Source organism: Chryseobacterium sp. NRRL B-14798, assembly GCF_050470705.1.
Lineage (GTDB): Bacteria > Bacteroidota > Bacteroidia > Flavobacteriales > Weeksellaceae > Chryseobacterium > Chryseobacterium cupriresistens.
The window spans coordinates 4,605,001-4,835,686 of the sequence record NZ_JBFLUL010000005.1; the positions used below are offsets into that span (position 1 = coordinate 4,605,001).

213 protein-coding genes, 8 tRNA genes, 5 rRNA genes, 1 pseudogene and 3 riboswitches (2 of these 230 running past the window's edge) are annotated in these 230,686 nt (G+C 37.0%); of the genes and pseudogenes, 79 read left to right on the forward strand and 148 right to left on the reverse strand.

The features are described from left to right. The 12 genes from AB1278_RS21095 to folE form a co-directional block, all read right to left on the reverse strand. Positions 1–368 (reverse strand): 23S ribosomal RNA (locus AB1278_RS21095) (it extends 2,385 nt beyond the left edge of the window). A gap of 149 nt (positions 369–517) precedes the next feature. Continuing rightward, a tRNA-Ala gene (locus tag AB1278_RS21100) sits at positions 518–594 on the reverse strand. 82 nt (positions 595–676) lie between these two features. Next, positions 677–750 (reverse strand) — tRNA-Ile (locus AB1278_RS21105). Positions 751–974: 224 nt separating this feature from the next. Then, positions 975–2,491 (reverse strand): 16S ribosomal RNA (locus AB1278_RS21110). 1,327 nt (positions 2,492–3,818) lie between these two features. Further along, positions 3,819–3,926, reverse strand: a 5S ribosomal RNA gene (gene rrf / locus AB1278_RS21115). Between the two features lie 144 nt (positions 3,927–4,070). Beyond that, positions 4,071–6,825, reverse strand: a 23S ribosomal RNA gene (locus AB1278_RS21120). A 149-nt stretch (positions 6,826–6,974) separates the two neighbouring features. After that, positions 6,975–7,051, reverse strand: a tRNA-Ala gene (locus AB1278_RS21125). Between the two features lie 82 nt (positions 7,052–7,133). Continuing rightward, positions 7,134–7,207 (reverse strand) — tRNA-Ile (locus AB1278_RS21130). A gap of 223 nt (positions 7,208–7,430) precedes the next feature. Next, positions 7,431–8,947 (reverse strand): 16S ribosomal RNA (locus tag AB1278_RS21135). The 16S, 23S and 5S rRNA genes sit together here with 4 tRNA genes alongside, the layout of an rRNA operon. 1,124 nt (positions 8,948–10,071) lie before the next feature. Then, the gene (gene cysS / locus AB1278_RS21140) at positions 10,072–11,538 is read right to left on the reverse strand and encodes a cysteine--tRNA ligase (protein WP_429816827.1); all 1,467 of its coding nucleotides are present in this window, start codon (positions 11,536–11,538) and stop codon (positions 10,072–10,074) included. A 124-nt stretch (positions 11,539–11,662) separates the two neighbouring features. After that, entirely contained in the window at positions 11,663–12,094 is a 432-nt protein-coding gene (locus AB1278_RS21145; protein ID WP_411414625.1) for a DinB family protein, read from the reverse strand. A 6-nt stretch (positions 12,095–12,100) separates the two neighbouring features. Continuing rightward, positions 12,101–12,766: a GTP cyclohydrolase I FolE gene (gene folE, locus AB1278_RS21150; RefSeq protein ID WP_002983392.1), complete on the reverse strand. Its 666-nt coding sequence runs from the start codon at positions 12,764–12,766 to the stop codon at positions 12,101–12,103. A 102-nt stretch (positions 12,767–12,868) separates the two neighbouring features. On the opposite strand from folE, the gene AB1278_RS21155 reads away from it, so the two are divergent. Both AB1278_RS21155 and AB1278_RS21160 read left to right on the forward strand, forming a co-directional pair. Beyond that, complete coding sequence (locus AB1278_RS21155) at positions 12,869–14,020, forward strand: hypothetical protein (protein ID WP_429816831.1); 1,152 nt, start codon at positions 12,869–12,871, stop codon at positions 14,018–14,020. Positions 14,021–14,108: 88 nt separating this feature from the next. After that, entirely contained in the window at positions 14,109–14,816 is a 708-nt protein-coding gene (locus tag AB1278_RS21160) for a hypothetical protein (protein ID WP_429816834.1), read from the forward strand. A gap of 52 nt (positions 14,817–14,868) precedes the next feature. Here the strand turns inward: AB1278_RS21160 and metF are convergent, their stop codons facing one another. The 7 genes from metF to AB1278_RS21195 all read right to left on the reverse strand — a co-directional run bounded on the left by metF (position 14,869) and on the right by AB1278_RS21195 (position 24,487). Next, positions 14,869–15,828, reverse strand: a complete 960-nt coding sequence (metF, locus tag AB1278_RS21165; RefSeq protein ID WP_120232631.1) for a methylenetetrahydrofolate reductase [NAD(P)H] — start codon at positions 15,826–15,828, stop codon at positions 14,869–14,871. 7 nt (positions 15,829–15,835) lie between these two features. After that, positions 15,836–18,496, reverse strand: coding sequence for a methionine synthase (gene metH / locus AB1278_RS21170; protein WP_429816836.1), 2,661 nt, complete (start codon positions 18,494–18,496; stop codon positions 15,836–15,838). A gap of 1 nt (position 18,497) precedes the next feature. After that, positions 18,498–19,589, reverse strand: a complete 1,092-nt coding sequence (locus tag AB1278_RS21175) for a fatty acid desaturase family protein (protein WP_202840780.1) — start codon at positions 19,587–19,589, stop codon at positions 18,498–18,500. Between the two features lie 83 nt (positions 19,590–19,672). Further along, positions 19,673–20,683: a homocysteine S-methyltransferase family protein gene (locus AB1278_RS21180; protein WP_411414621.1), complete on the reverse strand. Its 1,011-nt coding sequence runs from the start codon at positions 20,681–20,683 to the stop codon at positions 19,673–19,675. A 36-nt stretch (positions 20,684–20,719) separates the two neighbouring features. Beyond that, positions 20,720–21,880, reverse strand: a complete 1,161-nt coding sequence (locus tag AB1278_RS21185) for an O-succinylhomoserine sulfhydrylase (RefSeq protein ID WP_411414620.1) — start codon at positions 21,878–21,880, stop codon at positions 20,720–20,722. Between the two features lie 124 nt (positions 21,881–22,004). Further along, positions 22,005–23,543: an ACT domain-containing protein gene (locus AB1278_RS21190; protein ID WP_411414619.1), complete on the reverse strand. Its 1,539-nt coding sequence runs from the start codon at positions 23,541–23,543 to the stop codon at positions 22,005–22,007. A 5-nt stretch (positions 23,544–23,548) separates the two neighbouring features. Next, a complete protein-coding gene (locus AB1278_RS21195) occupies positions 23,549–24,487 on the reverse strand; it encodes an alpha/beta fold hydrolase (protein WP_202840786.1) in 939 nt (312 codons plus the stop codon). A 60-nt stretch (positions 24,488–24,547) separates the two neighbouring features. Further along, positions 24,548–24,655, reverse strand: a riboswitch (SAM riboswitch). A gap of 188 nt (positions 24,656–24,843) precedes the next feature. On the opposite strand from AB1278_RS21195, the gene AB1278_RS21200 reads away from it, so the two are divergent. Continuing rightward, complete coding sequence (locus AB1278_RS21200) at positions 24,844–27,459, forward strand: MGH1-like glycoside hydrolase domain-containing protein (RefSeq protein WP_429816841.1); 2,616 nt, start codon at positions 24,844–24,846, stop codon at positions 27,457–27,459. A gap of 77 nt (positions 27,460–27,536) precedes the next feature. Here AB1278_RS21200 and AB1278_RS21205 read toward each other — a convergent pair whose 3' ends face one another. The 8 genes from AB1278_RS21205 to AB1278_RS21240 all read right to left on the reverse strand — a co-directional run bounded on the left by AB1278_RS21205 (position 27,537) and on the right by AB1278_RS21240 (position 34,851). After that, positions 27,537–27,956, reverse strand: a complete 420-nt coding sequence (locus AB1278_RS21205; protein ID WP_202840790.1) for an OsmC family protein — start codon at positions 27,954–27,956, stop codon at positions 27,537–27,539. Between the two features lie 48 nt (positions 27,957–28,004). After that, positions 28,005–29,327, reverse strand: coding sequence for a DUF58 domain-containing protein (locus tag AB1278_RS21210; RefSeq protein WP_202840792.1), 1,323 nt, complete (start codon positions 29,325–29,327; stop codon positions 28,005–28,007). A gap of 85 nt (positions 29,328–29,412) precedes the next feature. Beyond that, positions 29,413–29,763 carry a four helix bundle protein gene (locus tag AB1278_RS21215; RefSeq protein ID WP_202840793.1) on the reverse strand — a complete coding sequence of 117 codons (351 nt, stop codon included), beginning with the start codon at positions 29,761–29,763 and terminating at the stop codon, positions 29,413–29,415. 79 nt (positions 29,764–29,842) lie between these two features. Next, on the reverse strand, positions 29,843–30,874 hold the full coding sequence (locus AB1278_RS21220; protein ID WP_429816846.1) for an AAA family ATPase: 1,032 nt from the start codon (positions 30,872–30,874) through the stop codon (positions 29,843–29,845). A 94-nt stretch (positions 30,875–30,968) separates the two neighbouring features. Further along, on the reverse strand, positions 30,969–32,126 hold the full coding sequence (locus AB1278_RS21225; RefSeq protein WP_429816849.1) for a hypothetical protein: 1,158 nt from the start codon (positions 32,124–32,126) through the stop codon (positions 30,969–30,971). Positions 32,127–32,137: 11 nt separating this feature from the next. Then, positions 32,138–32,929 carry a DUF4129 domain-containing protein gene (locus AB1278_RS21230; protein WP_429816852.1) on the reverse strand — a complete coding sequence of 264 codons (792 nt, stop codon included), beginning with the start codon at positions 32,927–32,929 and terminating at the stop codon, positions 32,138–32,140. After that, positions 32,922–33,884, reverse strand: a complete 963-nt coding sequence (locus tag AB1278_RS21235; protein ID WP_202840799.1) for a DUF4013 domain-containing protein — start codon at positions 33,882–33,884, stop codon at positions 32,922–32,924. The genes AB1278_RS21230 and AB1278_RS21235 overlap by 8 nt, the downstream gene beginning before the upstream one ends. Further along, positions 33,868–34,851: a stage II sporulation protein M gene (locus AB1278_RS21240; RefSeq protein WP_123278486.1), complete on the reverse strand. Its 984-nt coding sequence runs from the start codon at positions 34,849–34,851 to the stop codon at positions 33,868–33,870. Before AB1278_RS21240 ends, AB1278_RS21235 begins: the two co-directional genes overlap by 17 nt. Positions 34,852–34,879: 28 nt before the next feature. Between AB1278_RS21240 and AB1278_RS21245 the strand changes: the two genes are divergently transcribed. Continuing rightward, positions 34,880–35,629, forward strand: a complete 750-nt coding sequence (locus AB1278_RS21245; RefSeq protein WP_429816855.1) for an RDD family protein — start codon at positions 34,880–34,882, stop codon at positions 35,627–35,629. Positions 35,630–35,761: 132 nt separating this feature from the next. Then, the gene (locus tag AB1278_RS21250; protein WP_202840804.1) at positions 35,762–36,052 is read left to right on the forward strand and encodes a GNAT family N-acetyltransferase; all 291 of its coding nucleotides are present in this window, start codon (positions 35,762–35,764) and stop codon (positions 36,050–36,052) included. On the opposite strand, the gene AB1278_RS21255 is transcribed toward AB1278_RS21250, so the two are convergent. The 5 genes from AB1278_RS21255 to smpB form a co-directional block, all read right to left on the reverse strand. After that, entirely contained in the window at positions 36,041–37,012 is a 972-nt protein-coding gene (locus tag AB1278_RS21255) for a glycosyltransferase family protein (protein ID WP_429816858.1), read from the reverse strand. The two genes, AB1278_RS21250 and AB1278_RS21255, sit on opposite strands and share 12 nt — an antisense overlap. Beyond that, positions 37,013–37,837 carry a UDP-2,3-diacylglucosamine diphosphatase gene (locus tag AB1278_RS21260; protein ID WP_110008582.1) on the reverse strand — a complete coding sequence of 275 codons (825 nt, stop codon included), beginning with the start codon at positions 37,835–37,837 and terminating at the stop codon, positions 37,013–37,015. It abuts the gene before it with no gap. 57 nt (positions 37,838–37,894) lie between these two features. After that, positions 37,895–38,635 carry a YebC/PmpR family DNA-binding transcriptional regulator gene (locus AB1278_RS21265; protein WP_076596963.1) on the reverse strand — a complete coding sequence of 247 codons (741 nt, stop codon included), beginning with the start codon at positions 38,633–38,635 and terminating at the stop codon, positions 37,895–37,897. 95 nt (positions 38,636–38,730) lie between these two features. Beyond that, the gene (locus tag AB1278_RS21270; protein ID WP_429816861.1) at positions 38,731–40,230 is read right to left on the reverse strand and encodes an OmpA family protein; all 1,500 of its coding nucleotides are present in this window, start codon (positions 40,228–40,230) and stop codon (positions 38,731–38,733) included. A 77-nt stretch (positions 40,231–40,307) separates the two neighbouring features. Further along, positions 40,308–40,766 (reverse strand): SsrA-binding protein SmpB, encoded by a 459-nt coding sequence (smpB, locus tag AB1278_RS21275; RefSeq protein WP_047427948.1) that lies wholly within the window; start codon positions 40,764–40,766, stop codon positions 40,308–40,310. Positions 40,767–40,887: 121 nt separating this feature from the next. Here smpB and AB1278_RS21280 point away from each other — a divergent pair, with 121 nt between their 5' ends. Next, the gene (locus AB1278_RS21280; protein ID WP_429816864.1) at positions 40,888–42,510 is read left to right on the forward strand and encodes an ABC-F family ATP-binding cassette domain-containing protein; all 1,623 of its coding nucleotides are present in this window, start codon (positions 40,888–40,890) and stop codon (positions 42,508–42,510) included. Between the two features lie 79 nt (positions 42,511–42,589). Here AB1278_RS21280 and AB1278_RS21285 read toward each other — a convergent pair whose 3' ends face one another. After that, entirely contained in the window at positions 42,590–43,402 is an 813-nt protein-coding gene (locus tag AB1278_RS21285; protein WP_202840808.1) for a M48 family metallopeptidase, read from the reverse strand. A gap of 110 nt (positions 43,403–43,512) precedes the next feature. Here AB1278_RS21285 and recJ point away from each other — a divergent pair, with 110 nt between their 5' ends. The 7 genes from recJ to AB1278_RS21320 all read left to right on the forward strand — a co-directional run bounded on the left by recJ (position 43,513) and on the right by AB1278_RS21320 (position 52,884). Next, positions 43,513–45,225 carry a single-stranded-DNA-specific exonuclease RecJ gene (gene recJ, locus AB1278_RS21290; RefSeq protein ID WP_227940877.1) on the forward strand — a complete coding sequence of 571 codons (1,713 nt, stop codon included), beginning with the start codon at positions 43,513–43,515 and terminating at the stop codon, positions 45,223–45,225. Between the two features lie 39 nt (positions 45,226–45,264). Beyond that, positions 45,265–45,849 (forward strand): nicotinate (nicotinamide) nucleotide adenylyltransferase, encoded by a 585-nt coding sequence (nadD, locus tag AB1278_RS21295; protein ID WP_429816867.1) that lies wholly within the window; start codon positions 45,265–45,267, stop codon positions 45,847–45,849. A gap of 3 nt (positions 45,850–45,852) precedes the next feature. Beyond that, positions 45,853–46,656: a hypothetical protein gene (locus AB1278_RS21300; RefSeq protein ID WP_343643408.1), complete on the forward strand. Its 804-nt coding sequence runs from the start codon at positions 45,853–45,855 to the stop codon at positions 46,654–46,656. 6 nt (positions 46,657–46,662) lie between these two features. Continuing rightward, on the forward strand, positions 46,663–47,001 hold the full coding sequence (locus AB1278_RS21305) for a DUF3817 domain-containing protein (protein ID WP_202840814.1): 339 nt from the start codon (positions 46,663–46,665) through the stop codon (positions 46,999–47,001). A gap of 376 nt (positions 47,002–47,377) precedes the next feature. Further along, complete coding sequence (locus AB1278_RS21310; RefSeq protein ID WP_429816871.1) at positions 47,378–49,639, forward strand: TonB-dependent receptor domain-containing protein; 2,262 nt, start codon at positions 47,378–47,380, stop codon at positions 49,637–49,639. A 46-nt stretch (positions 49,640–49,685) separates the two neighbouring features. Further along, on the forward strand, positions 49,686–51,944 hold the full coding sequence (locus AB1278_RS21315) for a TonB-dependent receptor domain-containing protein (protein WP_429816874.1): 2,259 nt from the start codon (positions 49,686–49,688) through the stop codon (positions 51,942–51,944). A gap of 79 nt (positions 51,945–52,023) precedes the next feature. Next, the gene (locus AB1278_RS21320; protein ID WP_202840821.1) at positions 52,024–52,884 is read left to right on the forward strand and encodes an alpha/beta hydrolase; all 861 of its coding nucleotides are present in this window, start codon (positions 52,024–52,026) and stop codon (positions 52,882–52,884) included. A 47-nt stretch (positions 52,885–52,931) separates the two neighbouring features. Here AB1278_RS21320 and AB1278_RS21325 read toward each other — a convergent pair whose 3' ends face one another. From AB1278_RS21325 to AB1278_RS21380, 12 genes and pseudogenes are all read right to left on the reverse strand, one after another. Then, on the reverse strand, positions 52,932–54,686 hold the full coding sequence (locus AB1278_RS21325; protein ID WP_202840823.1) for a discoidin domain-containing protein: 1,755 nt from the start codon (positions 54,684–54,686) through the stop codon (positions 52,932–52,934). A gap of 28 nt (positions 54,687–54,714) precedes the next feature. Further along, on the reverse strand, positions 54,715–55,740 hold the full coding sequence (locus AB1278_RS21330) for a hypothetical protein (protein WP_429816878.1): 1,026 nt from the start codon (positions 55,738–55,740) through the stop codon (positions 54,715–54,717). A gap of 9 nt (positions 55,741–55,749) precedes the next feature. Further along, positions 55,750–57,276 carry an NAD(P)-binding protein gene (locus AB1278_RS21335; protein WP_429816881.1) on the reverse strand — a complete coding sequence of 509 codons (1,527 nt, stop codon included), beginning with the start codon at positions 57,274–57,276 and terminating at the stop codon, positions 55,750–55,752. Positions 57,277–57,313: 37 nt separating this feature from the next. Beyond that, positions 57,314–58,828: a polyamine aminopropyltransferase gene (locus AB1278_RS21340; protein ID WP_411414606.1), complete on the reverse strand. Its 1,515-nt coding sequence runs from the start codon at positions 58,826–58,828 to the stop codon at positions 57,314–57,316. Continuing rightward, positions 58,821–59,036 carry a DUF350 domain-containing protein gene (locus tag AB1278_RS21345; protein ID WP_062673653.1) on the reverse strand — a complete coding sequence of 72 codons (216 nt, stop codon included), beginning with the start codon at positions 59,034–59,036 and terminating at the stop codon, positions 58,821–58,823. Before AB1278_RS21345 ends, AB1278_RS21340 begins: the two co-directional genes overlap by 8 nt. A gap of 13 nt (positions 59,037–59,049) precedes the next feature. Beyond that, positions 59,050–59,244 carry a hypothetical protein gene (locus tag AB1278_RS21350; protein ID WP_062673651.1) on the reverse strand — a complete coding sequence of 65 codons (195 nt, stop codon included), beginning with the start codon at positions 59,242–59,244 and terminating at the stop codon, positions 59,050–59,052. Beyond that, positions 59,234–60,625 (reverse strand): DUF4178 domain-containing protein, encoded by a 1,392-nt coding sequence (locus AB1278_RS21355; protein WP_429816885.1) that lies wholly within the window; start codon positions 60,623–60,625, stop codon positions 59,234–59,236. The genes AB1278_RS21350 and AB1278_RS21355 overlap by 11 nt, the downstream gene beginning before the upstream one ends. Positions 60,626–60,702: 77 nt before the next feature. Further along, positions 60,703–61,062, reverse strand: a complete 360-nt coding sequence (locus AB1278_RS21360; protein WP_202840833.1) for an S-adenosylmethionine decarboxylase family protein — start codon at positions 61,060–61,062, stop codon at positions 60,703–60,705. A gap of 21 nt (positions 61,063–61,083) precedes the next feature. Next, positions 61,084–62,007: a citrulline utilization hydrolase CtlX gene (gene ctlX, locus AB1278_RS21365; protein WP_202840835.1), complete on the reverse strand. Its 924-nt coding sequence runs from the start codon at positions 62,005–62,007 to the stop codon at positions 61,084–61,086. 55 nt (positions 62,008–62,062) lie between these two features. After that, positions 62,063–62,350, reverse strand: a pseudogene (locus AB1278_RS21370) (four helix bundle protein); the annotation flags it as partial. Positions 62,351–62,362: 12 nt separating this feature from the next. Beyond that, positions 62,363–62,470 carry a four helix bundle protein gene (locus tag AB1278_RS21375; protein WP_429816889.1) on the reverse strand — a complete coding sequence of 36 codons (108 nt, stop codon included), beginning with the start codon at positions 62,468–62,470 and terminating at the stop codon, positions 62,363–62,365. 82 nt (positions 62,471–62,552) lie between these two features. After that, positions 62,553–63,467: a dimethylarginine dimethylaminohydrolase family protein gene (locus AB1278_RS21380; RefSeq protein ID WP_110008564.1), complete on the reverse strand. Its 915-nt coding sequence runs from the start codon at positions 63,465–63,467 to the stop codon at positions 62,553–62,555. A 289-nt stretch (positions 63,468–63,756) separates the two neighbouring features. Here AB1278_RS21380 and AB1278_RS21385 point away from each other — a divergent pair, with 289 nt between their 5' ends. After that, on the forward strand, positions 63,757–63,921 hold the full coding sequence (locus tag AB1278_RS21385) for a hypothetical protein (RefSeq protein WP_156121335.1): 165 nt from the start codon (positions 63,757–63,759) through the stop codon (positions 63,919–63,921). Between the two features lie 108 nt (positions 63,922–64,029). Here the strand turns inward: AB1278_RS21385 and AB1278_RS21390 are convergent, their stop codons facing one another. From AB1278_RS21390 to AB1278_RS21425, 8 genes are all read right to left on the reverse strand, one after another. After that, positions 64,030–65,316: a citrate synthase gene (locus AB1278_RS21390; protein WP_110008563.1), complete on the reverse strand. Its 1,287-nt coding sequence runs from the start codon at positions 65,314–65,316 to the stop codon at positions 64,030–64,032. An 88-nt stretch (positions 65,317–65,404) separates the two neighbouring features. Then, positions 65,405–66,697, reverse strand: a complete 1,293-nt coding sequence (gene eno / locus AB1278_RS21395) for a phosphopyruvate hydratase (protein ID WP_047427629.1) — start codon at positions 66,695–66,697, stop codon at positions 65,405–65,407. Between the two features lie 216 nt (positions 66,698–66,913). Further along, positions 66,914–67,243, reverse strand: a complete 330-nt coding sequence (locus AB1278_RS21400; protein WP_330745118.1) for a hypothetical protein — start codon at positions 67,241–67,243, stop codon at positions 66,914–66,916. A 67-nt stretch (positions 67,244–67,310) separates the two neighbouring features. Then, the gene (locus AB1278_RS21405) at positions 67,311–68,099 is read right to left on the reverse strand and encodes a sensor histidine kinase (RefSeq protein WP_429816894.1); all 789 of its coding nucleotides are present in this window, start codon (positions 68,097–68,099) and stop codon (positions 67,311–67,313) included. Beyond that, a complete protein-coding gene (locus AB1278_RS21410; RefSeq protein ID WP_429816897.1) occupies positions 68,096–68,731 on the reverse strand; it encodes a hypothetical protein in 636 nt (211 codons plus the stop codon). Before AB1278_RS21410 ends, AB1278_RS21405 begins: the two co-directional genes overlap by 4 nt. Position 68,732: 1 nt before the next feature. Further along, positions 68,733–69,524 carry a hypothetical protein gene (locus AB1278_RS21415; protein WP_429816899.1) on the reverse strand — a complete coding sequence of 264 codons (792 nt, stop codon included), beginning with the start codon at positions 69,522–69,524 and terminating at the stop codon, positions 68,733–68,735. Between the two features lie 6 nt (positions 69,525–69,530). Beyond that, positions 69,531–70,163 (reverse strand): response regulator transcription factor, encoded by a 633-nt coding sequence (locus AB1278_RS21420; RefSeq protein WP_343643419.1) that lies wholly within the window; start codon positions 70,161–70,163, stop codon positions 69,531–69,533. 202 nt (positions 70,164–70,365) lie between these two features. Continuing rightward, the gene (locus AB1278_RS21425; RefSeq protein ID WP_429816902.1) at positions 70,366–72,225 is read right to left on the reverse strand and encodes a glycoside hydrolase family 35 protein; all 1,860 of its coding nucleotides are present in this window, start codon (positions 72,223–72,225) and stop codon (positions 70,366–70,368) included. 66 nt (positions 72,226–72,291) lie between these two features. Here AB1278_RS21425 and AB1278_RS21430 point away from each other — a divergent pair, with 66 nt between their 5' ends. Then, positions 72,292–72,726 (forward strand): hypothetical protein, encoded by a 435-nt coding sequence (locus AB1278_RS21430; RefSeq protein ID WP_343643421.1) that lies wholly within the window; start codon positions 72,292–72,294, stop codon positions 72,724–72,726. 104 nt (positions 72,727–72,830) lie between these two features. Here AB1278_RS21430 and rplQ read toward each other — a convergent pair whose 3' ends face one another. From rplQ to AB1278_RS21575, 29 genes are all read right to left on the reverse strand, one after another. Next, on the reverse strand, positions 72,831–73,349 hold the full coding sequence (gene rplQ / locus AB1278_RS21435) for a 50S ribosomal protein L17 (protein ID WP_110008555.1): 519 nt from the start codon (positions 73,347–73,349) through the stop codon (positions 72,831–72,833). 6 nt (positions 73,350–73,355) lie between these two features. After that, positions 73,356–74,351, reverse strand: a complete 996-nt coding sequence (locus AB1278_RS21440; RefSeq protein ID WP_047376582.1) for a DNA-directed RNA polymerase subunit alpha — start codon at positions 74,349–74,351, stop codon at positions 73,356–73,358. 33 nt (positions 74,352–74,384) lie between these two features. Continuing rightward, a complete protein-coding gene (gene rpsD, locus AB1278_RS21445) occupies positions 74,385–74,993 on the reverse strand; it encodes a 30S ribosomal protein S4 (RefSeq protein ID WP_110008554.1) in 609 nt (202 codons plus the stop codon). A gap of 19 nt (positions 74,994–75,012) precedes the next feature. Then, entirely contained in the window at positions 75,013–75,402 is a 390-nt protein-coding gene (gene rpsK / locus AB1278_RS21450; RefSeq protein ID WP_002983263.1) for a 30S ribosomal protein S11, read from the reverse strand. A gap of 12 nt (positions 75,403–75,414) precedes the next feature. Then, a complete protein-coding gene (rpsM, locus tag AB1278_RS21455; RefSeq protein ID WP_002983260.1) occupies positions 75,415–75,792 on the reverse strand; it encodes a 30S ribosomal protein S13 in 378 nt (125 codons plus the stop codon). A gap of 9 nt (positions 75,793–75,801) precedes the next feature. Continuing rightward, positions 75,802–75,918: a 50S ribosomal protein L36 gene (gene rpmJ, locus AB1278_RS21460; RefSeq protein WP_007839480.1), complete on the reverse strand. Its 117-nt coding sequence runs from the start codon at positions 75,916–75,918 to the stop codon at positions 75,802–75,804. Positions 75,919–75,981: 63 nt separating this feature from the next. Then, positions 75,982–76,197: a translation initiation factor IF-1 gene (infA, locus tag AB1278_RS21465; RefSeq protein ID WP_002983257.1), complete on the reverse strand. Its 216-nt coding sequence runs from the start codon at positions 76,195–76,197 to the stop codon at positions 75,982–75,984. Between the two features lie 3 nt (positions 76,198–76,200). Continuing rightward, the gene (gene secY / locus AB1278_RS21470) at positions 76,201–77,580 is read right to left on the reverse strand and encodes a preprotein translocase subunit SecY (protein ID WP_002983253.1); all 1,380 of its coding nucleotides are present in this window, start codon (positions 77,578–77,580) and stop codon (positions 76,201–76,203) included. Positions 77,581–77,589: 9 nt separating this feature from the next. Then, on the reverse strand, positions 77,590–78,039 hold the full coding sequence (gene rplO, locus AB1278_RS21475) for a 50S ribosomal protein L15 (protein WP_110008553.1): 450 nt from the start codon (positions 78,037–78,039) through the stop codon (positions 77,590–77,592). Between the two features lie 21 nt (positions 78,040–78,060). Beyond that, positions 78,061–78,237, reverse strand: coding sequence for a 50S ribosomal protein L30 (gene rpmD, locus AB1278_RS21480; protein WP_029297759.1), 177 nt, complete (start codon positions 78,235–78,237; stop codon positions 78,061–78,063). A gap of 11 nt (positions 78,238–78,248) precedes the next feature. Then, entirely contained in the window at positions 78,249–78,770 is a 522-nt protein-coding gene (gene rpsE, locus AB1278_RS21485; RefSeq protein WP_002983245.1) for a 30S ribosomal protein S5, read from the reverse strand. Positions 78,771–78,789: 19 nt separating this feature from the next. After that, a complete protein-coding gene (gene rplR, locus AB1278_RS21490; RefSeq protein WP_002983242.1) occupies positions 78,790–79,143 on the reverse strand; it encodes a 50S ribosomal protein L18 in 354 nt (117 codons plus the stop codon). 15 nt (positions 79,144–79,158) lie between these two features. Beyond that, positions 79,159–79,704, reverse strand: a complete 546-nt coding sequence (gene rplF / locus AB1278_RS21495) for a 50S ribosomal protein L6 (RefSeq protein ID WP_110008552.1) — start codon at positions 79,702–79,704, stop codon at positions 79,159–79,161. Positions 79,705–79,721: 17 nt separating this feature from the next. After that, the gene (rpsH, locus tag AB1278_RS21500; RefSeq protein WP_002983236.1) at positions 79,722–80,120 is read right to left on the reverse strand and encodes a 30S ribosomal protein S8; all 399 of its coding nucleotides are present in this window, start codon (positions 80,118–80,120) and stop codon (positions 79,722–79,724) included. Between the two features lie 146 nt (positions 80,121–80,266). Then, complete coding sequence (rpsN, locus tag AB1278_RS21505) at positions 80,267–80,536, reverse strand: 30S ribosomal protein S14 (protein WP_002983233.1); 270 nt, start codon at positions 80,534–80,536, stop codon at positions 80,267–80,269. Between the two features lie 3 nt (positions 80,537–80,539). Beyond that, on the reverse strand, positions 80,540–81,091 hold the full coding sequence (gene rplE / locus AB1278_RS21510) for a 50S ribosomal protein L5 (protein WP_034694682.1): 552 nt from the start codon (positions 81,089–81,091) through the stop codon (positions 80,540–80,542). Positions 81,092–81,102: 11 nt separating this feature from the next. Continuing rightward, positions 81,103–81,429 carry a 50S ribosomal protein L24 gene (rplX, locus tag AB1278_RS21515; protein WP_047427597.1) on the reverse strand — a complete coding sequence of 109 codons (327 nt, stop codon included), beginning with the start codon at positions 81,427–81,429 and terminating at the stop codon, positions 81,103–81,105. Between the two features lie 21 nt (positions 81,430–81,450). Further along, positions 81,451–81,819, reverse strand: coding sequence for a 50S ribosomal protein L14 (rplN, locus tag AB1278_RS21520; protein WP_002983226.1), 369 nt, complete (start codon positions 81,817–81,819; stop codon positions 81,451–81,453). 2 nt (positions 81,820–81,821) lie between these two features. Further along, positions 81,822–82,076 (reverse strand): 30S ribosomal protein S17, encoded by a 255-nt coding sequence (rpsQ, locus tag AB1278_RS21525; protein WP_027371715.1) that lies wholly within the window; start codon positions 82,074–82,076, stop codon positions 81,822–81,824. 12 nt (positions 82,077–82,088) lie between these two features. After that, a complete protein-coding gene (rpmC, locus tag AB1278_RS21530; protein ID WP_034694678.1) occupies positions 82,089–82,274 on the reverse strand; it encodes a 50S ribosomal protein L29 in 186 nt (61 codons plus the stop codon). A 12-nt stretch (positions 82,275–82,286) separates the two neighbouring features. Continuing rightward, positions 82,287–82,712, reverse strand: a complete 426-nt coding sequence (gene rplP, locus AB1278_RS21535) for a 50S ribosomal protein L16 (protein WP_076596996.1) — start codon at positions 82,710–82,712, stop codon at positions 82,287–82,289. A gap of 97 nt (positions 82,713–82,809) precedes the next feature. Then, positions 82,810–83,559, reverse strand: coding sequence for a 30S ribosomal protein S3 (gene rpsC / locus AB1278_RS21540; protein WP_034694675.1), 750 nt, complete (start codon positions 83,557–83,559; stop codon positions 82,810–82,812). A 7-nt stretch (positions 83,560–83,566) separates the two neighbouring features. Further along, complete coding sequence (gene rplV / locus AB1278_RS21545; protein WP_002983214.1) at positions 83,567–83,965, reverse strand: 50S ribosomal protein L22; 399 nt, start codon at positions 83,963–83,965, stop codon at positions 83,567–83,569. Between the two features lie 2 nt (positions 83,966–83,967). Continuing rightward, positions 83,968–84,246, reverse strand: coding sequence for a 30S ribosomal protein S19 (rpsS, locus tag AB1278_RS21550; RefSeq protein WP_002983209.1), 279 nt, complete (start codon positions 84,244–84,246; stop codon positions 83,968–83,970). Positions 84,247–84,248: 2 nt separating this feature from the next. After that, on the reverse strand, positions 84,249–85,070 hold the full coding sequence (gene rplB, locus AB1278_RS21555) for a 50S ribosomal protein L2 (protein WP_027381305.1): 822 nt from the start codon (positions 85,068–85,070) through the stop codon (positions 84,249–84,251). 22 nt (positions 85,071–85,092) lie between these two features. Further along, a complete protein-coding gene (rplW, locus tag AB1278_RS21560; protein WP_002983204.1) occupies positions 85,093–85,383 on the reverse strand; it encodes a 50S ribosomal protein L23 in 291 nt (96 codons plus the stop codon). A 3-nt stretch (positions 85,384–85,386) separates the two neighbouring features. Further along, positions 85,387–86,016 carry a 50S ribosomal protein L4 gene (gene rplD / locus AB1278_RS21565; protein ID WP_034694672.1) on the reverse strand — a complete coding sequence of 210 codons (630 nt, stop codon included), beginning with the start codon at positions 86,014–86,016 and terminating at the stop codon, positions 85,387–85,389. Next, on the reverse strand, positions 86,007–86,633 hold the full coding sequence (rplC, locus tag AB1278_RS21570) for a 50S ribosomal protein L3 (RefSeq protein WP_002983195.1): 627 nt from the start codon (positions 86,631–86,633) through the stop codon (positions 86,007–86,009). Before rplC ends, rplD begins: the two co-directional genes overlap by 10 nt. Before the next feature lie 191 nt (positions 86,634–86,824). Further along, the gene (locus AB1278_RS21575; RefSeq protein WP_202840846.1) at positions 86,825–87,721 is read right to left on the reverse strand and encodes a LysR family transcriptional regulator; all 897 of its coding nucleotides are present in this window, start codon (positions 87,719–87,721) and stop codon (positions 86,825–86,827) included. Positions 87,722–87,852: 131 nt separating this feature from the next. Between AB1278_RS21575 and AB1278_RS21580 the strand changes: the two genes are divergently transcribed. Together AB1278_RS21580 and AB1278_RS21585 are read left to right on the forward strand one after the other, a co-directional pair. After that, complete coding sequence (locus tag AB1278_RS21580; RefSeq protein ID WP_202840848.1) at positions 87,853–88,245, forward strand: rhodanese-like domain-containing protein; 393 nt, start codon at positions 87,853–87,855, stop codon at positions 88,243–88,245. Positions 88,246–88,262: 17 nt separating this feature from the next. Next, the gene (locus AB1278_RS21585) at positions 88,263–88,715 is read left to right on the forward strand and encodes a GNAT family N-acetyltransferase (protein ID WP_202840849.1); all 453 of its coding nucleotides are present in this window, start codon (positions 88,263–88,265) and stop codon (positions 88,713–88,715) included. A gap of 75 nt (positions 88,716–88,790) precedes the next feature. Here AB1278_RS21585 and AB1278_RS21590 read toward each other — a convergent pair whose 3' ends face one another. Continuing rightward, positions 88,791–89,555, reverse strand: coding sequence for a DeoR/GlpR family DNA-binding transcription regulator (locus AB1278_RS21590; protein WP_202840850.1), 765 nt, complete (start codon positions 89,553–89,555; stop codon positions 88,791–88,793). Between the two features lie 116 nt (positions 89,556–89,671). On the opposite strand from AB1278_RS21590, the gene AB1278_RS21595 reads away from it, so the two are divergent. From AB1278_RS21595 to AB1278_RS21625, 7 genes are all read left to right on the forward strand, one after another. Then, positions 89,672–91,270 carry a glycerol-3-phosphate dehydrogenase/oxidase gene (locus AB1278_RS21595; RefSeq protein WP_202840851.1) on the forward strand — a complete coding sequence of 533 codons (1,599 nt, stop codon included), beginning with the start codon at positions 89,672–89,674 and terminating at the stop codon, positions 91,268–91,270. A gap of 10 nt (positions 91,271–91,280) precedes the next feature. After that, a complete protein-coding gene (gene glpK, locus AB1278_RS21600) occupies positions 91,281–92,777 on the forward strand; it encodes a glycerol kinase GlpK (protein WP_429816932.1) in 1,497 nt (498 codons plus the stop codon). 22 nt (positions 92,778–92,799) lie between these two features. Next, the gene (locus tag AB1278_RS21605; protein ID WP_202840853.1) at positions 92,800–93,531 is read left to right on the forward strand and encodes an MIP/aquaporin family protein; all 732 of its coding nucleotides are present in this window, start codon (positions 92,800–92,802) and stop codon (positions 93,529–93,531) included. Positions 93,532–93,539: 8 nt separating this feature from the next. Beyond that, positions 93,540–94,349 (forward strand): hypothetical protein, encoded by an 810-nt coding sequence (locus tag AB1278_RS21610; protein ID WP_202844394.1) that lies wholly within the window; start codon positions 93,540–93,542, stop codon positions 94,347–94,349. 192 nt (positions 94,350–94,541) lie between these two features. Further along, positions 94,542–94,964, forward strand: a complete 423-nt coding sequence (locus AB1278_RS21615) for a hypothetical protein (RefSeq protein ID WP_429816936.1) — start codon at positions 94,542–94,544, stop codon at positions 94,962–94,964. A gap of 226 nt (positions 94,965–95,190) precedes the next feature. Further along, positions 95,191–96,168 carry a hypothetical protein gene (locus AB1278_RS21620; protein ID WP_202840859.1) on the forward strand — a complete coding sequence of 326 codons (978 nt, stop codon included), beginning with the start codon at positions 95,191–95,193 and terminating at the stop codon, positions 96,166–96,168. A gap of 72 nt (positions 96,169–96,240) precedes the next feature. Then, positions 96,241–98,961 (forward strand): hypothetical protein, encoded by a 2,721-nt coding sequence (locus AB1278_RS21625; protein ID WP_429816939.1) that lies wholly within the window; start codon positions 96,241–96,243, stop codon positions 98,959–98,961. A gap of 60 nt (positions 98,962–99,021) precedes the next feature. On the opposite strand, the gene AB1278_RS21630 is transcribed toward AB1278_RS21625, so the two are convergent. From AB1278_RS21630 to rpsL, 8 genes are all read right to left on the reverse strand, one after another. Further along, complete coding sequence (locus AB1278_RS21630) at positions 99,022–101,250, reverse strand: reprolysin-like metallopeptidase (protein ID WP_429816942.1); 2,229 nt, start codon at positions 101,248–101,250, stop codon at positions 99,022–99,024. Positions 101,251–101,392: 142 nt separating this feature from the next. Next, positions 101,393–101,890, reverse strand: coding sequence for a low affinity iron permease family protein (locus AB1278_RS21635; RefSeq protein WP_411414591.1), 498 nt, complete (start codon positions 101,888–101,890; stop codon positions 101,393–101,395). A 135-nt stretch (positions 101,891–102,025) separates the two neighbouring features. Next, the gene (locus AB1278_RS21640) at positions 102,026–102,313 is read right to left on the reverse strand and encodes a hypothetical protein (protein ID WP_343642486.1); all 288 of its coding nucleotides are present in this window, start codon (positions 102,311–102,313) and stop codon (positions 102,026–102,028) included. A 15-nt stretch (positions 102,314–102,328) separates the two neighbouring features. Then, positions 102,329–104,584, reverse strand: coding sequence for a TonB-dependent siderophore receptor (locus AB1278_RS21645; RefSeq protein WP_343642484.1), 2,256 nt, complete (start codon positions 104,582–104,584; stop codon positions 102,329–102,331). Between the two features lie 332 nt (positions 104,585–104,916). Continuing rightward, complete coding sequence (gene rpsJ, locus AB1278_RS21650; protein WP_002661363.1) at positions 104,917–105,222, reverse strand: 30S ribosomal protein S10; 306 nt, start codon at positions 105,220–105,222, stop codon at positions 104,917–104,919. Positions 105,223–105,238: 16 nt separating this feature from the next. Next, positions 105,239–107,356 carry an elongation factor G gene (gene fusA / locus AB1278_RS21655; RefSeq protein WP_062673585.1) on the reverse strand — a complete coding sequence of 706 codons (2,118 nt, stop codon included), beginning with the start codon at positions 107,354–107,356 and terminating at the stop codon, positions 105,239–105,241. A 6-nt stretch (positions 107,357–107,362) separates the two neighbouring features. Further along, on the reverse strand, positions 107,363–107,839 hold the full coding sequence (gene rpsG / locus AB1278_RS21660) for a 30S ribosomal protein S7 (protein ID WP_062673583.1): 477 nt from the start codon (positions 107,837–107,839) through the stop codon (positions 107,363–107,365). Between the two features lie 23 nt (positions 107,840–107,862). Then, complete coding sequence (rpsL, locus tag AB1278_RS21665; protein WP_002983146.1) at positions 107,863–108,276, reverse strand: 30S ribosomal protein S12; 414 nt, start codon at positions 108,274–108,276, stop codon at positions 107,863–107,865. Positions 108,277–108,710: 434 nt separating this feature from the next. Here rpsL and AB1278_RS21670 point away from each other — a divergent pair, with 434 nt between their 5' ends. The 3 genes from AB1278_RS21670 (at position 108,711) to AB1278_RS21680 (ending at position 111,060) form a co-directional block, all read left to right on the forward strand. Beyond that, positions 108,711–109,187 (forward strand): Dps family protein, encoded by a 477-nt coding sequence (locus tag AB1278_RS21670; RefSeq protein ID WP_062673577.1) that lies wholly within the window; start codon positions 108,711–108,713, stop codon positions 109,185–109,187. 96 nt (positions 109,188–109,283) lie between these two features. Then, entirely contained in the window at positions 109,284–110,462 is a 1,179-nt protein-coding gene (gene pncB / locus AB1278_RS21675) for a nicotinate phosphoribosyltransferase (protein WP_110008537.1), read from the forward strand. 127 nt (positions 110,463–110,589) lie between these two features. Next, the gene (locus AB1278_RS21680; protein WP_429816952.1) at positions 110,590–111,060 is read left to right on the forward strand and encodes a YciI family protein; all 471 of its coding nucleotides are present in this window, start codon (positions 110,590–110,592) and stop codon (positions 111,058–111,060) included. A 34-nt stretch (positions 111,061–111,094) separates the two neighbouring features. On the opposite strand, the gene AB1278_RS21685 is transcribed toward AB1278_RS21680, so the two are convergent. Further along, positions 111,095–111,262 (reverse strand): bacteriocin-like protein, encoded by a 168-nt coding sequence (locus AB1278_RS21685; protein WP_157885768.1) that lies wholly within the window; start codon positions 111,260–111,262, stop codon positions 111,095–111,097. A gap of 262 nt (positions 111,263–111,524) precedes the next feature. On the opposite strand from AB1278_RS21685, the gene AB1278_RS21690 reads away from it, so the two are divergent. Continuing rightward, positions 111,525–111,779 (forward strand): hypothetical protein, encoded by a 255-nt coding sequence (locus tag AB1278_RS21690; RefSeq protein ID WP_227940949.1) that lies wholly within the window; start codon positions 111,525–111,527, stop codon positions 111,777–111,779. 204 nt (positions 111,780–111,983) lie between these two features. Next, positions 111,984–112,739, forward strand: a complete 756-nt coding sequence (locus tag AB1278_RS21695; protein ID WP_429816955.1) for a DUF5995 family protein — start codon at positions 111,984–111,986, stop codon at positions 112,737–112,739. Positions 112,740–112,797: 58 nt separating this feature from the next. Here AB1278_RS21695 and AB1278_RS21700 read toward each other — a convergent pair whose 3' ends face one another. The 5 genes from AB1278_RS21700 to AB1278_RS21720 all read right to left on the reverse strand — a co-directional run bounded on the left by AB1278_RS21700 (position 112,798) and on the right by AB1278_RS21720 (position 120,477). Beyond that, the gene (locus AB1278_RS21700; RefSeq protein WP_429816958.1) at positions 112,798–115,896 is read right to left on the reverse strand and encodes an efflux RND transporter permease subunit; all 3,099 of its coding nucleotides are present in this window, start codon (positions 115,894–115,896) and stop codon (positions 112,798–112,800) included. Then, positions 115,896–117,011 (reverse strand): efflux RND transporter periplasmic adaptor subunit, encoded by a 1,116-nt coding sequence (locus AB1278_RS21705; RefSeq protein ID WP_429816961.1) that lies wholly within the window; start codon positions 117,009–117,011, stop codon positions 115,896–115,898. Before AB1278_RS21705 ends, AB1278_RS21700 begins: the two co-directional genes overlap by 1 nt. A gap of 3 nt (positions 117,012–117,014) precedes the next feature. Further along, a complete protein-coding gene (locus AB1278_RS21710) occupies positions 117,015–118,289 on the reverse strand; it encodes a TolC family protein (RefSeq protein WP_343642469.1) in 1,275 nt (424 codons plus the stop codon). 146 nt (positions 118,290–118,435) lie between these two features. After that, on the reverse strand, positions 118,436–119,800 hold the full coding sequence (locus tag AB1278_RS21715; protein WP_429816964.1) for an ATP-binding protein: 1,365 nt from the start codon (positions 119,798–119,800) through the stop codon (positions 118,436–118,438). 2 nt (positions 119,801–119,802) lie between these two features. Next, positions 119,803–120,477, reverse strand: coding sequence for a response regulator transcription factor (locus AB1278_RS21720; RefSeq protein ID WP_202840875.1), 675 nt, complete (start codon positions 120,475–120,477; stop codon positions 119,803–119,805). Between the two features lie 220 nt (positions 120,478–120,697). Between AB1278_RS21720 and rmuC the strand changes: the two genes are divergently transcribed. Beyond that, positions 120,698–122,203, forward strand: a complete 1,506-nt coding sequence (rmuC, locus tag AB1278_RS21725) for a DNA recombination protein RmuC (protein WP_202840876.1) — start codon at positions 120,698–120,700, stop codon at positions 122,201–122,203. A 142-nt stretch (positions 122,204–122,345) separates the two neighbouring features. Further along, entirely contained in the window at positions 122,346–123,113 is a 768-nt protein-coding gene (locus AB1278_RS21730) for a TrmH family RNA methyltransferase (protein WP_343642463.1), read from the forward strand. A gap of 122 nt (positions 123,114–123,235) precedes the next feature. Here AB1278_RS21730 and AB1278_RS21735 read toward each other — a convergent pair whose 3' ends face one another. Then, the gene (locus AB1278_RS21735; protein ID WP_034694620.1) at positions 123,236–123,565 is read right to left on the reverse strand and encodes a hypothetical protein; all 330 of its coding nucleotides are present in this window, start codon (positions 123,563–123,565) and stop codon (positions 123,236–123,238) included. A 183-nt stretch (positions 123,566–123,748) separates the two neighbouring features. On the opposite strand from AB1278_RS21735, the gene AB1278_RS21740 reads away from it, so the two are divergent. Both AB1278_RS21740 and AB1278_RS21745 read left to right on the forward strand, forming a co-directional pair. Then, positions 123,749–124,930 (forward strand): hypothetical protein, encoded by a 1,182-nt coding sequence (locus tag AB1278_RS21740; RefSeq protein ID WP_202840881.1) that lies wholly within the window; start codon positions 123,749–123,751, stop codon positions 124,928–124,930. Continuing rightward, complete coding sequence (locus AB1278_RS21745) at positions 124,914–125,495, forward strand: hypothetical protein (protein ID WP_202840883.1); 582 nt, start codon at positions 124,914–124,916, stop codon at positions 125,493–125,495. The genes AB1278_RS21740 and AB1278_RS21745 overlap by 17 nt, the downstream gene beginning before the upstream one ends. On the opposite strand, the gene AB1278_RS21750 is transcribed toward AB1278_RS21745, so the two are convergent. Genes AB1278_RS21750 through AB1278_RS21765 form a run of 4 tightly spaced genes read right to left on the reverse strand, consistent with a single transcriptional unit; the run spans position 125,459 to position 128,919 of the window. Next, the gene (locus tag AB1278_RS21750) at positions 125,459–126,019 is read right to left on the reverse strand and encodes a 5-formyltetrahydrofolate cyclo-ligase (protein WP_429816970.1); all 561 of its coding nucleotides are present in this window, start codon (positions 126,017–126,019) and stop codon (positions 125,459–125,461) included. The two genes, AB1278_RS21745 and AB1278_RS21750, sit on opposite strands and share 37 nt — an antisense overlap. A gap of 5 nt (positions 126,020–126,024) precedes the next feature. Beyond that, positions 126,025–126,255, reverse strand: coding sequence for a ferredoxin (locus AB1278_RS21755; protein WP_062673534.1), 231 nt, complete (start codon positions 126,253–126,255; stop codon positions 126,025–126,027). Further along, entirely contained in the window at positions 126,255–127,499 is a 1,245-nt protein-coding gene (locus tag AB1278_RS21760; protein WP_429816973.1) for a peptidase U32 family protein, read from the reverse strand. The genes AB1278_RS21755 and AB1278_RS21760 overlap by 1 nt, the downstream gene beginning before the upstream one ends. Before the next feature lie 58 nt (positions 127,500–127,557). Beyond that, the gene (locus AB1278_RS21765) at positions 127,558–128,919 is read right to left on the reverse strand and encodes a rhodanese-related sulfurtransferase (RefSeq protein ID WP_120232570.1); all 1,362 of its coding nucleotides are present in this window, start codon (positions 128,917–128,919) and stop codon (positions 127,558–127,560) included. 340 nt (positions 128,920–129,259) lie between these two features. Between AB1278_RS21765 and AB1278_RS21770 the strand changes: the two genes are divergently transcribed. Then, positions 129,260–130,786 carry a trypsin-like peptidase domain-containing protein gene (locus AB1278_RS21770; RefSeq protein WP_202840891.1) on the forward strand — a complete coding sequence of 509 codons (1,527 nt, stop codon included), beginning with the start codon at positions 129,260–129,262 and terminating at the stop codon, positions 130,784–130,786. 162 nt (positions 130,787–130,948) lie between these two features. Beyond that, a complete protein-coding gene (locus AB1278_RS21775) occupies positions 130,949–131,518 on the forward strand; it encodes a GNAT family N-acetyltransferase (RefSeq protein WP_429816977.1) in 570 nt (189 codons plus the stop codon). Between the two features lie 65 nt (positions 131,519–131,583). Here the strand turns inward: AB1278_RS21775 and AB1278_RS21780 are convergent, their stop codons facing one another. From AB1278_RS21780 to AB1278_RS21790, 3 genes are all read right to left on the reverse strand, one after another. Further along, positions 131,584–132,039, reverse strand: coding sequence for a hypothetical protein (locus AB1278_RS21780; protein ID WP_110008516.1), 456 nt, complete (start codon positions 132,037–132,039; stop codon positions 131,584–131,586). Further along, on the reverse strand, positions 132,039–132,419 hold the full coding sequence (locus tag AB1278_RS21785) for a RidA family protein (protein ID WP_034694591.1): 381 nt from the start codon (positions 132,417–132,419) through the stop codon (positions 132,039–132,041). The genes AB1278_RS21780 and AB1278_RS21785 overlap by 1 nt, the downstream gene beginning before the upstream one ends. Before the next feature lie 146 nt (positions 132,420–132,565). Further along, complete coding sequence (locus tag AB1278_RS21790; RefSeq protein WP_110008515.1) at positions 132,566–135,151, reverse strand: putative LPS assembly protein LptD; 2,586 nt, start codon at positions 135,149–135,151, stop codon at positions 132,566–132,568. A gap of 53 nt (positions 135,152–135,204) precedes the next feature. Between AB1278_RS21790 and AB1278_RS21795 the strand changes: the two genes are divergently transcribed. Together AB1278_RS21795 and AB1278_RS21800 are read left to right on the forward strand one after the other, a co-directional pair. Further along, entirely contained in the window at positions 135,205–136,491 is a 1,287-nt protein-coding gene (locus AB1278_RS21795; protein WP_411414253.1) for an N-acetylmuramoyl-L-alanine amidase family protein, read from the forward strand. A 60-nt stretch (positions 136,492–136,551) separates the two neighbouring features. Further along, a tRNA-Glu gene (locus AB1278_RS21800) sits at positions 136,552–136,623 on the forward strand. Positions 136,624–136,920: 297 nt separating this feature from the next. Here the strand turns inward: AB1278_RS21800 and AB1278_RS21805 are convergent. Both AB1278_RS21805 and AB1278_RS21810 read right to left on the reverse strand, forming a co-directional pair. Further along, a complete protein-coding gene (locus AB1278_RS21805) occupies positions 136,921–137,274 on the reverse strand; it encodes a hypothetical protein (RefSeq protein ID WP_429816981.1) in 354 nt (117 codons plus the stop codon). Between the two features lie 12 nt (positions 137,275–137,286). Then, a complete protein-coding gene (locus AB1278_RS21810) occupies positions 137,287–139,458 on the reverse strand; it encodes an EndoU domain-containing protein (RefSeq protein ID WP_429816984.1) in 2,172 nt (723 codons plus the stop codon). Between the two features lie 282 nt (positions 139,459–139,740). Here AB1278_RS21810 and AB1278_RS21815 point away from each other — a divergent pair, with 282 nt between their 5' ends. The 7 genes from AB1278_RS21815 (at position 139,741) to AB1278_RS21845 (ending at position 142,838) form a co-directional block, all read left to right on the forward strand. Further along, positions 139,741–140,061 carry a hypothetical protein gene (locus AB1278_RS21815; protein ID WP_105683297.1) on the forward strand — a complete coding sequence of 107 codons (321 nt, stop codon included), beginning with the start codon at positions 139,741–139,743 and terminating at the stop codon, positions 140,059–140,061. Between the two features lie 66 nt (positions 140,062–140,127). Beyond that, positions 140,128–140,382, forward strand: a complete 255-nt coding sequence (rpsT, locus tag AB1278_RS21820) for a 30S ribosomal protein S20 (protein ID WP_002983073.1) — start codon at positions 140,128–140,130, stop codon at positions 140,380–140,382. A 10-nt stretch (positions 140,383–140,392) separates the two neighbouring features. Then, a tRNA-Glu gene (locus AB1278_RS21825) sits at positions 140,393–140,464 on the forward strand. Positions 140,465–140,546: 82 nt separating this feature from the next. Then, positions 140,547–140,618, forward strand: a tRNA-Glu gene (locus AB1278_RS21830). A gap of 63 nt (positions 140,619–140,681) precedes the next feature. After that, positions 140,682–140,753: transfer RNA gene (locus AB1278_RS21835), tRNA-Glu, on the forward strand. Between the two features lie 295 nt (positions 140,754–141,048). Continuing rightward, positions 141,049–141,822, forward strand: coding sequence for a T9SS type A sorting domain-containing protein (locus tag AB1278_RS21840; protein WP_202840901.1), 774 nt, complete (start codon positions 141,049–141,051; stop codon positions 141,820–141,822). Positions 141,823–142,049: 227 nt separating this feature from the next. After that, positions 142,050–142,838 (forward strand): T9SS type A sorting domain-containing protein, encoded by a 789-nt coding sequence (locus tag AB1278_RS21845; protein ID WP_110008510.1) that lies wholly within the window; start codon positions 142,050–142,052, stop codon positions 142,836–142,838. A 142-nt stretch (positions 142,839–142,980) separates the two neighbouring features. Here AB1278_RS21845 and AB1278_RS21850 read toward each other — a convergent pair whose 3' ends face one another. From AB1278_RS21850 to AB1278_RS21940, 19 genes are all read right to left on the reverse strand, one after another. Continuing rightward, positions 142,981–145,239 (reverse strand): DUF5074 domain-containing protein, encoded by a 2,259-nt coding sequence (locus AB1278_RS21850; RefSeq protein WP_343643713.1) that lies wholly within the window; start codon positions 145,237–145,239, stop codon positions 142,981–142,983. A 28-nt stretch (positions 145,240–145,267) separates the two neighbouring features. After that, positions 145,268–146,461 carry a cell surface protein gene (locus AB1278_RS21855; RefSeq protein WP_429816989.1) on the reverse strand — a complete coding sequence of 398 codons (1,194 nt, stop codon included), beginning with the start codon at positions 146,459–146,461 and terminating at the stop codon, positions 145,268–145,270. A 13-nt stretch (positions 146,462–146,474) separates the two neighbouring features. Further along, a complete protein-coding gene (locus AB1278_RS21860) occupies positions 146,475–147,608 on the reverse strand; it encodes a YncE family protein (RefSeq protein ID WP_288443994.1) in 1,134 nt (377 codons plus the stop codon). Continuing rightward, positions 147,605–149,638 (reverse strand): TonB-dependent receptor plug domain-containing protein, encoded by a 2,034-nt coding sequence (locus tag AB1278_RS21865; protein WP_429816992.1) that lies wholly within the window; start codon positions 149,636–149,638, stop codon positions 147,605–147,607. The genes AB1278_RS21860 and AB1278_RS21865 overlap by 4 nt, the downstream gene beginning before the upstream one ends. A gap of 109 nt (positions 149,639–149,747) precedes the next feature. Continuing rightward, positions 149,748–149,932: riboswitch (cobalamin riboswitch) on the reverse strand. A 92-nt stretch (positions 149,933–150,024) separates the two neighbouring features. Next, entirely contained in the window at positions 150,025–150,972 is a 948-nt protein-coding gene (locus AB1278_RS21870) for a transporter (RefSeq protein WP_429816995.1), read from the reverse strand. A 12-nt stretch (positions 150,973–150,984) separates the two neighbouring features. Beyond that, positions 150,985–152,034 carry a cytochrome-c peroxidase gene (locus AB1278_RS21875; protein WP_062673498.1) on the reverse strand — a complete coding sequence of 350 codons (1,050 nt, stop codon included), beginning with the start codon at positions 152,032–152,034 and terminating at the stop codon, positions 150,985–150,987. After that, complete coding sequence (locus AB1278_RS21880; protein WP_411414246.1) at positions 152,027–152,857, reverse strand: MbnP family protein; 831 nt, start codon at positions 152,855–152,857, stop codon at positions 152,027–152,029. The genes AB1278_RS21875 and AB1278_RS21880 overlap by 8 nt, the downstream gene beginning before the upstream one ends. Positions 152,858–153,057: 200 nt before the next feature. Beyond that, positions 153,058–153,426: a hypothetical protein gene (locus AB1278_RS21885; protein WP_311228651.1), complete on the reverse strand. Its 369-nt coding sequence runs from the start codon at positions 153,424–153,426 to the stop codon at positions 153,058–153,060. 4 nt (positions 153,427–153,430) lie between these two features. Then, positions 153,431–154,105 carry a superoxide dismutase gene (locus AB1278_RS21890; protein ID WP_429817000.1) on the reverse strand — a complete coding sequence of 225 codons (675 nt, stop codon included), beginning with the start codon at positions 154,103–154,105 and terminating at the stop codon, positions 153,431–153,433. Between the two features lie 189 nt (positions 154,106–154,294). Further along, the gene (locus AB1278_RS21895) at positions 154,295–154,972 is read right to left on the reverse strand and encodes an SCO family protein (RefSeq protein WP_202840913.1); all 678 of its coding nucleotides are present in this window, start codon (positions 154,970–154,972) and stop codon (positions 154,295–154,297) included. Continuing rightward, positions 154,959–155,234 carry a YHS domain-containing protein gene (locus AB1278_RS21900; protein WP_062673491.1) on the reverse strand — a complete coding sequence of 92 codons (276 nt, stop codon included), beginning with the start codon at positions 155,232–155,234 and terminating at the stop codon, positions 154,959–154,961. Before AB1278_RS21900 ends, AB1278_RS21895 begins: the two co-directional genes overlap by 14 nt. A gap of 211 nt (positions 155,235–155,445) precedes the next feature. Then, entirely contained in the window at positions 155,446–155,808 is a 363-nt protein-coding gene (locus AB1278_RS21905) for a hypothetical protein (protein WP_062673489.1), read from the reverse strand. 1,158 nt (positions 155,809–156,966) lie between these two features. Continuing rightward, complete coding sequence (locus tag AB1278_RS21910) at positions 156,967–158,949, reverse strand: heavy metal translocating P-type ATPase (RefSeq protein ID WP_429817005.1); 1,983 nt, start codon at positions 158,947–158,949, stop codon at positions 156,967–156,969. Between the two features lie 45 nt (positions 158,950–158,994). Continuing rightward, positions 158,995–159,414: a Fur family transcriptional regulator gene (locus AB1278_RS21915; RefSeq protein WP_034691375.1), complete on the reverse strand. Its 420-nt coding sequence runs from the start codon at positions 159,412–159,414 to the stop codon at positions 158,995–158,997. Between the two features lie 16 nt (positions 159,415–159,430). Continuing rightward, a complete protein-coding gene (locus AB1278_RS21920) occupies positions 159,431–160,327 on the reverse strand; it encodes a cation diffusion facilitator family transporter (RefSeq protein ID WP_411414244.1) in 897 nt (298 codons plus the stop codon). A gap of 16 nt (positions 160,328–160,343) precedes the next feature. Then, the gene (locus AB1278_RS21925) at positions 160,344–161,225 is read right to left on the reverse strand and encodes a bestrophin family protein (protein ID WP_411414243.1); all 882 of its coding nucleotides are present in this window, start codon (positions 161,223–161,225) and stop codon (positions 160,344–160,346) included. Between the two features lie 133 nt (positions 161,226–161,358). Then, complete coding sequence (locus tag AB1278_RS21930) at positions 161,359–162,588, reverse strand: efflux RND transporter periplasmic adaptor subunit (RefSeq protein ID WP_429817010.1); 1,230 nt, start codon at positions 162,586–162,588, stop codon at positions 161,359–161,361. Between the two features lies 1 nt (position 162,589). Then, complete coding sequence (locus AB1278_RS21935) at positions 162,590–166,951, reverse strand: CusA/CzcA family heavy metal efflux RND transporter (protein WP_429817013.1); 4,362 nt, start codon at positions 166,949–166,951, stop codon at positions 162,590–162,592. A 148-nt stretch (positions 166,952–167,099) separates the two neighbouring features. Further along, positions 167,100–167,423, reverse strand: a complete 324-nt coding sequence (locus AB1278_RS21940; RefSeq protein WP_202841630.1) for a DUF6660 family protein — start codon at positions 167,421–167,423, stop codon at positions 167,100–167,102. Between the two features lie 261 nt (positions 167,424–167,684). Here AB1278_RS21940 and AB1278_RS21945 point away from each other — a divergent pair, with 261 nt between their 5' ends. Continuing rightward, positions 167,685–168,200, forward strand: a complete 516-nt coding sequence (locus tag AB1278_RS21945) for a hypothetical protein (RefSeq protein WP_202841631.1) — start codon at positions 167,685–167,687, stop codon at positions 168,198–168,200. 116 nt (positions 168,201–168,316) lie between these two features. Here the strand turns inward: AB1278_RS21945 and AB1278_RS21950 are convergent, their stop codons facing one another. Together AB1278_RS21950 and AB1278_RS21955 are read right to left on the reverse strand one after the other, a co-directional pair. Then, complete coding sequence (locus AB1278_RS21950; protein WP_202841632.1) at positions 168,317–169,810, reverse strand: RagB/SusD family nutrient uptake outer membrane protein; 1,494 nt, start codon at positions 169,808–169,810, stop codon at positions 168,317–168,319. Between the two features lie 18 nt (positions 169,811–169,828). After that, positions 169,829–172,762: a SusC/RagA family TonB-linked outer membrane protein gene (locus AB1278_RS21955; RefSeq protein WP_429817017.1), complete on the reverse strand. Its 2,934-nt coding sequence runs from the start codon at positions 172,760–172,762 to the stop codon at positions 169,829–169,831. An 83-nt stretch (positions 172,763–172,845) separates the two neighbouring features. After that, positions 172,846–172,944: riboswitch (SAM riboswitch) on the reverse strand. Between the two features lie 244 nt (positions 172,945–173,188). Here AB1278_RS21955 and AB1278_RS21960 point away from each other — a divergent pair. Both AB1278_RS21960 and AB1278_RS21965 read left to right on the forward strand, forming a co-directional pair. Next, positions 173,189–173,596, forward strand: coding sequence for a type II 3-dehydroquinate dehydratase (locus AB1278_RS21960; RefSeq protein WP_110008486.1), 408 nt, complete (start codon positions 173,189–173,191; stop codon positions 173,594–173,596). A 64-nt stretch (positions 173,597–173,660) separates the two neighbouring features. Then, on the forward strand, positions 173,661–174,098 hold the full coding sequence (locus AB1278_RS21965; RefSeq protein WP_429817021.1) for a hypothetical protein: 438 nt from the start codon (positions 173,661–173,663) through the stop codon (positions 174,096–174,098). A 50-nt stretch (positions 174,099–174,148) separates the two neighbouring features. Here the strand turns inward: AB1278_RS21965 and pckA are convergent, their stop codons facing one another. The 8 genes from pckA to AB1278_RS22005 form a co-directional block, all read right to left on the reverse strand. Beyond that, positions 174,149–175,765, reverse strand: coding sequence for a phosphoenolpyruvate carboxykinase (ATP) (gene pckA / locus AB1278_RS21970; protein WP_429817024.1), 1,617 nt, complete (start codon positions 175,763–175,765; stop codon positions 174,149–174,151). Between the two features lie 127 nt (positions 175,766–175,892). Continuing rightward, positions 175,893–176,798 carry a GYDIA family GHMP kinase gene (locus tag AB1278_RS21975; protein ID WP_110008483.1) on the reverse strand — a complete coding sequence of 302 codons (906 nt, stop codon included), beginning with the start codon at positions 176,796–176,798 and terminating at the stop codon, positions 175,893–175,895. A 10-nt stretch (positions 176,799–176,808) separates the two neighbouring features. Further along, positions 176,809–177,684, reverse strand: a complete 876-nt coding sequence (fabD, locus tag AB1278_RS21980) for an ACP S-malonyltransferase (RefSeq protein WP_137904380.1) — start codon at positions 177,682–177,684, stop codon at positions 176,809–176,811. A 70-nt stretch (positions 177,685–177,754) separates the two neighbouring features. Beyond that, entirely contained in the window at positions 177,755–179,725 is a 1,971-nt protein-coding gene (locus AB1278_RS21985; RefSeq protein WP_429817028.1) for a LysM peptidoglycan-binding domain-containing protein, read from the reverse strand. Between the two features lie 38 nt (positions 179,726–179,763). Next, entirely contained in the window at positions 179,764–181,350 is a 1,587-nt protein-coding gene (gene bshC / locus AB1278_RS21990; RefSeq protein WP_429817031.1) for a bacillithiol biosynthesis cysteine-adding enzyme BshC, read from the reverse strand. A 12-nt stretch (positions 181,351–181,362) separates the two neighbouring features. After that, a complete protein-coding gene (locus AB1278_RS21995; RefSeq protein WP_429817034.1) occupies positions 181,363–183,300 on the reverse strand; it encodes a putative porin in 1,938 nt (645 codons plus the stop codon). Positions 183,301–183,392: 92 nt separating this feature from the next. Further along, positions 183,393–185,033 carry a RagB/SusD family nutrient uptake outer membrane protein gene (locus AB1278_RS22000; RefSeq protein ID WP_227941051.1) on the reverse strand — a complete coding sequence of 547 codons (1,641 nt, stop codon included), beginning with the start codon at positions 185,031–185,033 and terminating at the stop codon, positions 183,393–183,395. 12 nt (positions 185,034–185,045) lie between these two features. After that, positions 185,046–187,910 carry a SusC/RagA family TonB-linked outer membrane protein gene (locus AB1278_RS22005; protein WP_110008477.1) on the reverse strand — a complete coding sequence of 955 codons (2,865 nt, stop codon included), beginning with the start codon at positions 187,908–187,910 and terminating at the stop codon, positions 185,046–185,048. A 402-nt stretch (positions 187,911–188,312) separates the two neighbouring features. Here AB1278_RS22005 and AB1278_RS22010 point away from each other — a divergent pair, with 402 nt between their 5' ends. Beyond that, positions 188,313–188,993: a hypothetical protein gene (locus tag AB1278_RS22010; protein WP_429817038.1), complete on the forward strand. Its 681-nt coding sequence runs from the start codon at positions 188,313–188,315 to the stop codon at positions 188,991–188,993. 69 nt (positions 188,994–189,062) lie between these two features. Here AB1278_RS22010 and infB read toward each other — a convergent pair whose 3' ends face one another. From infB to rimP, 3 genes are all read right to left on the reverse strand, one after another. Beyond that, positions 189,063–192,032: a translation initiation factor IF-2 gene (gene infB / locus AB1278_RS22015; RefSeq protein ID WP_429817041.1), complete on the reverse strand. Its 2,970-nt coding sequence runs from the start codon at positions 192,030–192,032 to the stop codon at positions 189,063–189,065. A gap of 76 nt (positions 192,033–192,108) precedes the next feature. Continuing rightward, the gene (nusA, locus tag AB1278_RS22020) at positions 192,109–193,344 is read right to left on the reverse strand and encodes a transcription termination factor NusA (RefSeq protein WP_002982960.1); all 1,236 of its coding nucleotides are present in this window, start codon (positions 193,342–193,344) and stop codon (positions 192,109–192,111) included. Positions 193,345–193,360: 16 nt separating this feature from the next. Then, positions 193,361–193,828 carry a ribosome assembly cofactor RimP gene (rimP, locus tag AB1278_RS22025; protein WP_034691441.1) on the reverse strand — a complete coding sequence of 156 codons (468 nt, stop codon included), beginning with the start codon at positions 193,826–193,828 and terminating at the stop codon, positions 193,361–193,363. Positions 193,829–194,041: 213 nt separating this feature from the next. Here rimP and AB1278_RS22030 point away from each other — a divergent pair, with 213 nt between their 5' ends. From AB1278_RS22030 to AB1278_RS22125, 20 genes are all read left to right on the forward strand, one after another. Continuing rightward, positions 194,042–195,355: a UDP-glucose dehydrogenase family protein gene (locus AB1278_RS22030; RefSeq protein ID WP_202841649.1), complete on the forward strand. Its 1,314-nt coding sequence runs from the start codon at positions 194,042–194,044 to the stop codon at positions 195,353–195,355. Positions 195,356–195,359: 4 nt separating this feature from the next. After that, on the forward strand, positions 195,360–196,439 hold the full coding sequence (gene rfbB, locus AB1278_RS22035) for a dTDP-glucose 4,6-dehydratase (protein WP_202841652.1): 1,080 nt from the start codon (positions 195,360–195,362) through the stop codon (positions 196,437–196,439). Positions 196,440–196,536: 97 nt separating this feature from the next. Further along, a complete protein-coding gene (rfbA, locus tag AB1278_RS22040) occupies positions 196,537–197,400 on the forward strand; it encodes a glucose-1-phosphate thymidylyltransferase RfbA (protein WP_110008471.1) in 864 nt (287 codons plus the stop codon). 174 nt (positions 197,401–197,574) lie between these two features. After that, positions 197,575–198,423 (forward strand): ABC transporter permease, encoded by an 849-nt coding sequence (locus AB1278_RS22045; protein ID WP_110008470.1) that lies wholly within the window; start codon positions 197,575–197,577, stop codon positions 198,421–198,423. Between the two features lie 32 nt (positions 198,424–198,455). Further along, complete coding sequence (locus AB1278_RS22050) at positions 198,456–199,715, forward strand: ABC transporter ATP-binding protein (protein WP_202841654.1); 1,260 nt, start codon at positions 198,456–198,458, stop codon at positions 199,713–199,715. Continuing rightward, on the forward strand, positions 199,712–200,113 hold the full coding sequence (locus AB1278_RS22055; protein WP_110008468.1) for a sugar 3,4-ketoisomerase: 402 nt from the start codon (positions 199,712–199,714) through the stop codon (positions 200,111–200,113). The genes AB1278_RS22050 and AB1278_RS22055 overlap by 4 nt, the downstream gene beginning before the upstream one ends. Further along, entirely contained in the window at positions 200,103–200,525 is a 423-nt protein-coding gene (locus AB1278_RS22060; RefSeq protein WP_110008467.1) for a sugar 3,4-ketoisomerase, read from the forward strand. Before AB1278_RS22055 ends, AB1278_RS22060 begins: the two co-directional genes overlap by 11 nt. Beyond that, positions 200,515–201,048, forward strand: a complete 534-nt coding sequence (locus AB1278_RS22065) for an N-acetyltransferase (RefSeq protein WP_202841657.1) — start codon at positions 200,515–200,517, stop codon at positions 201,046–201,048. The genes AB1278_RS22060 and AB1278_RS22065 overlap by 11 nt, the downstream gene beginning before the upstream one ends. Before the next feature lie 87 nt (positions 201,049–201,135). After that, positions 201,136–202,236 (forward strand): DegT/DnrJ/EryC1/StrS family aminotransferase, encoded by a 1,101-nt coding sequence (locus AB1278_RS22070; protein ID WP_411414228.1) that lies wholly within the window; start codon positions 201,136–201,138, stop codon positions 202,234–202,236. Continuing rightward, entirely contained in the window at positions 202,236–203,132 is an 897-nt protein-coding gene (locus tag AB1278_RS22075; RefSeq protein WP_202841661.1) for a glycosyltransferase family 2 protein, read from the forward strand. Before AB1278_RS22070 ends, AB1278_RS22075 begins: the two co-directional genes overlap by 1 nt. A 1-nt stretch (position 203,133) precedes the next feature. Then, positions 203,134–203,724 carry an acyltransferase gene (locus AB1278_RS22080; protein ID WP_202841663.1) on the forward strand — a complete coding sequence of 197 codons (591 nt, stop codon included), beginning with the start codon at positions 203,134–203,136 and terminating at the stop codon, positions 203,722–203,724. Position 203,725: 1 nt separating this feature from the next. After that, positions 203,726–204,904, forward strand: a complete 1,179-nt coding sequence (locus tag AB1278_RS22085; RefSeq protein ID WP_429817050.1) for a glycosyltransferase family 4 protein — start codon at positions 203,726–203,728, stop codon at positions 204,902–204,904. Position 204,905: 1 nt separating this feature from the next. Then, a complete protein-coding gene (locus AB1278_RS22090) occupies positions 204,906–205,775 on the forward strand; it encodes a glycosyltransferase (protein WP_429817053.1) in 870 nt (289 codons plus the stop codon). A 27-nt stretch (positions 205,776–205,802) separates the two neighbouring features. Next, positions 205,803–206,471: a hypothetical protein gene (locus tag AB1278_RS22095; RefSeq protein WP_202841667.1), complete on the forward strand. Its 669-nt coding sequence runs from the start codon at positions 205,803–205,805 to the stop codon at positions 206,469–206,471. A 1-nt stretch (position 206,472) separates the two neighbouring features. After that, positions 206,473–207,402: a glycosyltransferase family 2 protein gene (locus tag AB1278_RS22100; RefSeq protein ID WP_343639665.1), complete on the forward strand. Its 930-nt coding sequence runs from the start codon at positions 206,473–206,475 to the stop codon at positions 207,400–207,402. Between the two features lie 30 nt (positions 207,403–207,432). Next, entirely contained in the window at positions 207,433–208,158 is a 726-nt protein-coding gene (locus AB1278_RS22105; RefSeq protein WP_110008457.1) for a class I SAM-dependent methyltransferase, read from the forward strand. A gap of 2 nt (positions 208,159–208,160) precedes the next feature. Beyond that, a complete protein-coding gene (locus AB1278_RS22110) occupies positions 208,161–209,084 on the forward strand; it encodes a glycosyltransferase family 2 protein (RefSeq protein ID WP_262896830.1) in 924 nt (307 codons plus the stop codon). A 202-nt stretch (positions 209,085–209,286) separates the two neighbouring features. After that, complete coding sequence (asnB, locus tag AB1278_RS22115; protein WP_202841670.1) at positions 209,287–211,083, forward strand: asparagine synthase (glutamine-hydrolyzing); 1,797 nt, start codon at positions 209,287–209,289, stop codon at positions 211,081–211,083. Beyond that, positions 211,083–212,021 carry a glycosyltransferase family 2 protein gene (locus AB1278_RS22120; protein WP_395972288.1) on the forward strand — a complete coding sequence of 313 codons (939 nt, stop codon included), beginning with the start codon at positions 211,083–211,085 and terminating at the stop codon, positions 212,019–212,021. Before asnB ends, AB1278_RS22120 begins: the two co-directional genes overlap by 1 nt. A gap of 207 nt (positions 212,022–212,228) precedes the next feature. After that, complete coding sequence (locus tag AB1278_RS22125) at positions 212,229–213,170, forward strand: glycosyltransferase family 2 protein (RefSeq protein ID WP_202841674.1); 942 nt, start codon at positions 212,229–212,231, stop codon at positions 213,168–213,170. A 45-nt stretch (positions 213,171–213,215) separates the two neighbouring features. Here the strand turns inward: AB1278_RS22125 and AB1278_RS22130 are convergent, their stop codons facing one another. From AB1278_RS22130 to AB1278_RS22145, 4 genes are all read right to left on the reverse strand, one after another. Further along, positions 213,216–214,133, reverse strand: coding sequence for a hypothetical protein (locus AB1278_RS22130; protein WP_429817058.1), 918 nt, complete (start codon positions 214,131–214,133; stop codon positions 213,216–213,218). Position 214,134: 1 nt separating this feature from the next. Beyond that, complete coding sequence (locus AB1278_RS22135; RefSeq protein ID WP_202841678.1) at positions 214,135–215,568, reverse strand: MBOAT family O-acyltransferase; 1,434 nt, start codon at positions 215,566–215,568, stop codon at positions 214,135–214,137. A gap of 201 nt (positions 215,569–215,769) precedes the next feature. Continuing rightward, positions 215,770–216,798 (reverse strand): acyltransferase family protein, encoded by a 1,029-nt coding sequence (locus AB1278_RS22140; protein ID WP_343639679.1) that lies wholly within the window; start codon positions 216,796–216,798, stop codon positions 215,770–215,772. 88 nt (positions 216,799–216,886) lie between these two features. After that, positions 216,887–217,657 (reverse strand): class I SAM-dependent methyltransferase, encoded by a 771-nt coding sequence (locus tag AB1278_RS22145; protein WP_202841681.1) that lies wholly within the window; start codon positions 217,655–217,657, stop codon positions 216,887–216,889. A 309-nt stretch (positions 217,658–217,966) separates the two neighbouring features. Between AB1278_RS22145 and AB1278_RS22150 the strand changes: the two genes are divergently transcribed. The 4 genes from AB1278_RS22150 (at position 217,967) to AB1278_RS22165 (ending at position 220,859) form a co-directional block, all read left to right on the forward strand. Beyond that, positions 217,967–218,803 carry a glycosyltransferase family 2 protein gene (locus AB1278_RS22150; protein ID WP_202841682.1) on the forward strand — a complete coding sequence of 279 codons (837 nt, stop codon included), beginning with the start codon at positions 217,967–217,969 and terminating at the stop codon, positions 218,801–218,803. 125 nt (positions 218,804–218,928) lie between these two features. After that, a complete protein-coding gene (locus AB1278_RS22155) occupies positions 218,929–219,471 on the forward strand; it encodes an acyltransferase (RefSeq protein WP_110008448.1) in 543 nt (180 codons plus the stop codon). A 5-nt stretch (positions 219,472–219,476) separates the two neighbouring features. Beyond that, positions 219,477–219,668, forward strand: coding sequence for a hypothetical protein (locus AB1278_RS22160; protein ID WP_202841683.1), 192 nt, complete (start codon positions 219,477–219,479; stop codon positions 219,666–219,668). A 33-nt stretch (positions 219,669–219,701) separates the two neighbouring features. Further along, entirely contained in the window at positions 219,702–220,859 is a 1,158-nt protein-coding gene (locus tag AB1278_RS22165) for a glycosyltransferase (protein ID WP_429817062.1), read from the forward strand. A 1-nt stretch (position 220,860) separates the two neighbouring features. On the opposite strand, the gene AB1278_RS22170 is transcribed toward AB1278_RS22165, so the two are convergent. The 3 genes from AB1278_RS22170 to AB1278_RS22180 are packed head-to-tail and all read right to left on the reverse strand — an operon-like array spanning position 220,861 to position 222,851. Then, on the reverse strand, positions 220,861–221,619 hold the full coding sequence (locus AB1278_RS22170; RefSeq protein ID WP_429817065.1) for an SDR family NAD(P)-dependent oxidoreductase: 759 nt from the start codon (positions 221,617–221,619) through the stop codon (positions 220,861–220,863). Continuing rightward, positions 221,619–221,852: a phosphopantetheine-binding protein gene (locus tag AB1278_RS22175; protein WP_047380387.1), complete on the reverse strand. Its 234-nt coding sequence runs from the start codon at positions 221,850–221,852 to the stop codon at positions 221,619–221,621. Before AB1278_RS22175 ends, AB1278_RS22170 begins: the two co-directional genes overlap by 1 nt. A gap of 27 nt (positions 221,853–221,879) precedes the next feature. Then, a complete protein-coding gene (locus AB1278_RS22180) occupies positions 221,880–222,851 on the reverse strand; it encodes a 3-oxoacyl-ACP synthase III family protein (RefSeq protein ID WP_137904394.1) in 972 nt (323 codons plus the stop codon). Between the two features lie 53 nt (positions 222,852–222,904). On the opposite strand from AB1278_RS22180, the gene AB1278_RS22185 reads away from it, so the two are divergent. From AB1278_RS22185 to AB1278_RS22195, 3 genes are read left to right on the forward strand one after another with little or no spacing between them, the layout of a single operon-like run. Continuing rightward, positions 222,905–223,474, forward strand: a complete 570-nt coding sequence (locus AB1278_RS22185) for an acyltransferase (protein WP_202841688.1) — start codon at positions 222,905–222,907, stop codon at positions 223,472–223,474. 37 nt (positions 223,475–223,511) lie between these two features. Next, positions 223,512–224,660, forward strand: coding sequence for a glycosyltransferase (locus AB1278_RS22190; RefSeq protein ID WP_343639693.1), 1,149 nt, complete (start codon positions 223,512–223,514; stop codon positions 224,658–224,660). An 11-nt stretch (positions 224,661–224,671) separates the two neighbouring features. After that, positions 224,672–225,226, forward strand: a complete 555-nt coding sequence (locus tag AB1278_RS22195; protein ID WP_110008441.1) for a serine O-acetyltransferase — start codon at positions 224,672–224,674, stop codon at positions 225,224–225,226. A 192-nt stretch (positions 225,227–225,418) separates the two neighbouring features. On the opposite strand, the gene AB1278_RS22200 is transcribed toward AB1278_RS22195, so the two are convergent. Continuing rightward, positions 225,419–226,024, reverse strand: coding sequence for a DUF2306 domain-containing protein (locus AB1278_RS22200; protein WP_202841692.1), 606 nt, complete (start codon positions 226,022–226,024; stop codon positions 225,419–225,421). A 125-nt stretch (positions 226,025–226,149) separates the two neighbouring features. Further along, positions 226,150–227,280, reverse strand: a complete 1,131-nt coding sequence (locus AB1278_RS22205; protein ID WP_429817070.1) for a helix-turn-helix domain-containing protein — start codon at positions 227,278–227,280, stop codon at positions 226,150–226,152. 367 nt (positions 227,281–227,647) lie between these two features. Here AB1278_RS22205 and AB1278_RS22210 point away from each other — a divergent pair, with 367 nt between their 5' ends. The 4 genes from AB1278_RS22210 to AB1278_RS22225 form a co-directional block, all read left to right on the forward strand. Continuing rightward, positions 227,648–228,316 carry a carbonic anhydrase gene (locus AB1278_RS22210; protein ID WP_411414213.1) on the forward strand — a complete coding sequence of 223 codons (669 nt, stop codon included), beginning with the start codon at positions 227,648–227,650 and terminating at the stop codon, positions 228,314–228,316. 21 nt (positions 228,317–228,337) lie between these two features. Continuing rightward, complete coding sequence (locus AB1278_RS22215; protein WP_076595975.1) at positions 228,338–228,637, forward strand: hypothetical protein; 300 nt, start codon at positions 228,338–228,340, stop codon at positions 228,635–228,637. A 145-nt stretch (positions 228,638–228,782) separates the two neighbouring features. Continuing rightward, positions 228,783–230,375, forward strand: a complete 1,593-nt coding sequence (locus AB1278_RS22220; RefSeq protein ID WP_110008438.1) for a SulP family inorganic anion transporter — start codon at positions 228,783–228,785, stop codon at positions 230,373–230,375. A 52-nt stretch (positions 230,376–230,427) separates the two neighbouring features. After that, positions 230,428–230,686 carry the start of a carbonic anhydrase gene (locus tag AB1278_RS22225; protein WP_110008437.1) on the forward strand. The gene runs 377 nt beyond the window's last position, so the window shows 259 of its 636 coding nt (coding positions 1–259); it begins with the start codon at positions 230,428–230,430; its stop codon lies off the right edge, out of view.

The window sequence follows — 230,686 nt, forward strand, 5'->3', positions numbered from 1 at the left end:
ATTTCACGTGTCCCGCCCTACTCATTTATCATCTTAATATGCCTTTCGAGTACAGGATTATCACCTTCTATGATTGTTCTTTCCAGAACATTCCTCTAAACATAAAAAGACTTTTGGGCTAATCCGCTTTCGCTCGCCACTACTTACGGAATCTCTTCGATTTCTTTTCCTCCGGGTACTTAGATGTTTCAGTTCTCCGGGTTTGCTCCTCTTACGAGGTGACATATCTTCAATATGCCGGGTTGCCCCATTCGGATATCTGCGGATCAATTCGTGTGTGCCAATCCCCGCAGCTTTTCGCAGCTTACCACGTCCTTCGTCGCCTCTGAAAGCCTAGGCATCCGCCATACGCCCTTAACGATTTCTTTCCTATTGGTTACTCAAGCGCTTTATGCGCTCGGTTTTCTCTTTGTGATGTCTTTACCGTTAATGTCAATGATCTTAAATCTATTTCTGATTTAATTCGCAAATATTGTTTTTGGCTCTATTTGCTTTTTTAAAACTAAACCATCTATGATGGTGGAGAATAAGGGAGTCGAACCCTTGACCTCCTGCGTGCAAGGCAGGCGCTCTAGCCAGCTGAGCTAATTCCCCCTCTAGGTGCTGCAGGCTTTACGCTATAAGCTTTAGGCGTATCGCCTACTGCTTCCAGCTTAATGCTTACCGCTTTAATTAGTAGTCTCGGGCAGGCTCGAACTGCCGACCTCTACATTATCAGTGTAGCGCTCTAACCAGCTGAGCTACGAGACTGTCTTTTAGACGTAAAAGATGATAGACTGATAGATAACAGACTAATTTCTTCGTCTTTCTCTCTCTGCTTTTATCTTCTTTGCCTCTCTCAATCCCTTTACTAATTTCTAGTGGGTTTTGTATTTTTAATATAAATCAACCAAACAAAAAACTAAAGCTATGCTTTAAGTAAGTATTTTGTATCTTACGATACTGATTTTGTTTAACGTCTTTAAGACGCTCTAAAATGAGATGTTCCAGCCGCACCTTCCGGTACGGCTACCTTGTTACGACTTAGCCCTAGTTACCTGTTTTACCCTAGGCAGCTCCTGTTACGGTCACCGACTTCAGGTACCCCAGACTTCCATGGCTTGACGGGCGGTGTGTACAAGGCCCGGGAACGTATTCACCGCGCCATGGCTGATGCGCGATTACTAGCGATTCCAGCTTCATAGAGTCGAGTTGCAGACTCCAATCCGAACTGAGACCGGCTTTCGAGATTTGCATCACTTCGCAGTGTAGCTGCCCTCTGTACCGGCCATTGTATTACGTGTGTGGCCCAAGGCGTAAGGGCCGTGATGATTTGACGTCATCCCCACCTTCCTCTCTACTTGCGTAGGCAGTCTCACTAGAGTCCCCAACTTAATGATGGCAACTAGTGACAGGGGTTGCGCTCGTTGCAGGACTTAACCTAACACCTCACGGCACGAGCTGACGACAACCATGCAGCACCTTGAAAAATGTCCGAAGAAAAGTCTATTTCTAAACCTGTCATTTCCCATTTAAGCCTTGGTAAGGTTCCTCGCGTATCATCGAATTAAACCACATAATCCACCGCTTGTGCGGGCCCCCGTCAATTCCTTTGAGTTTCAAACTTGCGTTCGTACTCCCCAGGTGGCTAACTTATCACTTTCGCTTAGTCTCTGAAACTTACATTCCAAAAACGAGTTAGCATCGTTTACGGCGTGGACTACCAGGGTATCTAATCCTGTTCGCTCCCCACGCTTTCGTCCATCAGCGTCAGTTGTTGCTTAGTAACCTGCCTTCGCAATTGGTGTTCTAAGTAATATCTATGCATTTCACCGCTACACTACTTATTCCAGCTACTTCAACAACACTCAAGACCTGCAGTATCAATGGCAGTTTCACAGTTAAGCTGTGAGATTTCACCACTGACTTACAGATCCGCCTACGGACCCTTTAAACCCAATAAATCCGGATAACGCTTGCACCCTCCGTATTACCGCGGCTGCTGGCACGGAGTTAGCCGGTGCTTATTCGTATAGTACCTTCAGCTACCCTCACGAGGGTAGGTTTATCCCTATACAAAAGAAGTTTACAACCCATAGGGCCGTCGTCCTTCACGCGGGATGGCTGGATCAGGCTCTCACCCATTGTCCAATATTCCTCACTGCTGCCTCCCGTAGGAGTCTGGTCCGTGTCTCAGTACCAGTGTGGGGGATCACCCTCTCAGGCCCCCTAAAGATCGCAGACTTGGTGAGCCGTTACCTCACCAACTATCTAATCTTGCGCGTGCCCATCTCTATCCACCGGAGTTTTCAATACCGAATGATGCCATTCAGTATATTATGGGGTATTAATCTTCCTTTCGAAAGGCTATCCCCCAGATAAAGGCAGGTTGCACACGTGTTCCGCACCCGTACGCCGCTCTCAAGATCCCGAAAGATCTCTACCGCTCGGCTTGCATGTGTTAGGCCTCCCGCTAGCGTTCATCCTGAGCCAGGATCAAACTCTCCATTGTATGTTTGTCTGACTCACTCAAAGTTTTTAACGCTTTAGTTTTTCCTTACTTGGTTGTTATATTGTATGTCAATGATCTTTATATCTTCCGCTTTTCAACGAAGCAATCTCTCTGTCAGTGTCGCTCCGTATTTGCGAGTGCAAAAGTAAAACTTTATTTTTTAATGACCAAATGTTTTTGAAGAAAATTTTAAAGTTTTTTAAGTAACCTTAACCCTTCTCAAAACCTCAATCTCTATACTCCTGCGCTCCCTCTAATTGGGACTGCAAAGATACAAACTCTTTTTAAACCGGCAACTTTTTTTACAAAAAGTTTTAAAGTTTTTTTTGTCTGTTTCTTTTTTGAAGTAATATCGTTCCTGCCTATCTAAAGGCGCTTCTGCGCTACTGTTCTACTCTCGTTTTCAGTGGGGCAAAGATAGTAACTTCCTACAACGCAAAACAAGTTTATTGAATATAAAAATATACAATGTGGAAAAATATGCTCATATATTATTATTATACAAACACTTATATTAAAATTTAACTTATCCACATTATTGTTTATAAACTTAAGTACTTTGTATAAACATTAAATTCAACTTATTGCACTAGTAATAATTTGGGATATATTTAATTATTAACCAACAAACTATACAAAACTGAAAGTAAAGACAAATAGCTAGGAAAAATAATATTAATCCCTTTAACTATTTAAGAAAAATAGGTTATTGATAACCACAAAAATATAGACTGTAAACGCATCATCAAGAATAGGATGAAGTATAAAGATTTTAATACTTAAGTGATTTGACAATTTCAATCTATTTTGTGGTAAATAGATCTTTTGACTCTCTGTAGGGTAACAATATCGGTTAAGATAAACGATAGTAGTGAAAGCAAAGAATAAATCAACAGTAAGGAGGAATAGTTTTAGGCTGAACCGGGGTAATGATCTTTCAATAGTGTCATACATCCCTTTCCAATTGTGCTATGGTTCAACTGGCGTCTTTCTTTTTATTTGGCCTGCTTCTTTCCTACTGTGTCATTCCGCAGGAATCCAGCCTCCTTTATTAGAGTCTTAATGATTTTTTTAACTCAGACGGTTTGATACTGTAAAATTGTTTGATGATACTTTGTTGAGACTCCTACGGAGTGACAATTGGAGTGTATGCTGTCCAGCATAAGTGATCAATGATAGGTGATAAGTGATAGTTGATCAATGATAGTTGATTGATGTATCGTTTATCAATTATTATTCATTGCTTATTGCTTATAAGCTTAGCTTGGGTATAAAACAAAAAAATCCTTTATCACAATGATAAAGGATTTTTTAAAAATAAAATAAAAACTGGCGGCGGCCTACTCTCCCGCGTTAGCAGTACCATCGGCGCTGGTGGGCTTAACTTCTGTGTTCGGAATGGGAACAGGTGAGCCCCACCGCTAAAACCACCCTAAAGAAGGTATATAGCTTTAAGCATTAGGCCTGAAGCCTTAAGCTTATTGCGTTTTAAGCGATAAAAACTTTCACAAAGACAAAACCTTCGCTGCGCATAAAGAACTTGTCATTTATTATATTATAATTTCATATAGCAACCATAGGCTATAAATCTACGGGTAATTAGTACTACTTGGCTATGACATTACTGTCTTTACACCTATAGCCTATCAACGTCGTCATCTACAACGACCCTTAAAAGATGTCTCATCTTGAGGCGAGTTTCGCACTTATATGCTTTCAGTGCTTATCTCTTCCAAACGTAGCTACTCAGCGGTGCACCTGGCGGTACAACTGATACACCAGAGGTTTGTTCAATTCGGTCCTCTCGTACTAGAATCAAGCCCTCTCAAACATCTAACGCCCGCAATAGATAGAGACCGAACTGTCTCACGACGTTCTGAACCCAGCTCGCGTGCCACTTTAATGGGCGAACAGCCCAACCCTTGGGACCTTCTCCAGCCCCAGGATGTGACGAGCCGACATCGAGGTGCCGAACCTCCCCGTCGATGTGAGCTCTTGGGGGAGACTAGCCTGTTATCCCCGGAGTACCTTTTATCCTATGAGCGATGGCCCTTCCATACGGAACCACCGGATCACTATGTCCTGCTTTCGCACCTGATCGACTTGTTGGTCTCACAGTCAAGCACCCTTATGCCATTACACTCTACGCACGGTTACCAAGCGTGCTGAGGGTACCTTTGAAAGCCTCCGTTACTCTTTTGGAGGCGACCACCCCAGTCAAACTACCCACCACGCAATGTCCTTCTGAAAGAAGTTAGGCTCCAAGTAAGTAAAGGGTGGTATTTCAACGTCGGCTCCACAAACACTAGCGTGCCTGCTTCAAAGCCTCCCACCTATCCTACACATTACTTACTCAAAGTCAATACGAAGTTATAGTAAAGGTTCACAGGGTCTTTTCGTCCCATTGCGGGTAATCGGCATCTTCACCGATACTACAATTTCACCGAGCTCGTGGCTGAGACAGTGCCCAGATCGTTACACCATTCGTGCAGGTCGGAACTTACCCGACAAGGAATTTCGCTACCTTAGGACCGTTATAGTTACGGCCGCCGTTTACTGGGGCTTCAGTTAATGCCTTCGCTTACGCTAAGCACCTTCCTTAACCTTCCAGCACCGGGCAGGTGTCAGACCCTATACAGCATCTTTCGATTTAGCAGAGTCCTGTGTTTTTGATAAACAGTCGCCTGGGCCTCTTCACTGCGGCCACCATTGCTGATGGCGTCTCTTCTTCCGAAGTTACGAGACTATTTTGCCTAGTTCCTTAGCCACGACTCACTCGAGCACCTTAGGATTCTCTCCTCGACCACCTGTGTCGGTTTTGGTACGGGTTGCTTCACTTCGGCTTTTCTTGGATCAGATTACACTACAGCAGCTTCGCCCGAAGGCTAGGCCTTGACTATTCCGTCAGTCTCCAGCAGCTACATCCAACCGTCCCCTTTTATTGTGAGCAAGTATGGGAATATTAACCCATTGTCCATCCACTACCCCTTTCGGGTTCGCGTTAGGTCCCGACTAACCCTCAGCTGATTAGCATGGCTGAGGAAGCCTTGGTCTTTCGGTGAGCAGGTTTCTCGCCTGCTTTATCGTTACTTATGCCTACATTTTCTTTTCTATCCGCTCCACAATACCTCACAGTACTGCTTCGGCGCAAATAGAATGCTCTCCTACCAGATATATCTAAAATATAAATCCATAGCTTCGGTAATATGTTTATGCCCGATTATTATCCATGCCGGACCGCTCGACTAGTGAGCTGTTACGCACTCTTTAAATGAATGGCTGCTTCCAAGCCAACATCCTAGCTGTCAATGCAGTCCAACCGCGTTGTTTCAACTTAACATATATTTGGGGACCTTAGCTGTTGGTCTGGGTTCTTTCCCTCTCGGACATGGACCTTAGCACCCATGCCCTCACTGCCGTAGAACATTTATTAGCATTCGGAGTTTGTCAGGAATTGGTAGGCGATGAAACCCCCGCATCCAATCAGTAGCTCTACCTCTAATAAACTTATATACGACGCTGCACCTAAATGCATTTCGGAGAGTACGAGCTATCTCCCAGTTTGATTGGCCTTTCACCCCTACCCACAGGTCATCCGAAGACTTTTCAACGTCAACCGGTTCGGTCCTCCACTCTGTGTTACCAGAGCTTCAACCTGCCCATGGGTAGATCACAAGGTTTCGCGTCTAATCCTACTAACTATGCGCCCTATTCAGACTCGCTTTCGCTCCGGCTCCGGTACTTAATACCTTAACCTCGCTAGTAAAATTAACTCGTAGGCTCATTATGCAAAAGGCACGCCGTCACAGCATTACGCTGCTCCGACCGCTTGTAGGCGTACGGTTTCAGGTTCTATTTCACCCTTCTATTCGAAGTGCTTTTCACCTTTCCTTCACAGTACTTGTTCACTATCGGTCTTTCAGGAGTATTTAGCCTTGGAGGATGGTCCCCCCATATTCAGACAGGATTTCACGTGTCCCGCCCTACTCATTTATCATCTCTATATACCTTTCGAATACCGGGCTATCACCGTCTATGGCTGTTCTTTCCAGAACATTCTTCTAAATATATAAAGACTTTTGGGCTAATCCGCTTTCGCTCGCCACTACTTACGGAATCTCTTCGATTTCTTTTCCTCCGGGTACTTAGATGTTTCAGTTCTCCGGGTTTGCTCCTCTTGCGAGGTGACATATCTTCAATATGCCGGGTTGCCCCATTCGGATATCTGCGGATCAATTCGTGTGTGCCAATCCCCGCAGCTTTTCGCAGCTTACCACGTCCTTCGTCGCCTCTGAAAGCCTAGGCATCCGCCATACGCCCTTAACGATTTCTTTCCTATTGGTTACTCAAGCGCTTTATGCGCTCGGTTTTCTCTTTGTGATGTCTTTACCGTTAATGTCAATGATCTTAAATCTATTTCTGATTTAATTCGCAAATATTGTTTTTGGCTCTATTTGCTTTTTTAAAACTAAACCATCTATGATGGTGGAGAATAAGGGAGTCGAACCCTTGACCTCCTGCGTGCAAGGCAGGCGCTCTAGCCAGCTGAGCTAATTCCCCCTCTAGGTGCTGCAGGCCTTACGCTATAAGCTTTAGGCGTATCGCCTACTGCTTCCAGCTTAATGCTTACCGCTTTAATTAGTAGTCTCGGGCAGGCTCGAACTGCCGACCTCTACATTATCAGTGTAGCGCTCTAACCAGCTGAGCTACGAGACTGTCTTTTAGACGTAAAAGATGATAGACTGATAGATAATAGACTAATTTCTTCGTCTTTCTCTCTCTGCTTTTATCTTCTTTGCCTCTCTCAATCCCTTTACTAATTTCTAGTGGGTTTTGTATTTTTAATATAAATCAACCAAACAAAAAACTAAAGCTATGCTTTAAGTAAGTATGATGTATCTTACGATACTAATTTTGTTTAACGTCCTAAGACGCTCTAAAATGAGATGTTCCAGCCGCACCTTCCGGTACGGCTACCTTGTTACGACTTAGCCCTAGTTACCTGTTTTACCCTAGGCAGCTCCTGTTACGGTCACCGACTTCAGGTACCCCAGACTTCCATGGCTTGACGGGCGGTGTGTACAAGGCCCGGGAACGTATTCACCGCGCCATGGCTGATGCGCGATTACTAGCGATTCCAGCTTCATAGAGTCGAGTTGCAGACTCCAATCCGAACTGAGACCGGCTTTCGAGATTTGCATCACTTCGCAGTGTAGCTGCCCTCTGTACCGGCCATTGTATTACGTGTGTGGCCCAAGGCGTAAGGGCCGTGATGATTTGACGTCATCCCCACCTTCCTCTCTACTTGCGTAGGCAGTCTCACTAGAGTCCCCAACTTAATGATGGCAACTAGTGACAGGGGTTGCGCTCGTTGCAGGACTTAACCTAACACCTCACGGCACGAGCTGACGACAACCATGCAGCACCTTGAAAAATGTCCGAAGAAAAGTCTATTTCTAAACCTGTCATTTCCCATTTAAGCCTTGGTAAGGTTCCTCGCGTATCATCGAATTAAACCACATAATCCACCGCTTGTGCGGGCCCCCGTCAATTCCTTTGAGTTTCAAACTTGCGTTCGTACTCCCCAGGTGGCTAACTTATCACTTTCGCTTAGTCTCTGAAACTTACATTCCAAAAACGAGTTAGCATCGTTTACGGCGTGGACTACCAGGGTATCTAATCCTGTTCGCTCCCCACGCTTTCGTCCATCAGCGTCAGTTGTTGCTTAGTAACCTGCCTTCGCAATTGGTGTTCTAAGTAATATCTATGCATTTCACCGCTACACTACTTATTCCAGCTACTTCAACAACACTCAAGACCTGCAGTATCAATGGCAGTTTCACAGTTAAGCTGTGAGATTTCACCACTGACTTACAGATCCGCCTACGGACCCTTTAAACCCAATAAATCCGGATAACGCTTGCACCCTCCGTATTACCGCGGCTGCTGGCACGGAGTTAGCCGGTGCTTATTCGTATAGTACCTTCAGCTACCCTCACGAGGGTAGGTTTATCCCTATACAAAAGAAGTTTACAACCCATAGGGCCGTCGTCCTTCACGCGGGATGGCTGGATCAGGCTCTCACCCATTGTCCAATATTCCTCACTGCTGCCTCCCGTAGGAGTCTGGTCCGTGTCTCAGTACCAGTGTGGGGGATCACCCTCTCAGGCCCCCTAAAGATCGCAGACTTGGTGAGCCGTTACCTCACCAACTATCTAATCTTGCGCGTGCCCATCTCTATCCACCGGAGTTTTCAATACCGAATGATGCCATTCAGTATATTATGGGGTATTAATCTTCCTTTCGAAAGGCTATCCCCCAGATAAAGGCAGGTTGCACACGTGTTCCGCACCCGTACGCCGCTCTCAAGATCCCGAAAGATCTCTACCGCTCGGCTTGCATGTGTTAGGCCTCCCGCTAGCGTTCATCCTGAGCCAGGATCAAACTCTCCATTGTATGTTTGTCTGACTCACTCAAAGTTTTTAACGCTTTAGTTTTTCCTTACTTGGTTGTTATATTGTATGTCAATGATCTTTATATCTTCCGCTTTTCAACGAAGCAATCTCTCTGTCAGTGTCGCTCCGTATTTGCGAGTGCAAAAGTAAAACTTTATTTTTTAATGACCAAATGTTTTTGAAGAAAATTTTAAAGTTTTTTAAGTAACCTTAACCCTTCTCAAAACCTCAATCTCTATACTCCTGCGCTCCCTCTAATTGGGACTGCAAAGATACAAACTCTTTTTAAACCGGCAACTTTTTTTATAAAAAATTTTAAAGTTTTTTTTCGTCCGTCTCTTTTTTGAAGTAATATCGTTTCTGCCTAGCTAAAGGCTCTTCTGCGCTACTGTTCTACTCTCGTTTTCAGTGGGGCAAAGATAGTAACTTCCTACAACGCAAAACAAGTTTATTTAACATAAATTTTACATTACAGTGATATTTATTCCTAAAGGACTGGAAGGCAGGGAGAAAAATTTTAAACATTTGTTTGGAATGGAAGGAAGGAGTTGGAGTGTGGGAGGGTTTGAGGGTGAGAGAGCGTGAGAAGGGAGGGATTCGAGATTCGAGATGCGGGATACGGGGAGCGAAGTGCAAGGATGAGTGGTTTCGGGATGATTGTAATATACTATATATAATAAAGGGATAAGTTAGGCGAAAGCTCGTTCCTATTGAATGGTTTTTATTTTTTACCGCGGATGACACAGATTGACACGGATCATGATGGATATTTTATATATGAACTTGTTTTCATTGGGCCAAATTATTACTTATTACTTATATCCTACCCTCCTTCCCTAGCCCTGATAGGAATGGTTACCCCACAGCATGGGTTGGGGAGTGGGTGGGACTGAGCGTGGGAGTGCGCTGGCGCGAGGAGTATGAATGGATAGCAGGAAATAGCTCCTTATAAAATTGGAGAGTTGGAGCGTTGGAGAGTAATAGAGTTTGAGAGTGGGAAAGTGAAGGACAAAGAGACATAATCTGAAATACGGACATATTCTCTAGAAAGGATAAAAAAACATTCCGTAAGAATCCTAAATATGTGGGACTCCTACGGAATGGGGATAAAACGAAGTTATATTTCTAGTTCAGAACGTATGATGTTCCGTCTCTTCCGTCTTTTAATTCGATACCTTCTGCAAGCAGTTTATCTCTGATCTGGTCTGAAAGTTCGAAGTTTTTGGATTTTCTTGCCTGGTTTCTCAATTCGATCAAAACTTTTAAGGTCTGATCAAGTTTTTCATTGTTATTTTCTTCTACGGTCTGTAATCCCAGAACGTCGAAGATGAAAGCATTCAGTGTTGACTTTAAGTCTTCAAGATCTTCTGTTGTAATTGTTTCTTTACCATCTTTCAGCGCAAAGATATATTTCACCGCTTCAAACAGGTGGGCAATCAGGATTGGCGAATTAAAATCATCTGTTAATGCTTCATAGGCTTTATTTTTCCATTCTTTCAGGCTAAAACCGGATTGTTTTGAATCATCAGGGGTAATAGAAGCCAATACTTTCACAGCTTCCATTAATCTGATAAATCCTTTTTCGCTTGCTATCATGGCATCGTTTGAAATATCCAGAACGCTTCGGTAGTGCGCCTGCAGGAAGCAGAAGCGTACAATTGAAGGGTGGAACGGTTTTTCAAAGAAGTCGTTATCTCCTGTCACCAGCTGCATTGGCAGAATATAGTTTCCTGTAGATTTGCTCATACGCTGAGAATTCATCGTCAGCATATTGGCGTGCATCCAGTAATTTACCGGTGCAGCATCGTTGCAGGCTTTCCCTTGTGCAATTTCACATTCGTGGTGAGGGAATTTTAGGTCCATTCCTCCTCCATGGATATCGAATGTTTCACCCAGATATTTTGTACTCATTGCAGTACATTCAAGGTGCCATCCCGGGAAACCTTCTCCCCAAGGGGAATTCCATCTCATGATGTGAGCCGGAGAGGCTTTTTTCCACAATGCAAAATCCTGAGGGTTTTTCTTTTCACCCTGTCCGTCAAGGTCTCTGGTATTGGCGAAAAGCTCTTCTATGTTACGTTTTGAAAGCTCACCATAATTCAGCCCTCTTTTATTGTACTCCAAAACATCAAAATACACTGAACCGTTGCTTTCGTAAGCAAATCCTCTTTCAATTAGTTTTTGAGTTAACTCGATCTGCTCTACAATATGTCCTGTAGCAGTAGGTTCGATGTTTGGAGGGAGTAAGTTGAACATATCCAGGACTTTGTGAAAGTCTACGGTGTATTTCTGTACAATTTCCATAGGCTCCAGCTTTTCAAGTCTGGTTTGTTTTACGAATCTGTCGTTATCTACATTTCCATCATCGGTAAGGTGTCCTGCGTCGGTAATATTTCTCACATACCTTACTTTGTATCCCAAATGCATCAGGGTACGGTAGATAAAATCGAAAGAAAGGAAAGTTCTTACATTTCCCAAATGTACATTGCTGTACACGGTAGGTCCGCAGACATACATTCCGACATTTCCTTCCAAGATAGGTTTGAATATTTCTTTTTCCGCTGTAAGGGAGTTATATAATTTTAATTGCATTTATTTTTAAGTTAAAGATTTAATGATTTTAAAGATTCAAAATTGAGTTAAAAAATACTTTTGTCACAACAAATAATTGTCGTGATAAAAATCTTATCTGAAACTTTTTTAAATTTTATCATAATTAAATCGCTTTTAAATGATGATGCAGATGATCTACATAATCATTGATAATAAACTCCAACGTATAAACCTGCGGTTCTGTTTTGCTAGTATCACAGGTTCTTTGTAATGCTTCATCCGGGATATTTTCTACAATATGAACAATCTGATAGTTCAAGGATTTCCACAGATCAATAAGATCTGAAACAGGAACATTCTGATAGTTCTGAGCTTTCACCCAAAAGTTCTGATCATAAACGATATTCTCGTTCTCTTTGTATTGGGTTACAACAAATCTACGGATATTTGTTAAAGCACTGTCACAAAGATGGCCAATAATTTCTTTTTTGGACCATTTTTCCGGTGCATTTTTGTAATTCCATTCGTCTTCAGAAATTGTCTGGAATCTCTGGAGCTCTGCATCAATAATATTTTTAAGGATCTGGTAGTTCATTGTTTATTAATCAAGCTTTGCATGACTTCCTACGTAATGTAAGAATTCCTGTCTTGTGATAGGGTTTGTTCTGAAAATACCACTGAGTTCCGCAGTAATTGTGGAGCTTGCTGTATCTTTTATTCCTCTGCAGTTGACACAAAGGTGTTTTGCATCAATAATGCAGGCTACATCTTTCGTTCCCAAAGCTTCTTTCAATGCGTCTACAATCTGCATGGTAAGCCTTTCCTGAACCTGTGGTCTTTTCGCGTAATAATCAACAATTCTGTTAATTTTTGAAAGACCAATTACTTCGCCATTGGAAATATAAGCAACATGGGCTCTCCCTATGATGGGTAAAAAGTGGTGCTCGCAAAAAGAGTATACCGTGATATCCTTTTCCACCAGCATCTGGCGGTATTTGTATTTGTTGGAGAAAGTGGAGATTCCTGGTTTATTTTCAGGAAGAAGTCCTCCGAAAATCTCGTTCACATACATTTTGGCAACACGTCTTGGAGAATCCTTCAGAGAGTCATCTGTCATATCCAATCCCAACGTTTCCATAATCTCACCAAAAAGCTCAGTAATTTTTTCAATTTTTTCCTGTGGCGATTTATCAAAAGCATCTTCCCTTATAGGCGTATGTTCTTTTCCAGTGAAAATATCATCGTCGTTATCAGTAAAATCAACCATTTTTATTTAATTTGCAGCAAAAATACGGATAATATCTGTTCATCTATATTCAATTAGGGTGAAAAACATTATCTTTTATAACCAGCTCAGATTAAAAAGCCTATGATTATTGTCGAAGAAGTACAAAACCAACTCCATAAAAGGGAATTTCTGGAATTCCCGGCCCGTCTTTATGAACACGACAAAAATTATATCCGCCCTTTAGATAAACATATTGAGGAGATTTTTGATCCTGCCAAGAATAAATTCTTCAAAAACGGAGAATGTAAAAGGTTTCTGTTTAAAAGAAATGGTAACACCGTTGGGAAAGTAGCTGTTTTTGTGAACGGCTGTTATGAACAGAAGCAGCCTACGGGAGGAATTGGATTTTTCGACTGTATTAATGATCAGGAAACTGCCAATTTTATTTTTGACCATTGTAAAAACTGGCTTCAAATAAAAGGGATTGAAGCAATGGACGGACCTATCAATTTTGGGGAACGGGATAAATTCTGGGGGCTTTTAATTGAAGGTTTTATCGAGCCTTTATTTGGAATGAACTACAATTTCCCTTATTACAAAGATCTTTTTGAAAATTATGGTTTTCAGATTTATTTTGAGCAGCTATGTTTTACCAGACCTGTTTTTGCGGAAGTGTCGAGGATCTTTACCATTGCGCATGAAAAGAACAGAAGAAACCCTGCGATCTCAGCACAACCTATGAAAAAGAATAATCTGCCGAAGTTTGCAAAGGATTTTACAGAGATTTATAATAAAGCATGGGCATCTCATGGAGAAGGAAAGCATCTTGAAGAAGCAAAAGTTCTGAAGATGTTCAACACCATGAAACCTATCATTAATGAACATATCTCCTGGTTTGTCTACGAAAACGAAAAACCGATTGCGATGTGGATCAATATTCCTGATCTCAACCAGTGGTTTAAATACCTGAACGGGAAATTCGGGATTTTTCAAAAGCTTAAATTTTTGTTTTTAAAACGTTTTAAAAAGAATGAAAAAATGGTGGGGCTTGTTTTTGGTGTTGTCCCCGAATGGCAGAAGAAAGGCATAGACGGATATATGATCTGGGAAGGAACTCAACATTTAAGAAAACATACGGATTTTACCATTACGGAGCTTCAATGGATTGGTGATTTTAACCCTAAAATGATTAAGATTGCAGAAACTCTTGATACCACAGTAACGCGCAAGCTTGCTACTTACCGGTATTTGTTTGACAGGAGTAAGGAGTTTGAGACACACACAATACTATAGCTAAATACTTTAACAAAATTTCATCATTTTAAGAATAATAATCGTATTTTTGAAAATAACTTTTGAAAACTTTAATAAAACTAACAAAATGAGAAAAGTAATTATATGCGCCTTACTGGTTACTTCATGCATTGTATTTGCACAGGATTTTACTCCTGATAACTACTCATCCGGCTACTCAAGTACAATATCTGTAAACAGCCTCGGAGGAGATCACGCAGTATTCGGAGTACGATCAGAAAACTATGGGAGAGCATTAAAGTATGATGAAATAGCAGGTTCTCCTTATTACAATTCAGAGTTTCATCTTGCTAAAGTAGGTGAAAACTTTGAAAAAGTACCTGTAAGATACAATAGCTACAAGGATGAAGTAGAATTTCAGAAAGAAGGTAAACCTTTGGTCCTGCCTAAAGAAGAACAGTTTTCCAAAATTGAAATTTCATCGCCAAAAAGCACAATGGTATTATTAAAAACTGATGATGATCTGAGTGGTTATTTTTTTGAATTAGTTAATGGTAAAATTCCGCTTTTCAAAAAAATAAAGGTTAAATTTCAAGATGCCATCCCTGCAGCCAATTCATATGCAACTGATAAAGCGGCTTTTTTTAAAACATTAGACCCTGTTTACTATATCAAAACAGAATCAGGATATATTAAAAAACCGAAGAAAATAAAAGATATCACAGAGGCCTTCCCTGCAAAAAAGGATGAGATTGAAAACTTTGTAAAATCTAATAATATTAAAATCAACAAAGAAGAAGACCTCATCAAACTGGTTAAGTTCTTAAATCAATAAAAAAATAAACCCCTGTGAAATTTACAGGGGTTCCTTCATTTTGGTACTTTTATTAGAATAGCTCACCGGCTACTTTTTTGATGTTATCACTTTTTCCCATTGAGTAAAAGTGGAGAACAGGAACTCCAAAGTCCAAAAGTTCTTTACACTGAGCAATAGACCATTCTATTCCGATCTGTTTTACCGCTTCATTATTCTTTGCATTTTCCACCTCATTGATCAGTTCTTCAGGAAGATCTATTTTGAATACCTGTGGCAGGATTTTCAAGTGCTTCTTAGTGGCAATAGGTTTGATTCCCGGAATAATTGGAACCATTATTCCCATTTCTCTTGCTTTCTGAACGAATTCAATATACTTTTTATTGTCAAAAAACATCTGGGTAACGATATAATCTGCTCCGGCATCTACTTTTTGCTTCAGCCACTTCAGATCATAATTCATGGAGGGCGCTTCCATATGTTTTTCGGGATATCCAGCAACACCGATGCAGAATTTGTTCAGTTCATCACAAACCTGTTCTTCGTTATGAAGATATTTTCCCCTTCCCAGATCATTAATCTGGTTGACAAGATCCATTGCACTAGCGTGTCCTCCCTGAGTAGGTTCAAAATACTGATGTCCTTTCATGGCGTCCCCTCTTAAGGCCATTACATTATCTATCCCAAGATACATACAGTCTACCAGCAGATATTCTGTTTCTTCTTTTGTAAAACCTCCGCAAAGAAGATGTGGTACTGTATCAACATTGTATTTATGCTGGATGGCAGCACAAATCCCCAGTGTTCCGGGGCGCATTCTTGTAATACGACGCTCCATCAAACCATTTCCTTTGTCCAGATAAATGTATTCTTCTCTGGATGTGGTCACATCAATGAAAGGAGGTTTGAACTCCATCAACGGATCTATATTGGTATAAAGGTCTTCAATACCTATTCCCTTTTGTGGCGGAACAACTTCTAAGGAGAATAAAGTTTTTCCATTTGCGTTTTTAATGTGTTCTGTTATCTTCATGTCAATGTTAATCTGCTAAATTGGGTGACAACCATTTTTTCGCTTCCTGGATGCTACAACCTCTTCTTGCTGCATAATCTTCAAGCTGGTCTTCTGTTATTTTTCCTAATCCGAAATATTTGGCATGCGGGCTTCCGAAATAATATCCGGAAACAGATGCTGTAGGGAACATGGCAAGGCTTTCTGTAAGGAAAACCCCAGTATTCTCTTCTACTTTTAAAAGGTCCCAGATGGTTTTCTTTTCCAGATGGTCCGGGCAAGCCGGATAACCTGGGGCGGGACGGATTCCTTTATATTTTTCGGCAATCAATTCTTCATTGCTTAAGTTTTCCTGATTGGCATATCCCCAATATTCTGTTCTTACTTTTTTGTGCAAAAATTCTGCATAAGCTTCTGCAAAACGGTCTGCAAGAGCTTTTACCATGATGGAATTATAATCATCATTGGCTTTTTCGTATTCCGTGGACAGTTCATCGGTACCAAATCCGGTGGTTACACAGAAAGCTCCTACATAATCGGTTTTTCCTGAACTTTGAGGGGCGATAAAATCACTGAGTGCGAGATAGTCTTTTCCTTTTGATCTCTGAGCCTGCTGTCTTAAGGTTAAAAACTTTGCCTGCTCATTATTATTTTCATCAAAAATTAAAATATCATCGGATTCATTGGAATTGGCCTTAAAGATTCCGAAGATGGCTTTTGCGGTTAAAAGTTTCTCATCCAGAATTCTATTCAAAATGACCTGAGCATCTTTGAACAGTTCTTTTGCCTGAGCTCCTACCACCTCATCTTCCAGAATATTCGGGTATTTTCCGTGAAGATCCCAGCTTCTGAAAAACGGAGACCAGTCGATGAAAGGAAGAAGCTCTCTCAGATCCTGATTTTCAATTACTTTTATTCCGAGATTATTCGGTGTGAAAATTTCTTCATTTTCCCAGTCAATTTTAAAGTGATTTTCCCTTGCTTCTTTGATTGAAACATAATCTTTATCCACCTGTCTGTTCAGGAACTTCTCTCTGAATTCAGAGTAATCATTCTTTAAATCCGAAACATATTCTTTATTTCTGTCACCCAGCAATGAGCTTACAACGTTTACCGCTCTTGAAGCATCATTCACATGAACGACAGCATTTTTATATTTCAAATCGATTTTCACAGCAGTATGTGCCTTTGACGTTGTAGCACCGCCGATTAATAGAGGGAAATCCAAATTTTGTCTTTCCAATTCTGAAGCGATGTACACCATTTCATCCAAACTAGGGGTAATCAGTCCGCTTAGCCCAATAACATCTACTTTTTCTTCAATGGCAGTCTGAATAATCTTTTCGGCAGGAACCATTACTCCAAGGTCAACAATTTCATAGTTGTTACAACCTAAAACAACACTCACAATGTTTTTGCCGATATCATGAACATCTCCTTTTACGGTTGCCATTAATATTTTTCCGTTAGCAGGTTTTGTTCCGTCTTTTTCTGCTTCAATGAAAGGCTGTAAATAAGCTACTGCCTTTTTCATTACCCTTGCGGATTTTACAACCTGTGGAAGGAACATTTTACCGCTTCCGAATAAATCTCCTACGACTCCCATTCCGGTCATTAAATTCACTTCGATGACGTGAAGCGGTCTTTCGGCCAATAGCCTTGCTTCTTCTACATCTTCTTCAATAAAACGGTCGATTCCTTTTACCAAAGCATGGGTAATCCTTTCCTGTAGAGGATTATTTCTCCACTCTAAGTCTTCAGTCTTTTCTTTTTTTACCGATTTATGTTTCTCAGAGTAATCTAAAAGCCTTTCGGTAGCATCTTCTCTTTTATCCAGGATGACATCTTCTACCAGCTCCAGCAATTCTTTATTGATTTCATCATAAACCTCCAGCATAGCCGGATTTACAATACCGATGTTCATTCCTGCCTGAATCGCGTGATAAAGGAAAACAGAATGCATGGCTTCTCTTACGGTATCATTTCCACGGAAGGAGAAGGAAACATTGCTCACGCCTCCACTCACGGATGCATAAGGAAGATTTTGTCTTACCCAGCGTGTAGCTTCAATAAAGTCGATGGCATTTCTTCTGTGCTCATCCATTCCAGTTGCCACCGGAAAGATATTTAAGTCGAAAATGATATCTTCTGCAGGGAAACCAATCTGGTTTACCAAAATATCATAGGAACGTTTTGAAATTTCAATTCTTCGTTCAAGATTGTCAGCCTGCCCTACCTCATCAAATGCCATTACAATGACAGCTGCACCGTACCTTTTGATGGCCTTGGCGTGTTTGATAAATTCTTCCTCGCCTTCTTTTAAGCTAATGGAATTCACAACACATTTTCCCTGAGCTACCTGAAGACCTGCTTCAAGGATCTCCCATTTGGAAGAATCTACCATAATCGGGATTCTTGCAATATCCGGTTCTGAGGCAATTAAGTTCAGGAATTTGATCATCGATGCTTTTCCATCGATCAAACCATCATCAAAGTTAACATCCAGAATCTGGGCACCTCCTTCTACCTGATGGCGGGCAATATCTAAGGCTTCTGAGAATTTCTCCTCTTTAATCAGTCTTAAAAACTTTTTGGATCCGGCAACATTTGTTCTTTCACCAACGTTGATGAAATTACTTTCCGGGGTTATGATAAGAGGCTCGAGGCCTGATAATCTTAAATACTTCATTTTATTCTTCTAAAATATAGTAGGCATTATTGGCATTCTGCTTCAATAAATCCCTATGCTTACTTAAAGCCGTAATCAGCGGAAATCTTTTGTATGCTAAACCATGTTCTTTAGCAAACTCCTCAATCTCCTCTGTAATTTCATTATAATACATATAACTGTAATTGGGAAACAGATGGTGAGCAACGTGAAAATTGAAATTTCCCAACACATTTCTTACCAACCAGTTATTTTCTTTGAGATCATTGGTTACTTCCAGCTGGTGACGAAGCCAGCTAAACGGCAGACCATTCTCTTTATTTAATTTTGGAAAGGCATTATCAGGAAGCGGATGCAAAGGCAGTAACACAAACAATGCAAAAATACTTGCTGAAATTACCTGTAAAAACCACGCTCCTAAAGCCAATCCTATTGATACTTTAAAGAACACCACAGGAACCACAATCTGATAAAAGAAATAGAACAGCTTATAGCTTATCATTTTTACTTTTTCAATGGTGGGAATTTTTCCCTGGGTTTTTAAAATCACTCTTTCTTTATCAAAGAAGTCTCTGAAGTCTCTTATAAACATCCAGTTGAACAAATACAACGGATATACTAAAAAGAAAAACTTATCCTGATACTTCTGTATACCTTTCGCTTTGATCCACGGTACGATTAAAAGCAGTCCGCTCTGTTCGATATCCGTGTCCCATCCATCTACATTAGGATAGGCGTGATGGCTTGCGATATGTCTTTTTTTCCAGATATAGGAGTTGGCACCTATAAAATCAAAAATGTGAAGAATCAGCCCATTGAGTCTTTTACTCTTATAAATGTTATTATGGGCCGCTTCGTGGATTAAGTTTAAATAAATTAAAACCAGAGAGATTCCCATTAAAACAAAACTCAGAATATAGATCCAGTGTTTTTCAGCATTCAAAAGAGCCAGAACATATAATCCCAGATAGATCATCGGCAGAATAACTGCTTTAATCTGAATATAGATGTCCCTGTTTTCAGAAATCCCTTCCACCCTTTGGTTTACTTTCTTCCTCAACTCATTAAAAAGCTTAACATCTTCTGAATCTTTTAAGTAAATCGGCTTTTCCATTACATTAAATTTTGTGGTTTATTTAAAGATAATATTTATAACCGAGCCTTCATTCTTGATTTTAATTAAAAAAATCTATCAAATCAGACAAATTCTTTCAATTTTCTAGGCGGATAATCTTTCACCAGATCTGCAATCGCCCTGATATGCTCAGGGGTAGTTCCGCAGCATCCTCCAATAATATTGATTAATCCTTTCTCTACATATTCTTTAATCTGTCTTGCCATGTCCTCAGGAGTTTCGTCATATTTTCCGAAAGCATTTGGTAAACCGGCATTCGGATATGCTGAAACATAGAATTCTGAATTATGAGCCAGTGTTTCAAGATAAGGAGTCAGCTGATCTGCACCCAATGCACAGTTGAAACCTACACTTAATAAATTCAGGTGGGAAACTGAGATCAGAAAAGCTTCTGCGGTCTGTCCGCTCAAAGTTCTTCCGGAGGCATCGGTAATGGTCCCTGAAACCATGATCGGGATCTCAATTCCTCTTTCGTCCTGCAGTTCATCAATAGCGAATAAAGCAGCTTTTGCATTCAAAGTATCAAAGATGGTTTCTACCAGAAGGATGTCTGAACCCCCATCCAACAAAGCTTCACACTGTTGTTTGTAAGCTACTCTCAATTCTTCAAAAGTGATGGCTCTGTATCCCGGATCATTCACATCAGGACTTAAACTTGCTGTTCTGTTTGTAGGTCCGATAGATCCTGCTACAAATCTCGGTTTGTCTGGATTTTTCGCAGTATACTCATCACAGGCTTTTCTGGCAATTTTTGCTGACTCATAGTTCAGGTCGTATACCAGATCTTCCATGTGGTAATCTGCCATCGCAATGGTAGTTCCTGAAAATGTATTGGTTTCAATAATATCAGCTCCGGCTTCCAGATATTTCTTATGAACTTCTTCAATCGCCTGAGGCTGTGTCAGAGAAAGCAGGTCATTGTTTCCTTTTACCGGATGTTCCCAGTCTTTGAAACGCTCTCCACGGTAATCTTCTTCTTCGAATTTGTATCTCTGAAGCATGGTACCCATCGCTCCGTCAAGAATTAAAATTCTTTCGGATAAAGCTTTATATAATTGTTCTGAATTTTTCATTTTATCGATTTTAGGTAAAGCCTGCAGCTGTTTGAATTAATCCAAAGCTTGTTTTAAATCTGCAATGATATCATCCACATTTTCCAATCCTACTGAACAACGTACCAGTCCTGCAGTAATTCCTACTTCATTTCTTTCGTCGTCTGATAATTTGGAATGCGTTGTAGAAGCCGGATGCGTAACGATCGTTCTTGTATCACCTAAGTTGGCAGACAATGAACACATTTGTATCTTATCTAAAAAGTTTCTTCCTCCTTCTATTCCCCCTTTTATTTCAAAGGCCACAATATTTCCTCCGAGTTTCATCTGTTTTTTGGCTACCTCATAACCAGGATGGGATTTCAGGAATGGATATTTTACCAATTCAACATTTGGATGACTTTCTAAAAACTCCGCTACTTTCAAGGCATTCTCACAATGCTTTTCTACACGGATAGCCAATGTTTCCAAACTTTTTGATAATACCCAGGCGTTGAAAGGAGACAATGCAGGCCCTGTATTTCTTGCGAAAAGATAAATTTCTCTGATCAGGTCTTCTTTTCCTACTGCTATTCCTCCTAAAACTCTTCCCTGTCCGTCAATCAGTTTCGTTGCTGAGTGTACAACAATATCTGCACCATATTTGATAGGCTGCTGAAGATAAGGTGTTGCAAAACAGTTATCTACAATAAAAATAAGGTTATGCTTTTTTGCAATTTGTCCGAAAAACTCCAGATCCAGAATTTCGATAGCCGGATTGGTAGGAGTTTCAAGGTATAAGATCTTTGTATTAGGTTTGATGTATTGCTCCACATTCGCTGCATCTTCTGCTTTGAAATAAGAAGTTTCAATATTCCATTTCGGGAAATATTTGGTAAACAAAGTGTGTGTCGACCCGAACACCGACTGGCAGCTTACGATATGATCACCAGCATTCAATAACGCCGCAAATGTAGAATAGATGGCGGCCATTCCTGTCGCAAAGGCATATCCCGCTTCTGCACCTTCCATTTTAGCAATCTTATCTGTAAATTCTGTTACATTAGGATTGGAAAAACGGCTGTATAAGTTTTTTGGTTTTTCTTCTGCAAAGCTTGCTCTCATATCCTCCGCATCCTGAAATATAAAACTGGAGGTAAGATATAATGGTGTAGAATGTTCGTCAAACTGGGTTCTTTCCGTCTGGGTTCTTATTGCTGATGTTTCAAAATTTTCCATATAGTTTTAATTAATTTACCAATATAGCAGTCTAACAATGTACCAATTAAAATCTTCGCTTTGCTCAGAATAACGACACAAATTATTGGTAAACTGATACATTATTAGATTGTTATATTAAATATTATTTTGTTTCACTTACTCTTAAAATATCTCCGAATACTCCTCTTGCGGTTACCTTTGCACCAGCTCCGGCTCCCATAATCACGATTGGATTTTCTCCATAGCTTTCTGTGTAGATTTCAAAGATGGAGTCTGAACCTTTCAGTTGTCCCAATGCTGAAGTTGCAGGAACAGAAACCAGTTTTACATCCAGTTCACCTTTATCTTTCTGTAAATCTCCGTGTAGATCTCCCACATATCTCAATACATGTCCGGGCTCCTGGTTTTCTTTTATTTTCTGATATTCTTCGTCCAGTTCTTCCAGTCTTGAAAGGAATTCTGATTTTGAAACCTCCAGTAAGCTTTCCGGAACCAGGTTTTGAATATTGATATCTCCGAACTCGTTGATTAAGTCTAATTCTCTTGCAAGGATCAATAATTTTCTTGCTACATCGTTTCCTGATAAGTCTTCTCTCGGATCCGGTTCTGTATATCCTTTCTCCAAAGCTTCGTTGATAATGGTTGAGAATTTATCGTCCCTCAAAGAAAAATTATTGAACACATAACTCAATGTTCCTGAGAATACGCCTTTAATTCTTGTGATATTTTCTCCTGAAAGGTGTAATAACTTGATGGTATCAATTAACGGTAATCCTGCTCCCACATTGGTTTCATACAGATAACGTCTGTTGTTTTTACTCAACGTATATCTTAGTTTTCTGTATTCTTCAATTGGAAGGGTATTGAAGATCTTGTTGGAAGACACCAGATCAAACCCGTTTTCTGCCAGGGCGTGATAGTTTTTTACAAAATCTTTGCTTGCGGTGTTATCCACAACAATCAGATTCTCCAGTTGATTTTCGTTAGAGAAATTAATCAGTTCTTCCACGTTTGACGGTCTTTCTGCTGTTAAAACCTCATCCCCCCAATTGGCATCAAATCCTTTTTTGTTGAAGGCAATTTTCTTTGAGTTGGCTACTGCAACTACTTTAAGGTCTATTTTTTTACGTTTTTTAATTTCTTCTGCAGATTCAAGTACCTGTTCTATCAAGGTTTTTCCTACATTTCCATGGCCAATAATGGCCAGATGAACGGTTTTCGGTTTTTTGAAAATTTCAGATTCTATGATGTTTCTTGTTTTTTCATCCTGTGAAGACGTCACTACGATATTGACTCTGTTTTCTCCTGCTACCTGGTTCAAAAGCAATGGAAAAACATTATTTCTTGCCAGCTCAGCAAAGACTTTATTAAAATCTTCTGCTACAAAACCAATGACAGAAACATTATTGATACTATAGATCTGGGAAACTTTTCCTGACTTTCTTTCTGCTTCAAATTCATCGATAAGACAAGCCACTGCCTTCTCTGCATCATTTTCATGAACCAGGATAGAAATTCCGTTTTCTACGGCCTGCTGAGAGATTACTCCTACACTGATACGCGCCAAAGTAAGCGCTTTAAAAATTCGTCCGTCAATCCCGATTTCTCCCAGGAAATCTTCTCCTTCAAATTTAACGATTGATCTGTTCTTCAAAAATTTTATTTCGTTAGCATTTTTCATTACTTCTATAAAATGTTTTTAATGATATTATTTAATTGTTGATATTCCATTAGGAAGGCATCATGCCCGTGTATAGATTGGATCTCGTGATAAGAAACATCTTTATTTTTCTCTTTTAAGTTTTCAAAACACATTCGGATTTCAGAAGCCGGGAAAAATAAATCTGTATCTACGGAGATCATGTGCATTCGTGCCTGTATGTTCTCCAGTGCTGTATCAGCAGCATTTATATTCATCAAGAGATGATTCATCAATTTGTAAGCTTTTAAACTAAATCTTTCGTTTAGTGCATTACCATGATAAACCAGCCAGTCTTCTGATTCCAGGCGTTGTTTGTCCTGATTATATTGGTTTTGAAATCTGTCATTGAGCGACTGCGGTGTTCTGTAGCACAACATGGCATGAATTCTTGCTTTCTGTAATGGTTCTTCCTTATCATTTAATAAAAATTTCTGAACCAGACACTGTGCATGAAGCCAGTCGTGTGTTCTGTAATCGCAGGCAATAGGAATAAAAATCTCAGCAAGATCCGGCTGCTGGGCAAGCATTTCCCAGGCAATACCTCCTCCCAGAGAGCCTCCTATAATGGCATATAAATTTTTGATCTGTAAAACTTCAAGTCCTTTCAGAAATATCGCAGCGATATCTGAAGGAGTAAAGTCTTCATAATCTTCAATTAAAAAATCGTCGTATCCGTTTCCTGGTATATTGAAGCACAGAACGGTATATTGATCGGTATCAACAATCTGATTTTTTCCCACCAGCTGTTTCCACCAGCCTTTTTCTCCGGATACGTTTGAATTTCCGGTGAGAGCATGATTGATTAAGACAACAGGGGCTGTAAACAGATCTTTCCCAAAAAGCTGATAGCTTAATGAGATATGGTATTCCTTTTGGGAATGAGTTTGATACGTAAGATTAATATAGTTTAGTTCTGTTTTCAATTCTATTAAATTTTAATACAATTGAAAATGCCACAGGAAATGGCTGAAAAGAACTTCAGTAAGTTATCTGTCCAAAATTATTTTGGTAGAACGTAGCACCTTCTTTACTTGCGCAAAGGGTTGCTAAGGTTTCATAGGGTCTAATCCCTCAACCTTTCTTGATAACATTTTCAATATTTGAATGAACGAATGGTGCAAAGGTAGTTCTTTTCTTTTAATTTCAAAAAAAAATTATTTTAATATTTAAAAAAGCCCTTAAATACAAGTATTCCAAGAGTATATTAATAATTATTCAGATGAAAAAAATTGGAATTACTTCTCAAAAAAACTAACTTCGTATGGAAAAGTGATGAGATATGACCGCCGAAAAAGATAGATTACAAGATACCAAATGGAAAAACTGGGGACCTTATGTAAGCAACCGGCAGTGGGGAAATGTACGCGAAGATTATAGCCCGAACGGGAATGCCTGGAATTTTACCAACCATAATAATGCAGAAAGCTATGCCTACCGTTGGGGTGAAGAAGGTATTGCCGGAATTTCTGATGTAAAGCAGCTTTTATGTTTTGCTTTTTCGTTCTGGAACAAGAAAGACAAAATGGTAAAGGAACGATTCTTTGGTTTGAGCAATCCTCAGGGTAATCATGGGGAAGACATCAAAGAAATCTTTTATTATCTGGATAATACACCTACTCATAGTTATATGAAAATGGTTTATAAATATCCCATCAATGAATTTCCTTACGATGAACTTGTTGCAGAAAACGGAAGACGCAGTAAAAAGGAACCGGAATATGAAATTTTCGATACTGGAATTTTCGATAATGATGAATATTTTGATATTTTCATTGAATATTGCAAGGCCGATCACAATGATATTCTTGCCAGAGTAACGGTCTGTAACCGAAGTCAGCATGAAGCACCTATTCTGGTAGCGCCTACTGTATGGTTCAGAAACAACTGGAAATGGGGATACAACACCTATAAGGCAGAGCTTAATGCTTCTCATGACGGAAGTATCAATATTGGACACGACAGTATCTCCATTAAAAAACTTTATTCCCGAAATACCAATGCACAAAGCGTATTTTGTGATAATGAAACCAATACTTCTAAGCTTTACGGAGCTCCTGCAGGTGAAAATACATATTTCAAAGATGGCATCAATCATTTTATTACCCACCAGGCAAATACGATTAATCCCGCAAAGAAAGGGACAAAAGCTTCTTTCCTGATCGATGAGCTTATCGGAGCCGGAGAATCAAAGGTTTTTGAATTCAGATTGTGCCCGGATGAAGCCGATGAGCCTTTTGAAAACTTTGATGAAATTTTCAATACCCGGCAGACTGAAGCTGAAGAGTTTTATCAGGAAATTCAGAGTGATACCGTTAACGAAGATGAGAGAAATGTACAGAGACAGGCTTTTGCCGGGCTTCTCTGGAACAAACAGTTTTATCATTATAATATCGGAAAATGGCTGAAAGGTGATCCTAATTTTGAAGCGCCAAGAAATTTCAATGAATATGTAAGAAATACGGAATGGAATCATCTCCATAATAAGGATATTATTTCTATGCCCGATAAATGGGAATATCCATGGTATGCCACATGGGATCTGGCGTTTCATTGTGTTCCTTTTTCCATCATTGATGCGGAATTTGCCAAGGGACAGCTTTTACTTCTTACTAAGGAATGGTACATGCATCCCAATGGACAGCTTCCTGCCTATGAGTGGAATATGAGTGATGTGAATCCGCCGGTACACGCATGGTCTTGTTTCCGTGTTTTTAAAATTGATGAAAAAAATAACGGAAAACCGGATTTATTATTTTTAGAGAAAGTTTTCCAGAAACTGCTTCTTAATTTCACCTGGTGGGTGAACCGAAAGGATAAAAACGGAAAAAATATCTTTGGTGGAGGGTTTCTTGGTCTTGATAATATCGGAGCTTTTGACCGGAATATGGAACTAAAGGACGGACAGCATCTTGAACAGGCAGACGGAACCAGCTGGATGGCCATGTATGCATTGAATATGATGCGTATTGCAATGGAGCTTGCCCAGTATTATCAGGTATATGAAGATATGGCCATCAAGTTTTTTGAACATTATCTTTATATCGCTGAGGCTATGGAAAATCTTGGTGAAGGCACAAAAGGGCTTTGGAATGAAGAAGACGGATTTTTCTATGATGTATTGCAGCTTGGAAACGGAGACAGTGTTTCTTTGAGGTTAAGAAGTATTGTTGGTTTGATTCCTATGTTTGCTGTTGAAATTGTAGACCATCGCTTACTGGAAAAGATGCCGAATTTCAGGACCCGAATGGAGTGGATCTTAAAAAATAAACCGGAGCTTACCAAACTCGTTTCCCATTGGGACGAGGAAGGACACGGACGAAAACACCTTATGAGCATACTTCGTAAAAACAGACTGACAAAAGTTCTGACCAGAATGCTTGATGAAAATGAGTTCCTGAGTTCTTACGGAATACGTGCTATGTCTAAGGTATACGAAGAAAATCCGTTTGTATTCTCTGTACATGGGTCTGAAAATATGGTATACTATACGCCTGCAGAAAGTGACAGCAGAATGTTTGGCGGAAATAGCAACTGGCGCGGCCCCATCTGGTTTCCTATCAATTTCCTGATTGTTGAAAGCCTGCAGCGCTTCCATTATTATTATGGAAACAGTCTGAAAGTAGAATTCCCAACGGGAAGCGGTGATAAAAGAAACCTGGATGAAGTAGCCCAGAATATCAGCAAAAGACTCTGCTCAATATTTTTAAAGGATGAACATGGCCAAAGGGCGTTCAACGGAGGCAATCCCAAGTTCAATTATGATGAACACTTCAGAGATTATATTACGTTCTTTGAATATTTCCATGGTGATAACGGCCGTGGTGTGGGTGCTTCCCATCAAACAGGATGGACTGCTACTGTAGCGAAACTGATAAAGCCAAGACTCACCTTTTAATAAGCAATGAGTAATTGGTAATGAGTAATAATAAAAGCCGGATGAAACATCCGGCTTTTGTTATTTTATATAAGAGATTAAATTTTTTCTCCGTTCACATAGACTTCGTATCCGATTTCTACATTCGGTTCTAACGTTTTTGATACAGAGCAGTATTTTTCAAAAGAAAGTTCTGCAGCCTTTAATGCTTTTTTAGGATCAATTTCTCCTTCCAGAAGGAATTTTACGTTAATCGATTTAAATGGTTTTGCATCTTCTACCTGTACTCTTTCTCCTTCTACCTCTGCCTGAAAGCTTCTGATCTCCTGACGCTGCTTCTTTAAAATAGAAACTACATCAATTCCGCTGCAGCCTGCCACAGCCATCAGTACACTTTCCATTGGAGAAACTCCTTTAGCTCCCGGCTGGGAAGTATTATCCAAAAGAATAGAATTTCCCTGAGCATTGGTACATTCAAATAAAAAATCGTCGTTTATTCTGTTAAGTGTAATTTTCATTGCTTATTGCTTATTGCTTATTGCTTATTGCTTATTGCTTCTACAAAGTTATAAAATTCCTCTCGCTTTTATCTCCAGATATTTATTGATAACATCGATATTCAAATTTTCAGGAAGTGTATAAACAGTATAAATTCCGTATTTACGGAGTTCCTGGATGATCAGTTTCTTTTCAAACTCAAATTTTTCAGCAATGATCTCGTCATAAATTTCCTGCATACTTTCAGGATTTTTGTTGATCAGCGTCTGCAGTTCAGAATTTTTAAAGAATACTACTACCAACAAATGGTTCTTAGCAATTCCCCTAAGATATTTCAGCTGCCGGTTTAGTCCGTCTAACGTCTCAAAATTGGTAAAAAGCAGAATTAAACTTCTTTGGTTGATGGAATATTTTACATCCTGATACAAACGGTTGAAATCACTTTCGAAGAAATCTGTTTTGATATTATAAAGAGCTTCAGAGATTTTCTTCAACTGTCCGGATTTATTATCGGCAGCAATTTTATTTTCAGCTTTCTTGGAAAAAGTCATCATTCCCGCTCTGTCTCCTTTTCTCAAAATAATATGAGACAGCGCCATGGTTGCATTGATGGAATAATCCAGCAAGCTTAATTCGTTGAAAGGCATTTTCATGGTTCGTCCTTTATCAATCAGCATAAAAATACGCTGTGATTTCTCATCCTGAAACTGATTAACCATTAAACGATTTGTTTTCGAAGTTGCTTTCCAGTTGATCGTTCTGATATCATCTCCGGGTACATATTCTTTGATCTGCTCAAATTCCATGGTATGTCCCAGCTTTCTGACTTTCTTGATTCCGCCTAATAAAAATTCACTCTGAATAGCCATCAGTTCATATTTTCTTAGATGAATAAAAGAGGGATAGGCAGGAAGCATAGCATCTTTCTGGAAAATAAATCTTTTTGAAATCAGTCCTATTGGTGATGATGCGTACACATTCAATCCTCCGAAATGATATTCTCCCCTTTCTTTAGGCTCTAATGTGTATTGAAAAAATGTATTTGCTCCGGAAGTGATCTGTTTTTTGATCAGAAAATCTCTTTTCTGAAACTGAAACGGGATTTCATCAATAATTTTAGTGGCTATGGTAAAGTTGTAATTATTCTTGATGTCAATTTTTACAAAATTCTCATCTCCGTTAGACAGTTTTTCCGGCAGAATTCTTTGAACCTGCAATGCATTCTTTTGGTTGAAAAGCAACAGAAAATCTACCATTGCTGCCAAAAAACAAATCAGGAGTGCGATATGGGCTACCCACATCAGCACCGGAAAGAAAAATGCAAGGACATACAGAATCCCCACTCCGATGAGTGTAAAAAAGAAACGTGTATTGATGTATAAGTTTTTCATTGGTTAGGTGGCAGGTTGCAGATTATAGGTTGCAGGTTACAGGTTTTGAGGATTATGTGAACGCACCATAGGTCTTACAGTTGTATTATTGTAATGAGTTAATGAGTCCGTTCAACATTTTGGATATTTCTATAATCTTTTCATTTAATTTTAAATGCTCATTTTCATTTAAAAATTTGAGATTTTTTGAAATAATTAATTGTGTTTCTACTTCCGCACAACTGCCTCTTGATATTTTTAAAAATTGCGAGTAATCAGGTTTGCTTCTCCTGGAGTTTCCCTCTGCAATATTGGAGGGTATAGAAACAGCAGCCCTTCTGATTTGTGATGTCAAGCCATAAATCTCATCCTTAGGAAAAGCTTCTGTAGTTCTGTAGATTTCAGTAACAAAATCAATAGATCTCTGCCAGACTAAAAGTTCTTTAAAATTTGCCATACATAATAATTTTGTAAATATTTAAACATTCACTCACAATCAACTGCTACCGGCTACCTACCATCTACTACCTATTGTTCTATCTCGGTATTTCTATTCCTTCTAAAATCTGACGGATAATTTCATCTGCGGTAAGACCTTCCATTTCTCTTTCCGGAGATACGATGACTCTGTGTCTTAATACGGCGTAGCTTGCTTCTTTAATATCTTCAGGAGTCACAAAGTCTCTACCTCTTAAAGCGGCAAATGACTTTGATGCCGTAAGAAGTGCCAATGAAGCTCGTGGTGAAGCTCCCAGATATAAGAATTGATTTTCTCTTGTATTGATGATAATCTTGGCAATGTATTCCATCAGCTGGCTTTCCACAATGATTTCTTTTACCAGATGCTGGTAGTTTTTCAATTGTTCAGCTGTGATCACGCGGTTGATTCCTTCTGTTTTATCTTCTTTTTTGCTTTCGTGCTGGTTTTTAATGATCGCAATTTCCTGCTCAAGGTTAGGATATCCTACATTGATTTTGAATAAAAAACGGTCCAGCTGCGCTTCCGGAAGTCTGTACGTTCCTTCATGTTCAATAGGGTTTTGTGTAGCGATCACCAGGAAAGGTTCCTCAAGGGTATAACGGGTACCGTCCATCGTGATCTGTCTTTCTTCCATAACTTCAAATAATGCAGACTGCGTTTTGGCAGGCGATCTGTTGATTTCATCAATCAGGATGAAATTGGAGAAGATAGGTCCTTTTTTAAATTCAAATTCTGAGTTTTTAACATTGAAAACGGATGTTCCCAAAATATCGGAAGGCATAAGATCCGGTGTAAACTGAATTCTGCTGAAACCTACGTCAATGGTTTTGGCTAATAGTTTTGCAGTGATTGTTTTTGCCACTCCCGGAACACCTTCAATCAAAACATGTCCGTTTGAAAGCAAAGCTGCCAAAAGATGTTCAATCATTTTCTCCTGCCCTACGATCACTTTTCCGATCTCAGATTTTACTTTTTCCAAACTTGCACGAAGTTCAATCATATCAATTCTCGACTGAAACTGCTCTTCCTGCTTATTAAAATTAATAGAGCTTGGGGTTTCTATGTTGGGGTTATCCAGGTTTTCCATAATAAAATTTTTATTTATCATTCTAACAATGTATCTCTTTGAATGGTGACAGCATTGAGCAAATCTACATTGTTAGGTTATTTCTATTGTTATATTATTTAAGTATTTCATCAAGGAGCTTATTGATCCTTGTAAGGTCTTCTTTCATTACACTGGCGTAAGGATCCTGGGCTTTTTTGATAAGCGCTATTGCTTCGCCAATCATTTCTACGGGTTTACCAGTTTTCAGATGTAATTTTTTTGCAAATTCTTCATCTAGATGCGGGGTATCTATCAACAGATCCATTCTTACCTTGTTTAGGAAATATTGAGCTTTCTTGGCCATCATATCATGGAAATCGCCTTCCTGAAGATACAGATTTCCAATGCTTTTCACAAAATCCAGGGAAGTATTTCTCAATGGTTCTGTTACTGGGACTATCCTCTGTTTCCTTTTTGCATTAAAGAAGATAAAAAGAATAAGCCCTCCTAAAAATACCCACCATGCATATTTTAAAGCCGGATTTGACAATATAAATCTCATGAAAAAGCGTGATTCATAGCTTTTGTTTGAGACAAACCAAAGGGTTTCCCTATCCTGAAGATATGAAAATACGTCCTGAGCATATTTTACATTTCCGGGTTTTAGAAGATAATAATTCGTAAGGAAAAGAGGTTCTGTATGAGCATAGATATATCCTTTACCAAACTTTACTTTAATAAAATTGGCCTGATCTGTATTCTTCTTCTCAACGGTTTTCCCCAGTACTTCCACTCCCGGTTTTATGAATGAGAATCCTCTGCCCGACGGAAATTTATCCAGCTTAATAAAATCATTCTGAAATTTTTTGTCGGTAAGCTTCAAAACATTTTCTTCTTCAAAGGAGATCTCTGAATCATAGTATCCGATACTGTCTGAAATTTCTTTAGGCATACGGGTTACCATCAGAAATGCATCTGAGCCTTCAGATATCTGAGTCAGAATTTTATGCCAGGACTCTCTGTCAAGATTATTTTCAATGATGACAATATTGTGAGCCTGTTTTTTATGCTGGCTGTAATATTCGTAAGGAACCTGCTCAATCTTCTTCAGCTTATTTTTAAAAAGATTGTTGGCTTCTTTATTGAAAACAAACAACCCGAACGGAGATTTTTCGTTGATATCAAAATTCTTCCGCCAGTCTGTTGTTTCTTTTTTGTTAACTTCAAGCAATGCCAGAACAATCATCACAATGACGAAAATTACAGCATATGTTTTGAAAGTTTTATTCATGGTTATTATTGTTATGGTTTAAAGGCCTGATATTGATTTTTAAATTTCCGGTAGCTCTCTTCATCAATACTGAATTCTCCATACCAGACATAATCAAAAATATAGGACAGATCAGAAAAGTCATTCTTCAGGTGGGCAGCTTTTAACTCTGCAGTATAATCTTTATTAGTTTTTTCCGGATTCCAGGTGATCAGTTTTTTATCACTCAGTTTTTTAAGAACAAACAGGAATTGATACCGAACTGCGGAACGATAATCTCCTGCGTGTTCAAATTTCGCGATACTATCAGGAAAATTAATTTCATGGATATTCTCATGAAGTTCCTGCACATTAAGATCCAGCTTTTTATTCTTTTTACCAAAAATAAAATTCCCATCTTTTCCCATGATATATCTGATGATGAAATAAAGCAGAAATCCTACAAGAATAATGGCAAACAGTCTGATAAGAACCGTAGTAAGTTCTGCCGACTTAGTGAGTGCTGTATCTCCAAAGATCCCCTGTATGATCTGATTGATCTTCCGCATCAGTTTTTGAAAGAAAGATTCTCTCGGCTTTGAAACGGAATAATCAAACTCATTTCCTTTATATCTTGACGGAATATTCTCTTTAAACGTTTTCGGGTACACTTCATTCTCCGATACCGGATATTTCATCAGTACAGAATCTGCACGCAGCATATTTCTGTAATGCCCGGTAGTGTACAATGAATCTACCAGATCATCAGAAGCAGGAGGGTTATCCTGAGCATGAACCAGCCCGGGAGAAAAGAAAAGCAGTATGAAAAAAAGAGTTTTATTCATTGATTCCAATCGTGTCTATTTCGGCCAATTCAACTTTCTGGTGAAGATCTGTTCTGCTGTCATAATACATTAATCCCGCATTCACATACATAAGGTTGGAAAGAAAAAATGAAAGTAACATAGAAACTCCATAGAATACAAAAAAAATGATTCCGGCAGTTCCGGTAAAAGGATTCTGTTCAAAATTTCCGTCCGGTGTAGAGGTAAGCAGTGATCCGTAAAAAAACATCATCGGAATAAACGTAAAGATAGACGTTATAATGTACATGATAATAAACATCACAAATGCAGCTCCCCAATATTTCCAGAAGGGTGATTTTTCACTTCCATTGGGATAAGAAAACTGAGAACGCAAAGCATAGCTCAAGCTTTCCCAGAACCCTCGGTCCGAATTAAAATAATCATACATCAGAAATGTAGTAAAATTAAATATCGTAGGATAAAGAAGCAGGATAAGGAAGAAACCGATAATGATAAGAACCAGAATATAAGAAAAACCTACTACAAATAAGATTGCCGGAGTAACGATAAAGATCATTCCCAGACATAGTTTTCCAATTCTTCCGGCATTGTTTTTAAAGTCACCGAGAATTTCATCAGTCTTTATTTTTTCTGCTCCCTGTGCAATTCTTTTTAAATAAAAAACAGGATACAGATAATTGACAATCATCAGGACCATGAAAAGCAGGAAAGTCAGTAATCCTACTGTGATCAGCATTCCGGAATTTTCTGAAAAATACTGTTCAAAATAATAGGTTTCACCTCCAAGATTAGATCCGAATATCTGTGAAAACAGCTCCTTATAGCCGAAAATAACAACAGTAACCATTAAGATCAAAAGCAAGCCATTGATCAGAATATAGTTTTTGAAATAATTCTTTCCGTATAATTTGAAAAAATTGAAACTGTCACTGATAAAAGTTCCAAAATCTCTTTTTTTATAAAATTGTATCATTGATGTGTTTATTAGTTTTTTTGTAAACAACAGACGGATATACAAAATAGTAGTATCCAATAATTGCAAGTGAGCCAAAAATGATGATAAGGTTTAAAATTAAAGGCATCTTCAATGCATGTCTGGTGACATATCCTTCTATAATCCCTGCACAAATAGTGAAAGGGACAGTACTTAAAAATATTTTAAATGAATCTTTAAATCCTTTTTTAAACGAGTTAAATCTTGAAAATGTTCTTGGAAATAAAATAGACGCGCCCAGAATCAATCCACACATCGCTTCTACTACCATCGCAAAAATTTCAAAAACCCCGTGAAGCCATATTCCTCTTGCACTGTCTTTCAATGCTCCGTAATCATAGAAGAAATATTGAAAAGCTCCCAGCATCACACTGTTGGAAAGCAGTGCAAACAATGTTCCCACTCCCCCGGCAATTCCGTAAATATATAATTTTGCTCCAACCTGAATATTATTAAAGATAATTCCGATGGTGCTTCCCCAAGTGCTTCCGCTCTGATAAACGCCTACGGCATTATTATTTTTAATATTTTCGATCGTTTCATTCACATACCCTTCCCCTAGTATAATATTCACAAAGCCTTTATCATAAATGGCAGAAAGCACTCCTATTGATGTAAACAAAATGAAAAAGAGAAAGGCATACATCAGATATCTCCGGTATTGATACATCAGCAACGGAACTTCAGTTTTGAAAAAGTAAATCAGCCTGTTCTCCTCTACCCTTTTTGTTTTATAAATCTTCTGAAAAATCTGGGCAGATAAATGGTTCAGATAAACGGTAGTATTACTTTTGGGATAATAAGTCTGGGCAAAAGAAAGGTCATTGATCAGGTTTATATACAATGAAGACAGGTCATCAGGATTTTTTTTAATTTTCCCTTGAATAACCTGTTCGATTCCCAACCATTTTTCTTTATTTTGTTTAATGAAATAAACTTCTCTCATAATTATTAAGGCTAAAATAATAAAAAATATGTCTCAAATTGCGATAAATACCTCACAAAATGTAAATATTAGTTTTACTATTGCAGGTATAGGAGAAAGGATGCTTGCCTTCATTATTGATCTTCTGATCAGGATTGCTTATGTAGTTGCTATCCTGTATCTGTTCTTCAATATTCTTGATTTGGGATATCTTCTGAATGGTCTTGATGGCTGGTCGATACGTGCGGTATATCTTGTCCTTACCTTTCCTGTTTATATTTATCCTCTTGTATTGGAAAGTTTGATGGAAGGCCAGACTCCCGGTAAAAAACTCATGAAAATAAAAGTGGTGAAAATTGACGGTTACCAGGCCAGTTTAGCAGATTATATGATCCGGTGGATTTTCAGAATTGTAGATGTTTCATTTGCCGGAGTAGTAGGACTTATTTCTATGATTGTTTCTAAAAATAATCAGCGTTTGGGTGATATCGCTTCCGGAACAGCTGTGATCTCCCTAAAAAATAGCATTAATATTTCTCATACAATACTGGAGAATATCCATGAAAATTATATTCCCTCTTTCCCTCAGGTGATTGCTTTGAGTGATAATGATATGAGAATTATCAAAGACAATTATACCAAAGCATTGAAAGCAGATGATCGCCAGATCATCAGTAAACTATCCGATAAAATTAAAAGTATTCTGAAACTGGAAATAGATCCCACTAAAATGACGGAAAGACAGTTCATCGGTGTAATTATCAAAGATTATAATTATTATACGGGGAAAGATAATTAGGTAGGCAATGGTTAATTTTTCTTCGCAAGTGAATGGTCAATTTGAAAAGTGTTGAGCGAGATTGACAGCAACACTTATTGCTTATGCAAAGCTCGGTTCAATTTTTGTATCTTTAAACTAAAGTCAAGAATCATGAAATTTGAAAACAATAAATCCGGGAACGGCGGAGTTATCACTTTAAATAACGAAATAAAAGAAGTCGGAAGGCTTACCTATACCATTTTCCCTGAAGATCATAAACTGATTATCTCTTTTGTTTTGGTACACCCGGAATTTGAAGGAAGAGGAATGGGAAAATTCCTTGTGGAAGAAGCCATTAAATTTGCCAGAGAAAACAATTGGAAAGTATACCCGCACTGTTCGTATGCAAGGTCTGTGATGATGAGAATGAGTGATGTGGCCGATATCTTTTTAAAGAATTAAAACCTCGTTTACCAGGATATCTTCAATATCATCCGGATAATCTACTTTGAGATGATGATCTGATGCTACCCATTCCATTATTTCCTGAAGATTTAACACCTTGGAATTGGGAATTCCCATTTTATCCAGAGCACATGCATTGCATTCCTGCTCATATTGATTGTGGATAGGAATCACAAATAGTTTCTTATCCATAAATAGTGCTTCTGCCGGGGTTTCAAAACCTGCATTGCATAAAATTCCGTCACAGCCTTCAAAATATTTCAGGTACTGGCTTTCATCAATGGGAAATACTTCTACATTTTTTATTTTCACCTGTACTTTGCTGTATTTTGAAAAAACTTTCCACTCCACAGGGATTTTTCTTAAAACCTTAATGATATTTTCATCTGCAAAACTGGGAAGATAGACCAGATAATATCCCTGTTTGTAAGGATTAAGGTTTCTGATCTTTCTCCTGATGACAGGTTTTTTGATCTGTGGATGGTAATTTTCAAAATGAAACCCGATTTTTCTTTGGCTGGGAACGTAATATTTTAAAATCATTTCTCCCAGAAAATCTTTTTCCTTTGGTTTGGGTGTTTCAGGAAAACTCATAGAAGCCTGATGGCTGAGTTCTATCAACGGAAACTTTTTCAATTTGGAAGCCCAGCCTGTCAGAGGTTCATAATCATTAATAATTAAATCATACTGTGACAGCTCTAGTTCTCTGATTGTTTTAGCGGCTTCAAAGAATTTATTTTCGGTAAATGTTTTTCGGTAAGATAGACCTCCTGTTTTATTATAAAGAAGGGAAATGCCTCTGTATTGAAAGTTAATGTCAAAATCAGCCTTCAATTGCGATTGATGACCACTGATTAAGGTATCCACAGATGCATGCTTTTTGAGAAGAGGAATAATTTCCTGTGCTCTGGCAATATGCCCGTTTCCGGTACCCTGGAATGCATACAGAATCTTCATTTAAGAAAAATTAGTTACAATTTTTAAAAGATCAGAATTATCCATCTCCGGGATTTCTTCTGCTTCATCATCTTTCAGTAAATGTTTATGTTCATCATAATAAAAAATCTTCCATTGTTTATCATGATATTCCAAAGCAGAAAGATTTTCTATCCAGTCACCGGAATTCAGGTAAGTACAGGATCCTTTTTTATTAACAACCTCGCGGATCTGTGGCTGGTGAATATGCCCGCATACCACATAATCATATTGGTTATCAATGGCCAGCTCTGAAGCTGTCAATTCAAAATCCCCGATATATTTTACCGCTTTTTTCACATTGTTTTTGATCTTTTTGGAAAATGAGTATTTCTCTTTACCCATTTTTTCCAGGAACCAATTTACAACATTATTGATGATAATAAGAAGATCATAACCTTTTCCGCCAAGTTTGGCGATCCATTTGGAATGCTGGACGGATGCATCGAAAACATCCCCGTGAAAAATCCAGGTTTTTTTCTGATCGATATTCAGACAGATCTTGTTACAGACTTTAAGTTTTCCCAGTTCAAAATCTGTGAACTTACGGAACATTTCATCATGATTGCCTGTAATGTAATAGACATCTGTGTTTTTGGTAGCCAGTGAAAGTATCTTTCTGATTACCTTCAAATGAGGTTTAGGGAAGTAAGACTTTTTAAACTGCCAGATATCGATAATATCACCGTTTAAAACTAAAGTTTTAGGCTGGATCGAATTGAGATATCTTAGCAATTCTTTAGCCTTACATCCATAAGTTCCCAAATGAACATCCGATATAACAACTAATTCAACGTTTCTTTTCATAGTTTTGCACAAAGAAACTAATTGAAAATTAACTGTATATGAATGCTATATTATTTTTTATAGAGAGTTCATCAGCTCTTCTGTGATTTCCATGTTGTGGTAAACGTTTTGCACGTCATCATCTTCTTCGAAACGCTCAAGCATTTTCATATTCGCTTTGAACTGTTCTGCGTTCACTTCTTTCGTATTATTTGGAATTCTTTGAAGTTCTGCACTTTTTGCTTCAATTCCAAGCGCATCCAATTTGTGAGATAAAGAACCGAAATCTTCAAAAGCAGTGGTAATCATTACTTCTTCTTCATCTTTTTCTACATCTTCTGCTCCTCCGTCAATCATTTCCATTTCAAAATCATCCCAATCCATTTTGATCTGAGCCAAATCTATAGTGAAAATACCTTTTCTGTCGAAGATAAATGCCAATTCCCCGTTCTTACCAAGGTTACCATCAAACTTATTGAAGATAGCTCGTACATTGGCTACCGTTCTTGTAGTATTGTTTGTAGTACATTCTACAAAAAAAGCAACACCACCTTGTCCGTAACCTTCATAAGTGATCTCTTCATAGTTTTCTGCATCTGCACCGCTTGCCTTTTTAATTGCTCTTTCAACATTATCCTTAGGCATGTTAGCCCCTTTTGCGTTTTGGATACATCTTCTCAAGGCAGGATTAGATTCAGGATCTGTTCCTCCAGCTTTTACAGCCAGTGCGATATCTTTTCCTATTTTAGAGAATGTCTTGGCCATCTTGTCCCATCTGGCCATTTTAGAAGCTTTTCTATATTCAAATGCTCTTCCCATTTTAATTTTTAAATTTCCAACAAAATTACTCAAAAGTCCACAAAAAAAAAATACCTCCAATCAAATTGGAGGTATTCATTATTTAGAAAAATTAATTATTTTTTCTTTTTAGCAGCAGCTTTTTTCTTAGCTGGAGCTTTTTTAGTAGCTTTTTTCGCTGGAGCTACAACATCAGATTTCTGATATTTGTTCCACTCACTGTCATCACCAATGTATCTAACAGTTACTTTTCTATCAGCTTGTCTTTCAGCATCAGAAGCAGATTCTGCAACTTTAGCATTTTGCTCACCAATACCAACTGATTTTAATGCGTTGATATCTACACCTCTTGCATCTAAAGCAGCAACTACAGAAGCAGCTCTTTCTTTAGATAATTTCAAGTTGTAAGCATCGCTTCCTTTTTTGTCAGTTTCACCAACTAATAGGAATCTACCTCCGTCTTTCTTAATGATTTCAGCAGCAGTATCTAAAGCTCCTTTAGATTCAGGCTTGATTGTAGCTTTGTTGAAATCGAAGTATACACTCTTAAGGTTTTTCTCAACATCAGTAGCTGTTACTTCTTTTGGTTTAGGACATCCGTTGTATTCTGGAAGACCTGGAACAGTAGGACAAGCATCATCTTTATCTAAGATACCGTCACCGTCTGTATCTGGCCAAGGACAACCGTTGTTTTCAGCAGGACCTGCTACTGTAGGACAAGCGTCATCTTTGTCGATTACACCATCACCGTCAGTATCTGGCCAAGGGCATCCGTTGTTTTCAACTGGACCAGCCACTTCTGGACATTGATCGTCTTTATCTGGAACTCCGTCACCGTCAGTATCAGGACATCCTTGGAATTCTGGTAAACCTGGAGTATCTGGACAAAGATCATCTTTATCTAGGATACCATCCTTATCTCTGTCTCTGTTTCCGAATCTGAATAAGATGGAAGCAGAAGCTTGCCAGAAGTTAGCAACAGTAGATTTGTCACCTGGAGTTGATACATAATCTCCCTGAACACCAAGACCGAAGTTCTTAGTTACCCAGAAGTTAGCACCAGCACCTGTAGCTACAGTAAAGTGGTTAGCTTTACCGTTTTCGTTACCATCCTTACCGTTAGTTACAGTTTCGATTGGGTTACCGTTATCATCAACAGATGTTCTAGGGAAAGTAAGAGCTGTATAGTCATGTCTTAAGTAGTTAGCACCAACTCTTAAATATGGATCAAACCAAGATTCTTCGTTCCATAAAAGACCTGCAGCGTGAGCCTGGAAACCAAGACCTGTCATTAGGAAAAATTCTTTCCCCATGTTGAATCTTTTGTTTTCAACATTTCCAACAGAAGTTTGCCAGTCAATTACTAAACCTTTACCAACGTTTCTAGCAACTGTTAACTTAGATAGTGGAGGTGTAATAGAAAAGTTGTTCACATTGAACATACTTTTTGTCAAATTGTTAGCAGAGAACGTATTACTGAAGTTACTTCTTGCTGCTACGTGGTTTTCAGCATGAGCACCAACTCCGATTAACCACGGATTGTTGGTAGTCTGTGCGAAAACAGTAGAGGCAACAGTAAGCGCCAATGCTGAAATTCCTAATTTTAGATTTTTCATAGAATTAAATGATTAAATAATTGATAATGCAAAATAAATATAATTTTTCTTTATATACAAAGTTTTTCAAATGATTTTTAACTTTTCTTTAATATTCTGTCGAGGTTCCGTTTATTTTCTCTATCTTTTATCGCCTCTCTTTTATCGAAAAGTTTTTTCCCTCTACCAAGCGCTATGAGCACCTTTGCTTTCCCTCTATCAGTGATATATAATTTTAAAGGTATTATGGTGTTCCCAGCATCCTTTAACTTTTTTTCAAGTTTTTGTAATTCTTTTTTGTGCAAGAGCAATTTCCGTTCCCTTTTTGTTTTGTGATTGTAAAAAGTTCCCAATTTGTACTCATCAATCATCATGTTGATGATGTACAATTCCCCATCAATAAACTGACAGAACGATTCTGTGATAGATGCTTTGGATGAACGTAAAGATTTTATTTCGGTACCCGTTAAAACCATTCCGGCTTCATATTCTTCAAGAATTTCATATTCAAAACGGGCTCTTTTGTTTAATATGTTAACTGTTTTCTCAATCTTCATCATTTTAAAATTTCGTTAATGAAATATATAAAAAATACCGTACATTTAAAAACTTGACTATTATATTATTACAAAATACCCAAATTCTTTTCGTATTTTTGCGCCAAATTTACAAAACTATATGTTAACAGTATCTAACTTATCTTTACAATTCGGGAAAAGAATTCTTTTTGACGAGGTAAATATTATGTTTACCAAAGGAAACTGCTACGGAATCATCGGAGCAAACGGTGCGGGAAAGTCTACATTCCTGAAAATACTAACAGGAAAGCAGGATCCTACAACAGGACATGTATCTCTGGAGCCAGGGAAAAGAATGTCAGTTTTGGAACAGGATCACTTTGCTTATGATCAGTTTACAGTTCTTGAAGCTGTTTTAAGAGGTAATAAGAAATTATTTGAGATAAAAGAGGAAATGGATGCGTTATACGCAAAAGAAGATTTCTCTGACGAAGACGGTATTAAAGCCGGTGAACTAGGTGTAATTTATGACGAAATGGGTGGCTGGACTGCAGAATCTGATGCTCAGACTATGCTTTCTAACGTAGGAATTACGGATGATATGCACTGGCAGCTGATGAGTGAACTTGAGAACAAAGACAAGGTAAAAGTTCTTTTGGCTCAGGCACTTTTCGGAAATCCTGACGTATTGATTCTGGATGAGCCTACCAACGACCTTGATATCGATACCATCTCATGGCTTGAAGACTTCCTTGCTGATTATGAAAACACGGTAATCGTTGTATCTCACGACCGTCACTTCCTTGATACGGTTTGTACACACATCGGTGACCTTGATTATTCTAAGCTTAACCTATACACGGGTAATTACTCTTTCTGGTACCAGGCTTCTCAATTGGCAACAAGACAAAGAGCTCAGGCCAACAAGAAAGCTGAAGAGAAGAAAAAAGAGCTTCAGGACTTCATTGCGAGATTCAGTTCCAACGTTGCGAAAGCAAAACAGGCTACTGCAAGAAAGAAAATGATCGACAAATTAAATATTGATGATATTAAGCCTTCTTCAAGAAGATATCCTGCTATTATTTTCGAAATGGAAAGAGAAGCAGGAGATCAGATCCTTGATGTAAAAGGTCTTGAGAAAACAAAAGACGGAGAATTATTATTCTCTAATGTTGATTTAAATCTTAAAAAAGGAGATAAAGTAGCTGTCCTTTCCAAAAACTCTTTAGCTATTACAGAATTCTTCGAAATTCTTGCCGGAAATGTAGAAGCAGATAAAGGAACGGTTGCATGGGGAGTAACAACCAACCAGTCTCACATGCCTTTGGACAACACCAACTTCTTCCAGGAAGACCTTAGTTTAGTTGACTGGTTGAGACAGTTTACAAAAAATGACGAAGAGCGTCATGAAGAATTCGTAAGAGGATTCTTAGGAAGAATGCTGTTCTCAGGAGATGAAGCTTTGAAATCCTGTAAAGTACTTTCAGGGGGTGAAAAAATGAGATGTATGTTCAGTAGAATGATGCTTCAAAAAGCGAACGTTCTTTTATTGGACGAACCTACCAACCACTTAGACCTGGAGAGTATCACAACCTTGAACAACTCTTTATCCAACTTCAAAGGAAATCTTTTACTGGCATCTCATGACCACGAAATGCTTTCAACAGTCTGTAACAGAATCATCGAATTGACTCCTTCCGGAATTATCGACAGAGAAATGACTTACGACGAGTATCTTGCGGATAAAAAAGTAAAAGAATTAAGAGAGAAAATGTATTCTTAATCTGAACAACATTAAAATCTATATAAAAACACCTCAAAGCAGTGCTTTGAGGTGTTTTCGTTTAAACAATAAATAATATTTATTTCGTCAATTTTGCAGCAGGTAAAGTAACCGTTCCCGGATCTTTCCATAAGCCTTCTTTCTCTGCTTTCTTTTTGATAGATTCAGCTCTCTTGTTGCTATCGGGGTGAGAATTGAACATCTTTTCAAAATTAGTCTGTGTACTTCCCTGTGAAAGTAAGGCTAACTTTTTAAAAGCTGTATATGCTCCTACCACATCATACTTATTGGCCTTCATGAAATCATATGAATAAGTATCTGCTTCAGATTCCTGCTTTTTGCTGTGCGAAGCATCTAAAAATGCATTCGCCATCTTCCCTATCTGACTTTCATTTAGTGAAGCTACATCTGACGAAGCTGAGGAAGCAGCATCTAATGCAGCCGCCTTCAGATAAGCCGATTTCATAGCATCTTTGGTATCCTGATTCTTTACGTGCCCGATCTCATGTCCGATTACGGCAAGCAGTTCATTATCAGTCATAATATCCATTAAGGAAGAGAATACACGTACACTTCCGTCTGCACAGGCAAACGCGTTGATATCTTTTACTTTATAAACTTTATAATTAAGGTTCAGACCATCCTGAGATTTGTGTTTTCCAAACAGCCTGTTCAGTCTCACAGTGTAAGGATCTTTCGGTCCTGCTACAGGATTATTTTTATCCATCCACTCTACTGATTCTTTGGATAATTTAATAGCATCTTCGTTGGTAAATGTTAAGGCTTTTGCACCATTTGAAACCATTCCGGCTGCTTTGCCAAGATTAATTTTCTGTGCGTTGATCGAACATGCTGTTCCCAGTAACAGAAAGCATAGAGTAATTTTTTTCATAGTCATTTAAAATTTTGGAGCACGAAGATAGCCTTTTTTTAACAATTATTAAGTCAAAACTTCGTTTCAGTTCTTCCCTGAATGCTATTTTTTTTCCTTATTTTTGTGAAATGAGTCAAAAATGGATTTACAAGCCTGAACCCGATGAGGAAGTTGTGGACAGACTAAGTTCGTCACTTGGTTTTGGTACTTTTGAATCTAAAATCCTCGTTCTTAGGGGAATTGACAATTATCAAAAGGCCAGAGAATTCTTCAAACCGAACCTTAACGATATCCACAACCCTTTTTTAATGGCAGATATGCAAAAAGCTGTAGAGCGTATTGCTACCGCCATTGAAAACGGTGAAAAAATATTGGTATATGGTGACTATGATGTGGACGGAACCACAGCGGTTGCTTTAATGTACCTGTATCTCAGCAAAATTGTTGAGAAAAAATATTTAGATTATTATATCCCGGACAGAAATTCTGAAGGATATGGAATTTCCACGGAAGGAATTGATTTCGCCAAAGAAAATGGTTTTTCATTAATCATTGCTCTGGACTGTGGAATTAAAGCTCTGGATATGATCAACTATGCCAGCAATCTTGGGATAGACTTTATTATCTGCGACCACCACCTTCCAGGTGAAGAGATTCCTAATGCTGCAGCGGTGCTTGATCCTAAAAGAAGCGACTGCCGCTATCCTTTCAAGGAACTTTCAGGATGCGGGGTTGGCTTTAAGCTTTGCCAGGGACTGAATACGATTTATAAATTACCGGAAGCAGAACTATTTGAACTGACTGATCTTCTCGCCATTTCTATTGCAGCAGATATTGTTTCGATGACAGGTGAAAACAGAGTTTTGGCTAAAATGGGATTAAAAACCCTGAGGAAAACCAGAAATCTTGGTTTAAGGTTATTGATTCCTGAGGACAAACTTTCTCATTTCGAAATTTCCAATATCGTTTTTGAAATAGCTCCCAAAATTAATGCTGCCGGAAGAATTTCTCATGGTAAAGCAGCCGTGGAACTTATGGTTTCTGACAATCTGAAACATGCCAACCAGATTGTGAATGATATCATGAACCTCAACGATGAAAGGCGTGAACTGGATATGAATTCCACCCTTTCCGCTCTGAATCAGATTATAGAATCCCAGCAGGAAACCAAGCATACTACTATCGTTTATCATCCTGAATGGAATAAAGGAGTGATTGGTATTGTAGCCTCAAGGCTTATTGAAACCTATTATAAACCCACACTTGTTTTTACCGATGGCAATAACGGAGAAATGGTAGCTTCCGCAAGGTCTGTTTCTGATTTCGATGTACATGAAGCTCTTGATATGTGTTCTGAGTATTTCCTTAAATTCGGAGGCCATCATGCTGCCGCCGGACTTTCGATGGAAAAAGATAAGTTTGATGCCTTCAAGGAAAAATTTGAAAGAATTGTTTCTGAAAAAATCCAGGAGCACCAAAAGGAACCTTCTATTACGATTGATACGGAAATAAGAATTGACGAAATCAACAGAGAGTTTATCAATTTCCACAGAAAACTGGCGCCATTCGGGCCTCATAATATGAAACCTATTTTTACATTAACCAATCAGAAGCTTTCCGGATATGTAAAAACCATGGGAAAAGATAATAATCACCTGAAGTTTTATATCAAGCAGGAATCTACGGGACGAAATATTGAATGTGTCGGATTCAAACTCGGACAGTTTGCTGAAGATTTTAAAAATAAAAATTTTGATCTTGCTTTTACCCTGGAAGAGAATCACTGGAAAGGCAATGTCACTCATTATCTTAATATCAAGGATGTAAAATTCAGGGATTAATTACTATTATTTATAATCTTCTACCTGCTACCTGAACAAATGAAAAAAATCGGTTTATTTTTCGGATCATTTAATCCTATTCATATCGGGCATCTTATTCTGGCCAATTATATTCTGGAAAATTCTGATATGGATGAGCTTTGGTTTGTGGTAAGCCCGCAAAACCCATTTAAGGACAAAAAGTCTTTACTGAATGACCATAACAGACTTGATATGGTACAACTGGCAGTAAAGAATTACCCCAATATGAGAGCTTCCAATGTTGAGTTTTCTCTTCCGAAACCAAGTTATACTATTGATACCTTAACGTATCTGCATGAGAAATACCCTGATTATTCTTTCAGTCTGATCATGGGAGAAGATAATCTGAAAAGCCTTCACAAATGGAAAAATGCTGATATCCTGATCAAAAATCATCATATTATTGTTTACCCGAGAGTATTTGAAGGTGAGAAAAAAGATCCGGAATATTTACAGCATGAAAATATCTCTCTGGTAAAAGCACCCATAATAGAGCTTTCAGCTACGGAAATCCGTAATATGATAAGGGATGGTAAAAATGTAAGACCTATGCTGCCACCAGAAGTTTTTGAGTATTTGGATGGTAGTAGTTTTTATCATTAAACAATGAAGCTATATTTATTTTTATTCTCTGTTTTTTTGCAATGTTGTTTATATGCCCAGGAATCAACAACTTTAAAAAGTGACTCTCTTAAAGAATTACAGAAAATTGCTATTGCTGAAAGAAAAAGCTATAATAAAAAGCATTGCAGCGAAGATTCAATCAGGGCTGTAAAAGCTTCGGAAATTCAAAACAAATATTTTATCAATATTGCAGCTCCCGATGGTGATAAGTTTTTACCCGGAGAAGAGCTCAAAACAATTTTAAAAAAGCATAATATCATTTGGGGCGGAGAATGGATGGGTAGTGATATAGGCGGGTATTCCGGTGCCTGTTATTATTCTGTAATGAATAAATTGACTGAAAAAAAATTTGGTAAAGATTTTATGGATGGTCTCGTTAAAGAATCTGTAGCCCTATATGTAAAAAAACACCCAGATACAGTCTTTGATAATGATGAGCATTGTGAATGGACCTATAAAGGAGGCTATCTCAGGTATAGTGATGATAATGATCAGTTAAATAAAGATTTCTTCCGTAATTTTAGTTATCCGGAAGGCTATGAAAATTACAATCCGTCTTTTCAAAAATACCGTTCAAGTACTGTGGTTACGCTCACATTAGATCAAAATGGAAAGGTTTTGAAGAATCAATTTAGTCATGAGATTTATAATGATCACAATTTGAAATACATTCCTTATTTTGAAAAAGAGATCAAAAAGTTTATAAAATACACTAAATTTGAGCCTGTAAAATACAGAGGATATCCAGTAAAAAGCAAAACATCCTTTTTTATCTATTATAAATAATTATTCATGGACTTCATCGAAAAAATATTCTCAAAATATTCTCAGGAAAAAATCATCAGATGGTTTAAGCAGATTTGTCTTGCAGAGGCCATTTCATGTCTTTTATTGTATGGTGTTGCGATGATCTGGATCCGGTATGATGAAAATGTATATTCTATCATCTTCATCAGTGTTATTGGTAGTTTACATGGTTTATTTTTTACTCTTTACCTTCTACTCTGCCTTCCTGCCAGAAAAATTTATAATTGGGATGATGAAGATTTTGTTTTTGCCTTATTATCGGCATTCTTCCCCTTTGCAACGGTTTGGGTAGATAAAAAACTGGCCCGATTCGACAGAGAATAAACAATATTATGAAAGGACCTTTTCGGTCCTTTTTTATTTTACGGATATTACAGCCCAGCTTCACAGATACCTTTGTGTGGAGCATAATTCCTGGACCATGGGGATAAATTCCAGGTATTAATTATCCATTTTTTTAAAAAAATCTTTCATAATTTCTTTCATTGATGTAACATTTAGCATCATTTATTTGTCTTATTATACAGAAAGATCAAGCAATCAATATTTTAAACTAAATTTTTATCAACTGACAATCAATCAATTGCGATAATTAAAAAATATTTTTAAGTACTTTGTATTGCATAATACTAAATTTATTATATATCTTTGTAATGTTAAATAACAAACCATACAAGCTATTAATTAAAAAAGAATAATCATGAAGACTCAAATTCTTATTGCAGCACTATTTTTCGGTGGACTTATCACTGCCCAGCAGAAAAAAGACAGTTTGAAAGTAAATGCTATTGATGCAGTGAATCTCAAGAAGCAGGTTTTCAAAAAACAAGGTGACCGTTTGGTATACGATGTAGCTTCTTCATCTATAGCTAAAGGGACCAACACCTTTACTCTTTTGAAACAAACACCGATGATTTCCAGCATTGACGGAAAGACGCTGAAGATTTTGGGAAAAAATGATGCAATCATTTACATCAACAACAAAAAAACCAATATGGATTCCGAGGCGTTGATTGAAATGCTGAAGTCTACTCCCTCTGAGGATATCCAGAAAATTGAAGTGATTACAGTTCCCGGCAGTGAATTCCAGGTTGAATCTAAAGAAGGGGTAATCAATATTGTGATGAAAAAAAGCAAAAACAACGGCTACAACGGAACGCTGAAAATGCAGAACGAGCAGGCTTATTACAATAACCCTAATGCAGGAGCTTCTTTTAATTTCAGACAAGGTAAATGGTCTGGTAATTCCAATTTCAGAACGGGAAGCTGGACAGACAGACAAAGATATACGCTGTCCAACGGTGATCCTACTTTCAGAAATGAGTCTTTTGGGTTTAATGATGATCCTAACAAAAATTTTGGAGGCGGTTTTAATGTTGATTATGAAATTAATAAAAAACACAGTCTTGGATTTTCCTACAACATGAGATACAATAAAAGTTTCAATTCTGTACTGGATATTACCAACTGGCAAAACGGAGTCTTAAACAACAGAACAGTGAATAACGAGGATGCACAGACCAGAAATCATTCTTTCAATTTAAATTATGAGATGAAAACAGATTCTCTGGGAAGTAAACTTACATCAAATGTTTCTTACCTGTGGTTCAACAGAGATAAAGTAAGCTTCAATGAGAGTTTTCCTCTAACGAATGATACGATTAACAAATATTCTGCATTGCATCAGGCGGTACCCCAAATTATCAACAACTATGCAGCCAATATTGATTATCTGAAAAAGACAGCGAAAGGCGCAACATGGTTAATGGGGATCAGCTACAATCACACCAATACAGATAACGATACCAAACAGGATAAACTAATAAAGGGGGAATTTATCATAGATCCCAACCAAACCAATCACTTCATTTATAAAGAAAATATTCTTGGAATTTACCTGAACTATGAAAGAAAACTGACTGAGAAAATATCCGGAAAGATTGGTGCCCGCTACGAAATGACCAGAAGCACCGGGGATATTGTAGATAAAACAGGTTTTGAAAGAAATTACAACAACCTTCTGCCTTATCTGAATTTAAACTACGCCATCAATACCAATCATAATCTGAGCTATACTTTCTCCAGCAGAATCAGAAGACCGAGATTCTGGGAACTGAATCCTTCAAGAACTTATTTTACTCCTACCAATTATACACAGAACAATCCATTTATACTGGCTTCCAAATATTATAATCAGGAGTTAAATTATATGTACAAAAATGCATTCTATGCCAATCTTAGTTTTAATATGGTGGAAGATGCAGCAGCTTCAGACCTGATTCCATTGCAGGGAACGGTAACAGCTCCTAAAAAAGATGCTGACGGGAAAATCATCAAGGATATCAAAGGAAATCCAATTATGGAAACTACCAGATTCTTAAGATATATCAGAACCAATTATGGTAAAAACAGGGAAATTGCTCTTACTCTTGGAATGAACAAGTCCTGGTTCAAAGACATCTGGACAACCAATTATTCTGTCAATCTGGGATATGTTACCTACAAAGGCGGAGTATTTGAAGATCCTACTTCCATGCCGGTTCCGGGAGAAACTGAAGTAGTGGATCCTTATATCATTGATGTTAAAAACTATAATATGTCTGCAACCATCAATAATGTGATCAGACTGTCTTCTAAAAAAGACTGGTTCCTGGGAGTGAATTACTTCTTTGCCAGCCAGACTGCCATGGAAGGAGGTATGATCCGAGCAAGACAAAGCTTCGATTTCAGTCTGAAAAAAATTGCAGGAGACTGGACTATTGTAGCGGAAGTGAGTGACTTATTTAATCAAAGTTTCTACAGCATTAGAGGCGTACAGCCCGATGGAAAATTTAACAATATCACCAACTTCAATTATCCAAGGTTTATGAGCCTAGGGGTTACTTATAATTTCGGAAATCAGAAACTGAAAAAAGCAAGGGAAATGAAATCGGCTAATGATGCTGTAAAATCAAGAACCTAATCTATAACCACTTATTTCACTAAATCCACTCTTAAATAAAAACAACATGAAACGTATAATTTTGTCAATGGCAATTGTATTCGGTACCTGTGCATTTGCACAAGAGAAGAAATCTGATACGGCAAAAACAAAAAACATAGAAGGTGTTACCATCACAAAGCAGGTTTTCAAAAAGCAAAGTGACCGTTTTGTATACGATGTGGCAGCATCACCTGTTGCCAAAGGAAACACCACTTTTGACCTTTTAAAACAAACTCCTTTATTATCTTCTACAGATGATAAAACATTAAAAATAGCAGGAAAAAACAATGCTCTGATCTATATCAACGGAAGAAAAAGCAATATGGATTCTGAGTCACTGGCTCAGTTTCTGAAAAATACTCCGGCTGAAAATATCCAGAAAATTGAAGTGATTACTGTTCCCGGCAGCGAGTATCAGGTAGAATCTTCTGATGGAATCATCAATATCATTTTAAAGAAAAAAATGAGTGACGGTCTCAACGGAAACATGAGAATGTCTAACACAACCAATAAGTATAACGGAAGCCAGGCAAGTTTCTCAGCCAATTACAGAAAAGATAAACTGGGAGTAAGTGCCAGTCTTAGCGACGGTGAAAATATCGAAGCACAAACCTATACCCTGAGAAACGGAACCTCAACAACTTCCAACGAGTCTACCGGGGATATTGACGATCCGAATAAAAACATAGGAGGTTATCTGAATATTGATTACCAGCTGAACGACAAAAGCAACCTTGCCTTATCATGGAATACATGGGCCAATAAAAGTTATAATTCAACGGTAGATTTATTCAATACCATAAAAAAAACGAATACGGAATATACATGGTCTAAAAACAGAGAGAATACACGATCTTATAACAATTCTGTGAATTTAAACTATGAATTAAAAACGGATTCTCTGGGTAGCAAACTGAATGTAAATGCAGCATACCTCAACTACAGAAGGTTCCAGTTTACGGATAACCAAACCTTTACCTCAGATATCAACCGAAATGTAGGAGCAAGAACAAAACAAGTTATTCAGGACCTTCCGCAGATCATTAATAATTTCTCCGGAATGGTGGATTATAATCAAAAGTTTAAAAATGATCTTACCGTTTCCGTCGGTGGAAATTATAACAAGACTAAAACAGATAACGATTCTAAAAACATCACTTATTCATTTAATCCCGTAACAGCTCCGGATTCAAGACCCAACCATTTTATCTATGATGAAAACATCTACGGAATGTATCTTACTGTTGAGAAAAAAATTTCCGACAAACTTTCAGGAAAAGTAGGTGCCAGATACGAGATCACCAACAGTCTTGGTACGTCTGACAACGCTCCCACAGAAGCCCTTAGAAGAATTGAGAGAAATTACAAAAACCTTCTTCCCTATCTCAGCCTGAATTATGCGATTAATGATAAAAACAATATTTCCTATTCCTTTTCAAGCAGAATGAGAAGGCCAAGTTTCTGGGAACTTAATCCGGTAAAAAATATTCTGACCGATGATAACTATACTCAGAACGATCCGTTTGTAAAGGCCTCTTCCAACTACAATCAGGAACTTACCTATATGTACAGAAATTCGTATTTCCTGATTTTAAACCATTCTTACATTCAGGACGTCATTACACAGGTTCCGCTTCAGGGATACCCGGTATCACCGGATGGTAAAATTGGTGATAATCCTGCATTGAGATACATCAGAACCAACTTTGGAAATAAGCAGGAAATGTCGGCCATGGTAGGTATTCAGAAGTCGTTTTTCAAACAGTACTGGACAACCAATTTCAATATTGGAGTGCAGCATAATATCAACAATGGAAGTCTTGATACTGATCCTACAACCGGGGATCGCTTCAAAGATCAAAAAGGGCCTAATGGAAACTTTATTACCTACACCAATAAAACCAATTCTACCAGTCTTCTGATCCAGACCAATAATACCATCCGTCTTGATAAAAAGAAAACATGGTTCTTCGGACTTAATTATTTCTTTGTTGACAAACAGCAGATTGAGCTTGGTTCACTGAAAAACTTAATGAGTCTGGATCTCAGTCTTAAAAAAATGTGGAACGACTGGACTTTTGCAGTGAATGTAAATGATGTACTGAATACCAATATTGTTAAAATTGAAGACTTTCAAGACAACGGAAATTATAATTATATCCACCAAAACCGTTACAACAGAAGTTTAATCGTAAGCCTTACCTACAATTTCGGAAACCAGAAAGTGAAAAAGGTAAGAGACATCGAAGGGGCATCAGATGCCATCAAAAGCAGAACAAGATAGAGAATTATCTTTCTTCATATTTAATTATTCTTACGGTATCCGCTGATTCTTTTCAGCGGATTTTTTATATTTAATCATTATGAAAAAAGATATAAAAATTATTTTGATATCCCTCAGCCTCCTTTTTCTATGGACAGCTTGCAAAGAAAAAAAGATAAAGCTTGGTAAAGATATCCACTTTGATAAGGAGGAAAATATTCACTATGGAAACAATCCAGAGCAGGTTATGGATCTTTATATTCCATCTGCACGAACGAATAAAGAAAAGGATGTTTTTATTATGATTCATGGTGGAGGCTGGAGGGCTGGAGATAAATCACAACTCACCTTTTTCACACTCTCTATGATGCAGAAATTTCCTGATCATATTTTCGTTAATATGAACTACAGACTTGCTTCAGCTACGAGCTTTGGACTTCCAAATCAAACTAATGATATTAAAAAGGTAATTGAATTATTAAAAAATAAACTAGGCTACCATCCCAATGTGATTTTATTAGGCAACAGCGCCGGAGGCCATTTATCGATGTTGTATGCCTACAAGTTTGATGCGGATAAAAAAGTAAAAGCTGTAATTAACATTGTTGGCCCGGCAGACCTCTCTGATCCGGGTTTCAAAAATTATCAGGAGTATTCTTTTGTGGAAAGCAGACTTGTGGATCCTGAAATAATTCAAACCGGAACATCAAAGATAGGTTTTGCCAGTCCTGTGAAATGGATAAAAAGCGATTCCCCTCCTACTTTATCTTACTATGGAAATTCGGACCGCGTAATTCCGTTTACACAAGAAAAAAGACTGGATTCAGCTTTGACAGCCAACCATGTTATCCGTGAATCTTATCAATTTAATGGTGGGCACCTGGATTGGGATAAACATCCAAATGACGAATTCTTTATCAATAAAATAGAAACATTTCTTAAGAAAGCAAACAAAAAATAACACGTCCTGAATCCTCAAAACGTGTTATATTTTATTTTTAAATTGATTTATTCAGATTTTGCAACAGCTGTTCTTTCCGAGACGCCATTGGCATTAAAAGCTTCAATCTGGAAATAATAGGCATCCGTTCGGTCTGCTCCGGTAAAGAAATACTCATTCTTTCCGTACACCATAATGCTTCCATACAATTTATCGGGAGTTTTTCCAAAATAAATTACATAGCCATCCGCTTCAGGATTCTGCTGCCACTTCATCCAGATACTTCTTCTTTCACCATACTTCTTTGGATCAGCTCTCAGAGGAACAAACCCTTCCACTTTAGCAGGCTGCTTTCCTGCTCCTTTTCCGAATACTCTGAAGCCGCTTAATGCAAATTTTCCTGTTGGCATTTTAAGGTTTTCCATTTTAAGGAAACGGGCTTTTGCAGGCTGTTCAAGTTCTACATAGTCGTGAGGTACGTCTTTTGTGTTTTTGCTTTTATCCACAATCACATTCCATTTTTTCCCGTCATTGGAGCCATAGATTTTATATTGATGCATTTTCCCCAACGTTTTTCCCATAAATTCTGCATCCTGATCCGCATAATTGATCTGAATGGCATTAATTGTCGAAACTTCACCCAGATCCGTCTCGAACCATTCCCCGGAATTTCCTGTCTTAGCACTCCAATACGTTTTGATATCTTCATCTACCGCATAGTTGGGCTGATATCCACCCAAAGTAGATGAAACCTGCACCGGTTTATTATAGTTCAACAGCATCCATCCGGCAAAAAGACCTTTTGAAAAATCTTTTCCCTGTGCATATTGGGGAAGATAAGTCGGATAATCGCCATAAGCCGTGTTACAGTACATCACATCATCTTTATCAAATCCTGCCGGCCAGATTCCCAGTCTTCTTTCAAAATTATTTTTAGTTGAAATAAAGATGGTCGAAACATGCCACCAGTTTTTGTAATTGTCTTCAAATGTCGCTCCGTGCCCTGCACCTCTTGCAAAACCGCCCGGTTTATAAGAGAACGGATTATGCTGCTGATATTCGAAGCCTTCCAGAGGATTTTTACTTACATACACTCCATCGGAATAGCCGCTGAATTCTGTTGCCGGAGCACCATACTGCATATAATATTTCCCGTTATGCTTCGTCATCCACGCTCCTTCTACAAAAGGCTGCAGAAAAACATTATCATTATATTCCCCAAACCTTTCCCAACCGTGGTCTTCAGGCTTTAGCTTAATAATCGGTTTTACGAAACCTTCGGACTGAAGGTTTTTTACTTTCACTTCTGTTCCCAGCAATGGCCATTCATTGCTTGAACCCCAGTACAGATATAATTTATTCTTATCTTCATCATAATGGAATGCAGGATCCCACGCTCCTACCTTCAGTGTATCCACAGCAATTTTCCAGTCGTCTTTGGTGGGATTAGTACTTTTCCAGATCGGGAAATCCTGTTCCCAGGTAGAGCCATACACATACAAAGTATCTTTCATTGCCCAGACTGCCGGGGCATTAAGATCATGGATGTATTTGTTATCTCTGAGGAATTTCCTTTTTACAAACTTCCAATCCAGCATATCATCACTGTACCAGTATCCTTCCTGATTGGTAGAAAAAAGGAAAAGTTTATTTTTAAAATTGACAATTACCGGATCTGCTGTAGCGCGGTGCTTTCCCTGTTTGGAAAAGGCTTCAAAAGGGGTATATCCGTAGTCGATATTGATAGGATTGCAGAATGTTTTCTGCTGGGCTCCAACAATAATTCCAATAAAAATTGTTAATGATAAAAAATATTGTCTCATTTTCAGATTTTAAACGTTCCGGACAAAGTTAACTAACTTTTTTGGGTTTTCTCCAAATAAAGCCGTCCAGAAGATAATGAGTGAGCTGCGGAACAACCAGTAAAGGAACCAGAAACTGAAAGAGATTTTCTGAGATCACCACATTCAGGGAAAAGTGCTCATTCCAGACAAGCGTTTCCCACAAAAATTCTTCGAGAAAGGCAAACAATAAAATGACTCCGACAAATAGGAATATTCCTGAAAAGGATTTAAAAATCTGCATCCGGTTCAGCTGATGATTTTCTTTTTGCTTTATTTCCCGGATATAGATCAATGCGATATAGGGAATTCCATGAGAAACCACATTCAGAAAAGTAAACAGAAGATCATTATTGAAGTAAACAATCCCGAAATACCAGGAAAGAAAAGTTCCGGTGATCAGTGCTGTTTTCGGAATGTTAATTTTTTTTGTCTTAAAAGCTTCAACAACAGTTTTAATAATCCAAATTATCAGAATGGCAAAATAGATAACGGTAATTATAGGAACATAATCCGGAAGATTTTGAAGCCAGTCAAACTCATTGTTGACAAACCAGGTGAAGGCACGGGGCGTTTTAAACCAGTACAGCATCGGATAAATCGTTGCGGAATACACAGCCACCTCATCTATTTTTTTGCTCCAGTTATTCGGTTCAAAGCGCGCATAGATTCTCATAAATCCGTATTGCTGCCGTATAAAATGAAAAACGGCAATCAATGCCAGGACCGACCAGAAGGTCAGACTTCCAAACTGAAACAGGATTATTCCCAGTATCCAGCTCAGAACAGGAATCCCCAGATACAGCAGTTTATTTTTCTGTATTTCTCCCTTTACGAAATACGTTTTGAACAGCGTAGAATATACATGAGCCACATCCACAAAAACAATCAGAAAAAGCCAGGTATAAAAGGAATAGTAATTTTCCAGCCCCTGAATTTGTTTCTGAAAAAGAAATATAATCAACAATACAACAAAAGGTGGTGATAAAATAAACCACCAGTCTGTTTTTGCGTTATGTACCCACGGTTGTTTCATTGTAGTATTTTACATCATTTGTTCTGCAGTCCGGATTCCCTGATAGAAAGCTTCTTCAAAAATAGATATTCCGGAAAGATCGGAATGGGCAAAGAAAATTTTATCTTCTATCGTTTTTTTTGCTTTTTGGGTTTCTTCTCCAAAAATCTGGTTGGGAACCGGAGCGATCATCGCATGTCCGATTTTATGGAACTGCATTTCCAGAATGAAATCTTCTATCAACGGATGTGCTTTCTTCAGATCGTTTAAAACTAAATCTTTCAGTTCTGCATCTTTCATGGTGTAGAGCTTTTTCCTTGCTTTCTTGCAGTCTCCGGTTGAAAAACTTTTATAGTGAGTAATCACTTTTTCGCCTATAACCTGGTTCAGATTCTGGTGCTGGTCGAAGATATAACCTAATCCCGAAGAACCGTAGATCACATTATCCCAGGCCAGCTCTTCATCTCCTCCGAATTCATTCTTCAGGGTAATGGTGGTTAAAAGCCACGGAACATAATGAAATGATGATGCTCTTTTTTGATTAAAAATTCTTTCATTCACAAATTGTGGGGTTGCAAACAATACTTTATCTGCAATGATCTTCTTCGTTTTCTTTTGGGTATTATCAAAACTTAAGACCTCAACTTTATCATTGATTTTTATATCAAAAACCAGATTTCCCGGCCAATGTTTTCCCTCTGTATATTTTGAAAAATGGTTTGCCAGTCTTGCATTTCCTTCTGGCCATGTGAATACCTGATCTTTATATTTCGTGCTCCAGTTGTTTTTTCTTCCGGCAAAGTAATGGATGCCTGCCCATGCTGAAACGTAGTCTATTCCTAATCCGAAATCGTCTCTGCAGGAATAATCCAGCAGCCAGAGAAGTTCTTCCGAATAGAAGTTATTTTCTTTGAGCCAGTCTTTAAAAATGATTTTTTCAAGCTTTACAACCTCATCTTCTCTACTGGAATCATGTACCGGAATGGCAAACCAATATTTTCCTTCCGTGTCTTTCTTTGTACGAAATTCATCCATCAGCTTAAAAAAGCGGGCAAGCTCTTGCTGGGTTTCTGCTGAAATTCCTCTTTGCGGAACAATATCGTTCTGCCAGGCATTTTTATAAAACAGTCTTTCCTGTTGTGGAAAAGTCATTTGGTATTCATCAAGGATGGGTTCTCCGTTTTCTTCTGTTCCTAAGCAGATTTCACATTCTTTCAAGAAGTCGATGATTTCTGTATTCTCTTTGTTCGGTAACGGTAAATAATGAGCCCCTAAAGGAAATTTTGAAAATGAATTCTGTCCGTTGGAAGAATTGCCGCCAAGATGGTTTTCCATTTCCAGAAGAAGATAATCATTTTTATGATGCTTACTGAAAAATCTACACGCTGAAAGTCCGGAAATTCCTCCCCCGACAATAAGATACTTAGTGTGGATAACTTCAGAAAACTGTGGAAAATCTTTTGCCCATAATCTATGCCCGAGAACATGATTGGTCCCTGTGATCTTTAACAGCAAAGCTTTTACTTTCTTTCCGCAATACTGCAAAAAAGGAAGCATAAGGCTACCTAAAAATATAGTTGTAAGAAAATCTTTTCTACTGTACTTTCCCCCACTCTTCATCGAAATAACGGACTAGTATCTGGTTGTCCAGACGGTTAACTTCTACATCTTTCACTTTCATATCTTTATTAAAATAAGACATCTGTGAAAAGTTATAATCATAGTATTTTAAGCCGGGAAGCTTTCTGTAAACTCTGTTGTTGACGGGCTCAAATGAAGCCATCGAAAATCCCCATTCTCCAAAAGACGGAACATAGGTATGATACGCTGCTGTGAAAGGAAAAATCTGATTGATTGTTTTCTCAATACACCAGAAAGATTTCGGAGCAAAATATGGAGATGTGGTCTGAACCACAATTTTCGTATCAAGCGTTGTCAGCTTCTCCAGTTCTTTATAAAAATGCAGGGAATAGAGTTTTCCTAAGCTATAATTGGACGGATCAGGAAAGTCTATGATGATAACGTCAAATTTCTTTTTACTGTCTTTTACCCATATGTAAGCGTCTTTATTGATGATTTCTACTTTTGGATTGGAAAAAGAATTCTGGTTCAGCCTGCGCATGGTTTCATTGGTCTTGAAAAACTGAGTCATTTCACCATCAAGATCCACCAGGGTTACTTTTTTAACGTCTTTGTATTTCAATACTTCTCTGGCTGCGAAGCCGTCACCTCCTCCCAAAATCAGGACATTATCAATGTTTTTCGCCATCGACATAGCAGGATGTACCAAAGCTTCATGATAACGGTATTCATCCGTGGAAGAAAACTGTAGGTTATTATTTAAATATAAACGAAACTCGTGCGTATTCCTCGTTAAAACGATTCTTTGATAGGGTGAACTTTTAGTATAAACCACATTTTCGCCATATAGTTTTTCTTCAGAATAAGACAGAATCGTATCTGAAAAAAAGAAAAGTCCCAGCAAGAAGGCAAATGCCGCGATAGATTTTATTTTCAGGGATAAGGGTTTTGATAATTCCTTTGTAAGATAATAGCACAGGAATATCGCAATAGAGATATTGATCAATCCAAAAAACAAAGGTGTCTTTACAATTCCTAATTTCGGAATCAAAACCAATGGAAAAAGAATCGATGCCAATAAAGCTCCGATATAATCGAACGCAAAGACGTTTGAAACTAAATCTTTAAACTGAACTCTGTCTTTCAAAATGTTCATCAAAAGCGGAATTTCTACTCCGACGAGACATCCCGTGAAAAAGACGAAAAGATATAAAACGCTTTCAAAGTGTGCGAGTGTATTAAATAAAATAAACAGCACTACAGAGCTGATTCCCCCTACGATTCCCACCAGGATTTCGATCTCAATGAATTTATCAATAAGATTTCCTTTGATGAATTTCGCAAGATAGGAACCTACTCCCATTGAAAAGAGATACACTCCGATAATGAAAGAAAACTGCTTTACAGAGTCTCCTAAAAGATAGCTCGCCAGGGCTCCGGCCACCAGCTCATAAATCAATCCACATGTAGCAATGACGAATACTGAAAACAATAAAAGCAGCTCAAGAGGAATCCTCTTCTTATCCATGAATTGCCGCGCTTATAATCATTGAAATTCCGATGATAAATGCTCCGAAAACAATAGCCAGTGCTATATTTTTATTCTGAGCGATCTCATGCCATGTTTTTTCCGGGGTAAGCTTTTCAATAACGAAATAGCACACCAGCAGAATAGCGATTCCTAAAAATGAGTAAAGAACCGAGTTTAGTATGGGTAAGAAATTGATGTTGTCCATAGTTTTTATATTTTTATTTGTGATAGTATCTGTAGAATCCTACTCTGGAATGACTTCTTGTAGTTCCGTCGCGGTATGTTTCTGTTTTGGCACAGTCGCAGACCTGATTTCCCTGATAGGTAAGGTATACAAACCAGGTCATGAAAAACCCTCCGATCAAGCAGAGTATCCAGTTTTGTCTTATGTAATTGGTAATATTAGTTATCATTTGCAGGATAAGGGGTGTTTGAACTATTCTTCCATTTATTCACATTAAAGAAATGTTTTCCTATCCACATGGCGACAAAGAGCGCAATCATTATGAATAAAATGAATCCGAAGTTCCAGAATGAAACAGGAAGCCAGGTCGCTTTGAGCTGTATATAGGTATTGTTTGAAATAGGATCTGTAGTGAGTCTTAACCCTTCTGTATTGATAAGAGAATCTATTTTTGAAGTTCCAAAGGAAGCTTTCACCAGTTTACCTAATTCTGTTGTATCTTTTTCTAAAGTCTTTCCGTCTATGAAAGTGATAGGTTGCCCTTTATAGATATCGGTTACCTCTACTGTTCCTGATTTATCCCTGGAGATTAATATCCTTGAATCCGGTGACTGAAGACCGGAAAATGCAGGTAATAAAGATCCTTCCTTTTCTGCTGAAATAAGAAAGTGATATTGTCCCGAGCTTACTCCACAAAGGTTAAATTCTTCAGACTGACTTCCTTCTGACCAGCTTTCTCCATCTTCGTACCCATGATATTGTTCGATATCTTTTGAGGTATAGACAATTTCGTTAGTCTTTTCATTCACAAGACTCAACTGAACATTAGCCCAGGAATTATCAACACCTGAAAATGCATTCACTTTTAATGGTGCAGAACCTCCTGAAAGGGTAAAACTTTTGCTGACCATTTCTTTGTCTTTTACATCTGCAAAATTGATGGTCTCTGCAAAAACGGTTTCGTTCGTTCTTGAAGTGTAGACATACATCTGGAGCAGGCAAATCATTAATGCAGCCACACAAAAGATGTTCAAGGCTTGTCTGATATCGAAATAATAGGGCTGAACAATCCCTATTCCTGTATAATTGGGCAGATTAGCTATTTTAAAAGCTTTCTTAACTTCATATTTTGAAATGTGAACTCCATAGAAATACTGGCTTTTTCTGCTGGTCTTCTCCTGAGAGATCATACGGGTTCCGTTGACATACTCTTTGTAGGTAGCAATGGTGAAATCCAGGTGTTCATCATAAAAACCGGCAGCCGCATCAATAGTGCATGGAGTATTTTCGTACCATCGGTAGGTTCGCCCGAGATAGGTTGGTAATTTTGAATCTTTACCTTTAAAATCATCAGGATGTATAGAGATCAGGAATACCCAATGTCCATCGCTCTCACTCAAGAAAGCATCATTTCCTTTGCTGTCTTTTAAGGAATATTCCCGCCAGAAAATACTGTTTCCGTATTTTTTAACAGTAATCGCAACAACTGTATATTCCGTACCGTCAATTTTTCCTTTTTGTCCGACATCCAATACAACATTTTCCGTTGGGACTTTCAGATGTTTAATTTTTTTGTTCCAGGCTACATCAATGAGATGGGAGCAGGTCATACAAACGTATTCTTCAACAGGAAAGGTGAGATCTAATGTATTTTCGGATTCGCATGCTGGGCAGACATAGTGCATTTTTATCTGTAAATTTTGTGTTTTTGAATGGTATTAGCTTTAAAATACTGAACCACTTCATCTGCAATCTGCTCTACTTTTGTGGTATTGTCCTGGGTATAATTACAAAGGAAAACATCGAAAGTAAGCTGTTTAAATTCCGGCCACGTGTGGATACAAAGGTGAGACTCTTTAAGGATCACGGCGGAAGTAAAGCTGTCATTCTCAAAAATATGATTGGTAACGCCTACAATTTCCACCTCTTTGGTTTCCAGAATTCCTTCTGTAAACGCCAGAAAACCTTTGCTGTCTAATAACAAATCTTCTGACTCTGTTTCCAAAGTCAGAAGAATATGTAAACCTTTACTTGATAATGGTTTCAATTAATTTTTTTTGTAAATATATTATTTTTTTGGAAGAAAAACCTCAGCAAGCATACATCTTGCGCTTCCTCCACCATTTACTTCAATGGTATTCAGGTCTGAATAGATAATTTCGCAGTATTTTTCAATAGCAGCTACCTGTTCCGGAGTTAAAGACTGGTAAGCAGTCTGGCTCATGACCAGGAATTTTTTGCCTTCTTTATTCTGAACCTGAAGCATATTTCCGGCAAACTGCTGCATCTGTTCTTCAGAAATTTCAATGATTTCTTTTCCGGATCCTTTAATAGCTTCCACTACTTTTCCTCTTTCAAGTTCATCATCAATACAGTCAAGGCAGATTACGACAAATTTATCGGCTACACACATCATTACATTGGTGTGATAGATTGGAAGCCTTTCTGTGCCTACAGTCTGGAAAGAATGGAATACAACGGGAGTAAATCCGTATTTTGTACAGAATTCTCTGAACAGTTTTTCATCCAGCCTCAAAGAAACAGAACCGTAAGCAATTTTGTTATCGTGATCAAAAATCATACTTCCTGTTCCTTCCAGAAAGTGTCCCTGGGTTTCAGAGAAAGACCAGTCATCAATTTCAGCCACTTCAAACCCTTGATCTTTGATACTTTCGATAATATCTTCTCTTCTTTCCACTCTTCTGTTGGAAGCGAACATCGGGTACAAAACCACTTTTCCGTCTTTATGGAAACTTACCCAGTTATTCGGGAAAATAGAATCCGGAGTGTGGGGATCCAACGTATCTTTTATAGTGATCACATTAATTCCTTTTTCTCTCAGCTTTCCGACAAAGGTGTTGAATTCTGCCAACGCTTTTGACTGGATATCAGAGCCTGTCTGTTCTACCTGGAAATAATTATTTTTCGCTGTTTCAGCGTTGTAACCGAATGCAATCGGTTCTATCATTAATACTGTATCTGTTGTTTGCATTTTTTCTAAGTTTGAGGGTGTTAGTGTATGAGAGTTTGAGTGTCTGAACAGCGTTTTACAAATTATTATCTTCTTTATTCACCGAAGAAAATGAACACCACTTTTCTGACTGGCTCATCATGTTAACTAACATCCCTATTATTTGGTTATACTTGTTGTGCAAATTATTATATTGCTCGTCATTCATATAATGGCAGGCAAAAGCAAACTGAAGCCATGTTTGGGTTTCTCTTGCTTCACCCTCTGAGTCTGTAAGCTTAGCGATGAAGGATTTTTCATATTTTCTTTTGCCCCAAGCCTCACTAATATTTGCCGTTACAGATCTTGATGATCTTCTTATCTGATCTGTAAGTGATTAAAGTTCTTCTTTTGGAAAAGATTTTGAGAGTTCATAAATCAGTTGAGCTGTTTCAAATGATTTTTGATACACTTTTAAGTCCTGATGAAATCTGATCGTTGACATACATTACTATTTATTTAAAGTTAAAAAAATATCCAAACCAATCAATGCTATCACTCTCAAACCCTAAAACTCTCCAACTCAATTACTCTCTCACAAGCGGCATTGTAGAGCATCTCAGCAAGCCTCCCATTTTAGAGATTTCTCTGTAAGGAATTTCTTCAACAGTCATTCCCCACTCGTTTCTCAGGTGGTCATTCATTCTAGTGAATGCTTTGTCCGAAACGACAACATCAGGAGAAATGGAGAAAATATTCGGGAACATTTCAAACATTTCTTCATCATTGATATGGAAACAGTTTTCTTCTCCAAAAATATCAATGATTAAACGGTAGTCGCTTTCATCTACAAATCCGTTTTTATAAATAATACATTTGTCTTCACCTACCGGATTAAATGTACAATCCAGATGCAGAATACCTTCAAAAGGAACTTTATCATTTTTCTTCAGTTCCAGATCAATAATTCTTTTCTTCGGAAAATATTCTTTTAAGATTTCAATGGCATATTCATTGGTTCTTGCCGTCTTATAGTTTCTGTAATCTTCACTGAAGCAGGTTCCGATGAAAAGGAAATCATTCCATACGATCACATCACCTCCTTCGATATGTGCAGTTTCGGGAAGATTGATGATCTTTCTCCATGCTACTTTTTCAAAAACACTTTTATAGGCTTCCTGCTCGTCTGCTCTGTCTGCAATCACATTGGAAATGATCATTTTATCATCAATTACAAAGGCTACATCTCTTGAAAAAACCTGATTGTAATCTTTGATGATGCTGGGACGCAGTACTTCAACGCCATACTTTTTTAAAACCGCTTCAAAAGCGTTCATTTCATTGATAATATCCTCTTCTTTAGGATAAATGTTGTGTTCGATTGAGTAATATGACTTTGCGTCATAACTTTCCTCTAGTGTGGGAACCGGCCCCAATGAATTAGGCTGGCCCAGAACTACTGACTTCAGCCTGCCCGTTTCGTTTTTAATGTTTAGTCTCATAAAGATTTATGCAATACTACAAATATAAGTAAAGGTCTCTACCTGTAAAACTTTTGGATTATTTTATGCATTAAATTTGGTTCCCAAAATCAACACACTTCAACAAAATTTCCTTGTATATGAGCCAACTGTAGTGAATAGTTCCAAAAACATCTACAACTTACTATTTTCCATCTACATAAGAACAAAAAAATAGATAATCATATTATTTAATTTCCTATATTAGTGATATAATTTTCGCGAAATTATAAACCTTAAAATTGAACTATTAACACCAAAAATCAAAGTCATGAACAAGAACAATCCGGTGCTGAAAAATGCACAAAAGTTAGGAAGAGATCAACAAAAATCCGTAATGGGAGGCGCTCCAATCTCAACAGGCAGAAGATGCTGTGAATGGGATGATGCAGGAAACTGTTATATCTGGACTTGCGACAGATGCCAGTGTCCTTAATAAACAAAGAAAGCCTGCTTAAAAAAGCAGGCTTTCTTATTGAGCTAATTGATATAAATAAAAAATCCCAAAGCATGCTTTGGGATTTTTTTATAGTATAAGCAAATATTATCTGCTTGCAATATCGATGTAGTTTCTTTGCTGAGCACCTTGGTAAACCTGTCTTGGTCTTCCGATCGGGTCTCCTTTCAGTCTCATTTCTTTCCACTGAGAAATCCATCCCGGAAGTCTTCCTAATGCAAACATTACGGTGAACATTTCTGTAGGGATTCCTAACGCTCTGTAGATGATACCTGAGTAGAAGTCTACGTTTGGATATAGTTTTCTTTCTACGAAGTATTCGTCTTCCAGCGCTACTCTTTCCAGCTGCATTGCAATGTCAAGAGCTTTATCCTGGATACCTAATGCTTTAAGGATATCGTCAGCAGCTTTCTTGATGATTTTCGCTCTTGGGTCGAAGTTTTTGTACACTCTGTGTCCGAATCCCATTAAACGGAAGTTATCATTCTTATCTTTAGCTTTAGCAACATATTTAGATACGTCACCACCGTCTTTCTCGATAAGTTCAAGCATTTCGATTACAGCCTGGTTAGCACCACCGTGAAGCGGCCCCCAAAGGGCAGATACTCCGGCAGAGATAGAAGCGAAAAGACCTGTGTGGGCAGAACCTACCATTCTTACTGTAGAAGTAGAACAGTTTTGTTCGTGGTCTGCGTGAAGGATTAATAATTTATCTAAAGCATTTACAACTACCGGATCGATTTCGAAATCAGCGTTTGGTAATCTGAATGCCATTTTGTAGAAGTTCTCTACATAGTTCAGGTTGTTATCACCGTGGTTTAATGGTAAGCCCTGAGTTTTTCTGTAAGTCCATGCACAAAGGTGAGAGAACTTAGCGATCATAAGCTCAGCAGCGTGATCCATTTCTTCTTTAGAGTTTACGTTAACGGCTTTCGGGTTGAAAGCTGTTAAAGCAGACGTTAAAGAAGATAAAACTCCCATAGGGTGAGCAGAACGAGGAAAAACATCAATGATTTTTTTCATTTCGTCTGCGATGAAGTTATATTTTTTAATATTGTTGTCGAATGAAGTAAACTGATCCTGAGTTGGTAATTCTCCATGTAATAAAAGATACATTACTTCAGTGAAGTTAGATTTTTCAGCAATTTGCTCGATTGGATAACCTCTGTAGAATAATTCTCCTTTATCTCCGTCTAAGTAAGTGATGTCGCTAATAGTAGCTCCTGTATTTTTGTAACCTAAATCCAGAGTGATTAAACCTGTCTGGTCTCTTAATTTTGAAATATCAATCCCTCTGTCTCCGATAGTACTATCCACGATTGGATATTCATATGAATTACCGTCGTAATTCAATATTACTTTGTTGTCTGACATTATTTATTTATTTTTTTTAAATATACCACTTTCCATAAAATACGGCAAACTAAAAATTTCGCTTGCCGTTATTTATAAATTCGATTAATTATCTTTTGATTTTAAAAGCTTCTAATCCCGGGAAAATCGCAGTTTCGCCTAAAGCTTCTTCAATTCTTAATAACTGGTTGTATTTTGCCATTCTGTCTGATCTTGAAGCTGAACCGGTTTTGATCTGTCCACAGTTCATTGCTACTGCTAAATCAGCAATTGTAGAGTCTTCAGTTTCTCCTGATCTGTGAGACATCACTGAAGTGAATTTGTTATTCTGAGCCATTTGTACAGCAGCCATTGTTTCAGAAAGAGAACCGATCTGGTTTACTTTTACAAGGATAGAGTTCGCAATATTTTCTTTTACTCCTCTGGATAATCTTTCTACGTTGGTTACAAATAAATCATCTCCTACCAGCTGTACTCTGTCACCAATTTTATCTGTTAACATTTTCCAACCTTCCCAGTCGTTTTCCTGCATACCATCTTCAATAGAAATGATTGGATATTTTGCAGCCAGTTCCGCTAAATAAGAAACCTGCTCGCTGCTTGAAAACTGGGCTGCATCCGGAGTCTGGAATTTTCTGTAATCATAGATTCCATCTTTGTAGAATTCCGAAGCCGCACAGTCAAGTGCCAACATAATATCGTCACCTGGCTTATAACCTGCTTTTTCAATAGCTTGAAGTAAAGTATCCAAAGCATCTTCAGTTCCTTTGAAAGTTGGTGCAAAACCACCTTCATCACCTACCGCAGTAGATAAACCTCTTGAATGAAGAATAGATTTTAGGTTGTGGAAAATTTCAGTTCCTTTTCTCAATGCATGAGAGAAAGAATCAGCTTTTACCGGCATAATCATGAATTCCTGGAATGCGATAGGAGCATCTGAGTGAGATCCACCGTTGATTACATTCATCATTGGAACAGGAAGTGTGTTGGCGTTCACTCCACCTACATATTTATAAAGAGGCATTCCCAATTCTGCAGCAGCAGCTCTTGCTACTGCCAGAGAAACACCAAGAATAGCATTGGCACCAAGATTTCCTTTGTTAGGCGTTCCATCAAGATCAATCATAATCTGATCGATATAGTTTTGTTCAAAAACCGGCTGTCCTACTAAATTCTCTGCAATTACTTCTTTTACATTTTCAACAGCTTTCAGAACTCCTTTTCCCAGATATTCTGAACCACCGTCACGTAATTCTACCGCCTCGTGTTCTCCTGTAGATGCTCCTGAAGGTACAGCTGCACGGCCCATTGCCCCGCTTTCTGTAAATACATCTACTTCAATGGTAGGATTTCCTCTGGAATCTAAAATCTGTCTTGCTTCTATGTAAGAAATTGCACTCATTTTTTATTTTTTTTAGTTTAGACAAATTTAATCAAAATTTAACTTTCAAGGGTATTTCACAGCATTTTTTTGAAATAAATCCAAGTTAAATTTTAGTTAATTTATATTATGATAATTCCCCATTTTTGAGGGAATGGATCAGGAATTAAAAAATGGAAGATCATAACAAAACTCACCTTGAAAAGTGAGCTTTATGATACGGTATAGGAGTTATTATTATTTTCTGGGCGTGGGAGATAAAAGACCGGCCAGGGCACCTATTGCTCCTGATGAAATCGTTGCAAATATAGTAACCAGCTGATTATCTTTGGAGGAGCCGTCATTCCAGTAAGCAATGAGTATAAGCCCTGCAATGATTGCGATAACTGCCAGCCCGAGCATCAGGACAATAATCCTGTAAATCCAGTAGTCTGTATCCTTAGGATTTCTTATTTCTACATTTTTTATAGCCTCTACAGGATTTATTCTGAACTTTTCCTGAAGATCACTGCTGTTTTTTAAAGCAGCTTCCAGATCTTCGATACTGTCGTTAATAAGAGTTTTCATGGCCTTTGATTTTATGTATCAAATTTCTCTCTAAAAAACGGACCAGTCAATTACACAAAAGGGTAATTTATAATTTGGTTTTGAAGACCAGACAGGTTCCGGGATTTCCGGAAATGATTATACAATCGCCAGATAATTCGCTCATTCTTCGTTTCATATTTCTAAGACCATTCCCTTCTTTATGGCCGTCGGAAATTCCCTTTCCGTTATCAGAGATTTTCATAGAAAAGTTATTTTCTTCCTGCGAAAATGAAAGCTTCAGGCTGTGGGCACGGCTGTGTTTGTAAACGTTATTAACGGCTTCTTTCAGACAAAGAAAAAGATTACGTCTCATTTCGGTGGAAATCGGTGTTTCTGCTATGATATTTTCATATTCTGAATACACGATTATTTTTGTTTTCTTCAAAAAGTTTCCGGTATAAAGGACAGCATAATCGATAAAGCTCCCCAATGTGTCATTTCCTGAGTTCAGACTCCACAGCATTTCTCTCATGGAAATATTCATTTCTTCGGAGGTTTTCAGAAGCTCATCGATGTCGTTTAACAGATCATCATCTTCCGCTTTCTGTTTCAGAAATTCTGCCTGGAGCTTCAATGCAGAAATTCCGGCTCCAAGATCATCATGCATATCGTGGGAGATACGTTCCCGCTCCTCTTCCAGCACCTTTTGTTTTTCGAGTTCTTTCTGAAGGAGCTGGTTTTGGTGTTCAGATTCTTTAAGCTGCTGCTGCTGAATAAAAAAAAGCTGTCTTTTGTTATACAGAACAACTATTAAAACAATAAAGATGACAAAAGTTATTAATAAAATAACAGCAATAATATAAGCCAATCTTATTGTATCCGGCAGTTGCTTCATATTGTGTTTTTATTTTCAAATTTCCTTAAAGCAATATAGAACATTCCATACATAATGATATTTACACAATACTGCATCACTTTCAGAATTTGCAGAAGCCCCGGATCATTATCCCGAAGAAAAAACATGGGTATGGATCTGAAAATAAAGAAAATACTCCAAAAAAGCAAGCCACAGGAAACCCAGAAATGCGGATCGTCCAGAATTTTTATTTCGTCAAAATTTTTCAGTCTTATAAAAAACCAAACCAGCACATTGATGATGAAATAAAAGCACACTAATATTCCCAGTGTATTTTCATAGTTTTCACTATAAAACTTTATAAACAGAATAATATAGGCAAGTATGGCAATCAGAACGCAGCGGAAAAATACCCTGAGTTTCCGAGGGAAGATTTTAGCATAGTAAATGTTAAAAAATATAATCAAAAAAATGCTGTAGTAATTAAACAGATAAGCAAAATCAAATTCTTTATTCCATATTTTATAATGCCCATACAGTTCCAGACAAAGCGTGAGAAACAAAAATATCGCAAAATAGTTTTGGCTGGAAAGACCTTTCTTCCCAGCTAAAACTATGGACTTCACAGTAGCCGCCAGGAGTACTGCGATGTATATTATCTGGATTACCATTTTACGGATATAATGAACCCATATCGTAATATCCCTCGTCTGTACTAAAAACCAGTGTCATTTGTTTTTCATGGGTTTCAAAATGTCTTTTATATTGGTCTTCGCGAAATTTATCGCCAAGATTATTTTCAAAAACGACTTTCTTCACATCACTGATCTCGCATAGGTTGATGATAAATGTCTCACTATCATCTTTTGACAGGGTATCTATCAGATCAACGATATGATAACTGATATAAAATGTATTATTTCTTCCTAAGTAATTAGTCAATACCTGATGTCCGTTCTTAAGATAAAAATCATTAAGTGTTTTTACATTCTCATCGGAGATTTTCAGATCCTTAAGTGAAAGATCCTGATTGGCATTGATGATAAGATAATTATGTTCATCAATGGTATTTTTCCCTTCTGTTTGCAAAGAGGCCACCATATACATCATTTTGTTTTCAGAATAAGGTGTAAGTCGTAATCTGGAATCCTGGGGATATATCTGTACGAAAGTAAATGTTAAATAGGTCGCCTTAATATCTTTCATAATCTCACAAATATCTTTCAGGAGAGAATGTTTTACAGCATAAATACCTCCAAGATTAAAATTCACCTCCCGATTTTGCATAAAAGGCAAAACGCCCTTTTTAGCACTGTCAATAAAACTTTCTGCCAGAATGTGGCTAATGGGCCTCATTTCCGACACATCTTCAACCAGCTGTTCAAGTTTATTACCGATAGGGCCTTCTCTGTAAGCTAAATTGTCATCAAGGACTACCTGACTTGTTGCATTTGAATTTTCCATAATTTCTTAGTTTTTTGATTGGTTAAATTTATTGACTGCCTCCACTTTGTTATTGACGTGGAGTTTTCTGTAAATATTTCCTACGTGCTTCTTGACGGTGTCAATACTGATGAATTTTTTATCCGCAATCTCTTTGTAAAGAAGCCCCTGTGAAAGAAGTTCTAGAATTTCTTTTTCGCGTTCCGTAAGTTCATCAAAGCCTTTTATTTCCGGAAGCTTTTTTTCGAAATGATTCAATACTCTTCTGGCAATAGAAAAACTCATAGGAGCACCTCCCTGATATACGTCCCGTATTGAAGAAAGAATCTTATCCATACTTTCACCTTTTACAAGATATCCCATAGCGCCGGCCTTTAAAGAATTAAAGATCTTTTCATCATCATCAAAGCTGGTACACATAATAAATTGGGTACCGGGAATTTCTTTTCGCAGTTTTTCTATGATTTCGATTCCGAGCATATCCTGTAACTGGATATCCATCATCACAACATCAGGAGAGATATCTGGCAGGTTCGTTATGGCATCATTGCCATCAAAGAACTGGGCAACCACTTTCATATCCTTCTGATAATTGATGACCTTCTTCAACGCATTGTTGTAGTTTTTTTCGTCTTCTACTATGGCTATGGAAATGCTCATGACTTTGTTTGTTTGAAGCAAATTTCAACAGAAAACAATTTGAAATCAATTACACCTTTGTGTAATATTACTATTTGAGTTTGAAGTTATGGCTTAGTGTTTTAGCTGTATTAAATTTAATCAATTTTTCACTTCAAAAACAATATTATTATAAATATTTCATAATAAATCAAAATAAAAAATTACAAATCCGTTTTTAAAATCAATTATTATTCACAATCTGATCAAAGATAGGATAATCAATACTGCTTATTGTATGGTGGGACTTAATCTGTTCAAAGATCTGAATCCTGTTTTTGCCTTTCTTCAGCCATACTCCGGGAATGTAAAGTGTTTGCTGAGGACCTGCAGTACTCCAGTATCTTCCTGCATTTTTTCCGTTAATAAAAACAATACCTTTTCCAAAATTTCTCATATCAAGAAAAGTATCACCGGTTTCTTCAAGCACAAATTCTGCCTCCTGAATAACAGGTGAATGATCTGCAATTTCTTTATTTTTAAAGTGATGTTTTGGAAAAGTATCAAAAGGAAGAGGAAGCATTTCCCAGTTCCCGGAAACTTCAGCGCCATTAATTTTTACGGGGCTGATAATTCCTTTTAAATTATGAACAATCTCTGCTCCGTAATTGATTCTTCCCATATTTTCAACAAGAATTTCCAGCCGGTCTCCGGATTTTATTTCAATAGCAAGATCATACTTTTTATATACTCTGTTCAATTCACCTTTCCATTGGCCATTGATGTAAATATTCGCATAATCACGGAGTCCTTTTATTTCCAATATCCCTTTATGGCCTTTGTCAAACTTTCTTCTGTAAAGAACATATCCGTTTCCGATGTTCAGATCTTCAAACGTTAATGGCTGGTCATTAATAACAGGTTTCTGATGATCGGTAAGATCAAACAGAGAATTTACTTTTGAAAATTTTATCCGGGGAATGGTGATAACTTTTACTGGTTTTGGAACATCCGGAAGTTTACTTTTATTGAGGGATTGAAAAATTTCTCTCAACGCATTATATTTAGGGGTTGCCCATCCTGCTTCACTAATGGGAGCATCATAATCATAGCTCGTAAGATCCGGCTGGATATCATGGTCCTTATCGTAATTGGCACCACTGGTAAATCCAAAGTTGGTTCCGCCATGAATCATATAATAATTAAAAGAAATATCATTTTCTATATAAAGCTTTGTTTGTTTCACCACATCTTCTGTGGAGACCTTAACGAATGGCTCTGCCCAGTGATCAAGCCATCCGGGATAATATTCTGCAACCATATACGGACCTTTTCCTCCATTATACTCATTGATGCTTTTCTTTAAAACAGCAATATCACCTTCTCCGTTTGCGGTAGGTAAAGCACCTTCAATAGATCCTCCTTTAAAAAGTGAACTGCCGTCTGAGGTAAATAAAGGTACCAAGATTCCGCTTTTCAACAGCATGTCCTTAATCTTATGACTGTATTTCCTGTGTTCTTCCAACGGAATATCTTTTCTTTGGGCAACGTAAGATCCAAATTCATTCTCTGCCTGTACCATAATAACCGGGCCGCCATTATTAATCTGCAGAGGTACGATCTGCTTTGCCAGCTGACTGATATATTTACGGCATTCCTCTAAGAAGGCTTTGTTGTCTCTTCTTATTTCAAGGTCTTTATTTTTCTGCAGCCACCACGGATATCCTCCGAATTCCCACTCTGCACAAACATAAGGCCCCGGACGAATGATAACGTATAAGCCAACTTCCTGTGCCGTTTTGATGAACTTCTGCAAATCTTTTTCACCTGAAAAATTCCATTTTCCCGGGGCTTCTTCATGATAATTCCAAAAAACGTAGGTCGTAACGGTATTCAGTCCCATTGCTTTCATCATCTCCAGACGATGCTTCCAATACTCCGACGGAACTCTGGGATAATGCATTTCTCCTGAATACACGGTAAATGATTTTCCGTTCAGGAAGAAATGTCCATCTTTAATTTCAAAATTTCCTTTCTGTGAAAACACAGTATTTAAGGAGAAAAATAAAAGAATAATGCTTAAATAACGTTTAAAATTTCTCATATTGTAAGGCATGATTTTTGTAAAATTTAAAATATAAAAATCAATTGAATATCAAATAATATAATCATGAAAAAAAGTCTTTTAGCACTAGGTGCTGTATTGGCACTGGCAGTAGTCAGCTGTAAAAAAAGTGAAAGCGGAAACAAAAGCGTTATCAAAACAGACAGTTCAGAAACTGTAGTTACAGACAACAACGGAAAGATAGATTCATTAACACAAAGTTCTTCTACTGTAAACATCAACGGTCAAAAAACAGAAAAAACAGATTTTGTGTATAAAGCTACTGACGGAACACTGGTGAAAGTAGTATTTAAAAACGATCCTAAAGAAAGTACGGTAGCTATTACCAGCAACAAGAAAACGTTTACCTTGCCTAAATCGGAAACCAAAGGAGATGAAACGATTTACAAAAAAGATGATATGACTGCAAGGGTAAAAGGAGACAGCCTTCACCTTGAACAGGGTAACAATATTATTGAGCTGAAAAGAACAAAGATTTAAAATAAAAAATTGTCCTTCCATATTGAGGGACATTTTATTTGATAAGTATTACATAAAAAAACCATCCGGATTCCGGATGGTTTTTTTATATATCTGAATGAATATTATTCTTCAGTTTTTTCCTCAGTAGTATCAGCTTTAGCTTCTTCTACTTTCTCTTCAACTGCAGGAGCATCAGCAACTACTGCTTCAGCTTTTTTAGCAGTTGTTGATCTTCTGCTTCTTCTTGTAGCTTTTTTCTCTTCAGCATTAGGGTTGTAAAGCTCGTTGAAATCAACTAATTCGATAAGAGCAGTGTCAGCAGCATCACCTGGTCTGAATCCTGTCTTGATGATTCTTGTATAACCACCGTTTCTTTCAGCGATTTTAGGAGCTACAGTTCTGAATAATTCAGCAACCGCAAATTTATTTTGAAGGTAAGAGAATACTACTCTTCTATTGTGTGTAGTATCTTCTTTTGCTTTTGTTAATAGAGGCTCAACATATACTCTTAAAGCTTTAGCTTTAGCTACAGTAGTGTTGATTCTTTTATGCTCAATTAGAGAACAAGCCATATTAGAAAGTAAAGCACTTCTGTGAGAAGCTGTTCTTCCTAAGTGATTGAATTTTTTACCGTGTCTCATTATTAATTATTTATCAGCGTCTAACTTATATTTTGCAACGTCGAAACCGAAGTTAAGACCTTTTGAATGCACTAATTCTTCTAGTTCTGTCAAAGATTTTTTACCAAAATTTCTGAATTTCATCAAATCAGACTTACTGTAAGAAACCAGTTCTCCAAGAGTTTCTACTTCAGCCGCTTTAAGACAGTTAAGGGCTCTTACAGAAAGATCCATATCTGCTAATTTAGACTTAAGAAGTTGTCTTGTGTGAAGAGTTTCTTCATCGTACTGGATAGATGCTTTTACAGCTTCAGTTTCAAGCGTAATTCTCTCATCGGAGAATAGCATGAAGTGATAAATTAATATCTTAGAAGCTTCAGTTAAAGCATTCTGAGGGCTGATAGACCCGTCAGTTTCTATATCTAATACAAGTTTTTCGTAGTCTGTTTTTTGCTCTACACGATAATTTTCAATGCTGTATTGTACTTTCTTGATCGGCGTGAAAATAGAGTCAATAGCAATAGTTCCTACAGGAGCATTGTTTGATTTATTTTGTTCAGAAGGAACATACCCTCTACCTTTTTCAATATTGAAAGTAATTTCGAAAGTTACATCACTGTTTAGGTTGCAGATCACTAAATCCGGGTTCAGAACCTCAAATCCATTGATAGACTTTCCTAAATCACCAGCAGTAATAACCGTTTGACCTGAAACTTTAGCAACAACCTGCTCGTTAGCCTGGCCTTCTGCTGCAGCTTTTAATCTTACCTGCTTAAGGTTAAGAATAATTTCGGTAACGTCTTCGATTACTCCTGGAATAGTTGAAAATTCGTGCTCTACACCTTCTATTTTGATAGATGAAATAGCGTATCCTTCCAGAGAAGAAAGCAACACTCTTCTCAAAGCATTACCGATTGTAAGCCCGAAACCTGGTTCTAAAGGTCTGAATTCAAATTGACCTTTAAATTCATCAGAGTTAAGTAAAATTACTTTATCGGGTTTTATGAATTGTAAAATTGCCATATTATTGGGTTGAGCAAAAATTTGATTAAAAAATTATTTAGAGTAAAGTTCGACGATAAGGTTTTCCTTAATGTCCTCCGGAATCTGGATTCTTTCAGGAGCAGAAACGAAAGTTCCTTCTTTCTTCTCATCGTTGAATTGTAACCACTCATAGTTTGACTTAGAAGCCAATGCATTGGTAACAACTTCAAGAGACTTAGACTTTTCTCTTACAGCGATTACATCACCAGCTTTTACCAAGTAAGAAGGGATATTAAGAATTTCTCCGTTCACAGTGATGTGTCTGTGAGAAACCAATTGTCTAGCTCCAGATCTTGTTTTAGCAAAACCTAATCTGTATACTACGTTATCCAATCTTGATTCACAAAGTTGTAATAGAACTTCCCCTGTTACACCTTTACTTCTGTGTGCTTTGTCAAATAGGTTAGCAAACTGTCTTTCTAAAATACCGTAAGTATATTTAGCTTTTTGTTTTTCAGCTAACTGAATTGCATATTCTGATTTTTTAGCACCTCTTCTTTTGTTAGGACCGTGTTGTCCTGGCGGTTGGTTCTTTCTTTTTTCGAAGTTTTTATCATCTCCGTAGATTGCAGCACCAAACTTTCTAGCAATCTTAGTTTTAGGTCCAATATATCTTGCCATAATGGGTAAATTCTAAAAATTAAACTCTTCTTCTTTTTGGTGGTCTACATCCATTGTGTGGCATAGGAGTCACATCAATGATTTCGCTAACTTCAATTCCTGAATTGTGGATAGATCTGATAGCAGATTCTCTACCTGCACCTGGACCTTTCACAAACACCTTTACTCTTCTTAAACCAGCTTCGTGAGCTACAGCAGAGCAATTTTCAGCTGCCATCTGAGCAGCAAATGGAGTATTCTTTTTAGAACCTCTGAAACCCATTTTACCGGCAGAAGCCCAAGAGATAACCTCTCCGTTTTTATTTGTTAAAGAAATGATGATGTTATTGAAAGAAGCCTGAATATGAGCTTCACCAATAGCTTCAACTTTTACTTTTCTTTTCTTAACTACTTTAGTTTGTTTTGCCATAATTCCTAACGATTATTTACTAGCTTTTTTCTTGTTAGCAACAGTTTTTCTCTTCCCTTTACGTGTTCTAGAGTTGTTTTTCGTTCTCTGGCCTCTTAAAGGTAATCCAAGTCTGTGACGTATTCCTCGTTGGCATCCTATGTCCATCAATCTCTTGATGTTCAATTGCACTTCAGATCTCAATTCTCCTTCTACTTTTACGTTTTCAGAGATATATGTTCTGATTGCAGCCAATTCATCGTCATTCCATTCGTTGACTTTCTTGTCTTCGCTGATACCGGCAGCTTTAAGGATTTCAGAAGAAGTACTTCTTCCTACTCCATAGATGTAAGTTAAACCGATAACACCTCTTTTGTTTTTTGGTAAATCAATACCTGCAATTCTCGCCATAATTTAATGTTAACCTTGTCTTTGTTTAAATTTTGGGTTCTTCTTGTTGATTACGAATAGTACACCTTTTCTGCGTACGATTTTGCAATCAGCGCTTCTTTTTTTAATTGATGCTCTTACTTTCATTTTGATAGTATTTATTTTTTACAAATTGCCAAATGGAATGCGTATTCCATTTGGCTCATTGTTTTAATATCTAAATGTGATCCTCCCTTTTGTTAAATCATAGGGAGACATTTCTAGTTTTACCTTATCTCCAGGTAAAAGTTTAATATAATGCATTCTCATTTTGCCGGAGATATGAGCAATAAGGATATGCCCATTTTCCAGCTCTACACGGAACATGGCGTTAGAAAGTGCTTCCACGATCACGCCATCTTGTTCAATATGTTTTTGTTTTGCCATAAATTAATATCCAGTCGTTCTTGATAATTTAGACTGCATTAAGCCATCATAATGATGGTTCAGCAGATAAGTATTAATCTGTTGAACTGTATCTAAAATTACACCCACCATAATTAATAATGATGTTCCCCCGAAAAATAGGGCAAACGCATCTGTCTGAACAAAGCTTCCATGCACAATTGCTGGAAGGACTGCAAAGATAGATAAAAAAATTGCACCTGGCAAGGTAATTTTTGATAAAATATCATCTAAATAATCAGCGGTCTCTTTACCGGGTCTTACTTTCGGTACTAAACCTCCATTTCTCTTCAAGTCATCAGCCATCTGGTTTACCGGAATTGTAATCGCAGTATAGAAAAATGAGAAGATAATAATTAATAGCGCAAACAATACGTTGTACTGCCAGCTAAAAACATTCTTGAAACCTGCAAGAAAAGTGTTAGACTCATCGAATTTTGTTAATAATCCTGGTACGAACATCAATGCCTGGGCAAAGATAATCGGCATTACACCAGCAGCATTTACTTTCAATGGAATCCATTGTCTTGCTCCCTGCATAAGATTTCTGTTTACACCTCCTCTTGCTTGAGCTCTGCTTACATACTGAATTGGAATTTTTCTAACAGCTACTGATAAGATTACTGCTAAAAGAACTACCAACATCCAGAATAATACTTCAATAAGGATCATGATAGATCCCATTCCTCCTTTTCCGTTCTGCACGGCCATCTCCTGTACGAATGCCTCAGGTAATCTTGAAAGGATCCCCACCATAATAAGGATAGAGATACCATTTCCGATTCCTTTATCGGTAATCTTTTCACCCAGCCACATTGCGAATACTGAACCGGCAACCAAAATAACAATACTTGGCAACCAGAACATGATTGAATTTGGCTCTACATAGTATGCAGACTGGAACTGAGCATATGGTAAGAATAATTGAGTAATAGAAGTTAAGTAAGAAGGTGCCTGTACCAGACAAACTCCAATTGTTAACCATCTTGTAATTTGGTTCAATGTATTTCTACCTGACTCTCCATCTTTCTGAAGCTTCTGAAGATAAGGAATAGCCATCCCCATCAACTGAACAATAATAGAAGCAGAAATATAAGGCATGATTCCCAACGCCATTACGGAAGCGTGGCTGAAAGCTCCCCCCGTAAACGACGAAAGCAAGCCAAGGAGACCTGCTCCTTGCTTGTTACCGCCTTGATTTTTATAATGCTCTAAGAGATCTCCCACCTCTGCAAGGTTAATTGCAGGAAGCGAGATATAAGATGCGAATCTATACACAAGGATAATCCCTAAAGTGAAGAGAATTTTATCTCTAAGTTCTTTAAGACTCCAAATATTTTTAAGTGTTTGTATAAATTCTTTCATTAGTAAGTATTATAAGGTAATTGCTTTTCCACCTGCTTTAGCAATAAGCTCTTCAGCAGATTTAGTGAATTTGTCAGCAGAGATTGAAACCGCAGATTTCAATTCTCCTCTACCCATAATTTTCACTAATTCGTTTTTAGAAATTATCCCGTTTGCTACTAAAACTTCTTTCGTGATATCTCCGGTGATGGATTTGTTCTCGATTAAAGTCTGGATAGTATCAAGGTTAACTCCTCTAAACTCTTTTCTGTTTACGTTTTTGAATCCGAATTTAGGTAATCTTCTTTGTAAAGGCATCTGTCCACCTTCGAAACCGATTTTTTGAGAATAACCAGCTCTAGCTTTCTGACCTTTGTGTCCTTTTGTTGAAGTACCTCCTTTTCCACTACCTTGACCTCTACCAATTCTCTTTGAGTTGAAAGTAGATCCTGCAGCAGGTTTTATGTTATTTAAATTCATTTTAATTTCTCTTTTATAAAATTATTTTTGAACTTCAAGTAAGTGGCTTACTGCAGCGATCATTCCTAAGATAGAAGGAGTAGCTTCGTGTTCTACAACTTGGTGAAGTTTTTTTAATCCTAATGCTTCAAGCGTTCTCTTTTGGGTTTTTGTTCTACCAATAGCGCTTCTTACTTGCTTTACTTTAATTGTTGCCATTGTTTTAATTATTAACCGTTAAACACTTTACTTAGAGAAATTCCTCTCATTCTAGCGATCTCCTCAGGTCTTCTGATGTCTAATAACGCTTTGAAAGTAGCTTTCACTACGTTGTGAGGGTTAGAAGATCCTTTAGATTTTGAAAGGATATCGTGAATACCAGCAGATTCCAATACCGCTCTTACCGCACCTCCGGCGATCAATCCTGTACCGTGAGAAGCAGGTCTTAGGAAGATATCTGCACCACCGTATCTAGCAGTAGTTTGGTGAGGGATAGTATGGTTCATTACAGGAACTTTCACAAGGTTTTTCTTAGCGTCTTCAACTGCTTTAGCAATTGCAGAAGCAACCTCTTTAGATTTTCCTAAACCGAAACCGATAACACCTTCTTCGTTACCTACTACAACAATAGCAGAAAATCCGAAAGCTCTACCTCCTTTTGTTACTTTTGTTACTCTGTTAACAGCTACGAGACGATCTTTTAATTCTAATCCTCCCGGTTTTACTCTTTCTATATTATCTAGTCCTAACATATTTTCCGAAATTTAATGATTAGAATTTAAGTCCTCCTTCTCTTGCACCATCAGCAAGAGCTTTTACTCTACCGTGGTATACGAATCCGTTTCTGTCAAATACAATACTTTCGATTCCTGCAGCGATAGCTTTAGCAGCGATAGCTTTACCAACAGCAGCAGAAACTTCAGTCTTAGTCCCTTTAGCGTCTACACCTTTCTCTCTTGAAGAAGCTGAAACTAAAGTTTTACCATTTTTATCGTCGATTAACTGAGCGTAAATTTCCTTATTACTTTTGTATACAGATAATCTTGGCAATTCAGAAGATCCAGAGATTTTCCCTCTTACTCTTCTTTTGATTCTTATTCTTTTTTCTAATTTACTTAATGCCATAATACTTATAATTTATTAAGCAGATTTACCAGCTTTACGTCTAACAATTTCTCCTACGAATCTTACACCTTTTCCTTTGTATGGCTCAGGCTTTCTGAAAGAACGGATCTTTGCAGCTACCATTCCTAGAAGTTGGTTGTCGTGAGACGTTAAAGTAATAATTGGGTTTTTACCTTTTTCAGTCAATGTATCCACTTTTACTTCACTTGGAAGTTCTAATACGATACCGTGAGAGAATCCTAAAGCCAACTCAAGTTTTTGACCTGCGTGTGAAGCTCTATATCCTACCCCTACTAGTTCAAGTTTCTTTTCGAAACCTGCACTTACACCAACAATCATGTTGTTGATTAACGCTCTGTATAAACCGTGAAGCGCTTTGTGTTGTTTAGAATCAGATGGTCTGTTTACGTTAAGTTCACCATCTTTTTGTTCTATAGTAATTCCTGCAGTAAGCTCCTGAGAAAGTTCTCCTTTAGCTCCTTTTACAGTTACTACACCGTTGTTTTCAGTGATTGTAACTCCTGCTGGAATTGTTATAATTGCTTTACCAATTCTTGACATTTTCCTCTGATTAAAAATTAATAAACATAGCAGATTACTTCACCGCCTACTTTCTCTTCTCTAGCTTTCTTGTCAGTCATTACTCCTTTAGAAGTAGAGATGATAGAAATACCCAAACCGTTTAGTACTCTTGGAAGCTCAGCTGAACCTTTGTACTGTCTCAAACCTGGTCTAGAAGCTCTTTGAATAGACTTGATAGCCGGTTTGTTAGTTTGCTTATCATACTTTAAAGCGATTTTGATCACTCCTTGAACAGCGTTATCTTCAAACTTGTAGTTTAAGATATACCCTTGATCAAATAAGATCTTAGTAATCTCCTTTTTGATTTTCGATGCAGGAATTTCCACCACTTTGTGGCCTGCGCTTTGTGCGTTCCTTACTCTTGTTAGGAAATCTGAAATTGGATCTGTTACCATTTTTCTTTTATAAATTATTGGTTAAAGAACAATCAGTTTTGCAAAGACTTGAAGAGTAAAATATCAGACTTCAGAAATCTTCGGTCTGATATTTTTATCTTTAGTATCTAAACAACTTAATTGTCCCGATTTTTAATTAGTAATAATTACCAACTAGCTTTTCTTACACCTGGGATAAGACCGTTGTTTGCCATTTCTCTGAAAGTTACTCTGGAAATACCGAACGTTCTCATATATCCTCTTGGTCTACCTGTTAGTTTACATCTGTTGTGTAATCTTACAGGAGAAGCATTTTTAGGCAATTTTTGAAGTCCTTCGTAATCACCAGCTTCTTTAAGAGCTTGTCTTTTAGCAGCGTATTTAGCAACTAGTGCTTCTCTTTTGCGCTCACGCGCTTTCATTGATTCTTTAGCCATTTCTTAGTTCTTTTTAAATGGTAAACCGAAGTGAGTTAATAATGCTTTAGCTTCTTTATCTGTTTTCGCAGTAGTAACGAAAGTGATGTCCATCCCCTGGATTTTTTTCACTTTGTCAATTACGATTTCAGGGAAGATAATCTGCTCAGTAATACCTAAGTTGTAGTTACCTCTACCATCGAAACCATCAGCTTTGATACCAGAGAAATCTCTGATACGTGGTAAAGCAGAAGCAGTAAGTCTGTCTAAGAATTCATACATCTGGTTTCCTCTTAAAGTAACTTTTGCACCTACAGGCATACCTTTTCTCAATTTGAAAGCAGCTTCGTCTTTCTTAGAGATTGTACCAACAGCCTTTTGACCTGTGATATTTGTAAGCTCTTCTACAGCATAATCAATGATTTTTTTGTCTGCAGTAGCATCACCTAAACCTTGTGATACAACGATTTTCTCTAATTTAGGTACTTGCATTACTGACTTATACCCGAATTCTTCCATCATTGCAGGAACAATTGTCTCTTTATATGCTTTTTTGGGTCTTGCTATATATTCCATGTTAATTCAAATTATAAAGTTTCACCCGTTTTTTTGTTAATTCTTACTTTCTTATCTCCTTCGATTTTATAACCGATTTTGATAGCTTTTCCGTCTTTACCAACTAAAGCTACGTTTGAGATATGAATAGAAGCTTCCTTCTCAGTAATTCCTCCTTGAGGATTAGAAGCTGAAGGCTTAACGTGTTTTTTAACGATGTTAAGTCCTGCAACGATTACTCTTGGGTCTCTACCTTCTTTCTTGATCACTTCAATAACTTCACCTGTCTTACCTTTGATATCTTTCTTACCAGTAGTAATGATTACGTTATCTCCTCTTTTTATTTTTAACTTTGACATTTCTTTTAAAAATTTTTAAAATTAAAGTACTTCAGGAGCTAATGAAATGATTTTCATATATTCTTTGTCTCTCAACTCACGAGCAACTGGTCCGAAAACACGCGTTCCTCTCATTTCTCCCGCTGCGTTTAGTAATACACAAGCATTGTCGTCGAATTTGATGTATGAACCATCTTTTCTTCTTACTGCTTTTTTAGTTCTTACTACTACAGCTTTAGATACCTGACCTTTTTTAGCGTTTCCAGATGGCGTAGAATCCTTGATCGTAACAACGATTTTATCACCAACTGAAGCATATCTTCTTCTGGTTCCTCCCAGAACTCTGATCACTAGTACTTCTTTAGCACCTGTGTTATCAGCAACTTTTAATCTTGATTCTGTTTGTAACATTATTACTTAGCTTTTTCAATGATTCTTACTAATCTCCATCTCTTGCTCTTGCTCAAAGGTCTAGTTTCCTGGATCAAAACTGTATCACCTTCTGTGCATTCGTTGTTCTCGTCGTGTGCAGTATATTTTTTCGTTTTCAAAACGAATTTACCGTACATCGGGTGCTTTACTCTTGTAGTTTCACTAACAACAATAGTTTTTTCCATTTTATTGCTGGAAACCACTCCGATTCTTTCTTTTCTTAAATTTCTATCCATTGTAAAATGAAATTATTGTTTGTTAGTTAACTCAGTGTTTAGTCTTGCGATTGTTTTTCTCAAATCTCTGATTTGAATCGGGTTTTCAATTGGGCTGATTGCATGAGCCAATTTCAATTTAGAATATTGAGCTTTTGCTTCAGTTAATTGAGCTTGAATATCACCCGCGCTTAAATTTTTAATATCAGCATTTTTCATTGTATTCAAAGATTATAGAGGTTTAACAAAATCGTTAGCAACGATGAATTTAGTAACTACTGGTAATTTTTGTGCAGCAAGTCTTAAAGCTTCCTTAGCGATATCGTAAGGTACACCTCCAACTTCGAACATAATTTTACCTGGTTTTACTACAGCTACCCAATATTCAACAGCACCCTTACCTTTACCCATACGTACTTCCGCTGGTTTCTTAGTAATTGGCTTATCTGGGAAGATTTTGATCCATAGTTGACCTTCTCTCTTCATATATCTTGTCGCAGCGATACGAGCCGCTTCAATCTGTCTTGCAGTGATCCAAGCTCCTTCCGTTGCTTTGATCCCAAAAGTTCCGTAAGCAAGTTGACTACCTCTCTGGGCATTCCCCTTCATCTTCATCTTATGAACTCTACGGAATTTGGTTCTTTTTGGTTGTAACATAATTTCTAAATTTTAGATTTTAGATTTTAGATTTTAGATTTTTTTTATTTTAAAAAAGTAACGGTAATTTAAAATTCAAAATTTCTAATCTAAAATTTTAATTATTATTGTTATTGTTGTTGTTTTTTCTAGGTCTTCTGTTGTCTCTGTCTCCTCCTCTGTTTCCTCTGTCTGACTGACCTCCTTTTTTCTGTTGTCCCACTAGTGGAGAAAGTTCTCTTTTACCGTAAACTTCACCCTTCATGATCCAAACTTTTACCCCTAGTCTACCGTAAGTAGTGTGAGCTTCTGCCCAGTGGTAATCAATATCAGCTCTGAAAGTTGACAATGGAATTCTTCCTTCTTTGAAAGATTCTGATCTTGCCATTTCAGCTCCGTTTAATCTACCAGAGATTTGAACTTTGATACCTTCAGCACCCATTCTCATAGTACTTGCCATTGCCATTTTAACAGCTCTTCTGTAAGAAATTCTGTTTTCAATTTGCTTAGAAATACTATCAGCAACTAGTACAGCATCTAATTCAGGTCTTTTGATTTCGAAAATGTTGATTTGAATATCCTTACCAGTCAATTTCTTCAACTCTTCTTTCAATTTATCAACTTCCTGACCTCCTTTACCGATGATAAGTCCCGGTCTAGCAGTAGTAATAGTTACTGTAACTAATTTTAAAGTTCTTTCAATATAAATTTTTGAAATACCACCTTTAGATAATCTAGCTTCAAGGTATCTTCTGATTTTGTAGTCTTCAGCGATTCTGTCTCCATAATCGTTTCCACCAAACCAGTTAGAATCCCATCCTCTGATGATACCTAATCTGTTACCAATTGGATTTGTCTTCTGTCCCATACCTTGATTAATTTTCTTTGTTACCTAAGATTAATGTAACGTGGTTAGATCTTTTTCTGATTCTATACCCTCTACCTTGTGGAGCTGGTCTTAGTCTCTTCAATTGTCTTGCACTATCCACAAATATTTCTTTAACGATAAGGTTTGCTTCCTCGATGTCAGCACCTTCGTTTTTCACTTGCCAGTTAGCCATAGCAGAAAGAAGTAATTTCTCTAACTTGTTAGAAGCATCCTTCTTAGAATATTTTAGGATATAAAGTGCTTTGTCTACCTGCTCTCCTCTAATGATATCAGCAACTAATCTCATTTTTCTTGGAGAAGACGGGCAATTATTTAATGAAGCTTTTACAACGTCTTTGTTAGCTTCTTTTCTTGCGATTGAACTATCTTGTTTTCTTGATCCCATGATTATCTGCTTCCTTTGTTTTTGTTACCACCATGACCTCTGAAAGATCTTGTTGGAGAAAATTCGCCTAACTTGTGACCAACCATGTTTTCTGTAACGTAAACAGGGATAAAAGATTTCCCGTTGTGTACAGCAATAGTTTGTCCTACGAAGTCCGGAGAGATCATAGATGCTCTAGACCAAGTTTTGATAACTGTCTTCTTACCAGACTCTATATTTGCCTGAACCTTCTTATCTAAAGTATGATGAATGAACGGTCCTTTTTTAAGTGATCTTGCCATAATTATTTTCTTTTAGATACGATGTAACGGTTAGACACTTTGTTTTTCTTTCTAGTTTTGTAACCTTTAGCCGGTTTACCGTTTCTAGATCTTGGGTGACCTCCTGAAGAACGTCCTTCACCACCACCCATTGGGTGATCTACTGGGTTCATTACAACCGCTCTTGTTCTTGGTCTTCTACCTAACCATCTGCTTCTACCAGCCTTACCTGATACAGTTAATTGGTGATCTGAGTTGGAAACAGAACCAATCATTGCCATACATTCAGTAAGGATCATTCTTGATTCTCCTGAAGGTAACTTGATGATTGCATATTTACCATCTCTTGAAGTTAATTGAGCTGAAGAACCAGCACTTCTTGCTAAAATTGCACCTTGTCCAGGCTTCATTTCAACACAAGAGATTACAGTACCCAATGGAATATTTTTCAATTTCATTGCGTTACCTACGTTTGGTTCAACGCTTTCTCCTGATACTACTTTCTGATCAACTTTGATACCGTTTGGAGCGATGATATATCTCTTCTCTCCGTCTGCGTACTCTAATAAAGCGATAAATGCAGTTCTGTTTGGATCGTATTCTACAGATTTTACAGTAGCTTCAACGTTTGCTTTGTTTCTTTTGAAGTCAATAATTCTGTATTTCTTTTTGTGTCCACCTCCGGTGTAACGCATGGTCATTTTACCTGTTTGGTTACGTCCACCTGACTTTTTAATACCAACTGTTAGAGATTTCTCTGGTTTGTTGGTAGTAATTTCCTCAAAATTGTTTACAATTCTGAATCTCTGTCCCGGGGTGATAGGTTTTAATTTTCTAACAGACATTACTATTATTTATAATTAATAATTAATTTACAGCAAAAATATCGATAACCTCACCTTCAGCAAGTTTGATTACCGCTTTTTTCAATTTATTTGTCTTTCCTACTTGAAGACCTTTTTTAGTGTATTTTGAAGAAACCTTCGGAGCATAAATCATTGTGTTAACGTCTGCTACTTTTACACCGTAAGCCGCTTCAACAGCTTTTTTGATCTCGATTTTATTCGCCTTAGGATTCACTAAGAAAGAATAAGAACCTCTTAAATCTGTAAGGTAATTAGCCTTTTCTGAAATAACTGGTTTAATAATAACTGACATGATTTATTTCTTTAAATTTTCCTGGAATTTTTCAACTGCACCTTCGAAGAAAATGATCTCACCAGCGTTTACTAAATCGTAAGAACTGATCTCGTTGAAGTTCATTACTTTAGTTTTAGGTAAGTTTCTTGAAGATAAATACACATTCTTGTTAGCTTCAGGAAGAACGAATAAAGATTTTTTACCGTTAAGTTCCAATGCATTTAATACATTGATGAAATCTTTAGTCTTAGGAGCGTCAAAGCTCACATCTTCTAAAACTTTAATGCTGTTGTCTCTCATTTTTTGAGATAAAACAGATTTCTTAGCCAATCTCTTAAGAGCTTTGTTCAATTTGAATCTGTAGTCTCTTGGTTTTGGTCCGAATACTCTACCTCCACCTCTGAATACTGGAGATTTGATATCACCGTATCTAGCAGATCCTGATCCTTTTTGCTTCTTAAGCTTTTTAGTAGAAGCAGTAATTTCGCTTCTTTCTTTTGCTTTATGAGTACCTTGTCTTTGAGCAGCAAGATACTGTTTAACTTCTAAGTAAACCGCGTGCTGATTTGGCTCAATTCCGAATACTGTTTCGTCTAGAGTTACTTTTCTTCCGGTCTCTTTTCCTGATGTATTTAATACTACTAGTTCCATTTTCTGATAATTACATAAGAATTTTTAGCTCCCGGAACAGCACCTTTTACTACTAAAAGATTTTGTTCTTGATCAACTTTTAACACTTGAAGGTTTTGAACAGTTACCTGCTTACCTCCCATTCTTCCAGCCATTCTCATCCCTTTGAATACTCTTGAAGGGTCTGAACCAGCACCGATAGAACCTGGAGCTCTAAGTCTGTTGTGCTGACCATGAGTTGCCTGCATTACACCTCCAAATCCGTGTCTCTTAACAACACCCTGGAAGCCTTTACCTTTTGAAGTTCCTGTTACGTCAACATATTCACCTTCAGCGAATAAATCAACTTTTACTTCTTCTCCTACTTTTACTTCATCAACGAATTCTCTGTAGAATTCTACTAATTTAGCTTTAGGAGCAGAACCAGCCTTTTTAAAATGACCAGCTAACGCTTTACCAACGTTCTTCTCACTCTTGTCATCGAAACCTAACTGAACAGCTTTATAACCGTCTTTTTCTAAGGTTCTGACCTGTAAAACCGAGCATGGACCAGCTTGGATAACTGTACAAGGAATGTTTTTTCCTTCTTCGTTAAACAAAGATGTCATACCGATTTTTTTACCAATAATACCTGACATTGTTTATATTATAATAAAATTTATCCTTTATTTATCCCCATTTTTCGGAAGTCTGAAGTAATTTCTACTTTTGACATAGGCATACTACGCCCCTAAAATGAGTGTGCAAATTTATGAATAATTTTGTAACTGACAAATATTTCGACTAAAATATTTTGATTTTTAATCATTTAGCAGTTTCAGAAAAAAAACTATCCAAAATTTTGAAAATATTCTTTGAAGTTCAAAAGAAAGTCATTAATATATTTTTTTCCGGCATCCGATTTTCTTACCACCAGATAATGTTTTCTTCTCAAACCTTTACTTCCGATTTTTTTAAATTTCAGCTCATCAGACAGCCTGAATGAATGCAATGCCCATTTCGGCATACAGGTAATCCCCATATTGGCCTGCACCATTTCCAAAGTAACTTCTGTTAACGGAACTGCTGAAATCTTCACAGGCATCATTCCGCTAGGATTAAGGAACCGATCGTAAACAGAAACGGTTTCTAAAGGAAAAGAATGAATGATTAAATGAGCATCCCGAAAATCCTCAGCACTAAGATATTCAGTATCATTTAAAAGGTTTTCTTTATGAATTACTGCAAAAACTTCATCCTCAAAAATCTCAATGCAGATCAATTCATTATTACCGGCAGGTTTTGAAGTGACCACTGCAATATCAATTTCATTGGATATGATTTTTTCCACAGGCTTATGAGTTGCTTCCAATACCAGATCCACTTCAATCTCAGGATATAATACTTTCATTTTCTGAATAAATAACGGTAGTCCCTGATAAAATGAGTAACATTCTGTACTGATTTTTATGGTACCCGCCGCTCCGGCTCTTATCTGTTGAATCTCATTCAGGCCATTCCCTATACTATCTATTACCGTACATGCAGTTTTGTAAAGCACACTTCCCTCCTCAGTAAGCTCCCATTTGTTCCTTGCCCTGTAAAACACTTTAAACCCGAGCTGGATTTCCAGATCTTTAAGCTGATGGCTTAATGCTGACTGTGTCAAAAAAAGTTTTTCAGAAGAACCTGCAATACTCCCTTCCTCCGCAATTGTTTTAATAAGTTTTAAAAACTTGATTTCCATAGCGCAAAGTTAATCATATAACAAAAAACACTATCTGAAAATATTTCATTTAACACTGCAGAACATTCAATTTCAATCTTAGGAAAAGAATAAACCCGATCATAGCTTTGCACTACAAACAATTTAACATTATGCAAGAACAAATTGAATTCTACCAGAAAAAATTAATGTATGAAATGGATCCTTCAGATTTATATGATGGATTTCAAAACAGCACAGATTACATTGCAGTAGATACCAGAAGACCACATGGCTATAGCAAAGAACACATCCCATCTGCAATTAATCTGCCCCATCAGGAAATGACAGAAGAAAGCACCCGGCACCTTGATAAGTCAAAAATATATGTCTGCTACTGCGACGGGATAGGCTGTAATGCTTCCACAAAAGGAGCTTTAAAAATGACCCAATTAGGATTTAAGGTGATGGAATTAATAGGAGGAATGGAATGGTGGAAATTTGATGGCTATGCCACAGAAGGAACAGATCCTACCAATGGTTCCGCTTTTGTATGCGCCTGCTAATCCATCAACATAAAGATATGAAAATAAGATTCGCCGAAGAAAAAGACATAAGTTCCATTATTGAATTATGTAAAGCCCATGCGCACTATGAAAGAAACTTTTTTAAGGAAGAAAACAAAAAGGAACAGCTCGCTAAACACCTCCTTGATCCGGATTCCCATATAAAATGTCTGGTTGCAGAATCTGATACTGAAATAACAGGATATGCAACATTTTTCAAACAGTTCTCCACCTGGGACGCAGGTTACTATATGTATGTTGACTGCTTATTCCTAAAAGAGAATGCAAGGGGAAACGGAACAGGAAAACAAATAATGGAATTAATAAAAATCCACTCAAAAGAAGAAGGCTGCTCGATGATTCAATGGCAAACCCCGGATTTTAATACAAGAGCCATTAAGTTCTACACTCTGCTTGGAGCGGAAAGAAAAAACAAAAAGAGATTTTTCTGGAAAGTACAAGTCAAATGATTTCTATTTTAAAATAGAGACCGCCTGAAGTCAGATGGTCTCTCTTTTTAACTATTTAATTAAGCTGAATACAGCCTATTTTACAATAACCGTAACCCCTCTCTCTTCCAACGCAGACCGGTCTTCTTCACCGATACCATTATCTGTGATCAGATAATCCACTTCGTCCAATGAGGCAATTTTACCAAACCCCTTCTTATTCAGTTTGGACGAATCTGCCAAAACGACTGTCTTATCCGCACACTCAATCATTACCTGATTAAGATGTGCCTCCGCCGCATTGGAGGTACTGATTCCAAATTCAAGATCAATACCGTCTACCCCCAGAAAAAGTTTATTACAGGAAAACTGTTTGAGAATTCCTTCCGAAATGGATCCTACGATTGAAGTTGAACTTTTCCTCACCTCCCCTCCCAGTTGGATCACATTAATATTAGGATTGTTACAAAGCTCAATAGCCACCCTTAGTGAGGACGTTAAAACAGTAAGCGAATTGAAATTCACAAGCATTCTGGCAAGATAATGCATGGTTGTCCCGGATGCCAATATAATACAGTCGTTTTCGTGAATCAATGATAATGCAGCTTTGGCAATAACCTGCTTCGCTTCCACATTGATATTTTCTTTTTCACCCACATTTTTTTCATAAGCATATCTTACCTGCTTACTTGCTCCTCCATGATTTCTGAAAAGAAGCCCCAGGCTTTCGAGATAATTCAGATCCTTTCGGATCGTAACTGAAGAAACATTGAGCTTTTCACACAGATCCTGAACAAGTACATGCCCTTTCTCATCCAGCTCTTTAAGTATTTCATCCTGCCTTGGTAATAGCTTTTCCATTTTATTCGTTTCATCAAAATTACCGATTTTTTCCGATATTTTAAAATTTCATTTATTTTCTTTTTGCTTTCATTTTTAATTTATATATTTGAAAACGAAACATAAACGAAACATTTATGAAACGAAACGAAGAACTCAGTAAGTTAACCAATGTAAAAGAATGGGACTTTATTGTCATAGGAGGAGGAGCCAGTGGTTTAGGTTCAGCATTAGATGCGGTAAGCAGGGGATTCAAAACTTTATTGCTTGAATCTCATGACTTCGCAAAAGCAACATCCAGCAGAAGTACCAAATTGGTACACGGCGGAGTTAGATATCTCGCTCAGGGAGATGTCGGATTGGTAAAAGAAGCATTAAAAGAAAGAGGACTCTTAGCAAAGAACGCAGCACATATTGTAAAAAATCAGTCTTTTATTATTCCTAACTATACCTGGTGGGGAGGAATCTACTATAAGATAGGTTTATCTGTTTATGATTTCCTTGCGGGAAAACTAAGTTTGGGTAAAACGAAATACATCAGCAAAGCGAAAACCGTTGAAAAGCTTCCTACTATTGAACAAAATCACTTAATGAGTGGTGTTGTTTACCAGGATGGACAGTTTGACGACGCCAGACTTGCCATTAATCTTACCCAGACGATTATTGAAAAAGGAGGAAGTGCTGTTAACTATGTGAAAGTAATCAACCTTTTGAAAGATGCTTCTGATAAAGTAGTAGGCGTAGTTGCTGAAGACCAGTTTTCTAAACAGCAATATCAGATCCATGGTAAAGTAGTCATCAATGCCACTGGTGTATTTACGAATGACATTCTTAATATGAACAACCCTAAGCATGGTAAATTGGTGGTACCAAGCCAGGGAATTCACCTGGTACTGGATAAATCTTTCCTGAAAAGCGATGATGCCATCATGATTCCAAAAACATCAGACGGCAGGGTTTTATTTGTTGTGCCGTGGCACGACAGAGCCTTGGTGGGAACCACCGATACTCTTTTAAAGGATGAAAGCTTTGAGCCTCGTGCACTGGAAGAAGAAATCAGCTTTGTTTTAAATACAGCAAGACAATATCTGGCTAAAAAACCAACCCGTGAAGATGTGAAATCAGTTTTCGCAGGTCTTCGTCCGCTTGCCGCCCCTAAAGATGGAAGCAAAAGCACCAAAGAAGTTTCCCGTAGCCATAAAGTTATTACTTCAGAAACCGGATTAGTTTCTATTATCGGAGGAAAATGGACTACTTACCGTAAAATGGCAGAAGATACTGTAAACGAAGCCATGAAAGTTCACAGATTGGGAAATAGCCCATCTAAAACAGAACATCTTTCCATCCACGGAAATGTAAAACCAGAACAGGTAGACAGAACCAATCATCTGTATGTGTACGGATCTGATATTCCGGCAATCAAAAAATTACAGGAAAGTAATCCGCGCTATGCTCAAAAAATCCATCCTGATCATCCCTTCACCGTAGCAGAAGTGGTATGGGCCGTAAGAGCTGAAATGGCAGAAACCATTGAAGATATCCTGGCAAGAAGAGTACGTCTGCTTTTCCTGGATGCCAGAGCAGCGATAGACAGCGCTCATAACGTAGCAAGAATCCTTGCTGAAGAAAAAGGATACTCTGAAGAATGGGCGCAGCAGCAGGAAAATGAATTCATTGAACTGGCAAGAGGATATTTATTGACTCCTTATTCACCTAAAGTAATCAACCTAAATTAGCATTATATACATGAATGAAAAACTAATTCTCGCTCTAGACCAGGGAACAACTTCCTCCAGAGCGATTCTCTTCAATCACAGTGGAGAAATAGAATATGTATCTCAAAAAGATTTCAGACAAATATTTCCTACTCCGGGTTGGGTAGAACACAATCCAAACGAAATCTGGTCTTCACAGATCTCTGTAGCAGCTGAAGTTATTGCAAAGGCAGGAATTTCCGGATTGGAGGTGGCCGCTATCGGAATTACCAACCAGCGTGAAACTACAATTGTTTGGGATAAGGAAACCGGTGAGCCCATCTACAATGCCATTGTATGGCAAGACAGGAGAACTTCAAAATACTGCGACGAGCTGAAAGAACAGGGACATGCAGAAACCATCAAAGAAAAAACAGGACTGGTTCTGGATGCTTACTTTTCAGCAACCAAATTAAAGTGGATCCTTGATCATGTAGAAGGAGCAAGACAGAAAGCCGAAGAAGGAAAATTATGTTTTGGAACTGTTGACACATGGCTTGTGTGGAAACTTACCCGCGGAAAAATGTTCATCACAGATGTTTCCAATGCCAGCAGAACAATGCTTCTGAATATTCATACTTTAGAATGGGACAATGATTTATTAGAACTGTTCAATATTCCTAAAAACATTCTCCCTGAAGTCAAGCAAAGCAGTGAAATATATGGAGAAACAGCAACTACCCTTTTCTCTACCAAAATTCCAATCGCAGGTATTGCCGGCGATCAGCAGGCAGCTTTATTCGGACAGATGTGCACCACTCCGGGAATGGTAAAAAACACCTACGGAACAGGATGTTTCTTATTAATGAACACAGGAACGGAAGCAGTTTCTTCTAAGAACAACCTTCTTACAACAGTAGCCTGGAAAATCAATGGAGAAGTCAACTACGCTTTGGAAGGAAGTGTATTCGTAGGAGGCGCTGCTATTCAATGGCTAAGAGATGGTCTTAAGCTTATACGTTCTTCTGAAGAAGTAAACAAACTGGCAGCTTCCGTACCAGATAATGGTGGTGTTTACTTCGTACCTGCACTGACAGGTCTTGGCGCACCTTACTGGGATCAGTATGCCCGCGGAACGATTGTAGGAATTACCCGTGGAACTACTGATGCACACATTGCAAGAGCAACATTGGAAGGAATTGCATTTCAGGTTTATGATATTGTGAAAGCAATGGAAGCAGATTCAGGGAGAGCAAGTCTTGAATTAAGAGTAGACGGTGGTGCTTCTGCAAGTGATCTTCTGATGCAGATCCAGTCTGACTTATTCGGATTTAAAATAACAAGACCAAAAACATTGGAAACTACCGCCCTTGGTGCAGCCTACCTTGCAGGGCTTGCAGTAGGATACTGGAAAAGTATTGACGAAATCCAGGAACAATGGATTGTAGACAAAGACTTCCATCCTCAATTAAACAGAGAACAAGTGGATAAAATGACCCACTTCTGGAAGAAAGCAGTAAAAAGCGCTCAAAGCTGGATAGAAGATTAACTCACTCATCAAAAAAACTTATATGACCCCATTTATTGCAGAAGTTATCGGAACGATGCTTCTTATATTGTTAGGCAACGGTGTTGTAGCCAATGTTGTCTTAAAAGATACGAAAGGAAATAATTCCGGATGGATTGTTATTACTACCGCATGGGCACTGGCCGTATTTGTGGGAGTAACCGTTGCTGGGCCAATAAGTGGGGCCCATCTGAATCCGGCTGTAACCATTGGTCTTGCGACTGCAGGAAAGTTTGCATGGGACCTGGTTCCCTCTTATATTGCAGCGCAAATGATTGGAGGAATGCTGGGTGCATTTCTGGTATGGCTGTTTCATAAAGACCATTTTGCGATTACGGAAGATGAAGGAGCAAAACTGGCATGTTTCAGTACAGGCCCGGCTATCAGAAAAACATCTTCCAATCTTATCAGTGAGATCATAGGAACGTTTGTACTGGTCTTCTGTGTCTTCTACTTTGCAGATCCAAGTATTTCTTTACAGGCAGACCCAACCGCTAAAGTAGGATTGGGTTCTATTGGAGCCATTCCTGTTACGTTTGTAGTGTGGGCAATAGGCTTATCTCTGGGAGGAACTACAGGCTATGCCATTAACCCGGCACGAGATCTTGCACCAAGAATTATGCATGCCATCTTACCTGTAAAAGGAAGCAGTGACTGGGGCTATGCGTGGATTCCTGTAGTAGGTCCGGTTACCGGAGCGATTATCGCAGCAGTATTATATGGATTTTTAAAATAAAACACATGATGAAAAAAATCTTAAAAGGGATTTTCCTTCTTGTTTTAGGGACAGGAAAGCTATTTTCACAGGAAAGTGCTGAAGCCACGGAATCCAAAGAAGGAAGACTTGATTTTACGGCCAACATTCAGAACAATCATTTATGGAGAGGCCTTATTATTACTGATAAGCCTGTTGTAATGGGAAACCTGTCGTATGCCCTGGATGCAGAGAAAAAATGGAAGGTAGGAATCTGGGGAGCATCTGCACTGGCGGATGATAAAGACAACACCCATTATAAAGAGATCAATTATTATATTCAATATTCTGACGGAAGTTTTTATATTGGGCTATGGGACCTTTACAATTCCCGAAACATCAATACTGCAGTGGCTGCGGACGATATTTTCAGCTATTCACAGAGAAGAACTGCCCATATTATTGATTTAAGGACCAACTATACTTTCGGGCCATCATTCCCGATCAATATTGAGGCTGATATCATGCTGTATGGAGGAGCCAATGCAGGAGAAGTAATTCTGGAAGCTGATGGAAGTTACAAAAAGAACAGATATTCCACTTATGTACAGGCAAGCTATCCTGTTATTAAGGGACAGAAAGTCAATCTGGATGCATTTGTAGGAGCAGGATTCGCGCTCAATGATAAAACGTTTCTATATGGCAATGGTAAAAACAGCTTTGACATCGTAAATGTAGGCCTAAAGGCCGGAAAGGTAGTTAAGATTACTGATCATTACAGTCTTCCTGTAACCATGATGGCGATGTGGAATCCATCGAATAAGTTTGCAAGGATTCAGCTTGCGGCAACAGTTTTTTAATGTGATTTTAATTCAATTATAGAAAGCCACTTCTTTTCAGGAGTGGTTTTATTGTTATAAAAAGCTACCTATCAAATCAAAATTCATACCTGCTTTCAGTGAAAGAGATTTTACACAACGTATCATTTAAACAACCGTGTTTTTACGGTGAATGTTTTTGCATAAAAATTTTTACATTTGAAAAAAATATCTATGAAAAAGTTTTTCAGTGTAATGATTCTGTGTATCAGTGTTTTTACGTGGGCACAGCAGACAGAGCTTCCTTTTATCGGATACAGAGCTTTTGACATCCTGAAAGGATATAGCGGCACCGGTACTCCTCATTATTATCTGGATGTGAAAAATAATGGTGATGTATATTTTGGGTATGTCCAGATCAATCAGGCTAGCGGAGAAGAAACCACGGAAGAAATCAATGCAGGGAAATATGCTCCTAATAAGGTCATGAAAGTGGTCTTTAAAAAATATGAGGAAACGTTTTTCCTGAAATTTGATAAAGATAAAATCTACCTTACCGATGAAAAGGGAAATGTTAAAAACCTTGAAGGCTGCTGCTCATCTTCTGACAGCATCAAAAAAGAAACCTGTACCTGCGAAAGCGAATTTTTTAAGTAGTACTATAATATAGAGAGAAAGCCACTCCATCAGGGGTGGTTTTCTTGTTGTTGGGAAACCACCCCGTAATTGTAAAAAGGTACCACTGTAATTTTCCGTGAGCAAAAACTTTATACATTTGTAACGCCTCACCTTCATATCATTGGCTTTCATTTATTCAATCACCGGGATTTTACGGTTTATATTCTGCCAAAATATCTTTAATTTTGAAGGGTGATTTACACCAATGAAACATTTAAAAATTTTATTTCTATTTCTTCTTTTCCTTATTGCATCATGCAGCAGGAAAGAGAATCATCCTTACACGTTTTATTACTGGAAAACCAAACTGAAGCTTGATAATGCAGAAAAGAAAGCGCTGGATAAAGCTACGATTCCTTATTTGTACACCAGATTTTTTGATGTAGATAAGGTGAATGGGAAATTTCAACCTATTGCAGTAATCACCAAAGACCCAAGTTTTCAGACAGACAAACAGATTGTTCCTACGGTTTTCATTACCAATCAGACCTTGCTGGGCATTTCTGCAGAAGAGATCAGATTTCTGGCAGAAAGCATTCATGTCTTAGTTCAAAAGAAAGCGAAAGAATATCATTTTAACAGCAGTAACGAAATCCAGATCGACTGTGACTGGACCGCCGGTACACGAAATGATTATTTCAAATTTCTGAAAGAACTCAAAAGAATTTCCGGAAAAGAAATTACCTGTACCCTTCGCCTTCATCAGGTGAAAGATAAAAAGCAGACCGGAATTCCTCCCGTAGGAAAAGTATATCTGATGTGCTACTCTACTTCATCACCTCTTGAAAACTCTGATAAAAATTCTATTCTGGATGTGAATATTCTGAAAAGTTATCTTTCGAAAATAGAAGATTATCCGATCAAAAATATTGAAGTAGCACTTCCCATTTATTCATGGGGAATTGTTACCAATCATTTAGGAAAACACAGACTTATTAATGCCTTATCGAAAAGAGATCTGGAAAACTCCGATTTCAAAAAGATTTCAGATCACGAAGTTGAAGTCATGAAAGACGGATTTTACTTCGGAAGTTATTTGAATAAAGGTTTCAAAATAAAGGCAGAGGAAATATCTGAAGAACAGCTTAATGACGTTATTGGGTTTTTACAGAAAAAAATCCCACATTTTAATATCATTTATTATCAATTAGATAGTAAATTTGTGTCAGACCGGAAATTTTAAACTCCTGGAGAGAGACACCTGCCAGAACACTGCCATCATACAATATTAAACTAAAAAAACACTGCACACCCTATGAAAAAGTATATTCTTTCACTTGCGGTTGTATCACTTTTCTATACACAATCTGACGCCTGTGCGTGGTCGGATCCTGATTATGATTACTTCAACCTTTTTACGCAAACTATCATCAAAGACAAGGCTTATCTTCCTTTCCTGCATAATTACTCCAGCAGATTTTATGGAGGATATAATTCTGCATTGATTCCTGATGACAATGTGGAAACATGGAAAAAGTTTTTCAACAATCAGCTGAGCTATTCTGAAACCCAGAATCTGGTGTATAAGATCAGTATGAACGACCTGAATGCTTTAAAGAACGGAAATCCAACCAACCCTCTTTTACAAAAGCTAGGCACCGGATTTTACCAGAAATATAAGGAAGGTATTGATTATTTGATTGAAGCCAAGTATCTTGAGCCTTATATGAGCATCAATTATATAGAAAGTGAAAACTCATTCTATTACGACAGGGATGCCAACAGAAAAAATGCTACTGCTCTTGATTATCATAAAACCATCGCTGCTTTAACCTCTTTGTACAACGCAGCGAGAAATCCTGAAATCAAGCAGCGTTACGGATATCAGCTGGTACGTCTTAATCATTATACAAGAAATTACGATTCTGCCCTACAGGCTTTCAAAACGTATGTAGAGCCTATCAAATTAAAAGGAACGGTCTACTTCATGTCTCTGGACCAGTTGGCAGGAGCTCAAAGAGGACTGGAAATGAACAGTGATGCCAACTGGAACTTTTTTCAGGTATTCATGAACAGCAAAGACCGTAAGGAATCTGCTTTTGTTTCGATGAAACTTTCAGACACTGCCTCTTTCAGTAATATCATGAAAAGAGCCAACACGAATGAAGAAAAGAATATGGCTTACTTCCTTCTGGGTTATGAAGATTTCAACAATCCTATTCCGATGATGGAAAAGATGTATGAAATTGATCCTGATTCTGAAATTCTGAAGGTAATGGCTGCCAGAAGTATCAACGAGCTTGAAAGAAGCTATTTGCCTACCTATTACTACACTTCAGACGCTCAAAAAGCAACTACGAAAGAAAATTCAACGGATAACACCTCAAAAGAGACATCTGCAAATTCAACCAAAACTGAGGTGAAAGAAGAAAAGCTTTCTTTCTGGCAGAAAATTGTAAGGTTCTTCAAAAATCTTTTCGGTGGTTCCAAATCTGATAAAACAGGTAATAACGTTAAAGCTGACCAAAGTGATGATGAGCTGTTCAGCAATCCGGACAGAATTCCTTTCTATAACAGAACCGGTTATTACTACGATGAAAAAACACAGGATTTCCTTGACAGTCTGGAAAAATTCACCGATAAAACAAAGGAAAAGTCTAAGGATGAGTACTGGCAGATTGCAGACGCTTATCTTAAGTTTTTAAAGAAAGACTATAAAGAAAGTTCTGAAATTCTGAATGACATCAAAACGACCAATCCGGAATATCTGGAAGAGATCAAAAGAATGAAAGTTCTGAACGATATTGTTTCCCAGCCTAAAATTGATGCAGACTATGAAGACCATCTGATGAAAGAGTATGCAGAATACTTTGTAGAAAAAAAGGTAGAGAAAGATACAGCCACTACAGATAATTTCGATTATTATAGTGAAGTACCTTCAACGGCAGATTTCCTTAAGGATGTTATTGCGAACCGTTACTTCCTTCAGGGTGAGGACGGAAAATCATTCCTGATGAACAATAAACTTTCGGATCTGCAGTATAATCCGAACTCCAGCCTGGTAAAAAGTGTGGAAGAATTTTACAGAAAGCCTGATAAAACCCAGTTTGAGCAGCAGATCATCGCCAAAAACATGGACAGCGTAGGTAATATTGATGCCTTCTTTAATACTATTTATGGAGACAGAGCCATGAGACTTGCCGATTTTGAAAAAGCAAAGGCCTATTATGAAAAAGCAAAAAGCTTTGCGGGTATTCCAAGACAAAATTATGAATGGACAGAAAAGAATGGGCAAACCATCACTCCAAAACAATATGCTCCTTCAGAATATAATGGATTTAAAAATATTTCAGATCTTGTATTCGGACATAATGTGTGGGAAAGTTTCGGAAGCCCTGATACCGAAAGTATGAAAGCAGAAAATTACGCGGATTTCCCTTTCATCAAAACAAGTATGAATAAACTTGAGCTGGCAGATGCTTTGATTCAACTGAAAAAGATCGGAAACGGTACGGATGAAAAAGCAGCAAAAGCCAATCAGCTTATCGGAAACTTATTGTACAATACTTCTATTTTAGGATACTACCGCGAATTGTTTGTTATGGATATCGACAATAGTAATGGCGGGAAATACGATTTCTGGAATACGGACAGAAAAAATCCACACAAGTATTATTATAAAAACTTCCTTGATACGTCTTATATTGAACCTGATAATTTTGACCTGTCAATCAATTATTATCAAAAAGCACTTAAGCTTTCCAATAACAAAGAGGAAAAAGCAAGAATCTTATTCCAGATGGCAAGTGCTGAACAAGGTAAGTATTACCAATATGAAGCCAAGGCACCTAAGGATTTTGATTATTCTGATCCGAAATGGTCTGAAAAAGAAGATGCCAGACAAAAAGAAATGGACAATCTTAAAAACCAGAAGTACAGAACTTATTTTGCTCAGCTGAAGGCTCAGTATTCTGACACTGAAACTACCCGAAATCTGATGGGAAGCTGTAGTTATTTCAACTATTTTATGAGATAAGACAAACCATAAAAAAACCTCTGAATGATCAGAGGTTTTTTATTTTGATGGATGACCTGATTATTTTTTAACAAACTTAGTTGTACTCTTTTCTTCTTTATTATTGATGGTAATAAAGTAGATTCCTTTCACAAGAGTTTTTAGATTAATTTTGCCGTCGCCTATAGTTCCTCTGGCAATGATCTGCCCCGGAGCACTGAAAATTTCATAAGAAGCGCTTGAAGAAACATTTGTGACGTTCAATACATCTTCTGCAGGGTTTGGATAAATCTTCACAGGTTTCGCATTTCCAGCTTCAGAAACTGCCAATAAACCGGATACGGTAGCCTGCTTCACAGCATAGAAAACATTTCCAATAGCAGAGACTCTCAGGTGAATCGTTTTTCCAGCTAAAGATGCCGGGATAAAAACATTCGCTGATCCGTTATTGGGAACTGATGCAGCAAGGTCATTCCAGGTTGCTCCGCCATCTGCTGTATAATCAATTTTTACGTTAACTACGTTATATGGAGCAGCAGTTGTTCCGGAAACCGTCCATGCAATTGCAGAATTGGCATTGGGTGTTAATGATGTTGTATTTACAGTAAACGCGGCTGCAGATCCTACAACTACAGTCTGAGTAGCATAAGCAGTCTGAGCCTGTCCACCCGGCTTATTATCTCTTACGGTTACCCGGAAATCTGTAGTTCTTGCGACAGTACTTGCCGCTTCAAAATCTGCTGTATTTTTTACTGCACCTCCCAATACGGTTGCCAGCTTAGGAAAATACCTGGTAGGACTGGAGGTAGGTGTCCAGGATCTGAAATTAGCTCCAGATGATGTGTTACCAATAGCTAACGCTCCATCACCTGTACCTCCTGATTTACCAATGCCATCGGCTAATAAACATGAATTCACTTGTTCCCAGCAATAAGTCAAGGCATCTCCGTCCGGATCTGTTGCTGATGCTGTCAATACAAATGCTGTAGATTTAGGAATGGTATAAGTTGTATTCATTGCGGTTACAACCGGTGGATTATTGGTGATAGGTGTTTCCACATCAGCAGTTACTGCAGCAAGATTAGCCTGCACCTGGTCAATACTTACGCTATGAAAATAGGCATCAGAATGTTGCTGAACATCTGTATTGGTCCCTGTAATTCCGGCATAGCCCATAATGGTAGATCCCGATCCTGGTTCCACACAAACGCCTGTTCCTTCATTAAAACTATAGGTATGATTATCTCCCAATTGATGTCCCATTTCATGCGCTACATAATCTATGTCGAAGTTATCTCCCTGTGGTATACCGTCCGCAGGAGAAGTATATCCACTCCCTTTATAATTATCGGGAGAAGGTATATCATCACAATCAGGATCAATCGTTGTAGAAGTATCATTACTTCCTATACAGCCAATACAGCCTGCATTTCCGCCTCCTCCAGAAGCTCCGAACAAGTGTCCTATATCAAAATCATCATCTGTAACACCATAAGCTCCTCCATGCAATGTATTCATTAGTTCGTAATTCCATTTACACTTATTATCAGCTATACTGTAGGGATCATTAGCAGAATTGGTAAAGATCAGGCCAGGGGCATCGATTGCATTGACATGTACATTAAATTCCTTTTCAAATACCCCATTTACCCTTGATAAAGTGGCATTAATCTGGGTAAGTGCACCAGAAACTCCTCCGAAATAGGTAGTGTATTCACCTGTCACTGACATAGCCAGCCTTAAGGTGTGGAAAGTTTTATTATTAGATCTTGCAGTAACACCTGCATTTTTCAGCTTTTGAAGATTGGCAACAGATTCCTTATCTTCCTTTGTAGAACATGTAAATGCATGCCCGTTTTTATTAGTTTTTCCATGTACGGAATAAAAGGACTTATCAGATGTTGCCGGTTCTATAAACTCATATTGACCGTCGGCACCAATGATCATGGACTGAAAATCATTGGGGGCGACACTGAACCTGATGTATTTGGTTGGGTCGTCCACTCCGAGCCCAACGTAGGAACCCAGCTGGTATTTGTTAGCCAGGGCTTCATCCATTACCGGAAAGCTGTTGACTGAAAATCTCTCGATTTTTCCATTAAGAGTAGGAATATTAATAGTGACGGGAGAACCTTCGCCTATTTTAGAAGCTCTTAGCAGCTGTGTCCTTATCTGATCAATATCAAGCTGGTAGTAAACAGAATGATCACTCTTTTTTATTATTTTTTGTTGAGGCAGCCCTCTGTTCCATTGGGCATTTGCAGATATTGCCAACAGGAATACCGACAAACAAAATAATTTTGTTTTCATATGTTTTTTTCAATAAATGTATATATTTATTAAAAAAAACACTAGAAACCAGATGAAAATTCAAAAACAGCTACCAAAACCTCCATAATATCTGTAATACAATGTAAAAAAAACACAGTATTTAAAATATTAAGAAAAATTTTCAATCAATATTTTTATGATCTTTTTTCTGCAGCCATTCTTCATGTTTTCTTTTGAAGAACTCATATTTATAGTCATGGTTTCTTTCCGCGGCATCAATAGAATGGGAAGTATGAATATCCGTCTCTTTTTTGGCCAGATGTCCTAGTCTTTCATAATAAACATGAAGCTGATCAAGTTCTTCTTCTGTAAGATCTTCAATATCCACAATACGATTACTTGCTTTTTCATGAGCAGCTATAAGTTCATTCAGTTTAATCTGTATCGCTTTGGAGTCTTTATTCTGCGCTTTCTGAATCAAAAATACCATCAGAAAGGTAATGATTGTAGTTCCGGTATTGATCACCAGCTGCCAGGTTTCGGAATAATCAAAGAAAGGTCCGGTTACCGCCCATAGCACTACGATAACAAAAGCTCCTATAAAAGCATATGGACTTCCTGTAAATTTTACAGCCCAGTTTGAAAATTTTTCAAAAAAACTATAGCTTTTTTTTCCCATAACCGTCATTTTATAGATTGATTAAATGTATAAAATTAACAGGAATCCGGAATAATAAATACTAAAAAACATTAAGACAAAAGTTCTGTCTTAATGTTCTTTGAATTAAAATTGATATGAATGATTGAAACTAAATTATTTGATTTTTCCTGAGAAATGCTTTTCAAGATTTTGTTTTTCTTCTGCTATCATACTCTTTCCGACCTGTCCAGGTGAAAAAGTTTTTGGATAAGAGGTATTGTTCCAATGATCTTTCCAGGGAGAAATATTACCCCATGAATATATACTTCTGGGATTTGTGTAATGTCTTTCTATATTTTCTCTTGCCGTTTTCAGTTCCTCTTCAGACAGATGCTCTTCGGAACATGAGGTTAAACCGGCAATGGCAATGATTACTAAAAATACTATTCTGGTAATTTTCATAATATTTTTTTTGTGTTAGAATTTATAGTTTACCTGTACAGCAAAGTTTCTTGGCTGGATCTGATCGATATATCCACCTCTGAAATAGGAACTGTATCCTACACTGTCAAAAATATTATTGAAGAATACTCTTATTCCCATTCCATTTTTCAGAGAATAACCGACCTGAGCATCTACTGTTGTATATTCCGGCATATCGAAAGGTTTGTCACCGGGCCTCACACTGTTCAGGTGTCCTGCTGTAAATGTTTTCTGAGTCCATTCGTCAACCGGTCTTTTTCCTACGTAATAAATTCCTGCCCCTACATCAAGTCCTGATAAAGTACCTTCATTGAATTTATAATTCAGCCATCCGTTTGCAGTATGTTTAGGGGCATTCATTGGTGCTGATCCGTTCATATAAGCAGGGCTGTCCTGATATTGAGCATCCAGATATGCCCACCCCGACATCACCTGAAGGTTGGGAAGAATTCTTCCGATCAATTCTACTTCAACTCCTTTTCTTCGAAGATTTCCTGCAAGACCATACATCGTCTGTTTGTCGATCACAACAGGGTTATAATTTTCGTCAAGAATAGTGAACGAAAGGTGATCTGTTTTAATGTCAAATACTGTTACGTTAAACCTTAAACGCTCATTAAACCAGTCTGATTTAATACCTGCTTCCCATTGTTTGGTCATCGACGGGCCTACTCTTCCACCCTCTAAAAGGAGGTTATTAGAAGATCGTAAAGAGGTTGTTGTAGTATATGATCCAAACACATTAACATTCGGAAGTGGAGAAACGATCAATCCAAAATTAGGATTCCATGTATCTACAGACTCATTGGTGGATCCGTTCAGTCTGCTGTAACGAAGTCCCAAATGAGCTTTTACATATTTCCCGATAGTCATTACGTCCTGGGCCATTGCTCCGATACTTGGAGTTAAAACAGCGTTTGATCTTCCCAGATTTTTATAGATGACATTTACCGGAAGCTGATTGGGAATACTTCCGTTCACTACGTCGAAAATATCAAGCGGATTGGCGGCATACGTTATATTATCAATTTTTGTATCACGCGCAGTAATTAAATTTCCGGGTGCAATTGAATTTTTATAAGCTCCGTAAGTTGTGGATGAAGTTTCTGTTTCTCTCCAGTCAAAACCAACCTGGAAAGTATGATTGATAAATCCTGTCTTTATCTGCTCTCCAATGAAGTCTAACTGTAATACTTTGTTGATATCTTCTCCCTGTGATTTTCCAATGGTACGCTGTCTGATATTATAGTTGGTTTCACCAGCCGGTAATGATACTGATGAAGCTTCAGAATCTGTATTGCTTACGGAATTAACGAAAGCAGCTCTCACTTTTAATTTGTCTGTAAGGTTACGTACGATGGTAGTCGCAAAGTTGAATGTCTCTGTTTTTGAATAATCAGATGCATATCCTAAAAACTTCCCTTTCGGCATATGATATAATGCTTCAACAGTTCCCGGAGCAAGATTGATTGTTCCTCTGTCCGGTGTCCTTTTATCATGAAGATAATCCATTTCCACATTGATTATTGTTTTATCATCCGGGCGGAAAGCAACAGATGGATTCACATAAATTCTTTCACCCTGTACGTGGCTTCTGAATGAATTATTATTTTGGTATGCTCCATTGAATCTCACAGCTACTTTTCCGTGAGAATCCAGAACTCTCTGGAAATCTACGGTAGGTCTGTAAAAATCCCAGCTTCCATAACGGAATCCTACATTAGTCTGATCAATAAACTGCGGTCTTTTTGTTACCACATTAATTACTCCTCCTGCAGATCCTAAACCATTTCCGATCCCTTGGCCGATAGCTGCAGATCCTTTGATGACCTGAATGCTTTCTACTCCCTGCATATCTGTAATCATCCCTGCAGTACGGAAATCTGAATCCAGCTGAACCCCGTTTTTCAGTACAGGAACTCCTCGATATCCTCTGATAGACATACTCTCATTTCCTCCGCCATAGCTCGAAAATAAGGTTACCCCGGGAACGTTTTTGGCAACATCAGTAACTGTAAGCGCTCCTAATTCTTCAATGGCTTTATGGGAAATTACAGAAATACTCTGAATCTGATCTCTGGTCTTCAATGGCAATCTGGTAATTGCGTCCAGCCCTTGCGGCTGTTTCTTTTTCTCACCAAATAGTTCTACTTCTTCAATTTTTTTGTGTTTAACTGAATCATTTACTTTCTGCGCATTGGCCAGAACCCCACCCAATAATAGCAGAGAAAAGGATACTACTTTATTCATCTGATAATTTTTTGCAAAATTATTATTTTTATTAATTCTAAATAAATAAAAAAGTGTGACATATGTCACCACGAAAAGTCCTGCTAATATCAGATCATTAATCCCATCAGGAGACTCATTATAATCATTAAACAGATCTGATTCATTATTAAGACAAATCCTTTAAAGTTTTTTTATGATTACAGAAAGTACAATTCAAAAAAAAGCAGATTTGATGCATTACAAATCTGCTTTTTTGCTATTGATGCAGTTATATAAAAATAGCATATAGATAAAAAAAATCCGCCCCTGAAAAGGAACGGATTGTATAATCATTGCAAAGTATGCATTTATCACACTTTAATTTCAACGTCTACACCTGAAGGAAGTTCTAATTTCATTAGAGCATCAACAGTCTTAGAAGAAGAAGAGTAGATATCCATTAGTCTCTTGTGAGCTGAAAGTTGGAACTGCTCTCTTGCTTTCTTGTTTACGTGCGGAGATCTCAACACTGTGAAGATTCTCTTATTCGTTGGTAATGGAATAGGACCGTTTACAACAGCACCAGTAGCCTTTACCGTTTTTACGATTTTCTCAGCAGACTTGTCTACCAAGTTGTAATCGTAAGATTTTAGTTTTATTCTGATTCTTTGTGACATTTCTTTAATTTAAAAATTAACCTTTTGCTTTAGCTATGATTTCTTCAGCAACGTTTTGTGGAGTTGGTGCGTATTTCTCTAATTCCATAGAAGAAGTAGCTCTTCCTGATGAAAGTGTTCTTAGAGTTGTTACATATCCAAACATTTCAGAAAGTGGAACAGAACCTTTGATTACAACAGCTCCGTTTTTCTCTTCCTGGCCACTGATAGTACCTCTTCTCTTGTTAAGGTCACCAATGATGTTACCCATATATTCTTCCGGAGTTACAACTTCCAGTTTCATAATAGGCTCCATAATTACTGGTTTAGCAGCTTTACCAGCTTCTTTAAATCCTAGCTTAGCAGCCATTTCGAAAGAAAGAGCGTCAGAATCCACTGCGTGGAAAGATCCATCTTTAAGAGTAACTTTAATACCTTCAACTTCGAAACCAGCCAAAGGACCGTTCTTCATTGCAGCTTTAAATCCTTTTTCAATTGCAGGAACGAATTCTCTAGGAACGTTACCACCTTTGATCTCATTGATGAATTCTAAACCAACTTTACCTTCGTCTGCAGGTCCTAGTTCAAATACAATGTCAGCAAATTTACCTTTACCTCCAGATTGCTTTTTGTAAACTTCTCTGTGGCTGGCAACTTTTGTTAAGTTTTCTTTGTACTCTACCTGAGGTTGTCCCTGGTTTACTTCAACCTTGAACTCTCTCTTCATACGGTCTACAATGATATCTAAGTGAAGCTCACCCATACCAGAGATGATCGTTTGTCCAGAAGCTTCGTCAGTTCTTACAGTAAACGTTGGATCTTCTTCAGCCAATTTAGCTAGAGCGTTACCCATTTTATCCTGGTCAGCTTTAGTTTTAGGCTCAACAGCGATACCGATTACCGGATCAGGGAAAACCATCGATTCAAGAACGATTGGGTTTTTCTCATCACACATCGTATCACCAGTTTTGATAGATTTGAATCCTACCGCTGCACCAATATCACCAGCTTCAATATATTCTACCGGGTTTTGTTTGTTAGCGTGCATCTGATAGATTCTTGAGATTCTTTCTTTATCTCCTGAACGGGAGTTCAAGATATAAGAACCAGCATCCAGTCTTCCAGAGTAAGCTCTGAAGAATGCTAATCTTCCCACGAACGGGTCAGTAGCAATCTTAAATGCTAAAGCTGCGAAAGGCTCATCTACAGATGGTTTTCTTGTGATTTCAGCGTCTGTTCTCGGATCAGTACCTTTGATATCATCTTTATCCAATGGAGAAGGCAAGTATTTACATACTGCATCCAACATAAACTGTACTCCTTTATTCTTGAATGAAGAACCACAAGTCATTGGGATAATAGATAAATCAATAGTAGCAGCTCTCAATGCAGCATTGATTTCTTCTTCTGTAATTGAATCCGGATCTTCGAAGAATTTCTCCATCAAAGTTTCGTCATATTCAGAAACAGCTTCTACCAGTTTCTCTCTATATTCAAGAACTTCATCTTTCATATCTTCAGGAATTGGCACTACTTCGAAAGTAGCTCCTTGTCCTGCTTCATCCCAGATGATCGCTCTGTTTTTAATTAAGTCAACAACTCCTTTGAAATCTTCTTCAGCACCGATTGGTAAAACGATTGGAACTGCGTTAGATCCTAACATTTCTTTAACCTGGTTTACCACGTTAAGGAAGTCAGCACCTTGTCTGTCCATTTTGTTTACGAATCCCATTCTTGCAACTTTGTAGTTGTCTGCAAGTCTCCAGTTTGTTTCAGACTGAGGCTCTACTCCATCTACTGCAGAGAATAAGAATACCAATCCATCCAATACTCTTAAAGATCTGTTTACCTCTACTGTGAAGTCAACGTGTCCCGGTGTATCGATGATGTTGAAGTGGTAAGGTTTAGTTTCTGGTAAAGCTTTTCCTTGATCTGTTGGAAAGTTCCAAGAACAAGTGGTAGCTGCAGAAGTAATAGTAATACCTCTTTCTGCTTCCTGCTCCATCCAGTCCATTGTAGAAGCACCATCGTGAACCTCTCCAATTTTGTGGTTTACCCCTGTATAGAATAGAATCCTTTCTGTAGTGGTAGTCTTACCTGCATCAATGTGAGCAGCGATACCAATATTTCTTGTAAATTTAAGATCTCTTCCCATTTCAGATTAGAATTTGAAGTGTGAGAAAGCCTTGTTAGCTTCCGCCATTTTGTGAGTATCAGATTTCTTTTTGAAAGCAGCACCTTCTTCTCTTGAAGCAGCTACAACTTCGTTAGCTAATTTCAAAGCCATAGACTTATCATTTCTAGCTTTAGAATACTTGATTAACCATTTCATTGCCATAGAAATTTTTCTGTCAGCTCTGATTGGCATAGGGATCTGGAAGTTAGCTCCACCTACTCTTCTAGAACGTACTTCTACGTGAGGCATTACATTTGTAAGTGCATCTTTCCAGATTTCAAGTGCAGTTTTTTCGTTATCTCCTTTTTTAGTTTCTACGATATCTAATGCATCATAGAAAATTTTGAATGCGATTGACTTCTTACCGTCAAGCATTAAGTTGTTTACGAATCTCGTTACCAATTGATCATTAAATTTCGGATCTGGTAACAACGGTCTTTTTTTCGCTTTTGTCTTTCTCATTGCTTTTGTACCTTATTTAATGATTATTTTTTCTTTCCTTTTGCAGGAGCAGCAGCTGCTTGTCCTGGTTTAGGTCTCTTAGCTCCGTACTTAGATCTTCTCTGTGTTCTTCCATTTACACCAGCTGTGTCTAATGCACCTCTTACGATGTGGTAACGTACTCCCGGTAGGTCTTTCACCCTTCCGCCTCTAACCAATACTATCGAGTGCTCTTGAAGATTGTGTCCTTCGCCCGGGATATAGGCATTAACTTCTTTACCGTTAGAAAGTCTTACCCTTGCTACTTTTCTAAGTGCAGAGTTAGGTTTCTTCGGTGTAGTTGTATATACTCTCGTACATACACCACGTCTTTGTGGACAAGAATCAAGGGCAGCCGATTTGCTCTTCTTGGCAAGCGTGGCTCTTCCTTTTCTTACTAATTGTTGAATAGTAGGCATTTAATTGCTTTTTATTTTAGGGTGCAAAAATAGTAATATTTTTTTAATCTGCAAACACTTATATAAAAATTAAAATCAAATACTTACATCGAAAATAGAAGACGTTTCGATATAACATTCAAAGAAGTATAATATACATAAGGAAAAGAGATAGAAAAGAAACTTTTTTCCAAGCTTAAAAAATGGGTATTAAATAATTATGAATTTATAATTCTAAATCAGATCTGTAAATCATAATCACATACCCGATATATCCAAACTATATTTAAAAACTTTCTTATAGTTATGATCTATGAATAATCCAACGAGTTCGGCACGATATTTCGTAAATTTGGGATATACAATGATAAACACAGCAGTCATCATTAAAAAGCTTCATATTCTACTGAATGGAAGTGGTGCTTGTATCACATTTTAAAAATAAATATATACATATGAAAAACGCAAGTATTATCGGTCTTAAAGAAGCCGACTGTAAAAACATCTCAGAAAAATTAAATGTACTATTAGCTAACTATTCAGTATTCTACCAGAACACAAGAGGTTCTCACTGGAATATTAAAGGTGATCAGTTCTTCACCCTTCACCCAAAGTTTGAGGAATTGTACAATAGCCTGGTCTTAAAGATTGATGAGATTGCAGAAAGAATCCTTACGTTAGGAGCTACTCCTGCACATAATTATTCAGATTACTTAAAGGTAGCAACCATTAAAGAAAGTAAAGAAGTAACGGACGGTACCAAAAGTGTGGAACAGATTCTAAGTTCATTCAAAGTAGTAATTGACCTGCAGAGAGAACTTTTAGACATTACAGATAAAGCAGGAGACGAAGGTACAAATTCGCAGATGAGCGACTATATCACCGAGCAGGAGAAAGAAGTTTGGATGTACAATTCTTATCTTGGAAAATAACTCCATCCATAAGCATGGAAATATTTCAAAAAAATCGCCTTACATTTAGGCGATTTTATTTTTTATTTTTATATTTGCGTTAAAATTACACATATTATGAGCGACGTCAGATTAAACTCTATCCTTGATAATGATTTCTATAAAATAACCATGCAGAATGCTGTGGTAAAGCTATTCCCGAGTTCTATCGTAAAATACGAATTTATCAACAGGGGAAAACACCACTTTCCGGAAGGGTTTGACGCTGCTTTAAGAGAAGCTGTCAATAAAATGGCTGAACTTAAACTTACAAAAGATGAAAAAAAGTTCATGGCGAGAACATGTCCTTATATAGATCTGCCCTATCTTGATTTTTTGGAAGGTTATCATTATGATCCGTCTGAAGTAAAAATCCACCAGGAAGGAGGAGACCTCTCCGTCATTGTGGAAGGGCTTTGGTACAGAACGATTCTTTGGGAAGTTCCACTGCTGGCATTGATCAGTGAACTGCATTATGAAATGAACCACATGGAAAGAGATTCCAATGAAGTGGTCATGAGCAAAACGATAGAAAAAGCAGATTCATTGGGCAGACTTGGGGTAACGTTTGCAGAATTTGGAACGAGAAGAAGACACTCTTATAAGGTACAAAATCTGGTGATGGAAGCTTTAACCCAGAAAAAAGAGTCTACTTTTATCGGAAGTTCAAACGTACATTTTGCAATGAAATATGGTGTAAAACCTATCGGAACGCATGCTCATGAATGGTTTATGTTCCATGCTGCCGAATATGGATTCAAGATGGCCAATGAGTTGGCGCTGGAACACTGGGTAGATGTGTACAGGGGTGATCTTGGAGTAGCTTTGTCTGATACTTATACTACAGATGTATTTTTCCAGCAGTTCGACAAAAAATTTGCAAAGCTTTTCGATGGCGTTCGTCATGACAGTGGAGACGCTCTGGAATTTGCAGATAAAACCATTGCCCACTATCAAAGAAATGGGATCAATCCTATGTTTAAATATATTATTTTTTCAGATGCATTAAATCTTGAAAAAGTGGAGGAAATTACCAATTATTGCAGAGGAAAAATTGGTATCTCATTCGGAATCGGCACCAACCTTACCAATGATGTGGGATTGAAGCCCATGAATATCGTAATGAAACTTATTGGCGTACAGGCTCCCAATAAAGAATGGATTCCTACAGTAAAACTTTCCGACGAGCATGGTAAATATACCGGAGATCCAAAGATGATCGAACTGGCGAAAGAATTTTTAAGAATTAAAGACTAGTAACCTCATCAGAATAATTAGATATAAACCTCGAACTCATCGAGGTTTTTTTGTTTCATAGCGACATTTGAAATTCAGTTTTCAGAAATCTATAAGGATTTATTATATTTATCAAAATAAAAACAAGATGAAATCAGGAACATTACTACTTGCAGGTCTCTTTCTTTCAGCATTTTCTTTTGCTCAGGAAAAGAAAGCAGAAAAACCTAAATATAATCAGGAACTGGCTACTTCTTTAGGTGCTGATAAATATGGGATGAAACCTTATACGATTGTTATGCTGACATCTGGCACTACTAAAATTGAAGACAAAGCCAAAATGGGCGAACTCATGAAAGGGCATATGTCTAATATCGGTAAACTTGCCAATGAAGGCAAAATTGTTGTTGCCGGACCTTTCCTTGAAAAGAATAAAGAAAACTACCGTGGCATGTTTATTTTCAATACCAAATCTAAAGAAGAAGCTGAACAATGGGTAAAAACAGATCCTGCAGTTCAGGCCGGTGTATTCAGCTATGAAATTTTTCCTTGGTATGGCTCTGCAGCGCTGCCTTTGTATCTTAAACATCATGATGAAATTGCAAAAGAAAATCCTTAATAAATAAGAAATCCCTCAGTTGAGGGATTTTTTCTTAATCGAAACAGATAAATGGTTTTCTTGGTGGATAGCAGCAATAAGGGTTGCTGCAGAATGTGTACCCTGCCGGACATCCCCCATCTACAGGTGCTTCACAGGCTAATGCTGCACCTCCTAAAACAGTCTTTAACTCTTTTCTGTTTAAGCTTTTTAAATTTTTCATGATTAATTTAGTTTAATTTGATTTCCTACTCTTGAAGATTTTCGGATTCCTCTTTATTATTTCTCTTTACCTGGAAATAAATATACAATTTATTTTTTAATTCATTACATTTCAAACAATTATATGTAAATAAATTAAAAATTTTAATTAATACACTTTGTTTCGATGAATTAATTTAACTATTTTAGCTTATTGACAATTAGTATTATTAAACTAATTACCAACAAGTTAACCATCAATCAACACCATAATTAAAAAACTCATGAAAAAATTAAACATTACAAAACTTTCGAGAACAGAGCTGAAAGATGTATTCGGCGGAACCCTATATCCGGCAGAATGTCCCGGAGGATGCCCTGGTGAAGGCATGATCAGATGTCCTGACGGCACTACTACCATGACCAATTTTATATGCATGGGAGGAACCTGCCAACCGGCTGCCATGTGCAAGCCACTGATTCTTGAACCTTTTCCAGATCCGATTATCATCACTGATCCGGTTATCATCACCCCATAATCAGAATAACAATACATAAAGAGGCTGTCTCAAAAGTCAAACAATTGGCTTTTGTCATTGACTACGTCGAATCTTCGATTTCTGACGAAGGAAGAATCTGACTGATAAACAACTACATGAGATTCTTCACTACATTACATTTCGTTCAGAATGACAATTTTGAGACGCCTCTTTTTTAGTATCTTTAAATAACAAAAAACCATCATGAAAACCATTGACGAAGTTCTTAAAAAACTGGATGAAATTATTATCTGGTGTAAAAAAAACAAAAGTCCGGCAGGATATTTTGCCTGTACCTACAGAATTATGACCGCACAGGTTCTGAAAGGAATTCAGCAGAAAAAATTTGAAGATAATCCCAGAATGACATTGCTTGATATTGCTTTTGCACAAAGATATCTTCAGGCATGGGAAAGCTACAGTAAAAATGAAAGATGCACCAACTCATGGTACATCGCTTTTGAAGCTGCTAAAAACAGGAATCTTTTAATATTACAGCATATATTTCTTGGTATGAATGCTCACATTAACCTGGACCTTGGTGTTTCTGCCGCTTCTATTATGCCTTACCGGAAAATAAACCCTTTGAAAAAAGATTTTGAGAACATTAATAATGTCATTGCATCCATTAATCAGAATGTACAGAATTCGCTGAACAAAATCTGTTATCCTGTAGATCTTGTTGACCAACTCTCCAACGGAAAGGATAATGCTGTCCTTGATTTTGCCATATCCAAAGCAAGAGACACTTCCTGGGCAACGGCAGTCATTGCCTCCAATACTCCTAATTTCTTAAGGGAATCGGTGATCGGTATTGTAGATTACGCCGCTGCAAAAGTTGCCACCCAAATTCTGAACCCGAAGATCCTCACTCCTGCTCTTTTAAAAGAACTAAAAAAATGTGAGAGCAGTGATGTGGTAAAAAATATTGAGATTTTAGAAGCTACAAAAAATTCGTAAAAAAAGGCCGGGATCTTCCTCACGGATCCCGGCCTCATAATGAACAAAATGAAAGAAACTATATGGCTTCCTTATACTTTTTGCGATAGGCATAATGGAAAATAATTGGTAACACTGTAAATGAAAGCAGCATACAGATAATTAATCCTCCTACAATCATAATGGCTAAAGGTTTCTGAATTTCCGATCCCATTCCATTCGACATGGCTGCCGGAAGAAGTCCCATAGAACCCATCAGGGCAATCATCACCACCGGGCGGATTCTGCTTTTCACTCCCTGAGCTATGGATTCTTTGAGTGACATTCTGTTTTGCAGATTTTCTTTCATCACTCCAATGAGTACGATACCGTCTATGGTAGCCACTCCAAACAGGATGATAAACCCGATTCCCGCTGAAATTCCAAAGATGGTTCCCGTAAACCAAAGGGATAAAAAACCTCCGATGAATGCAAAAGCGAGTGTAATGGATGAAATCAGCGTATCTTTTATATTTCCGAAATTGAAGTACAACAGCATCAGAATAAGAACTAAAGAAATCGGTACTACCATAGCCAGCTGTTTTGCGGCTCTTTCTTTACTTTCAAATTCTCCGGCCCATGTCATTTTATGCTTTTTCGGAAGCTTCACTTCTTGATCTACTTTCGCTTTGGCTTCCTTGATGGTACTTCCCAGATCGCGTCCTTCAATATTAAATCCAACTCCGATATATCTGCTGTTTCCTTCACGGTAAATAAATGATGGCCCCGTATGATAATCAATGGTTGCAATTTCTTTCAGCGGAACTTTTTTATTGTCCTGAGTCGGGATGAGAATATTTCCCATCTTTTCAGGCGTATCTCTGTAATCTTTTTCAAACCTGAGCATTACGTCAAACATTCTTTCTTCTTCGTAAAATTTGGTGGCTGCCTGACCTCCAATGGTCATTTCGATGACGGCCTGTGCATCTGCTGTGGAGACTCCATATTTTGCCATTTTGGAATCGTGAAGCTGTATTCTCAGCTCCGGAAGTCCGATATTTTTGAAAACATTCACGTCCGATATTCCCGGAACGGTTCTGATGGAATTAGCTACTTTATTGGCGTAATTTTCCAGCTCAAATAAATCATTTCCGAAAATTTTAATAACCAGCGGAGCTTTTACTCCTGCCACATATTCTTCCACGTTATCCTGTATCGGCTGGCTGAATCCAAAATTGATACCTGGAAATCTCTCAAAGGAGACTCTCATTTCTTCAAGAAGTTCTTCTTTGGATATTTTTTTCTTCCATTCATTTTCCGGTTTCAGCTGAATATTAAATTCGATATTAAAGAACCCGGTGGGATCGGTTCCGTCATTGGGACGGCCTGTCTGGGTCATGACAAATTTTACTTCATCATACTTCATGAGAATTTCCTTCATTTCTTTAGTCAGTCTTACAGATTCATCCAGATTGACACTGTTGGGAAGGGTTGCTCTTACATAAATTGCGCCTTCGTTCAGTTTGGGTAAAAACTCGGATCCATAATTGGAAAATCTCCATCCACACACGGCAAGCAAAGCAACGAAACCAACAATGAATCCTTTTTTGTGGCGGTCACTGAACTCGTAGATTCTATAGATATTGACTTTGAAGAATCTTGAAATAAAGTTTTCTTTTTCTTCGATATTTTTAGTCAATAACAGCTTACACATTGCCGGAACATACGTTAAACTTAAGATCAATGATCCTAATAGTGCATACCCAAGTGTAAATGCTAATGGAGAGAACATCTTACCTTCTACTTTCTGGAAAGAGAAGATCGGCATCAAAGCAACAATAAGAATCAATAATGCGAAGAAAATATAGCTCGCTACGCTTCCCGCACTTTTCTTGATGATTCCGAGTTTTGAAATTTTATTGAATCTGCGCAGTCCTATCTTTTTCGCTTTAAGTTCGAGGGCGACAAAGACATGTTCCACGATAACCAGCGTTCCTTCCAGAAGCAATCCGAAATCCAGCGCCCCCATGGAAATAAGATTGGCCGGCAATCCCTGAATTTTAAGCATAATAATAGCGAACAGAAAAGCCAAAGGAATTACTGATGCCACGATGAAAGTTGTTCTCCAGTTGTAAAGGAAAATAAATACAATGATGGAAACCAGAATGACTCCTTCAATAAGATTTTTAGAAACCGTATGCACTGTAGTATTCACAAGCTCCGTACGGTCGATGATCGGAACAATCTGGACATCTCCCGGCAATTCTCCTCCATTCAGTTCTTCTATTCTGTCTTTCAGCCTTGCAATGACTTCGCTTGGATTTTCACCCCGAAGCATAATCACAATTCCTTCTACCACATCATTTTCTTTGTTGTATCCTACCTGTCCCAATCTTGGTTTTGCTGAAACTTTTACTTCAGCTACATGTTTCACCAGAATAGGTGTAGAACCTTTTACCTCGATCTGAATATTCTCAATATCTTCTTTCTTCTCCAAAAGACCGATCCCCCGCACTACATAAGCCTGATCACCTTTTGCTACTACATCTCCTCCTACATTGATATTACTTCTAGAAACTGCTTCATACACATCCAGGGGGGAAAGGTCGTAATTGTGTAATTCCGTAGGATTAATTTTTATTTCATATGTTTTTTCTTCTCCACCAAAGCTTACCACATCCGCAACACCGGGAACAGCCAGCAACTCTCTTTCTACCACCCAATCCTGAATGGCTGTTACTTCTTTGATGGGAAGTTTACTCTTGATAATATATCTGTAAATTTCACCGGTAGCTCCCGAAGGAGGCTCAATGCTGTATTCTGCTCCGACAGGAAGTTCTACATTTCCGAGTTTATTGGAAGCATATTGCTGGGCATAAAAATCATTGACATGATCATCAAAAATAACCGTCACCACAGACAATCCGAATAAGGAAATAGAACGTACCGAAGTTTTGTTCGGAATGGCATTCATTTCCTTTGAAATGGGTAATGTGACGAATTTCTCTATTTCTTCAGCACTTCTTCCCGGCCACTGGGTAATAACCCTTACCCTTGTATTGGTAACATCCGGAAATGCTTCAATGGGTGTATGCAGATAGGAATAGATTCCTCCGGCCAGCAATAGAAAAGTTCCCAAAAGAACAATCAGTGAGTTTTTTAAAGAGAAGGAAACTATATTCTGTACAAATTTTCGCATTACTTCGTGGAATTATTTAATTGGTTTTTCAGGTTTTCATAAATCAGCAGCCCGTTGGAAGCAATGACATTTTCACCTGGTTTTAAATTGCCTTCTACATAAATATACTGACTGTTGGAAGCAATTTCTGTTACGGGTCTTATCTCCAGTTCACAGTCTTTTTTGTAAACCACTACATAGCTTTGGTTATTATCAAAGATTAAGGCTTTCGCAGGAATAGCCAATGCGCTTTTATTTTGTGAATTTACTGGCAATACTACATCTGCAGACATTCCTGGTCTCAGCTTCATTCCGTTATTATCCATAATGATTTTGGCTTTGAGTACTCTTTCATTTTCATTGAAAACCTGGGAAATAGTATTAATCTTCCCCGAAAAACTATCATCAGGATAAGCAAGCGTTTTGACCACTACCGGCTGATCCACATAAACGTGTCTCATATTGGTGGCATACACATTGGCCATTACCCATACCTTATCCAGATTGGAAATCGTAAAGAGCTGATCTCCTCCGGCAGTAACAGGCATTCCTTTTGAAATATTCTTCGAGATAACATATCCGTCCGCAGGTGCTTTTATCTGAATCGTGCTTCCTCCTGCGGAATACAGCTGCATATTTTTCTGTGTTTTGGAAATATTGGATTGTAATATGGCTACTTCTGATCTTGCTTCCTGCAAATCTTTCTGGGAGGCAATATCATCTTTATACATGGCTTCTACAGAAGAAAGTTTTCTTTTCGCAACAGCCAACTGCGCCTGTAGGGTCTGGGTATCATCCTGCATTTCGTTAACGGCTGTACTTTTTACACTAGCCAGCGTTTGTCCTTTTTTCACATAATCACCAAGAGAGAAATAAGTATCTATTACCACTCCGTCTACAAGACTTACAAAAGGAACTGTCTTATCAGAATTACTTTCCACTTCCCCGGTAAGGGTGATACTTTCTTGTATAGGAAGCATTTCTGCTTTGGCCAGTTTAATCTCTTGTTTAAGTTCTTTGCTGATGCAATAGGCTTTTTCGGTTTCTTTATTTTCTACTTTTTCGGCACAGCCTGTAAAAATGACGAGGGCAGACAGGTAAGCCGCAGCAATGTATGGGTTCATATTCTTGTTCATATCTTATAAATCTTGTCCTACAACATACTGCAGGTTTTCGTAGTATTGATTCAATTCTTTTTTAGTGTCCAGGATGATCATTTTATTTCCGATATAGGTATCCAGGAAATCCATATATTCAAGCATGCTGATATTTCTTAGTCTGAAGTTTTTCTCATGGCTCACCAACAGACCATCCAGCGTAGATTCATAATTTTCATCAATTTCTTGTGAGACCTGTTGTGTTCTGATATAGTTTCTGAAAACAGATACAATTTCGTTATCAGATTTCATCATGTTTTTGCGGGTCTCCAGTTTGCTTTTTTCAATCTCAAGCTTAGCTTCCTGAATATTCCCTTTGTTACGGTCAAAAATGGGGAGATCCATAGAAACCCCCAGTCCTATAAAATCTTTCATGATATTTCCTCCGCGGTCATATCCTATAGAAACTGCAACATCAGGTGTTTTCATGGCATTTTGAATTTCCAGATTTTTGGCAGCGTGTTTCTCTTTATTTTTGGAGATCATGATATCGGGACGGTTTTCTTTTGCTTTTTCCATCCATTGAGTAACTTCCAGTTCTGATAGTTGTTTTTCGGGCATAACAAATGAATCTGAAATCTCCAGATACGTTTGAGAAGGCAGCATTAATAAAGCTTTCAGTTCTACCTGCTGGTCTTCGATTTCCTGCTTCAATGAAACCAGTTTCTTTTTGAATTCAATTTCCTGTGCTTTTAAGCGGACATATTCAGCTTTACTGATATTCCCGAGGTTTAATTGATTATTATAGGATTTTGTTAATTTCTCAATGGAAGCAATCTGTCCCTGATAGATCTTTTGCTGTTCCTGATTATAAAGAATTTCAGTAATCGTATTCCTGAGGGTCTTTTTAAGTTCACGTAAAACTTCCTGCAGTTCATACTTCTCTCCCTCCACTTCTATTTTCTGAAGTTCAATATTTTTTCTTCTCTTCCCTGCCGTCTGAATCACCTGTTCGATCTCTGCCGAAATCTGGGTGCTTTTTCCCCAGTTTCTGATAAGCGCAGGCTGTTCTTCGATGTCATAGGTTCTCCATAAATTAACCTCACTGATACTCAATGTAGGATTAGGCCAGTATTTAGCCTGAACAGCTCTTGCCTCGGCTTGTGAAATTTCAAGCTTCTGTGCAATAAGGTCAAGGTTTTTAGCCAGAAAAATAGTTTCAGCCTCCTTTCTGCTGATTTTCATGGTGTCTGAAATCTGTGCAGAAAAGAAACTGAAACAGGGAATATAAAATAGTGTAAAAAATAGCTTCTTCAAGGGTCTCTTATTTAAGACCACAAAGCTATTTGTCTAATATTAGAGGGAATTGTAAAGAAAATTAAAATTCGGTTAGTTCAACATTAGAGTTTGATTAGAACTTTTTTAAAACACGAAAAACACAAATCTTTTCACAAATAACACGATTATGAATGGGTAGGAAATTCCAGGAGAACATTAGTTCCCACATTGACCGTAGAATCAATTTTCATGATAATATGATGATGATCAAAAATACTTTTTGAAAGCGATAAACCAATTCCGCTGCCTTTTACAGCATCTACATTTTTTCCTCTATAGAAAGTCTCTGATATTTTCACAAGATCATCAGCAGGAATTCCTCTTCCTTCATCTCTGACCTCAATGTACAACTGACTGTTCATTTCAGATAATGTGATCACTATAGGTTTGTCATAGGAATATTTGATGGCATTTTCTACAATATTATATAACGCCAGGTAGAGAAGTGTTTCGTTTCCAGGGAATTCCAGTAAAGCAGGTTTTGTTACCTGAAGCTGTATTTTGATAGATGAATGGTTTTCTTTTGCTTTGGGTTCCAGTTTTGCATAAATCTTCCAGATCAGCTCATCCACTCTCATGAGTTTGTGAGATGATTCCAGTTTGGTCATTCCGGACATCAGCAAAAGATTGTTGAGAATATTTTCAATCTCATATACATTTTCCAATGACTCTTTGGCTACTTCACTATATTCCTCCGGTGTACGGTCTTTTTGAGCAAATACTTCCAGGTTTCCAGAAATTGCTGCTAAAGGAGTTTTAAATTCATGAGAAACATAATTGATAAAGTTCTGCTGTAAGAGCACATTTTCGGAAATTCTGCCCAGTAGTTTATTATAAGATTTAATGAGATCTTCAATTTCATCATTGGTATTCGCGGAAGTAATAATTGCCGTAGAAATGTTATCATATTCCACTTTATTGATACGTTCCACCACATTGGAAATAGGTTTATAAACTACCTTGGAAAGATATCTGCTCAGGAAATAGATGGCAAGCAGTCCAATTACCAGCACCGAAAGCATGATAATAGCCAATCTCAGGATCTGCGACTGGAAAGAATCGTTGGAAGACTTCACAAAAACCACAAAGTCACCTTGGTTATCAGGATAAAAAATTCCGTAGTAGAATTGATTATCAGACATAAACTGTATTCCTTTGTTTTTTCGGACAGCCTGCAAATGGGAAAGCTTTATATTCTTATCGTTAAGGTTATGTCCAAAGGTAACTTCATTATTCTGATTATAAACCGCTACCCTGTTATTCTGAATCAGATGGTTGTATTCTTTTTTAATCTGGGCATGTCGGTCTTTCGGGAGTTCATCCTTTTCAAGATAATAAATAGCAGAGATAAGAGCCGTATTTCTGAGCTTTTCAAAATAGAAAATCTTGGTACTGTCATAATAGGCAAAAAATATCACCGCAGATGTGATGATAGAAACGATGCCAAATGAGAGGCTTGAAATAAGGGTAAATCTACTTCTTAGCGTCATCTTCAGTCTTTGATCAAATATCCGGTTCCTTTTACTGTATGAATAATTTTCTGTTCTGTCTCATCAATCTTATTACGGACATAGGAAATATAAACATCCACTACATTCGTTGTATTATCGAAATCAATTCCCCATACCTTATGTAAAATCTGGGTTCTGCTCAACACTTTATTTTTATTCTCCATCAGAAAAGTAAACAGTTTGTATTCCGTAGGGGAAAATTCTATTTCCTTATCATTCTGAGTTACTTTATGAAGATCAGTATCAATCACAATATTTCCGCATGATAAATATTGATCCTCCTTTTGGTAGCTCATTTTATTTCTTCTGGTTAAAGCTTTAATCCTTGAAATCAATTCTTCAAAATGGAAGGGTTTGGATAAATAATCATCAGCACCCATATCGAGCATTTTGATTTTATCATCAGGACTGTTCAGGGCACTTAAAACCAAAATCGGAGTATAGTTTCCTTTAAATCTGATAATTTGTGTCAACTGCATGCCATCCAGTCCGGGAAGCATAATATCCATTAAAATAATATCAAAATCATAGGTATGAAGAAGCTCACGTGCATTTTCCCCGGAATCTGCCAGGGTTGTATTATAGCCAGCCTCGGAAAGGCCTTTTATCAGGAAATTACTGATTCTTTGATCATCTTCTACCAGCAAAATATTCATAAGTCTCTGAAATTTCCCATAAATATAGGTATTCTAATTCAGAAAGAAAGCTGGGGGCCGGAAGCGAGAGGTAATGGAATTTTATAAAGCGATTGTTTCCATATTACTTCCCTTTAAAAAACATTGAATTTAATTGTAAAAAAAATCAGTTCTTATTTGTCCAAAAGGAACTTCCAACATCCCGCTTCCAGCTTCCGACCTTTTTTCATAATTTTGGAAGATGGAGATGATATATTTAATTATTGGATTGATTGCCGGTGGTGTACTGGGCGCTGTTATACTATACTTTGTACTAAAATCGTCAATGGTTTCAAGAAGTTCTTATGATGCACTGAACACTTTATCCATTAAAACCCAATCTGATCTTGAAAATTCAAACCAGAAAATTCAGGAGCTTAATCAAATCATCAGTAAAGAGAAAGAAGCCAATATGCTGCAGCAGGATCTATTGGATGACCTTAAAAATGAATTTTCTAAAATCTCTGCCGAATATTCATCCTTAAATCTTCAGTTTCAGGAGTTAAAACAAATCAATCAGAGGCAGACTTCTCAGATAGAAACTCACATTCTTGAAAAACAGACTCTTTATGCTAAAAACTCTGAACTTTCTGCCAAAAATGAAGGTCTTCAACAATCTCTTGACACCCAGAAAGAAGAAATTGTTAAAATTCAGGAAGATTCTAAACTTCAGTTTGAAAATCTTGCCAATAAAATTTTAGAAGAAAAAACTGAAAAGTTTACTACCTTAAATCAAAATAACTTAAAAAATATCCTTGAACCTTTTCAGGAGAAAATCGCGGATTTAAAAAATAGAGTCAACGAAGCTTACGAAAAGGAAAATAAAGAACGTTTCTCCCTTGCAGAAAAGGTGAAAGAACTGGCAGAACTGAACCAGCAGATTTCCGAAGATGCCAAAAAATTAACCCGTGCCCTGAAAGGAGAAAGCAAAACTCAGGGAAACTGGGGCGAGATGATTCTGGAAAGTATTCTTGAAAAATCAGGATTGGTAAAAGGAAGAGAATATTTTCTCGAACTTGAATTGCGCGATGAAGACAATAAAGCTTTATTTTCTGAATTCTCCGGAAAGAAAATGCGTCCTGATGCTGTTGTAAAATACCCGGATGAAAGAAATGTCATCATTGATTCTAAAGTATCTCTGACTGCTTTCACAGAATTGGTTGACGAAACTGATGCTGATGTTTACGCCATAAAACTGAGCCAGCACCTCGGATCTATCAAGAATCATATTAATCAACTCAGTCAAAAAGCATACGATGACTATGGAAAATCACTGGATTTCGTGATGATGTTTATTCCGAGTGAACCGGCTTATATTGCGGCAATGCAGGCAGACCAGAATCTTTGGAACTATGCCTATGAAAGAAGAATTCTGCTACTGAATCCAAGTAACCTGATTACTTCCCTAAAACTGATTGCCGATCTTTGGAAACGTGAATATCAGAACAGAAACTCTATTGAAATTGCGGAACGCGGTGCCAGACTGTACGACAAATTTGTAGGTTTTGTAGAAAATCTGGAAAAAGTAGGACGAAATCTGGATCAGGCGAAAAATGTATTCAATGATGCTTACAAACAGCTTCATACCGGAAATGACAACCTGGTGATCCAGACTCAGAAATTGAAATCATTAGGAATTAAAAATAAAAAAGAGCTGCCACAAAGTCTTATTGACAATAGTAATCTTATTGAACCATCAGAAAGTTAAATCTCAGGAAAGCTAATCATCATACCTTTATAACCATTCTCATTTTTAAAATGGAAAAATACAGTCCATTTGAAATATCGTGGAAAAACCTTTTTATTAAAACCAGAGAAGTTCAATCATAAATTTTACATAATTTTGCAGCATGTTGATAGAAAGTTTTCAAAACGATAAAATAAAAAATGTCACTAAGCTTCTTACTGACAACAGGTTTCGTAAAAAATCAAAAGTTTTTGTAGTAGAAGGCCAGCAGGAAAATGAAAGAGCCATGCAGTATGATTTTGAGCCGCTGGAGTTCTTTATCTCTGAAAATATCTTTAAAGGAACTCTTCCCGATGGAAAAATCCATTATGTAAGTGAGAAGGTATATGAAAAAATCGCTTACAGAGGAAGTTCCGAAGGAATTATCGGCATTTACCATACCAAAGAAAATTCACTTTCATCATTTGTTCCTAAAAAAGATTCTACGGTAATTATTGTTGAAGGTGTAGAAAAGCCAGGAAATCTTGGTGCTATTTTAAGAAGCTGTGAGGCATTTGGTATTGATGCCTTGATTGTTGCTGACGGGAAAACCGATTTCTACAACCCTAATGTGATCAGATCCAGTGTAGGATGCCTGTTCGGAATGGAAGTCTATCAGGCTGAAAATACGGAAACATTGGAATTCCTGCAGAAAAACAGTTTTAATATCTACACTACGCTGATGGACGAAAGTGCTGAAGACCTTTATCAAAGAGATTTCAGACAGCGTTCTGCCGTATTATTCGGGACGGAACATTCCGGGTTAAGTGACTTCTGGATCGGAAAAGGAAAAAACACTTTAATTCCGATGGCAGGAAGTATTGATTCTTTGAACCTGAGCAATGCGGTAGCTATTACCTGCTATGAATCTCTGAAACAAAAGAAGGGATAAGCTATTCCAGATCTTATTTTGATATGAAAGAGATTGCTTCGCCTTTAGCTCGCAATGACTAAGCATAAAAAAACCGTTTCACTGGGTGAAACGGTTCTTTTATTGTTAAGCGTATGCTAGAATTATTTCTTAGCAGCATCTTTAGCAGCATCAGCAGCTCCTTTAGCAGCATCAGCAGCTCCTTTAGCAGCGTCAGCAGCACCTTTAGCAGCATCTTTAGCAACTTCAGCACCAGCAGCAGTAGTAGCAGCAGCAGCATCTTTAGTAGCTTCTACAGCAGTAGTTGCAGCAGAATCAACAACTTTAGCAGCTGAATCAGAAACTACAGCAGCAGAATCAGCTACAGTAGCAGCAGCAGAATCAGTTGTACCTTCAGTAGCAGTAGCTTCAGTTTTTTTACAAGCAACTAGAGAGATTGCAGCGATAGCAGCTACGAATAATGACTTTTTCATAATAAATTAAATTTAATTTTGTTAATATTGTTTTATAAAATTTTCTTCTGTTCTGTTATTTGAACAAGACAAAGGTAGAGCAGTTAGAAAATTTGTCTATGAAAAATAATTGTAATACCTTTGTAAAATAGTTTTACAAAAAAACATAGCTGATAATCAACAATTTAATTATTTTTTGAAAAATTGACAGATTTAGATCTATTACACTTTGAACAGCTAAAAAAGGATGTTCAGGGTCAATACTTAAAAGAATATACCCCTTCGCAGGATGACATATCCAAGTGGAAGGGTATAGATATTATATATTTTCAGGAAGACCTTCGAAAAAAAGCGAAAGGAAACATCAGTGAAAAGTCATTTTACACTTATTTTAAAACTTCACCGGTTACTAAACTACCAAGAATAGACATGCTCAATTTATTGAGCATTTATGCGGGTTACAACTCATGGTACGATTTCAAGAAACAGCATCTTTTTGCGGGTGAATTACTTCAGGAAAATGAAAATTTTGAAGACGAAGATCTCGAAGAACTTGAAAAAACAGTTTCTGAAGCTCCTGAACTTCCAAAAATTGAACTTCAACCTAAAAAAGTTGAAATCAGGACCCCAGAAAATACTGATTTACAAAAATCGAATACTGAAAACCAACAAATTACACAAAACAAAACAATAACAAATGAGATAGAAATTTCAGATGTTCCGCCTAAGAAAAATTTCTTCAAAAAGAATGCCTGGGCACTTGTTACTTCAGTTTTGATTACGATTACCGGTCTTTTAGGTTTTAAAGATGTACTTTTTTCAAAAACTTATAAATATTGTTTCATTGATAAGGACAGAGGAGTTTCTGTGATCAATACTTTAGAAATAATGGTGGTGAAGGAAAATGAGTCTCCGCTGATGTATAAAATAAAGCCGGGAGAGTGTTTTTATTATTCTACCAAGGATAAAAATCTAAAAATGCGAATCAGCGCTCCTTTCTATGAGCCTCTGGAAGTGAACAGGAACCTTGAAAATGCTCCTGAAGAAGAAAAGATCGAATTAAAGCCGGATGATTATAAGATGGCGGTTTATTATTTCTCTATAAAAGACATCAAAGGAGGAAATCCGGATGAGCAGGTTGCTCTTATCAAGCAAAAAAGAAATCAGCTTGAAAACCTGATCAGCAACAATGCAGTAATTTATCAGGTATATGATAATGATACTTATGGCATTGAAAGGCTGGATAAGCAGAAGTATATCACGCTGGTAACGACTCCAACAACCTCTCTGAAAAACCTGAATGTAATAGAAATGAAAAAGGATACCAAAGGTAAAATTGTATCCATCAAATTTAAAATTGCTACCACAGATGAAAAGAATAAGTAATTTTTTAATTTTCACCGTGCTTCTGACATTATTTATTGCCTGTAATAATAAAACCTCAGAGGTAAGCGACCTCGATAAGCTACGAAACAGCACCAACGAAAAAAGCTATCCTGCCGTACAGATGGATAGCATGCAGGCGATTAATTCCATCACCAAACAGAAAGTTCAGGAACTTCTTGATCTGTCTACTCTATATCTCAGCGGAAACAGAAATACGGAAATAGATACTGTCATTTATTCCCAGATGGAAAGCTATTTTCACAAACCGGATTCACTGACATTTAAAAGATTGCTGAAGGAACTGGACAGCATGAAAGTAAAAACAGCGAAAGTCAGCAATCTGAATGTATATAAAGATTTTTATAAAAAAGATACACTAGACTATGCCAGGTTTAATGTGGAATATTTTGACAGTAAAAACAAGTCTCTGGGAAGCTTTGAAAAGAATGCACAATACATCTTATTGTCTACATCAAAGCTTAAAAAAGAGTTTAAATTCTACTTTTTAGATTTTTATTCCAAACCGCTTCAAAAAGACAGCACTTCGGTAGGAGTAACCAAATAGTCAAGAGGAATATCATTTTCCCAGACATCATCCACATATTCATCGGGGGCAAAATAATTGACTCCGATTTTTTTTGTCTCCTCAGAAATACTTTGAAACAATCTGTCATAAAATCCTTTACCATAGCCTACTCTATTCCCTTTTTTGTCACAATACAACAAAGGCGTAATCACATAATGAAAGTATTTTTCGCCAGAATCTTCATTGGAAACAGGTTCTGAAATCCCCCAACTGTTGGTTTCAAAAGCAGTATCTTCAGAGATCTCAATATTAATAAGCCTATCTCCAACAATTTTAGGCACATACACCCGGATATTCTGTGCTAAAAAATACTGAATGAAGATTTGGGTATCAATTTCTTTCCTTGCCGGAATCGGGATAAAAACGTGTACTTTTTCTGATTCTTTTGGCTTAAAATGTTGAATGAAATTCTCAAAAATCTTTTTAGATAACAGAAAAGCCTCATCAGCAGACAAGGCTTTCCTTTTTTGGGTATATTTTTTTCTAAGCTCAGCTTTCAGCATAATGATTAAGTGATTCTTACAGAAATAATTTTCACAGGACAGGCGTTGGCTGCTCTCTCCAAATATTCAAACGCTTCGTGGTCTGGTGTTTTTAACGTGTAGAAGCCTTTTTTATCAATCGTCTTAAGCAATACCGATTTACCATCTTTTTTAGACATTCTAAAATATTCCGGAGCAAATTCGACACAGTAATTACAACCAATACATTTATCTCTCTGAAGTGTAGCAATGACCATTACGCTTTAACAATTTTATATAATTTGTCACTTGGCCGTACACGGAACTTCGTAGGGAAAGTAATCACATCAGACTTTGTTGCCTTGTCTGCCCCTGTCTTCGCATCAACGATCATACTTTCGATGACCATTTCCTGTGATCCTGTAGTAGGTCCCTGTATAAGGACACTGTCTCCTACAGAAATATCATAGGCTTCAACCACAAATTCTGCGATATTGGATTTCGGATAGAAATGCCTTCCTTTTCCAATATAAACCTTCTTTTGTGTTGCACTGGAACCGGAGTTTGAAGACCACTCACCCAGCTCCTGACCAAGATAATATCCACTCCAGAAGCCTCTGTTGTATACGGTCTCCAGAAGTTTCATCCATTCATCCACTTTTTCCTGAGAAAACGTTCCTTCCGCAATACTGTCAATTGCTTCTCTATAACATTTTGTAACTGTTGCTACATATTCCGGAGCCCTTCCTCTTCCTTCTATCTTTAAGACTTTCACGCCGGCATCCACAATCTGATTCAGGAAACCAATCGTACAAAGGTCTTTGGGAGACATCATATATTCGTTATCAAGTTCAATTTCAAAACCTGACTCCTGATCAATCACAGTATATTTTTTCCGGCAGTTCTGTTTGCAGGCCCCTCTGTTTGCTGAAGAATTATGGGAATGCAGACTTAGATAGCATTTCCCGGATACTGCCATACATAAGGCACCATGTCCGAAAATCTCCACTTCAACAAGATGACCAGAAGGTCCTTTTACCTGATCCTTTTCAATCTGAGTACAGATTTTTTTGATCTGGCTGATACTTAATTCACGGCTCATCACCATGGTATCAGCAAAAAGAGCATAGAATTTTACGGTTTCAATATTGGTTATATTAATCTGGGTGGAAATATGCACCTCCATACCAATTTGCCTTGCATAAGAAATTACAGCCTGGTCCATTGCAATCACTGCTGTAAGACCGGCTTCCTTCGCTTTATCTAAAAGTGTTCTGACGATAGAAAGATCATGATCATAGATGATGGTGTTAAGGGTCAGATACGTTCTTACTCCTTTTTCAGCACATCTTCTGGCGATTTCCTGCAGGTCATCAATGGTGAAGTTCATTGTTGCTCTTGCACGCATGTTGAGCTGCTCAACTCCAAAATAGACAGAGTCTGCACCGTTATCTATAGCCGCCTGAAGTGATATGAAATCTCCTGCAGGAGACATCAGTTCTATTTTTCCGCTTTTTGTCATTTCAAGTCTGGAATTATTAAGTTGTTAAAACAGAAATAATTGTATTGACAGCTATAAATTATGCATTTTGCACAATTCTGTACAATTTATCAGACAAACGAACTCTGAATGGCAGTGCAAAAGTAATCTGATCTCCAATGTTTGCCGTTTCACAAGGCCCTCCGTTAGCATAGATTTCAGTAATGGTAACTTCCTGCTCTCCCGTTGTAGGACCTGAGATCAATACTTTATCACCCACTGATAAATCCTTATGTTCAATTAAAAACTGTGCAATCTTTGATTTTGAGTAGTAATGTTCTGCCTTTCCAATCAATTCTTTTTTAACAGCAATCTTTTGACGGATATTTTTTGTCTCTGCTTTTGCCAAAGGCTTATCAGTTAAATCTCCTGAGTTTTTAAATTTCAGTGCATCTGATTTTCCTTTTCTGAATACTTTATTTCCAACCTGTAATCCCTTTCTCAGTTTCACCTGTTCATCCCACGGCAAATGAATGGTCTCCAGACATTCCGTAGAACAGCAGTTTTCCATCGCAGCTTTACAGTCGTCGCATTGGATAAACAACAAATGACAGGCATCATTGGCACAATTGGTATGATTATCACAAGGTTTTCCACACTGGTGGCATTGTGCAATAATATCATCTGTAATTCTCTCCCCCAGTCGGTGGTCAAATACAAAGTTTTTACCAATGAATTTACTTTTTATTCCTTCTTCTTTGATCTGCCGTGTATATTCAATGATACCTCCTTCCAATTGATAAACATTTTTGAAACCTTGGTGTTTGAAGTAAGCACTGGCTTTTTCACAACGGATTCCTCCGGTACAGTACATCAACAGGTTTTTATCTTCTTTAAAATCCTGTAGCTGTTCATTGATGATGGGTAAACTTTCTCTGAAATTTTCCACATCCGGAGTAATGGCACCTTCAAAATGCCCTACTTCACTTTCGTAGTGATTTCTGAAATCTACAACAATGGTATTGGGATCTTCCAGCATATTATTGAATTCCTGAGCTTTTAAGTGAATTCCTTTATTGGTCACATCAAAAGTTTCGTCATTCAAACCGTCAGCAACAATTTTGTTTCTGACTTTTATGGTTAATTTTAAAAATGAGTAATTGTCTTGGTCTACCGCTACATTCAAACGGATTCCTTTCATGAAGTCATAAACTTCGAGCGTATCACGAAAAGCCTCAAACTGATCTGCAGGAACACTCATCTGAGCATTAATTCCTTCTGTAGCAACATAAATACGGCCAAGTGCGTCCAATGCATTCCAGGCTATAAATAATTCGTCGCGAAATTTTTTGGGGTCTTCGATTTTGGCATACGCATAGAAAGACAAGGTAAGACGGTCTTTACCGGCTTCATCAATAAGTTGAGCTCTTTCTTCTGCGCTTAAGGTGTTATACAGTTGCATGCTATAAACGTTTTAAGTGAGAATAAAAATTTTTGCAAAGATAATCATTTTAGAATTAAGTATATTTATAACACCAATCACGAACAATAATCAGTAACCTGCCAGCAATGAAAATCAGATCACTATGTATGATAAGTCTGCCATATTTTCTTTAATTTTTTTTTAAGTTTTGTTAACTGTGGCATTAACAATTATGACATAAGGCACAAAATCATATAATAGCCGTTAAATTTTAGTTAAAATTGAAACATAGCATACTAATTGCTTACTTATTTAACATTAAATTTGTTTACTCAAAAACATAAAAAGAAAATTAATTAATAAACAAGAAAGATATACAATGAAGAGTACTTTAAAAAAACTATTACCATTTGCAGTAGTTGGAGTCCTTTCCGGAGCTACTACCGTTGGAGCTTTACAATATTTCGGACACGGCTCCAACAATGGAGATCAATCTTATTTCACAACAGCAGCACCCAATACTTCATTCGCAGGAATGAATACGGGAGCAGTAGGTGATGATTTTGTAAAGGCGGCTAAAACAACCGTTCCCGCTGTAGTAACTATTAAAAATTATCAAAGCAGAACATCAAGCAGAGCTTCAGAGCAGGATTTGTTTGACTTTTTCTTCGGAGATCCTTTCGGGGGAAGAGGCCAGCAGAGACAAAAGCAGCAGGTTCCTGATAATATGCCATCGGGAATGGGTTCAGGGGTAATCATCTCTCCGGACGGTTATATCATTTCCAACAACCACGTGGTAGCAGGTGCTAATAAGCTGGAAGTCGTACTAAGCAACAAGAAATCATATATCGCAACATTGGTAGGAACAGACCCTAATACAGATATCTCTTTATTAAAGATTGAAGAAAAAGGGCTTCCTTATCTGAATTTTGCGAATTCTGACAATATTGATGTAGGACAATGGGTTCTTGCAGTAGGAAATCCATTAGGATTAAACTCTACGGTAACAGCAGGTATTGTTTCTGCTAAAGGAAGAGGTATCGGAATCCTGGGAAGCCAGGGAAAAGCTGCTAATCCTATTGAAAGCTTCATCCAGACGGATGCTGCTATTAACCCGGGTAACTCAGGAGGTGCTTTGGTAAATACCAATGGAGAACTGATCGGGATCAATTCTGCGATTCAGTCTACCACAGGATATTACCAGGGATACGGATTTGCCGTTCCTTCTAACCTGGCGAGAAAAATTGTTGAGGATATCAAGAAATTCGGAATTGTACAGAGAGGATTCCTTGGAGTTCAGTCTTTAGATCTTTCAAATGATCAGTTAGTAGCATCTTACAACAAGCAGTTTAAAACAAATCTAAAAGTAGGATCAGGAATCTATATTACAGGATTTGGTGAAAACAGTGGTGCTGAAGATGCAGGATTGAAAAAAGGAGACGTTATCACCAAAGTAGACAACTACGATATTACAGACTTTGCTGATCTTTCCATGTCTATCGGAAGCAAGCGTCCTGGTGACAAAGTTCAGGTAACCTACTCAAGAAATGGTAAAGAAGGAACTACTTCGGTAACACTTAGAGACCAGAAAGGAGGAACTTCAACCAGAACGAAAGCCGATCTTAGCGTAACAGAAAAAATCGGATCTGAATTTGACCCTCTTACGGAACGTTTCAAAACAGAATATGGACTGAACAGTGGTGTAGTAGCTAAAAACGTTTCTGAGGGCAGTGAAATGGCTAAAATCGGAATTGTAGATAACTATATCATCATCGAGGTAAACGGCAAACCTGTCAATTCACAAAAAGATGTAGAAAAAATCCTTGAGAAATATCAGGGGAATGTACAGGTAAAATTCGTAGATGATTACGGAAGAATTTATACGAAAGGATTCAAAATGCCTTAATTGAATTTTTTTGATTTCACATTAAAAAGTTAACCATTCTTGCTTAAGAATGGTTTTTTTTGAAAAAAAGTTAACTAAGCTCAATGCAGAAACTAACACAAGCCATATAAAACACTGATTAACACACTTCTATTTTTTATATATTTGAAAAAACAAAAATGCATGAAAAAAGCTACCTATGAGGATAGAGAAAAAGTCGTTACTATTTTATGCCAGTCTTTCATAAATGTTCTTATTCCTAATTCTATCAATTTTGTCATAAAGAATTCTGGCAACAGATATAAGAGATTGAGAGCATTAATGGAATTTCAATTTGATTTATCACTGCTAAATGGAAGCATATTTCTCAGCAACGATCACAAAGCATGCATTTTATACTTAGAAAAATCCCAAATCAGTTTAAAAAAAATCTGGCTTGAAATAAAATTGCTGTTCAATTGTATTGGAATTGAAAATATCTTTAAAGTTTTACAACGAGAAAAACTCTTAGTAAAATTTCATCCGGAAGAAAAATTTGTTCATTTATGGTTAATAGCTGTAGTTCCTGGTGAACAGGGCAAAGGAATTGGAACAAGACTTTTAAAAGAATCTATGAGTAAATATGAGAACGAACTCATATATGTTGAAACAACAACATTAGAAAACAGAACCTTCTACCAACAAAATGGATTTACCATTTTCCATGAAACCTTTGAGCTGGATTATCCTCTTTATTTTTTGAAATATGTTTAATACGGAAATCTACTAACTCTTTTCAACAAAAAACGCTGCAGAATCTGCAGCGTTTTTTTTATTATTTATTTAGACTTATTCATTTTGTCAGCGATACTTTTCTTTTTATTTCTTTCATAGATCACTTCTACAATCTTCCCTCCAATCCAGGAAAACGGAAAGAACGTAAGGAAAATGGAGATCTTATAAAACGTAGGATGATAGGGAAAAATAATAACATCCAACATGGCAATAAAAAGCATAATAAAGCCAATCAGAATAGCATAGGCTACTTTAGCATATTTAACAATGATAGCGGTTGCCACTCCCCCAATAGTAGTTCCTAATCCGGAAATAAATAAAAGGAAGCCGAAAAACGCCTTATCATCTTTCATACTGAAAAGAAACCTTTGCCAGTGCTCAAACGGAGCAAAAGCCTCAAAAGTTACCCATTGCGGAAAAGCCCTTATACCAAGAGTAATAATAAGCCCTGCAATACCAAGACCTATCAGAACCGCAACTGTATTTCTTATAAAATTCATTAATCCTGATGTGCAATCATAGAAATTTCGATATCCACATTTTTAGGCAAACATGAAACCTGTACTGTTTCACGAGCTGGATAGCTTTCTGAATCTAAGTAAGATGCATAGATATCATTCATTACAGCAAAATCATCCATACTTTTAAGGAAGATGGTAGCTTTTACAACGTTTTTGAAAGTCATGCCGGCTTCAGTAAGAATCGCTTCAAGGTTTTTCATTACCTGGTGCGTTTCCTTTTCAATACCTTCTACCAATTTACCAGTTGCAGGATCTACAGGAATCTGTCCGGAGATATACAAAACTCCGTTGGCCATATTAGCTTGTGAATAAGGCCCGATCGCTGCAGGTGCATTAACTGTGTTGATTATTTGTTTCATATGCGGATATTTAATTTTTTTCTAAGGGTCATAAGCAATCACTATCTGCAATATTCGTTGGTCTTTGAATTCTGCCAACAGTGATTTCATTAGAATTTATTCTGCCTGCAAATATAAAATTTATATTTTCAAATGCCAATCTGATATTAGAAAGGTGCATTAGGCTGGGTAAAGCTTCTGTCTTTGTACTTCAAGGCATCACTTAAAATATTGGCTTTGATACCGATAAAGAAGTCATACACTTTATATTGTCCGAAAGGAACCCAGTTGAAATTGATCGTAAAGCTTCGCTGATCTCTTGAAAAACCAATTCTTGTATATGCCAATTCTTTGGTCACCATATCATAATGGGTACTTCCGTTGATATTCCAGTATGGAGTCAGTTTGATGCTACCATCCAATCCAATGGATGCAATTTTATTACCAAATCTGCTTAATCCTTTGGAATAAGCGTAATTGGCGCTGACATTTAAAGTCCAGGCCTGATCAAAGTGAGCATAATGATCATCATCAAAATAATAATTTTCATTTCGGATTTCTCCCTTCGAGGAATATTTTTTGGCATAATCTGTTTTTTCTCCAAAGATCTCGCTGCTTAAAGGATATGATAACTGAACATTGAATCCCTGTACACTGAAGTGTCCGAACTGCTCTGTTCTTATTCCGGTATCCTGTCCCGGTAAAAACTCAATTTTATAAGGTTCCAGTGCAAGACTGGTATTTACCGTTAACTTATTATTGAAAAATGAAGACTGTCCGTTGATGGAGAACACAGACCAAGGGTGATCTTTAGCGGCAAAGTTGTAGCTTCCTGCAAGGTTTAAAGATTCAAAAATTTTGATTTTCTTCACCCCTGTAGAATCACTCTTAGATTTTACTTTCATCTCGATATTGTTACCGATATTAAAACCCAAAGCTCCCTGCATACCGCTTGACGGGCTTCCGATAATTCCTTTTTCAAAAATAGAATATGGCGTCAACGCTCCGTTTGCATTATAATAGTTTCTGTAATATCCGAAATTAGGACTTGAAAAATCCGGGGAATAAGTAAAGCTTACACTCGGGGTCATCATATGTCTTACGGCTTCCACAGCAGATCCTTTTTTGAATTTCATCATCCCGAAAAGTGTGGTCTGAAGACTGGCAGAAGTAGAGAAAGTAGAGTATCCTGTAAAGTTTTTATTGATTTCATCAACAGTTACATTCTTTACCGGATCATAATACCTGTTCAGTGTTTTTGTTGTCAGGGCATTGTCAATATTCGCACTTAAACTGAAAGTAAAATATTTCGCCAAAGTTGTATTGGTAGCCAATGCGATATTATTTTTAAGGCCGGTCTGCATTTTATCCCACATTTCTTTTTTAAACAACTCATTTTCCTGAGTATTCACGAAATTGGTAAGGTTGAAACCGGTATTCACTGTAATATTTTCAAGCAATCCCTGTCTGATTCCTGTTCTTGATTTAAATAAATAAAACTGGTTGATGGCCACGTTCATCTGCGGAAGACGAAGGTCTGCCAATCCTGTCGCAAAGTTCTGGGAATATGAAGCAGTTCCTGTAATCGTCATCGGCAGTTTCAGGAATCTTTTGGTAAGGGTTACCGTAGAGTTTTGCTGAGTATTCAATACATTCTGGTTGAAAATGTAATTGTTGTTAAGCGGGTTGTTATAAAACTTGGTACTTACAATATCAACAGAAGCACTGAATGTAAGGAAAGGATTGGCTTTGGAATCCTGCGAGTGTGTCCAGTTGATTCTGTAGGTACTGTTTTTAGTATAATCGTCCAGACCTTTGATTCCTCTCACCATTGTACCGATATCGGCCGTAAAGTTTCCGGAGTAACGGTATTTCTTCTGGTAATTCACTTGTGGGCGTAGATTCCAGCTTCCTTTTGTATAAATATCTGCTAAAACCTTAAGGTCAAAGTGTTCTCCGATCGGTTGATAATATCCAATTCCGTTCAGGAAGAAACCTACATCTTCTCTTTCCCCGAAACTTGGAATCAGAATACCCGCAGCTCTTTTATCTGAGAATGGTAAAATAGCGAATGGAAGATAAAGCGGTGTAGGAACCTGTTCGATAAACATCTGAATAGGACCTGTCACGATTTGGGATTTTGTTTTGGTTTTAATCAGCTTAATATTATAAGCTCTCATAAAATAATCCGCTGCCGTATCTTTTTTCTTGATAAAATAATCATCCGTTGTATAATCTGCTTTTCTCATTGCAAATACGGAATCATTATATTTTTTGGTTTTCTGTGCTATAATTACCCCTTCACTTTCTTCTGTTCTTGCATTGAAGGCAATGGCCTGTTTTGTTTTTGTATTATAGCTGAATTCGTTGGTTTCGTATTTTTTTCCGGCCTGCGTAGTGATTACAGGCTCCACAATCTTGCCCAAAGAGTCTTGTTTTCCTCTTGCATAGATCAGATTTTTATTATCATCAATAGAGATATAATCTGCATCAATCTGCATATCCTGATACTTTACCTGAGCATTTTTGTTCAGGAATGTCATTTTTTTCGGAACGTCTCTTCTCTGATCATCCGCTTTTGTACGGAGAACATCATTGAGGGTTTCTTTTTTTACAACTATGGTATCCTTTTTGGAAATAGTATCATTAACCGCATTTTTAGGCAATTTTTCAGGAGTTTTCTGTGCTAAAAAATTGTTAAAAATTAGGATAATTAAAATTTGTAATATATTTTTGAAGACGGTTTTGGCCAATTTTATACTATATAATTAAGGCCCAAAATTAATATAATTTTTATAACTGTAAGATGCACAAACAAAATTTTAAAATAATTTTATCATTTCTCCTTATCCTTATCAGCAACTTTATTTTCTCCCAGAAGAAGTTTACTATCGTTCTGGATGCTGGACACGGAGGAAGTGATCATGGAGCCAACAGGACCTATTCCGACATCGGAAGAATCGCAGAAAAAGACATTACACTTGCCATTACATTAAAAGTAGGTGCCATGTTAGAAAAAAACAGAGATTTTAAGGTAATTTATACCCGTAAAATAGACGAGTATCCGTCTCTGTCTGACAGAACCAATCTGGCCAACAGAAGCAAAGCAGACCTTTTTATATCCATTCACTGTAACTCATCCCAGAGACCTACAGCATATGGAACAGAAACATATGTGCAGGGACCCAACCAGAATAATGAAAACCTGGAAGTAGCCAAAAGAGAAAATGACGTAATTTTCCTGGATGAAAAAGATAAGCAGATCTTTGGTTCTTATAATCCGGACTCACCGGAATCATTAATTGCCCTGAAACTTCAGCAAAGTAAATATCTGGAATCAAGTCTTCTTTTGGGAGGATTGGTAGAAGATAACTTTGTGAATAAAGATAAAAGATCTTCAAGAGGTGTATTTCAGAAAAACCTTCACGTTCTCCGTATGAATGCCATGCCATCTGTACTGATAGAAACCGGGTTCATCAATCACCCTGAAGAAAGTCACTACATCGCTTCAGATAAAGGGCAGACTGAAATTGCAGAAAGTATCTACAATGCCATAATTGATTATAAAAAGGCGATTGACAGAAAATCCGGTGGTTCTATTGCAACAAGAAAGCCAGAACCGGAAAAACCTGCAGAGGTTCCTTTGAAAAATGATTTCAGAATTCTATTAATGAGTTCTCCTACGAAATACAATGAAAATGATCCTGCCCTGAAAGGCCTGAACTATATTCTTACGCTTAAAGAAAACGGACAGTACAAGTATTACTATGCTGTCACCAATATGGCATCGGTAAAAGATATTAACCTTAAAACAGCGAAGGATGCCGGCTTCAGAAATGCGTTTGCTGTTGGATTTATGCCTAACCAGAGAATCAATATGGGGTATTATACGATTGAAGTGTATGCAGGTGATAAACTGAACGGAAATTCTTATATCCTACAAAATTTAAAAGATGTGGAACGAAATAAGGACAACGGTGTATTCTACTACACGTATGGAAAAGTATACACATTGGAAGATGCTGTAAAACTTCAGAAGGAACTTGAAGCTAAAGGTATCAAAAATACGGTGATACAAAAGGTCTACAGATAAATCAAAAAAAATAATTTTGAAGTTTAAAAGTTAATTCCTACTTTTGCAACCTCAAAATTTGGCCTATTCGTCTAGTGGTCAGGACTCAAGATTTTCATTCTTGCAACAGGGGTTCGATTCCCCTATAGGCTACAAAACTACATCAATCAATCCCTGACCAATATAAGGTTCAGGGATTTTTTTATTCCAAAATTCAACGGAATCTCCACGAATTTTAAAAGAACGCTCATACACGCTTTGTACAAGGCGAATTTCGAAAATCTTTTTTGTTCGCTAAAATTTTCCTTTACTTTCTTTAACTTTTGTTATTTACAACTTGAAAACTTCAAGATTTATAAATTTTGGAAACCAAAAAGAGACTGCCTTTGATTAAGACAATCTCTTTATGTTAAGAGTAAACTAAAAATTTCTTGTTATTACTCAAATTTATCAACTATTTTCCTCTACAAATTTTTTAAAGTCTTGTAAAAACTTAATAAAAACATCATGTTCTAAATCTAAATCCTGCTTTTTAGATTTTTCACCTGCCCTCTGTTTCATGAGGTCTACGAAGAAAACCCCATATTTATTACTTCGGAAGAAAATATCCTCGTTTTGCCAGTCATAGGATTCGTCAGGTTCTTTATTTTTGCTGTGTTCCACACCTTCAATTAATTTTTGAATTTTTTGTGGAGTCCAACCCGAATCTCCGAACCTAAACAAAACATTATATTTTTCTTCTTCAGGCATTATTCCAAAAGTAACTATATCTTCTATTACTTCAATGTAAAATTTATATTTCATTTTCTTTTATTTTTAAATAATTGGATAAGCATTCATGATTTTACCCGTATTGTCAACTTCTATTCTAATTTTAAATCCTACTGAAGTTGAACCCTCGTACTTATCAAATAAGTCAGTAGGTGCTTTTATTTTTTTATTAAGCCCTTTAGCTACCGTATTTTCATATACATACGCTATTTCCTCTTGTATTCTTTTAAGATCCCAATTTTTAGGGAACATAGAAGATTCTGCATTTTTCACTAAATAGCCATCTTTGTATTTTATACTGATTTTAGCCTTAAAAGGAACATCATCTGCTAATTGTGCCATAGAATAAATTCCTTCAGGTTCTATTACTTTCTCTACATCAATAATTCCGTCAAGAATAGCTGAACCTCTGTGCCCACCTTGTGAAACCAAAAACTCATCAAGATATTTAAACCCAGAGGGTTGTATACGCTCAAGCAAACTTGTATTAAATTCTCCATCTAAATGATTGAAAAAACCTTTGTCAAATTTACTGAGCCATCTTCCAAAAGCCAATTTACGCAAACCTTCCACATCATCTGTTAATTCATAAAATTTTTTCTTCAAATAATGAGCTAAATTCCCACTTTTTATGGCTTCTATTAACTCTAAAAATTCCTTTTTTAACCATTTCCACAGATCTGCCAATGAATTACCAATTTTCTTATCTATGTTTTTAGAAAAATTTATCGCTTTTCCTAATTTTGCTGATTTTTGAGATACTCTACCAATTTTACCTGCTGCCTGTGCTATCTTCTCAGAGATTTTTCCAGCAAGAGATGCGCCTCCTGTAAAATAGGTGATGATAGCATCCAAAATAAGCTCAAAAGCAATAGCACCTACAAAGTATGCCCAAAAGTAGTCATTAAGTTCTGAAAATTTCTTTTTTAGCATGTCAGTGAATTGTGAAATTTCTTTCCAAATTTTACCATTGCTAAAAATATTTTTAATTCCACTAAGAAACTCTTTTGAGTTTTCAGCAAATAAATCTACAAAATCTTCAATAAACTCTAACTTTTCTTGATGTTTTGTAAGCTCTACAGGGCTTAATTTCTCCATATTTAAAAATGGAAGATTGTCAGTAATCATAGCTAATAACATAATTACTGTTTGAGCCAATGAGATAAGACCGTTAAGTAATCCACATAAAAAAGCATTAATTTTTGCTACTTCCTGATTGATTTTTTCTCCTATAAACGCTCCAATCCCAGAAATGACATCTAAGACATCCTTAAAGAATGATTTGAGTTTATTATATATATTTTTAATGCTTTCAGGGATATTATCTTCTATGAAATTCTTTAAATAGAAGACTACAGCAAAGAAAATATCGTCCGCTATTGTTGGGGTTGCTTTAACAACAGTTGAAACTATTGCCAGGGAAATTTCATCAAAATAATCTACAAAGTCTTTGAGCTTGTTAAATCCTTCACTTGCTATTTCAGAAGCATTCTGCATAGTTTTGTATTCTCTGGCAGAAATAGGAACAGGAATGATGGGCTTATATTTTGCTTCTTGTTTTTGAAATCCGCTTGTACCTACTTTATTTTGATAAGTACTGTACATCGGTAATACAAAATACTTCTCGTAATCATAATTTTCTTCCGTGAATTTCCAAGTTTCAACAGTTTCAATACCTCCTCTAAGCCAATCAGCCAATTGATTATTTAAAGAAAATACCTTTTTAAAGGCTTCGTTCAATTGGGTTTGTTCTGCAATTTCTAAATAGATTGCACCTTTCAAAAGAGTTTCGTTTATCTTTTTATCATCAGCAAGCTCTCTAACAAGATTGTCAAACCCACTTACAGTTATTGATTCTGTTGGAGTTACATATGTGGTATTTTGATTATTACTATAAATTCTGTTAAAGAAGTTTTTGGCATCTTTTCCCATTTTTACCCGACAGGCTGTGCCAAAAAAGTTACTTTTTTTAGGGTCATCTTCTTCATAGAAAACTTTAAATTGTTTCTCTTCTACACCCTCTTTTTCGTACCTATCAAACACTTCAACACCACTCTTACATAGTATGAAAGTATATTTTATGCGATCTGTTACTTTAGTTTCGGGGATTTTATCGAAATCTTCGGGAGGAACAACAAATGTTTCAAAAAACACACTGTTTTTTCCATAAGGGCTGTCAATGTCTCTGCTCAAGACGTAATTTAATCTTTGTATCATATCATTTGAATTTACTATGAGCCAAATGTAGATTCGGGTAACGACAGAACCTGACGTATTATATTTATTTTACTTGAGACTTCACCTCATAATATTGCTATTAGCAATATTTGTATTAAGAATTATTTGAAAAAAGCAATCCCTATATGTTATATGTCACAAAAGCATTATATTTGCAAAAAATTTATCCATAGTTGGTTCTACCAATAGGGTAACACTGATGAAAAATATTATTGATAAATCATTGTTTGCAGTTTTCTGCAGACCATCAAATTTTATATCATGCCGGATTTAAAAATACAAGAAGCGAAATTGCTTTTTAAGAAAATCCACTCTAACCCAAAAAGTTACGATTTACAAATCAATGAAGGCGGGATTACAGGCAGAGATGATAAAATCAGTTTCAGGCTTTACAGGACTGGAGAAAGGGTTGCTTTTGAAGTAACAATTGATGAACTTACTTTCACCAATACCACTGGAGAATGGAATAATGCACTGATCATGCTGGGAAATACGATCAAAAAATTAGAGAAAGAACAAGAAAATTTAAAAATAGAACAGGCAATAAATAAACTCAGAAAGTACCTATCAGAAGAAAATTAAAATTTTTAAAAATAAATTTGGTAGTTTAAAAAAAAGTTTATAGTTTTGCACTCACATTTAAACGATATGGCAAATCATAAATCAGCACTAAAGAGAATCAGACAAAACGAAACTAGAAGACTTCGTAACAGATATTACCACAAGACTGCTAGAACAGCTTTAAAAGCTTTAAGAAATGAAGAGAACAAAGCTGCTGCTACAGAACAATTGCCAAAAGTTATCGCTTTATTGGATAAATTAGCTAAGAAAAACATTATCCACAAAAACAAAGCAGCTAACTTGAAAAGCAAATTAACAAAGCACGTTAATAAATTAGCGTAACAATATAGCTGGCCCGTTCGTCTATCGGTTAGGACCTCAGATTTTCATTCTGGTAAGAGGGGTTCGATTCCCCTACGGGCTACTTACATCTTATAAGACCACTGTAACAACGGTGGTTTTATAAAGATTACTGTAGAAAAAGCTATATTAAAATAAATCTAACCGGCCCGTTCGTCTATCGGTTAGGACCTCAGATTTTCATTCTGGTAAGAGGGGTTCGATTCCCCTACGGGCTACAATAAGAGTTGACACTTATAAAAACAAAAGCTAACACATTACTTCGGTAATGGAAGATAGAGGGCCCGTTCGTCTATCGGTTAGGACCTCAGATTTTCATTCTGGTAAGAGGGGTTCGATTCCCCTACGGGCTACAAAAGGACTTTTTCGAAAGTCCTTTTTTTATTTCTATATACAGGATTCCGGTAATTTCTTTTCAACAAGATTAACAGATTTAAGCTTTCAACCGCACCTGGCTTTATCCAACTGAAACAATAATACATCAAACAAAAACATCTCACTGGTAAGATTTGTACATTATTTTCATTCCCAATGATGGAGTCATATTAAATTTCATCAAAAATATCACCATTTATGGAAATATTTTTTTTTACTTCTTCCATTAATCCTTACATTTGAATAAAACTATTCATTTTTAAAAAATATAACATGAAATTCAATTTATTTTCGGGAAGCCGATCCTCTTTAAAGGCCGGATTGATAGCTTTATTTTTATTTTCTACCAGCACAATGTCCTTGGCACAAAACAGAATTTATGCACACGCACAAAGCTCCGGAGTATTCGGAGTAGCCTGCCTGGGATGTCATATCGATAATCCCCTTAATGCCGTAGGAGATAACGAAGATGACTACTCAACAATGGTATTGGGAACAGCTCTGTTGGGAGGAATTCAGCAAACCCTGATTTTCCCTGACCTAAGATCTGACACAAGGCTGGTAGTAGGAATCGGAACAGACAACATACCATTATCTGTACAGTTGTTAAGCGGAGTAACGCTTGAAACAATGAATGGAGGTACATCCAATGATGATCGGAGAACAATTGATGTAAGCCTTCTTAAACTGGGCGCAACCCCAAACAGAGGTACAATAGAATTCAAACCTACAAAGCCTTATGATGGGATAAGAATCGGATTAACAGGCGGTGTTCTAAGCCTTGGCGGTGGTTTCAGAGTTTATTATGCTTACCAGGATCCATTGATGAATATCATGGCTCACAGTCAGAACGGACAGATTACTCTTGGTGGAAATGTTCCTGTAGAAGGTTCCGAAGTTATCCTGTACAATACTTCAGGAAAGGAAGTATTCCGTTCCAAGCTGACCTCAAATACATTTGAGCCGAAACAGCCGGAAGGTGTTTATATCATGAATGTACAAACGAAAGAAGGTAAAATCTATTCCAAAAAAATTGTAATCAAATAATTTAATTGATTACAGAATAAATGCAGTATACTTTTTTCAAGCTTGCCATATTTTTTACATTCATTTTCAAGCAACTACAAGCATTCACCCCATTAAATAATAATAAATCATTAATTGCAAATATCAATAAATTATTAACAAATCACATAATTATGAAATAAAATAAACAACATAATTATTTTATTTATAAATTTACAAAAAAAACTAAAATCCAAAATTTTCTACATATGAAAACTTATTTATTATTGAGCCAACGCACGATGAAAGCTGCAGTTTTGGCATCATTCCTATTTTTAACCAGCACAATGTCTTTTGCTCAGATCGTAAAAACCTACGCAAGCAGCCAGACCAATCAGGTGCTAGGAGTATGCCTGGGTTGTGGTGTATTGAATCCTCAGAATGCTGTAGGGAGCAACGAGAATGACTATTCTACTCTACAGGTTTCAGTGGGGCTTCTTGCAAGAACAGAACAGACATTGATTTTCCCAACTACCAATATTGCGAACAATACCAATAAACTTGTTCTTGCGATAGGTTCAAACGGAACTCCTCTATCTGCACAGCTATTGGGCGGGGTATCTATTGAAACATTTAATGGAGATGTTTCCAATAACGATTACACAAGTCTTGCCACAAAACTGATCACTCTTGGAAGCGGAGATCCAAGCAAAGGGGAAATAGAGATGACGATGAACATCCCTTTTGACCGCATTAAAATAAATGTGAATTCCGGATTATTGAATATCGGTGGAGAGCTTAGAGTATACTATGCTTACCAGTACAAAGATCCTTTCATCAATTTCATGGCTCACAGCCAGGATGGGCAGTTCACTCTTGACAAAAATGTTTCTGCAGAAGGTTCCGAAGTTACTTTAACCAATACTTCAGGGAAAGAAGTATTCCGTTCCAAGCTGACATCAAATACTTTTGATACCAAACAGCCACAAGGGGTATATATTATGAAACTTCAGACAAAAGAAGGAAAAACATACTCTAAAAAAGTGATTATCAAATAAAGAAGATATACAACAGAATGAACCCGGCAAGCTTTAAAAGCTTGCCGGGTTTTTTATATCATCCCCTATTGATTGGTCAATAAAAACCCCTGACCAAAATTGATCAGGGGTTAAAATAACAAGATTACTATCTGCAATAGTATTAGTTTTTGATTAATTTCTGCTGATATACCGCTTTATCGGTTACTGCTTTTACAATATAAATACCCTTTGGAAGTGCACTTACATTAATCTGACCATTGTTCAGCTGTACATTGATTACTCTGCCTGAAGCATCGTAAAGAGAAACATTCTGAATTTTCTCCTGCGTTTTAATCGTAAGAATATCTGTTACAGGATTTGGATAGATGCCAAACTCAAGCTTCTTAACCTCAGCAGTTGCTAATGTTGAAGCAGTACTGTTTACTGTAAGTGTTTTTTCAATCAATTTACCGTTTGAGTTAAAGCTGATCACAATATCAGATATACCTGAAACAAGCGGTGTCAGAACCAGCTCATCATTATTATTAATTACAGCAGAGACCGTGGTAGGATTGCTGTTTGATTTTACAGTTTTTACAACAGATACCGTCATATTATCGGCATCAGAAACTATTGATTTCAGATCAATTGTCGTTGTGTTTCCTGCAGTAACCTGTGAAGGGAAAACATTACTTACAACAGGAACTGAGTTATTGGTAAATACCGTCAGCGAAGGGAACCAATAGTAGTCGTTCAGAGTTTTTGTATTGATAAGGGTCCCGGTCATATCGTAGGTATGAACCCAGTTTTTCTGGTAGTGTGCTCCATATCCGCTTTCTGTGGTATTCAGAACCAACTCTCCGGTAACAGGGTTTACACGAAGAGCCGCTCCGTACGGAATTTGTTTAAACTGACCTGTTTGTCCTGGAATTGCAGCAAAGTTTTCGTTAAATGTTTTCGTTGTAACATCAAATCTCACAATCTGTGTTCCTGAGCTCCAGCTGCTTATTGAATTGATCCAATATAAAGCATTTTCTTTGTTACTTGCTGTGAATCTTCCGGCATTCCATGCGCCCCAGTCTCCGATATACTTTGTAGTTGGGATATTGTAGATCTGTGTTGCAAAAGTGGTAGGATTAATGCTGATCAGCTTCTGGTCCTGAATTCCCCATACACTTCCGTCTTTAGCCTGAACCACCGAGTAGAACCCTCCTGCAATAGTACTCACTATCGTATCGGTATTAGGATTAATCACTAAAATTCCTACTCCCTGTTTTACGGCAAAAACATATTGTGAAGTACGGATCATATTTCCGATCTGCCCATTTCCACCTGTTCCGGTAATTAAATTACCAACCTGTAAATTATCAATATTAAAAAGAACTATACCGGTAGAAGTACCGATATAACCTTTATGTTCGTTTACTCCTACAAATGACCTACCATCACCGCCTCCGATGTTATTAAAACCAGCAATTTTCTGCATGGTCTGTGCATTGGCTACAACCAATCTTCCTCCCGGAGTATATTGAGTATCTCCCCCATCAGCAGCCTGCTTTGATACGAAGTAAAATTTATCACCATAAATTGTTCCGTACTGTGTCGTTGCCCCGAAAGCCTGATTATTATTGGCATTACTGTACACACGGTAATTGATCTGGCCGTTATTATCAATGAAGTTTACAGAACCGTTGGTATGACCAAACCATTCTTCGTTCACCATAAAATATCCGTTGGTATAGTTTGTAGAAGCTACATATGGAGAAACCGGAGTCATGGTAGAAGAAACAGGTGTTTCATTAAATCCTACATTGAAATTCCATACATCCCAGGAACCATTTTGCAATGCACGTGAGGAAGCTCCAACACTGGAATATCCGAAATCTGCATCCGTCGGATTCTTTACCCAGTACGCCCAATATCCGTTCACGGTCCAACCTGACTGCCAGTGATCGTTCGCAGCATCTACAATGGTGTAGCTGTCGAAATCATAAGCAGTTGTATTCACAAAACCATTGACCGGATATAACGGATAAGTGGTATTTCCGCTTTTGATCAGGGCATTGGTCCCCTGACCGTTCAGATCAAATCCAATCCCTCCGACTGCTGATCCAAATTGTGTTCCCTGATAAAGCAACGTATATAATCTGTGGTCTGCTTTAGCAATAGCTTTCAGCATGTCTTCTCCGGTAGCACTTCCGTTCCATTTGAATCCCCAAACCATCGCATCAGGATTTTTACCGTCGTTCCACTGTACTACAAAAGCAGCCTGATTGGTTCCCGACCCTACCCAATACTGAATATCAGCAAAACTGATGGTAGTGGTATTAAGCTTGCTGATCCCTGAAATATCATTTCTGGGTACGCCCTGAACTTTTATCTGTGCATTCGATACGCATGCGAACAGAAAAAGCATCATAAAAAGATAAAACTTTTTCATTTTTTATTAATTTAAATAGATTGTATTATTATTTGAAATGTAAATCGTAAGCTCCTGCCACTTCTGTAGAAACTTCTCCCAGCCATCCTGCTTCCTGATTAACTCCCGTATATATTTTCATAAAGTCTACTCCCGGAAGTTTCACGTATTTCCCACTTCTGTCTACCGCCCAGGAAATATCGATATTGGAGGCTTCATCATTATTCGGAGCATTGTCTGCATATCCGAACTCATATGATTTTCCTACCCAATAGGATCCGTCACCGTTCTGATCATAAAAATTATTGGCGAGTCTTGTTCCCGAAAAGCCGTAAGAACTCTCGGTAAACCATAAGGGATAGTAACTTTGTACGTGAAATGTATTTTTTGTTTTAAACCCCTGATTTCCGAGGTTGTCACTCCACTTGATATATTCCACATCGGTCTGCCAGAATTCAGTTCCGGCTACAGGTGTTTTATTTTCGTCAGGCTTAAAATAAGTTATGCTGTAATCTTTTACGGTAGCATTTTTAAAATATTCACTGCCTGCAATTTCGTACCATTCATCATTATCCGGCTTTCCATTTTTATTTCTGTCGTAGGCAACCATAATAATTCCCGGTTCGCAAGATCCTGAACGTTGATCCGCAGCATCATTTCCAAAGAATGCATTTCCCAGTACTTTAAAATCACGTCCATTCAGATTGGGAATCGTATGATCAAAACCGAACACTACATATCCTCCATATCCTCCCAGGCTGATCATGGTCGAATTACCTCCCACCAAAGATTCATTGGCTTTCTGAAGCATATTCGCGGTAGTATTTCCTGGTAGATATTCCGGAATTTCGTTCATAAACTGCCCTACGGCAGGACGGAACTCCAGTACTTTGGAAATGTATCTGGTATAAGGTGTTTTTTCCTTGGTTACAATTATTTTAGAATGAAAAACCTGCTCGTTTCCTTTATTCCTGATCTTTAAAGTCAAAGGATAAGCATCTGCAGTAGGACTGATGAATTCAAGTTCTGAATTCTGAGAGATAATAGAGTCATTAATACTCCATGTAACCGATCCTGAAGCATTGGTAGGAATACTCAAAACCTTTAAACGTTCAATAGTATAGGAATCATCAAGTCCATTAAATGTAAATTCATTTTCATCATCATGTTTACAGGCAATCGCTCCTAAAAGGAAAAAGGATAAAAGCCCGGTTTTTAAATAAGTAAAGGTATTTCTGTTCATGTCTTAAGGTTGGTTATTTATATAAAAAAGCGAAGTGGGCAGGGATATTTCCGCCTTCCGTTTTCCATTTAAAGTGTCCGTTTTTATCAAAGCAATACACAAATCCCATGGATACATAATTTCTGGCATCTGTCATGTAGATATCTTCTGTGATTGGGTTTACGGCAATGCCGTAAGGGGTTTTAATGGCATCTTCATATTCTTTGTCAAAAATTCTGTTGGCTATGATCTGTTCTGTTTTTACATCAATGATTCCAAATGTCTTTTTATAGCTGTGGGTATTGTAGTTGAATTCATTTCCATAGAAATAGAGTTTATCATTTACGATTGTCATTTCACTCACGGAGAGATGAAAATCTTTCTTGACTGTTCCCGTGGCTGCATCTATGAGATAAAGACTGGAAGGAACATTATAATAATCTCCTCTTGAGGTTACATAGAGATCACCGTAATTATCTTTTTTAATGTGATGAAGATTGATGGCAACATTTATTTTTTTGAGTTCGGTAAAAGTATTCAGATCAATTACCGAAACAGTATTGTCATAATCGGGAGCTTTATATCCTCCGGAATTGGCAACAAATAAGGTATTTCCCACAATTTCTATTTCTTCGGGCTGATATCCTACCACTACCTCACGCTGGATGGAAAGAGAAGCCGTATCAATTTCCACTACTTTCCCCTTCGGTGCTTTCGGGTTAATCGCTACAGGTCCGGCGTAGCTGCTGGCATAAGCTTTTCCGTTTTTGAAAGCAAGGTATCGGCAGTTTTGTAATGGAATAGAAGTAATACGTTTAGCCGTTTTAGCATCCAGCACTTCAATTTTATTGGAAACATTGACTACGATATAGAGCTTGCTTCCATAAACTTTGATATCATTTCCTACATCCCCCAACTCTTTTACGACATTGGGATTGATTTCTGCGTAGATATTCCGGTAATAGGTTCCTTTGGTGTAATCAAAAAAATCAAGGGTACATTTATTACTCCCCATATTCCCTTCATTAAGCATATAGAAGCCTTTTATTGCTGTATTTTCTGAAGGAAGCCCTTCTACCACTTCCTGGCGGACAATAATTTCATCTGTACGGCATGAAGTAAGAAAAGCTAATACAAGAAATAAAAAATAAAAGTTTAGTTTTCTCATAGGGTGAAGTTTAGAATAAGTTTAAAGTTTCTTCCAGGCATCGGATAATTGAGGACAACATCATAGTATTGATTGAAAATATTATTCATCTCAAGGCTTATTTTAAACTGATGATTCGCCCAGTTGAATTTTTTCTGAACAGACAAATCGTGAGTATACCAGGGCTGCACATAATTGTATTGAATGTTATCCTGATTCACGTCATATCTTTCTCCTACGTACATTGCACTGTAATTGAAACTCCAGTCTTTATAATCCGCCATAAGACTGAAAGATCCACTATGCCATGGGGTATAAGGGATCTGATTGCGGTAAAAAGTATCTTCAGGATCACTCATGTCTCTTGCACTTTGATAAGTGTAGGAAAGCAACGGTCTAAGAGTAACTTTTCCCCATTGAAGTTCTGTCTGCACATTCACATCTGCACCAATGATTTCAACCAATCCAAGGTTCATCATCAGCCAGCGGAACATGCTTCCGTTCGGAGCTGCCACAATTTTATCCTGTACTTTATTGTAGTAACCGTCTACTTTAGCATAAAATGTTTTAAAGAAACGGTTGTTATAATTCTTCTGATAAGTAAATCCTACATCATATTGATTGGTGAATTCCGGTTTCAGGTAGGTATTTCCGATATTGGTATAATACAAATCATTGAAGGTTGGAAGTCTGAAAATTCTTTTATAGAAAGCCCTTAGAGTAAGCTCCGGAATTTTTTCCGGCTGATAGCTCATAAACACCGCAGGTGTCCACTCTCTGGCATCTCCCGGTCTTTTATTTTTTCTTACTTCTTCAAAAGTAAAGGTTCCTAAAAGGCTTCCCATAATTTTGAATCTGTTCCACTGATAGGTTGTTGCCAATGCTACCAATGTAGTGTAGCGGGTAGGATAAGAAAAGTTATCCAGATTCGCGTCCAGATTATTGTACTGAAAATCTCCACTCAGGCTGACATCCCAATTGGGAGTGATTGAGTAAATATTGGAAGAGGAAAGATAAAGTTCCCTTTGGATATAGGTGTTATCGGTATAAATAATAGACTGCGAACGAACTGTGTCCATGAAATGGGTATAATCGTAGGCAAATTTTGCCTTAAGCTGTGTTTCAAATTTCGGGAACAGTTTTTTTCTCAGATTAGCCTGTACAAAATAATTCTCATCGGAAAGTCTCGCTCCTCTTCCTTCAAAGCGCCCGTTAACAATGGGTGCCGGCATTCCGCGGTTTGAAATATAACCGTAGCCACGGATATTCCAGCTTCCGTTATTTAAAGTTCCGTTGAGAGAAGTTTCAAAACGTTTTGCTTTGATATCTGAGTCCTGTCTTTTTGCAATGGTATCATAGGCCTGTTGCCCATCAGGGTATTTCTTCGCATACCGAAATCTGTAAATTCCGTCACTCTGCATAAATTCGCCACTGAAGCTGGCAGAAACCTTGTCTGAAATCTTCTGTTCCAACCGGAATGAAGGATTAAAGAGATCAATAGATGCACTTTTTGCTCTTATCACCAAATTGGTTTTTCTATTTCCTTTAAATACGGGTGTTTTAGGCTGTAAATAGATAGACCCCGAAGAGCCAAAGTCCTTTGCTGGCTGAAAAATTTCACTTTTCTGTCCGTTATACAACGATATTTCTTCCAGATCATCCAAAGAGTACCTTCCCAGATCTACCAGTCCGTTTTGAGCATTTCCTAATTGAATTCCATCATAAAAAACCCCTACATGCTGGCTTCCCATACTTCGGATATTAATGGTTTTCAAACCACCCAATCCGCCGTAGTCTTTAATCTGAACGCCTGAAAAATACCGCAGTGCATCTGCAACGGAATGACTGTTCAGTCTTTCCAGCTGTTCTCCCTGCAGCGTTTGTGCCGGAAGGATTTCTTTAAAATTCTTTTTATAAAGATTGATTCCTTTAATGGTCTCTTCCTGAAGACTGTCTTTTTTCTTAGTTTGGGAAAACACAAGTTGAGATGTTAACACTAATATTGTGAAAACAGCTTTATGAATTGCAGAAGTAGTTAGTTTTGCCGCCATTAGCTCATTTAGGGTAATGAAGACGCTAATGGGTATAAGAATACAACGACAAAGCACAGCTGTCACTGCACAGAATCATTGATGTCCTAAGCTTTATTCCACGAAAGCGTCAAACGATTATTGTCTGGCAGGTCTTCTGACTTACTCCATTTTTGAAATCCTTCCCATTAAAAAACAGTGGATATATTCTTCAAAAACTTTGGTGTGGAGCTTACAGCAGCGGGTCTGTCCCGGATTTTCACCGGATTCCCTTTTAAGAGCTTTTTACGGCTCACCAAATTCCGGCAAAGATAGATAATTATTCCTAATCCCCAACTAAAATCATGATTTATAAACAATTAAAGCTCCCGAAGGAGCTTTAATATGATTTCAACAAGGGTTTCTTTTTAAATTCCAATATTCAGAAAAATATTGAATCTTGATTGAGCTTCAATATCTCCTCCCGCCAGATGAGTGTACATGGGAAGCATGATTTCACTTCCCAGGCTCAGCTTTTTGTAAGAGGCTTCAAATCCCAGTTTTCCGTACAAAGCACTTCCTGCAGTGTTCGGCAGTGCCTCATCAAACTGTTTGTTCTGAGCGTAGACTTCACCCTGAACTCCAGTTTTTACAGAGAATATAGATTTTTCATTTCCTGCAACCTGATAAAAACCTGTTGCTGCATAGTTCCATTGGTTTCCAAAACGGTAATTTTTCCTGTTCTCTGTTTTAATGGTGTAATCTGTATTGACCAGTACGGCTACTTTATTTTTCTGAAATTTATAATTCAAAGCCGCCTGATAATCCCAGCTTCCGGTTCCCAGCTGAAAGCTTGGGTTGACACCGGATGCTCCTTTTTCATCAAACTTGCCAAGTGGAATTTTCACTCCCAAACCTCCACTCAGATGATGAAAATTATCTTTAGAGCTCATCAGCTGGTAAATCCCCATCAGATTCAGATCTCCTATACCGTTGATTTTAATATCTCCCTGCATCGTTTTCTTTTCATGAAAATGAAATGGAAGGCTCGCATACACACTCAGCTTTTTAGTCAATGGAATTTTCCCCCACAGCTGCAACGTATTGAAATACTGATCCTGGGTAAGATCTTTTACAAATAAGTTCTCTTTGGCTTTGTAATGCTGGGCGAAGTACTTAATTCCGACAAACTGTGGATTCAACAATGACTCAAAGCCGGAAGATCCATTTCCTGCAGCACAGCCGCACGCATCACAATCATCATCAAAATCGAATCTGTTAAGCGTTTCGGGAGCAACATAAGCACTGTCTCTGATGGTTTTTGCCTGATACTGATTCAACAGGATCAAACTTACTATCAATATAATCTTCTTCATGTTTTTTATAAATTATTCTGCAAATTTTGGATTGGATATAAAACTTTTATCCGATAATGTTTTCAGGAACGCAATGATGGATTGTTTTTCCTGGCTGTTCATAGCAATTCCTATGTGACCATTCTGTTTAAGCTGTGGATCAAGATTAACATTATCTTCCACCTGATCCGAATAGAAATTAAGTACCGCATCTAATGTATAAAACCTTCCGTCATGCATATAAGGTGCGGTATATTCTACATTTCTCAGACTCGGAACACGGAATTTCATCCAATCTACCTGATTCAGGCTCACTCTGTATCTACCTGCATCCTTGAATTCTGTATTGTAATACATTCCGGTATTTCTGAAACTCTCATCCGTAAACAGCTCTCCGCTATGACAGGAAGCACATTTCTGATTGAATAATGTCATTCCCTGGGATTCTATTGAAGTCAACTGTTCTTTTCCCTGTCTGAACCGGTCATATTTTGAATCTGCAGAAATTAAAGAAGCCATAAACTGTGATAATGCTTTTAAAATTCTTTCGCCGGTAATGGTTTCGTCTCCATAAGCTTCTCTGAACAGTTTTTTATACTTCTGATCATCTTTTATTTTTGAAATGGCTTCCGGTATGGAACTGTCCATTTCATTCACATCAGTAATCGGGCTGATGGGCTGCTCATTCAGATTGTGAATCACTCCGTCCCACATATATCTTTTCAAAAAAGCCATATTCTGGATGGGCGGTGCATTCCTGATTCCGATTCTGTCGTCTACCCCATGGCTCACCGTATGACCATGATGAGTAAAAGCATTTTCCTGAATATGGCAAAAACCGCATGAAATGGTATTATTTCTTGAAAGCCTGCCTTCATAGAATAATTTTCGTCCCAGCTCCACTCCATTTTTGGTCACCGGATTAATGGATGTATCAAAAGTCATTTCCGGAAAATAAGAAGGAAACTCCAGATTGTAGGCTTCATCTTTTTCCAATGGCTGAATCACCTCATCAGAACATGAAATGCAACTCAATACAAATACAAGCAGAACCAGTATCGTTTTAACAAAAAAATTAATCATTGTGAACATGGTCTACTTTAAACATTTTTGTAAGATTGTTGGTAACGTCTACCAGGTGCTGGTTGGACCCCATCAGCATATCATTGGATGTGGTAAGAGTCAGTGCCTTATCTCCGCTCAGAAATTGGTTCAGGTCTGCAAGAATATGAACAGAAGGACGGATTTGTCCTGTTACTCTGGCCGTTGTTGGAAGATTCAATGTAATTTCGCGATAAAGATCCGGTGTATTGTTGGCTGCAGTATTTCCCATATTTCCTGTGTGATTCATGAATTCTTTAGAAGGAGAATCTGTACCATATTTTCCTTCCAGTTTTACAAATACATAACCGGCAGCCCATGACCAGGACATTCCCTTCTGCTTGGCTTTTGTCCAGAATTCAGCCTGTCCGTCCTGTCCCAGTAGATATGCTTTCTGGCTGACACCCAATCCGAATCTTATTTTTTTATAATTGTTTTTCGGAACGCCATCCAGATTAAGATAAACAATTCCGGCTACAGCATCTGCCTGATCTACGATAAAAGCACCTTTGTCAGGATTATTTTCGTTGTATTTAAATTCGTTTCCGTTTTCATCTATCAATGCGATATTACTGATGACGTATTTCAAAGCAGAAAAGTTATGTTTCTGTCCGTTAGCAGAAGTCTGAACCGTCTGATTTAGAACGATATCTCCCACATTGTTAAATCCGTTTTCAAATTTGATCTGAAGTTTTCCAGGCGTAGTATCCTGTGGGTTGTCATCATCCCTGCTGCTTCCGCAGGCTGTAAAAGAGAATACAGTAAAGGCAATAAAGAATAGTGATAAAAATTGAGAAATTTTCATTGTTGATTTTTTAAGTTGAATTAATTTGAATGGCTGTAACAGCATCGTTTTTTTACCACAAAAGGCACAAAAGTTCTTACACTTAAGTTTATTAAGTGATACGTATTATGTTCAGAAGAGCACTTAAACTTTTTAAAAATCTTTGATTTTTAATTGAGTAAGCTTTTGTGACTTTTTTGGTTGAATAGTGATAGTTTAACTTAAAAAACCGGTGGTTTGAAAATATGGGTAAGAAACAGAAAAGAATAGGCTGTTTCGTAAGTGAAATTGAAACTGAAAAACTGACGTCTTTCAGTAGTGTTGATCGTTGTAGTTTCAGGAAGAATATAGGTATCAAGAATTTTCTGTCCTGAGTTTTTTATTTTTTGAAAAGGTGAAGATTCTGAATCATTGGCTTTGGCGAGCTCTTTACTCAGGTAACATTTTCCGTTACAGTGAACCTCCGGCCTGGTTTTATTGATACAGAGAACTTTAACGATATAATCATAATTTACAGCATACTCTACCACGGGCACTAAAGGTCTTAGCACCATATAGAAGGTAAAAAGTATGCTGTACAATATTTTCATCAGATTATTTCTTGCTTACCGCTTCATCATATCTTCTGCTGATTTCTTTCCAGTTCGTAACATTCCAGATAGCGGTAAGATAATCTGCTCTTTTATTCTGATATTTTAAATAATAAGCATGCTCCCATACATCAATGCCGAAGATCGGAGTTCCTTTTTCTTCTACAACATCCATCAAAGGATTGTCCTGATTAGGAGTAGAGGAAACAAACAGTTTTCCATCTTTCCCTACAGAAAGCCAGGCCCATCCTGAACCAAAACGGTCTGCACCTGCCTTAGACATTTTTTCCTTAAAAGCATCCATACTTCCGAAAGTTTCAGTGATAGCTTTTGCTAATTTTGCTGAAGGCTGGGTATTTTTCTGAGGAGTAAGAACCGTCCAGAACAATTCGTGGTTGTAATGTCCTCCTGCATTATTTCTTACTGCAGCAGGCAATTTTGAAACATTGGAAAGAATCTGAAACAAAGTTTCTTTTTCCTGTGGAGTTCCAGCAATGGCTTTATTCAAGTTAGCAGCATATGCTGCACCGTGTTTTGAATAATGAATTTCCATCGTTTGGGCATCAATATTTCCTTCCAAAGCATTATAAGCATAAGGAAGAGGCGTCTGCGAAAACTGAGCCATTGTAAATTGGGCTGCGAAAACTGCAGTTATAGCAGCTATTTTCAAAATCTTCATAATTTTTTTGTTTATGGTTGAACAATGTTTTCTTTTTAAGTGGGAGGTCGGTGATCGATGCTGGAAGTAATTGATGTTATAGCCTAACTTTTTCAACTTCTATTTCCTTTTACAGCCATCTCAAAAAACTGCTAGAGCTTCATAGTCTGGAATAACTTCCAGTTTCAGACATCCGGCTTCCCCCCTTCCCTATTTCAATAATTTTTTAATATCCTCAATAAGAATTTCTCTATCTGGGTGATATTTTCCTGTCAGCATAGGTGTTTTACCTTCCGGATCTCCATAATTCAGTCCTGAATAATAGAGAATAGGCATATTTTCCTTGTTGTATCTGCAACGGATATTCCCCTCCTGATCTACCAGCGCAATCATTCCGCTGTGGTTCAGGCTTTCTCCTTCATCTTCTTTATCACCTACGTAGATATTAAACTGATCCGCAAGTTTTCCAATATAGGTACGGTCTCCGGTCAGGAAGTGCCAGTTCGGAGATTTTGCACCAATTCTTTGGGCATGTTCTTTCAATGCTGCTGGTGTATCGTTTTCCGGATCAATACTGATGGAGATAATGCCAAAGTTGGGATCATTAATCTGGTTCTGAATCGCTTTCATATTGGTATTCATCACCGGGCATATGGTAGGACATTTGCTGAAGAAAAATTCTACGAGATATACTTTTCCCAGCATATCTTTATTGGTAACTTTTTTACTGTTCTGATCTGTAAGTTCAAAGTCCGGAACTTTCATCACAGTATAAAGGTTCTTTTTAAAATACCCCATTCCCACACCTATTCCCAGGAAAAGCAATGCAAATACCGCAATGGGTATGATCACTTTACTTTTATTTGCGGTCTTTTTATTTTTGGGCATATCTTTCAGGACTTTTTTTGAATTCACCTTTGCAGGAGACACTGCAAAAACCGTACGTTTTATTTTTATACACAGCAGTATCTTTTATAGATCCGGCAGTTTTCATGTGGCAGACAGGATCTTCTTCGTTCACTACCTGTACATTTTCTATTTTCTTCCCCGAGGAGTCCATGTGGCTTGCATGCTTTACCTGAGGAGTTTCCTTGGCACACGACAGTAATGATACTGATAGCAAGGCAGTCAAAATTATAGGAGATTTCATTTTAATGTTAAATTGAAATTAATAATGTTAAATAAAGTTATGATACCATATACAAGTCTGAAAAAAGCACAACAATTCTCAAGAAGAACTGATGTATTTCTTATTGCTTACAATGGTTCATTTGAATTATCGAATGCATCTTTAATGGTTTACTAATGAAAGCTTTATAAAGTTCCATCTTACAAACTAAAAATATAGTTTATAATAAAAATTAAACCAACGGAGGATGGAAAATCCTTGAAAAATATTCTGAAGAATGAGAATTAAAATAACTTGAATCGGGAATTTCAGAAAGTGATTCCGAATTCAAATGAGCGGAGAAGGAAAGGATATCGTGAGAAATAAAAACATCTAATCCAGCAATCTTTATGGTTTGGGAGCTGTTGGACTGTTTTTCTGTTTTAGCCAGCTCTTTTTCCACGTAGCATTTTCCTTTACAGGTTGACTGTGGTACATTTCTCTTCTCACAAAGGTTTTTCACAATATAATCATAATTCACGGCATAATTTACCAATGGCAAAACAGGACGTAATGCAACGGTAAAAATGATGAATATGGAAATGAATAACCTCACCGATTTTGTTCTCTGTTACAAATATACTACTTCAAAACTGTTTTATAACAGATTTATGATGAATGTCATTATGCTTATCTACTGTTACCTATAAAAATCACAAAACTGTGCCTGTCACCGGAATAATTTTATCCCGAACTTTGAGTAAGACTTTAGACCTAAATAAAAATTTAGTTCTTTATATACAATTTAATCTTGTTGATAAAAGCTTTGCTGATGTTTTTGGCAGAGCTTTTTTATATTCTTTGTTTTGTTGGAAATCGCAAAGTCTCAAGTTCTTTTTAAAATGCTTACTGTTTTAAGACGCAAGGATTTTATCTGCGATAATTTAATAAGACTAATAATGATTCTGAATGAGACTAATCATTAAAACATCATCTTGCTGAAAATCTTTGATTTTCTTGCGTCCTTAAAAACACCACAATTTTAATCTTCTTTGCGCCTTTGCGCTCATCCAACAAAAAAAATCTATTATCTTTTCTAAATTAAGTTTTGGTATGGTGTGATGTTGGAAACGCAAAGGCGCAAGTTTTTAATGTTTACTGTTTTTTAAGGCGCAAGGATTTTATCTGCGATAAAATTTAATAAAGCTGATAATGATTCTGAATGAGACTAATTATTAAGACATCATCTTGCTGAAAATCTTTGATTTTCTTGCGTCCTTAAAAACACCACAATTTTAATCTTCTTTGCGCCTTTGCGCTCATCCAACAAAAAAAATCTATTATCTTTTCTAAATTAAGTTTTGGTATGGTGTGATGTTGGAAACGCAAAGGCGCAAGTTTTTAATGTTTACTGTTTTTTAAGGCGCAAGGATTTTATCTCCGATAAAATTTAATAAAGCTGATAATGATTCTGAATGAGACTAATCATTAAGACATCATCTTGCTGAAAATCTTTGATTTTCTTGCGTCCTTAAAAACACCACAATTTTAATCTTCTTTGCGCCTTTGCGCTCATCCAACAAAAAATATTATCTTTTCTAAATTAAGTTTTGGTATGGTGTGATGTTGGAAACGCAAAGACGCAAGTTTTTAATGTTTACTGTTTTTTAAGGCGCAAGGATTTTATCTCCGATAAAATTTAAAAACAAAAGCCCTACTGAGATTCAGCAGAGCTTTTATTGAATATAATTGAGTTGTGTTTATTATTTGCTTGTTAAAATTTCATTCTTTGGATTCTCACCGCATTTAAAATAGCCAGCAATGCTACTCCTACATCGGCAAACACAGCTTCCCACATGGTTGCCAATCCACCGGCTCCCAGGATGAGAACAACAGCTTTTACAGCAAAGGCAAGGACAATATTCTGCCAAACGATCTTTTTAGTTTGTTTTCCGATATTGATGGCCATTGGGATCTTACTTGGTTTATCATCCTGAATTACTACATCTGCAGTTTCAATGGTGGCATCACTTCCCAAGCCTCCCATTGCAATTCCAACATCGCTTAAAGCCACTACAGGCGCATCATTCACTCCGTCTCCTACGAAAGCTACCGTCTGGTTTCTGGCTTTGATTTCTTTAACCTTGTTTACTTTGTCTTCAGGCAACAGATCCCCGAATGCATTGTCGATACCCAGTTGATCTGCTACATATTTCACAACGGTACTTTTATCACCGCTCAGCATTGTTGCCTTCACATTCATTTTATGCAGCTTGTCTACGGTTTCCATAGCATCTTCTTTGATGCTGTCTGCAATAGTGATATAGCCTGCAAACTTTTTATCATAAGCCACCGCAATTACCGTATATACAATATTGGAGTGGTTAAGATCATAAGGGATGTTGAACTTATCCATCAGCTTAAAGTTCCCAACCAGAAGTTCTTTTCCGTTAATAGTCGCTTTCAATCCGTGACCAGCTATCTCTTCTACATTTTCCAAAGGAATGCTGTGATTGATTTCTCCAACATAATTGTGTATTGCAGTTGCCACCGGATGGGTACTTTTACTTTCGAGAACATTAACCAGTTGAAGGATTTCTTCTTTGTTAAATTCAGGGCTTATGCTTACTTCCTGAACTTTGAATACGCCTTCTGTCATGGTCCCGGTTTTGTCCATTACTACATTCTGAATCTCTGCAATACTGTCCAGGAAATTACTTCCTTTGAATAAGATTCCGTTTCGGCTAGCAGCACCAATTCCTCCGAAATATCCTAATGGAATGGAAATAACAAGGGCGCAAGGACAGGAAATAACAAGGAATATCAATGCTCTGTACAGCCAGTCTCTGAACTGATAATCGCTCACGAAGAAATAGGGCAGTAAACAGATTCCAATGGCAAGAAATACCACGATGGGCGTGTATACTTTCGCAAATTTTCTGATGAACAATTCTGTCGGTGCTTTTTGGGCTGTGGCATTCTGAACTAATTCCAGGATTTTGCTCAGTTTACTGTCTTCATAAGCTGTATTTACTTTTACCAGAGCAATACTGTTCATATTGATCATTCCGGCAAGGACTATTTCTCCTTTATTTTTGGTATCGGGTTTACTTTCTCCCGTTAAAGCTGCTGTGTTGAATGAAGCCGAATCTGAAAGCAATTCCCCATCCAGCGCCAGTTTTTCACCGGGTTTCAGCTGTATGACGTCTCCAATTTTAGCTTCTTTGGCCTTCATAGTCTTGGGCTGATTATTTTCCATAACCGTTACCTCGTCAGGACGCTGATCCAATAATGCTTTTATATTTCCTTTGGCTCTGGTAACCGCCATAGACTGGAATACTTCTCCTACCGCATAAAACAGCATTACCGCTACTCCTTCAGGATATTCTCCTATGGCAAAAGCACCAATGGTTGCAATGCCCATCAGAAAGAATTCTGAGAACACATCTCCTTTGATGATGCTTTTATACGCATCTTTCAATACCGGAAATCCTACAGGAATATATGCAGCCAGGAACCATACCAACCGTACCCAGCCTGTAAACCATGCAGGTTTTATATAGTTATCAAAGGCAATTCCCAATAATAAGATGATAAAGGATATAATGGCCGGCAGAAACATCTGAAAGACCGTCTGATCTCCGGAGTCATGAGAGTGATCATGTCCGTCATGGTCATGTCCGTCTCCTTCTGCGTGATGATGTTGGTGTCCTTTTGTATCTGTTTTTTCCGGGGTTGTACTACAGCATTTTTCCATAACTGAATATTTTTATACAAATGTAAAGATGAGACTGATGCAATGCTATTGCAAACTTTCAAGACAGTTTTCGCAGATTCCTTTGGCAAAGAGTCTTATTTCGTCAATCCTGAAATTGGTCTGGATATTTTCAGGGAAAGAAATATCTTCTTTGCAGGTAGTCTGCTTGCATATTTTACAATAGAAATGCAGATGCCAGTCTTTATGTGTTTTTTCATCACAATCATCTTCGCACAGTTTGTATTTTGTGGTTGTATTTTCCTGAATGCTGTGAACAATTCCTTTTTCTTCAAAGGTTTTCAAGGTTCTGTAGATGGTGATTCTGTCAGCATTTTCAAAATGATTTTCTATTTCAGAAAGGGATAAAGCCGCTTCCTGAGAGCTTAAAAAATCATATACCAAAATCCTCATACTGGTGGGTTTAGTATTTTTATCAATGAGTTTGTGTTCTATATCTTTTTTCATTGTACGCATTTAATGGTTACAGATGGGCTTCAGTTTCTTCATAGTCTTCTTCTTCGATCTGAAAAGTGGTATGACTGATTTTAAAATTAGCCATCGTTGTATCTGTCAATGTTTTTAATAATTGATTCCGGGAATACCCGTTTTCTTTTACAACGTGTACGCTCATCGCATTGACACTGGATGTTAGCGACCAGACATGCAGATCATGGATACCTTTCACTCCCGGAGTGCTCTCCAATGATTGGCGAAGTGCATGAATATCCACATCTTTAGGGGTTCCTTCCAGCAAAACATTAATGGCTTCTTTCAACAGTCTCCATGTTCTTGGGAAGATCAGCAGTCCGATTGCTGCTGATATCAACGGGTCGGCGTAGTACCAGCCTGTGGTCAGCATAATTACTCCGGCTATCATTACTCCTACTGAAGTAAGCATATCTGAAAGAACTTCAAAGTACGCACCTTTCATATTGAGACTGCCTTCTGAATCTTTTCTTAAAATCATCATTCCGATAATATTAACGATCAATCCGATTCCGGATACAATCAGCATGGATTTACTTTGAACTTCCGGCGGGTTCTGAAAACGCTGATAGGCTTCAAACAAAACATAGATTGAAATTCCTAGTAAAACCACAGCATTCACTACTGCTGCCAGTATTTCTGTTCTATAATAACCGTATGTTCTGGATGGATCTGCTTTTCTTTCTCCTATTTTAATGGCAATAAATGCCAGCAATAATCCTACCACGTCGGTCAGCATATGGGCTGCATCCGCTAATAGTGCAAGACTATTGGTAATGATTCCTCCTATTACCTCAGCGATAAGATAGGTTCCGCTAAGGCAGAGAACAATCAGGAGGTTCTTTTTATGTCTGCTTCCTGCAGAAACGGTTTGTGTTGGTGTACTTTCCATATTGTGTATGGTTTAATTACATTTCATAATAAGATGTATTTTCTTTTTTTGGGGGAACATTCTGCTCACCAATCATCTGTCTGATATTGATTTCTATAGTCTGTGCCAGAGAGGTCATTGGAGTATCAACAGGACCATTTTCAAACGGATCCTGCATAATGATGGATGTTTTTTCAATAGCAATGAATGTCACCGGAACCAGGAAAGTGATTGCAATTTCTACCAACAGCTGTGAATCATCAAGCCCAAACGGAAGAATGGCTGCAAAAACATAGATCAGAATATGAACCAAAACACTGTAAGACCGTGGAAAAACGGTATTCTTCAGTCTTTCGCATTTTCCCATACTGTCGCAGAGTCTTGTGATGATATCATTCAGCTGCATTTGCTGGAAATCCGTCAATCCTTTGGATGCTGCCATTTCTTTCAGCTGTCTTGAATGTTCATCCAGAATAGCATTGGGAATATTGACAGCGTTGATCTGATGTTTATCCAGATACTGCTGAACTTTTTCAGAAAACGGAAGCTTTCTCAGAGATTCTCCAAGGGCATAGGTCCAGATGATCTGTCTTTCGGCAAAACCTTTTATTGCTTTATCATCTCCGGCAGGCATAAACTGAATGATCAGTCTCACAAAAGTCCGGGAATCATTTACGATAGCACCCCATACTGTTCTGGCCTCCCACCATCTTTCATAAGATTGGGAAGTCCGGAATGCCAGCAACAATGACACCGCAGTTCCCAGCAATGCAGGGATATTTAAGGGCAGTGATATTTTGCGAAACCATGGCAATTCGTCCAGAAGACCAATGGCAATAGCAAATATTCCGATGAACAGAATTTGGGTTTTTATTTCACGGATGAAATACCAGACTGATATTTTTTTGTTTAGTAACATAATCAGGTCATTTATTAAAAATTCGGTGAGATACTCTTTACTTTTTTTCTGCCGTTTCTATTCAATAAAAATTCCGTAAACAGCTCTAATTTAAGGATTAAAATCGACATTTTACTGGTTCCGGCTGCTTTCATTAATGTTCGTGTTCTCCGGAATTCACCAGTTTTGCATTCACGAAAAAGGCTCCTTTCACTACTATTTTTGCATTGTCAGGAATATTTCCAACCGGAGTTATCGCTGTATAGCCCATATCCGACGTTCCTTTCACCACTTCTATTTTCTCAAAGTTTAAGGTTTTCGGATGAGGTTTCCCTTTTTCTTCATGTTCTTCTTCCACCTTTTTATCAGTCTGAATAAACACGTAATATTTCCCGTCTGCTTCTACAATGGCTTCTGTAGATAATGCCGGGGTTGTGCTTTTATCAAGACTTACAATTCCGGTGATATTCATTCCGTCAATCAGACCAGATTTGTTTCCGATCACTTCACAATGCATAGAGATGGTTTTACTTTCGTTTTCAAAAGAAGATCCTATGCTGTAAATTCTTGCATCGTATTCAGTTTCCGGATTGTTCGTCAGTTTAAAATGAACAATCTGCCCTACTCTCATTTTAGGAAGATCTTTTTCAAAAACCTGAAGGTCGAGATGGATAGAACCGTTATCAATCACTGTAGCAACGGGAGAAGAGATATCTACATAACTTCCGATCTGTGCTGTAATACTGCTGATTGTTCCGCTGATGGGTGCTGTAATCACCAAACCGGATTTCATGTTTCCATTGCTGACTTTTCCAGGGCTTATTCCCATCATCTGAAGCTGTTTCAAAAGAGATGCTCTTTTTGTTCTTAAGGTTTTAAGTTCCGCATCGGCACTCTGAAGATTTTTCTTCGCCCCAGCATCATTATCAAAAAGCTCTCTCTGTCTTCTGTATTCCTGTTCTGCATAGGTAATTCGGCTATTGGTCGTCAGATAATCTTCCTGAAGCTGGATATATTCCGGATTGGCAATGGTGGCAATAACCTGACCTTTTTTCACGATACTTCCTACCTGAATATTGATGGTTTTGATGATTCCTCCATACAGAGAAGTGATGGTTGCTTTATTACTATTGGGAACACTCAGTAAACCGTTAGCTTTTATCGTGGATGTAAGCTCTTTCATTTCTATAGTTCCCAAAGCAACTCCTACAGATTTCATCTGATCTTCTGTCAGAGAAGCTATGGTTTGAGGCTCCTCGCCATGGCTTTTTTCCGATTGTTCGGTTTTAGCATCTGCCTTTTCCGTTGCCTTTTCCTGTTTTCCGCAGCTTATGATGGAAAAAGCCGTGACTGTAAGATATATGATATTGTGTTTTAGTTTCATGTTATTTATTGATGATTGAATTAATAGTAACGACAGATTGGTTCACCTGCTGGATAGATTCCAGGTATTTTAATTGAATATTTGTGGCAGTCTGCAGGGCAAAAAGATATTCTACATAGGAAATTTCCCCTGTTTTATATCCTAATTGTGCTGCTTTCACGATTTTCTCAGCATTAGGCAATGCCTGGCTTGTATAGTAATCATACTGCTGTAAATCCTGCTGATACTGGCTGAAGGCATTTTCCAACTGAGCAGAAAGCTGTTTCTGCTGCATTTTAGCATTGGTTTCAGCGACCTGTTTTTCATATTCCAGCGCCTGAATTCTTGCTTTCGTCGCTCCAAATGTTAACGGTATTGCTACTCCTACTGTTGCCGACTGAAAGCGTTTTCCTGAATTATAAAAATTCTCCTGTCCGTTAATGGTATGCAGACCTATCAAAGACTGATTGATGTATCCCAAACTGAAATCTGGCAGCCCAAGTGATTTTTCAACTTTTTTATTTTTTTCGGCGATTTCCATTTCCTGATAAAAAGCTTTTACCGTAGGATTGTTGGCAACTACCGCACTATCGAGTATATTGTCTGCTTTCAAAGGAATATAGTCCTTATTAAACGGAACTTCAATATCTTCTGAAGTGTTCATAAGGGTTTTTAAATTCTTATAGGCATTGTTCAGAAAGACTTCATTTTGTCTGAGCAGCAGATCAATTTCCCCCTTCTGGGTTTCGGCAGTACTGATCTCAATTTTCTTGATATCCCCTGCTTTGAATCTTACGGTTGCAATTCTGATAAATTCCTCATAATACTGATCCAGACTGGTCAGCTGGGCCTTGTTATACTGAAGGTATTCAATCTGGTAATAGTAGGTACGCACCTGTTTTATCAACTCATTGGCTGTAATCTCCTTATCAATCTGCTTGCTTTTAATATTCTCATTGATTAAATCTTTTCTTGCTTTAAAAAGTGTTGGAAAAGGAATACTCTGTGAGATCGCAAACGATTGGTCAAACTTTGGGCTGTTGTATTGTCCAAGCTGTGCTTCAAAGCTCAATTTCGGAAGTTCTTTTGCTGTTGGTCTTAATGCTTCAGCAGATTTAATACTTAAGTCTTTTGACTGCAGGGTTAAGTTATTATTCACAGCCTGCTCTACCGCCTGTTCCACAGAAACAGGTCTGGACTGTGCGTTAAAAGTCTGTCCCACCATTATGAATCCTACTGCCAAAACGGCAGTAATCATTCCCGTATTATTATTCTTTCTTTTCAAAATCTTTGTGTTAAAAATAATGTACAGCATCGGTAAAACGAATAATGTAAGGAATGTTGCCGTTACCAGACCCCCAATTACTACTGTCGCCAAAGGTTTCTGTACTTCAGCTCCGGCTCCGGTGGAAATAGCCATTGGCAAAAATCCTAGTGAAGCTACGGTAGCCGTCATCAGTACCGGTCTCAATCTGGTTTTCGTTCCTTCAAAGACTCTTTTCAGAATATCCGTTTCGCCTTCTTTTTCTAATTGATTGAATGTTCCTATCAAAACAATTCCGTTCAATACTGCTACTCCAAAAAGAGCAATAAATCCAATTCCGGCACTGATACTGAAAGGCATGTCTCTTACTAAAAGCGCAAAGACACCCCCAATAGCACTCATAGGAATGGCTGTGAAAATCAATGCAGCCTGCTTGAATGAACGGAAAGTAAAATACAGAAGCATAAAAATCAGAAGCAATGATACAGGAACAGCGATCATCAGACGTTGGCTTGCTTCCTGCAGGTTTTCAAACTGACCTCCGTAAGTAAAGTAGTATCCGGAAGGCAGTTTCACTTTCTCCAGTTTTGCCTGAATATCTTTCACCACACTTTCCACATCACGGTCTTTTACATTGAACCCAATCACAATTCTCCGTTTTCCCTGTTCACGGCTGATCTGCGCAGGCCCCAGTTTATAACTTATATTAGCCACCTGTGACAATGGAATCTGCGCACCGCTGGCGGATGTTATCATCAGATTATTCACATCTGAAATATCGGTTCTGTGAAGACTGTCGAGACGAACTACCAGGTCAAAGCGTCTCTCATTTTCAAAGACCTGACCGGCAGCTTTTCCGGCAAAGGCCGTGCTTACTGCATTATTGACATCTTCGATATTCAAACCGTAATTGGCAATTCTTGTTCTGTCATACTGTACATTGATCTGCGGAAGACCGCTCACTCTTTCAATCTGAGGAGCTGTAGCCCCATCAACAGTCTGAATGACTTTCCCAACTTTATCTGCATATATGGCAAGAGAATCAAGGTTTTCCCCGAAGATCTTTACGGCAACATCCTGTCTGATCCCGGTCATCAGCTCATTGAAACGCATCTGGATAGGTTGATTTTTCTCAAAGAATACTCCGGGAATCGTTTCCAGTTTTTCACTGATCTCATCGGCCAGTTCATTATAAGATTTTTTGGTTTTCCATTCGCTTTGTGGCTTTAATACCACGATCATATCAGTTGCTTCAGGTGGCATCGGGTCTGTAGGAACCTCAGCAGAACCGGTTTTTCCGACTACCATTTTCACTTCATCAAACTGTTTGATAATCCTTGATGCCTGCATGGAGGTTTCTATACTCTGGCTCAAAGAACTTCCCTGCGGTAAAATACAGTGGAATGCAAAGTCTCCCTCCTGCAGCTGCGGGATAAATTCCCCACCCATATTTTTAAAGATAAAAGCAGAGATAAGGAACACTACAGCTGTTGCAGAAACAATGATATACTTTACTTTGATTGCTTTTTGTAATAATGGCTGATAGATCTTTTGAAGGCGGTTCATCATTTTATCAGAGAAGGTTTCTTTATGGGATATTTTCTTAGATAAAAACAAAGCACTCATCATGGGGATATAGGTCAGGGATAGAATCAATGCTCCCAGAATGGCAAATCCTACTGTTTTGGCCATTGGGGTAAACATTTTTCCTTCTACACCTGCCAGGGTAAGAATCGGAATGTATACGATAAGAATGATGATTTCTCCGAAGGCCGCACTGCTTCTGATCTTTGAGGCAGAAAGGAATACTTCTTCATCCATTTCAGACTGTGTCAAAGCACGGGTAGATTTCCTTACGCCTAAATGATGCAGGGTTGCTTCTACAATAATCACGGCACCATCTACAATCAACCCGAAGTCTATGGCTCCAAGGCTCATCAGATTGGCGCTTACCCCGAAAACATTCATCATTCCTAAAGCAAATAACAAAGAAAGCGGAATGGCCGAAGCCACGATAAGCCCGGCTCTCAGGTTTCCAAGAAAAATGACAAGAACGAAAATAACGATCAGTGCTCCTTCGATGAGGTTTTTCTGTACGGTATTGATGGCTCTGTCTACAAGGTCTGTTCTGTCCAGAAATGGTTCTATAATAACATCATCAGGAAGAGATTTCTGAATGGTCGGAATTTTTGCTTTGATGTTGCTGACCACTTCATTACTATTCGCCCCTTTCAGCATCATGACTACTCCACCCACAGCATCTACCTTTCCATCATAAGTCAAGGCTCCGTAGCGAACGGCACTTCCTAAACGAGCATCAGCAACATCTTTTATAAAAATCGGAACGCTTCCTGTTTCATTTTTAACCGCAATGTTTTTAATGTCTTCCAAAGAGGTAACCAGACCAATTCCACGGATGAAATAGGCGTTGGGTTTTTTATCAATATAAGCTCCTCCTGTATTCTGATTGTTTTTTTCAAGCGCTGTAAATATTTCAGTGATACTTGTTCCCATTGCTTTTAACCGATTGGGATCAATAGCCACTTCATATTGTTTTAATTCCCCTCCGAAACTGTTGATCTCCGCCACTCCCGGTGTTCCGTTCAGCTGTCTGCGAACGATCCAGTCCTGCATGGTACGGAGCTCTTTAGCATTGTATTTCTTTTCGCTTCCTTTTTTAGGGTGAAGAATATACTGGTATACTTCTCCAAGTCCTGTACTTACAGGAGCCAGCTCGGGAGTTCCTACTCCTTTTGGAATTTCTTCGACTGCGTTTTTCAGCTGTTCATTGATAAGCTGTCTCGCAAAGTAAACATCTACATTTTCTTTGAACACTACTGTAATCACAGAAAGTCCAAATCTTGAAATGCTTCTTGTCTCCTGAATATCGGGAACATTGGCAATACTCTGTTCAATGGGAAAGGTAACCAACTGTTCTACTTCTTGTCCCGCCAGCGTAGGACATACGGTAATGATCTGTACCTGGTTATTGGTGATATCCGGTACAGCATCTATCGGTAATCTGGTGGCACTCCATGTTCCCCAGATGATCAGCACCAGGGTCATCAATCCAATGATCACCTTGTTTTTGATACTGAATTTTATGATTTTATCTAACACGATTTGTATTTAATTTTTATTGAAAAGTGAATGCACACAGTATAAAATACTGCAGCAAAAATATCCTGAAAACCTCTGCAATGGTATTGCAAAGTTTTAAGCACGAATAAGTATTAGAAAGCATAACTTTCTAAAAAATCAATAAAAATTAAATTTTAGGAGGCTGCCAGATAGGATCGTAAACCTGGTAAGCAAAGTCGTTTTTGTGGAATAAAATCTTCTTTGAAAAATAAGCAGGAATCTGCTCGGGAATTTCCAATAAAGGATCCATTTTAAATGCTGAAACTGTTATCTGGCAACAGCTGCAGGCACACAGCGGAGAACAGATGTCTCCTTTTTCTTTTGAATGATTTTCCTTAACACTCAGGGAAACTATTTTGTTCCCGGAATTCTGTGGATGAGACACATCAGCACATGGCATCAATGATAGCGCCATGAAATAAATTGCCAGTATCCATCTTAAGAGGTTCATGGTACAAAGGTAGAGATTTTTTGTAAAATGAATTATTTATTGAGCATTTACCCAATATTCTTTACGGAAAAACTTATTCACAAATACTATACCAGTCCTTTATGATAAAAATAAAATTCATATCATTGAAAATAAAAAATAACTCAACATCAAAAAGCATATATGAAATATTCTCTTGATCACCTTTTGTTCGCTTCAATAAAAATGAAGTGAAACAACCTGACCTTTCCACTATAGCATACAAATAAAAAATTTTTGATTATGATTAAATATATTTTTTCAATACTCTGCATGATGGTATTTTTAAACAGCTGTGGACAAAAACTATACAAAATAGAAAAAGATAAATATGATGAACCCTTATTAAATGATAAAGTACAATATTCATTTAAAGAAAAACCTTCTGAAGAAGATTTAAAAAAAATTGATACTACCACATATTATGTTCAGGTCTTTGAGGGGAGATATTACAATGAAGGAGAAATGAAGAATCCAAGGATAATTATTTTTCATAATGATGGTTTTTTCAAGAATGAATCACTTATGTATTTTGGAAAATTTGATGAGCATAGAGGAAAAAATTCTGTTTATTACGGAGGAAAATATAGAATAAAAAATAATGAGATTTTTATCGAAGAATTCATTCCTGCTTCTCAAGGTAAAACAAAATGGTATACCAGGAGAGTAACTAACGGTAAAATAGATGGTAATAAGATTATTTTTAATGAAGGTTTAGTTTCCATTTTTGAGAAAAGAAAAACTTTGCCCGTAAAATAACAAGATCTTTAATTGGAGAGTGGATACTTTTCAATGACTTATACAAAAATTCTTAAAGACAAAAACCACCGCAAAAAGCAGTGGCTCAAAAAATCAATCTAATTATGGACTATATCTCATAAATTCGGGTTATTCTCAAATTCCCTTTGTGGAATACTGAATAAATAATAAGTACTGTTTGGGGTGAAAGCAGTTTTATCTGGGAAATCAAGAACGGAATGTCCTTTACCGTCTACTGTTTTCACGGTTCCGTCCGGTGTAGTGATCTGAACTTTTATCGGTTTGCCGTCAGCATCTACAAACGGTTTTCTTACTACTGTACCCTGCGTTCTGATGATATCTGAAAGGGAGAATCCTTCGCCGAATAATTCTTTTCTTCTTTCAATCAGAACGGCATCTACTACTGCATTCTGTGACAATGATCCAGAATAAATATTAGCATTTCTGGCAGATTTCAACTGGTTCAAGACTGCTACCGCTTGAGGAACATTTCCGTTTCTGGCTTCCGCCTCAGCTTCGATCAGGTACATTTCAGCAGCTCTCATGTACACAATATCTGCAATAAGGGTTGGCTTAAACTTAAATTTGGCATACCTCAGCAATCCTTCTCTACCTTTCTGTCCGTCCCATGAAAATAACTGGTATCTGATGTCATTGGTATCAAAAAGATCTTTAAAATAAGGATCCGCCATAAAGCTGTAATAATAACTTCCTGAGGAAGATACATCCAGATAATGGAAGGCATAACTTTCATCAGACTGTTCCTGGGTCTGTGCATGTCCCCAGATCCATTCTGCATTGTTGATATCATTGAATCCATCCTTATATTTTTCCGGAGCCATAAGAGAAAATCCTTCCCTTGCGATTTTTGCTGATGCTGAAGCTTTGCTCCATTCTCCTGTATTCAGGTAAGTTCTTGCTAAAAGTCCGTTCACCACAGAACGGTTGATCTTATCCTTATTATTTCTTGTATAATTTTTCAATAGGTTATCGGCGTCGGTAAGATCACTTTTAATCAATGTATAGATTTCTTCAAGGCTTGCTCTCTTCTTCCCTACTGTGCTTGTTGTGGAAGGTTCTGTATAAATCGGGGCTGTCAATGCTGATTTGTCTTTAAGATAGCTGAACTGATAAAAGCTTGCCAGATTCAGGTAACAGAAAGCACGTAAGGCTTTTGCCTGGCCTTTCACCTGATCCTTTTTCTCCTGGCTGCCTTCTGTGCCATCAATTCTTGTAATCACATTATTCATATTATTGATAGTGGAATACAACATAGTCCAGATAAACAGCGGGCGGCTTGCTGTACTGTTAACCATTTCTGTAAAGGCATAGGTAGAAGCGAAACCATACTTATTGGTCAATACTGCCACATCACTTCCCATAGCATCACTGGCTCTCAACACAGTGGAATACCCGATATTGGCATAGGTTGTTCCGTCATTATTAAACTTTGCCCAGGTACCGTTCACTACCGTCTCAGCACTTTCGGCTGTTTTGAAAACTTCTACACTGCTGGCCTGATCAGTCGGAGCTGTATCCAGCTCGCTTTCGCAGCTTGCCAACGACAAAAATCCGATAAGAGCAAATGATATATATTTTAATTGTTTCATTGTTTCAATTTTAAAAGGTTAAAGCGTTGCCTGAAGACCAAAAGTGATCGTTCTCATGGCAGGATATCTGTAATACGTGGTTCCGTCCAAAGCCTGCTCAGGATCCATTCCTTTATGTTTATAGAAGGTCAGAAGGTTTTCTGCCTGAATATATATTCTGAATTTTTTCAATCCTATTTTCTCAAAATAATCTTCAGGGAGTGTATATCCCAAGCTTACATTTTTAAGTCTTGCATAAGTACCTGAATACAGGAATCTTGAAGACGTTGATGTCCAGTTATTCGTTGTTGTGCTCAATGCAGGAACATCTGTATATGGATTATCCGGTGTCCACCTGTTCAGGATTTCCGAACTCCATGCGCGTCCTCCGGCACTTCCGTTATGCATGATGGAAGTATAATCGGTATCCAGAATCTTCCCTCCGATTTTGAAGGTCAGTAATCCTGAAAAATCAAAATTCTTATAGGTAATGCTTGTACTGATTCCTCCTGTCAGTTTAGGCAATGCAGAACCTTGCAATAGTTTTGTCGCTTTTGAGTATTCTGAAGTCGTTCCTTCCACTGAATTTCCACTGGCATCGGTAGAAACTGTTTTCCACAATGGCTTTCCATTGCTTGGATCTACACCTACCCATTCCGGAATAAAGAAATCGTACACAGAACCTCCTACCGTTAACAACTTGGTTCCTACTACAAGAGAACCGCCAGGTAATTTTGTGACTTTATTGTTTAAAGTACTTAAGTTCACATCTACATTCCACTGGAAATTATCATTCTTAACCGGTGTTGTAAATAATGAAAATTCAAATCCTGTATTCTGAATGGTTCCGATATTAGCAGGGTAATCACTGATTCCCAATGATGGTGCCACCGGCATGTTAAACAGAAGATCCTGGCTTTTTCTTTTGAAGTATTCAATATTTCCTTTAACTCTGTTATTCAAAATAGCGAATTCCAATCCCACATTTAAGTTAAGGTTGGTTTCCCATTTTACATTATTGGTAGACGTTTTCTCCAATGTTGTTCCCGGTTCTCCACCAAGGCTGATAAACCTGTATAACTCCTGATACGCATAATAAAGCGGCTGTCCGTTGGGTCTAAGTAATTTATCATTCCCCTGACCTCCGTAACTGGCACGCAGTGTTAATTGATTAAAAACATTAAGGCTTTTTACAAATTCTTCATTGGATATTTTCCATGAACCTCCCACTGACCAGAATCTCCCCCATCTGTTATCTTTCGCAAATCTTGAAGAACTGTCTGCTCTTCCTGATGCAGATAAAAAGTAAGTATTGTTGTAATCATATTCTACTTTTCCAAGGAAACTCAATAAGCTTAATTTATTACTGTTCCCACTGAAACTTCCCAATAAAGAAGCAGCATCCGGCTCATAGTAATAAGGCAGTGAGAACTGACTTCTTGTTCCGGAAATCGTCTGATAATCGTATTTGTAGAATTCATGTCCTGTTAATGCATTAACATGATGCTTTCCAAACTTTTTATCATACGTCAGAATATTGCTGGTTGTATAGGAAAGTGTTCTGGTATTGGTCTTCGTCACTGAACCTCCAATTTCCGCACCTTGCCCAAGTAATGGATTTGAATAATAATGTCCGTTATAATTCACCAGATCAACAGAGAAGCTTGTTTTGAATTTCAGTTCCGGTAAGAAAGTGAATTCCATGAATCCTTTGCCTGAAAAGTTATCTTCTTTATTTTCGTTTTTATCTAAAGGCAACGTTGCAGCAGCATTCTGATTTTGAAGTGCATTTGTGGGCCTGTACTTTCCAAAATCATAAATTGGATTTCCGTCGGCATCTAAAACGTAAGTGCCGTCTGCATTTCTTTCATAATAAGGATAGAATGAAGGAATAAACCTTGCCGCATTGATGATATTACTCGATTTTGAATCCGAAGAAGTAGGCGCCTGCTGAATACTGTTCGTATAGCTTAAGTTGACTCCAACATTCAGCCATCTTTTAACTTCGGAATTAATTTTAAGCCTGGTATTATATCTTTTAAAACCAGATTCAATGGCCATCCCTTTATCATCCAGATAACCAAGGGAAAAGAAGTAATTACTTTTCTCACTTCCTCCGCTGATATCAAGATCCATCTGGTTTCTTGATGCCACTCTCTGTAGAATATCTCTCCAGTCATCATTCCAGAGTGGTGATGCCCCTGACAATAATTTTCCATCTGTTCCCACCGGTTTTGGATAAGCAGTTCCATATGGGTTAATTCCAAGAGTAGAAACAAGATTATCTGTTGCCATCTGAGCAGCCTGCTGAGAAGAAACTTTACCGGACTGATATCCGTTTCTTAATGCTTCCCAATATAATTGAAAATATTGATCCGTGTTTACCTGTTCATAATCTTTGACAGCTCTTCCTGAGAATCCCTGGCTGATATTAAAATTTACTCTGGCTTCTCCTTTTTTTCCTGATTTTGTAGTGATGATGATAATTCCGTTTGCCCCTCTTGAACCATACAAGGCACTTGCTGTAGCGTCTTTCAAAACACTGATGGATTCAATATCACTTGGGCTGATAGAGTTAATATTTCCGTCAAAAGGAATTCCGTCTACTACGTATAAAGGATCACTGGAAGCACTGATGGAACCGATTCCTCTGATTCTGATAGTAGAAACCGCACCCGGCTGCCCTGAGGCACTGGTGGTCTGAATCCCTGCAACCTGCCCTTCCAATGCTTTGGTAATATTGGTTACAGGTCTGTTATTGATTTTATCACTGGAAATGGTGGCTACAGAACCGGTATAGCTGTTTCTTTTTGCTTTTCCGTAAGCTACCACTACGACTTCATCAAGCTCCTTTTCATGAAGACTATCTTTTTTCAGTCTGGAATTCTGTGCACTTACACTGGTGACTCCCAGAAAAAAAGCCGCAACCGGAGGTATCCAGGCTTTATAATTAAATAAATTTTTACTAATCATAATCAATTTTATTTATCATATATTAAAATTTAACCCTTTGCAGAAAAGTCAGCAAAGGGCATCGATAAATACGATAAACCAAATGCTTATTTTTCCTTAAAAGGCTGAACGTAACACCTTGCCCCAAGGGTAGGTTGTTAAGACTTCACAGGGTCAGTTCCCTCCATCTTTCTTTATAAGCCGATCGAAATATGGTTGCAAAGCTAAAAACTTTTAGTCTACAAAACAAGTAGACTTATTATTTTTTCATGATAAATTTTTAATAATTAACATAAAATTTTAATAAAAGCCATAACAATAAGGAGTTGAAAGCTTTATCATTTATTTAAATATGACAAATATCATTATTAAAAACTCAATTGAAACAAATCTACATCACATTGAAATTTTTGGCCATTAATTAAAAAAAGTTTTTAATTTTATGGTATGAAAGTTTTGATCATCAACGGCCCTAACCTCAATCTGTTAGGCACAAGAGAACCGGAAATCTATGGAAATGTTTCTATGGAAAGTTATTTGGAAAATTTAAGATCCGAGTTTCAGACTCATGAATTAAAATATTATCAGTCTAATATTGAGGGAGAACTTATCAACAGGCTTCAGGAAGATGACTTCGATGCAGTAGTGATCAATCCCGGGGCTTATACTCACTATTCATATGCGATTGCAGACTGTTTAAAAAATATCAGAAAACCTAAAGTAGAAGTTCATATCAGCAATATCTATAAAAGAGAGGAATTCAGACAGAAATCTGTAACAGCAGCTAATACGGATGCAGTCTTATCAGGCTTTGGAATGGATGGGTATCGGTTGGCCTTATTAAGTTTAAAATAACTTATACTTTTTTATTTAACCACGGATTTCACAGATTTTCACAGATGATTATGAAAAATAATTTATGAAGATAAAGGATAAGATTTACTGTAAAAGTATTGGCATATATTCCGGGCAATTAACAAAAAGAAAATCTTATATCGTTGAAGAAATAAATGCTGAAAATATAAGAATCTGGAATGATGAAGGTAAGCTCAGATGGTATTCTAAGTTTTATTTCTGCTTGGAGAAAGAACCGGAAATTATTTCCATTCATATTGATGATGAAATAGTAGAGGATACTGAATCTGCTATAGAAGTTACCATTGAATTTTCTGACAAAACAAAATATTGGATGACCTTCACTACTCCAAAGTATTTAAATAAAATATTGGACGGAAAGTCTTACTTTTCTTCAAAGCATTTTATGATTATAAAATATCTGACTGAAGAATCAATCAAATCAACAGTCCTGAAACTGGATGAACAGAATGAATTGATTGAAAGTTGTAAAAAATACTAATAAGAAAGCCTCATCAGTGATGAGGCTTTTTATATGTTGATTGGTAACTATTAGATAGTCTGTTCCTGCAATTGAGGTCCTGAAGCTACTAATTTTTTACCTTCTTCAGTATCACAGTACTGCTCAAAGTTCTTGATATATCTTGAAGCAAGATCTTTTGCTTTTTCTTCCCATTCTGAAGCGTTCTCATAAGTATCTCTAGGATCTAGAATACCTGTAGAAACGTTTGGCAATTCAGTAGGAATTTCAAGGTTCATGATCGGAACCTGAGTTTTAGGAGCATTATCAATAGAACCGTCAATGATGGCATCAATGATTGCTCTGGTATCTTTTAGAGAAATTCTCTTTCCGGTACCATTCCAACCTGTGTTTACCAGATAAGCTTTAGCTCCGTGCTCCTTCATTTTACCGATTAATGTTTTAGAATACATTGTTGGGTGCAATGTAAGGAATGCTTCACCAAATGCTGGAGAGAAAGATGGCTGAGGTTCAGTAATTCCCCTTTCAGTTCCTGCTAATTTTGATGTATAACCGCAAAGGAAGTGGTATTGAGCCTGATCTTCATTCAGGATAGAAACCGGAGGAAGTACTCCGAATGCATCTGCTGAAAGATAAACTATCTTTTTGGCATGACCTGCTTTGGAAGGCAATACAATTTTGTTGATATGATAGATTGGATAAGAAACTCTTGTGTTCTCAGTGATAGATCCGTCTGTATAATCCGCTACTCCATTGTTAACAACAACGTTTTCAAGAAGTGCATCTCTCTTGATGGCAGCAAAGATATCCGGTTCTTTTTCTGCAGATAAGTCGATAACTTTAGCGTAGCATCCGCCTTCATAGTTGAATACTCCGTTATTATCCCATCCGTGCTCATCGTCACCGATAAGGTATCTTTTAGGATCTGCTGATAAAGTTGTTTTACCAGTTCCTGAAAGACCAAAGAATAAAGCTACATCCCCTTTTTCTCCTACGTTTGCAGAACAGTGCATTGAGGCCATACCTTTTAATGGAAGATAGTAGTTCATCATGGCGAACATCCCTTTCTTCATCTCACCTCCATACCATGTACCTCCGATGATCTGTAGTTTTTCAGTAAGGTTGAACATGATGAAGTTCTCAGAGTTTAATCCCTGAGCTTCCCAGTTCGGGTTGGTAGTTTTTGATCCGTTGATAACTGTGAAATCCGGCTCGCCAAAGTTTTCAAGCTCATAGTGAGAAGGACGAATGAACATATTAGTAACAAAATGTGCCTGCCATGCTACTTCAACGATAAATCTTACTTTAAGTCTCGTATCCGCATTCGTTCCGCAGAATGTATCTACTACATAAATCTTTTTAGATCCGGCAAGCTGGTTCAGCACTAGTTCTTTACAAGACTCGAAAATTTCTGCTGTTGTAGGTAAGTTTACTTTACCATCCCAGAAAATTGTATCTCTTGTAACATCATCCTGAACAATATATCTGTCTTTAGGTGAACGACCTGTGAAAATTCCTGTTTTTACTGATACTGCGCCTGATTCTGTAAGCTCAGCTTTCTCAAACCCCTGATTTTCAGGAGAAACTTCAGCCTGATATAATTCTTCATAAGAAGGATTATACACTACTTCATAGTTTCCTTTAATCCCTAATTTCTCTAAATCCTGGATGATTTTAGTGTTTTTCATTTTACTTATATTTTCTATTTCTTTATTGCTTTCAACAAAAATAATATTAATTATTTGTTAAAGGTGGTTTAAATATACTGATATAAGTCAGAATGGCAAATAAAAAAACAGGATTGTAATATATTGATTATAAACCAATTATATTATCCCATTCAAAAACGGTCGTAAAACCTTTCTCCCAAAAATAGTTCTTATAGTCCCCAAATTTCGCACTCATCACAAAATCTCCACCCCATGCACCTAAACTTTTGACAAATGAAGGGCAATCTGAGAAAAATTTTTCTCTAACTGTGAGAATTTCAAGAAAATCGGCAATTTTTCGCTCATGAATCATCATTAATGCAGAAAAATTTTCCAATTCATCGCATAACATAATTTTCTTTGTGATATCCGAAAATTCATCAACCAATTCCGGGGACTTCTTTTTTGATTTGTAAAAATTGATTCCTTCTCTACTATCCTGCTTCTGATTTAAATGAATAAAAATCAGTTCATTTTTAAAGGACGGATTAAAATCTACTTTCTCATATTTTATCTCAGGTTTACTTTGGAAAAGCACTGCGGACTTTTCTTTTGCAACTGCAATGTCATATCCACTGCCTCCCAAACTGATGGTGTTAAGATGAAAAGGATCTATTTCAGCCCATTCCGCCAGGTTATTCATCAGGGTGGAACTGCTCCCAAGCCCATAATCCGCAGGAAACTGAAGATTTGTTTTTAAATAATAAGTAAGGTCTGTTTTGAATTTACTGTCAGAAAGCAGCTGAACATTTTGTAATGTTTTGGTAATAAACTCAGCGCTTGATGGAATATTGGTTTCTAAGATCTGCCAGTTTTTATAATCAATGACAGCTTTTAACCATAATGTATTCTGATGATAGGCTTCCCAAAGAATAAGAGATTTTCCATCTTCTTTTTCTTCAAAGAAAAACTCTTGTCCCAGCCTGGTAGGTACCGCTAAGACAAGAGCTCCATCGATTGCGAAATATTCTGAAGTAAGCATAAGCTTGCCCGGTGAAAAGATCGCGCTCATATTTTTTTATTTAGATTGCAGAAGTTGCTTCTACAGATCCGTCAATTTTTTTGATCAATCCCTGAAGGGTTTTTCCTGGTCCTACTTCCACGAAGTTAGAGGCACCATCTTTAATCATATTCTGAACAGACTGTGTCCATTTTACTGGACCGGTAAGCTGAGCGATCAGGTTTTGTTTGATCTCATCAGGATTGGTTACCGCTGTTGTCGTGATATTCTGGTATACAGGAATAGTTGCTTTTCTGAATTTTGTCTTTTCGATAGCTGCTGCCAGTCTCTCCTGTGCAGGCTGCATCAATGGTGAGTGGAAAGCTCCGTTTACCGGTAACAGCAATGCTCTTTTAGCGCCTGCTTCTTTCAGCTTTATACACGCTTCTTCTACTGCAGGAGTTTCTCCTGAAATAACCAATTGTCCCGGACAGTTATAGTTGGCAGGAACAACAACCCCGCTGATCTGTGCACAGATTTCTTCAACCTTGGCATCGTCTAATCCTAAGATTGCAGCCATAGAACTTGGATTGGCGTCGCAAGCTTCCTGCATCGCTTTCGCTCTTTCAGAAACTAATTTCAAACCGTCATCAAAGGATAAAACTCCGTTGGCAACCAAAGCTGAAAACTCTCCCAAAGAGTGTCCTGCTACCATTTCAGCACCAAGACCATTTACGGCTTTTAATGCTGCTACTGAATGTATAAATATTGAAGGCTGGGTAACCTCTGTTTTCTTAAGATCCGCATCCGTACCGTTAAACATAATGGAAAGAATGTCGAAACCTAAAATTTCATTGGCAGATTCCATCAGATCTTTAATATCTTTTCTAGAATCATACAATTCTTTTCCCATTCCTACGAACTGAGAACCCTGCCCTGGAAATACAAGTGCTTTCATGTATTGAATTAAATATTATGCAAATATAACTATAATGTTAACAATATTCGTTTTAAGTGCTATAAATCATTTATGGTACTAACCTGATTACTCTGTAACCTGTATTTACATAAGCACCGTTAGCTTTAGATTTTACAAACTCAAATTTGGTCGCAAGCTGAGTCTGAACTTTATTCATTTGTTTAAAGATCTCTCCTTTTTTATTTTCTCTGGTTAGCATATCATTTACCACATCAAAACCTACGATCGCATATTTCGGTGGAGTTTTGCAGTATTTGCTTTTATAAGCAGCCAGAATTTCTTTCTCAAAGCTACCGTCTGTATTGATCTTTCTATCCATCAGATATACAAGACTTGCCTGGCTCAGCTCATCCACTTTCTTCTCGAAAACAGGAGAATAGAACATACTGAAGGCTTTTATACCCTGAACTTCTTTAGACATTGCAATCATTCTGTTGGCAAAAACATCTCCTGCAGTATTATCATCATTTGCTAAAATGGCAATAACCGGTGCAGACTGTCCTGTCATCATATTCTGGTCCAGCTGAATATCTGCCGACGAATTAACAATAATGATATTAGGATTTTTCACCGCTTTTTCAAGTCCGGCTTTGATATAGTTGGCATCTTCTTTTTTAGCATCTGCCACTATATATATTTTCTGATCTGAATACACTGCTTTTACTTCTTCTACAATCTTATCAGCATACGTCTGATTGTTGGTTTCTACAATAATAAGGTTACTGTAGTTATAGAGTTCCGGAGAGTTGGCAAATGGTGCTACAATCGGGATTTTCTGATTTTTGGTGAAATCAAGAACATCAATTACATTGGATTTGAAGAAAGGTCCGATAATAAGATCTGTATTATCAGGATTAATCTGTGTCAAAGAGTTTTTGAACGAAGCTTCATTCCCTGAGTCTACTACTTTAATATCCAGTTTTTGTCCTCCTCTTGCATTTCTTTCAATAGCGAGTTTAGCTCCTGTCAAAAAGTCAAGTGCCATTCCTCTGTACTGAGTTTCATTGGTGCTGTACCCGAAAGGAAGCATCAGGATAACGCTTAAAGCATCACCATTCTTCTTTATGTATGCAGCATCCTGTTTTTTGATTTTTAAAACCATTCCGGTTTTCAGACCATGTGAAAGATCCGGGTTAAGAGCAATAAGTTCATCAATAGAAACACCAAATTTATTAACAATAGAGAATACTGTATCTCCCTGCTGAACTGTGTAGGTAACATAATCATCACCTGCAGCAACAGTGGAAGCAGCGGTTGATTTTTCGTTGCCTGAATCCATTTTTGCTTTTGGATTTGAAGTTTCAGCAACAGTATCAGTATTATTGTTATTGGATCTTTTTATTGTTATGGTATCACCAGGTTTCAGTCCTTTTTCTTCCAATCCCGGATTTAAAGCATAAAGATCCTGCTGGCTGATGCCAAACTGTTTTGTAATTCTGTAATAATTATCTTTCGCCTGAATCACATAAGATTCTCCTTCTGCAGCAGCAGTGGTAGCAGATGTAGATGTAGCAGCAGTTGCTGTTACTTTTTCTACAGGAGTTTCAGTATGTTTTTCTGCTGTTACAGCCTGTTGCTCGCCACCATATTTTTTAATGCTGGCAAGAGGTAATGTGATTTCGTCTCCGATTTTCATGTGAGAATCCAGTTCAGGATTCAGTTTTCTTAAATCAGTTTCGGAAATTCTGTATTGTTTTGTAATACCATAGATGGTTTGCTTTGGCAGTAAAACAATTTTACCCAGAGAAGAAGCACCTGTATTTGAAGTTACTTTTTGTGCCGGAGCTGTTTTTGTTACAGCCGGAGCGGCTGCTTTTTCTGATTTTATCGTTAAAACATCTCCGATCGCCAGTTTGCCATCTTTATGTTTTGGGTTTAGCTTCAGCAATTCATCTACAGTCATTCCATACTTTTTGGCAATGTTGTAAGGATTGTCACCTTGCACAACCGTATGTGATTTCTGGGCTGAAACTCCCAAAACCATACATAAACTGGATAGAATAAAAAACCTCTTTATCATATTCGATAATTATAATTTACAAAAATACTTCTTTAAAATTAAATGGCAACAATTATTAATTTTGAATCTTGAACCACCATTTCTTCCAAACAATTTTCAAGCCACGAATAGCCATAATCTGAAAAGAATACACTAAAGTTATATACTCTCTCCTGCCATGTTTTTGCGGGATGAACATCTAAAAACAGATTTTCAAGTCTTTCAAGCAATTCATTCTGTTTTATTTTTTCAGCATGAAGCAGGCGTTTTTTCATTCTTTTAAATGATTTCAGCTGTCGTACTTCTTCTGCCTTCACCATATTACCGAAAGATCTCTCCGTAGTTTCCGCAGATGCTTTCAGTGCAGAAAAATTACTGATCAATACTCCTTCCTTTTCTTCGAGCAATCGTAGAACAGAATTATCTTTTAAAATCTTCTGATTGGTAAGTACCGAGAAGTTCTGAAAAAAATCTTCTATTTTAAGATCAAGCTTTTTTATTTTCCCTAAGGTTTTTTCTTTCAGGAAAAGCATAGAATTTCTTGGAATCAGGATAGGAAAAGGAATATTGATTTTTGAGAAATAATCCTTCAGTTCCAGCCAGTACATGATTTCTGCATTTCCACCAATATAAGCCAGATTAGGAAGTACGTTTTCCTGATAAACCGGACGCATTAATGCATTCGGACTGAATTTTTCAGGATGATTTTCCAGTTCAGCCAGAATCTCTTCTTCTGTAAACTGGATGGTCTTATCCACAATGATATACTTCTGACCATTAAATTCAATTCTGTCTCTGGTGTCAGAAAGATAGAAAAGGTTAATTTCACGAGGGTTTACCTGAACCTTTCCATATTTCTCAGTAAGAAAATCTACTTTGTCTTTGGAAGTTTTCTGTAACCTGAAGTTCAGAAGCTCATCTTTAAAAATCGTCTTCATCTGATTTTTGAGTTCTACAGAATCTCCATCCAGAATCAAAAGTCCGAATTCTGAAAAAAGACGGTTGACAAGAATCTTAATGGCTTCCGTTAAGGTGTTTCCTGCTTTATAAGCTTCCTTCATCATTAAAATCAGCTCTGTCCCGAAAACAGAATCTTTGAATTCTTTTTCAAATTCAGAAATAAAATAGGTATCACTGATTTCAATTCGTCCTACCGGGCCGCCGGATTTCCCGTTGGTTTCGTAATAGCTATTTTCAGTTTTAAAATGATTGATCTCGGCAAAATCATGATCCTCCGAAGCCATCCAATATACCGGAACAAAATTAAAATCCGGAAAATTTTCTTTCAGATAGGTGCATGTCTTTATTGTCTGAAGAATTTTATATACAAAGAAAACAGGTCCGGAAAACAGGTTCAGCTGATGCCCCGTTGTAATAGTGAACGTGTTTGGCTGTTTAATACTTTCAAGATTTTCTTTCTGCTTTGAAGAAAGAGTAAGACTTGCAAGCTGACTTTCAAATACATCAGCCAAAATATGTCTTTTCTCTGATGTGAAAGAATCTTTCTTCAGATGAATCTGCTGTCTGAAATGCTCTAAGGAAAATGTGTTATTTTCAAAACCCTCAATTTTCTGATGTAAAAAATCTTTTACCAGCTGAGGAATACTTTCTATATCGTTAAATGATATTTTATTAATTGTTTTCAACCTGTACAGTTTTTAGTTGAACAAATACCACACAATTCCGATATTCAATCTGAAATCATACACCGGGTAATGTGGAAATGCATATGCTTTGTTGTTGGAGATCACCATTCCTATCTGCTGTCCTTCTATGAAAAAGAACATTTTCTTCACCTTCATATTAATATAAACATCGGCGATAGGCTGTCCTCCAATTGAAAATGAATCTGCTCTTGGCAGAATGTATTCATTAAGAACCGGGAAATATTCTCTTGAAGCGAATTTAGAGAAATAATATACTTTAACCCCTGCCTGAATTTCTGCTGCTTTTTTAAAGGCCTGTGTCTGATAAAAGAAGTTGGCCCTACCGATAAAACCAGGTAAAGGAAGCAGTTCTTTATTGGTTAAAGTATTCTGGAAATGCACTCTTGTATTCAGGTGAAATTTGTTGAAGCTGAATGTGGCATCTCCTCCGATCTGAGAAATATTCACCGAATTATTACTTTGCTTCGGACTTCCGTTACTATCAAAATAAGTATAGTTATCAATTCTGAAGTAATTGGCGAAAAGCTCTGTTTTGAACCATTTCAGATTGATACTTCCTCCTACTTCCATTACAGACTGGTTCTTCGCATCTTCAAGATAATAATTGAAATTGTTATAAACGGAAGTATTTAATAAATAATTGAAAGAAGGATAGGCACTCTGGAAGTTTACTTTTGCATTAACGAAATAATCTTTGACAGGCTCAAACTTCAGATTATTGGTTGTTTTCAGATAACTTTTAAACTGGCTTCCGTTTGAAAATTCCAGGAATGAATTCAATTGAATTTTGTCCCAAAGTTTTACCTGCAGATTTCCTACAGCTCCAATTCTGTTTTCTTTCAGTTCGCCAGGGAAAGGAACACCGTTCAGTGCAACAACATCTCTTATTCCTAATTTGATCATCTGATAACGTACCCCTGCATCCAGCTTGAATTTTTCATTATTAAAAATCAGGCTTACCGTATTGCTGAAGTTTTCGGAATATTTTTTTGTTGTCAGCGGGAAACCGTCTACCAGTTCAGCAGGGTCATTATACCAATAAGGCTCCAAGGCAGTTTGATTATAATAATATTTGTTCCCCTGATGAGAAATAATATGTCTTATACTGAAAGGGAATTTCCCGGAATTGAATGGCGTAAACTGATGACTCAGATAGTATCTTCTGTAAGAAAACTGTGAGCTTGAAGAGGCCAGATTTACCTGCGCATTTTGTCTGTTGCTATAATTACTGTCACCACTTTGAAACAGATTATCTTCGGTAATACCTCCACTCTCCTGATTATTTACATTCTGATGAAGATAATGGGCAAAAAGCTCATAATTTCCGCTTTTCGAAACATAGTGACCTGAGAATAGTGTATTGTTATTTGCTGACAATGAGTTTCTGTAAAGTCCCTGAGAACGAAGTCCCATATATTCAAGAGCAAAGTTGAATCTTTTTCCGATGTTCTGAGTATAGGTTGATTTCAGAGCAGCACCGTTTCGCATGGCATTATGATAAATAAATGATGCGGTAGGTGTTTTTACGTCGTAGTATTTCACATCATTGGCTCCAATGATCATGTAAGATTTATTGGAAGGAAGTAATGAAAGATTTTCTTCCGGATTTACTTCAAATACAAGAGGATTAAATCCTGCACCAATGTTGGCAGGCTGCACTCTCCCAAAATTATCTTTATTATTTTGCTGTGAAAAAATATAGGTTTTATCAAAAGTCATTACGGTATCAAAAACTTTCTTTTCAGAAAACTGAGTCTGATACTGGTAATCATTAATGGTGGGCTTAAAAATTTTCAGGGAATCTTTTTTCCCGGAATCTATCACAAGGGTATCTTCTTTTTTGGGCTGAGGCTTTGTCTCTGCTTTATTCATGACCTGAGCCTTGGCTACAAAACCTAAAGAGAAGAGTATGAAAAGGATGTACTTCATTATTCATTATTGTACAGCAAAAATAAGAAATAAAAGGACATAAAAAACCCCTGCTTTGAGCAGGGGTTCTATATCAAATGATTATTGTATGATTAATAACCAGGGTTTTGCTGACAATTTGGATTGGCAGAAGTCTCTTGCACAGGTATAGGTAATGTATACTTATAACTATCATTTGGTAAGTTAAGAGATGGTAACGTGATAAAATCATCTTTAATGTTTCTATCCATTGTTACTCCTGCAACTGCAGCAAGTCTCTTTAAGTCAATATATCTGTGTCCTTCTAAAGCAAGTTCAATTCTACGCTCTTTCAAGATATCAGCGTAAGCAAATTGAGCATTAGTATACACAGGAGTTGTTGCAGTACCTAAATAGTTTCTTGCAACTCTCACCTGTTGAATAAGTGCTTGAGCGGAAGCTAAGTTACCTGCCGCTACTTCTGCTTCTGCTAAAATAAAGTACATTTCTGACAATCTGAATACCTTAAGGTCATTTCTCGTTGCTGTACTTGTTTTACCAGGATACTTATCAATAACTAATCTATCATTTCTAGAGTCAACATTCTGGTAGTTTGTCTGTATAATTGACGTTGGATCAATGTAATTATATCTTCTAACATCTCCTTTATCAGGTTGTCCGGCAGGAGTATAAATTAAATTGAATAAGTTTCTACCTAAGAACCACATTGGTACTCCACTTACTGTAGATTGGTTTGTATTCCATCTAGATCCAATCGTTGCACCAGCACCCAAAGGAAGTCTGTTCAAAGAGAAAATAATTTCTCCTCTTGACGAGTCATTCCATAGATTTCTGTATGGGTTGAAAGAAGACGCAGTTCCATAAAATTCACTTCTCCAAGTACTACCAGTACTTAAATCAATTGCAGGTGATGTAGTAGTTACAATAGGATTGGCTACAGTTAACTTAGAACCTGTTGCTGCATCCAAAATAGGAGAATTATTAATCACATCCTGAGCATATTGCTTTGCTAATGTAGTATTCCCTCTATATAAATTGAAACGAGCAGAAAGAGCGTTAACGAATCCTTTACCAACAGTATATCTTGCAGCTGCAGTATTAGAATATGTTAAAATACTTCTGGCATAATCTAAATCTGCATTAATAAGGTCGTAAACATCCTGATTCTTAGCTCTTGGTAATTTAGCATCAGTTGCCGGAACATCTTTTATAAGAATAACACCTAATCCGTTAGGGTCTTTCATATTAGGAGCAAAATAAGTTTCCAATTGAACATAGCAAAATGCTCTGATCGCTCTGGCCTGTGCAATGATACTGTTATATTGAGCAACTTCACCAGAACTAGGAGTGATATTTTTAGCTCCTTCCAATAATCTGTTAACTCTGTTAATTACTTTGTAATTGTTAAGCCAGATTCCATCACTTGAACCAGTACTTACTGATCCCCCTCCTACAATTTGAGTAGATGGATCAAGGAAAAATCTATGTAGTTCGTACTCCTGACCACCACTACCGCTTCCAGGCTTAACTTCATCTGTGAAAACTGCAGTAAAATATATTTCATCGATTGGATCAAACACAGCATATACCGATCCATTTAAAGCTTCGTTCAAATTTGATACATTAGTAAATACTTCTTCAGGCTTCAATTCCCCCGCCTGTTTAATATCTAGTGCATCCTGGCAACTATTTAAAGCAAATCCTGTTGCTGATAAAGTTGCTAAAATTAAAACTGTATTTATAATTCTTTTCATAATTCTTTTTTATTAAAAATCAACATTTAACCCAACTGAAACTGTTTTAGGGTTAGGATATACATTTAACGAGTACGTAGTAACCGGCTCAGGGTCAAATCCTTTCCAGCTGCTCCATGTATATAGGTTTTCAGCCTGAACAAACACTTTAATACCTTTAACAGGTAATTTTCCTAACTGATCTTTAGTAAATGAATATCCTAAAGAAACATTCTTAAGTCTTATGAAATCTGATTTATATAAGAATCTATCTGAAGAACCATCTGTACCAGCGTTATCAGCAAATAAGTTAGGTACATCAGATCCAGTATTTTCCGGAGTCCAAGCATTTAATAAATTAGCAGATACGTTAATGTTAGCAGCTGCATAATCAGGATTCATTACCCAAGAGTATAAATTGTCATAAATATATCCTCCTTGTTGGTATGAGAATAATGTATCAAGGAACCATCCTTTGTATTGGAAGTTAAATCCAAAACCTCCTGTAAATTTAGCATATGGAGATTTCCCTGTCAATCTTCTGTCTGAAGGTTGTGGGTTCTCTGTAATATTTCCATTGATATCAAGGAATTGCATATTTCCATTTGCCGCGTTTACTCCTACGTATGGATATAGCTGATACTGGCTAGCAGGACCTCCAATAGCATTAACAACATCTCCTGACAAATCTTCGTTACTCATAGAAACGATTTTGTTAGAGTTGTAAGCTCCGTTAACAAAGATAGATAGTTTTGTGTTCTCTGTTCTTATAGCATTAACCCTGATTAGACCTTCAACCCCTTTGTTATCAAGGATTCCGTCATTCCCTCTAATACCGTAAGTACCTGTTACAGCTGATCTCTGCAACGTATTGAACATTCTTGTTGTTCTTTTTTGATAGTAGTCAAAGCTACCTTCTACAAGACCTTTATAGTTGAAATCAACCCCAACATTTGTTTGTTTTACCTGCTCCCATTTCAAATAAGGGTTAGATAAATTCACAAAATTATATCCCAATAAGTTTTGATATCCAGAGATTCCTGAATATAAATCAAGGAAGTTATTCGGAAGTAATGCTAAAGGGTTTTGGTTATTAGCTGCAACTCCTAAATTCTGGTTACCTGTAGTACCAATAGAAGCTCTTAATTTAAGCAATCTGAATCCAGACTCAGCCATGAAATCTTCTTTGTCAATATTCCATCTTACGGCTGCTGACCAGAAAGTTTCCCATCTGTTAGTAGGTAAGAAACGGTATGATCCATCTCTTCTGATAACTCCACTTACTCCATATTTATCTTTATAATCATAGTCTACAGTACCGAAGTAAGCCAAAGTACCCGCAGTTACTTTTGAAGCTCCTACAGTAGGTCTGTAAATATTCGGTGTATCAGGATTAAATGGAATATATCCTGTTCCAGCACCAAACTGCCATTGTAATGGGTTTAATCCATTTTGAGTTTGTGTATTTGTATTTACATGAGCTTTAATATAATCCATGTAAGCAGCAACTGAAATAGTATGGTCACCGAATGTTTTATTGAAAGTAATGTTTGTGATACTGTTAAATGTCAGATCCTGAGTTGTTGTAAAACTTTCTGATCCTCCATACTTAGCACCAGCTCCCGCTGCTACAGCTGTAGATAAATACCCCTGAGCACCTCTTGCAAAGATTCTTTCGTATTCTTTATATTCTATACCAGTTCTGTTACCTACACTTAGGTAATCAGTAATCTTATAATTTACATTTGCATTAGCAGAAATACTTAATTCAGTAAATCTGTTTCTAACTCCTCCATTAATATTATCCTGAAGGATCCAAGCTCTGTTTCCTGCACTGTTTTGTCCAATAGCATTGAATAGTTCTACTCCATTAGAATATGGATTAGGAGCCACATAAGAAGGAGAAAGTACGCTACCAAATAATGCATTCTGGATTACATTGGAGCTGATTCCTGTATTTTCTTCATCATCTAGCTGATTTCTTTTGGAATATCCTAAACCTAGAATTGTACCGAAAGTTAATCTGCCATCTTTAGACTTACCACTTAAGTTGTTTCTTAATGTAAATCTCTTGAAATCGGTAGATTTTACAGTACCTTCACTGTCTAAATAACCTAAAGATAAGAAGTTGTTTATATTTTCTCCACCTCCTGTAATCGCTAAATTATGTTGCTGAGAAATACCTACACGAGTAAATTGCTTTCTCCAGTCAGTATCTATTGCCCAGTTATCAATATCTTCCTGAGATAGGCCTTGATCTGCCGCAAAACCACCTCCGTAAATTTTTTGTATCTGTAACTGCTGTTTAGCACTAGACATATTATAGTCAGGCTTAGGTATCATTGAGAAAGAAGTCAGGGCATCATAAGAAATCTTCAGTCCTGAATTAAATTTCCCTCCTTTTGTTGTAATTACAACAACTCCGTTTGCAGCTCTGTTACCGTAAATTGCTGTAGCTTGTGCATCTTTCAGAATACTGAATGTCTCAATATCATAAGAGTTTAAGTTTCTGAACTGTGAACCTGAAGTGATAACACCATCTACTACGTATAATGGATCTCTTGAACCATTCAAAGAACTCATACCTCTAATCAAGATATTGAATTTACCAGAACCAGGAGAACCAGATCCAGAGTTAATCACAATACCTGGTGCTGTTCCCTGAATTGAATTCAGAACAGAAATGTTAGGTCTGTTTTCTAAGGTTTCAGCACCTACAGTTACTGAAGAAGTTGTAGATTTTGCTTTTGTAGCGGTCTTACTATATCCTAAGACAACTACTTCCTCAATTTTTGTCTCCTTGTCTTTTTTATCCTTGGAGTCTTTTTCCTGAGCAAATACAGCCTGTCCTGTAAAAAACAAAACACCAGCCGTTAATACACGTAATTTAACATTCATATTAACAAATTTTAATATATTTTAGGAGCAAATATGTTAATAAATATTAACACTAGCAAATTTTTCAGATTCACAAATCATAGATATATTCATGATAAATCAATCTAAGCCCACCACATACATTATAATTCATAATATTAGATGTAAAAAATTATTATAATTTAAATTAGAAACTTAAATTATTTACTTTTTAACACTTTAAAATCAACAGAAAAATAATTATTTATAATGAATCTAAATTAAAACAATACTAATATTCAAGCTTATAGGTGTTTTTTTTTAATTAACGACATCATTAATTTCAATCTTTTTCAACACAACTACTTTCTCTGATTAAAAAGACAAAAAAGCACTGGTTTCTTTTAAAAAGTAATATATTTATAACTTTAAAAAAAATTAAACATGAAAAAAATAGTTTTAACAACAATAGCCATATTTAGCTTCAGTTTTAGCTTTGCACAAAATACACTATCAGTGAATGGTGCTACAGGAGCACAAGCCGTATTTGACGGTATCAACTCGACTACAGGTAAAACATTTAAATATGATGAGATTTCAGGGGATTCACCATATATTGGTAAAGAATTTTCTGATGCAAAGATTGCTGTTAATTATGAACAGCTTCCCGTACGTTATAACAGCTACACTGATGAAATCGAATTTAAGAAAAACGGACAAGTTCAGGTTCTTCCAAAAACCACTGATTTTTCAAGAATTGAAGTTCTGTCTCCTAAGCAAGTATTAGTTTTAGTTGACACATCAGATGATCTCAATGGCTATTTTTTTGAATTGGCCAACGGAAAAAACACTCTGTACAAAAAAGTCAAAACTAAATTTACAGATGTTGTACCAGCGCCAAATTCTTATGCTAGTGAAAGACCAGCTAATTTCAGGAAATTACCTCCTGTATATTACATCAAAACACAAAACGGCTTTATCAAAAAGCCTAAAAACCAAAAGGATATTATCAACCAATTTCCAGATAAAAAAGACAGCTTAGCCAGTTTCTTTAAATCCAATAAAATAAAGTTTGATAAAGATGAAGATTTAATAAAGCTTGTGACTTTTTTGAACCAGAATTAGATTATTTATAACTATTATATTAATAAAAAAGCAGGCATCTGAGATGCCTGCTTTCTTTATCTTAAATTATTATTTCAGTTTTTTCTTAACCGCTACTTCTTCGTAAACTTCAAGAATATCTCCGATTTCAATATCATTATAACCTTTAAGGTTCAGACCACATTCGTAACCTTTTGTTACTTCCTTCACATCATCTTTGAAACGTTTCAAACTTTCCAGTTCTCCATCGAATTTAACAATACCGTCTCTTAGCAAACGTACTTTAGACTGTCTTGTTACTTTTCCGGTAAGAACCATACAACCTGCAATTGTTCCTACTTTAGAAATCTTGAATACCTCACGGATTTCAACATTACCAATCACCTGTTCCTGAATTTCCGGAGAAAGCATTCCCTCCATCGCTTCTTTTACTTCATCGATTGCTTTATAGATTACAGAGTAAGTTCTGATCTCAATTTCCTCACGATCGGCAAGTTCTTTTGCATTGGCACCCGCTCTTACATTGAATCCAATGATAATCGCATCTGATGCTGCGGCTAAGTTGATATCAGATTCAGTGATCTGCCCAACACCTGAGTGAAGAATCTTAACACTGATTTCTTCTGTTGATAATCTTTGTAACTGATCAGAAAGAGCTTCTACAGAACCATCCACGTCTCCTTTAAGGATAATGTTCAATTCTTTGAATTCTCCTAAAGCAATACGTCTACCCAATTCCTCAAGGGTTGTATGCTTCTTGGTTCTAATCGATAATTCCCTCTGCAGCTGTTCTCTCTTATTGGCAATAGCTTTACCTTCACTTTCATCAGCATATACGCGGAATTTATCACCTGCAGTAGGCGCTCCGTCCAAACCTAAAATTGTTGCAGGAATTGATGGCCCTGCTTCTTTTAGATTTTTACCTCTTTCATCAAGCAAAGCTTTTACTTTACCGTGATTTTTACCCGCTACTACATAATCACCTACTCTTAAAGTTCCGGTCTGTACCAACATTGTTGCTACATAACCTCTACCTTTATCTAAAGATGCTTCAATAACAACTCCGTTTGCTGCACGGTCAGGATTTGCTTTCAACTCAAGTATTTCAGCCTGTAGTAAAACTTTTTCCAGCAATACATCTACATTATTACCGAATTTAGCTGAGATCTCCTGTGCCTGAACATTCCCACCCCATTCTTCTACTAAAACCGGTGGATTTAATCCTGATAACTGCTGACGGATGTTGTCCGGGTTTGCATTCGGCTTATCCACTTTGTTGATAGCAATAATCATTGGTACTCCTGCAGCCTGTGCGTGAGCAATTGCTTCTTTTGTTTGTGGCATTACATCATCATCGGCAGCAATTACGATAATTGCAATATCCGTGATCTGCGCCCCTCTTGCTCTCATCGCTGTAAAGGCTTCGTGACCTGGTGTATCTAAGAAAGTAATTCTCTGACCATTTTCCAGCTTCACATTATAAGCACCGATGTGCTGAGTAATTCCTCCTGATTCACCAGCAATTACGTTGGTTTTTCTGATGTAATCCAATAATGAAGTTTTACCGTGGTCAACGTGTCCCATTACAGTAACTACAGGAGCTCTCTGCAATAAGCTTTCTTCAGTATCCACTTCATCTTCAGCATCTGTATCTTCAAGATCAGCATCTGAGAATTCGATTTTATAACCGAATTCATCTGCTACTAATAATAAGGTATCCGCTTCAAGTCTCTGGTTCATGGTAACCATTACCCCTAATGAGAAACAAGCAGAGATTACTTCAGTTGGAGAAACATTCATCAAACTTGCCAATTCACCTACTGTGATGAATTCTGTTACTTTAAGAGTTCTGTCTTGTGCTTCGAGCTCCTGCTGGCGCTCATCCTGCTCTCTACGGAAAGTTCTTTTGTCTTTTCTGTGTTTTGCAGATTTAGATTTTCCTCCTTTATTAGTAAGTTTTTCTAATGTTTCTTTGATCTGGTTTTTAACCTGCTCATCGGTTAATTCAACTGGCATAACTCTTTGCCCTGGTCTGTTGTTCTGACCTCCTTTTTTGAAGCCACCACCTTGACCCTGACGGTTTCCACCACCCTGGTTATTTCCGAAACGGTTTCCACCCTGGCCACCCTGACCTTGAGGACGGTTTCCTTGTCCGCCCTGACCTTGACGGTTTCCGCCTTGTCCACCGTTATTATTCTGACGGTTTCCCTGGCCCTGACCACCTTGGTTATTATTTCCTGAGTTTTGATTATTCCCCTGACCTTGTTGGTTATTCTGACCAGGTTTTTCAATTCTCTTTCTTTTCTTTTTTGCTCCGGCACCCGGCTTCGGCGCAAACTGAGTCAAGTCGATCTTTTCCCCAACGATTTTAGGACCGTCAAGCTTCTGATATACGGTCTCAATTTTCTGTGGTTCCTGAGATTCAGGTTCAGCCTCTGTTTTTGGAGTTTCCACTTTTTTCTCCTCTGCAACCACTGGTTTTGGAGTTTCTTTTACTGGTTCCACAGGTTTAACTTCTTCTTTTTTCTCCTCCATTTTTGGTTTGTCTTTTTTCACAGGTCTGTTTCTAGATTCTATTTGAGACAAATCAATTTTATCCAAAACTTTAAATTCCTGCTTTTCAGGCACTGCTTTAACTTCCGGTTGTTCTTCTTTCACGATTTCTTCTTTCTTTTCTTCAACCGGTGTCGCAACAGGAGCCACAGGAACTGCAGGAGCTGCAGGAGCCTCTTCAGCTTCAGGCTTCTTAGGTTCCAAATCTATTTTACCTAAAATTCTAGTTTCTGGTTTATTTGCTTTAGCTCTTATCACTTCAGGGGTTTTCTTTTCTTCAATTTCCAGCTTTTCTTCCGGAACTTTAGTGATCACCACCTCATGGGAAGCCTTTCTTTGTTCGCCGTCTTTAGCAAACTCAGCCTCCAATGCAGAATATGCCGCTTCTTCCAATTGAGCGTTAGGATTGCTTTCAACCTCGAAGCCCCTTGACTGTAAAAACTCTACTAATCTGGACATCGAAATGTTGAATTCCTTAACCGCTTTGTTTAATCTAATTTTTGGCATTTATATTATTTACTGTTTTTAATTTTTAAAATTAAAGTATTTCTTTTTTACTGTTTATTAAAATTTATTTAAAATCTTAATCTTCAAATTCTTCTCTCAGAATACGTTTCACCTCTTCAATAGTTTCTTCTTCAAGGTCAACCATATTTAAAAGACTTTCAGTTTCTTTATCCAATACTGATTTTGCAGTCGTAAGTCCTACTTTCTTAAACTCATCCAAAATCCACTGCTCGATATCATCGTTAAATTCTTTCAATTCAACATCATCATCCTCACTGGACTCTCTGTATACATCAATCTCATATCCTGTCAACCAAGAAGCCAGTCTGATATTCTGACCTTGTTTTCCGATCACTTTAGAAATTTCTTCAACAGGAGTATACACCAACGCGTAGTTCGTCTCCTCATTGATTTCAATTTTGTTAATAGTAACATTTCCTAATGCTCTCTTCACCAAGATCTCAGGGTTTTTAGACCACTGAATAACATCGATGTTTTCATTTCTCAACTCTCTTACAACGCCATGAATTCTGGATCCTTTTACTCCAACACAAGCTCCTACCGGATCAATTCTGTCATCATAAGCATCTACTGCAATCTTCGCCTTTTCACCAGGAATTCTCACTACCTTTTTCAGGATAATTGTTCCGTCCTGGATCTCAGGAATTTCCAGCTCTAATAACTTCTCTAGGAATTTAGGTGCAGTTCTGGAAATAATAATCTGTGGTTTAGAACCTTTAAAATCTACTGTCTCAACAATAGCTCTGATATTCTCACCCTTTTTAAAGAAATCGGATGGGATCTGGTTTTCTTTTGGTAAAATAAATTCATTTCCTTCATCATCCAGCAGAATCACGTGCTTATGACGGATGTGGTGGATTTCCCCTACAACAATTTCACCAATTTTATCTCTGAACTGTTCGTACAGCATTGCATTATTGTGTTCCTGAAGTTTTGTAGCAAGGATTTGCTTAAGGGTAAGAATATTTCTTCTTCCCAACTGTGCAACAGGAATTTCCATTGTAAAGTCTTCACCTACTTCGAAGGTGGGATCAATCTTCTTTGCTTCAGAAATTTCAATTTCCAAATCATCATCTTCAGACATTTCGTCCTCTACAATTGTTTTATTTAAAAATATCTGAAAATCTCCTTTATCCGGGTTTACAATCACATCAAAATGATCATCTGAATCAAATCTCTTTCTTAAAAGAGTTTTCAGTGAATCTTCAATAATTGCCATAAGATCAATCTTACTGATCCCTTTTTCGTCTTTAAAATCACCAAAGGATTCAATCAACGCTATATTATCCATCTATTCTTTTTTCTTTTTAAAATTTAATTACTACTAATGCTTTTTTGATCTCAGGATAAGAAATTTCTTTCTCCTCCTCCACATCTACTTTTCCTTTTCCGATATCTTTCGGTTTCCGGTAACGTAGAACAAGCGTGATCTTCTCATCGTCTACTTTTGACAATTCCCCTTCAATTTTAGAAGAATCCTCCAGCATCACCTCAATCTCTCTTCCAATGTTTTTACTGAACTGTCTTGGTGTGGATAATGGCTCGCTCAGTCCTGCAGACATCACCTGAAGGCTGAAGTCATGCTCTTCACGATCCATATTGAATTCAATTGCACGGCTTGCATCAAGACAATCCTGCAAAGAAACTCCGTTATCACCATCCAAAATCACTGTAATATCATCCCCTGCAGAAATTTTAAGATCAATAAGAAACAGATCTTTTCTGGTCTCAAGGAATTCATTTAATAATTCTTCAATTCTTTTTCTAAACTCCATATATTTTTATCTTGATTTACAGTACGAAAAAAGGCTTTCTTCCGAAGCCTTCCCATTTTTTCCGTAAATCCATTGCAAATATAAGCTTTTTTTCTAAAAAAGCAAAATAATCTTAAGTATCAGGTAAATAGCGCCAGATTCATTTACAATAAATTAAAAGAATATGTCAGAAGATTTTTATTACTTTTGTCTTAGAATTTAAAAACAGACATTTTGAATATAACGATTGTAGGAACAGGTTATGTAGGTTTGGTTACAGGAACCACTCTGGCAGAACTTGGCAATTCAGTATACTGTGTTGATATTGATGAAAAAAAAGTAGAAGGTATGAAAAACGGCATTGTTCCCATCTATGAGCCGAACCTTGAAGAAATGTTTTTAAGAAACATTCAGTCTGAAAGATTATTTTTCACTACCAATCTTAAAGAAGCTTTAGACAAAAGCGAAGTGATTTATCTGGCATTACCTACTCCTCCGGGAGAAGACGGATCTGCAGATCTGTCTTATGTACTTCAGGTAGCTGATAATATTGGCGAAATGATGACCGGATACAAAGTCATTGTCAATAAAAGCACGGTTCCTGTAGGAACTGCAGACAGAGTAAGAGAAACCATCTCAGCGAAAACAAATATCCCTTTTGATGTTGTTTCAAATCCCGAATTTTTAAGAGAAGGATTTGCGGTTGAAGATTCAATGAACCCTTCAAGAGTAGTTGTAGGTGCAAGTTCGGAAAGAGCCAAAGACATCATGTCTAAGATATACCAGCCTTTTACCAACACCGGAATTCCCATCATTTTCATGGATGAGAAATCCTCAGAACTTACAAAATATGCTGCGAATTCATTTCTGGCAGTAAAAATCACCTTTATGAATGAGATTGCGAACTATTGTGAAAAAGTGGGCGCAGATGTAGATAAGGTAAGACTGGGAATGGGTAGTGATGACAGAATCGGGCACAGATTCTTATTCCCAGGTATCGGATATGGTGGAAGCTGCTTTCCTAAAGACGTAAAAGCACTTATAAAGTCCGGAAAGCAGGAAGATTTTAATTTTCAGATCCTTGAAGCTACGGAAAAGGTAAATACAGCCCAGAAGGTAATCTTAGTGTCTGAAATTGAAAAATATTTCGGAGGAAGTATTGAAGGAAAGAAAATTGCTATGTGGGGGCTTGCCTTCAAAGCCAATACGGATGACATCAGAGAAGCCTCATCATTAGACAACATCGCTCTTCTATTGGAGAAAGGAGCAGAGGTCATAGCCTATGACGCTGTTGCAGAAAGTAATGTTAAGAAGCTTTTAGGTGATAAAATACAATATGCTAAAGGAATGTACGATGCAATCGAAGATGTAGATGCACTGTTTATTGCTACAGAATGGCCGGAATTCAAAAATCCTAATTTTGACCTTATGGCTAGAAAAATGAAAAACAAAGTCATTTTTGACGGCAGAAATATGTACCCGCTGGAAATCCCTGAACAGAACGGATTTCATTATAAAAGTATAGGAAGAAAGACCATTACAAAATAAATCAATGAAAAATATTATCGTTACAGGAGGTGCCGGATTTATCGGCTCCCATGTTGTAAGAGAGTTTGTAAAAAACAATCCGGATACTACGATCATCAATCTTGATGCTCTTACCTACGCCGGAAATCTCGAAAACTTAAAGGACATTGAAAATGAACCGAATTATGTTTTCGAAAAAGCAGATATTACAAAACCGGAAGAGCTTAGAAAAGTTTTCGAAAAATATAACCCGGATGCTGTTGTACATTTAGCAGCAGAAAGCCATGTAGACAGAAGTATTACAGATCCTATGGCATTCATCAATACGAATGTAAACGGAACTGCTAATCTTTTGAACCTTTGTAAAGAATTCTGGACATTAAATCCTGATCATACCCACGGCAGATTCCCGGATGAAAAAAGAAACAATCTTTTCTATCATATTTCCACGGATGAAGTATATGGAAGCTTAGGGGAAACAGGTTTCTTTCTGGAGACCACATCATACGACCCTCAATCTCCGTATTCAGCTTCAAAAGCAGCCTCTGACCATTTGGTAAGAGCTTACGGAAATACCTATGGAATGCCTTTCATTGTATCGAACTGTTCCAACAACTACGGTCCGAATCATTTCCCTGAAAAATTGATTCCACTTTGTATTTCGAATATTATCAACGAGAAACCACTTCCTATTTACGGTGATGGAAAATACACCAGAGACTGGTTGTTTGTCATTGACCATGCCAAGGCGATTCATCAGATCTTTAAAGAAGCAAAAACCGGTGAGACTTACAATATCGGAGGATTCAACGAGTGGCAGAATATTGATCTTGTCAAAGAACTGATCAAACAAATGGATGCCAAGCTGGAAAGACCGAAAGGTTATTCAGAAAAGCTGATCACTTTTGTAAAAGACAGACCGGGTCACGACAAACGTTACGCTATTGATGCCACAAAACTGAATAAAGATTTAGGCTGGAAACCTTCAGTTACCTTTGAAGAAGGATTAGCAAAAACCATCGACTGGTATCTGGAAAATAAGGAATGGCTGGAGAATGTAACTTCCGGAAATTATCAGGATTATTACAGCAAACAATACAGCTAAATATATTATTTGAGATAACAGAGCAATGGAACTCTTTATCTTCCACAGAAATTCAACTCACAACACAAAAGAAATAAGCGTCTTTACGCACCAAAACATGAAAGGAATAATATTAGCCGGAGGTTCCGGAACAAGACTTTACCCTCTAACCATTGCAGTAAGCAAGCAGCTGATGCCTGTTTACGACAAACCTATGATTTACTATCCGCTTTCCACATTGCTTTTAGCAGGAATCAAGGATATTCTGATCATCACCACTCCACATGACCAGGAAGGTTTCATCAAACTTTTGGGCGACGGCTCACAAATCGGCTGTAATATAGAATATGTTGTACAGCCAAGTCCAGATGGTTTAGCGCAAGCTTTTATTCTGGGCGAGCAATTTATTGGTAACGACCCCGCAGCGCTGGTATTGGGAGATAATATTTTCTATGGTTCCGAAATGGGAACTTTATTGAAAAACAAAACCAATCCACAGGGAGGAGTTGTTTTTGCTTACCACGTAGCAGACCCTGAAAGATATGGTGTAGTAGAATTCGACAAAAACCTGAAAGCTGTTTCTATTGAAGAAAAGCCTTTAAACCCTAAGTCAAACTATGCTGTTCCCGGCCTTTATTTTTATGATAACAATGTCGTTGAAATTGCTAAAAACATCAAGCCCTCTGCAAGAGGTGAGCTGGAAATCACAGACATCAACAATGTTTATTTAAGCAATGGAAAACTTGAAGTAGCTGTTCTTAACAGAGGAACGGCATGGCTGGATACAGGAACCTTTGATTCTCTTCATGACGCCTCAGAATTTGTAAGTGTTATTGAAAAAAGACAAGGATTTAAAATCGGCTGTATTGAAGAAATTGCATTCAGAAACAAATTCATTGATGAGGAGAAACTGCTTGAGACGGCTACCAAATATGGTAAAAGCGGATACGGTGAATACCTGAAACAACTTATCAGAAAATAACAATTATAATTTATAAAATTCATAGACTATTGGCTTTATGGCCAATAGTTTTTGCTCATGCCGACAAATATCAATATATTAGTTGTTGATTTTTAGTTTTATGGACTATGAAAATTTATAAACTAATACATACGGTAAGAATTAATTATTATAAATTTGCAAAAACTTACACAGATGAATGAACCACAACAAAAGTGGACAGAAACGATTGATGCTGATCATTCGTTATTTGACTTGAAGCTAAAAGAAGTCTGGAGATACAAAGATCTTGTTTATATGTTTGTAAAAAGAGATTTTGTATCCAGCTTTAAGCAGACTATTTTAGGCCCGATCTGGTTTTTTATCAATCCAATTCTAACGACAATTGTTTATTTAATTGTTTTCGGAAGAATTGCCAACCTTCCAACTGACGGAGCACCACCATTACTTTTCTACCTTGCAGGAGTTACTCTCTGGAATTATTTTTCAGCTTGTTTACTAGGAACATCTTCAACTTTTGTTGGTAATGCAAATATTTTCGGCAAAGTATATTTTCCAAGACTGGTTTCTCCTTTATCCATTGTAATTTCCAACCTGATGCGTTTTGGAGTACAGTTTCTCCTATTTATTATCGGCTGGGGTTATTATTTATCAAAAGGACAAATTCATCCTAATATCTGGATCTTAGCAACTCCCTTTTTAATTTTACTAATGGCATTATTTGCATTGGGAGTAGGAATGATATTTTCTGCGTTAACCACAAAATATAAAGATTTAAGTATGTTGTTGGGGTTTGGAGTGAGTCTGTATATGTATGCAACACCAGTTATTTATCCAACCTCAGCGTTACCGGGATTCTTTAAAAGCATTTCATTTTACAATCCTTTAACAGGGATTTTCGAATGTTTTAAATATGCCTGGCTTGGTGTTGGGGACTTTTCTCCAATAATGCTCACTATCAGTACATTTATCATCCTTATTTTATTGGTAACAGGTACTTTCATTTTCAATAAGGTGGAAAAATCCTTCATGGACACAGTTTAAAAATTTATTAACTTCCCCTAAACAATTTAAAAATGCTAGCTTTAAAAGCAGAAAATATATCAAAACAATACCGTCTCGGACAAGTCGGAACGGGTACCTTATCTCATGACTTAAACCGATTCTGGCACAAAGTAAGAGGAAAAGAAGATCCATATCTTAAAATTGGTGAGGTAAATGACAGAACAACCAAGGGAACTTCTGAGTACGTTTGGTCACTTCGGAATATTAATTTTGAGATTGAACAAGGAACTGCAGTAGGGATTATTGGGCGAAACGGAGCCGGAAAATCTACCCTGTTAAAACTTTTAAGCAAGGTAACAAAACCTACAACCGGTAAAATATACACCAACGGAAGAATTGCATCTTTATTGGAAGTAGGAACCGGGTTTCATCCTGAAATGACAGGACGCGAAAATGTTTTTTTAAATGGAGCAATTCTTGGAATGACCCGTAAGGAAATTTCAAGAAAATTTGATGAGATCGTAGCTTTTTCAGGAGTAGAAAGATATATTGACACTCCGGTAAAAAGATATTCATCGGGAATGTATGTTCGTCTGGCCTTCGCTGTAGCAGCTCACTTGGAATCTGAAATTCTAATTGTAGATGAAGTATTGGCTGTGGGTGATGCAGATTTTCAAAAAAAATGCCTGGGAAAAATGAACGATGTAGCAAAAGGAGAAGGAAGAACCATTCTTTTTGTAAGTCATAATATGACTGCCGTAAAAGAACTTTGCAACAAAGGAATCCTTTTAAACCAAGGAACTTTAGCCTATGAAGGAGATATGCTAAATACAATTATAGAATATCAAAAAAGCAGTACAACAGCAAGTTCTTATTATTACAATGGAAATATTAATGAAGCTCTAGGAAATAATAACATCAGAATAAAAGAATTTTATGTAAATCCTATTCATGGAGATCTCATCGATATTGATTCCGGAATTCATGTAAAGCTTGTTTTCCAGAATAATTGTGCTAATATCAATCTGGATGCTACTTTTGAACTAAGAAATTATGAAGAGCTTATTATCTTCCATGTAGGAAAACTTATTACTGAAAATAATAACTCTGAAATTGGGGATTATACAGTAGAATTTGATATTCCGGCAGGTTTAATTAATGCAGGAAATTACTATTTTAAATTAATTTTCGGAAAAAATCAAACCGAAGTATTATTTGCAGTCGACAGTATTGTAGGCTTTGAGGTTGAAAATGTAAAAGTGGGCAGCAAACTTCATTTGTATCCGGGAATTACAAGACCGAATTTTGATTATAAAGTACAGACTCCATGATTCCAAAAATAATAGAACTTCCAAAAATTTATGACAAAAGAGGAAATCTTTCCTTTTTTGAGCACCCCAATCAACTACCCTTTGAAATTAAAAGAACGTATTGGATTTATGATGTTCCGGGAGGGGAAACAAGGGGAAGTCACGCTTTTAAAGAACAGCAGGAGTATATTATTGCTCTTTCAGGAAGTTTTGATGTAGTGATTCATAATGGTAAAGAAGAGCAGCGGTTTTCCTTAAACAGATCCTATTATGGATTATATATTCCGAAAATGTTTTGGCGGAAACTAGAGAATTTCTCTACCAATTCACTTGCTCTTATTGTTTCTGATCATACTTATAATCAGGATGATTATATCAGAGATTTTGAAGAATTTAAAAAGCTGGCAAATGAAAAATAAGCTTTCAGTATTTGATTGTAGTGTTATAGACCTTGGAAAAATAAGTTTTGATGAGGGTAATCTTACAGTGGTTGAAAACAATTCAACCTTCCCATTTGATGTTAAAAGAATATTTTATTTATACGACATTGCGGGTGGAGAAAGCCGTGGTGCTCATTCTCATAAAGAATGTCATCAGTTTTTGATTGCAGCTAGCGGAAGTTTCGAGGTTTCACTGGATGATGGAAAGTTTAAAAGACAGGTTTTTCTGAACCGCCCGGATATTGGGCTTCATATTCCACCAGGAATTTGGGCTTCAGAAATTAATTTTTCATCAGGTGCAATTTGTCTGGTTCTGGCATCTCATCATTATAATGAAGAAGACTATGTCAGAGATTATGATACATTTTTAAAAATACAGAATGAAAAATAAAATTCATCCATTAGCCGATGTCCAAAGTGAAAACATAGGAGAAGACACCATGATTTGGCAATTCTGCGTTGTTTTAAAAGGTGCTGAAATTGGTAAAAATTGCAATATAAATTGCAATGTTTTTATTGAAAATGACGTGAAAATAGGTGATAATGTAACCATTAAACCCGGCGTACAGGTTTGGGACGGAGTAACATTGGAGGACAATGTATTTATCGGTCCAAATGTAACTTTTACGAATGATCTTATTCCGCGTTCAAAACAATATCCTTTAGAATTCAGTAAAACACTTGTGAAAAAAGGTGCTTCAATTGGGGCTAACTCTACAATTATTGCCGGGAATATAATCGGAGAAAATGCTTTGATCGGTGCCGGAAGTGTCATTACGAAAAATGTGCCTTCAAATACAGTTTGGTATGGAAATCCTGCCAGACAAACGGGTTTTATAACTTTAGACGGAAAGATTTTAGATCTGAATATGAAAGACAAGGAAGGAAATTCCTATGAAATTCAAAATGACTAGTGATGTTTTTCATTATGCTCACTGCAAGTATTCATTCATATAAAGTAATAGAAAAACCTTTCAACAAAAAATAAAAAATTTATTCTCATGATTAAGTTCCTCGATCTACAAAAAATTAATCTACAGCACCAAGAAGAAATTGAGGCGAAGCTCTTGCAGGTTTTCCGTTCCGGATGGTATCTTATGGGCAATGAACTGAATCTATTTGAGAAAAATCTTTCTCAATATATCGGAACAAAACACGCAATCGGTGTTGCCAATGGCTTAGACGCTCTTCGTCTTATCCTTAGAGGATATATCGAAATGGGATTAATGAAAGAAGGAGACGAAATTTTAGTTCCATCCAACACTTATATTGCTTCTATTTTAGCCATTTCCGATAATGGACTCGTACCCGTTTTGGTAGAACCAGATATTGCCAACTATAATATTGACGTATCAAAAATTGAAGAAAAAATCACTCCAAAAACAAAAGGTATTTTAATTGTGCATCTTTACGGAAGAGTTATTTTCTCTGAAGAATTGCAGCAATTGGCTCAAAAATATAATGTAAAAATCATTGAAGATAATGCTCAGGCTATTGGAGCAGAATGGAAAGGAAAAAAAACAGGAAATCTTGGTGATGCCTCTGGTTTTAGTTTCTATCCCGGAAAAAATTTAGGTGCTTTGGGCGATGCCGGTGCAATTACGACTAATGATGAAGAATTGGCAAAAACCATAAGAGCCTTGGCAAATTATGGTTCAAATAAAAAATATGTAAATATTTATCAAGGATTAAATTCCAGACTAGACGAAATTCAGGCTGCTGTTTTAGATATTAAGCTAAAATACATTGATGAAGAAAATGAGGTGAGAAGAAAGATCGCAAGACAATATATCAGCGAAATTTCAAATTCCAATATTATTCTACCGGAAAACCCTGAAAATGAGAACGAGCATGTTTGGCATATTTTCCTTATCAGAACAGAAAAAAGAGACGAACTTCAGGCTTACCTTACAGAAAACGGTGTCCAAACTTTGATTCATTATCCGATTCCTCCCCACAAACAGGAAGCTTATAAAGACTGGAATTCACAATCTTTTCCGATCAGTGAAAAGATTCATCAAGAAGTTTTGAGCCTGCCTATTTCTCCGGTAATGGAAAAAGAGGAAATAGCTAAAGTTATTGAATTATTAAACAAATTCTAATGGAGAATCCGTTGGTAAGTTTTATTGTTGTTTCATACAAACACTCAGAATTTATCCCTGAGTGTTTAAATAGTATTAAAAATCAAACTTATAAAAACTGGGAACTCATTATTGCTGATGATGCTTCACCAGACAATTCTGTGGAGATCACAAAAAACTGGCTGAACGAAAACAACATTTCTGCAAAAACCAATTTTCATGAAACAAACATAGGATTCGCTGCAACACTTAATGAATGTATTGAGATGACTGAGGGAAAATATGTAAATATTATAGCTGCCGATGACTACCTTCATCCTTCATTTCTTGAAAAATGCGTAGCCAATTTAGAAAAAAAGGGGAATGATTTCGGAATGATTTTTTCAAGCTGCTTTATCATCCAAGAAGATAAAACATTAATTAATTATCTTGATGATCTGAGTTTTTATAAAGATGAAAATCAATTTAAAAGTACATTGAAAAAGATGAACCTTATCCCGGCTCTTGCTACGTTGGTTAAAAGAACGGTTTTAATTGAGACAGGTCCGTACGATAAAAATATTCTTATCGAAGATTACGACAGATGGTTGAGAATTAATGAAAATTATTTTATTGATTTTATTCCTGAAAATCTTGCATATCATAGAAAGCATGGTGAAAACATTTCTAAAATAAAAGAAAGGATTGTTTTTGTAGAAGAAATACTTTTAAGGTTAAAATATGATCATAATCTTGAAAATAAGACAAAAATAAATAACGACATCAAAAAGATCTACATAACATCTAAAGATAAAAAGGAAATCCGGAAAGTGTCTGAACAATATTCTCAATATAAAGGGAAAGAACGTTGGCTGAATTTATGCCTGAAATATAACCTGCCTGTAAGATTATATTATCTGAAATATAAATTTTTCTAAAATGTTTACAAAGCTTAAAAATAATATCGCACAAAAAATCATTACTCTTGTCGAGAATAATGATAAAAGAAAAAAACAGGAAAAATGGAATATTTTCATGTCCAAACCTAATATAAATATTCATCCAAGTTTTTCGCCAAAAGATGCAGATATTTTTAAAGGTGAAAATAATCAAATAGGAAATATTACAATTAGTGAAAATTTTTTACTGAGAGAATACTGCAATATTGTAGTTTTTCCGAATGCTGACCTTAGAATTGGAAAAAGTGTTTTTTTCAACAATTATTGTTCTATTAATTGTTTAGATAAAATTGAAATTGGTAATGACACCATTTTTGGTGAAGGCGTAAGGCTATACGATCATAATCATCTTATTGAAAAAGGTGAAAAACTTTTTGTAGAAAAAGAAAAATATATGACGTCTCCTATTAAAATTGGTAAAAATTGCTGGATTGGAAGCAATACTGTAATATTAAAAGGGGTTACGATCGGAGACAATTCTATTATTGGAGCCGGCTGTGTAATACACAAATCTGTTCCGGAAAACACAATTATGAAAAATAGTCAAAATTTAATTTCTCAAACCCTCTAAAATGAGTACAAAAAAAATATTATTTATTTCGCACGAAGCTTCTTTATCTGGTGCTCCCATTCTTGTTTTAGATTTAATAAAAAGATTAAAAAAAGAAAAAGAAAATTATCAGATCGATATTTTATTGATCAGAGGAGGAGAATTGTATGAAGAATTTGCAAAAGTAGCTAACAATATTGTTGTTGCTCATTATCATTTACAGTCTTTTTCATTTTTAAAAAGAAATTTAAAAAGAGTTCAATCAATTGTTTTCAGAAAAAAAGAGACTCAACAAGACAAAATTGATAAAATTACCATCTCTCTTCTTGAAAACAAATACGATCTGGTATATGGAAACACAATGGAATCATTGATTTGGACGCTTCCTTTCTATAAAAAAAACATTCCTACAATTGTTGCTATTCATGAGCTTAGTTTTGGGATTGAAAGTACTTACTCTAAAGAGTTTGTTTTAGAAAACATTTCAAATATCACCCAAATTATAGCAGGTTCGCAAGCTGTTGCCGACAATCTTATCAACAAGTACAATGCAGCCCCACAAAAAGTAACAGCAATACATTCTTTCGTAGACAATGTTCTCAACCTCCAGAAGGATAAAGAATTATTGAAAAAGGAATTGAATATTAAAAATGAAGAATTGATCGTTGGAATTGCGAGTTCTCAGGAATTAAGAAAAGGTACGGAGATGGTTCCTGTTTTGGTTCAGAAAATAAAACAGAAAACTGATCTTAATTTTAAATTCATCAATCTTGGAGGAACATCCAAAAGTGCTGCTGTAAGATGTGCCAAACTGGATGCTGAAAAATTAGGGGTAGAAAAGGACATCATTTTTATCGATCATAATAAAACGCCAAATGATTATATAAATATTTTTGATGTTTTTCTTTTAATGTCCCGTGAAGATCCTTTCCCATTAGTTATGCTGACTGCTGCAAAACTAAAAAAACCCATCGTAGCTTTTGAAAAAAGCGGTGGTGCTGTTGAATTTCTGGAAAACAATCATGGAGTACTTGTTCCCTATCTGGATATGGATATCATGGCTGAAGAGACCGTTAAACTTATGCAGGATGCCAATCTAAGAGAAAGTTATGGTGAAAATATTTATCAGAGATTGGAAAACGAATATTCTGACAAGAAATTGGCAGGTAAAATTTTTACAATAATTGATAACTTACTTTAGGATGATCTCCATCATAATCTCATCATACCTTCCTGACTATTTTTCTGCACTTGAAAAAAATATTGCAGAAACAATTGGGGTGTCTTATGAAATCATTAAAATAGACAATCCTGGATTGATGGGAATTTGTGAAGCTTATAACAAAGGCGCGGAAAAAGCTGGTTTTGATTATTTGCTTTTCATCCATGAAGACATCTTATTTAAAAATGAAAATTGGGGGAATACACTCATAAATCATTTAAACCAGGAAAATACAGGAATTATAGGGCTTGCAGGATCATCCTACGTTCCTTCTGCTCCATCAAGCTGGACCGTTAGTGAGAAATATAATTTCGTAAATATTTTACAGGGAAATAAAGAGAATACCCTGTATTTTCCCATTCAAACAACGAAGGAAAACAGAAATAAAGTCTTTGCTGTTGACGGTGTTTTTCTTGGAATTAAAAAAGAAATATTTAATCAGTTTAAATTCAACGAAAATCTATTGAAAGGTTTCCATGGCTATGATCTTGATTTTAGTTTAAGAGTTTCTACAAAAAAACAGAATTATGTGGTTAAAGATATACTGATTCAACATTTCTCTGGTGGAAATCCGGATAAAACTTGGTTAGATGCCAATATTAAAGTAAGGGAAAGTATAGGATCTGATTTTCAAAAAGAAATCGACACCGAAGCTGAAAAGAAAATATTTCTAGGGTTTTTGCACAATTTTTTTAAATACTACCCTGTTAATAAAAAAAACCTATTTCTGACATTAAAATTTTATCCCAAAAAACTTAATTTTAATGAGCATTTGGAAATAGCAAAAAAGTATTACGGCTATATAAGATACGCTGGAAGTATCAATAAAAAACACAACTCAAAGAATTAAAATTTATCTAAAACTGTTTAATAAGATATGATCATAGGAAACGGACTTATTGCCAATTCATTAAAAAATATAGACTCAGAGGAAAATCTATTTTTCGCTTCTGGTGTTTCGAATTCTCTGGAAACAACAAGTTCAGAGTTTGAAAGAGAATTTACTCTGTTGGATAAATGTATTGAGAGTAACAGCAATCACAAATTAATTTATTTTTCTACTCTAAGCATTCATGATCAATCAAAACAAGACAGTCTTTACGTTTTACATAAAAAGGAAATTGAAAATTATATCAAAAATAAGTGTAAAAACTACCTTATTCTCAGAATTGGAAATATTGTAGGAAACGGAGGAAACCCAAATACATTATTCAATTTTCTTAAAAATCAGATTAAAAATTCACACCAGTTTACAGTTCATACAAAGGCAAGGAGACTATTGCTGGATATAGATGATATTTCTAAATTTTTAGAGTCTTACTGTCTGCATCTTCCTAATAAAGTTATTAATTTTTCTTTTCCCTATAATTTTGATTTAAAAGAAATTATAGGTGCTATTGAAAAAGAAACCCATCAAAAAGCTTATTATTCAGAAGTGAACGAAGGAGACTTTTACAGAGTAGATTTTGATAAAGAAATTCACGACTTCTTCTCAGGTATCAGTCCTGAAAGTTATCTTGAAACGTTAACCCGAAAGTATATTTAAGATGGTGGCTATTCACGTAATCATTGTTACTTATAATGCCATGAAGTGGGCAGAAAGATGTTTTTCAAGCTTAAGAACCTCTTCAGTTCCTGTAAAATGTATTGTAATAGATAACGGATCAACAGACGGCACTCAGGAATATATCAAAAAGTATTTTCCTGAAGTAGACTTCATTCAATCTCCACAAAATCTAGGTTTTGGAAAAGCGAATAATGCAGGGATAGAAAAAGCGTATAAAGAAGGAGCAGATTTTTTCTACCTGATGAATCAGGATGCATGGATTTATCCGGATAGTTTTCAAAAGCTATTGGATGTGTACAACGCATACCCCGACAAAAATCAACTGGGGATTTTAAGTCCGATACACATGGATGGCAGCGAGAAAAAGCTCGATATTTTTTTCGAACGCTACCTGGCAAGAAATACTCCGGATAACAGAATATTTTCAGACAGCTTTAACAATAGTCTTAAAGATTATTATGAAATCGATTTTGTGAATGCCGCTCACTGGCTGCTTCCCAAAGCAACCATTGAAGAAATCGGGGGCTTTAATCCTTACTTCTTCCATTATTCCGAAGATTATGAATACGTACAACGTATTTCTTTTTTCAGGAAAAAAATCATCGTATGCCCGCCCAGCAGAGTTGTACATGATGGCAAACAGGATTTCCATAAAACCAGCCACATCAATGCTCTGAGAGTACAGCGGGAACAACGCTATCTGAATCCGGCACTCCCGTTTGATTCCAAAGTACTTAACAGAGATTTCATTCCTAAAATGATAAAGCAAGCTCTCCAGCTGCAGTTTTCTGCTGCTTCCGATACTTTGAAAGAATATCAATATCTGAAGACCCGGTTTAATGAAATTATGAACGCAAGAACCATCATTAAAAATAAAGGGGCTGCATTTCTTAATTTAAAACAAGTATAATTCAGAATAAATCTAAACCCAACATTAAAAATGAATAGAATTCGTCTTATCAACAGTATCATCCAGAAAGCTAATTTTAAAAAATATCTTGAAATTGGTACCCGAAGTGGCACATCGCTATATGCCATAAGCTGTAAAAACAAAATTGCAATAGACCCCAACTTCATAATACCCAAAATGGAAAAACTCAAAAGAAGAGTCTTTGACATTAAAAATAATAGAAAAACGCATTATTTTGAAATGACCAGTGATGATTTTTTTGAGCAAAAAAAGGAGTTTCTTAAAAATTTCGGCAGTATTGAAATATCTCTGGTTGATGGTATGCATACGTACCACCAGGCACTTAAAGATGTTCTGAATATCCTCCCTTTCATGGATGAAAAATCAATTATTGTCATGCATGACTGTTTTCCTGTGAGTGAGCCAGCCTCAACAGCGTACAACTCAGAAGAATTTTTTACGAAAGAAAAACATCCGGAATGGACTGGTGAGTGGAACGGTGATACCTGGAAATCTATCCTTTATCTGCTAAAAAAATATCCGAACGATCTTGAGGTTTTTGTTATTGACACAGATTATGGTCTCGGAATTATTCAGAAAAAACATAATCTTCCTATGAATTTTGAGCTGGATACTGAATTTTTCAGGCAGTTTATTTCCTACACGTTTCAGGATCTCAAAAAGAATCCTCAAGAATTGATCAATTTAAAATCGAAAGATATTATTCCATCCCTCCTTAACAGATTTCACTATTAGCAATGGAACCTAAAATATCGGTCATCATGCTCACCTATAATCACGCCCCCTATTTAAAGGAGGCTATTGAAGGTGTTCTATCCCAAAAAACAGACTTTCCGTTTGAGTTGATTATTTGCAATGATAATTCACCGGATGATTCTGACATTATTATTTCAGAATTTGCAACGCAATATCCGGATATCATCCGATATTTTAATCATAAGACTAATATCGGTTTTGTTGAAAACCAAAGATTTGCATTCGCACAGGCTCAAGGAAAATACTTAGCCTACTGTGAAGGGGATGATTACTGGACTGACCCGCAAAAGCTACAGTTTCAGTATGATTTCCTTGAGAACAATTCAGAATATGTCATGGTGACCGCCAGAAATTTACTGTTCCATCAGGATGAAAATAAACTGACAGAAGATGGAAAAGACTCCATGTTCAACGGACAGAAATATATTGATTATACACAGGACAGCTTTTTTGTACAGCGCCCTACCCAAACTTTTACTTATCTGATCAGAAAAGACTGCATTGATGAGAAGTGGATTGACATTTATCCCAATTACAGGGATCTTTACTATTTTTATCATGCCCTTGAATTTGGAAAAGGCAGAAGCTTTAATAAAGTAGTGGGAGTTTACCGGCTTCATAGCGGTGGCGTTTACAGCTCATTAGAAACAGAAAAACAATACCGAACTTCTATTGATATCTTTAAAAATATTAAGAGGATTAATAATGATCAGAGAGCAGACCAGCAGATAGTAAAAACCCTGGATCAGCTCATCAATAAATATTATTACGAAAAGGAGTTTGTTTCTCCTGTATGGAACAGAAAGCTTTATGCAGCCATCTTTGAACGCTTTTCCATTTCCAAAAATATCGGAACGGGAATAAGCCAGCTACTAAAAATTATAAAATATACTTTCACCAGATAATCAATATCTACAATGGCTGATATTGATGAATATCCGTCAAAAATAAAATCATAGTTATCAGACCCTTGTACACAGATGATTCAGAACATAGCCGATTCAAATAGTTTGAGTCGACAGCTGATCTAAACCGATCGAACTTTCCTTAATTTATTGTAATTTAGCTTTACAAAATGATAAAATTAATGATGAAAAATAAAAGCATATGTGCGGAATAGCAGGAATTATAAGCAATAATGCAGCAAATTATCAGGAGGAAATCAAAAAAATGACAGACTCTCTGATTCATCGTGGACCCGATTCTTCAGACTTTGAATTCTATGATAATGCAATATTAGGCCACCGCAGACTTTCCATTATAGACTTGTCCGAAAATGGGAAGCAGCCAATGTTCTCCAATACAAAAAATGAATGTATTGTCCTTAATGGTGAAATCTATGGATACCAGGATATTAAGAGACAATATGCAGAATATCCTTACCATGGAGGTTCCGACACGGAAGTCATTCTTGCGATGTATCAGAAAAAGCAGCAGAACCTCATCCATGATCTTCCGGGAATGTTTGCTTTTGCCATCTGGGATGACCGTGAACAGCAATTGTTCTGTGCAAGAGACCGTTTTGGTGAAAAGCCATTTTACTATGCCATCGGAAATAATAATGAATTTATTTTTGCTTCAGAGATCAAAGCGATTCTTGCATCCGGATTGATCCATCCTAAGGTAAATCCTGAAGCCATTTCCAACTATCTCCAATATGGGTATGTAAGCACCTATCAGAGCATTTATAGCAATATATATACTTTACCGCCCGCTCATCAGCTGATCTGGAAAGAGGGAAAGGTCATTGTTTCACGGTATTACAACCTGCCGTCAAAAGATAGGGTGATCAGCCTCTCCGATGCTAAGGAGGAGTTTCGGTACCTTCTGAAAAATGCTGTTAAAAAACAACTTATTGCGGATGTGCAGGTTGGTAGTTTTCTGAGTGGCGGCCTGGATTCTTCATCTATAGTTGCTCTTGTGGATGAGTTCTTACCTCATCAGACGACAATCAGTTTCGGTTATGACCATAAAGACAGCGAGCTCAAATATGCCAAAGAAATTGCAGATAAATACAACACCAATCATATAGAAGTTCATGAGCAAAAAAAAGATCTGGCTGAATCATTACTGCATGTTTCTCCTTTCTTTGACGAACCTTTTGCTGATACCTCTTACCTTCCGCATTATGAGATCTGTAAAAATGCAAGAAAAAATCTGACTGTAGCCCTTTCAGGTGATGTTGGAGACGAGCTGTTTGGCGGATATCATTTTTATACGGTAGAAAATATGATGAAAAATCATTTCAGTTATAAAAATCTAATCGCCAGATTCGGACTTAACCTTTACAAAAAAGCAAAGACGGTTTCGTTCGTAACCCAACAGAATTTAAAGTACGACTCCATTCTGGATTTTCATCTGAATTCCGTCAGAAATGTTTTTAATAAATCGGAACGTGCCCTTTTGGGATGTTCACAGGATTATCAGCAGGGATACAGCTTTACTCCGAATCATGATTCGTTGAATGACATTATGAGAGTAGATCTGGAAAATTATGTCCCTGGAAATATGATGGTCAAATCAGACAGAATGGCGATGGCTAATTCATTGGAAGTAAGAACTCCTTTTCTTGATATTGATTTTGCAGAATTCTGTATTCAGCTTCCTGATCAGCTGAAAATCACCAGTGAAAATGATAAAATTATCCTTCGTGAATCCATGAATAATTATTGGACAGATACAATCAGAAAACGTCACAAACAAGGTTTCGGACACAGCGTTAAGAACTGGTTTAATGAAGAAAACCTTATTAAGCTCTCCGACGATCTTCTAAGAGATTCGTCTCAAAAGGTTTTTAACTATATTGATTTTGATACTACCCAAAAATTTCTGAACAAAGACCATAAGCACTGGAATTTATTGCAGCTTGCTCTTTGGGCCCATAATAATAAATATGTTCTCTGATGCTTGATATTTCTGTCATTATCCCTGTATATAATGCTGCTGATTTTCTAAAAAAATCAGTACAGTCAGCCCTGCAATTTGAAGAAGTGAAAGAAGTTATTTTAGTTGAAGATAAATCTTCTGATCATTCATTGGAAATTTGCAAAGAATTAGCTGGCGAAGATAGAAGAATTCATTTGCTCCAGCACCCTGACAAAGGAAACCATGGTGCTGCTGCTTCAAGAAATCTGGGTATTGAAAAAGCCGCCTCAAGTTTCATTACATTCCTGGATGCTGATGATTATTATCTTCCCAATAGATTTGATGCGGAGAAAGAGCTTTTTAAAGAGCCGCAGGTAGACGGGATCTTCAATGCCATAGGGGTTGAATATCTCACTGAAAAAGGGAAAAAGGAATTTCAGTCTAAATTCAGTGACAATACATTGACAACAGTAAACTATCCGGCAGAAGGAAAAGAAGTATTCAGAGGGCTTCTCGGGCTTACACCGAAAACTTTCGGTACATTCTTTCATTTGAATGGACTAACCGTCAGAAAATCTGCCCTGGATCAGAATAAGCTAAGGTTTAATAATATTCTCCGCGTACATCAGGATTCTGATTTTATCATTAAACTGGCTTATCACTGCTATCTGAAATCGGGTAATATAGACCAGGCTGTTGCGATAAGGGGAATACATGATGATAACAGAATTACTAAGATTATCCGATACTCGCCACAGTATAACAGCAGACAATTCCTTTTCTGGAATTCCTTATACGAGTGGTCCCGATCTGTGCCCCTGGATAAAGATGCTGCAAATCAACTTTATTTACGGAAAAAAGCATTTGAACTTTCGGAGAAAAAAGGAATTTCCAAAATGATGAGTCTATTGGCTGCTATTCTAAAAAATCCAGATATTCTGAAAACGCAATACCGCTTTACGTACATGCGCTCATGAAGTTTAATAACCTGCAGAAATATTTTTCATAAAATTCAAAGCAGAAGGATATTCAATATTCCTTTTATATTTAAAATACTTGTGGTGACCGCATTTCTAAATAATTTTGCAGAAAAAAGATAATCCATTACTAAAAATAAAATTAAAAGCTTAAATTCTCCTGGTAAGAAGATAACGCATAAACACAATATAATTTCTAATTGAAAAATGAAAATCTCAGTCATCATTCCCGTTTATAATGCAGAAAAATATGTCTCCCAAGCAGTAGAATCTGCGCTTCAATTTGATGAAGTTCATGAGGTTATTCTAGTGGAAGACAAGTCTCCTGACAACGCTTTGAAGGTCTGTCAGCAACTCGCTGAAAAATACAGCAGAGTTCAGCTTTATCAGCACCCCGACAAAGGCAATCATGGTGCAGGCCCTACCAGAAATCTTGGGATAGAAAAGGCTACCGGTGATTTCATTGCCTTTCTGGATGCTGATGACTATTACCTTCCCAACAGATTTGATGCTGAAAGGGAATTATTTAAAAATCCCGAAGTAGAAGGCGTTTATGGTGCATTGGGTGTACATTATTACTCGGAAAAGGCAAAAGAACAGTATTATAGAATTTTTCAGGATCGCTTAACTACGGTGTACAAAATTCATGAGCCTAAAGAGGTATTTCCGGGACAAATGAATATGTTGGGCAGCTTTGGTTTATTTAGTATTGATACTTTGACGATCAGGAAAGAATCTTTACTTCGCAAGATGAATCCTTTATTCAAAACAAGTTTAAGATTGCATCAGGATACTGAATTTTTATTCCGTTTATCCTATTATCTTGATCTTTATCCGGGTATTTTAGACAAAGCGGTTGCAGTAAGAGGTGTGCATGAAGACAACAGGATCACAAAGGTAGATTCTAAGAAAATAAAACCTGCTACAACAAGAGTTTTGCTTTGGAAAGAGGTGAAAGACTGGTCGGAAAACGAAAGTACGATTCCCGCCCATATGAAACTTCATATTAAAAGAATGCACCGTAGTTTTGAAATTGCCAATGCTCCCCTCCTCAAAAAGTGGAATATGATTTTAAAGTATCTTGTCACAGATTATCCAAGCATCCGTTCCGGCTTGTATAATATTAATTTCAGGAAATACTTATTCTGATCCGGATCTGGGAGATTCTACTGCGCTACATTCAGGACATTGTACTTATCTTTTTGTTTTAGACAGAATAGAATCCGCTATTTGTGAGGTAAATACTTTTCCGGATTCTTTATACATATGATTTCCATCTGTATATTGATATTCCCTGGCTTTGGAAGAGAAATCAAAGAAATAAACGCCATATTTTTTAGAGATATCTTTCATTTTTTCATTAAAATTGGGTGAATAAGACTGTTCCAGTGCTACAATTTTTTCTGAAGCAGGAATTCTTACCAGATAAACAGTTCCCTTACTTTTAAGAAATTTGATAATATCTTCTAAGGCATTAATCCTGGCTTGGGAAATATTCTGTTTCTGAGCTAATTGTTTGTAGAAATTTACTTTCTCAATTTCCCTTTTCGCTACAGAATCTTTCTGCATGTTTACCGTTACTTCCATCCAACCATCTTTATGCAGATAGGTGCTTGATCTCCCTGCTTCTTCTCTCTCCGTGTAAATCTTAAACCAACTCCGAACGTAATTTCTCAGCAGATATTCATAATTCGGGGAGAGATCATAAAAATACATATTCTTTAACGGAGAATGATTTTCCGGAAAGTCTTCTTCTTTTTTCACATTCTTATCTAAGGATAGGTTCCATGGATCTACGGTGATAACAAATAATCCATTTCGAGTTTCAGGGTCCAGTTTTCTTTGTAACGCCTTATAATAGATTGCTCCGTACGGAGACTGAACAACGTTCAATGCAAAATTATCAAAGTCTCTTCCCAGTTTTTGATTTAAAAGCCGGGGAAGAACAGACTGAGCTCCTCTTGAATCTCCCAGAATAATATTCTGTGGTTTTTTTACTGCGAAATGCATATAATTATTATCTGTATTTCCATCCGCAAACCACCCCAAAACTCCGAATACGAGCAGAATTCCGATGATATAAAATGATATTTTAAATAAAAATTTTTTCATATTAAAACTGAAAATAAATAAATTCATTATTCCCGAAATTGGCATACCGGAGAATGATATAGATGATGATTCCGTAAAGAATACGGCGTACCCAAGGATTGAATCTTCTTATCTGAAGCCCGTGGAATTGTTCCCTGTTAATCCATTCTATAATCAGCATACAGGCAGTCAAAGCAAAAACTTTCACCGGCATCTGAGCCGGAAAGGAGAACAGTTCCAGGCTGAAGATACGTTTAATATACTCAAATGCCTGAAGTACAGATTCTGACCTGAAAAATATCCAGGCGATACAGGTAGCAGAAAAGGTAATCAGTATCTGCAGGATTTCCTTAAAAGATGGAAACCATTTTCCCTGCGCTGCAACTTCTATATTGGTTCTGTTTTTCTCCATAATCAGCAGTGGCATAAAGAATAAGGCATTAAGGCCGCCCCAGATTATAAACGTCCAGTTGGCACCATGCCAGAATCCGGAGACAAGAAAAATGATAAAGGTATTTCTTATTTTCATGCCCAGTCCTCCTTTACTACCCCCTAATGGAATATAAAGATAATCCCTGAACCAGGAAGACAATGAAATATGCCATCTTCTCCAAAACTCAGCAATATCCCTTGAGAAATAAGGGAAAGCAAAATTCTTGAGAAGTTCTATTCCAAACAGTCTTGAAACCCCTAACGCAATATCTGAATACCCTGAAAAATCTCCATAAATCTGGAAAGCAAACAAAACAGCTCCGATTAAAAGATTGGCAGGACTTTCGGTTTGATAATGGGTAAAAATCTCGTTCACTAATGGTGCACAATTATCAGCAATCACCATTTTTTTGAAGAAACCCCAAAGAATCTGACGCATCCCGTCTGCGGCCTGCTCGTAGCTGAATGTTCTTTTTTTCTGAATCTGGGGCAGCAGATGAGTTGCCCTTTCTATAGGTCCTGCCACCAGTAAGGGAAAATAACTTACAAAAACTGCATAGTCAATAAAACTGCGTTCAGCACGGATCCTCTTCTTATAAACATCAATTACATAAGAGAGCCCGTGAAAAGTGTAAAATGAAATCCCCACCGGCAGAATCACATTCAGCAGCCAGATATTCACCTTAAATCCCATACCACCGAGGAGGTCTGCAAAACTTTCAATAAAAAAATTATAGTATTTAAAAAAGCCCAGAAATCCCAGGTTGATCACAATACTTAAAGTAAGCCAGAATTTTGCTTCACGTTTATTCCTGCTATTTTCGATCTTAATACCTGAAAAATAATCCAAACCAATGGAAAACATCAGTAAAAACAAAAATCTCCAATCCCAGCACGCATAGAAATAAAAGCTTGCCAATAGCAAAAGCTTATTTTGATTCTGATATTTCTTATTAAAAACAAACCAGTATAAACAGAATACTATAGGTAAAAAAATAAGAAATCCTATTGAATTGAATAACATAATGTGTTTTTAAAAGTTATGAGATACAGGCTCCTGAAACTATGGATTTCTTCCGGAAATAAATATACATTTCTTTTTCATATAGCTGCCTGACGGTTTTTAGAGAAATACACTTATTTCTACTTGTCCGGAAAATATACGGAATGGTAAATTTTGATTTCATAATTGTGTGTAGGTATATTGATGTAAATTAGTATATTTTTATCTTATTCGTATCTTTTTCAAAGAATTTCTCAAAGGTTTTTCAATAAACTGATAAAACAAAACCGAAGTACAGGTTAAAACAATAATATAGATCCCAAATACCTTATCGATACCTATGTTACGGCCGCTCCATTGTATGGCTTCCCTCAGTATATATAATACAGGAATATGGGTAATATAAACGGCATAACTCGCTTCTCCCAGATATTCAAGTTGTTTTAAAGAAAACAATCTGGTAATCAATCCATTATTTTTAGATATAAGAACAATAAAAGGGATAAACAATATAGCCATTAAGCCATTGTGAAAGAAAAGAGGAATAAAAATAAGTGACAATATGATAAGGATAAAAATGATCATCACAGGTACATCATAATTCTTACGCTGATGATGATTCACAAAAAATATTCCCGCCAGATTTCCTGCTAAAAATTCGTTGATATGCATTAAAGGAAAATAGTAAAGCAGTTCATGGCTTTGTGTATGCGGGCCTTCATAATAAGATGATTCCACATACAGCCCCGAAAATATCTGTGTTATAATCCATAGCATGACGGTAATTACCCAAATACTTTTATTCCCTTTGACATAGAAATAATTATAAAGGACAGGAAAAATCAAATAGAATAAAAATTCTACAGAAATAGACCAACCTGGAAAATTCAGGATCATTGCTTCTCCCGGAATCCAGCTCTGAAGACCAAACAGATATAAAAAAAGTTTATAAAAGCTGAAATTGGAATACCTTGTTACCAGATAAAGCAAAAGACCCAATACATAAAGCGGATAAATTCTTGCGAACCTGTTTTTGTAATAATCGAAATAATCTATCCTTTCTTTCTTATGATAGGCTACCACCATGATAAATCCCGAAAGTATAAAGAAATAACTTACTCCAACATTTGCCTTCAGAAAAACATTTGAAATGTAATCTATATTGTAGAGGAACATATCTTTGTTAAAATGGGCAATGACAATTGCCATTGCCGCAATAAACCGCGTAAATGTAATCTGAGGTATTTTCATAAGAACGGTCTAAACAGTCATATTATAAGTATATTTAAACTTTCCATGATCCAGAATTAAATGATTTCCAACAACAGATTTATGCGGTTTACTTGATAAAAATTCCGATGTATTTTCCCTCGTATTCTACTACTGTTGTTTCTATATTCTTCTTGTCACAGAAATCCTGATAGGCAGAATTATCACCAATATCATCACTGATAAAAACCCCGCCTTTTTTTAAATGCGCATAAAGTTCATCATAGGCCCACATTCTCCCGTCATAACTTTTATCGGAATCATAGTGAAGAACATCAAATACAGCATTTTCAGTAAAAATCTTAGGAAGCGATTCTCTATCAGCAAAACGGAAGAGCTTCCAGTTGCTTTTCAGGTTTTCAGGAACTACACATCCTACATACTGATCCCCATCCAGAGCCAGATAAGGCATATCTGAACTATAAAGTGTGCCGCCTCTCTTTGTAAGAGATAAGAGAGATGCCAATGAAGACCATCCGTAGGCAACGCCTGTCTCCACCACATTCTGTGCATGGGTAAATTCGCAGGCATAGTAAATAATTTCCAGCGCTCCCGCCCCTCCCATTTTCACAGGGCAATTTTTTTCTTTCTGTGCAGCTTCGTCTAAAACCACCTGATATTCATTACGGAACGCCTTGATTTCAAGTCCGAAAAGCTTGGAAACCGCATCTTCCTGTGAAATGCATCTTCCTGCAGCCCAGGAGTTTGTTTTATCCTTCCCTTTAAAGGCATTTCCTCGACTGACTGTATTTTTAATAATTTTCCGGCATAATTCAGGATAAAGATCGGGTCGTCTTAAAAACCCTATAAAAGTTTTGAGAACTCTACCTATTTCAATCACTGTGTTGTTTTTATTGAGGCAAAAATAAAGTTTTTTTTTTATTTTCATTGTAAAACCTACCACGTTGTCACAATTAGGCAGCATACCTTGTACAGACAGACTGATAAACCTTTCTTAATATTAATTTCAAAGTCTAAAATTTTGCTATATTTACAGCATACACAACGAAAAAAATTTAAAACATGTCTGAAAATCCTTTTGAGCTTACCGGAAGTAAATTATTCTTTGATAAAAATCGTTAAACGTATACCAATTCAGCAACTCAAATGAGTTACTATAGAATAATCTGCTCAATTTAAATTACCTAAGATGAAATTTTCAATATTAGTTGCCCACTTCAATAATGCAGTCTATTTCAAAGATTGTTATGAAAGTATTATTCAACAGACATACACCGATTGGGAAGTTATTATTGTAGATGACTGCTCAGAGAAGCAGGAAAAAGATGCCTTAAGGGAACTTATCCGCAACGATAAGCGTTTTTTTTTATATGAAAATGAAAAGAACCGGGGGGTAGGATATACCAAGAACAAATGTATAAAACTTGCAACCGGTGATCTATGCGGCTTTGTAGACCCTGATGATGCACTTACCCATGATGCCCTCGAAAAAAGCATAAAAGCCTATTCAAATCAGAATATTATAGGAACTTATTCAAGATTTTATATATGTGATGAGCATCTGACTGTCAAGAAGTTGTTTCCCCACTCGGGAAGAATAAAGAACGGAAGCAAATTTTTTTTTAATATCAATTTTGAAATCGCCCATTTTTTTACTTTTAAAAGAGATCAATTTATCAATTGGAATACGATTGATGAAAGTCTGTCCTCTTCTGTAGACCAGGATCTTTACCTGAAACTTTATGAAAGGGGCGAACTTGTCTTTATCAATAAAAGCCTGTATTTATATAGAATCCATTCACAGGGGGTTTCTCAAAATAAAGGTAAAAAAGAAAAGCTTTACAGGAACTGGCATCAGGTATTATATAACACCCTTACAAGAAGAGGAATTAAAGTTCTTTATAACACAGATATTCAACAGATTTCGAGACTTCCCGATTTTATTTTTAAAAAGCAAAATACATTAATATCCAGGTTTTTTAGAAAAATAACCAGAACAATAGATAACTTTTATAGGGAAGTATAATGCATTACCCTCTGTTTGTTTTAATCCGGATGACTTCTGCAAACGGATGTTTATAAAAGAAACATGGCTTTTACATTAGATAAAAAAGGTATATTTGTATAACCCAAATGATCAAAAGATAGTATATGTTCTATGATTTTTTTGAAAAAATAAACAGGAAAAAACAACTGTTTCTGCTGAAAAAACATCCTAATGTTTTTTTTGAAAACCTCAGATTAGGTGTTGGTAACCGCTTTATTTTGGATAACAATTTAAAAAAGCTAAGCATTGGCTCAGCTGCAGACTTCAGAAATTACACCTGTATCCTGATCAATAAAAATGCTGTCCTGGAAATAGGAAACCACTTTTTTATGAACAATTTCTGTTCTATAAACTGTTTAGAACATATATCAATAGGCAACAATACTTTATTCGGTGAAAATGTGAAACTCTATGATCATAATCATGCCTATGAGACGTCCCCTGCAATAAAAATATACCCTTCCGAATTTTCAAAAGCTCCCATAAAAATAGGAAACAATTGCTGGCTTGGAAGTAATGTAACCGTACTGAAAGGGGTGACAATAGGTGATAATTGTATTATTGGTGCCGGATGCACTATTTATAAAGACATCCCTGCTAACACACGTGTCATCAACAAACAGGATCTGGTTTTCGACTCTCTTTAAATCGGATGAAGTTTCCAGGACTTAGAAATTCTTATAACATTGAAGCTTTATACAGGAATTACTATAATTATTTGTTTAAACCTGTCCGCCAGGATTACGGAACTGATTTTCCGGATGATCTTTTGCAGGACAAGAAAAAGCATCAGAGAGATTTTGTGCTTCCGGAATATCAAAAACGAAATTTTATAAACAAATAAAAAACTCTTTACTTTACAAAAAATTTTCAGATAATGTCGGAAAACAGGAAAATAAAAATTCTTTTCAGGCACCGCTCAATGGAAATGGGTGGTGTAGAAAAAGTGATGTTAAGTATTCTCAATAATCTTAACCCTGATAAATTTGATATCACCGTATGTCTCACTCTTAATCAGGGGAAACTGCGTGATGAACTTCCGAAGCATATCAGAAAAATATACCTTACCGATGGAAAAGAAGATTTTTCCAACAATTCTATTTTACAGAAACTTCAGCTCGTTAAAAGAAGAATAAGGCTGAGAAAACTGAAAAATACCCCTGCCATTGCAGACCGTCTTATCAATGATACTTTTGACATTGAGATCGGGATGGATTACAGAGACTATGATGCCATTCTGAATTCAACCAATAAGAATTCAAAAAAAATCGGATGGTTTCACTCTGAAATTAATGTCCCTAAATTCCAGCCTCTGGTTCCGGATATTTTAAAGAGCTTTCCGCAGTTCGACCATATGGTATACTGCTCCCATAAGATAAAAGACATGATGCACAAGCATTACCCGAATCTCAAATATCCCGCTGAAAGCGTTATCATTAATCCTATTCCTATTGAAGAAATTAAATATAAGGCAGAAGAAAAGCTTGACAATTTTCCCGAAGGCCCTGTTTTTGCGTCTATTGGAAGACTTCATTCAAGAAAGGGATATCACAAGCTTATTGACGCTCATAAAAAGCTCATGGATGAAGGGTTTCATCACAACATTATTGTCATCGGTGATGGTGATGAAATGAACAACCTCAGGGCACAGGCAGCCAAAAATAATGTCGAAAAAACGTTTATTCTGGTTGGAAACCAAATGAATCCTTATCCTTATATCAAAAAAGCGGATTATTTTATTCTTCCTTCAGAATCTGAAGCATGGCCGCTGGTCATTGCTGAAGCCTTAATCCTGCAGAAGCCCATTATTGCAACAGAAGTAGGTGATGTAGGCCTTATGATCAAAGACCGTGAGACAGGATACCTCATCAGTTATGAAGTAGATGAAATGTATGAAGCCATGAAAACATTTCTGACAGACCACGAACTGATAGCCCATATCAGAAACAATCTAAAAACCATTGAAGATCAATTCGATAACAAGAAAATATTTGACAGCGTAGAAAATATTATAGAAACTCTACACAAAAAGTAAGTTACTGTGCAGAATAGCCTCCGTCTATCACAAGGTTGCTGCCTGTAACCCATCTTGAGGCATCAGACAACAGAAAAATACAGGCATTCGCTACATCTTTAGGTTCACCTATTCCCAGTGGATGTTTTTTTATGATTTCTGATGAAGCTTCTTCTCCGATATTTTCAAACATTTTCTCTAAAATCGGGGTATTGACCATTGCCGGACTAATGCTGTTGACCCGGATATTACTTCTTGAAAGCTCCATAGCCAAAGAACGGGCTCCGGAAATGACTGCGCCTTTACTGGCAGAATAAGCGGCCTTCCCTGCCTCTCCTATCATCCCTGCCACAGAAGAAATAAATACAAAACTGGAGTTTTCGTCTTTGTATTTTTTTAAAGATAAAATTTTTGCAATTTCAAGTCCTGCAATGACATTGACAGCAAATATGTCCTGATATAGCTGAGCATTGTGTTTTTTTAATGGTAACGTTTTTTCGATACCAGCACAGTGAATAAACCCTGATATTTTCCCTAAAACTGATACTTTATCTGCAATAATTACTTCAAGATTTTCAGATTGGGTAATATCTTCAGTGATAATTTCAACTTTTGTTTCCGGATTGAGCATAGAAACAGTTTTCATCAGTTCTTCCCGGTTTCTTCCTACAAGAATCAGATCAGCACCGCTTTTGCTGCATTCTACAGAACAGCTTCTCCCGATTCCGGAAGAAGCCCCTGTAATGAGAATAATTTTATTTTTTAATGAGAAAGCATCCATTAATCCTCAAAATTTTCTTTTCCTATAACATTCATCAGATCTGAAACGGTTTCAATATCTTTAAAATGCTTGGTATCAATTTTTTTGCTGAAATTTTCGTCTACAAAAGCAATAACAGAAAGTAAACTGATAGAATCATAGCTTTCTAAAGATTTCAGGTTCGTTTCTGTAGTCAATGTTTCATCTTCTTCCAATTCTTCCTGTAGTTTTTCTAAAAAAACGGATGTTTTCATATTTTATAATTTTAAATGTTTGTTCTTTTAAATTTCCATAATAGTGGCACCCCATGAATATCCAACTCCAAATCCTGCCATTAAAACCTTATCTCCTTCTTTCAGCATTCCTTTATCCATCATATTTTTAAGAGCAATAGGAATTGTTGCAGAAACAGTATTCCCGGTTTTTTCCATGTCAATATAAAACTTTTCTGCCGGTATTTTTGTTTTCTTTCTTAAATAATTCAGCATAAAAGAATTGGCCTGGTGAAAAACAAAATGATCGATATCATCCATGGTCATTCCGTTCACTTCCAATGTTTCCTTGACCAGTCCCGGAATATTTTCAATTGTAAAATTAAAAATTTCAGGGCCATTCATATAAATATTTTCGGGGCCGAATTCGTGTTCCGGATTCAGTTCGAAGTCTTTTTTAAAAGCTCCTTTTTTCACCATAAGATTTTCTGCACCGCTTCCGTCTGTTCCCAGGCAGAACTGATAATCGTTACCCTCGGCCTTTTCAATAATAGCAGAGGCAGAGGCATCTCCGAATATGCTTCGGTTTCCTTTATCATCAGGATGAATATGTTTGGTGTACGTTTCTGAAGTAACCAAGAGAATACTTTTTGCAATTCCAGCAGCAATCAATCCTTTTGCAAACGCTAATCCATAAACAAATCCTGAACAGCCTAGGTTAAAATCTATAGCTCCGATATTTTTTCTAAGCCCCAATCTGTCCTGCAAAATACAGGCCGTAGTAGGAAGGAAATACTCCGGACTCTGAGTGCAGAACAAAATAAAATCTACCTTGTTTCTGTCATAGTTTTCGAAAATTTTTTCTGAAGATTGCACAGCCATATCCAGTACGGTTTCGCTGTCAGAAGAAATATGGCGCTGGGAAATACCTACTTTCTCCTGGATACGTTCGGAGCTCCATTCAGGGAACTGCTTTTCAAGATCCTCGTTAGTTAACACCTGCTGAGGAAGATAATATTCTATTTTTGAAATTTTCATCATATTAATAAATTCTCTTTCTTTGCAAAAGTAACGAAAACAAATTTACACTTGTGATGATTTTTATATTCAGAATCTTATTAAAAATAGACTCCCTCTATCATTCTTTTTTGAATAGAGCCAGCCTTGAAGTGGCTAAATACAGAGGGATGAAAGTAGGAAAAAACTTTAATATGCCTGATAAAGTGTATTTCGGAACTGAACCTTACCTTATTGAAATTGGTGATAATGTCAACATTGCCGGAGATGTAAGATTTGTAAACCATGGCGGAACGACTACTCTACTCAGAAAACTTCCGGGCTATGAAGATGCAAGAATACTGGGAAGAATAAAAATCGGAAATAACTGTACTATTGGTCTTAATGCTGTTATTATGCAGGATGTACAAATTGGAAACAACTGTATTTTGGGTGCCAACTCTGTATTGTCACAGTCTATGCCAGACAATACGGTCTTTATTGGAAACCCGGCTCAATTTTTGTGCACTATTGAAGACTATGGTGACATTGTTCTTAAAAACAACCCGGAATATCCCCGTGAACTGGAGAAAGACAGAAAAAAGCTGGATGCCTATATCAAAGAAAATCTTCCTCACAAGTATAAGAAAGCAAGAAAAATTAAATAAATTTATCTTGTAAAATCATAAAATAGAAAAAAACAAATTGAAAAAGAAAAAACTCCTCATTCGTATAGGTTCATTACGTCATGGTGGTGCTGAGAAAGTATTAATCAACTTTTTGAAGAATCTGCCTGCTGATAAGTATGAAGTTGATCTTCTGCTCAATCTCTATTCGGGGTTATACATTAAAGAGGTCCCATCATGGGTGACACTGTACTATTTGACAAAAGGAGAAATGATCACCACCAACAGGCTGCAGGATATTCCTGTGAAAGCTTACAGGGTTCTTTATCAGAAAATGTTTCTTTGGTTCCCTTTCCTTCTTTACAAATTTGTTTTAAAGAATAAAAAATATGATGTAGAGATTGCTGCTATCCATGCGATGCATCAGGAAATTCTCTCCAGTCCTCAAAAAGATTCGAAAAAGATTATCTGGGTACAGAATGATATTTTCAATTTAAAAGAATACACTCCTGAAGTGATCAGACAATTTTTCAGGTTTGACAGAATTCTGGTCATCTCCAACAAGCTTCAGGAAGGGATGCACAATCTGGCTAAAAATGAAGATGAAAAAGCATCTGTGATTAAGATCTTCAACCCTATTGACAAAAACGATACGTTAAGAAAGGCAGATATTAAAGTTGATGATTTTCCTTTCAGCAATGATCTTCCCACTTTTGTAACAGTAGGAACCGTATATCCTCAGAAAGGATACGACAGATTACTCAATGTTCACAAAAAACTTATTGACGAAGGGCTGAAGCATCAGCTTTTAATCATTGGCGACGGGTATGATTTTAATACTATTCAGGATCAGCTTAATCAGCTGGGGCTTCAGGATACTGCAAAAATGCTTGGCTTCAGCAGTAATCCTTATCCTTATATGAAAAAGGCGGATTTCTATATTATGTCCTCAAGACATGAAGGATTCCCCACGATTATTGCCGAAGCTCTTATCCTCAACAAACCTATTTCTGCTACGGATATTTCCGGCATCAGAGATCTTCTGCAGGATGGAAAGCTTGGAAATATCACTGCAAATTCCGAAGAAGGAATCTATGAAGGAATGAAAAAGTTTCTTACGGATAAAGATATCACTGAAGAATATAAAAAACGAATTTCGGAAACAGAGCTTCCGTTTGTTCTGGAAAAATCTGTGGAACATCTTCAGAAAATAATTGACGAAGTATAAAAATATTGACGATGGCAGATTATTCAATCATTCAAAAAGACTTTTACCGGGAAAGCGGAAAGTGGCTTTCAACGTTTCAGATCTGGAAAAAATGCATCAATCCCAATCTTCACTTTGTTTACATTCTGAGAAAAGCACAGAAGTATCAGAAAACTCCTCTTTTGAATATTTTCTGGAGAATTGTACTAAGACATTACCAGATCAAATACGGTTTTCAGATTTATCCTGAAACGCAGATTGGTGAAGGTTTTTATTTAGGACATTTTGGAAGCCTTGTCATCAACCCGAAAACAGTGATCGGGAAAAACTGCAATATCGCCCATGGAGTCACTATAGGCCAGCAAAACCGCGGAAAAAATGAAGGATATCCGGTTATTGGAGATGAAGTCTGGATTGGTACCAATGCTGTCATTGTAGGAAATATCACGATCGGAAATGATGTATTGATTGTTCCCAATTCTTATGTCAATTTTGATGTTCCCTCCGGTTCTGTTGTCATTGGAAATCCTGCAAAAATAATTCCTACAGCAGATGCAACAAAGGATTATATCAACCGTAAGGTGTAGTAAACACAGTACTTATTGTAAAAATTCCGAATACATTTGAAAAGAGAGTAAATTTGTAGTTCTTCACATCATGGAAGCCACCCGAACCTAGCAACAGATTATATCTGATTGAAATTCAAAGAACTGAGCTATTATGACGGTTCCACACAATACTTGAAATCAAACAGATCAAATTCCTTATCAACGCTCAACTTACGCAACAGCTACTTTTCTGTTAATAAGATAGGCAATTAATACATTAGGAACCCAGCACAACCACGCTACAGCAATATAGGAATCTGTAGGATTTCCTGTAATATTTTTCAGCAAAGGAAACCACAACCTCAACGTTACAGCAGCAAAGGTACAGGCATAACTGTAAGTCATCAATTGCTGATGTCTGATGATATCACCTTTTCTGATTTCTACCAAGGCAGCGAGAGTTGTTATGAACCAGATCAATCCCAAACATATAAACCCAATTGCTGAAACCAGACCTCCATTGGCATAAAACCCCATATAAATAGCTGAGACAGAACTTATCATCACAGCAATTACGTAAAAAGTACCAATGATCCGATGAATCTTCAGGTATTTATTCCGGAATGAACTTCCAAACTGACGCCAGCCTATAAAAAGAGCAAGTCCCCCAAAGGTAATGTGGGCAAAAAATGCTGTTGTCCAAATCATGCTGTGGAGTAATTCGGGAGATTTTGAACCCAGAAAAGTATTTTTAGATTCAACGAAAGCATAAATAAGAGGATAGGCTCCGATCAGCAAAGCCAGTACACCCATCACTACAAATAATAATTTTTTCATAATACCTGATTTCTTTTTTCTGTAAAAATGAGGAATATAAAAGCATCGATTGTCCCAAAATGAAAGGTGGAACATATTTGTAAACCATTATGATTAAACGATATATCTTATCATCAGACCAATCATCACATCTCAATCTCTATGCTTTGGCTCTTTAAAAAATCTCTGGGCGAACAGTTCATATACTTTTTAAAATTCCGGTTAAACGACGTTTTAGAATTAAATCCACTCTCAAATGCTAATGAAAGAATGGTATATTTTCTGTTTTCAGGAAGTACTGCTATCCTTTTAAATTCTTCAATCCTCTGACGATTGATATAATCATAAAAATTTTTATTTTCAATCGAATTAATTGCCTGAGAGAGTATATTAGGATGAACTTTCAGTAATTCGGCAGTATGATTCAGATTCAGCTCAGGATCTTTATAAAGCCTTTCTTTCTCCATTTGATAAACAAGCTTTTCATAAACAGCTATGATCACCTCCTCTCCCGGAGAATTCTTCTGATACTTTACCGCTTCATTATCCATCTCTACTCCATTTACATTGACTTCTATTACAGGTAAGTTCAGAATTCCAACACGGCTGATCCCAAAATATGCGGCGGCAACGATAAACAGAACAACGATGAAAAAAATAAGAATATCATTTCTGATCATCACGGCAATCCATATCAAAGCTAATCCGGCAATAAGATAATACAGCCATTTTAGATTAATTTTCTCTGTATTTGAAAATTGGTCAGTAATCTCTCTTGTATACCTTCTGACGGCAAAAAAACTTAATGCAATATATACTATTCCGGATAGTATCATCATATATTTGAGAATACTGCTTATCATTTTGTATTGGCTGCTTCCGCTTTGATAAATGGCAAGCCTGTCCCATGGAGACAAAATCAATAATTTGAACAGCATTACCAAGACGATCAAAATAGGAACAAAGTGCAGAAACCAGATCTTGTTGCCCGGTGCTTTTCCTGTAACACACAAAACATACAGATATAACATTGGGCCATGAATAAAGGGAAAGATAACTTCATAGCCCAGAAAATAAGGAAACTTTATATAGCTGCCGGAAAAAAATAACAAAAATAAAATAAGATGTATTCCTATAATCAGAAACCATGCTGCCAGAATATAATCAGCCATTATCTTCTTACGTTTCCCTGCAATCAGAAATGAAGAGAAACAGGCAATGAATACTCCTGCCAGATAAAAAGCCGATGGTAAAGACTGCAGACCAAAATCAGACATTAGATAGATAAATTAATCAGAGCTTTAAATTATTTATTTTTTGACATATACAAAGTCTTTTTATTAACTATTTCAGCAAAAACAATTCATATTGCCTCAAGAATTAAGAATATTTTAATTCATAAATCACAAATTTTAAATTATACTTCGTAATTTTATCCTGCTTTTTAAACGTTTGGATTTCCTCAATAGCTGTACTACAAATAATATTGGAATAGTGAATATGATTTTAAGCATATTTTAATATTAAACTTTGTTAAAAGTGATTTATTATTTAACAAAAATTATATTTTTGCATAATTATTGATTTGATCTATTGATTTTGGAAATAATTTAAACGAAATAAATAATTACACATTTTAAAATTATGTCACAATCGTACGAGGTTATTTTCGAAAACAATAAAAAATGGGTAGAGTCCAAAGTAGCTGAAAATCCGGATTTCTTCCATGAACTTGCCAAAACTCAGCATCCGGATTATCTGTACATCGGCTGTTCAGATAGCCGGGCTACCGCAGAAGAGTTGATGGGAGCAAAACCCGGAGAAGTTTTTGTTTACAGAAACATCGCCAATGTTGTTAATACTTTAGATATGAGTTCCACAGCAGTTATTCAATACGCTGTAGAACATCTGAAAGTAAAACATATTATTGTCTGCGGACATTACAACTGTGGCGGTGTAAAAGCAGCGATGACACCTCAGGATCTGGGATTATTGAATCCATGGCTGAGAACCATTCGTGATGTGTACAGACTTCATCAGGCAGAACTGGATTCTATTGAGGACGAAGGCAAACGTTATGACAGACTTGTAGAACTCAATGTTCAGGAGCAGTGCATCAATGTGATCAAAATGGCCTGTGTACAGGAAAGATACATTTTAGAAGAGTATCCTATTGTTCACGGCTGGGTATTTGACCTTAGAACAGGTAAAATCATTGATCTGGAGATTGATTTTGAGAAAATCTTAAAAGATATCCAAAAGATCTATAATCTTACAGGTTCAGATTGGGTAATGAGCAGAAAGACTAAATAGTTTTTCTAAAAAGAAGGTAAAATGAAATTCTGGAGTATTATTGTATTAACGTTTTTTCTGAATTTTACAGCGCTGCCGGGCATTGCTGCGGTGGCGGGCTGGGATATTGCAAGAACGAATGTAATAATCAATGAAGAAGAGCCTCATTCTCACCCATCCTCATTCATTGTTTACGAAAAGACCATTCCGAAACCTTTAGATGTGTTCGATTATCTGAAGTTTTCAGAACCTGATGTTCAGGGTATGTCTTTTGTTCTGATTGATGATTCTTTTCATCTTTCACCTTTACTTACTATATTTTCTCCCCCTCCGGAAGCGTAACTCCTATAGTTAGATTTTTTTGATACCATTTCCATATCATTTTTGATATCGGAGACTCATGTACATTAAAAATTATTTTTTCTCAACTTTTTATAACTGACTTATTTAAAAAAAATAAGCCGGCTATACCTTACAGCTTCACATTATGAAAAAGACATCATTAATAGGAGGAATCAAGGAAAATTTTCCTTCAGGACTCGTGGTATTTTTAGTAGCACTTCCGTTGTGTTTAGGAATTGCTTTAGCATCAGGTGCTCCACCATTATCCGGTATTATTGCCGGTATCGTAGGCGGCCTGGTAGTAGGAACAATCAGTAATTCAAATATTTCAGTTTCCGGGCCCGCTGCAGGTCTGACAGCTATCGTTTTAACAGCAATTACAGATCTTGGCGCATTTGAACTTTTCCTTTGTGCAGGGATCATTGCAGGACTTATTCAATTGGTTTTAGGGTTTGTAAGAGCCGGAAGTATTTCCAACTATTTCCCTAATAATGTTATTGAAGGAATGCTGGCAGCCATAGGAATCATTATTATTTTAAAACAGATTCCGCATGCTTTAGGATTCGATAAAGATTATGAAGGCCATGAATCTATTTTTGATAACGGTTTAAACTTCGGATATTTTACAGAATTATTGGGAGCGATCCATCCGGGAGCCATTGTTATTACACTGGTTTCTGTAGCAATCCTTATCGCATGGGACAAAATCCATGTACTGAAAAGAATGAAAATGCTTCCGGGAGCGTTGGTTGCCGTAATTATAAGTATTCTTTTGAATCAACTCTTTAAGATGTCCGGAAGCTCTCTGGCTATCGAAACCCAGCATTTGGTTTCCCTGCCGGTTCCACAGTCTTTTGATGATTTTAAAAATCTGATCACGACTCCGGACTTTAATGGTTTCACTAATCCAAAAGTATGGATCGTAGGAGCAACAATTGCGATTGTGGCCTCTATTGAAACGTTACTTTGTATTGAAGCCTCAGACCGGTTAGACAGACAGAGAAGAATTACAGATACCAATCTTGAGCTTAAGGCCCAGGGAATCGGGAACCTTGTAAGTTCTTTTATTGGCGGACTTCCAATGACTTCTGTTGTGGTAAGAAGTTCTGCGAATGCCAATGCAGGGGCCACCTCAAAAATCTCGGCAATCATTCATGGAGTCTTCTTATTGATCTGTGTTCTTTCCATTCCTGTTGTTCTCAATTTAATTCCATTAGCTACACTGGCTGCGGTATTAATTTTAGTAGGATATAAACTGGCAAAGCCAGCTACGTTCAAACATTTCTGGCACTTAGGAAAATTCCAGTTTATTCCATTTGTAGCAACCGTTGTAGCTGTAGTGGCAACAGATCTGCTAAAAGGAGTAGGAATTGGTCTTGCCATCTCCGTTTTCTATATTCTTCAGGGAAATATGAAAAGAGCTTATTATTTAAGCAGAGAAAGATTGGATGACGCTGATGGAATCAATATCAAGCTTGCTGAAGAAGTATCATTTTTAAATAAGGCAGCCATCAAAAAAACTCTTAAAAATATAAAACCCAATTCTACAGTAATCATTGATGCAAGAAGTACATCCTATATTGCCACCGATGTACTGGAAATGATCCAGGATTTTGCCAATATCCGCGCAAAGGAACAAGACATCAATGTAGAACTGATAGGCTTTAAAACTTCATACAGAGATTACGAAAGAAGTCAGGATTCCCATATTCTTGTGACTCACAAAAGAGCCATGTAATCTCAATAATTAATTAATTTTTTTAACTTTAAATTTGAAAACAATAAAAAATATGAAAGCGCATACATACGAAACCCAGTCTACTATTACCCCTGAGAAAGCATTGGAATTCTTAAAAGAAGGAAACCAGAGATTTGTAAACAACCTTAAAGCAAACAGAGACCTTCTTGAACAAGTGAATGCAACACGTGAGGGGCAGTGGCCATTTGCAGTAGTTTTAAGCTGTATAGACAGCCGTACTTCTGCAGAACTTATCTTCGACCAGGGATTGGGAGACATCTTTAGTATCAGAATTGCCGGTAACTTTGTGA

Bases quoted from the DNA above. Each gene is read 5' to 3' on its own strand.
- cysS (WP_429816827.1), bottom strand. From the start codon at position 11,538: ATGCAATTAAAATTATATAACTCCCTTACAGCGGAAAAAGAAATATTC.
- AB1278_RS21145 (WP_411414625.1), bottom strand. From the start codon at position 12,094: ATGAACTACCAGATCCTTAAAAATATTATTGATGCAGAGCTCCAGAGA.
- folE (WP_002983392.1), bottom strand. From the start codon at position 12,766: ATGGTTGATTTTACTGATAACGACGATGATATTTTCACTGGAAAAGAA.
- AB1278_RS21155 (WP_429816831.1), top strand. From the start codon at position 12,869: ATGATTATTGTCGAAGAAGTACAAAACCAACTCCATAAAAGGGAATTT.
- AB1278_RS21160 (WP_429816834.1), top strand. From the start codon at position 14,109: ATGAGAAAAGTAATTATATGCGCCTTACTGGTTACTTCATGCATTGTA.
- metF (WP_120232631.1), bottom strand. From the start codon at position 15,828: ATGAAGATAACAGAACACATTAAAAACGCAAATGGAAAAACTTTATTC.
- metH (WP_429816836.1), bottom strand. From the start codon at position 18,496: ATGAAGTATTTAAGATTATCAGGCCTCGAGCCTCTTATCATAACCCCG.
- AB1278_RS21175 (WP_202840780.1), bottom strand. From the start codon at position 19,589: ATGGAAAAGCCGATTTACTTAAAAGATTCAGAAGATGTTAAGCTTTTT.
- AB1278_RS21180 (WP_411414621.1), bottom strand. From the start codon at position 20,683: ATGAAAAATTCAGAACAATTATATAAAGCTTTATCCGAAAGAATTTTA.
- AB1278_RS21185 (WP_411414620.1), bottom strand. From the start codon at position 21,880: ATGGAAAATTTTGAAACATCAGCAATAAGAACCCAGACGGAAAGAACC.
- AB1278_RS21190 (WP_411414619.1), bottom strand. From the start codon at position 23,543: ATGAAAAATGCTAACGAAATAAAATTTTTGAAGAACAGATCAATCGTT.
- AB1278_RS21200 (WP_429816841.1), top strand. From the start codon at position 24,844: ATGACCGCCGAAAAAGATAGATTACAAGATACCAAATGGAAAAACTGG.
- AB1278_RS21205 (WP_202840790.1), bottom strand. From the start codon at position 27,956: ATGAAAATTACACTTAACAGAATAAACGACGATTTTTTATTTGAATGT.
- AB1278_RS21210 (WP_202840792.1), bottom strand. From the start codon at position 29,327: ATGAAAAACTTATACATCAATACACGTTTCTTTTTTACACTCATCGGA.
- AB1278_RS21215 (WP_202840793.1), bottom strand. From the start codon at position 29,763: ATGGCAAATTTTAAAGAACTTTTAGTCTGGCAGAGATCTATTGATTTT.
- AB1278_RS21220 (WP_429816846.1), bottom strand. From the start codon at position 30,874: ATGGAAAACCTGGATAACCCCAACATAGAAACCCCAAGCTCTATTAAT.
- AB1278_RS21225 (WP_429816849.1), bottom strand. From the start codon at position 32,126: ATGAATAAAACTTTCAAAACATATGCTGTAATTTTCGTCATTGTGATG.
- AB1278_RS21230 (WP_429816852.1), bottom strand. From the start codon at position 32,929: ATGAATAAAACTCTTTTTTTCATACTGCTTTTCTTTTCTCCCGGGCTG.
- AB1278_RS21235 (WP_202840799.1), bottom strand. From the start codon at position 33,884: ATGATACAATTTTATAAAAAAAGAGATTTTGGAACTTTTATCAGTGAC.
- AB1278_RS21240 (WP_123278486.1), bottom strand. From the start codon at position 34,851: ATGAGAGAAGTTTATTTCATTAAACAAAATAAAGAAAAATGGTTGGGA.
- AB1278_RS21245 (WP_429816855.1), top strand. From the start codon at position 34,880: ATGTCTCAAATTGCGATAAATACCTCACAAAATGTAAATATTAGTTTT.
- AB1278_RS21250 (WP_202840804.1), top strand. From the start codon at position 35,762: ATGAAATTTGAAAACAATAAATCCGGGAACGGCGGAGTTATCACTTTA.
- AB1278_RS21255 (WP_429816858.1), bottom strand. From the start codon at position 37,012: ATGAAGATTCTGTATGCATTCCAGGGTACCGGAAACGGGCATATTGCC.
- AB1278_RS21260 (WP_110008582.1), bottom strand. From the start codon at position 37,837: ATGAAAAGAAACGTTGAATTAGTTGTTATATCGGATGTTCATTTGGGA.
- AB1278_RS21265 (WP_076596963.1), bottom strand. From the start codon at position 38,635: ATGGGAAGAGCATTTGAATATAGAAAAGCTTCTAAAATGGCCAGATGG.
- AB1278_RS21270 (WP_429816861.1), bottom strand. From the start codon at position 40,230: ATGAAAAATCTAAAATTAGGAATTTCAGCATTGGCGCTTACTGTTGCC.
- smpB (WP_047427948.1), bottom strand. From the start codon at position 40,766: ATGAAGATTGAGAAAACAGTTAACATATTAAACAAAAGAGCCCGTTTT.
- AB1278_RS21280 (WP_429816864.1), top strand. From the start codon at position 40,888: ATGTTAACAGTATCTAACTTATCTTTACAATTCGGGAAAAGAATTCTT.
- AB1278_RS21285 (WP_202840808.1), bottom strand. From the start codon at position 43,402: ATGAAAAAAATTACTCTATGCTTTCTGTTACTGGGAACAGCATGTTCG.
- recJ (WP_227940877.1), top strand. From the start codon at position 43,513: ATGAGTCAAAAATGGATTTACAAGCCTGAACCCGATGAGGAAGTTGTG.
- nadD (WP_429816867.1), top strand. From the start codon at position 45,265: ATGAAAAAAATCGGTTTATTTTTCGGATCATTTAATCCTATTCATATC.
- AB1278_RS21300 (WP_343643408.1), top strand. From the start codon at position 45,853: ATGAAGCTATATTTATTTTTATTCTCTGTTTTTTTGCAATGTTGTTTA.
- AB1278_RS21305 (WP_202840814.1), top strand. From the start codon at position 46,663: ATGGACTTCATCGAAAAAATATTCTCAAAATATTCTCAGGAAAAAATC.
- AB1278_RS21310 (WP_429816871.1), top strand. From the start codon at position 47,378: ATGAAGACTCAAATTCTTATTGCAGCACTATTTTTCGGTGGACTTATC.
- AB1278_RS21315 (WP_429816874.1), top strand. From the start codon at position 49,686: ATGAAACGTATAATTTTGTCAATGGCAATTGTATTCGGTACCTGTGCA.
- AB1278_RS21320 (WP_202840821.1), top strand. From the start codon at position 52,024: ATGAAAAAAGATATAAAAATTATTTTGATATCCCTCAGCCTCCTTTTT.
- AB1278_RS21325 (WP_202840823.1), bottom strand. From the start codon at position 54,686: ATGAGACAATATTTTTTATCATTAACAATTTTTATTGGAATTATTGTT.
- AB1278_RS21330 (WP_429816878.1), bottom strand. From the start codon at position 55,740: ATGAAACAACCGTGGGTACATAACGCAAAAACAGACTGGTGGTTTATT.
- AB1278_RS21335 (WP_429816881.1), bottom strand. From the start codon at position 57,276: ATGCTTCCTTTTTTGCAGTATTGCGGAAAGAAAGTAAAAGCTTTGCTG.
- AB1278_RS21340 (WP_411414606.1), bottom strand. From the start codon at position 58,828: ATGGATAAGAAGAGGATTCCTCTTGAGCTGCTTTTATTGTTTTCAGTA.
- AB1278_RS21345 (WP_062673653.1), bottom strand. From the start codon at position 59,036: ATGGACAACATCAATTTCTTACCCATACTAAACTCGGTTCTTTACTCA.
- AB1278_RS21350 (WP_062673651.1), bottom strand. From the start codon at position 59,244: ATGATAACTAATATTACCAATTACATAAGACAAAACTGGATACTCTGC.
- AB1278_RS21355 (WP_429816885.1), bottom strand. From the start codon at position 60,625: ATGACCTGCTCCCATCTCATTGATGTAGCCTGGAACAAAAAAATTAAA.
- ctlX (WP_202840835.1), bottom strand. From the start codon at position 62,007: ATGCAAACAACAGATACAGTATTAATGATAGAACCGATTGCATTCGGT.
- AB1278_RS21375 (WP_429816889.1), bottom strand. From the start codon at position 62,470: ATGTCAACGATCAGATTTCATCAGGACTTAAAAGTGTATCAAAAATCA.
- AB1278_RS21380 (WP_110008564.1), bottom strand. From the start codon at position 63,467: ATGAGACTAAACATTAAAAACGAAACGGGCAGGCTGAAGTCAGTAGTT.
- AB1278_RS21385 (WP_156121335.1), top strand. From the start codon at position 63,757: ATGAACAAGAACAATCCGGTGCTGAAAAATGCACAAAAGTTAGGAAGA.
- AB1278_RS21390 (WP_110008563.1), bottom strand. From the start codon at position 65,316: ATGTCAGACAACAAAGTAATATTGAATTACGACGGTAATTCATATGAA.
- eno (WP_047427629.1), bottom strand. From the start codon at position 66,697: ATGAGTGCAATTTCTTACATAGAAGCAAGACAGATTTTAGATTCCAGA.
- AB1278_RS21400 (WP_330745118.1), bottom strand. From the start codon at position 67,243: ATGAAAACTCTTATTAACGACAGTATCGAAGATCTGGAAGCTGCTTTA.
- AB1278_RS21405 (WP_429816894.1), bottom strand. From the start codon at position 68,099: ATGAAGCAACTGCCGGATACAATAAGATTGGCTTATATTATTGCTGTT.
- AB1278_RS21410 (WP_429816897.1), bottom strand. From the start codon at position 68,731: ATGGTAATCCAGATAATATACATCGCAGTACTCCTGGCGGCTACTGTG.
- AB1278_RS21415 (WP_429816899.1), bottom strand. From the start codon at position 69,524: ATGGAAAATTCAAATGCAACAAGTCAGGTAGTCCTTGATGACAATTTA.
- AB1278_RS21420 (WP_343643419.1), bottom strand. From the start codon at position 70,163: ATGAGCATTTCCATAGCCATAGTAGAAGACGAAAAAAACTACAACAAT.
- AB1278_RS21425 (WP_429816902.1), bottom strand. From the start codon at position 72,225: ATGAGAAATTTTAAACGTTATTTAAGCATTATTCTTTTATTTTTCTCC.
- AB1278_RS21430 (WP_343643421.1), top strand. From the start codon at position 72,292: ATGAAAAAAAGTCTTTTAGCACTAGGTGCTGTATTGGCACTGGCAGTA.
- rplQ (WP_110008555.1), bottom strand. From the start codon at position 73,349: ATGAGACACGGTAAAAAATTCAATCACTTAGGAAGAACAGCTTCTCAC.
- AB1278_RS21440 (WP_047376582.1), bottom strand. From the start codon at position 74,351: ATGGCAATTTTACAATTCATAAAACCCGATAAAGTAATTTTACTTAAC.
- rpsD (WP_110008554.1), bottom strand. From the start codon at position 74,993: ATGGCAAGATATATTGGACCTAAAACTAAGATTGCTAGAAAGTTTGGT.
- rpsK (WP_002983263.1), bottom strand. From the start codon at position 75,402: ATGGCAAAACAAACTAAAGTAGTTAAGAAAAGAAAAGTAAAAGTTGAA.
- rpsM (WP_002983260.1), bottom strand. From the start codon at position 75,792: ATGGCGAGAATTGCAGGTATTGATTTACCAAAAAACAAAAGAGGTGTT.
- rpmJ (WP_007839480.1), bottom strand. From the start codon at position 75,918: ATGAAAGTAAGAGCATCAATTAAAAAAAGAAGCGCTGATTGCAAAATC.
- infA (WP_002983257.1), bottom strand. From the start codon at position 76,197: ATGGCAAAACAAAAACATATTGAACAAGATGGCGTGATCGTGGAAGCA.
- secY (WP_002983253.1), bottom strand. From the start codon at position 77,580: ATGAAAGAATTTATACAAACACTTAAAAATATTTGGAGTCTTAAAGAA.
- rplO (WP_110008553.1), bottom strand. From the start codon at position 78,039: ATGAATTTAAATAACATAAAACCTGCTGCAGGATCTACTTTCAACTCA.
- rpmD (WP_029297759.1), bottom strand. From the start codon at position 78,237: ATGGCAACAATTAAAGTAAAGCAAGTAAGAAGCGCTATTGGTAGAACA.
- rpsE (WP_002983245.1), bottom strand. From the start codon at position 78,770: ATGTTAGGACTAGATAATATAGAAAGAGTAAAACCGGGAGGATTAGAA.
- rplR (WP_002983242.1), bottom strand. From the start codon at position 79,143: ATGGCATTAAGTAAATTAGAAAAAAGAATAAGAATCAAAAGAAGAGTA.
- rplF (WP_110008552.1), bottom strand. From the start codon at position 79,704: ATGTCAAGAATTGGTAAAGCAATTATAACAATTCCAGCAGGAGTTACA.
- rpsH (WP_002983236.1), bottom strand. From the start codon at position 80,120: ATGGTAACAGATCCAATTTCAGATTTCCTAACAAGAGTAAGGAACGCA.
- rpsN (WP_002983233.1), bottom strand. From the start codon at position 80,536: ATGGCTAAAGAATCAATGAAAGCGCGTGAGCGCAAAAGAGAAGCACTA.
- rplE (WP_034694682.1), bottom strand. From the start codon at position 81,091: ATGGAATATATAGCAAGACCCAAAAAAGCATATAAAGAGACAATTGTT.
- rplX (WP_047427597.1), bottom strand. From the start codon at position 81,429: ATGTCAAAGTTAAAAATAAAAAGAGGAGATAACGTAATCATTACTACT.
- rplN (WP_002983226.1), bottom strand. From the start codon at position 81,819: ATGTTACAAACAGAATCAAGATTAAAAGTTGCTGATAACACAGGTGCT.
- rpsQ (WP_027371715.1), bottom strand. From the start codon at position 82,076: ATGGATAGAAATTTAAGAAAAGAAAGAATCGGAGTGGTTTCCAGCAAT.
- rpmC (WP_034694678.1), bottom strand. From the start codon at position 82,274: ATGAAAAATGCTGATATTAAAAATTTAAGCGCGGGTGATATTCAAGCT.
- rplP (WP_076596996.1), bottom strand. From the start codon at position 82,712: ATGTTACAACCAAAAAGAACCAAATTCCGTAGAGTTCATAAGATGAAG.
- rpsC (WP_034694675.1), bottom strand. From the start codon at position 83,559: ATGGGACAGAAGACAAATCCAATTGGTAACAGATTAGGTATCATCAGA.
- rplV (WP_002983214.1), bottom strand. From the start codon at position 83,965: ATGGGATCAAGAAAACAAGATAGTTCAATCGCAAGAAAAGAAGCTAAC.
- rpsS (WP_002983209.1), bottom strand. From the start codon at position 84,246: ATGGCAAGATCACTTAAAAAAGGACCGTTCATTCATCATACTTTAGAT.
- rplB (WP_027381305.1), bottom strand. From the start codon at position 85,070: ATGTCTGTTAGAAAATTAAAACCTATCACCCCGGGACAGAGATTCAGA.
- rplW (WP_002983204.1), bottom strand. From the start codon at position 85,383: ATGTCAGTTATTATTAAACCAGTTATTTCAGAAAAGGCTAATTACCTT.
- rplD (WP_034694672.1), bottom strand. From the start codon at position 86,016: ATGGAACTAGTAGTATTAAATACATCAGGAAAAGAGACCGGAAGAAAA.
- rplC (WP_002983195.1), bottom strand. From the start codon at position 86,633: ATGTCAGGTATTATTGGTAAAAAAATCGGTATGACATCTTTGTTTAAC.
- AB1278_RS21575 (WP_202840846.1), bottom strand. From the start codon at position 87,721: ATGGAAATCAAGTTTTTAAAACTTATTAAAACAATTGCGGAGGAAGGG.
- AB1278_RS21580 (WP_202840848.1), top strand. From the start codon at position 87,853: ATGCAAGAACAAATTGAATTCTACCAGAAAAAATTAATGTATGAAATG.
- AB1278_RS21585 (WP_202840849.1), top strand. From the start codon at position 88,263: ATGAAAATAAGATTCGCCGAAGAAAAAGACATAAGTTCCATTATTGAA.
- AB1278_RS21590 (WP_202840850.1), bottom strand. From the start codon at position 89,555: ATGGAAAAGCTATTACCAAGGCAGGATGAAATACTTAAAGAGCTGGAT.
- AB1278_RS21595 (WP_202840851.1), top strand. From the start codon at position 89,672: ATGAAACGAAACGAAGAACTCAGTAAGTTAACCAATGTAAAAGAATGG.
- glpK (WP_429816932.1), top strand. From the start codon at position 91,281: ATGAATGAAAAACTAATTCTCGCTCTAGACCAGGGAACAACTTCCTCC.
- AB1278_RS21605 (WP_202840853.1), top strand. From the start codon at position 92,800: ATGACCCCATTTATTGCAGAAGTTATCGGAACGATGCTTCTTATATTG.
- AB1278_RS21610 (WP_202844394.1), top strand. From the start codon at position 93,540: ATGAAAAAAATCTTAAAAGGGATTTTCCTTCTTGTTTTAGGGACAGGA.
- AB1278_RS21615 (WP_429816936.1), top strand. From the start codon at position 94,542: ATGAAAAAGTTTTTCAGTGTAATGATTCTGTGTATCAGTGTTTTTACG.
- AB1278_RS21620 (WP_202840859.1), top strand. From the start codon at position 95,191: ATGAAACATTTAAAAATTTTATTTCTATTTCTTCTTTTCCTTATTGCA.
- AB1278_RS21625 (WP_429816939.1), top strand. From the start codon at position 96,241: ATGAAAAAGTATATTCTTTCACTTGCGGTTGTATCACTTTTCTATACA.
- AB1278_RS21630 (WP_429816942.1), bottom strand. From the start codon at position 101,250: ATGAAAACAAAATTATTTTGTTTGTCGGTATTCCTGTTGGCAATATCT.
- AB1278_RS21635 (WP_411414591.1), bottom strand. From the start codon at position 101,890: ATGGGAAAAAAAAGCTATAGTTTTTTTGAAAAATTTTCAAACTGGGCT.
- AB1278_RS21640 (WP_343642486.1), bottom strand. From the start codon at position 102,313: ATGAAAATTACCAGAATAGTATTTTTAGTAATCATTGCCATTGCCGGT.
- AB1278_RS21645 (WP_343642484.1), bottom strand. From the start codon at position 104,584: ATGAATAAAGTAGTATCCTTTTCTCTGCTATTATTGGGTGGGGTTCTG.
- rpsJ (WP_002661363.1), bottom strand. From the start codon at position 105,222: ATGTCACAAAGAATCAGAATAAAACTAAAATCTTACGATTACAACTTG.
- fusA (WP_062673585.1), bottom strand. From the start codon at position 107,356: ATGGGAAGAGATCTTAAATTTACAAGAAATATTGGTATCGCTGCTCAC.
- rpsG (WP_062673583.1), bottom strand. From the start codon at position 107,839: ATGAGAAAGACAAAAGCGAAAAAAAGACCGTTGTTACCAGATCCGAAA.
- rpsL (WP_002983146.1), bottom strand. From the start codon at position 108,276: ATGCCTACTATTCAACAATTAGTAAGAAAAGGAAGAGCCACGCTTGCC.
- AB1278_RS21670 (WP_062673577.1), top strand. From the start codon at position 108,711: ATGAAAAACGCAAGTATTATCGGTCTTAAAGAAGCCGACTGTAAAAAC.
- pncB (WP_110008537.1), top strand. From the start codon at position 109,284: ATGAGCGACGTCAGATTAAACTCTATCCTTGATAATGATTTCTATAAA.
- AB1278_RS21680 (WP_429816952.1), top strand. From the start codon at position 110,590: ATGAAATCAGGAACATTACTACTTGCAGGTCTCTTTCTTTCAGCATTT.
- AB1278_RS21685 (WP_157885768.1), bottom strand. From the start codon at position 111,262: ATGAAAAATTTAAAAAGCTTAAACAGAAAAGAGTTAAAGACTGTTTTA.
- AB1278_RS21690 (WP_227940949.1), top strand. From the start codon at position 111,525: ATGAAAAAATTAAACATTACAAAACTTTCGAGAACAGAGCTGAAAGAT.
- AB1278_RS21695 (WP_429816955.1), top strand. From the start codon at position 111,984: ATGAAAACCATTGACGAAGTTCTTAAAAAACTGGATGAAATTATTATC.
- AB1278_RS21700 (WP_429816958.1), bottom strand. From the start codon at position 115,896: ATGCGAAAATTTGTACAGAATATAGTTTCCTTCTCTTTAAAAAACTCA.
- AB1278_RS21705 (WP_429816961.1), bottom strand. From the start codon at position 117,011: ATGAACAAGAATATGAACCCATACATTGCTGCGGCTTACCTGTCTGCC.
- AB1278_RS21715 (WP_429816964.1), bottom strand. From the start codon at position 119,800: ATGACGCTAAGAAGTAGATTTACCCTTATTTCAAGCCTCTCATTTGGC.
- AB1278_RS21720 (WP_202840875.1), bottom strand. From the start codon at position 120,477: ATGAATATTTTGCTGGTAGAAGATGATCAAAGAATCAGTAATTTCCTG.
- rmuC (WP_202840876.1), top strand. From the start codon at position 120,698: ATGGAGATGATATATTTAATTATTGGATTGATTGCCGGTGGTGTACTG.
- AB1278_RS21730 (WP_343642463.1), top strand. From the start codon at position 122,346: ATGTTGATAGAAAGTTTTCAAAACGATAAAATAAAAAATGTCACTAAG.
- AB1278_RS21735 (WP_034694620.1), bottom strand. From the start codon at position 123,565: ATGAAAAAGTCATTATTCGTAGCTGCTATCGCTGCAATCTCTCTAGTT.
- AB1278_RS21745 (WP_202840883.1), top strand. From the start codon at position 124,914: ATGAAAAGAATAAGTAATTTTTTAATTTTCACCGTGCTTCTGACATTA.
- AB1278_RS21750 (WP_429816970.1), bottom strand. From the start codon at position 126,019: ATGCTGAAAGCTGAGCTTAGAAAAAAATATACCCAAAAAAGGAAAGCC.
- AB1278_RS21755 (WP_062673534.1), bottom strand. From the start codon at position 126,255: ATGGTCATTGCTACACTTCAGAGAGATAAATGTATTGGTTGTAATTAC.
- AB1278_RS21760 (WP_429816973.1), bottom strand. From the start codon at position 127,499: ATGACAAAAAGCGGAAAAATAGAACTGATGTCTCCTGCAGGAGATTTC.
- AB1278_RS21765 (WP_120232570.1), bottom strand. From the start codon at position 128,919: ATGCAACTGTATAACACCTTAAGCGCAGAAGAAAGAGCTCAACTTATT.
- AB1278_RS21770 (WP_202840891.1), top strand. From the start codon at position 129,260: ATGAAGAGTACTTTAAAAAAACTATTACCATTTGCAGTAGTTGGAGTC.
- AB1278_RS21775 (WP_429816977.1), top strand. From the start codon at position 130,949: ATGAAAAAAGCTACCTATGAGGATAGAGAAAAAGTCGTTACTATTTTA.
- AB1278_RS21780 (WP_110008516.1), bottom strand. From the start codon at position 132,039: ATGAATTTTATAAGAAATACAGTTGCGGTTCTGATAGGTCTTGGTATT.
- AB1278_RS21785 (WP_034694591.1), bottom strand. From the start codon at position 132,419: ATGAAACAAATAATCAACACAGTTAATGCACCTGCAGCGATCGGGCCT.
- AB1278_RS21795 (WP_411414253.1), top strand. From the start codon at position 135,205: ATGCACAAACAAAATTTTAAAATAATTTTATCATTTCTCCTTATCCTT.
- AB1278_RS21805 (WP_429816981.1), bottom strand. From the start codon at position 137,274: ATGAAATATAAATTTTACATTGAAGTAATAGAAGATATAGTTACTTTT.
- AB1278_RS21810 (WP_429816984.1), bottom strand. From the start codon at position 139,458: ATGATACAAAGATTAAATTACGTCTTGAGCAGAGACATTGACAGCCCT.
- AB1278_RS21815 (WP_105683297.1), top strand. From the start codon at position 139,741: ATGCCGGATTTAAAAATACAAGAAGCGAAATTGCTTTTTAAGAAAATC.
- rpsT (WP_002983073.1), top strand. From the start codon at position 140,128: ATGGCAAATCATAAATCAGCACTAAAGAGAATCAGACAAAACGAAACT.
- AB1278_RS21840 (WP_202840901.1), top strand. From the start codon at position 141,049: ATGAAATTCAATTTATTTTCGGGAAGCCGATCCTCTTTAAAGGCCGGA.
- AB1278_RS21845 (WP_110008510.1), top strand. From the start codon at position 142,050: ATGAAAACTTATTTATTATTGAGCCAACGCACGATGAAAGCTGCAGTT.
- AB1278_RS21850 (WP_343643713.1), bottom strand. From the start codon at position 145,239: ATGAAAAAGTTTTATCTTTTTATGATGCTTTTTCTGTTCGCATGCGTA.
- AB1278_RS21855 (WP_429816989.1), bottom strand. From the start codon at position 146,461: ATGAACAGAAATACCTTTACTTATTTAAAAACCGGGCTTTTATCCTTT.
- AB1278_RS21860 (WP_288443994.1), bottom strand. From the start codon at position 147,608: ATGAGAAAACTAAACTTTTATTTTTTATTTCTTGTATTAGCTTTTCTT.
- AB1278_RS21865 (WP_429816992.1), bottom strand. From the start codon at position 149,638: ATGGCGGCAAAACTAACTACTTCTGCAATTCATAAAGCTGTTTTCACA.
- AB1278_RS21870 (WP_429816995.1), bottom strand. From the start codon at position 150,972: ATGAAGAAGATTATATTGATAGTAAGTTTGATCCTGTTGAATCAGTAT.
- AB1278_RS21875 (WP_062673498.1), bottom strand. From the start codon at position 152,034: ATGATTAATTTTTTTGTTAAAACGATACTGGTTCTGCTTGTATTTGTA.
- AB1278_RS21880 (WP_411414246.1), bottom strand. From the start codon at position 152,857: ATGAAAATTTCTCAATTTTTATCACTATTCTTTATTGCCTTTACTGTA.
- AB1278_RS21885 (WP_311228651.1), bottom strand. From the start codon at position 153,426: ATGAAAATATTGTACAGCATACTTTTTACCTTCTATATGGTGCTAAGA.
- AB1278_RS21890 (WP_429817000.1), bottom strand. From the start codon at position 154,105: ATGAAGATTTTGAAAATAGCTGCTATAACTGCAGTTTTCGCAGCCCAA.
- AB1278_RS21895 (WP_202840913.1), bottom strand. From the start codon at position 154,972: ATGCCCAAAAATAAAAAGACCGCAAATAAAAGTAAAGTGATCATACCC.
- AB1278_RS21900 (WP_062673491.1), bottom strand. From the start codon at position 155,234: ATGAAATCTCCTATAATTTTGACTGCCTTGCTATCAGTATCATTACTG.
- AB1278_RS21910 (WP_429817005.1), bottom strand. From the start codon at position 158,949: ATGGAAAAATGCTGTAGTACAACCCCGGAAAAAACAGATACAAAAGGA.
- AB1278_RS21915 (WP_034691375.1), bottom strand. From the start codon at position 159,414: ATGAAAAAAGATATAGAACACAAACTCATTGATAAAAATACTAAACCC.
- AB1278_RS21920 (WP_411414244.1), bottom strand. From the start codon at position 160,327: ATGGAAAGTACACCAACACAAACCGTTTCTGCAGGAAGCAGACATAAA.
- AB1278_RS21925 (WP_411414243.1), bottom strand. From the start codon at position 161,225: ATGTTACTAAACAAAAAAATATCAGTCTGGTATTTCATCCGTGAAATA.
- AB1278_RS21930 (WP_429817010.1), bottom strand. From the start codon at position 162,588: ATGAAACTAAAACACAATATCATATATCTTACAGTCACGGCTTTTTCC.
- AB1278_RS21940 (WP_202841630.1), bottom strand. From the start codon at position 167,423: ATGAACCTCTTAAGATGGATACTGGCAATTTATTTCATGGCGCTATCA.
- AB1278_RS21945 (WP_202841631.1), top strand. From the start codon at position 167,685: ATGATTAAATATATTTTTTCAATACTCTGCATGATGGTATTTTTAAAC.
- AB1278_RS21950 (WP_202841632.1), bottom strand. From the start codon at position 169,810: ATGAAACAATTAAAATATATATCATTTGCTCTTATCGGATTTTTGTCG.
- AB1278_RS21955 (WP_429817017.1), bottom strand. From the start codon at position 172,762: ATGATTAGTAAAAATTTATTTAATTATAAAGCCTGGATACCTCCGGTT.
- AB1278_RS21960 (WP_110008486.1), top strand. From the start codon at position 173,189: ATGAAAGTTTTGATCATCAACGGCCCTAACCTCAATCTGTTAGGCACA.
- AB1278_RS21965 (WP_429817021.1), top strand. From the start codon at position 173,661: ATGAAGATAAAGGATAAGATTTACTGTAAAAGTATTGGCATATATTCC.
- pckA (WP_429817024.1), bottom strand. From the start codon at position 175,765: ATGAAAAACACTAAAATCATCCAGGATTTAGAGAAATTAGGGATTAAA.
- AB1278_RS21975 (WP_110008483.1), bottom strand. From the start codon at position 176,798: ATGAGCGCGATCTTTTCACCGGGCAAGCTTATGCTTACTTCAGAATAT.
- fabD (WP_137904380.1), bottom strand. From the start codon at position 177,684: ATGAAAGCACTTGTATTTCCAGGGCAGGGTTCTCAGTTCGTAGGAATG.
- AB1278_RS21985 (WP_429817028.1), bottom strand. From the start codon at position 179,725: ATGATAAAGAGGTTTTTTATTCTATCCAGTTTATGTATGGTTTTGGGA.
- AB1278_RS21995 (WP_429817034.1), bottom strand. From the start codon at position 183,300: ATGAAGTACATCCTTTTCATACTCTTCTCTTTAGGTTTTGTAGCCAAG.
- AB1278_RS22000 (WP_227941051.1), bottom strand. From the start codon at position 185,033: ATGAAAAGAATTATAAATACAGTTTTAATTTTAGCAACTTTATCAGCA.
- AB1278_RS22005 (WP_110008477.1), bottom strand. From the start codon at position 187,910: ATGAATGTTAAATTACGTGTATTAACGGCTGGTGTTTTGTTTTTTACA.
- AB1278_RS22010 (WP_429817038.1), top strand. From the start codon at position 188,313: ATGAAAAAAATAGTTTTAACAACAATAGCCATATTTAGCTTCAGTTTT.
- infB (WP_429817041.1), bottom strand. From the start codon at position 192,032: ATGCCAAAAATTAGATTAAACAAAGCGGTTAAGGAATTCAACATTTCG.
- nusA (WP_002982960.1), bottom strand. From the start codon at position 193,344: ATGGATAATATAGCGTTGATTGAATCCTTTGGTGATTTTAAAGACGAA.
- rimP (WP_034691441.1), bottom strand. From the start codon at position 193,828: ATGGAGTTTAGAAAAAGAATTGAAGAATTATTAAATGAATTCCTTGAG.
- rfbB (WP_202841652.1), top strand. From the start codon at position 195,360: ATGAAAAATATTATCGTTACAGGAGGTGCCGGATTTATCGGCTCCCAT.
- rfbA (WP_110008471.1), top strand. From the start codon at position 196,537: ATGAAAGGAATAATATTAGCCGGAGGTTCCGGAACAAGACTTTACCCT.
- AB1278_RS22045 (WP_110008470.1), top strand. From the start codon at position 197,575: ATGAATGAACCACAACAAAAGTGGACAGAAACGATTGATGCTGATCAT.
- AB1278_RS22050 (WP_202841654.1), top strand. From the start codon at position 198,456: ATGCTAGCTTTAAAAGCAGAAAATATATCAAAACAATACCGTCTCGGA.
- AB1278_RS22055 (WP_110008468.1), top strand. From the start codon at position 199,712: ATGATTCCAAAAATAATAGAACTTCCAAAAATTTATGACAAAAGAGGA.
- AB1278_RS22060 (WP_110008467.1), top strand. From the start codon at position 200,103: ATGAAAAATAAGCTTTCAGTATTTGATTGTAGTGTTATAGACCTTGGA.
- AB1278_RS22065 (WP_202841657.1), top strand. From the start codon at position 200,515: ATGAAAAATAAAATTCATCCATTAGCCGATGTCCAAAGTGAAAACATA.
- AB1278_RS22070 (WP_411414228.1), top strand. From the start codon at position 201,136: ATGATTAAGTTCCTCGATCTACAAAAAATTAATCTACAGCACCAAGAA.
- AB1278_RS22075 (WP_202841661.1), top strand. From the start codon at position 202,236: ATGGAGAATCCGTTGGTAAGTTTTATTGTTGTTTCATACAAACACTCA.
- AB1278_RS22080 (WP_202841663.1), top strand. From the start codon at position 203,134: ATGTTTACAAAGCTTAAAAATAATATCGCACAAAAAATCATTACTCTT.
- AB1278_RS22085 (WP_429817050.1), top strand. From the start codon at position 203,726: ATGAGTACAAAAAAAATATTATTTATTTCGCACGAAGCTTCTTTATCT.
- AB1278_RS22090 (WP_429817053.1), top strand. From the start codon at position 204,906: ATGATCTCCATCATAATCTCATCATACCTTCCTGACTATTTTTCTGCA.
- AB1278_RS22095 (WP_202841667.1), top strand. From the start codon at position 205,803: ATGATCATAGGAAACGGACTTATTGCCAATTCATTAAAAAATATAGAC.
- AB1278_RS22100 (WP_343639665.1), top strand. From the start codon at position 206,473: ATGGTGGCTATTCACGTAATCATTGTTACTTATAATGCCATGAAGTGG.
- AB1278_RS22105 (WP_110008457.1), top strand. From the start codon at position 207,433: ATGAATAGAATTCGTCTTATCAACAGTATCATCCAGAAAGCTAATTTT.
- AB1278_RS22110 (WP_262896830.1), top strand. From the start codon at position 208,161: ATGGAACCTAAAATATCGGTCATCATGCTCACCTATAATCACGCCCCC.
- asnB (WP_202841670.1), top strand. From the start codon at position 209,287: ATGTGCGGAATAGCAGGAATTATAAGCAATAATGCAGCAAATTATCAG.
- AB1278_RS22120 (WP_395972288.1), top strand. From the start codon at position 211,083: ATGCTTGATATTTCTGTCATTATCCCTGTATATAATGCTGCTGATTTT.
- AB1278_RS22125 (WP_202841674.1), top strand. From the start codon at position 212,229: ATGAAAATCTCAGTCATCATTCCCGTTTATAATGCAGAAAAATATGTC.
- AB1278_RS22130 (WP_429817058.1), bottom strand. From the start codon at position 214,133: ATGAAAAAATTTTTATTTAAAATATCATTTTATATCATCGGAATTCTG.
- AB1278_RS22135 (WP_202841678.1), bottom strand. From the start codon at position 215,568: ATGTTATTCAATTCAATAGGATTTCTTATTTTTTTACCTATAGTATTC.
- AB1278_RS22140 (WP_343639679.1), bottom strand. From the start codon at position 216,798: ATGAAAATACCTCAGATTACATTTACGCGGTTTATTGCGGCAATGGCA.
- AB1278_RS22150 (WP_202841682.1), top strand. From the start codon at position 217,967: ATGAAATTTTCAATATTAGTTGCCCACTTCAATAATGCAGTCTATTTC.
- AB1278_RS22155 (WP_110008448.1), top strand. From the start codon at position 218,929: ATGTTCTATGATTTTTTTGAAAAAATAAACAGGAAAAAACAACTGTTT.
- AB1278_RS22160 (WP_202841683.1), top strand. From the start codon at position 219,477: ATGAAGTTTCCAGGACTTAGAAATTCTTATAACATTGAAGCTTTATAC.
- AB1278_RS22165 (WP_429817062.1), top strand. From the start codon at position 219,702: ATGTCGGAAAACAGGAAAATAAAAATTCTTTTCAGGCACCGCTCAATG.
- AB1278_RS22170 (WP_429817065.1), bottom strand. From the start codon at position 221,619: ATGGATGCTTTCTCATTAAAAAATAAAATTATTCTCATTACAGGGGCT.
- AB1278_RS22175 (WP_047380387.1), bottom strand. From the start codon at position 221,852: ATGAAAACATCCGTTTTTTTAGAAAAACTACAGGAAGAATTGGAAGAA.
- AB1278_RS22180 (WP_137904394.1), bottom strand. From the start codon at position 222,851: ATGATGAAAATTTCAAAAATAGAATATTATCTTCCTCAGCAGGTGTTA.
- AB1278_RS22185 (WP_202841688.1), top strand. From the start codon at position 222,905: ATGATTTTTATATTCAGAATCTTATTAAAAATAGACTCCCTCTATCAT.
- AB1278_RS22195 (WP_110008441.1), top strand. From the start codon at position 224,672: ATGGCAGATTATTCAATCATTCAAAAAGACTTTTACCGGGAAAGCGGA.
- AB1278_RS22200 (WP_202841692.1), bottom strand. From the start codon at position 226,024: ATGAAAAAATTATTATTTGTAGTGATGGGTGTACTGGCTTTGCTGATC.
- AB1278_RS22205 (WP_429817070.1), bottom strand. From the start codon at position 227,280: ATGTCTGATTTTGGTCTGCAGTCTTTACCATCGGCTTTTTATCTGGCA.
- AB1278_RS22210 (WP_411414213.1), top strand. From the start codon at position 227,648: ATGTCACAATCGTACGAGGTTATTTTCGAAAACAATAAAAAATGGGTA.
- AB1278_RS22215 (WP_076595975.1), top strand. From the start codon at position 228,338: ATGAAATTCTGGAGTATTATTGTATTAACGTTTTTTCTGAATTTTACA.
- AB1278_RS22220 (WP_110008438.1), top strand. From the start codon at position 228,783: ATGAAAAAGACATCATTAATAGGAGGAATCAAGGAAAATTTTCCTTCA.